The sequence below is a fragment of the Pseudomonas campi genome, assembly GCF_013200955.2.
GTDB classification, from domain to species: domain Bacteria; phylum Pseudomonadota; class Gammaproteobacteria; order Pseudomonadales; family Pseudomonadaceae; genus Aquipseudomonas; species Aquipseudomonas campi.
Genome location: NZ_CP053697.2, coordinates 3,286,551 through 3,513,323, shown reverse-complemented (window position 1 = coordinate 3,513,323; position 226,773 = coordinate 3,286,551). Strand labels below are relative to the sequence as shown.

Below are 226,773 nucleotides of genomic sequence, written 5' to 3'. Positions count from 1 at the left end.
GGCCATGGAGGTTTCCTCCCACGGCCTGGAACAAGGCCGCGTGGCAGCGCTGGACTTCGACGTGGCGGTGTTCACCAACCTGTCGCGCGATCACCTCGACTATCACGGTTCGATGGAAGCCTACGGCGCGGCCAAGGCCAAGCTGTTCGCCTGGCCGGATCTGCGTTGCCGGGTGATCAACCTGGACGACGCCTTCGGTCGCCAGCTGGCCGCCGAGTCCCATGAGTCGCGCCTGATCAGCTACAGCCTGGATAATCGCGACGCCTACATCTATTGCCGCGAAGCCAGTTTTGATGACCACGGCGTGCGCGCGCGCCTGGTCACCCCGCAAGGCGAGGGCAACCTGCGCAGCCCGCTGCTCGGGCGCTTCAACCTGAGCAATCTGCTGGCGGTGGTCGGTGCATTGCTCGGCCTGAACTACCCGCTGGATGAAATTCTCGCCCTGCTGCCGCAACTGCAAGGCCCGGTCGGGCGCATGCAGCGTTTCGGTGGCGGCCAGCTGCCGCTGGTGGTGGTGGATTACGCGCACACTCCGGATGCCCTGGAAAAGGTTCTGGAAGCCTTGCGCCCGCATGTCACCGGTCGTCTGCTGTGCCTGTTCGGCTGTGGCGGTGATCGGGATAGCGGCAAGCGTCCGCTGATGGCTCAGGTAGCCGAGCGTCTGGCCGATGGTGTGCTGGTTACGGATGACAATCCGCGCACGGAAGACCCGGCGCAGATCGTCGCCGATATCCGCGCCGGTTTCGCCAAGCCCGAGCAGGTTGAATTCATTCACGGCCGTGGCCAGGCGATTGCCCAGCTGATCGCCGCCGCCAAGACCGGTGATGTCGTGGTGCTGGCCGGCAAGGGCCATGAGGATTACCAGGAGATCAACGGCGTGCGTCAGCCGTTCTCCGACCTGATCGAGACCACCAAGGCCCTGCAGGCCTGGGAGGTTGCCCATGCTTAAGCCGTTGCTGCTCAGTGAAGTGGCACCAGCCCTGCGTGCGCGTGTGCTGGGTGCCGATGTGGCGTTCTCCGCAGTCTCTACCGACAGCCGCAAGATCGAAGCGGGCCAGCTGTTTGTCGCCCTGAGCGGGCCGAACTTCGATGGCCACGATTACCTGGCCGAGGTTGCCGGCAAAGGCGCGGTAGCGGCACTGGTCGAACGCGAAGTGGCGGGCGTTGATCTGCCGCAGCTGATCGTCAATGACAGCCGCGTCGGCCTGGGCCGTCTCGGTGCGCTGAATCGCAGTGCCTTCTCCCAGCCTCTGGCCGCCGTGACCGGTTCCAGTGGCAAGACCACGGTCAAGGAAATGCTCGCCAGCATCCTGCGCGCCGGCCTGCAAGGCCCGGTGCTGGCCACCCGTGGCAACCTGAACAATGATCTTGGCGCGCCGCTGACCCTGCTGGAGCTGGCGCCGGAGCATGTCGGTGCGGTGATCGAGCTGGGTGCCAACCACGTCGGCGAGATCGCCTACACCGTCAGCCTGACCCGCCCGCACGTGGCGATCATCACCAATGCCGGTACCGCCCATGTCGGCGAGTTCGGTGGCCCGGACAAGATCATCGAAGCCAAGGGCGAGATTATCGAAGGCCTGGCCGCCGATGGCATCGCCGTGCTCAACCGTGACGACAAGGCCTTCGCCATCTGGCAGGCCCGCGCCGGAGGCCGTGCGGTGCTGAGCTTCGCCCTGCATGACAGCCGTGCCGACTTCCATGCCGCCGAGCTGGCCCGCGATGCCCGCGGCTGCATGGCTTTCACCCTGAGCAGCCCGGCGGGCAGCGCGCGCATTCAGCTCAACCTGCTGGGCAACCACAACGTGGCCAACGCCCTGGCCGCCGCTGCCGCCGCGCATGCCCTGGGTGTGCCGCTGGTCGGGATCCAGGCCGGGCTGGAAAGCCTGCAGCCGGTCAAAGGCCGCGCCGTTGCTCAGCTGGCGACGAACGGTGCGCGAGTGATCGACGACACCTACAACGCCAACCCGATTTCGATGTGCGCCGCCGTTGATATACTCGCCGCCTTCTCCGGTCGCACCGTTCTGGTGCTTGGGGATATGGGCGAGTTGGGCGAGTGGGCCGAGCAAGGCCATCGCGATGTCGGCGCTTATGCCGCCGGCAAGGTCAGCGCGCTGTATGCCGTGGGCCCGCTGATGGCCCATGCCGTCAAGGCATTCGGTACGCAAGGACAGCACTTCGCCGATCAAGCCAGCTTGATCGCGGCACTTCGCTGCGAATCGGGCGACACCACCATTCTAATTAAAGGTTCGCGCAGCGCGGCGATGGAAAAAGTCGTCGCGGCTCTCTGTGCATCGGGGGAGGCTCACTAAATGCTGCTGCTGCTGGCGGAGTACCTGCAACAGTTCTACACCGGTTTCGGTGTGTTCCAGTACCTGACCCTGCGCGGGATTCTCGGGGTGCTGACCGCCCTGGCCCTGTCGCTGTGGCTGGGGCCGTGGATGATCCGCACCCTGCAGATCCGTCAGATCGGCCAGTCGGTGCGCAACGACGGCCCGCAATCGCACCTGTCGAAGAAAGGCACGCCGACCATGGGTGGCGCGCTGATCCTCACCGCCATCGCCGTCAGCACCCTGCTCTGGGCCGACCTCTCCAACCGCTACGTGTGGACGGTGCTGGCCGTGACCCTGCTGTTCGGCGCCATCGGCTGGGTCGACGACTACCGCAAGGTGATCGAGAAGAACTCCCGTGGTCTGCCGAGCCGCTGGAAGTATTTCTGGCAATCGGTATTCGGCCTGGGCGCGGCGATCTTCCTTTATGTGACCGCGCAGAGTCCGGTGGAAACCACCCTGATCGTGCCGGTACTGAAGGACGTCGCCATTCCTCTGGGCGTGGGCTTCGTACTGCTGACCTACTTCGTCATCGTCGGCACCAGCAACGCGGTCAACCTGACCGACGGCCTCGATGGCCTGGCCATTCTGCCGACCGTGATGGTTGGCGGCGCGCTGGGGATTTTCTGCTACCTGTCGGGCAACGTGAATTTCTCCGATTACCTGCTGATTCCTTATGTGCCGGGTGCCGGCGAGCTGATCGTGTTCTGCGCCGCGCTGGTCGGTGCCGGCCTCGGTTTCCTCTGGTTCAACACCTACCCGGCCCAGGTCTTCATGGGTGACGTCGGTGCGCTGGCGCTGGGCGCCGCACTGGGCACCATCGCCGTGATCGTCCGTCAGGAAATCGTGCTGTTCATCATGGGTGGCGTGTTCGTCATGGAAACCCTGTCGGTGATCATCCAGGTCGCCAGCTTCAAGCTGACCGGCAAGCGCGTGTTCCGCATGGCGCCGATCCACCACCACTTTGAATTGAAAGGCTGGCCCGAGCCCCGGGTGATCGTGCGCTTCTGGATCATCACGGTGATCCTCGTGCTGATCGGCCTTGCCACCCTGAAACTGAGGTAATTGACAGTGTCGCTGATCGCTTCCGACCAGTTCCGCATCGTTGTCGGCCTCGGCAAGAGCGGCATGTCCCTGGTGCGCTTCCTCGCGCAACAGGGCGTGCGCTTTGCCGTGGCGGATACGCGCGCGAACCCGCCGGAGCTGGCGACCCTGCAACGCGATTATCCGCAGGTGGATGTGCGCTGCGGCGAGCTGGACGTGGACTTCCTCTGCCGCGCCTCGGAGCTGTACGTCAGCCCGGGCCTGGCCATCGCCACCCCGGCGCTGCAGGCTGCGGCCGCGCGCGGGGTCAAGCTGTCCGGCGACATCGAATTGTTCGCCCGCCATGCCAAGGCGCCGATCATCGCTATCACCGGCTCCAACGCCAAAAGCACCGTGACCACCCTGGTCGGCGAGATGGCCGCGGCCGCCGGCAAGAAGGTCGCCGTCGGCGGCAACCTCGGCACCCCGGCGCTGGACCTGCTCAACGATGACGTCGAGCTGTATGTACTGGAGCTGTCCAGCTTCCAGCTGGAAACCACCGACCAGCTGAATGCCGAAGTGGCTACCTGCCTGAACATCAGCGAAGACCATATGGATCGCTATGCCGGCATGCCGCAGTACCACCTGGCCAAGCACCGCATCTTCCGTGGCGCGCGTCAGGTGGTGGTGAATCGTGACGACGCCCTGTCGCGTCCGCTGATCGCCGACCAGCTGCCCTGCTGGGAATTCGGCTTGGGCAAGCCCGACTTCAAGCGCTTCGGCCTGATCGAAGAGGGCGGCGAGAAGCACCTGGCCTTCCAGTTCGAGGCCCTGCTGCCGACTTCCGCGCTGAAGATCCGTGGCGCGCACAACCAGTCCAACGCCCTGGCGGCCCTGGCCCTGGGCCATGCTGCCGGCCTGCCGATGGCGCCGATGCTGGCGACCCTGCAGACCTTCGCCGGCCTGGCCCATCGTTGCCAGTGGGTTCGCGAGCTGCGTGGGGTGAGCTACTACGACGACTCCAAGGCCACCAACGTCGGCGCTGCCCTGGCTGCCATCGAAGGCCTGGGCGCCGATATCGCCGGCAAGCTGGTGCTGATCGCCGGTGGCGACGGCAAGGGTGCCGATTTCTCTGCCTTGAAAGCACCGGTGGCCCGGTTCTGCCGCGCCGTGGTGCTGCTCGGTCGTGATGCCGAGCTGATTGCCGCCGCCCTGGGTGATGCCGCGCCGCTGGTGCGGGTCAACAGCCTCGACGAAGCCGTGCAGCGCTGCGCCGAGCTGGCCGAAACCGGCGATGCCGTGCTGTTGTCGCCGGCCTGCGCCAGCCTGGACATGTTCAAGAACTTCGAAGAACGCGGGCGTCTGTTCGCCCAGGCCGCGGAGGGACTGCAGTGATGCTTGCGCAACTGCTCGCCGCACCGTCGCCACTGAATACCCGTCGCGGTATCGACCTCGACTTCCCGTTGCTGGCCGGCTGCCTGGCACTGCTCGGTCTGGGGCTGGTGATGATCACCTCGGCCTCCTCGGAAGTCGCCGCGGCGCTGTCCGGCAACCCGCTGTACCACATGGTGCGTCACCTGATTTATCTGCTAATCGGCCTGGCCGCTGCGTTTGCCACGCTGCTGGTGCCCATGGCGATGTGGCAGCGTTTCAGTGGCGCGCTGCTGCTGATCGCCTTCGTTCTGCTGATCCTGGTGCTGTTGCCGGGCATCGGCCGTGAGGTCAACGGCGCCAAGCGCTGGATCGGCTTCGGCCTGTTCAACCTGCAGCCCTCCGAGCTGGCCAAGCTGTTCACCGTGATGTTCATTGCCGCCTACCTGGTGCGGCGCCAGGAAGAAGTGCGTGAGAAGCTCACCGGCTTCCTCAAGCCGATGCTGGTGTTGGGGCCGATGGCCGCCTTGCTGCTGGCCGAACCGGACTTCGGCGCCACCGTGGTACTGGTCGGTGCCGCGATTGCCATGCTGTTCCTCGGCGGCATCAACCTGCTGCGCTTCATCCCGCTGGCCGCCGGTGTACTGGCGCTGGGGGCGCTGGTGATGACCAGCCAGGCCTATCGCCTGCAGCGCCTGACCAACTTCGTCGATCCCTGGGCCGACCAGTACGGCGCCGGTTATCAGCTGAGCCAGGCGCTGATCGCCTTCGGCCGTGGCGAATGGTTCGGTGTCGGCCTGGGCAACAGCATCCAGAAGCAGTTCTACCTGCCGGAAGCGCATACCGACTTCGTCTTCGCCGTACTCGCCGAAGAGCTGGGTATGATCGGCGCGCTGCTGACCGTGGCACTGTTCGTCTTCGTCAGCGTGCGTGCCCTGTATATCGGTCTGTGGGCGGAGAAGGCCAAGCAGTTCTTCGCCGCCTATGTGGCCTACGGTCTGGCCTTCCTGTGGATCGGCCAGGTGCTGATCAATATCGGGGTGAACGTCGGCCTGCTGCCGACCAAGGGCCTGACTTTGCCGTTCCTCAGCTACGGCGGCAGCTCCCTGGTGATCTGCTGCGTCAGCCTGGCGCTGCTCCTGCGCATCGAGTGGGAACGACGTACCTCGCTGGGCAGCGAGGAGTTCGAGTTCAGCGAGGCCGACTTCTTCGATGGCCAGAGCGCCGAGGAGGTCCGTCATGGGCGCTAATGTGCTGATCATGGCCGGCGGCACCGGCGGCCACGTGTTCCCGGCGCTGGCTTGTGCCCGTGAGTTCACGGCGCGTGGCTACAACGTGCACTGGCTGGGTACTCCGCGCGGCATCGAGAATGAACTGGTGCCGGCGGCGGGCCTGCCGCTGCACCTGATCGACGTCAGCGGCCTGCGTGGCAAGAGCAAGCTGGCCCTGCTCAAGGCTCCGTTCCAGCTGCTGCGTGCCCTGTGGCAGGCGCGGCGGATCATGCGCGAGCTGCAGCCGGTGTGCGTGCTGGGCATGGGCGGCTATGTCACCGGCCCCGGCGGCCTGGCGGCGCGGATGAGTGGTGCGCCGCTGATCATCCAGGAGCAGAACGCCGTGGCCGGCACTGCCAACCGCAGCCTGGTGCCGTTCGCCAGCCGCGTCTGTGAAGGCTTCCCGAATACCTTCGGCAACAGTGCTAAGCGCCGCACCACCGGCAACCCGGTGCGCGAGGAACTGTTCCTGGAAACCCCGCGTGACTCGCTGAGCAAGCGCAAGCCGCGTCTGCTGGTGCTGGGCGGCAGCCTGGGCGCCGAGCCGCTGAACAAGCTGCTGCCGGCGGCACTGGCCAAGGTGCCGGCCGAGCTGCGTCCGCAACTGTTCCACCAGGCGGGCAAGCAACATGCCGAGATTACCGCGGAGCGTTATCGCCAGGTTGCGGTCGAAGCCGAGGTCGCGCCCTTCATCAAGGATATGGCCCATGCCTACGCCTGGGCCGACCTGGTGGTGTGCCGCGCCGGCGCGCTGACCATCAGCGAACTGGCTGCCGCTGGTCTGCCGTCCTTCCTGGTGCCGCTGCCGCACGCGATCGACGACCACCAGACCCGTAATGCCGAATACCTGGCGAAGGAGGGCGCGGCCTTCCTTCTCCCGCAACATGCGACTGACGCGGACACGCTTGCCGCGCAGCTGATCGAGGTTCTGATGCACCCTGAAAAACTCCTGGACATGGGCCGCACTGCGCGTCGCCTGGCCAAACCGGATGCCACCCGCACAGTGGTGGAAACCTGCCTGGAGGTGGCCCGTGGCTAAATCCCCTGCCGCTGCACGCTCGGAAATCCGCCGCATGCGCCGTATCCGCCGCATTCACTTCGTTGGCATCGGCGGCGCCGGTATGTGCGGCATCGCCGAAGTGCTGCTCAACCTCGGCTACGAAGTCTCCGGTTCCGACCTCAAGGCCTCGGCCGTGACCGAGCGTCTGGAAAGCTTCGGCGCCATCATCTTCATCGGCCATCGCGCGGAGAACGCCGAGCAGGCCGACGTGCTGGTGGTGTCCAGCGCTGTGAATACCAGCAATCCGGAAGTCGCCACTGCCCTGGAACGCCGCATTCCGGTGGTGCCGCGCGCCGAGATGCTCGCCGAACTGATGCGCTACCGCCATGGCATCGCCGTCGCCGGCACCCATGGCAAAACCACCACCACCAGCCTGCTGGCCTCGGTATTTGCCGCCGGCGGCCTGGACCCGACCTTCGTCATCGGTGGCCGCCTGAACGCCGCCGGCACCAATGCCCAGCTCGGTAGCAGCCGCTACCTGATCGCCGAGGCGGACGAAAGCGACGCCAGCTTCCTGCACCTGCAGCCGATGGTTTCGGTGGTCACCAATATCGACGCCGACCACATGAGCACCTACGGCGGCGACTTCAATGTCCTGAAGAAGACCTTCATCGAATTCCTGCACAACCTGCCGTTCTATGGCCTGGCCGTGCTCTGCGTGGACGACCCGGTGGTGCGCGAGCTGCTGCCGCAGGTGGCCCGTCCGACCGTGACCTACGGCTTCGCCGAAGATGCCGACGTGCGCGCGATTAATGTGCGCCAAGAGGGCATGCAGACCCACTTCACCGTGCTGCGCCGTGACCGCGAGCCGCTGGATGTGTCGGTCAACATGCCGGGCAACCACAACGTTCTGAACTCCCTGGCGACCATCGCCATCGCCACCGACGAAGGCATCGACGATGCCGCCATCGTCGCCGGTCTGTCCGGCTTCCAGGGCGTCGGCCGGCGCTTCCAGGTGTACGGCGATCTGCCGGTGGACGGCGGCAGCGTGATGCTGGTCGACGACTACGGCCACCACCCGCGTGAAGTCGCCGCGGTGATCAAGGCCGTGCGTGGTGGCTGGCCGGAGCGCCGCCTGGTGATGGTCTACCAGCCGCACCGCTACAGCCGCACCCGCGACCTGTACGACGACTTCGTCCAGGTCCTCGGTGACGCCAAGGTCCTGCTGTTGCTGGAGGTCTATCCGGCCGGCGAAACGCCTATCCCGGGTGCCGACAGCCGTCACCTGTGCCACAGCATCCGCCAGCGTGGCCAGCTGGACCCGATCTATGTCGAGCGCGGCACCGACCTGGCGCCGCTGCTCAAGCCGCTGCTGCGTGCCGGCGACATCCTGTTGTGCCAGGGCGCCGGTGATATCGGCGGCGTGGCCCCGCAACTGATCAAGCACCCGCTATTCGCTGTTCAAGGTGAGTCGAAATGAGTCTGCAATCCACCCTCGATCCCCAGGCTTTCGGCCGCGTCGCCGTGCTGTTCGGTGGCAAGAGCGCCGAGCGCGAGGTCTCGCTGAAATCCGGCGCTGCCGTGCTGCAAGCCCTGCAGGCGGCCGGTGTGGACGCCTTCGGCATCGACGTTGGCGATGACCTGCTGCAGCGCCTGACCAGCGAGAAGATCGACCGCGCCTTTATCGTGCTGCACGGCCGTGGCGGCGAAGACGGCGCCATGCAGGGCCTGCTGGAATGCGCCGGCATCCCCTACACCGGCAGTGGCATCCTTGCCTCCGCCCTGGCCATGGACAAGCTGCGCACCAAACGTGTGTGGCTGAGCCTCGGTCTGCCGACGCCTGCCCATGCCGCCCTGGCCTGCGAAGAGGACTGCCGTGCTGCGGCTGCCGAGCTGGGCTTCCCCCTGTTCGTTAAGCCGGCCCACGAAGGCTCCAGCATCGGCATGGCCAAGGTCGCCGATGTCGACGCACTGATCGCGGCCTGGAAAGACGCCAGCCAGTACGACTCGCAGGTGCTGGTCGAGCAGATGATCGATGGTCCCGAGTACACAGTTGCCATGCTGCGTGGCCAGGTGCTGCCGCCGATCGGTCTGGGCACTCCGCATACCTTCTACGACTACGACGCCAAGTACCTGGCCAATGACACCCAGTACCGCATCCCTTGCGGCCTCTCGGCCGAGAAAGAGGCGGAATTGAAGGAGCTCACCGCGCGTGCCTGCGAGGCCGTGGGCACTCAGGGCTGGGCTCGCGCCGACGTGATGCAGGATGCAGCCGGCAAGTTTTGGCTACTGGAAGTCAACACCGTACCGGGCATGACCGACCACAGCCTGGTGCCGATGGCGGCCCGTGCTGCCGGTCTGGATTTCCAACAGCTGGTGCTGGCGATTCTTGCCGACAGCGTCGAGACCAGGGGTTAACTCATGGGCGCCACTCTCCGTCACCCGCAGCCCATAGGAGGCGCCACCCGGCGTCAGCCTATCGCTGCGCGCGGGGCGAGCCGGATGGTGGCCAAGGAACCGCTGGCGGCACGCCTGCCGAAGCCGGACTTCAGTGGTCTGAAACGTTTGCTGTGGCCGCTGCTGCTGGTCGGTCTGGGTTTCGCGACTTATGAGCTGGCCCAGCGTCTGATCCCCTACGCCGATCGACCGATTGCGCGGGTCAGTGTGCAGGGCGAGCTGAGCTACATCAGCCAGCAGGCCGTGCAGGAACGTATCGCACCGTTCATTGCCAGCAGCTTCTTCACCGTCGACATGACCGGCATGCGCGCCGAACTGGAGCGTATGCCGTGGATCGCCCGTGCCGAAGTACGTCGGGTGTGGCCGGATCAGGTGTCCATTCGTTTGGAAGAGCAATTGCCGGTGGCCCGCTGGGGCAATGAGGCGCTGCTCAACAACCAGGGCCAGGCCTTCGCCCCGCGCGAGCTGACCCACTACGAGAACCTGCCGCTGCTGTCCGGACCGCAACGCGCCCAGCAGCAGGTGATGCAGCAGTACCAGGTACTCAGCCAGATGCTGCGCCCGCTGGGCTTTTCCATTGTGGCCCTGGAGTTGCGCGAGCACGGCAGCTGGTTCATCAGCACCGGTCAGGGCGTGGACATCCTCCTCGGGCGGGATCATCTGGTGGAAAAAATGCGTCGTTTCAGCGCCATCTACGACAAGGTGCTGAAAGAGCAGATCGCGAATATCGCGCGTATCGACCTGCGTTACGCCAACGGCCTGGCCGTGGCCTGGCGCACGCCGGTGGCGCCAACGGCGGCTGAACCCGCCGCCGTGCAGTGAATTGAGGAGAACGTAGAACCATGGCAAGTGTGCAGAGCGGCAAGATGATCGTCGGCCTCGATATCGGCACCTCCAAGGTGGTGGCGCTGGTGGGCGAGGTGAACGCGGACGGCCAACTGGAAATCGTCGGCATCGGCACCCATCCGTCGCGCGGCCTGAAGAAGGGTGTGGTGGTGAACATCGAGTCCACCGTGCAGTCGATCCAGCGCGCCGTCGAAGAAGCCCAGCTGATGGCTGGCTGCCGTATCCACTCGGCTTTCGTCGGCGTGGCCGGCAACCATATCCGCAGCCTCAATAGCCACGGCATCGTCGCCATCCGCGACCGCGAAGTCAGCCCGGCCGACCTCGAGCGCGTGCTGGATGCCGCCCAGGCCGTGGCCATCCCGGCGGATCAGCGTGTGCTGCACACCCTGCCGCAGGATTATGTGATCGATAACCAGGAAGGCGTGCGCGAGCCGCTGGGCATGTCCGGCGTGCGCCTGGAAGCCAAGGTGCATGTGGTGACCTGCGCGGTAAACGCCGCGCAGAACGTCGAGAAGTGTGTGCGCCGTTGCGGCCTGGAAGTCGACGACATCATTCTCGAACAACTGGCCTCGGCCTATGCGGTGCTGACCGACGACGAGAAGGAACTGGGCGTGTGCCTGGTCGACATCGGTGGCGGTACCACCGACATCGCCATCTTCACGGAAGGTGCGATACGTCACACGGCGGTGATTCCGATCGCCGGCGACCAGGTTACCAATGATATCGCCATGGCATTACGCACCCCGACCCAGTATGCCGAGGAGATCAAGATTCGTTATGCTTGCGCCCTAGCCAAACTGGCCGGTGCCGGGGAAACCATCAAGGTTCCCAGTGTGGGCGACCGGCCACCGCGGGAACTGTCCCGTCAGGCTCTGGCCGAGGTTGTCGAGCCCCGTTACGACGAGCTTTTCACCCTGATTCAGGCCGAGCTGCGGCGCAGTGGTTATGAGGACATGATCCCGGCCGGGATCGTCCTCACCGGTGGCACCGCCAAGATGGAAGGTGCCGTCGAACTGGCCGAAGAGATCTTTCACATGCCGGTGCGTCTGGGCGTACCACACAGCGTCAAGGGACTGGCCGACGTCGTGCGTAATCCTATCTATTCGACAGGCGTGGGCCTGCTCATGTACGGCTTGCAGAAGCAGGCCGATGGCATCTCCATGTCTGGCAGCAACCTGTTTAGCGATGAACCCAAAGCACCTGTACTGGAACGGCTGAAACGCTGGGTCCAGGGCAATTTTTGAAAGCAACACCCGCGGTTAGCTGTAGGCGATACAACTAGAAAATAAGGAGAGGGGAAATGTTCGAACTCGTAGATAACGTTCCGCAAAGCGCAGTTATCAAAGTGATCGGCGTGGGTGGCGGCGGTGGCAATGCCGTCAATCACATGGTCAAAAACAACATCGAAGGCGTCGAGTTCATCTGCGCCAACACCGATGCCCAGGCCCTGAAAAATGTCGGCGCACGCAGCGTGCTGCAACTCGGCACTGGTGTGACCAAGGGTCTGGGTGCCGGCACCAATCCGGAAATCGGTCGTCAGGCCGCTCTGGAAGATCGTGAGCGCATCGCCGAAGTGCTGCGTGGCGCCGACATGGTATTCATTACCACCGGCATGGGTGGCGGTACCGGTACCGGTGCAGCCCCGGTGATTGCCGAAGTGGCGAAAGAGATGGGCATCCTCACCGTTGCGGTGGTGACCCGTCCGTTCCCGTTCGAAGGGCGCAAGCGCATGCAGGTCGCCGACGAGGGTATCCGTGCCCTGGCCGACGTGGTTGATTCGCTGATCACCATCCCCAACGAAAAGCTGCTGACAATCCTCGGCAAGGACGCCAGCCTGCTGTCCGCCTTCGCCAAGGCTGACGACGTGCTGGCCGGTGCCGTGCGCGGCATCTCCGACATCATGCAGCGTCCGGGCCTGATGAACGTCGACTTCGCCGACGTGAAAACCGTGATGGGCGAAATGGGCATGGCGATGATGGGTACCGGCTGCGCCAGCGGTCCGAACCGTGCTCGCGAAGCCACCGAAGCGGCCATTCGCAACCCGCTGCTGGAAGACGTCAATCTGCAGGGCGCACGTGGCATCCTGGTCAACATCACCGCTGGTCTGGATCTGTCGCTCGGTGAGTACGCCGCAGTCGGCGAGATCATCGAGGCCTTCGCTTCCGAGCACGCCACCGTCAAGGTCGGCGCGGTCATCGATCCGGATATGCGCGACGAGCTGCATGTCACCGTGGTTGCCACCGGTCTGGGTGCGCGGATTGAGAAGCCGGTCAAGGTGGTCGACAACACTATCGCTGCCGTTTCCAGCTCTCCGGCTGCGATGACCAGTGCAGCACCGCGTGCCAGCGAGTCGCAAACCGTCAACTACAAGGACTACGAGCGCCCCACCGTTCAGCGTCAAAGCCACGCCGGCGCTGCCGCTGCGGCCAAGCTGAATAGCCAGGACGATCTGGACTATTTGGACATTCCGGCTTTCCTGCGGCGTCAAGCTGATTGATGGAGTCTATCGGGAGTATGATGGTGATTAGTGTTCAGCAAAGGCCGGTTCTGCTATCATCGCCGGCCATTGTTGAAAACAGTTCGCAACTCGCGCACAAGTAGCCAAAGCCATGATCAAACAACGCACCCTGAAGAACATCATCCGTGCCACCGGCGTTGGCCTGCATTCGGGGGAGAAGGTTTACCTGACCCTCAAGCCGGCTCCGGTGGATAGCGGTATCGTGTTCCGTCGCACCGACCTCGACCCCGTCGTGGACATCCCCGCCCGCGCGGAAAATGTCGGTGAGACCACCATGTCGACCACTCTGGTCAATGGTGACGTCAAGGTGGATACCGTGGAGCACCTGCTTTCGGCCATGGCTGGCCTGGGCATCGATAACGCCTACGTCGAGCTCTCGGCATCTGAAGTGCCGATCATGGATGGCAGCGCGGGTCCCTTCGTATTCCTGATTCAATCGGCTGGCCTGGAAGAACAGGACGCACCGAAGAAGTTCATCCGCGTACTGCGCGAAGTGACAGTCGAAGAGGGCGACAAGCGCGCCACCTTCCTGCCCTTCGACGGTTTCAAGGTGAGCTTCGAGATCGACTTCGATCACCCGGTGTTCCGTGGTCGCACCCAGACCGCCAGCGTCGATTTCTCCAGTACTTCCTTCGTCAAGGAAGTCAGTCGCGCACGGACCTTCGGTTTCATGCGTGATATCGAGTTCCTGCGTTCGCAGAACCTGGCACTCGGTGGCAGCGTGGACAACGCCATCGTGGTCGACGAGTTCCGCGTGCTCAACGAAGACGGCCTCCGTTACGAGGACGAATTCGTCAAGCACAAGATCCTCGACGCCATTGGCGACCTCTACCTGCTGGGTAACAGCCTGATCGGCGAGTTCCGTGGCTTCAAGTCGGGCCACGCGCTGAACAACCAGCTGTTGCGCACCCTGATCGAGCAGAAGGATGCCTGGGAAGTCGTGGTATTTGACGACGCCAGCACCGCGCCGATCTCTTACATGCGTCCGGTTGCGGCCGGTTAAGCAGCAACACCCCTCCCTTCTGTTTTATTCAGGCCACCCTCGGGTGGCCTGTTTTTTTCTGCCGTTTATTCGCGGGGCTTGGCGTGGTTGGCCAGGCGCTCGAGGGCGGCGCGCAGCTTGGGGTCGCTGATGCCTTCGGCGGCGCTGGTGAGACTGTCGGCGGCGGCGCTGGAAAGCTCGGCCCGGCGCCCGACATAGTCGACCTGGCCGGTCGGTGGGCGCACCTTGATCTGGATCTTCAACAGCCCGGCGAACTCCGGCAGTACCTGTAGCTGGCGTTGCAGGCGGCGCTGCTGATAGTGCAGACGGGTGGCCCAGTGACCGTTGCTGGTCAGCAGCAACAGGCAGCCGTCGCGCCAGCTGGCGACCCGGCAGTGTTCGCGGGCGGCTTCTTCCAGTTGCACGTCGACCAGCGCCTGCAGGCGGGCAATCCGCTGGGCCTGGTCGAACAGTGCCTGCAGCGGTCTGCTGGCATGCAGCAGCGCGGCAGACGCCTTGGCCGGCAAGGGGCGGAAGGTCATGAAAAGCGCATCGGTCGAGTCATTGCGCCATGTTAGCAAACCAGGGGTTGCAGTGGCCGCCGTGCGTCCCCATATAGCAGGGATTCGCGGTTGCATCGGTGCTGTGCCTGTGGGCACGCTGCACTTTCCTCGCCGACGTTTCCGGGTAGAATGCCCCCTTTCGCACGCAGCCGAGCCGGCTGCAGGGCTGGTGTTCTGCGCCACCCTTCATCCCTATTAGTGGAAGAATCTGCCGATATGTTTGCGCCGCTGTTGAAGAAACTCTTTGGAAGCAAGAACGAGCGTGAAGTCAAACGCATGCTCAAGACAGTGGTCGCGATCAATGCCCTCGAAGAGCAGATGCTTGCGCTCTCCGACGAGCAGTTGAAGGCCAAGACCGAGGAGTTCAAGGCGCGTCTGGTCAAGGGCGAAACTCTCGACCAGGTTCTTCCCGAAGCCTTCGCCGTGGCCCGTGAGGCCGGCAAACGCGTGATGGGCATGCGTCACTTCGACGTCCAGCTGATCGGCGGTATGACCCTGCACGAAGGCAAGATCGCCGAGATGCGCACCGGTGAGGGCAAGACCCTGGTCGGCACCCTGGCGGTGTACCTCAATGCCCTGGAAGGCAAAGGCGTGCACGTGATCACGGTCAACGACTATCTGGCCCGTCGCGACGCCAACTGGATGCGTCCGCTGTACGAATTCCTTGGTCTGACTGTCGGCATCGTCACCCCCTTCATGCCGCCGGAAGAGAAGCGCGCCGCCTACGCGGCCGACATCACCTACGGCACCAACAACGAATTCGGTTTCGACTACCTGCGCGACAACATGGCCTTCGCCCTGGAGGAGAAGTTCCAGCGCGAGCTGAATTTTGCCGTGATCGACGAAGTGGACTCGATCCTCATCGACGAAGCGCGCACCCCGCTGATCATCTCCGGCCAGGCCGAGGACAGCTCCAAGCTGTACATCGAGGTCAACAAGCTGATCCCGCGCCTCACTCAGCACATCGAGGAAGAGGAAGGTGTGGTCACCCAGGAAGGCCACTACAAGGTCGACGAGAAGAGCCGTCAGGTCGAACTCAACGAGGCCGGTCACCAGTACATCGAAGAACTGCTCACCGAAGCCGGCCTGTTGGCCGAGGGCGAGAGCCTGTACTCGGCGCACAACCTCGGTCTGCTGACCCATGTGTATGCCGGGCTGCGCGCGCACAAGCTGTTCCACCGCAACGTCGAGTACATCGTGCAGCAGGATCAGGTCCTGCTGATTGACGAGCACACCGGCCGTACCATGCCCGGTCGTCGCCTGTCCGAAGGCCTGCACCAAGCTATCGAAGCCAAGGAAGGCCTGAATATCCAGGCCGAGAGTCAGACTCTGGCCTCGACCACCTTCCAGAACTACTTCCGCCTGTACAACAAGCTGGCCGGCATGACCGGTACCGCTGACACCGAGGCATTCGAGTTCCGCCAGATCTACGGCCTCGATGTGATCGTGATCCCGACCAACAAACCGTTGGCGCGCAAGGACTACAACGACCTGGTCTACCTGACCCAGGAAGAGAAGTACGCGGCGATCATCACCGACATCAAGGAAATCCAGGCCCAGGGTCGACCGATCCTGGTCGGTACCGCCTCGATCGAAACCTCCGAATACCTGTCGACCCTGCTCAACAAGGCTGGCATGGAGCACAAGGTGCTCAACGCCAAGTACCACGAGAAGGAAGCCGAGATCATTGCCCAGGCCGGTCGCCCAGGCGCGGTCACCATCGCCACCAACATGGCCGGTCGTGGTACCGACATCCTCCTCGGCGGCAACTGGGAAGTGGAAGTCGCCAACCTGGAAAACCCGACTGCCGAGCAGATCGCGCAGATCAAGGCCGACTGGCAGAAACGTCACCAGCAGGTGATCGAGGCCGGTGGCCTGTGCGTGATCGCTTCCGAACGTCACGAATCGCGGCGTATCGACAACCAGCTGCGTGGCCGTGCCGGTCGCCAGGGTGACCCGGGCTCCAGCCGCTTCTACCTGTCGCTGGAAGACAGCCTGATGCGCATCTTCGCCTCCGACCGGGTGAAGAATTTCATGAAGGCCCTGGGCATGCAGTCCGGCGAAGCCATCGAGCACAGCATGGTCACCAACGCCATCGAGAAGGCGCAGCGCAAGGTCGAAGGGCGCAACTTCGACATGCGTAAACAGCTGCTCGAATACGACGACGTGGCCAACGAGCAGCGCAAGGTGATCTACCACATGCGTAACAGCCTGCTGGCTGCCGACGACATTGGTGCAACCATCGCCGAGTTCCGCGAGGAAGTGCTGACCAACACGATCAACGAACACATTGCGCCGCAGTCGCTGCCGGAGCAGTGGGACATCTTCGGTCTGGAACAGTCGCTGTACAGCAACTTCGGCCTCAAGCTGCCGATCCAGCAGTGGCTCGACGACGACGCCCAGCTCTACGAAGAGCCGCTGCGTGCACGCATCCTCGAAGAGGTTCTGGCTGCCTACAACGAGAAGGAAACCCAGGCCGGCGCCGAGGCCCTGCGTACCTTCGAGAAGCAGATGCTGCTGCGTGTGCTCGACGACCTGTGGAAAGACCACCTGGCGACCATGGATCACCTGCGCCACGGCATCCACCTGCGCGGCTACGCACAGAAGAACCCCAAGCAGGAGTACAAGCGCGAGTCCTTCACCCTGTTCCAGGAGCTGCTCGACTCGATCCGCCGCGACACCATCCGCGTGCTGTCGCATGTACAGATCCGCCGCGAAGACCCGGTCGAGGAAGAGGCGCGTCTGCGCCGCGAAGCCGAAGCCATGGCCCAGCGCATGCAGTTCCAGCATGCCGATGCCTCGGCCCTGCCGCTGGCTGCCGAAGGCGGCGAAGCGGAAGGCGACGTGGCGGTAGCCGCTGCGCCGGTACGTGTCGAGCCGAAAACCGGGCGCAACGAGCCTTGCCCCTGTGGTTCCGGGAAAAAGTACAAGCATTGTCACGGCCAGATCAGCTGATCTGCCGGAACCCTGCTATATAAACAACGCCGCGACCGGCTCTGCCGCTCGCGGCGTTTTGCCACTGCCTACCGGGCGTCGCCCGGTGTTTGCCCAGATTGTCTACGAAGGAGCGCCCCACATGGCCGTTGGTCTTGGTCCCCTGCCTGTCCTGCACCCGGTTCCCGGTTTCGAACTCGGCATCGCCTCTGCCGGCATCAAGCGCCCGGGGCGCAAGGATGTGGTGGTGATGCGCTGCGCCGAAGGTTCGCGCGTGGCCGGGGTGACCACCACCAACGCTTTCTGCGCCGCCCCCGTCATCGTCACCCGTGAGCGTATACAGGGCGATGTGCGTTACCTGCTGACCAACACCGGCAACGCCAACGCCGGCACCGGTGCGGATGGCCTGGCCAATGCCCGGCGCACCTGTGCCGCCCTGGCGGCGTTGACCGGCGTAACGTCCGAGGCCGTCCTGCCGTTCTCCACCGGAGTGATCGGCGAGCCGTTGCCGGTGGAGAAGATCGAAGGTGCGCTGCAGGCGGCCCTCGACGATCTGGACGTAAACCACTGGGCCGAAGCTGCCACCGGCATCATGACCACCGACACCCTGCCCAAGGGCGCCAGCCGCCAGTTCCAGCACGAGGGCGTGACCGTCACCGTGACCGGTATCAGCAAGGGTGCCGGGATGATCCGGCCGAACATGGCGACCATGCTCGGTTACATCGCCACCGACGCCAAGGTGGCCCGTGACGTCCTGCAATCGCTGGTGGCCGATGCGGCGAACAAGTCGTTCAACCGCATCACCATCGACGGCGACACCTCGACCAACGACTGCTGCCTGCTGATTGCGACGGGTCAGGCGGCCTTGCCGGAAATCAAGGCCTCCAGCGGTGAGCTGTTCGCCAAGCTCAAGCAGGCGGTGTTCGAGGTCTTCATGGAAGTGGCCCAGGCCATCGTGCGTGACGGCGAAGGCGCCACCAAGTTCGTCACCGTGCAGGTCAACGGCGGCGGTACTCACCAGGAGTGCCTGGATGTCGCCTATGCCGTGGCCCACTCGCCGCTGATCAAGACCGCGCTGTTCGCCTCCGACCCGAACTGGGGGCGCATCCTCGCCGCAGTCGGCTATGCCGGCGTGCCGCAGCTGGATGTGGGCCTGATCGATGTGTTCCTCGGCGACCCGCTGCAGGGCGAAGTGTGCATCGCCAGCCAGGGTGGCCGCGCGGCGACCTACACCGAGGAGCAGGGCGCGGCGGTGATGGCCCGTGCGGAAATCACCATCCGCATCGAGCTGGGCCGCGGCACCTGCAGCGAAACCATCTGGACTACCGACCTGTCCCACGAGTACGTGAGGATCAACGCGGAATACCGCTCCTGATCGCGATGGACTGATGGCTGCACCCGGATTCCCGGTATTCATGGCCCCATGAATATCGGGAATTTGCTATCCGCAGGCGCCGCTCTTAAGGTCGGGCTATCGCATAACAGCTCATCTCGTCTGGAGAGCCTCCATGTCCCTGACCCTGGTAATCGGCAACAAGAACTACTCGTCCTGGTCGTTGCGCGCCTGGCTGGCCCTTGAGCTGGCGGGCGTCGACTACGACGAGCAACTGGTCCAGCTCTACGGCGCCGACAGCCGACGTCAGCTGCTTCAGCATTCGCCGACCGGCAAGGTGCCAGTGCTCAAGTGCGAGGACGGGGTGATCTGGGATTCCCTGGCCATCGCCGAATACCTCGCCGAACGTTTTCCGGAAGCCCATCTGTGGCCGCGCGGCTCGGCCGCCAGGGCCTTCGCCCGCTCGGTCTGCGCGGAGATGCACAGCGGTTTCGTGCCGCTGCGCAGCCACCTGCCGATGAACCTGCGGCGTAACCAGCCCCTGGCCGAACTGCCGGCCGAGGCGGCAGCGGATATCGCGCGGGTCTGTGCCCTGTGGCAGGAGTGCCGCCAGCGCTTCGGTCAGGATGGCCCGTACCTGTTCGGCCACGCCAGCATCGCCGATGCCTTCTTCGCCCCGGTGGCGGCGCGCCTTCGCAGCTATCAGGTGGCGCTGCCGGCCGAGGCTGAGACCTATGTGAATACCATCTATCAGTGGCCGGCCTTCCAGCGGTGGTACCGCGCCGGCCTGCAGGAAACGGAGAGCAATGCATGAAACGTGTGCACGTGGCGGCTGCGGTCATTCGCGGCGCCGACGCCCGGGTGCTGATCGCCAAGCGCGCAGCGGACCAGCACCAGGGTGGCCTGTGGGAGTTTCCCGGCGGCAAGGTGGAGGAGGGCGAGGCGGTCGAGGCCGCACTGTCCCGCGAGCTGCAGGAGGAGCTGGGTATCCGGGTCGATGCCGCCCGCCCGCTGATCCAGGTGCAGCACGATTACCCGGACAAGCAGGTGCTGCTGGATGTCTGGGAAGTTACTGCGTTCAGCGGCGAGCCCCACGGTGCCGAAGGTCAGCCACTGGCCTGGGCCAGCGCCCGCGAACTGCTCGACTACGAGTTTCCGGCGGCCAATCAGCCGATTGTCGCGGCCGCTCGCCTGCCGGATCGCTACCTGGTCACCCCTGAGAGTCTCGAGCCTGGCGAGCTGCTGCGCGGCGTGCGTGCGGCGCTGGCCGCCGGTATCCGCCTGATCCAGTTGCGTGCGCCGACCATGTTCGATGCCCAGTACCGCGACCTGGCGGTGGATATCCAGGGCCTCTGTGCCGGCAAGGCGCAGCTGATGCTCAAGGGGCCGCTGGAGTGGCTGGGCGACTTTCCCGCTGCGGGCTGGCACCTGACCGCCGAGCAGTTGCGCAAGTACGCCGATCAGGGCCGCCCATTTCCCGGCCAGCGCTGGCTGGCGGCGTCGTGTCACGGTGCCGAGGAGCTGGCATTGGCCACGCGCATGGGCGTGGACTTCATCACCCTGTCGCCGGTGCAGGCGACCCAGAGCCACCCCGAGGCCCAGCCGCTGGGCTGGGAGGCCGCCCGCGAGCTGCTGCGGTGCTTCAACAAGCCCGCCTACCTGCTCGGTGGGGTCGGCTCAGACGATCTGCCGCGAGCCTGGCAGGCCGGCGCCCAGGGTGTGGCCGGGATCCGCGCATTCTGGCCGCAGGCCTGATCTGTAGGAGCGAGCTCTGCTCGCGAACCTGGCAGCGCAAGAGCTTCGCGAGCAGAGCTCGCTCCTACATTGTGGTGTGGGGTTAGGGCTTGGCCGCCGCCTGCCACAGCACTTCATTGATCTGCTGGCGGCGGGCGATCAGGCGGGCGGCGACGAACAGCAGGTCGGACAGGCGATTGACGTAGGCCATGCCCACTTCGCGCAGTGGCTCCACCGCATTCAGGTGCTGGCAGCGGCGTTCGGCGTTGCGCGCCAGGCTGCGGCAGACATGGGCCTGGGCGATCAGGCGGGAGCCGCCGGGGAGGATGAAGTTTTCCAGGGCCCCGACTTCCTCGTTCCACAGGTCGATGGCCGCTTCCAGGCGCTGTACTTCCGCCTCATCGAGGGCCTGGTAGGCCGGCATCGCCAGCTCACCACCGAGGTCGAACAGGCGGTGCTGGCAGGGCGCCAGGACGTCGATGAGCTCGCTCAGTCCCGGCCACCTGGCTGCGTGCTCGGCCAGTTCGGCCAGCAGCAGGCCAAGGTGGCTGTTGAGCAGATCCAGCTCGCCCATGGCCTCCACGCGCGGGTGGTCCTTGCCTACACGGCGGCCGTCGGCCAGGCCGGTTTCGCCCTTGTCGCCGGTCTTCGTGTAGATCTTGCTCAGTCGATAACCCATGGTCAGATGCTCGTGCTTTCGCTGCTGGGAGTCAGGGGCAGGCGCAGGGTGAAACAGGTGCCCTGGCCCGGTGTGGAATGCACTTCCATCTGCCCCTTGTGGTTGTTGGTGACGATGAAATAGGACACGGACAGGCCCAGGCCGGTGCCCTGGCCGACTTCCTTGGTGGTGAAGAAGGGCTCGAAGATGCGCTTGCGCACATGCTCGGGCATGCCGATGCCGTTGTCTTCCACCTGGATTTCCGCCCACGGCGGATTGAGTCGGGTGCGCAGAATGATGCGTCCCGGCTCGTCCTCATCGTCGCGCTGGTGAATCGCCTGGGCGGCGTTCTTCAGCAGGTTGAGCAAGACTTGCTCAAGCTCGTTGGCGGTGGCCGGCACCGCCCCCAGGTTTTCGTCGAATTCGCGCTGGATGAGCAGGGTCTTGAAGTCGAAGCTGTCGGCCAGGTCGAAGTCGTTGCCGGCGATTTCCAGGGCCTGGTCGACCAGGGCCGGCAGCAGGCAGGGCGCCATCTGCCGGTTGCTGCGCCGGCTGAAGCTGAGCATGTGGCTGACGATCTTCGCTGCCCGCGAGCCGGCCTGCTGAATGCCGTCGAGCAACTGGGGGATCTCGCGGGCTTCCAGGTAGGCGGTGACATCGTCGAGGGCGATACCGACCTCCACCGCCTGCTCCTGGTTCTTCGCCAGCTCCGGCGAGAGCCGGCGGCGGATGTTCTGCACGTTATGCAGGATGGCGCCGAGCGGGTTGTTGATCTCGTGGGCCATGCCGGCCGCCAGGCCGCCGACCGAGAGCATCTTCTCCGATTGCACCATCATGTCTTCCAGGGACAGGCGCTGGGTGATGTCGTCGATGCGGATCACCACGCCCCGGCCGCTGCCGCCCACCAGTGGGTAGAAGGTCAGGGCATAGTGGTGCGGCTCTTCGCCCTTGTTCCAGGTCACCCGCTCGATCTTTTCCACCTTGTGCTGCTCGGCGGTGCGCTTGAGCTGCGGCAGAAAGGGTTTCAGCGAAGGGAAGGCAAGAAACACCGGCTGGTTCAGCGCTTCGTCCAGGCGGGTGCCGGAAAGCGCGCTGGCCTCCTGGTTCCACTGGGTGACGTAGAGCTGTTCGTCGAGGGCGATCAGCGCCGAGGGCATGGAGTCGATGATGCTGTTGAGGTACTTCTGGAAGCCGGTGAGTTTTTTCTCGATCTTGCCGCGTACCTGCACTTCCAGCTCCAGCTTGCGGTTGGAGTGACGGGTCTCCTCGGCCAGGGTCTGGGCTTGGTCGAAGGCATCCTGGGCGTCATCGCGGGCGCGCTTGAGTTGCTGTTCGCGGGCTTCCATGCGGCTGAGCATGGTGTTGAAGGCATCGGCCAGGCTGCCGATCTCGTCCTGGTTGCCACGCGCGACGCGCAGGGCGTAGTTCTCCTCGCGGGTGACCTGGCGGGTGAGCTCTTCCAGATGACGGATCGGCCGGGTAATCAGACGCCGGATCTGCCGGGCGATCAGGGTCCAGAGCAGAATGCTGACGACCAGGATCACGCCGCTGGCGGTCAGGGTGCCGGTGTAGAACACCCCAGGCAGTTCGCTGGAGGCGACCAGCAGCAAATAGCCGGATTGTTTGCCCGGTTGTGGCAGCTCGATCACCTGGGTGGCGCGGAACTCGCCCTGGCGCCAGCTTTCCAGCAGCTCGGTGTGTACGGGGAGTTGCAGGGCATCGCCCAGCTGCACCTGGGCGATGCGCATGCCTCTGCGGTCATACAGAGCGGCGGCGCGCAGCGGGCTGTAGCTGTCGAGGTTCTGCAGCAGGGCCTGGGCTGCGGCCGGCGAGGCCAGGGCCTTCTGACTGACTTCCGGGCTGGCGATCAGGCGGCCGAGGGTGTGCAGGGCTTCGGGCGCCACGCTTTCCTGGGAAATCCAGTAGGCGGCGCTGATGAAGGCCAGGTTGGCCACCAGCAGCACGGTGGCCAGCAGCACCAGCAGCGCAGCGAGCACTTTGCGGCCGACCGGCAGGTTGTCGAGGCGCTGGCGCAGACGGGTCAAGGGCGCTGGTTTCCGCAGGAAAAGTAGAGGGCAGGGTAGCGCGGGCTCAGGTGGTGGGCAATCCGCGTGCGGCCAGATGTGCGCTCAGTCGCTGGTGCAGGGTCTGCAACAGGGGCACGGCCAGCTGGCGTTGGGCGGCCGCGTGGCAGGCATAGCCGAGCAGGTAGGCGATTTCCGTGCGCCGGCCCTGGGCCACGTCCTGGTGCATGGAGGAATAGTTGGCCGCCGTGGCGGCGATCACCCGCTGCACCTCTTCGTGCAGGCCCTCTGCGGCGCTGGCCTGCTGGCACTGCTGGAGCAGCGTGCTCAGCTCCATGCAGAGGCTGGCGACTTCCCCTGGATAGTCTGCAAGACCGCCATTGCGGCAGTCATGCAGCACCGTCAGCGGGTTGATCGCGCAGTTCAGCGCCAGCTTGCGCCACAGCTTGCCGAGGATCTCGGCGCTCCAGGTGTGCGGGATGCCGGCTTGCTGCAGGTCGCTGAGCCAGGCCGGTGCTTGGTCTTGTCCTGCGCGGCCGAGCCAGGTATGCCCCTGGCCGGCGAACACCACGCTGAAGTCAGCGTCGCGAAAGGCTCCTTCGGTACTGCTGGCGAGGATGCAGCGGGCCCGCGGCAGGCGCGTGGCGACGGCGTCCTGGCTGCCCAGGCCGTTCTGCAGCAGGATGATTTCGGCATTGGCACTCAGGCGTGGGGCCAGGCTGGCGGCCGCTTCCTCGGCATCGTAGGCCTTGCAGGCCAGCAGCAGGCGCTGCACCGGGCCTGGGCTGTCAGCGGTTTCCGCGGGGATGGGGTAGAGGTGTGTATGCCCTGCTTCGCTCAGGCGCAGCCCGCCGGCGGCGCGGTAGGCCGCCAGGCGCGTCGGGTCACGCAGTATCAGGCGTACCGGCAGGCCGGCACGCGCCAGGCGCGCAGCCCACAGGCTGCCCAGGCTGCCGGCACCGAGAACGTGCCAGGTCATTGCCGGCGGATCACTGCGGTAACGGCAGGCGCAGGGCGCTGACCCGACCGCTGGAGTAGGAGCTTGGCAACAGCCGGTTGGCGTGCTCGACCAGGGTTTGCGCCTCGATCGGCAGTGACTTGGCATCCAGGCCGACCAGGGCGATGCCGGCCTTGAGGCTGATGAAACCTTCGCTGGTCTTGAACGCCTTGAGGTTGAGGCCTTCGTGCAGGCGCTTGAAGCTGCTCGGCGAGCACTCCTGCAGGTCGTCGATCAGGGTGATCAGGGCGAAGTGGTTGTCGTCGATACGCGCCAGCACATCCAGTGGGCGGACCAGCTGCTGCAGGCGGCGAGCCACGCCGTGCAGCAGTTCGTTATAGAAGCCGTTGCCATACTGCTGGCGCAGGCTGCCGGCTTCCTGCAGGCCGATCAGCAGGTAGCACACGGCACCGCCGCGCGACTCCACCTGGCGCAGGCTCTCCTGCAGGCGCTGCTGCAGGTAGCGTGGGTTGCCCAGGCCGGTCAGCGGGTCGACCAGGTTGCGCTGCTCGAGGCTGGCGATGTTCAGGGTGAGCATGCGGTTTTCGTTGAGCAGACGGTGCAGGGTGTTGCACAGGCGGTCGGCGGCGTAGACGCGTGGCACCAGCTGTTCGTTCATCGTCGCCTTGCTGACGAAGTCGTCGACGCCACGGTCGAAGGCCTCCACCAGCACGTTGTCGCCTTCCTTGCCGGTGAGCAGGATGACGTAGGTGTAGTGGTCGGCGGTCTCATCCAGCTGGCGCACCCGGCCGGTCAGCTCGAGGCCGTCCATCTCCGGCATCAGCCAGTCGGCCAGCAGCACGCTGGCCGGGCGCTGCTCGAGCAGCTGCAGGGCTTCGGCGGCACTGGTGGCGAAACGCACATCCTGGTAACCGGCCTGGCTGAGGGCGCGACCGATCATGGCGCTGGAGAACTTGGCGTCGTCCACCACCAGAATGCTGAGATGGGGGTTGGGCATTTAGGGGCTCGCTGGCAGGAAACTGGGGCGCTTTCGGTACTTGGCCGAGCGGCGCATGCTGGTGTGGGTATAATGAGCGCGCAAATTTTATCGTCAAGCCAGGCGCGCTCTGTCCGTGATACTGATCGCGCCGTCTATCTGGAGGAATTTCATGCCTTCGTTCGACGTGGTGTCCGAACTGGATAAACACGAACTGACCAACGCCGTGGACAACGCGGTGAAGGAATTGGAGCGGCGCTTCGACCTGCGCGGCAAATGCAGCTTCGAGAGCAAGGACAAGACCGTTACCTTGACCGCCGAAGCCGATTTCATGCTGGAGCAGATGTTGGAGATCCTGCGGCTCAATCTGGTCAAGCGCAAGATCGACAGCCAGTGCATGGAGCTCAAGGATCCCTTCGCCTCCGGCAAGGTCATCAAGCAGGAAGTGACCTTCCGCGAGGGCATCGACAAGGAGCTGGCGAAGAAGATCGTCGCCCACGTCAAGGATGCCAAGCTCAAGGTACAGGCTGCCATCCAGGGCGAGCAGGTACGCATCACCGGCAAGAAGCGCGATGACCTGCAGGAAGCGATTGCGGTCCTGCGTGCCAAGGAATTCGGCATGCCGCTGCAGTACAACAACTTCCGCGATTGATCGCGCGTGAGCATGAAAAAGGCCGGCAATCGCCGGCCTTTTTCATGGCTGCTCGGAACTGCTCGGCAGTGGCGTTTCACCGTTGCCGTTCGGCTGGCTGCGTTCACGGCCCCACTGCATGAGAATCAGCAGCAGGGTGGGAATGCCGAGCAGGGCGGTGGCGAGGAAGAACTGGGCATAGCCGAGCTTCTCCACCATCAGGCCGGACGAGCCGCCGACCAGGCGCGGCAGCAGCAGCATGATCGAGCTGAGCAGGGCGTACTGGGTGGCGGAGAACTTCAGGTTGGTCAGGCTCGACAGGTAGGCGACGAACGCCGCCGTGGCCAGCCCGGAGCTGAAGTTGTCGAGGGTGATGGTCACCACCAGCATCAGCATGTGCGGGTTCAGCGCCTGCAGCAGGTCGAGGACGTTCTGCCCGGCGAAGCTGCTGTCGCTGATCACCCCGAGGCCGGCGAGCAGGGCGAACAGCAGGTTGGTGCCGGCCGACGCGGCACCACCGATCAGCAGGATCGGCAGGATGCCGAAGCGCACGATCAGCAGGCCGCCCATCGCCGCGCCGAACAGGGTCATGAACAGGCCGAACAGCTTGCTGACGCTGGCGATCTGGCTCTTGGCGAAGCCCATGTCGATGTAGAAGACGTTGGCCATCACCCCCATCACCGTATCGGACATGCGATAGGTGGCGATCAGGCCCAGCAGCAGCAGGGCCTGCCAGCGGTAGCGCAGGATGAAGTCGTTGATCGGCGTGAGTACCGGTGCCAGGCTGCGCCGGCCCATGGCCGACAGGCACAGGCTGGTGATAATGGTATAGAGCAGGAAGCGCAGGAAGGCGCGGTCATCGCGCAGCAGTTCCAGGGGGCTGATGGCGCCTTGCAGGCTCAGCAGGATGTCGCTCTTGAACAGCTGGGTGAACATCGCCGGCACCGAAATCAGCAGCAGGATCAGCACCAGCACCGAGGCCAGCTGGTGGTAGAGGCCGTAGCGCGCGGCGGAGATCTGCGTCTTCAGTGGCACCGGCGGCTCGCGCATCCACAGCGTGGTGAACAGCCCCGGCAGCATGAGCATGGCGAACAGCAGGTAGGTGCTGGCCCAGGCGCCGTGCTGGTAGTTGCCATCCACCGCGCCGAACCAGCCGGCGAAATACAGCGCGCCGGCGGTGGCAAGCAGGGCGGCGACCCGGTAGCCGGCCATGTAGCTGGCGGCCAGGGCGGCCTGGCGGTTGTCGTCGACGATTTCCAGGCGGTAGGCATCCACCGCGATGTCCTGGGTGGCCGAGGCGAAGGCCACCACCACGGCCACGCCGATCAGCCAGGACAGATGCTGCTGCGGGTCGCACAGCGCCATGCCGATCAGTCCCAGCGCCACCAGCACCTGCGACAGCACCAGCCAGGAGCGGCGGCGGCCCAGCTTGCCCAGCAGCGGCAGGCGCCACTGGTCGAGCATCGGTGCCCAGACCCATTTGAAGGCATAGGCCAGGCCGATGAGGCTGGCGTAGCCGATGGTCTGGTGGGCGACGCCGGCTTCACGCAGCCATACCGACAGGGTGGAGAACACCAGCATGTACGGCAAACCGGCGGCAAAGCCCAGCAACAGCAGGGCCAGCGAGGCCGGATGGGCATAGGTGGCGAGGGCGGCGCGCCAGGATTTACGGGGCATGGGCAAGGTCTGGGGGTAAACGGAACAAAGGGCGCACTCTAGGGGCTGTTGCCGTTTGGGCGCAAGCTGCGTCGCGGCGAAAGGACAACAGCCTGCTAATCGTTGAGCTCCATCGGACGCCAGCCGTGACGGCGCATATCGACGCGGTTGTTGCTGATGGTCAGGCCTTCTTCACGCAGGCGCGCGCGCTGTTCGTCGCCGCTCGGGCTGCCTGCCGGCAGGCTCAGTCGTCCGCCCGCGCCGAGCACGCGGTGCCAGGGCAGGCGAGTGTCGGGCGGCAACTGGCTGAGCGTGCGACCCACCCAGCGCGCGGCGCGGCCGAGTCCGGCGAAGGCCGCCAGTTCGCCGTAGCTGGTGACCTTGCCCGCCGGAATTTGTGACAACAGCAGGTAGAGTGCAGCCCGCCGGCCCTCGGCGCTTGCCGTCGGGTCGAGGGCGGGGGCATGCTCTGCGACGATTCCCCGTTCGGTTACTGGTGTCTTGCTCATGCTGCTGCGCTTCCTGCTTTCGACTGTTCTCTGGCTCGCCTGGCCGGCATGGGCGGACACCGTCTGGCTGAACAATGGTGACCGCCTGAGCGGCGAGATCCTCCTGCTCGACGGCGGCAAGCTGGCCCTGAAAACCAAGTATGCCGGGCGCGTGCTGATCGACTGGAAGGATATCGACACCCTGCGCTCGGACAAACCCCTGATGTTGCGCCGGGTCGGGCTCGACAGCGAAAGCAGTGAGGGTTTGCAGGCGGCCGGGCCGGGCCTGGTGACCGTGGTTGGCAGCGGCAACGAGACGGTGCCGCTGGCCAGCATCAGCCGCCTGGTGCCGCCGCGGCCACTGCTCAAGGATCGCCTGTGGGAAGGCAACCTCGATGCCAAGCTGGATCTGGAACGCAACGAGGACAGCACCGACGAGTTCAAGATCAAGGGCAATACGCGGGTCGAGCACGGTCGCTGGCGCCATGTGCTGAATGGCCAACTGGAGCACGAGACCAAGAACGACGAGGAGAAGGAAGACAACTGGGAACTGGAGTACGACCTCGACCGTTTTTTCACCGATCACTGGTTCTGGCGTACCGGCTATGAGCAGGAGGAAGACCAGTTCGAGAACATCAACCGCCAGCGCATTCTCGGCACTGGCCCCGGCTATCGTTTCTGGGATGACGAACTGGGGCGGCTGGACCTGATCGGACAGGTCAATCGGGTACGCCTGGACTCACCGCAGGGAGAATTGGCTTTCGACACCTGGTCGCTGGAGTGGGACTACAAACGCCAGTTGTGGGGCACGCGGCTGGAGTTTTACAGCACGGCCGAACTGCAGGTGCCGCAGATCGACGAGATCGACTATGTGTTCGACAGCGAGGCCGGCCTGCGGTATCGCCTGAATGACTGGGCCCGGCTGTCGCTGCTCTATGAGCTGGACCAGTTGCGGGGGCTGGGCAACACCTATTCGGAGCAGCGTTATCTGATTGGCTTAGGGGTCGGCTGGTAAGAACCTGTGTTAGGACCCTTTGATCGTCGGCCATGCTGCGTTGAAATTGGGCTCGGACTGCTCATTTACACTCCGTAAACTCCGCGTCCTCGCCCAATTTCGCCTTGCCTGGCTCTAGCTCAAAAGATCCTAAACAGGTTCTACGCGCTTTCTGGAACTCACGGAGCAATCGTCGGTCAGTGCTTGCTCTGCCGGCTGGCGTGCGGATAATGCCGGCCTTTTTGCCCAACTGAGCCGATTGCCCGCCAATGACTGTTTCCCGTTCCCTGTTGTGCCTGGCGCTGAGCGCCATCTCCACTCCGCTGATTGCCGATACCGTGTGGCTGAAGAACGGTGACAAGCTCACCGGCACTATCGAACTGGTCGATGGCGGCAAGCTGCTGCTGAAAACCGACTATGCCGGCTCGATCACCCTCGATCTGCACAAGGTCGCCACCCTGGAGAGCGAGCGCGAGCTGCTGGTCAAGCAGGATGACTTCACCGGTGAGCGGGCCAAGTCGCTGAAACCGGCGGGTGAGGGGCAGGTCGAGCTGGTCAATGGCGAGGCGCCGAAAGTGGTGGCACTGGCCTCGATTGCCCAGATCCTGCCGCCCAAGCCGCTGGTGCAGGATCTGCTCTGGACCGGGCGTGTGGATTTTTCCGCCGACTACAAGAGCGCGGAAAATGATGTGAAGGACTACGACATCGACCTTGCCACCCAGGCCCGTCATGGTGCCTGGCGGCACAGCTTCGGCGCCGAATACGATCATGAGATCAAGGACGACGAGAAGAAGACCGACCGGGTCGAACTCGACTACGACCTCGATCGCTTCCTCACCAAGCAGTTCTTCTGGCAGGGCCAGCTCAAGTACACCCACGACCGTATGGATGATCTACAAACCCAACGCACCGTCGGTACCGGTCCCGGCTACCAGTTCTGGGACGATGCCCTTGGTGCCTTCTCCATGGCCGGTCTGCTCAACCGCAACGACTTCGTCTTTGCCAATGGCGAGAGCGAGCACTTCAACTCGGCAGCCATGGAGTGGGACTACACGCGCAAGCTGATCGGCAACAATATCGAGCTGTACAGTCAAGGTGAGCTGGGCGCGCCCTTCATCGACGAAGTCGACTACATCATCGATACCGAGGCTGGCGTGCGCTACAAGCTCAACAGCTGGGCAGCGCTGAGCCTCAAGGCCGAGTGGGACAAGGTCGTCAGTGAGAACGGCGATACCGACGAGCGCCGCTACATGCTCGGTCTGGGCGTCGGCTGGTAATTCACCCACCCACAAAAAAGCCCCGCAAATGCGGGGCTTTTTATGAGGCCAAGTCTCGACTCTGCGAGCTAGAGCCAGCCTAGGCGGGAGCGCTCGCGGGCGCGGAGTTTACGAGCTGTAAATGAGCAAGCCCGCGAGTGCTTCCAACGACGGCTGGCCGACGCGCAGCAAGTCGAAACAGGTCAGAGGCGCAGGCCGCCGTCGAGTTCCAGGATCCGACCGGTGTAGTAGTCGTTTTCCAGGATATAGGCCACCGAGTGAGCAATCTCGGTGGGCTTGCCCATGCGCTTGAGTGGGATGCCGGAGCACATCTTTTCCAGGGCTTCCGGCTTCATGCTGCCGGTCATCTCGGTTTCGATGAAGCCCGGAGCGACGCCAGCGACACGGATGCCGTAGCGCGCCAGTTCCTTGGCCCAGACCACGGTGTCGGCGGCGACGCCGGCCTTGGCCGCGGAGTAGTTGGCCTGGCCAACGTTACCGGCACGAGAGATGGAAGAGATGTTGATGATCGCACCCTGGTTCTTCAGTTCGATCATCTTCGCCGCGACTTCGCGGGTGCAGAGGAACACACCGGTCAGGTTGACGTCGATCACCGACTGCCACTGGGCCAGGCTCATCTTGCTCAGCTCGCCGTCCTTGACCTTGATGGTCAGGCCGTCGCGCAGGATGCCGGCGTTGTTGACCAGGCCGTTGATGGCGCCGAAGTCTTCGGCGATCTGCGCCACGGTGTGGGTGACCTGCTCTTCATTGGCCACGTTGCACAGGTAGGCGCGGGCGTCACCACCGGCGGCCTTGCAGGCGGCCACGGCTTCGTCGAGCTTTTCCTGGTTGAGGTCGATCAGGGCCAGCTTGGCGCCTTTGGCGGCCAGGTATTCGCCCATGGCGCGGCCGAGGCCCTGGCAGCCGCCAGTGATGATGATGACTTTGTCTTTGAGTTCCATAACACTACCCCTCTAAAGGTCTACAGGTGGCCTCGCTGGCACTGCAAAGAGTTCTGCCGGGTGCCTGTCCGTTTTGTTTTCGACGGATTCTAAGCGAGGAGTCATAAATTGAGCGTGACAGCCGGTAAGCATGCCCGAGAATTGCTCCTCAAGGAATACCGCGGCGTGCTCTCGACCCACTCCAAGGCCATGCCGGGCTTCCCTTTCGGATCAGTGGTGCCTTACTGTCTGGACGAGCTGGGTTGCCCGCTAATTCTGATCAGTCGCATTGCCCAGCACACCCATAATCTGCAGCAGGACGGCAAATGCTCGCTGCTGGTCGGTGAGCGCGGTGCCGAGGATGTGCAGGCGGTCGGGCGCCTGACCCTGCTGGCCGAGGCCGAGAAACTGGCAGAATCAGTGCAGGTAGACGCCGCTGCCGCGCGTTACTACCGCTATTTCCCCGAATCGCGCGATTACCACCAGGTACACGACTTCGACTTCTGGCGCCTGCAGCCGGTGCGCTGGCGCTATATCGGCGGTTTCGGTGCGATTCACTGGCTGGAACAGGTCAGCCTGGCCAATCCCTTCGCCGGCGAAGTGGAGCTGGGCATGCTCGAACACATGAATGCCGACCACGTGGCGGCCATCGCCCATTATGTCGAGCTGGCCGGATTGCCCGCCCGTGAGTCGGCGCAACTGGTCGGCATCGACAGCGAAGGCTTCCACCTGCGCATCGGCAAGAGCCTGTACTGGCTGGCCTTTCCAACATCCTGTAACAGTCCCGGCGCAGTGCGCCAGGCCTTGGTGCAGCTGGCTCGGGCTGAGGTCTGGCCGACCGCCGAGCAGGCGTCAGCTTGAATTAAGCGCCACACCCCATACTTCATCGGTATCGGAAGCCGTTCTTCCGTCAAGGAACCCCTGATGCGCGTTTTTCTCTTTCTGTTTCTGCTGTTCCCGCTGATCGAACTGGCTGTGCTGATTCAGGTCGGTAGTGCCATTGGCGTCATCCCGACTCTGCTGCTGGTGATCGGCACGGCCATCCTCGGCAGCGTGCTGCTGCGTGTGGCCGGCCTGGCTACCGCCTGGCGTGCCCGCGAGAAGCTGGCCCGTGGCGAAATGCCGGAGGAGGAGATGTTCGCCGGCCTGCTGATCGCCGTCGGTGGCGGCCTGTTGCTGCTGCCGGGCTTTATCAGCGACGTGTTCGGCCTGCTCTGCCTGATTCCCTTCACCCGCAATCTGCTGATCGGCAACCTGCGCCGCCGTGCCGCGGAGCAGGCCCTGCGTCAGCGTGCCTTCGCCGACGACCTGGCCGCCCGCTCCGGGCAAACCCGCCCCAACGTCATCGAAGGCGAGTACCAGCGCCGCGACTGAGGCTGTGTGCAAAAAATTGCCAGGAGCAATTTTTAACGTCGCGCAGCGACGGCCCGCAGGGTGGCCGCTAGGGTCTGTTCCCGTTTCGTTCACGGCCGCGCCGGAGCCTGTTTTTGCGCGGGGTTAGGCGCGAGACGCGAGGTTTGGTCGTCCAAATGAGCCGTCGAGTAACGACGTCCCGCGCAAAAACGGGCCCGTCCCTGCGGGTTGCGCGCAAAATCGCGCCATGCGTCGTTGCGGGACTTGCCAAGGGAATGACCATTGCCTGCGTCCCGCGCCTAGCCTGGCGCGATTTTGCGCAGCAACGCGGTTCGCGAACGAAACGGGAACAGACCCTAGAGATGGCAGGCCATAAAAAAATCACCCCCAGCCCTTGAAATACCCTTGATCGCCCCTATCTAGCTAGCACCGCAAGGTGTCTGCCGTTTTCGGCAGAACAGACTTCCGTGGCCCGCCCAGGCGTGCCGCGCCCGGCTCCGCCGGACTTTGCTAACCCGCCGGTGCAGTCACCGGCCTGCTTACAACAACTTATCGGGAGAGATCGACCCATGAAGCTTCGTCCTCTGCATGACCGCGTCGTTATCCGCCGCAGCGAAGAAGAATCGAAAACCGCTGGTGGCATCGTGCTGCCGGGCTCCGCTGCTGAAAAGCCGAACCAGGGCGTGATCGTCGCCGTCGGTACCGGCAAAGCCCTGGACAACGGTGAAGTACGTGCCCTGGCCGTCAAAGTCGGTGACAAAGTGGTATTCGGCCCTTACTCCGGCAGCAACACCGTCAAAGTCGACGGCGAAGACCTGCTGGTGATGAGCGAGAACGAAATCCTCGCCGTCCTCGAAGCCTGATTCCCGCGAATACCCGTACAACTCAAGAATTTAAGGAACTACCACCATGGCTGCTAAAGAAGTCAAATTCGGCGATTCCGCTCGCAAGAAAATGCTGGTCGGCGTTAACGTCCTGGCCGACGCGGTAAAAGCGACCCTCGGCCCGAAAGGCCGCAACGTGGTGCTCGAGCGCAGCTACGGCGCGCCGCTGATCACCAAGGACGGCGTGTCCGTTGCCAAAGAAATCGAGCTGAAAGACCGCTTCGAGAACATGGGCGCCCAGCTGGTCAAGGACGTTGCGTCCAAGGCCAACGACGCTGCCGGTGACGGCACCACCACCGCCACCGTACTGGCTCAGGCCATCGTCAACGAAGGCCTGAAAGCCGTCGCTGCCGGCATGAACCCGATGGACCTCAAGCGCGGCATCGACAAGGCCACCATCGCCATCGTCGCCGAGCTGAAGAAGCTGTCCAAGCCGTGCACTGACACCAAGGCAATTGCCCAGGTCGGCACCATCTCCGCCAACTCCGACAACTCCATCGGCGACATCATTGCCGAAGCCATGGAAAAAGTCGGTAAAGAAGGCGTGATCACCGTTGAAGAAGGCTCGGGCCTGGAAAACGAACTGTCCGTCGTCGAAGGCATGCAGTTCGACCGTGGCTACCTGTCGCCGTACTTCATCAACAAGCCGGACACCATGATCGCCGAGCTCGACGGCCCGCTGATCCTGCTGGTCGACAAGAAGATCTCCAACATCCGCGAACTGCTGCCGGTGCTCGAAGCCGTGGCCAAGTCCGGCCGTCCGCTGCTGATCGTGGCCGAAGACGTTGAAGGCGAAGCCCTGGCGACCCTGGTCGTGAACAACATGCGTGGCATCGTCAAAGTCGCAGCCGTCAAGGCGCCGGGCTTCGGCGACCGTCGCAAGGCCATGCTGCAGGACATCGCCATCCTCACCGGCGGTACCGTGATTTCCGAAGAAGTCGGCCTGAGCCTGGAAAGCGCCACCCTGGAGCACCTGGGTAACGCCAAGCGCGTTCAGCTGAGCAAGGAAAACACCACCATCATCGACGGTGCTGGTCAGCAGGTGGACATCGAAGCCCGCGTTGCGCAGATCCGCAAGCAGGTCGAAGACACCACTTCCGACTACGACAAAGAGAAGCTGCAAGAGCGTCTGGCCAAACTGGCTGGCGGTGTTGCCGTGATCAAGGTCGGTGCCGGTACCGAAGTGGAAATGAAAGAGAAGAAAGCCCGCGTTGAAGACGCCCTGCACGCCACCCGCGCAGCCGTCGAAGAAGGCGTGGTACCTGGCGGTGGTGTTGCCCTGGTGCGCGCCCTGCAGGCCATCGACGAGCTGAAAGGCGACAACGACGACCAGAACGTCGGTATCGCCCTGCTGCGTCGCGCTGTTGAAGCGCCGCTGCGTCAGATCGTGGCCAACGCCGGCGGCGAGCCGAGCGTAGTGGTCGACAAGGTCAAGCAGGGTTCGGGTAACTACGGCTTCAACGCCGCGTCCGACACCTACGGCGACATGATCGAGATGGGTATTCTCGATCCGGCCAAAGTCACCCGTTCCGCCCTGCAGGCCGCCGCTTCCATCGGCAGCCTGATGATCACCACCGAAGCCATGATCGCCGACATCGTCGACGACAAGGCTGCTCCGGCCATGCCGGACATGGGTGGCATGGGTGGCATGGGCGGCATGATGTAAGCCGACCGGCCCTCGCTGCATAAAGAGCCCCGCCTAGTGCGGGGCTTTTTTATGGGCGCGATAAGAACCTGTTTACGACCTCCTGGCCGTCGGCCATACGGCGTTAAAAACAGCCTCGGAATGCTCATTTACAGCTGTAAACTCCGCTTCCTCGGCTGTTTTTGCCTTGTCTGGCTCTAGTCCAAAAGATCGTAAACAGGTTCTTAGCCGGGCGTCGTGAAAAAACCGTCAAAGCGACCGTGTTGCCTGGATGTTCGCGGTATCTTTGCGCCACTGCGGCGCCATCGCGCCGGTGAGGGAATTCGATATGCGCATCCTCCTGGTCGAGGACAACCGCGACATCCTGGCCAACATGGCCGACTACCTGGGGATCAAGGGTTACACGGTGGACTGCGCCCAGGATGGCCTGTCCGGTCTGCACCTGGCCGCCAGCGAACATTACGACCTGATCGTGCTGGACATCATGCTGCCCGGCATCGACGGCTACACCCTGTGCCAGCGCCTGCGCGAGGAGGCACGGCGCGATACCCCGGTGATCATGCTGACCGCCCGTGACCAGCTGGACGACCGTCTCAAGGGCTTCAAGGCCGGGGCCGACGACTACCTGGTCAAGCCCTTTGCCCTCTCCGAGCTGGCCGCGCGCATCGAGGCCGTGCTGCGCCGCAGCCTGGGTGGCGGCAAGCGCAGCCTGCAGGTCGGAGAGTTGAGTTATGACCTCGACACCCTGGAAGTCAGTCGCAGCGGCCGTCCGCTCAAGCTCAACCCGGTGGGCCTCAAGCTGCTCGCCCTGCTGATGCAGAAAAGTCCGCACGTGGTGCGCCGCGAGGCGCTGGAAGAGGCGCTGTGGGGCGACGATTGCCCGGACAGCGACAGTCTGCGCAGCCATGTGCACCAGTTGCGTCAGGTCATCGACAAACCGTTCGACCAGGCGCTGCTGCACACCGTGCACGGGGTCGGCTATCGCTTGGCGGAGTTGGCCGATGGAGTTTAGGCACAGCCTGTCACGGCGTATCGTCATCGCCTTCATGCTGATGACCTTGCTGGTGGGTGGCACCTTTGCCATCGGCATCGTCGAGACCGTGCACCAAGTCGAGGAGCGGCTGATCTCTAACGAGCTGGGCGGCGACCTCGAGCGTTTCCTGAAGATGGAGAGCATTGACGACTGGCGCCACCACCCCGAGCCCGGCCAGCTGTTCTACTTCAGTGATGGGCACGGCGACTTCGCCCTGCCGGAGGAACTACAGAGCCTGGCGCCGGGCTTTCACGAGGTGTACCGCGAGGAACGTTCCTACCATGGCTTCGTGCAGCTGGTGGATGGTCGCCGCTATGTGTTGCTGCAGGATCAGAGCGGCTTCGAGGACCGCGAGCAGTTGCTGTTCGCTGTGGTATTCGGCGGTTTCCTGATCAGCCTGGCGCTGTCCGGGCTGCTCGGCTGGCTGCTGGCGCGCAAGGTGATCGAACCGGTGGTGCGCCTGTCGACCCAGGTGCGCCACCCGGACCAGCTGCTCGACCGCGCGCCGTCGCTGGCGCCGGACTATGCCAGCGACGAGGTGGGGCAGCTGGCAGCCTCCTTCGACACCACCCTGGGCCTGCTGCGCCGTGCGCTGACCCGTGAGCGGCTGTTCACCAGTGACGTCAGCCATGAGCTGCGCACCCCGCTGATGGTGCTGGCCAGCTCCTGCGAGCTGCTGCTGGAAAGCCCTTCCCTGGACGCGCGAGCCCGTGGCCAGGTGCAGCGAATTGCCCGCGCCAGCGAGGAAATGCGTGATCTGGTGCAGACCTTTCTGCTGCTGGCGCGCTCGCGCAACGATGAACCCGGTATGACGCCCCTGGCCAGCCTGACCGAGGTGGCCGATGGCCTGGTTGAGCAATGGCGCCCGGCGATCGAGGCCAAGGGCCTGACATTTCACTATCAGCGCGGCAGCGGCACCCTGATGCATTACAACGCGCCCTTGCTGCGTTCGGTCATGGGCAATCTGCTGCGCAATGCGCTGCATTACACCGAGCGTGGGGCTATCGAGTTGCAACTGGGTGAGCAGGGCTTTGTCGTCGTCGACAGCGGCGTGGGCATTCCGGAAAGCGAGCGCGAGGCAATGTTCCAGCCTTTCGTGCGCGGTGGTCAGGCGCGTGGTGAGGGTCTCGGTCTCGGCCTGTCGCTGGTCCAGCGGATCTGCGAAAGCCAGGGCTGGAGTGTCAGTCTGAGTGGTGTGGAGCCCCAGGGTTGTCGCTTCGAGGTCAGCCTCACCGGCGCTGCTTGCTGAGCGCCCCTCCTGTCGCTGGTGGCCGTGGCTTCAGTGCTCCGGCGTAGGGGAATAAGCTGTCGTAGTGGTCAGGCGGGTATGCGCCTTGCACTCAAATTCAGATCGACTGTCGACAAGCATGTCAGGCTGTTATTGAGCACTTGTCTGTTACCCGCAGTGACTGCGGTAACCCATGTGTGTCGAGGTGCTCCAGTCTTGGCCGGTTTGGCGACGAGGTTATGATCTGATTTCGGGGGAGGGTGACGATGTTGAGTGCTGTGTTCGGGTTGGACAAGGATGCGAGTCTGTTCGATCAGTGGTGGCAGCAACAGGGGGAGTGGGTCGAGGCCCCCAATCGGCGCCGGGGTGGTGAAAGTGGGGTACAGCGGCTACGTCACGTGAGCGACGAACTGTTGTATGCCAAACGTCAGGTCGATCACCTCTATCGTAGCCTTCTGCACCCCTTCGGCCGGCCGACCGTGTTGCGTGAGCGCAATGCCCTGCTGGGCTTGAGCAAGCTGGGCGTGCGAGTGCCGCACCTGATCTACTGCGGTGCGCACTATCAGGTGGGCGAAGGCTGGCGCGGCATCCTCATCAGCGAGGCCTTGGAGGGCTTCGCCGATATCGACAGCTGGTATGCCCAGGGCGGGCCGGAATGCTTGAGCACCGAGCAGCATGAGCAGCTGTTGCAACAGATAGGTGCCACGCTGGCGCGTATGCACCTTGGCCGTTGGCAGCATGGCTGCCTGTACGCCAAGCATGTATTCGTGCGGGTGCAGGGTGATGCGCTGGACGTGGCCCTGCTGGACCTGGAGAAAAGCCGCCGGCGGCTGACGTGCAAAAGCGCTGCTCGGCATGATATGCGGCAACTCAGGCGCCATTCGCCGTGGAGTGATGTCGAATGGAAGCAGGTGCTGCATGGCTACCAGCAAGTTTTTGGTAGCTCTATCAAGGGTATTTAGCGGTTGAGTTAGCGCGTGTTCGGGTTGTGCCACGCGATGGAGCGTGCAGTAGCCACTGGCAGGTATAACGATTTTTTCACAGTTGTCCCTCTAGTCTGCCTCCCCGCTACCAAGGACCTTTGCGGTAGTGGGTTGACCGCTTGTCTGCCAAGACCACGGAAACGGTTTGATGCTCTAAGGTTTCCACTAAGTGTTAGGCAGCACTTTCAAGGGGTTGCAGCGATGAAATTAGAAATTGCTCGAGGTCTTTTCCTCGTTGGTGCCCTCGGCGTAACCGCCCTGGCCGCCGCCGCGTGGCAGGAGCCCGAACCCGTGGTGCTGGATGCCCAGAACAGTTCCCTGAGTTATTGCCCGCAGCCGGCGGTTGCCCGCAGCAAGGCGCTGACGCCGCAAGTCCGGCCCGACAGTGACCTGTTGCTGGTGATGTTCGGCCTGTCGCAGAACCTGAACGCCAGCAACTGAGCCGCCGCCGAATGAAAAAAGCCCCGCAATGCGGGGCTTTTTCTTGGGCGTGCCACTCAGTGTGACGGCACTGCTGCTGCGGCCGGCCTGGTGTCTGGCTTGGCCAGCAGGGTGTAGACGCAGGGCAGGACGAACAGGGTGAACAGGGTGCCGATCGACATGCCGGTGGCGATCACCAGGCCGATGTCGAAGCGGCTGGCCGCCCCGGCGCCGGTGGCGAGGATCAGCGGCACCATGCCGAAGACCATCGCCGCGGTGGTCATCAGCACCGGGCGCAGGCGAATCGAGGCGGCTTCCTCGATCGCTTCGCGCACACCGAGGCCCTTGTCGCGGCGCAGCTGGTTGGCGAACTCGACGATCAGGATGCCGTGCTTGCTGATCAGGCCGATCAGCGTCACCAGGCCCACCTGGGTGTAGATGTTCATGCTGGAGAAACCGAGGAAGATCGGCAGCAGGGCGCCGCAGATCGATAGCGGTACGGTCACCAGGATCACCAGCGGGTCGCGGAAACTCTCGAACTGCGCGGCCAGCACCAGGAAGATGATCGCCAGGGCCAGGGCGAAGGTGACGAACAGTGCGCTGCCTTCCTGCACATACTGGCGCGAGGCGCCGGCATAGTCGAAGGCGTAACCGCGCGGCGCTTCCTCGCGGGCGATCTGCGCGATGGTGTCCACCGCTTCACCGGTGCTGACGATCGGCACGCCCTCGATGATCGCCGAATTGAGCTGCTGGAACTGCTTGAGCTTGGTCGGCCGCGCGCGGTCGCTGACCGTGATCAGCGTACCCAGCGGCACCATCTGCCCGCTTTCGCTCTTCACGTAGTAGCTGCTCAGCCAGCCCGGATTGTCACGGTAGGCGCGCTCGACCTGGGCGATCACCTTGTAGCTGCGGCCGTCGATGGTGAAGCGGTTGATCTCGCCTTCACCAAGCAGGGTGGCCAGGGTCAGCCCCAGGTCCTGCATCGACACGCCCATCTGTGCGGCCTTCTCGCGGTCGATAGCGACCACCACTTCCGGCTTGTCGAAGGCCAGGTCGACGTTGAGGAAGGCGAACTTGCCCGACTCCATGGCCCGCGCCTTGACCCGGTCGGCCACCTGCAAGAGCGACTCGTAGTCGTTCGGCGTGTTGATCACGAACTGGAACGGCAGGCCCTGGCCGGTGCCCGGCAGCGATGGCAGGTTGAAACCGAAGATCTGCAGGCCGGGGATGGCATTGAGCCTGGCCTGGACTTCCGGTAGCAGCTCCATCTGCGTGCGCTCGCGCTCGTCCCAGGGGGTCAGCAGGAAGCCGCCGATACCCGCTTGCACGCCATCGAAGCCGTTGATCTGGAACGACGAGTAGTACTCGGGGAAGCTCTTGAAGATCTCCACGAACTCGTCGGTATAGGCATTCAGGTAGTTCAGGTTGGTCGGCTGCGGCGCGTTGGCGAAGAGGAACACGATGCCCTGGTCTTCTTCTGGCGCCAGCTCGCTGTGGCTGAACTTGAGCAGCACCGGGATCAGGCCCATGACGATCAGCGCGAACACCAGCACCACCGGGCGGGTGTTGAGGGTGCCGTGCAGGGCGTCCTGATAGCGACGCTTGAGCTTGTCGAAGATCTGATCGAGCTTGTGCGCCAGGCCCGAGGGGTTCTCCTCGTGGCGCAGCAGCTTGGCGCACATCATCGGCGACAGGGTCAGGGCGACGATGCCGGAGATGATCACCGCGCCGGCCAGGGTCAGGGCGAACTCCTTGAACAGCGCCCCGGTGAGGCCTTCGAGGAAGCCGATCGGGGCATACACCGCCGCCAGGGTGATGGTCATCGAGACCACCGGCACGGCGATCTCCCGAGCCCCTTCGATGGCCGCGTCGAAGGGCGTTTTACCTTCCTCGATATGGCGGTGGATATTTTCCACCACGACGATTGCATCGTCCACCACCAGGCCGATGGCCAGGACCATGGCCAGCAGGGTCAGCAGGTTGATCGAGTAGCCCATCAGCTGCATGAAGAACAGCACGCCGATCATCGACAGCGGAATGGTGATCACCGGGATCAGCACCGAGCGGAACGCGCCGAGGAACAGGAAGACCACGACGATGACGATCAGCACCGCCTCGATCAGGGTTATCACCACCTCGTCGATGGACGCCTGGATGAAGCGGGTGGCGTCGTAGGCGATGGAGACTTTCAGGTTCGGCGGCAGTTGCGCTTCCAGCTCCGGGAGGAGGGCGCGCACGTGCTTGATCACGTCCAGCGGGTTGGCGCTGGGCGTACCCTTGATGGCGATGTACACCGAGGGTGTGCCGTCGAACGAGCTGATCGAGTCGTAGTTGGCCGCGCCCATTTCCACCCGGGCCACGTCACGTACCAGCACGCGGGTGTCGCCGACGGTCTTCAGCGGGATGGCGCCGAAGGCTTCCGGGGTCTTCAGGTCGGTGCTGGCATTGATGCTGGTGACCACGTACTGGCCCTTCACTTCGCCGGCGGCGGCGAGGAAGTTGTACTGGCGCACGGCCTCGCTGAACTCGCCGGCGGTGACGCCATAGGCGGCCATCTTCACCGGGTCCAGCCACAGGCGCATGGCGAACACCTGGTTGCCGAGGATTTCCGCTTCAGCCATGCCCGGCAGGGTCGCCAGCTTGGGCTGGATGACCCGCGACAGGTAGTCGGTGATCTGCGGGTTGGACAGTTGCTCGCTGTAGAAGCTGACGTACATCAGCGCAGTCGAGTCGGCTGCTTCCTTGGACAACACCGGGTCTTCGGCATCCTGCGGCAGCTGGTTCTTCACCTCGCCGGCCTTGGCCAGCAGCTCGGTGAACAGGCGGTCGCTGTCGGCGCCGATGCGCGCGTAGATGGAAATCACCGAGAGGTTCTGCTGGCTCGACGAGGTCATGTAGTCGATGCCTTCGGCACTGGCCAGGCTCTGCTGCAGCGGCTGGGTGATGTAGCCCTGAATGGTCTCGGCATTCGCCCCGGGGTAGGCGGTGGCCACCGTGATCAGGGCGTTTTCCATCTGCGGGTACTGGCGGATCACCAGTTTGCTGAAGGCCTGGAAGCCCAGCAGGATGATCAGCAGGCTGACCACGGTGGCCAGTACCGGACGACGGATAAAGGGATCTGTAAAAGCCATCGGTGGCTCCTGGGTTTACTTGTAGGAGCGAGCTCTGCTCGCGAATGCATTTATGCCAAAGCTTCGCGGGCAGAGCCCGCTCCTACGGATTAGGGCGTGGTGGCTTGCTGGGCCTGGTCGTCGACGATGCTCACGTGGGCGCCGTTATCCAGTTTGAGCTGGCCGGCGGTGACCACCTGCTCGCCGGCCTTGAGGCCCTTGAGCACCAGCACCTGGCCATCGCGGCGCTCGCCGGTTTCGACGAAGCGACGCTCGACCAGTAGCTGGGCCTGGCCCTTGTCGTCTTTTACGACGGCACCTTTGTCGTCCTTCTTCTCGCCGATCACGTACACCGAGTTGCCGTACAGGGTGTAGGTGATGGCGGTTTCCGGCACCACGATCACCGGCTTTTCGCCTGGCAGAAGGACGTCCAGGTTGGCGAACATGCCCGGCAGCAGCTTGCTGTCGGGGTTCGGCAGCATGGCGCGCACCTGCAGGTTGCGCGTGGTTTCCTCGACCTTGGGGTTGATCGCGGCGATTTCGCCTTCGAATACCTCGCCCGGGTAGGCGGCGACGTTCAGGCGTACGCGCTGACCGATGGCCAGCAGCGGCACGGTCTGCTCGGGCAGGAAGAAGTCGACATACAGCTTGGACAGGTCCTGCAGGGTGGCCACGGTGTTGCCGGGGCTCAGGTAGTCACCGGTGTCGACCTGGCGGATGCCGATGGTGCCGGCGAAGGGGGCGAGGATGCGCTTCTTGTCCAGGCTGGCCTGCAGCTGGGCGACGCTGGCCTCGGCCTTGAGCAGTTCGGCATTCAGGCGGTCGAACTCGCTCTTGGAAATGGCCTGTTTGACGGCCAGGTTCTTGCCGCGCTGGAACTCCACCTGGGCCAAATTGCGCACGGCCAGGGCAGTGGCGAGGATCGCCTGTTCCACCTGGCCGTCCAGTTGCAGCAAGGGCTGGCCGAGGCTGACCTTCTCGCCGGACTGGAACAGCACCTGTTGCACGGTGCCTTGGACTTCGGCAGTCAGGTCGACGCCCTGGAACGCCTTGAGCGTGCCGATGGCCGGCAGGCGGCTCTGCCAGGGCTGCGCCTTGGCGGCAGCGGCGGACACGCTGATGGCCGGCTGCGGCGCGGAGAACATCTGCACCTGCTGGTAGATCGAATAGCCTTTGTAGGCGGCGAGGGCGAGCACCACGAGGATGACAGCGCCCAGCATGACAAACATGCGGCGGAGCAACATATTCCGGTTCCTTGGCGGGGCAAAAAGGGGCCTGGGAATAGGCGAAGCGGGCACCTTAGTCCGACTTGACCATCAAGTCAAAAGACGCCCATTTGCAAGAAGTTGCCAGCAAAGATTGTTGCAACAGCGTGTCGCGGTTATTGCCCCGCACTGGCATTTTGCCGGCACCTCCCTGTGCCGTGATGCCGTTTCAGGCGCCGAGGCGGCGGGTCACTTCGCCCAGCTCGCCGGAGAGGTTTTGCAGGTTCTGGCTGGCGGCCTGGGTGCGCTCGACGTTTTCCTGGTTGGAGCTGGCGATGGAGGTGATCTCCGTGAGGTTGCGCGAGATGTCCTCGGCCACCGAGGTCTGCTCCTCGGCGGCGGTGGCGATCTGCCGGTTCATGTCGCGGATGGCTTCCACCGCGCCGGTGATGCGCTGCAGCATTTCGCCAGCCTCGGTGACCTGGGTCACGCCTTCCTCGCTGCGGTTCTGCCCGCTTTCGATGGCGCGCACGGCATTCAGCGCGCCGGTCTGCACCGTGTCGATGATCTGGTTGATCTCGGCGGTGGACTGCGCGGTACGTTGCGCCAGGGTGCGTACCTCGTCGGCCACCACGGCGAAGCCGCGGCCCTGCTCGCCGGCACGGGCGGCTTCGATGGCGGCGTTGAGGGCCAGCAGGTTGGTCTGCTCGGCGATGCCGCGGATGACTTCCAGTACCTTGCCGATGCGCCCGCTGTCGGCTTCCAGGCGGCGGATCACTTCGGCGGTGTTGGCAATTTCACTGCGCATGCCGGTGATGGTCTGGATGGTCGCGGTCATCACCTTGCCACCCTGGCGTGCCGAGTCGTCGGCATCGTCCGCAGCATGTGCGGCTTCGGCGGCGTGGCGGGCGACTTCCTGGGCTGTGGCGGACATCTCGTGCATGGCCGTGGCGACCTGATCGGTGCGCTCGAACTGGTCGTTGATGCCCTGGGTCATGCGCGAGGCGATGTTGTTCAGTTCGCCGCTGGCATTGTCCAGGTTGTTGCTGCTCTGCTTCAGGCTCTGGGTGGTGTTGGCGAGAAAGTCGCGCAGGGTATTGGAGGCGATGGCCAGCATGCCCAGTTCATCGGCGCGCGTGGTCGCCACGTGCTGGCCGAAGTGGCCGTGGCTGAGCTCATCGACATGGCTGATCAGGTGGCGGATCGGGATGATCAGGTTGCGGTTGACCAGCCACAGGCTGAACAGGGCGATGACCACGCTGGCCGCCAGCAGTAACACGGTGCCGACGAGAATGGTGCGGTCGGCGGTGGCGTTGATCTGCTTGGCCTGTGCCAGGCTCTGCTCGCGCAGCTGGGTGACCAGGCCGCTCATCTGTTCGCTGGCGGCGCGGTCGATGCCCTTGACCGCGGCATCGCCGGCCTTGGCATCGCCATTGGCGGCAACGAAGGCGTCGCGGCCCTTGCGGTAGTTGACCCCGAGGGTCTGGTGCTCGCTACGCAGGCGCTCGATCTGGGTTTTCAGCGCCGGGTCGGCAGAAGCGACTTGCACCAACTGGCCCAGGGTGTCCTGCACCTTGCGCTCCTGGGACTCGAACTGGCCCCAGTATTTGCTCATATTCTCGCTGTCCTGGCCGCGCAGCAGCACGTTCTTCCATTCCTGGACCTGGATCTTGAACTCGACGTTGGCCGCGTCGATCAGGCGGGTGGCTTCCACCGGGCCGTCGAGCAGGCCGCGATAAGCCTGCATGCCACTGGAGAGGAAGCTGAAGCAGGCCAGGGCGGTGATCAGGATCAGCACCAGGCTGCCGCCGAGCAGAGCGAGGATCTGCGCGCGCAGGGATTTTTGCAGGAACATGGGGGACGCCTCTTCGGGGTTTTCTACCCCCGACACCCGTATGGGCGTCGGATCTGCGGATATCCCTATCCCCGGAACATGATGTTTCGGTTACATGCGGCCGGGCCAAGGGGCGGCCAGGGTGCATTGTCCGTTTCAGTATAGGTCGGCAGAAAGCAGGCGGCCTTAAGCCATTACCGGAGATTTATTAGGCCAGGCGCAGGTGGTTGTCCCATAGCCCGGCTGGCAGTTGCAGCGGCTGCGCGCTGATCTGTGCGCCGCGGCAGTCATACAGGCGGCAGCGGCCCTGCCCGGAGGTGACGACAAAACCCTCGGCCACCGCGCCGACGCCTGCGCAATCCGGCAAGGGCGCGTCGAGCAGTAGCTGGCTGCTGTCCAGGTTCCAGATAAAGAAGCGGTTGCCGCGCGGTGCGGTCAGGGCCAGCAGGCGCAAGTCGTTGTGGATGGCCAGGCTGGCGGTGTACTGGTGCATCGCCGCGCGCTGCGCCTCGCCCAGGGGGAAGGGCTGGAAGGGTTGCCCCGGGCGCTTGATCGCGAGCAGCGGTACGGCATCCTGTGGGTCGCCTTCGTACTGCTGGCCGGAGACGATGGTGCCGTCGCTGGCCACGGCCAGGTGGCGCACGCTGTTCATCCGCTGTGGCAGCCGTTCCTTGCTGAGCAGTGTGCCGTCGCGCTGCATCAGCACCAGGCTGGGCTCCATGGCCTGCAGGTTCATCATCACCCGGCTATCGGCCTCGGTGCGGATGCCGCCGTTGGCCACCACCAGGTTTTCGCCACCGGGTAGCCAGAGCAGCTGGTGCGGACCGATGCCATGGGTGGAGTGCTCGCCGATGCGCTGCAACTGGTTGGCCTGCAGGCGATAGACGCCGAGCACGCCACGGCCTGGTTGCGCGGTGTCGTTCTCGGTGCTGTAGAACAGCTCGCCAGCCTGGTGGAACAGGCCGTGACCGTAGAAATGGCGGTCGTCCGCGGCGCTCAGGGTTTGCAGCAGGCGGCCGTCGCGGGTATCGATCAGGTAGCTTTCGCGGCTCGGCCGGCGACCGACGAACACCGCCAGCGGCAGGCTCGGGTGCGGCACCACATCGTGGCAGCGTTCTTTGACTGGCGTGGCGAAGGCCTTGCTGCCATCCAGGCGGTAGCCGACGGCATAGTGCTGGCCGTTGCTGTCATCGCGGGCCGACAGCAGCAGGGGTTGCTGGCCATGGCTGACCAGCTGCCAGCCGCCCAGGGCGCTAGCCGCGAGGGCGGCGCCCGCAAGGCCGAGAAATGCTCTGCGCTGCATGCATCAGTCCCCGTCGTGGGCATTGAAGCCCAGCTGGATGCCGAGCGTCTTGGCCAGCTCACTTTCCTGCAGGCGGTGCAGTTGGTCGAGGCTGTCGTAGAAGGCATTGAGTTGCTGGCGGCCAGCTTCTTCGCCGAGCAGTTCGCCGAGCGGCCGCTGGATCGCCGCCAGTTGCTGGCGAGTGGCGCTGTACTGGGCATCCAGGCGCTGGCTCAGCTCGGCCTGGTCGCTGCCGAGCAGGGCCTTGATGCCGTCGTTGTTGCTGCCGAGCCAGACCCGTTCGGCGCTGGCCAGGCTGGCGGCGAGGCTGACGAGGCTGGCATTGCTGCGCCAGAACTCGGCCTGGTAGGGCTGCGGCTGGCCTTTGCTCTGGCGGCCGAGGGCGGTGCCGAGCTTCTTCTTCAGGCCATCGATGGCGCTGACCTGGGCGCGCAGCAGTTCGCCCACCGCTTCCGGCGCCTCGGCGTAGCGGTTGTTGGGGAATTGCTTGAGCTGCGCAGCCATACCGTCCTCGGCCTGCCACTGAGCGAGGATCTCGCCGCTGAGCTTGCTCTGGTGCTCGCCAATGGCGATCAGCAGGGGGCAGTAGCGGTTCTTCTGGGGAGCCTGATTGAGGTCGATGGCGGCATCGAACAGCACGTACTCATAGGCAGTGAGGCCCTGGACCACCACGCTGGCCTTGTCCAGGTCGGCTTGGCCCAGCTGCGGCTTGTTCTTCAGCAGCGTCTCGACCTGGCGCTGCACCAGGTTCTTCTTGTCCGGCCAGAACTGTACCTGCCAGGCGCGATTGCCTTCGGCCAGCGGGCCAACCAGCAGCGGTTGCAGGGTCGCCCAGCTACCGATAGTGGTGAGCAGGGTCTGGCGGGCGCCGCTCAGGTCCTGGCTGCCGTTGCAGAGTGCCTGGGCACTGCTGGCCAGTTGCTGGTTGGCCTGGTTCCAACTGCTGTAGGCCGGCAGCAACACGCTCTCGGCTAGGGCGCTGCTGGTTGCCTGCTGCGGGTCTTGCGGGCTGCAGGCGGCGAGGGCAAAGCCGAGCAGGGCGACAGCCAGAGGGGTACGGATCATGCCGGTCTCCTTTAGAGCGAGTTGAGGAAGGCCAGCAGCGCCTGACGCTGCTGGGCATCGAATTCGAGAATCTGATCTTTGGCTTGTTGCGCTTCGCCGCCATGCCAGAGGATGGCCTCCAGCAGGTTGCGGGCGCGGCCGTCGTGGAGGAACTGGCTGTGGCCGTTGACCGCCTGGGTCAGACCGATGCCCCACAACGGCGCGGTGCGCCACTGGCGGCCGTTGGCCTGGAATTCGTCGCGTCCGTCAGCCAGCCCTTCGCCCATGTCGTGCAGCAGCAGGTCGCTGTAAGGGCGGATCAGCTGGTTGGCCAGCTCCGGTTCGGCGGCCGTGGCAGCGGTGGTGAAGCTCGGCGTGTGGCACTGGGCGCAGCCGGCTTGCTGGAACAGCTGCTTGCCACGGCGCACCTGCAGATCGTCCACGGCGCGGCGTGCCGGTACCGCCAGGTTGCGGGTGTAGAACAGCACGCTGGCCATGATGGTGTCGCTGACTTCCAGCTCGCCGCCATTGATCGCAGTGCGGCAGTCGGTCTGTGCGCTGCTGCAGTTGTCCTGGCGGTTCGCCGCGCTGGTCAGGCCCATGTCGTTGGCGAAGGCGTCGGCGTTCTGCTGGTTGAGGCTGGGTTGTCCGGCCTTCCAGCCGAAGCGCCCGAGCACCGTGCGCTGCTGGGCGCGATCCCAGACCTGGTTGGGTACGCCGCGGATGCCGTCGCCGTTGCGGTCATCGGGGTCGGCATGGGCCAGGATGGCGGCCTCGGGGATGGCTTCGAGCAGGCCGAGGCCGATCATCGGCGGGGCGATGCGGGCGGAGAGCTGGGTCTGTGGGTGCAGCTCGCCATAGGCGAGGCGGCTGATCTCCAGCTTGGGCTGGCGCAACTCGACCTGAGTGCCGTCGGCAAAGCTTACCGGCACGCTGCTGTAGCTCACCCGCACCTTGGCTTCCGGGGCATGGCCGGGGTTGCTCATGTCCTGCAACTGGCCGCCATAAACGGGCTCAGGGATCACGCCCTGGTGCAACAGCCACTCGGCATGGGCGGTCGAGCCATCACTGGGAATCGACAGGCGCACCAGCATGGAGGCTGCCGTGCTGGCGTTGGGCTCAGGCGGATGGCCGCGGCCGTCCTTGATATGGCAGTTCTGGCAGGCGTTGGTGTTGAACAGCGGACCCAGGCCGTCACGTGCGGTGGTCGTCGCCGGGGCGCTGACCCAGGGATTGCGGAAGAAACTGTTGCCCACGCTGAAGTCCAGGCGCCGCGAGGGGGCGAGGTTGGCGGAGGGCAGGGAGAAGGCATTCTGGTCGGCCTGGCGCACCGTGGTGCTGCCAGCCGATAGCGCCTCGCCGGGTTCGACCGGCGGCAGCGGCTGTTCACAGGCGGCCAGACTGAGCGTCAGCGCCAGGACACAGAGGCGGAGCTGGAAAGGCATCGAGCACGAACCCGGGCAGAAAATCAGGCGGACAATCTTAGCAGGCTAATGGAATTCAAATAAGAGGGATTTGCGTTCGCGAACTGAGGCGTGCTGCCGCAGGGGGAAATATGGCAGGCAATAAAAAACCGATGCGCCTTGTGGGCGCATCGGTTGCCAGTGCTGCGGATATCAGAACTGGTGGTCGGCGGTGTCCGGGTTCAGGTCGCTGATGCCCAGCTTGCCGGCGGCCTGTTCGATGGCGCCGGTCTGCTTGACCAGTGCGGCGATGGCGTCACGCACGATCTGCTGGCCAGCCGTGTTGTCGGCGGCGATCAGCTGGTCGAAGTGCTGGCCCTGGTTGGCGCTGTCGACCAGCGCCTGCAGCTTGGCTTCGCTGGCTTGCAGGTCGGCCTTGAGGGTGCTGTCGGCGGCGGCGTCGAGCTTGGCCACCAGGGACGACAGGCTCGGGCCGCTCAGGGTGCTGCCGTCGACCTTTTTGTACTCGCCCAGGTAGACGTTGCGGATACCTTTACCGTTGTAGAAATGCGAGTTGTGGGTGTTGTCGCTGAAGCAGTCGTGCTCGTCTTCGGTGGAGTTGGCTTCCAGGGCGACTTTCATGCGCTCGCCAGCCAGCTCGCCGAGGGACAGGCTGCCCATGCCGAACAGCATCTTGCGCAGGCCGTTCTCGGCCGATTCGGCTTCCAGCTTGGCGCGGTAGTTGTCGGCATTGCCGGCTTGCCACTGCACGACCATCGCGTCGAGGTCGCTAACCAGCAGGTCGGTAGCGGCTTTCAGGTAGGCGCGACGACGCTCGTTGTGCTCACCGGTAGCGCCGGCACCGACGATGAAGTCGCTGGCCGGACGGGCGCCGGCACCCGGGTTGCTGCCGTTGAGGTCCTGGCCCCAGAGGAGGAACTCGATGGCGTGGTAGCCGGTGGCGACGTTGGCTTCGGAACCGCCCAGTTCGTTCAGGCTGGCCAGCAGTTCGGGGGTGATGGTGGTGGCGTCGACCTTGTCTTCACCGACCTGGATGGTGGTGTTGGCGATGATGTTGGCGCTGGCGCCCGGGTTGCCCAGGGCGTGCTGGTAGTCCTTGGCGACGTAGTCGATCAGGCCTTCGTCCAGCGGCCAGGCGTTCAGCTGGCCTTCCCAGTCGTCGACCACGGCGTTGCCGAAGCGGAACACTTCGGTCTGCATGTAGGGTGCGCGGGCGGCCAGCCAGGCTTCGCGAGCGGCTTGCAGGGTGGCGTCGCTCGGGTTGGCGAGCAGGGCGTCGATGGCGGTTTGCAGGGATTTGCCGGTGCTGGCGGCATCGCTGAACACGGCCAGGGCCAGGTCCGCGTAATGGCTGACTACGGCCTTGGCGTCGGCATCGGCGACTTTCAGGGTCGCGGCAGCGCTGCTGGCGGCTGCTGGGGCAGCGGCTTGCGGTGCGGCGGCTTTGTCTTCACCGCAGCCGGCGAGGGCAATGGCGAGAGCCAGCAGGCTGGCGGTAGCCAGGGGCATACGAGTCATGGCGGAATCCTTTGCATGTGGAGATGGGAGTGCAATGCAGTTGCACTAGAAAACCGCGCAATAATGCGAAAGATTTGCATTTTATGTAAAGGACTATTTATTCCGTGCGGGCCAGCATTCCGGGGACTGTGCAGGCGGGGCGCTGCCGCTAGAATGCCGGCAGTCCACAAGGAGTGTTGCCATGAGTCTGACCCTAGTCGCCGTTCTGGTTGTCCTGTTCCTCGCCGCCGCCTGGGCGGTTGGTCTGTATAACGGCCTGGTGCGCCTCAAACACGGGGTGAGCAAGGCCTGGTCGAACATCGATGTACTGCTCAAGCAGCGCCACGACGAACTGCCCAAGCTGGTAGAGACCTGCAAGCAGTACATGCAGCACGAACGCACCACCCTGGAGCGGGTGATCGCCGCGCGCAATGCCGTGGCCAGTGCCCGCGAGAAGCACGATGTCGGCGCCCTCGGGCAGGCAGAAAGTGGCCTGCGGGCCGGCCTCGGTCAGTTGTTCGCGCTGGCCGAGAACTATCCGGACCTCAAGGCCAATGACAGCTTCCAACACCTGCAGCAGCGCATCAGCGGTTTGGAGAACGCCATCGCCGATCGCCGCGAGCTGTACAACGAGGCGGTCAACCTGAACAACGTGCGCATCGAGCAGTTTCCCGATGTGATCATCGCGCGGATGTTCGCCTTTCAGGCGGCCGAGTTGCTGGAGTTCAGCGAGGCAGAAAAAGCTGACGTCGACCTCAAGTCGCTGTTCAACTGAGCATGGATGTCGGTGGACTGGCCATCAGCCTGGCCTTCAGTGTCGGCGCCTGTGCCGGCGGTGGTTGGTGGTGCCTGAAACGTCTGGCTGAGGCGCGCTTCCTGCTGGATACGCCGACCTCGAAGGTGCGTTCGGCGGCGCAGGGTTATGTCGAGCTGTATGGCGTGCTGCAGGATCAGCCGGAGGTGCAGATCGTCGCGCCGCTGACCGGCACGCCTTGCCTGTGGTGGCGCTTCAAGATCGAGGAGTACAGCCAGAACGGCAAGAATCGCTCCTGGCGCGTGGTCGAGAGTGGCAGCAGTGAAGGCTGGCTGCGCTTCGACGACGGTACGGGCGAGTGCCTGATCAATCCGCAAGGTGCCGAGGTGCGGCCGGCCACCAAGCAGGTCTGGCGTGGCAGTCAGCGCCATCCGCGGACGCAGCAGGGGACTAGCGGGATACTGGGCTGGTTGCTGTCCGGCGGCAGCGAGTACCGCTACACCGAAGAGCGCCTGCATGCCGGTGAACCGCTGTATGCCATCGGTGATTTCCGCACTGCCGGTGGCGCCCAGGCATTCGACCTGACGCTGGCGCAGGGCGCGGTGGTGCGCGAGTGGAAGGGCGACTTCGCAGGTCTGCTGCAGCGTTTCGACAGCAACGACGATGGTCGGCTGGATGACGGCGAGTGGACGCGCATGCGCGAGTCGGCGCGGGTCGAGGCGCAGCGCCGGCAGCTCCAGCAGGGCGATGTGCCAACTTACAACCAGCTACGCCGTCCGCTCGAGTCGCAGCCTTTCATCCTTTCCAGTCATGGTGAGGATGTGTTGGCGCGTGGTTTCTACTGGCAGGCGGCCGGTGGCGCTGCGCTGTGCCTGGTTGGCGCCCTGGCGACCACCTGGTTGGTCAGTAATGTGCTGCTGCCGGGGCTGGCGAGCTAGTTCTTGCCCTGCTGGTGAATGTTCTTCGGCAGCTGGATGACCCGGCTTTCCGAATAGATGTCGTGCCAGCTGCGTCGCTCCTTGTCCCACAGCATCCACAGGAAGCCCAGACCGCCGAGCAGCCAGGAGATGATGGCGATCAGGAAGCGCAGCAAGGCTTGCCACAGGGTGATTGCCGAACCATCGGCATTCTGGATGCGCAGGCCCCACACCTGCATGCCGAGGGTCTGGCCATTGTGCGTCCAGAACTTGGCGAAGAAGGCGAACAGGCTGAACAGCACGACAGTGGCGAGCATCGGGTCGCGATCCAGGCCACCAGCCTGCGACAGGGCCAGCAGTTGCTCGTCGCCATAGATCAGGCGCAGCAGGCCCTGCTGGTAGATCAGCGTCACCACCATCATCAGCGCGATGGACAGCAGGAAATCATAAAACATCGCGGCCAGGCGGCGGGGCAGTCTGGCGGTGGGGAAGTCGCCTTGGGGGCGCAGCATGTGCTTGGGCATGGACGGCTCGTGAGGGAAAGACTGCGCGGATTGTACGGGCAACAAATCGCAGGCACAAAAAAGCCCCTGATGTTGCCATCAGGGGCTCTTCGGAGCAGCGAAACTTAGCCCAGAACCTGGACCTTGTCAGCCTGCATGCCTTTCTGGCCTTGAACGGCTTCGAAAGTAACCTTCTGGCCTTCTTTCAGGCTCTTGAAGCCATTACCTTCGATAGCGCGGAAGTGTACGAACAGATCCGGACCGCTCTCTGGGGTGATGAAGCCAAAGCCCTTCTCGTCGTTGAACCACTTAACGGTGCCGGTTTGACGATTCGACATGTCTTATTTCCTTGAAACTAGAGTTGATGACAGCCTCTTGCTTTGGCGAAGAGGGCTGGGACTGGTTGCAGAGAGTAAGAGAAGTCGAGCGGGTTTAGCGGATCTAGGATCTACTGCACCAGGTCACGATTCATAGCGACCCATGCAAACACAGTGGGCACACTCTAGCTAACTCGGTTGGGTTTGCCAAGCCCTGCGAAACGGTCACTTTCGTGCACTTTTTCGGGGCTCTGCGGCGGGTGTTTCAGGAGGGTTTCAGGCGTCTCGAACGAGTGCTGAAACTGGGTGGCTGGTGCCCCGGGGGAGACTCGAACTCCCACTTCTTGCGAAAACGGATTTTGAATCCGCCGCGTCTACCATTCCGCCACCGGGGCACGATGGGCGCGCAGTATAGGGAGGCCGTGGAAGTCGGTCAATCGGCTTGCGTGGCCAGTGTGGGTGGTTTCCGGTAAGCTTTGTGGCCCTGCAAGACGATCTTTCACCATGCGTGTTTCTGACTTCCACTTCGATCTTCCCGATGCTCTGATCGCCTCCCACCCTCTGGCTGAACGCCGGGCCAGTCGTCTGCTGGTGCTGGATGGCGAGACGGGTGCACTGAGCCATCGCCAATTCGTCGACCTGCTCGAGTACCTGCGTCCCGGTGATCTGATGGTGTTCAACAACACCCGGGTGATTCCGGCGCGGCTGTTCGGCCAGAAGGCTTCCGGCGGCAAGCTGGAGGTGCTGGTCGAGCGCGTGCTGGACAGTCATCGGGTATTGGCCCATGTGCGTTCGAGCAAGTCGCCCAAGCCGGGCTCGCGGATCCATATAGACGGTGGTGGTGAGGCCGAGATGGTCGCGCGCCACGATGCGCTGTTCGAGCTGCGTTTTGCCGAGCCGGTGCTGCCGCTGCTGGAACGGGTCGGCCATATGCCGTTGCCGCCTTATATAGAGCGCGCCGACGATGCGGCCGATCGTGAGCGCTACCAGACCGTTTACGCGCAGAAGGCCGGCGCGGTAGCGGCGCCTACGGCCGGTCTGCATTTCGACGAAGAGCTGCTGGTGGCGATTCGTGCCAAGGGCGTGGAGACCGCGTTCGTCACCCTGCATGTCGGTGCCGGGACGTTCCAGCCGGTACGGGTGGAGCGTATCGAAGATCACCATATGCACCACGAGTGGCTGGAGGTCAGTCAGGACGTGGTGGATGCCGTGGCTGCCTGCAGGGCGCGTGGCGGTCGGGTGGTCGCGGTCGGCACCACCAGCGTGCGCTCGCTGGAAACGGCGGCGCGTGATGGCGAGCTGAAGGCCTTCAGTGGCGACACCAATATCTTTATCTACCCGGGCCGGCCCTTCCATGTGGTCGATGCCCTGGTCACCAATTTCCACCTGCCCGAGTCGACCCTGCTGATGCTGGTGTCGGCCTTTGCCGGTTATCCCGAGACCATGGCCGCCTATGCCATGGCGGTGGAGCAGCAATACCGCTTCTTCAGTTACGGCGATGCCATGTTCATCACCCGCAATCCCGCTCCGCGCGGCCCCGAGGAAACCCTATGAGCCACATGTCCTTCGAGCTGCTGGCCACTGACGGGCGCGCCCGTCGTGGTCGCCTGACCTTTCCGCGTGGCGTGGTGGAAACCCCGGCCTTCATGCCGGTGGGTACCTACGGCACGGTCAAGGGCATGCTGCCGCGCGATATCGAGGCGATCGGCGCGCAGATCATTCTCGGCAACACCTTCCATCTGTGGCTGCGTCCGGGTACCGAGGTGATCAAGCAACACGGCGACCTGCACAACTTCATGCAGTGGCAGGGGCCGATCCTCACCGACTCCGGCGGCTTCCAGGTGTTTAGCCTGGGCGCCATGCGCAAGATCAAGGAGGAGGGCGTGACCTTCGCCTCGCCGGTGGACGGTCGCAAGGTGTTCATGGGCCCGGAAGAGTCGATGCAGGTGCAGCGTGATCTGGGCTCGGACATCGTGATGATCTTCGACGAGTGCACGCCTTACCCGGCCGATTTCGACGTGGCCAAGCGCTCCATGGAGCTGTCGCTGCGTTGGGCCAAGCGCTCGAAGAATGCCCACGAGGGCAACCCGTCGGCGCTGTTTGGCATCGTCCAGGGCGGCATGCACGAAGAGCTGCGCATGCGCTCGCTGGAAGGGCTGGAGGAGATCGGTTTCGACGGCCTGGCCATCGGCGGCCTGTCGGTCGGTGAGCCGAAGGAAGAAATGATCCGCGTGCTGGACTTCTTGCCGGCACAGTTGCCAACGGACAAACCCCGTTACCTGATGGGGGTTGGCAAGCCGGAAGATCTGGTCGAGGGTGTGCGCCGCGGTGTGGACATGTTCGACTGCGTGATGCCGACCCGCAACGCGCGCAACGGGCATCTGTTTACCGATACCGGCGTGGTGAAGATCCGCAATGCGGTGCATCGCCATGACGAGTCGCCCCTGGACCCAACCTGCGATTGCTACACCTGCCAGAACTTCTCCCGCGCCTACCTGTATCACCTGGATAAGTGCGGCGAAATGCTGGGCAGTATGCTCAATACCATCCATAACTTGCGGCATTATCAGCGCCTGATGGCTGGTTTGCGCGAGGCAATTCAACAGGGTACATTGGCCGCCTTTGTCGATGCCTTCTACGCTCGGCGCGGTCTGCCCACGCCGCCGCTGGAGGCTTGAGCGCCGCTTTGCTTGGCATGAAAGCGCCCCTCAGATATTGAAATCGAGCTAAGTACCCCCATTAAGGTGACAGCCTGCGTTTTTTCGCTCGCGGCGCCTGGCCCAAATCTGGCTTGCCTGTGCGGCCGCAAAACAACAGTTTCAAGACCTCGTAATAGGAGTTTTCCATGAGCTTTCTGATCCCCGCCGCTTACGCTGATGCCGCTGCGCCGGCCGCCGCCGCTGGTCCCGCTGGTAGCGGTTTCGAGTGGGTGTTTCTGGTCGGCTTCCTGGTCATCTTCTATCTGATGATCTGGCGCCCGCAGGCCAAGCGCGCCAAAGAGCACAAGAACCTGCTCGGCGGCTTGCAGAAGGGTGACGAAGTGGTCACCTCCGGTGGTCTGGCCGGCAAGGTAACCAAGGTTTCCGATGATTTCGTGGTGGTTGAAGTTTCCGACAATGTCGAACTGAAGTTCCAGAAGCAGGCCATTGCGGCGACCCTGCCGAAGGGCACTCTGAAAGCCATCTAAACGATCCATTCTTCACCAACGACGGGGCGCATCATGCGCCCCGTGTCATAACGGGCGGCGTCATGCTCAATAAGTTCCCCCTGTGGAAGTACCTGCTGATCCTGGCTGTGCTGGCGGTCGGCTTTATCTATTCCGCGCCTAATCTGTATCCGGACGATCCGGCCATCCAGATCAGTGGCGCCAGTACGGCCTTGCAGGTCGGTCAGGCCGACCTGGATCGCATCAGCAAGGCGCTGGGCGAGGCGGGTATCGCGGTCAAGGCTGCCACCCTGAACGACAAGGGTAATGCGGGGCTGGTGCGTCTGGCCAAGCAGGCCGATCAGCTGCCGGGCAAGGAGCTGGTGCATCGTCTGCTCGGTGATGACTACGTGGTAGCGCTGAACCTGGCGCCGACCACGCCGCAGTGGTTGCGCAGCATTGGTGCCGGCCCGATGAAGCTGGGTCTGGACTTGTCCGGTGGTGTGCACTTCCTGCTGGAAGTGGACATGGACAAGGCCGTTGGTGCGCGCCTCAAGGTTTATGAAGGTGAAGTGAAGAGCCTGCTGCGCAAGGAGCGTCTGCGTTATCGCAGCCTGCCGCAGCAGGACGGCGCGATCCTGCTGGGCTTCTCCGATGCCGAGCAGCTGGAAAAGGCGCAGGATCTGATTCGCAAGGACTTCATCGATTTCGAGCAGGTCACCAGTGAGCGCAATGGCTTGCAGGTGCTGAGTCTGGCGCTGAGCCAGGCCAAGCTGGCAGAAATTCGTGAATATTCGATCAAGCAGAACCTGACCACCGTACGTAACCGGGTCAACGAACTCGGTGTGGCGGAGCCGCTGGTGCAGCGTCAGGGCGCCAACCGCATCGTGGTCGAACTGCCGGGCGTGCAGGACACTGCCGAAGCCAAGCGCATCCTCGGCAAAACCGCTAACCTGGAGTTCCGCTTGCAGTCCGAGCTGGATGCGCCGCGCGCTTCCAGTGAATTCTTCGAGTTCCGCGAGGAGGGTCGCCCGGCCGTAGCGCTGGAGCGTGGCCTGATCATTACCGGCGACCAGGTGACCGACGCCCAGGCCAGCTTCGATGAAAATGGCAGCCCGCAGGTCAATATCCGCCTGGACAACCATGGCGGCGAGCTGATGAACCGCGCCACCCGCAACAATGTCGGGCGCAGCATGGCGGTGATCTTCATCGAGCAGAAGCCGATGACTCGCTACGCCAAGCAGATGGTCGATGGCGTCGAGAAAGAGCAGGCGATCCAGACCTTCAAGGAAGAGCGCAAGATCATCAGTCTGGCGACCATCCAGTCGCCGCTGGGTAGCCAGTTCCGCATTACCGGTCTGGATGGTCAGGGCGAGTCCTCGGAACTGGCCCTGCTGCTGCGTGCCGGTGGCCTGGCGGCGCCGATGTACTTCGCCGAAGAGCGCACCATCGGCCCGAGCCTGGGTGCCGACAACATTGCCAAGGGTATTGATGCGTCCCTGTGGGGCATGCTCTTCGTATCGTTGTTCATCATCGTCATCTACCGCTTCTTCGGGGTACTGGCGACGGTAGCGCTGGGCTTCAACATGGTGCTTCTGCTGGCGCTGATGTCCCTGCTGGGGGCGACGCTGACCCTGCCGGGGATTGCCGGTATCGTCTTGACCATGGGTATGGCGGTGGACGCCAACGTGCTGATCTTCTCGCGTATCCGCGAGGAAATTGCCAATGGCATGTCCAATCAGCGTGCCATTCACGAGGGTTTCGATCGTGCCTTCTCGGCGATCATCGACGGCAACCTGACCACGCTGCTGGTCGGCGGCATTCTGTTCGCCATGGGTACCGGTCCGGTCAAGGGCTTTGCCGTGACCATGTCGCTCGGCATCATCACCTCGATGTTCACCGCCATCTTCGTCACCCGTGCCATGGTCAACCTGATTTTCGGTGGCCGTGATTTCAAGAAGCTGTGGATCTAAGGGGTTCGGCACGATGAAACGTGTAATCAATTTCATGGGCATTCGCCATGTGGCGTTTGCCGTGACCGTGTTGCTGACCCTGGTCTCGCTGGGCAGTCTGGCGGTCAAGGGGCTGAACTTCGGTCTGGACTTTACCGGCGGTACGCTGATCGAGCTGGGTTACGAGAAGCCGGCTGATCTGACCCTCGTGCGTGAGCAGCTGGGGCAGGCGGGCTATACCGATGCCATGGTGCAGAGCTTCGGCGCCACCACCGATGTGTTGGTGCGCATGCGTGGCGATGATCCGCAACTGGGCAACCAGGTGGCTGATGCGCTGCGCAAGGTGGGGGGCGACAATGCCTTTACCATCAAGCGTGTCGAGTTCGTCGGTCCGGCTGTGGGTGAGGAGCTGCGCGATCAGGGTGGCCTGGGCATGCTTCTGGCGCTGGCCGGGATCCTGGTGTACGTGGCTTTCCGCTTCCAGTGGAAGTTCGGTTTTGGCGCCATCGTTTCGCTGATCCATGACGTGATCGTGACCCTGGGTGTGTTCTCGTTCTTCGAGATTCCTTTCGATCTCACCGTGTTGGCGGCTGTACTGGCGCTGATCGGCTACTCGCTCAACGACACCATCGTGGTCTTCGACCGTATCCGCGAAAACTTCCGCGTGCTGCGCAAGGCCGAGCTGATCGAGAACATCAACATCTCGACCACGCAGACCCTGCTGCGCACCATGGCGACGTCGATCTCCACCTTGCTGGCGATCATTGCGCTGATGGTGTTCGGTGGTGAGAACCTGTGGGGCTTCTCTCTGGCGCTGTTTATTGGTGTTACTGCCGGCACCTACTCGTCGGTGTATATCGCCAGCATTCTGCTGATCTGGCTGAAGCTGACGCGCGACGATCTGATCCCGCCGGTTGAGGCGGAGGAAGTGGACGAGCGTCCCTGAGTTTGTCTGTACCCACAAAGCCCGGCTCAAGCCGGGCTTTGTGTTTGTGGGGGTGTGACGAGGCTCCCAGTTGTCGGTTATGCCGATCGCAGGGAGGAACTTGGCGGGCGATGCCGCCTCCAAGGCTAGGAGTAATGGCGCAATGCGCGTCGAACTGGATGAGTCCTGGGAGGGCCAAATGAACAAGTCGATGATCGTGGGCGCAGTGTTGGGTGCGGTGGGTGTCACTGCCGGTGGTGCCGTGGCGACCTACAGTCTGGTCAGTGGCCCTCAATATGCCGAGGTGCTGGCTGTGCAACCGGTGAATGAAACCATCAAGACCCCGCGCGAGGTGTGCAAGGACGTCACCGTGACCCGGCAGAAGCCGGTCAAGGATCAGCATCAGATCGCCGGTACGGCCATCGGTGCTGTGGTAGGCGGGTTGCTGGGTAACCAGGTGGGCGGTGGTAACGGCAAGAAGCTTGCGACTGTTGCGGGCGCTGTCGGGGGGGGCTATGCCGGCAACAAGGTGCAGGAAAACATGCAGGAAGGCGCCACTTATACCACCACCGAGACCCGCTGCAATACGGTGACCGATACCAGTCAGAAGCTGGTCGGTTATGACGTGAAGTACCAGATCGATGGCAAGGTCGGCCAGGTGCGCATGGACCGTGATCCGGGTAGCCGTATCCCGCTCAATGAGCAGGGGCAACTGGCTCTGGCAGAGCCGGCGCAAGTGATCCAGTAATGCTGTGAGGCATAAAAAAACCGCCCTTCGGGGCGGTTTTTTTATTGCCTTGAATAGAGCGCTGTCAGCGCTTCATCGAGGGCGCCAGGTGTGGCTGGATGGCGGTCAGCACGGCCTTGAAACATTTGGTGTTGCCGGCAACGATCTGGCCTTTCTCGAGGAAGTCGTGGCCGCCGCTGAAGTCGCTGATCAGGCCGCCTGCTTCCTGGATCAGCAGGGCGCCTGCGGCCATGTCCCACTCGGACAGGCCGAACTCCCAGAAGGCGTCGTAGCGGCCGGCTGCAACATAGGCCAGGTCCAGGCTGGCGGCGCCGGCGCGGCGGATGCCGGCGGTCTGGCCAACCAGGCTGCGGAACATGCCGAAGTAGTTGTCGAGGTTTTCCAGCTGGCTGTCGCGGAACGGGAAGCCGGTGCCGAGCAGGGCGCCGTCCAGGCTCTTGCGAGTGCTGACGCGCAGGCGGCGGCCATTGATGGCGGCACCACGGCCGCGGCTGGCGGTGAATTCTTCCTGGCGGACCGGATCGAGAACCACGGCGTGCTCGAGGCGGCCGCGGTATTTGCAGGCGATGCTGACGGCGAAGTGCGGCACGCCGCGCAGGAAGTTGGTGGTGCCATCCAGTGGGTCGATGATCCACTGGTAGTCGGCGCCGTCGCCAGTACCCTGAATGATGCCGCTTTCCTCGCCCATGAAGCCGTGCGTCGGGTAAGCCTTCTGCAGGGTCTGGATAATGGTCTGCTCGGCGGCGCGGTCAACTTCGGACACGTAGTCGTGGGCATCTTTCTCGCTGACCGAGATGACGTCCAGGCGCTCGATGGAGCGGAAGATCAGTTCACCGGCGCTGCGGGCTGCGCGCAGCGCGATATTCAGCATGGGCTGCATGGGGAGATTCACCTGGGTCGTTAAAGAAAGCCGGCCATACTAGCAGAAAAGCTCGTTGGATGTAGCCTAGCCTTTGTCGTGCGTGGCGTAAGTCCGCTTGAGTCCTGTAAGATCGATGCCCCTTTCGTGCTCTGCCTGGAGCTGGTCTTGCTGCAGAATATTCGTGTGGTTCTGGTCAATACCAGTCATCCCGGCAATATCGGTGGTGCCGCGCGGGCCATGAAAAACATGGGCCTGTCGCGCCTGGTGCTGGTCGATCCGGTGGAGTTTCCCAGCAGCGAGGCAGTGGCGCGGGCTTCCGGGGCGAGCGATATCCTCGATGCGGTGCAAGTGGTCGCTACGCTGGAAGAAGCGCTGGTCGGCTGCAGTGTGGTGCTCGGCACCAGTGCCCGCGATCGACGTATTCCCTGGCCGTTGCTCGATCCGCGCGAGTGCGCAACGACCTGCCTGCAGCATGCGGAACAGGGTGGTGAAGTGGCGCTGGTGTTCGGTCGCGAGTACGCCGGGCTGACCAACGAAGAGCTACAGCGCTGCCAGTTCCATGTGCATATTCCCTCCGATCCGGAGTTCAGTTCGCTGAACCTGGCCACTGCAGTGCAGGTGCTGGTCTACGAGGTGCGCATGGCCTGGCTGGCGGCCCAGGGGCAGCCGACCAAGATGAGCAAGCTGGAAACCACGGCGATGCTCAATACGCAATCGGTCACTACTGATGAGCTGGAGTCGTTCTATGTCCACCTGGAGAACGTGCTGGTGGAGATCGGCTTCCTCGATCCGAACAATCCGCGTCACCTGATGCCGCGTTTGCGCCGCCTGTATGGGCGCAGTGGCATCAGCAAGCTGGAAATGAATATTCTCCGTGGCATCCTCACGGAAACCCAGAAAGCAGTGCGTGGCGAGCCTCACAAGCGGAGAAAAGACGATGTTTGAGCGTGTGCGCGAAGATATCCAGAGCGTATTTCATCGCGACCCGGCAGCGCGCAATGCGTTTGAGGTGGTCACTTGCTATCCGGGCTTGCATGCAGTCTGGCTGCATCGTCTGGCGCATGGCTTGTGGGTGAGTGGCTGGAAATGGCTGGCGCGTCTGGTGTCGAACTTTGGGCGCTGGATGACCGGAATCGAGATTCATCCGGGGGCGAAGATCGGTCGACGCTTCTTCATCGATCACGGCATGGGCATCGTCATCGGCGAGACCGCCGAGATCGGCAATGACGTCACGCTCTACCAGGGGGTAACCCTGGGCGGCACCAGCTGGAACAAGGGTAAGCGTCACCCGACCCTGGAAGATGGCGTGGTGGTAGGGGCGGGGGCCAAGGTGCTCGGCCCGTTCACCGTCGGTGCCGGGGCGAAGATCGGTTCCAATGCGGTGGTGACCAAGGCAGTGCCGGCTGGTGCCACGGCGGTCGGTATTCCCGGACGGATCATCGCCAAGGCAGATGACGAGCAGGAAGCCAAGCGCCAGGCCATGGCTGAGAAGCTCGGCTTCGATGCCTACGGCGTCAGCCAGGACATGCCGGACCCGGTGGCGCGTGCCATTGGTCAGCTGCTGGATCACCTGCAGGCGGTCGATTCGCGCCTCGAGGGCATGTGCGGGGCGCTCAAGGCTCTGGGTAGCGATTACTGCGCCAAAGAGCTGCCGGCTCTGCGTGATGAGGACTTCGAGGGCGTATGCAAGGAGCAGCAGGGCGATAAACCTGCGGCCTGATGTCTAGGTTGAAGGTTTTTGCTATGATTCGCGCCCTTCGCCGAGCCTAATTCCTACTATTTTAATAGGTCTTATAGTTGACCTAATTAGTAGGAAAAGGGGATACTTACGGCACTTCAGCGAAACCGTGGTAAACACCATGCGCTTGACTACCAAAGGCCGTTACGCCGTCACCGCGATGCTCGATCTGGCGCTGCATGCCCAGCATGGGCCGGTGTCCCTGGCTGATATTTCCGAGCGTCAGGGTATTTCCCTGTCCTATCTCGAACAGCTGTTCGCCAAGCTGCGCCGTGGCAACTTGGTCAGCAGTGTGCGTGGTCCGGGTGGCGGTTATCAGTTGTCGCGCGACATGCGGGTCATTCAAGTGGCGCAGGTGATCGACGCGGTCAATGAGTCGGTCGATGCCACGCGCTGCCAAGGCCAGGGTGATTGTCACTCTGGCGATACCTGTCTGACCCACCACCTGTGGTGTGACCTCAGTCAGCAGATTCACGAATTCCTCAGTGGGATCAGCCTGGCTGACCTGGTGACCCGTAGCGAAGTGCAGGAAGTCGCTCTGCGTCAGGATCAGCGCCGTTGCAATGGCAGGACGCCGCGCCTGGATAAGATTGAAGCGTCCGCCGTTGATTGAGCAGGGCGCCAGCCTGTATTAGGAGAAATCTGATGAGATTGCCGATTTACCTCGATTATTCCGCCACCACTCCGGTCGATCCGCGCGTTGCGCAGAAGATGAGCGAGTGCCTGCTGGTGGATGGCAACTTTGGCAACCCGGCCTCGCGCTCCCACGTGTTCGGCTGGAAGGCCGAAGAGGCGGTCGAGAATGGTCGCCGCCAGGTGGCCGAGCTGGTCAATGCCGACCCGCGCGAGATCGTCTGGACCTCCGGTGCCACCGAGTCCAACAACCTGGCGATCAAGGGTGTTGCGCACTTCTACAGCACCAAGGGCAAGCACATCATCACCTCGAAGATCGAGCACAAAGCCGTGCTCGATTCGACGCGCCAGCTGGAGCGCGAAGGGTTTGAAGTTACCTACCTCGAGCCCGGTGAAGACGGTCTGATCACCCCGGCGCTGGTCGAGGCCGCGCTGCGTGACGACACCATTCTGGTCTCGATCATGCACGTCAACAACGAGATCGGCACCATCAACGACATCGCTGCCATCGGTGAGCTGACTCGCTCCCGCGGCGTGCTGTTCCATGTCGACGCGGCGCAGTCCACCGGCAAGGTGGAAATCGACCTGGAAAAGCTCAAGGTCGACCTGATGTCCTTCTCCGCCCACAAGACCTACGGCCCGAAAGGCATCGGTGCGCTCTACGTGCGTCGCAAGCCGCGCGTACGTCTGGAAGCGCAGATGCACGGTGGCGGTCATGAGCGCGGCATGCGTTCCGGCACCCTGGCGACGCACCAGATCGTCGGCATGGGCGAAGCCTTCCGCATCGCCAAGGTCGAGATGGCCCAGGAAAACGAGCGTATTCGTGCCCTGCGTGACCGCTTCTACAAGCAGGTCGAGGGCATGGAAGAGCTGTACATCAACGGCAGCATGACCCAGCGCGTCGCGCACAACCTCAACCTCAGCTTCAACTATGTCGAAGGTGAGTCGCTGGTCATGGCGCTCAAGGATCTGGCGGTTTCCTCCGGTTCCGCCTGTACCTCTGCTTCGCTGGAGCCGTCCTACGTGCTGCGCGCGCTAGGCCGTAACGACGAGCTGGCGCACAGTTCGATCCGCTTCACCTTCGGTCGCTTCACCACCGAGGAAGAAGTCGATTACGCCGCGTCGAAGATTCGCGATGCCGTCAACAAGCTGCGCGATCTGTCGCCGCTGTGGGACATGTTCAAAGAAGGTGTCGATCTGTCCAAGGTCGAATGGCAGGCACATTGATTGTTTAGTCGCCTCCAAGAGCGGCACCTGATGAAAGAGGAATTGCACCATGGCTTACAGTGAAAAGGTCATCGACCATTACGAGAACCCGCGCAACGTCGGCAAGATGGATGCCGAGGATCCGAATGTCGGCACCGGCATGGTCGGCGCCCCGGCATGCGGTGACGTCATGCGCCTGCAGATCAAGGTCAACGAACAGGGCGTCATCGAAGATGCCAAGTTCAAGACCTACGGCTGCGGTTCGGCGATCGCTTCCAGCTCCCTCGCTACCGAGTGGATGAAGGGCAAGACCCTGGATGAAGCGGAAACCATCAAGAACACCCAGCTGGCCGAAGAACTGGCGCTGCCGCCGGTGAAGATTCACTGCTCGGTACTCGCCGAGGACGCCATCAAGGCGGCCGTGCGCGACTACAAGCAGAAGAAAGGCCTGGTCTGAGTTCGTTGTCGCGTAAGGAGTTGCTATGGCTATCAGCATGACCGAAGCCGCCGCACGTCACGTGCAGCGCTCCCTTGAGGGGCGTGGCAAGGGTGCGGGCATTCGTCTGGGGGTTCGTACCACCGGCTGCTCGGGCCTGGCCTATGTGCTGGAGTTCGTCGACGAGCTGGCCGCCGAGGATCAGGTGTTCGAAAGCTTCGGGGTGAAAGTGATCATCGATCCGAAGAGCCTGACCTATATCGATGGCACCGAGCTGGACTTCGTCCGCGAGGGGCTCAACGAGGGCTTCAAGTTCAACAACCCCAACGTGCGCGGCGAATGCGGCTGCGGCGAGAGCTTCAACGTCTGAGGCTAGCGTGGGTAGACCCTGTCACTTTGCTCTGTTCGATCTGCAGCCCGCCTTCCGTCTGGACCTGGCGCAGCTCTCCGCGCGTTATCGCGAGCTGGCCAAGACCATGCATCCGGATCGCTTTGCCGATGCTCCCGAGCGCGATCAGCGCCTGGCGCTGGAGCATTCGGCGAGCCTCAATGAGGCTTACCAGACTCTGAAGAATGCGCCGCGCCGCGCTCTCTATCTGCTGGCGCTGCGCGGGCGTGAGCTGCCGATGGAAGTGACCGTGCAGGACCCCGAGTTCCTGCTCCAGCAGATGCGCTTGCGCGAAGAGCTGGAAGATCTGCAGGACAGTGCTGATGTGGCTGGCGTGGCGGCGTTCAAGCGCCGCCTGAAACAGGCTCAGGATGAGCTTGATGCAGGTTTTGCTGCTTGCTGGGATGACGCGCGGCGTCGCGAGGAGGCCGAGCGCCTGGTGCGACGCATGCAGTTTCTCGACAAGTTGTCCCACGAAGTGCGCCAGCTGGAAGAGCGCCTCGACGATTAACCGCCGTGCAGCTGCGGCTGCCCGCCTGACTTCCTGAGCATCATGGCCCTACTGCAGATCGCCGAACCCGGCCAAAGTCCCCAGCCCCACCAGCGTCGCCTGGCCGTGGGTATCGATCTGGGCACCACCAATTCCCTGGTCGCTGCCGTGCGCAGCGGCCTCTCCGCACCGCTGGCGGATGCCGCTGGGCAGGTCATCCTGCCGTCCGCCGTGCGCTATCACGCCGATCGCGTCGAGGTGGGTCAGGCCGCCAAGCTGGCCGCGCCGCTCGATCCGCTGAATACCGTGCTGTCGGTCAAGCGCCTGATGGGGCGCGGCCTGGAAGACGTCAAACAGCTGGGTGAGCAGTTGCCCTACCGCTTCGTCGTCGGCGAGTCGCACATGCCATTCGTCGAAACGGTGCAGGGCGCCAAGAGCCCGGTCGAAGTGTCGGCCGAGATTCTCAAGGTGCTGCGTCTGCGCGCCGAAGAGGCGCTGGGTGGCGAACTGGTGGGGGCGGTGATCACCGTGCCGGCCTACTTCGACGATGCTCAGCGCCAGGCCACCAAGGATGCTGCGCGTCTGGCCGGTCTCAACGTACTGCGCCTGCTCAACGAGCCGACTGCGGCGGCGGTGGCCTATGGTCTCGACCAGCAGGCCGAGGGCGTGGTCGCCATCTATGACCTGGGTGGCGGCACTTTCGATATTTCCATCCTGCGCCTGAGTCGTGGCGTGTTCGAGGTGATGGCTACCGGTGGCGACAGCGCCCTGGGCGGCGATGACTTCGACCATGCCATCGCCGGCTGGATGATGCAGCAGGCCGGCTTGTCCATGGATATCGATCCGGGCACCCAGCGCAGCCTGCTGCAGGCGGCCTGCGCGGCCAAGGAAGCGCTGACCACGGCCGATGTGGCCGAGTTGGTGCATGGCGATTGGCGCGGCGAGCTGAGCCGTGCGCAGTTCGATGCGCTGATCGAGCCCATGTTGGCGCGCAGCCTCAAGGCCTGTCGCCGTGCGGTGCGTGATGCTGGTATCGAGATCGATGAAGTCGAGGCGGTGGTCATGGTCGGCGGCTCCACCCGCGTGCCGCGTGTGCGTGCGGCGGTCGGCGAGCTGTTCGGTCGTCAGCCGCTGACCGATATCGACCCGGATCAGGTGGTGGCCATCGGTGCCGCGATCCAGGCCGATACCCTGGCCGGCAACCAGCGTGGCAATGGTGAAGAGCTGCTGCTGCTCGACGTGATTCCGTTGTCCCTGGGGCTGGAAACCATGGGCGGCCTGATGGAGAAGGTCATTCCGCGCAACACCACGATTCCGGTGGCGCGCGCGCAGGACTTCACTACCTATAAAGATGGCCAGACGGCCATGATGATCCATGTGCTGCAGGGTGAGCGCGAGCTGATCAGCGATTGCCGCTCCCTGGCGCGCTTCGAGCTGCGTGGTATTCCGCCGCTGGTGGCCGGCTCGGCAAAGATTCGCGTGACCTTCCAGGTCGACGCCGATGGCCTGCTCAGCGTGGCAGCCCGCGAGCTGGGTTCTGGTGTCGAGGCGAGCATCCAGGTCAAGCCGTCCTATGGCCTGACCGATGGCGAGATCGCGCGCATGCTCCAGGACTCCTTCCAGAATGCCGGGGATGACAAAGTCGCCCGGGTGCTGCGCGAGCAGCAGGTCGATGCCCAGCGCCTGATCGAGGCGGTGCAGGCCGCTTTGGCGGCTGATGGCGAGCGCTTGCTGGATGCCGATGAGCGCCTGGCTATCGAGCTGCAGGTGCAGGAGCTGGCCGAATTGATGAAGGGCAGCGACGGTTACGCCATCGAGCAGCAGACCAAGCGTCTGTCGCAGGTGACCGACGCCTTTGCGGCCCGGCGCATGGATTTGACGGTGAAAGCCGCGCTGGCCGGGCGCAATCTGAATGAAATCGAGGATAACTGATGCCGCAGGTCATTTTTCTGCCCCACGAGAAGTTCTGCCCGGACGGCATGGTGGTCGAGGCTGAGCCGGGTACGTCCATTCTCGAAGTGGCCCATGCGCACCACATCGAGATGGAAAACGCCTGTGGCGGCGTCTGCGCCTGCACGACCTGCCACTGCATCGTCCGCGAGGGTTTTGCTTCCCTGGAAGAGGCTGACGAGCTGGAAGAAGACTTCCTTGATCGGGCCTGGGGCCTGGAGCCGCAATCGCGCCTGGCCTGCCAGGCGATCGTCGGGACTGAAGACCTGACAGTGGAAATCCCGAAATACTCGCTCAACCATGCCGCTGAAGCGCCGCACTGATCCAAGGAGCTGTCATGAGTCTGAAATGGGCTGATGTGCTGGATATCGCCATCGAGCTGGCTGAAAGCAAGCCGGATGTCGATCCGCGCTATGTCAACTTCGTCGACCTGCATCGCTGGGTGCTGGCCCTGCCGGATTTCAGCGACGATCCGCAGCGCGGCGGTGAGAAAGTGCTGGAAGCGATCCAGGCCGCCTGGATCGAAGAAGCCGAGTAACTGAAAACCCAGTAACTGAGGGCGCCGCTCGGTGCCGGTCTACGCATTTTTCCCTAACCCGCGTATAATTCGCGGGTTTACTTGTTCGCTTTAATCCTTGTTTCCGGAGTTTCACATGGCTGTTCAACGCACTTTCTCCATCATCAAGCCCGATGCCGTCGCCAAAAACGTAGTAGGCGAAATCACCAGCCGTTTCGAAAAAGCCGGCCTGCGCGTCGTTGCTTCGAAAATGGTTCAGCTGTCCGAGCGCGAAGCTGGCGGTTTCTACGCCGAGCACAGCGAGCGTGGCTTCTTCAAAGACCTGGTTGCCTTTATGGTTTCCGGTCCGGTCATCGTCCAGGTTCTGGAAGGTGAAGACGCTATCGCCAAAAACCGCGAACTGATGGGCGCTACCAACCCGAAAGAAGCTGCTGCCGGCACCATCCGTGCTGACTTCGCCGTTTCCATCGACGAAAACGCCGTACACGGTTCCGATTCCGAGGCTTCCGCCGCTCGCGAGATCGCGTACTTCTTCGCCGCCACCGAGGTGTGCGCTCGCATTCGCTAATCGCGAACAGGCGAGGGTGATTCCATGACTGCAACTGCCGGTAAAATCAATCTGCTGGGTCTGACCCAGACTGAAATGGAGAGCTTCTTCGAGTCAATCGGAGACAAGCGCTTCCGTGCCGGCCAGGTGATGAAATGGATTCACCACTTTGGCGTCGATGATTTCGACGCCATGAGTAATCTGGGCAAGGCCTTGCGCGAAAAGCTCAAGGCCTGTGCCGAAATTCGAGGTCCCGAGGTTGTCAGCCAGGACATCTCCACCGATGGCACCCGTAAGTGGGTGGTGCGCGTGGCGTCCGGCAGTTGCGTCGAGACCGTGTACATCCCGCAAGGCGGCCGTGGCACCCTTTGTGTGTCGTCCCAGGCCGGCTGTGCGCTGGATTGCAGTTTCTGTTCCACCGGCAAGCAGGGCTTCAACAGCGACCTGACTGCCGCGGAAATCATCGGCCAGGTGTGGATTGCCAACAAATCCTTCGGCACCGTACCGGCCAAGATCGACCGTGCCGTCACCAACGTGGTGATGATGGGCATGGGCGAGCCCCTGTTGAACTTCGACAATGTCGTTGCCGCCATGCGCATCATGATGGACGACCTTGGCTATGGCATTTCCAAGCGCAAGGTGACCCTGTCCACCTCCGGCGTGGTGCCGATGATCGACAAGCTGGGCGAGGTCATCGACGTGTCGCTGGCCCTGTCGCTGCATGCGCCGAATGACGCGCTGCGTAGCGAACTGGTGCCGATCAACAAGAAATACCCGCTGGATGTGCTGCTGCCGGCCTGCCGGCGTTATATCGAGGGACTGGGCGAGAAGCGCTTCCTGACCATCGAGTACACCCTGCTCAAGGACGTCAACGACCAGCCTGAGCATGCTGAGCAGATGATCGCACTTCTCAAGGATTTTCCTTGCAAGATCAATCTGATTCCGTTTAATCCCTTCCCCTTCTCCGGTTACGAGCGGCCGAGCAATAACGCCATTCGTCGCTTCCAGGACCTGTTATACAAGGCCGGGCACAATGTCACCGTGCGCACCACGCGTGGCGATGACATCGATGCCGCCTGTGGCCAGCTGGTTGGCCAGGTACAGGACCGCACGCGGCGTAGCGAGCGTTACATTGCCGTGCGCCAGCTGGGTAACGAGGCCGAAGAACCTCGCAATAGCGACAAAAGAACCTGAAGGGGATGTTCATGACATTGCGCGCTGCGCTTTTCCTGTCTCTTGCCGGCCTGTTAGCCGGTTGTATCACCGATGGCGGGGCCCCGGATCCGCTGAGTACGGACGAGGGGCGGGATCAGGCGCGTGATGCCTACATCCAGCTGGGGCTGGGTTACCTGGTGCAGGGCGCCACGGAAAAGGCCAAGGCTCCTCTGAAGTCGGCGCTGGAACTCGATCCGTCCAGCGCCGAGGCGCATGCAACCCTGGCGGTGGTGTTCCAGCGCGAGATGGAAAACAAGCTGGCCGAACAGCATTACCGCAAGGCGCTCTCCCTGAGTTCCAACGAGACCCGCGTCCTCAACAATTATGGCGGCTTCCTCTTCGAGCAGAAGCGCTATCAGGAAGCGTTCGACGTCTATCTCAAGGCCTCCGAAGACACCCTGTATGCCGAGCGCTCGCGGGTCTTCGAAAACCTGGGCATGACCGCGCTGCAGCTGGGTCGCCGCGATGAGGCGAAGGCCTTTTTCGAGCGCGCCCTGCGCCTCAACAGCCGGCGTACCCTGGCGCTGCTGCAGATGGCGCAGCTGTCTCTCGAAGACAAGCAATATGTGCCGGCCCGTGGTTTTTATGAACGCTTCAGTCAGCAGGCCGAGCAGACGCCGGCCAGCCTGTTGCTGGGCATCCGCCTGGCCCAGGTGTTCGAGGATCGCGACCAGGTTGCGAGCCTCGGCCTGCAGCTGAAGAGACTCTATCCGGGTACCCCGGAATACCAGCAATACCTGTCGGAGCAGTGATGAAAACGTCGCATCCCGAAGCAGTCGCGGCGAGTCGTGTGAATCCGGGCGAAACCCTGCGCAAGGCTCGCGAAAGCAAGAACTGGGTCTTGACCGAGGTGGCTGCACAACTGAATTTGACCCCTCAGGCTCTGCAACAGCTGGAGTCTGGTGCGTTCGAAAAACTGCCTGGGCACACCTTTGCCCGTGGCTATGTGCGCGCCTATGCCAAGTTGCTGGGCATGGACCAGAATCGCCTGGTCAGTGAGTTCGACCAGTTCACTGGTAGCGATGCCAGCGGTAGCCGTGTGCACAGCCTGGGGCGCATCGAAGAGCCCGTGCGGCTTTCGCAAAGCATCCTGAAGATGGTCAGCCTGTGTCTGTTGCTGGCACTGGGTGCGGGTGCGTTTTTCTGGTGGCAGGCCGGTGCGGGCAATATACCGACCTTGCCGGCCGATCTCGGTCTGGAGCATGTTGAGGTCGAGGGCGCGGACGGCACCACGGAAATTCATCCCCTGGACGAGCCGGAAGACCAGGCCGTTGCCGACGCTCAGGGCGCTGTCGAGCCCGTGGCTCCGGTGTTGCCCGCAGAGCTTGCGGCACAGCCTGAAGTGCCGGTCGCCAGCGAGGCGGTCATGCTGCCAGCAGTAGCAGCGCCGGCCGACGCTGGCAGCCAGGCTCCGCTTGTGCCGCAGCCGGACGCTCAACCGCCGGTCGTACCTGCTGCTCCTGCCCCTGCTGCTTCGCCCGTACAGCCTGCTCCTGCCACTCCGCCGGCGCCTGAGCCTGCTGCGCCGGTGGTCAGCGAGCCGGTCGTGGCGCTTGTGCCGGCTGCCGGTGAGTCCAAGGTGCATTTGCAGTTCACGGCTGACTGCTGGACGCAGCTGACCGATGCCACTGGTAAGGTTCTGCTCAGCGCGCTGAAGCGTCGGGGTGAAAGTATCGAGCTGGTCGGCAAGGCCCCGCTGGAGCTGCGTCTTGGTTTTGCCCGCGGCGCCCAGGTACGCCTGGATGGCCAGCCGGTCGACGTGGCCGCCTTCACCCATGGTGAAACCGCCCGTCTGAAGCTGGGGCAATAAGCATGCATTGCGAGTCCCCGATCAAGCGTCGCCTGTCCCGTAAAATCTGGGTCGGCTCGGTTCCGGTGGGCGGCGATGCGCCGATTGCCGTGCAGAGCATGACCAACACCGATACCTGCGACGTGGCTGCCACCGTCGGGCAGATCCGTCGCCTGGAAGAGGCCGGCGCCGATATCGTCCGTGTGTCCGTGCCGGACATGCAGGCCGCCGAAGCCTTCGGCAAGATCAAGCTGCAGGTGAATGTGCCGCTGGTTGCCGATATCCACTTCGATTACCAGATCGCCCTGCGGGTGGCCGAGCTGGGCGTCGACTGCCTGCGCATCAACCCCGGCAATATCGGTCGCGAAGACCGCGTGCGTGCGGTGGTTGAAGCGGCGCGCGACAAGGGCATCCCGATTCGTATCGGGGTCAATGCCGGTTCGCTGGAAAAGGACCTGCAGAAGAAATATGGCGAACCGACCCCGGCTGCACTGGTCGAGTCGGCGCTGCGCCATGTCGAGCACCTGGATCGCCTGAACTTCCCTGACTTCAAGGTCAGCGTGAAGGCTTCCGACGTGTTCATGGCCGTCGAGGCCTATCGCCTGCTGGCCAAGCAGATCGAGCAGCCGCTGCACCTGGGCATCACCGAAGCCGGCGGCTTGCGCTCCGGCACGGTGAAGTCCGCCGTGGGCCTGGGCATGCTGCTGATGGACGGCATTGGCGACACCATTCGCATCTCCCTGGCCGCCGATCCGGTGGAAGAGATCAAGGTCGGCTACGACATCCTCAAGTCCCTGCGCCTGCGCTCGCGCGGTATCAACTTCATCGCCTGCCCGAGCTGCTCGCGGCAGAATTTCGATGTGGTGAAGACCATGAACGAGCTGGAGACCCGCGTCGAAGACCTGCTGGTGCCGCTCGATGTGGCGGTGATCGGCTGCGTGGTCAATGGTCCCGGTGAGGCCAAGGAAGCGCATATCGGCCTGACCGGCGGCTCGCCGAACAACCTGATCTACATCGACGGCAAGCCGGCGCACAAACTGACCAATGAAAACCTGGTGGACCAGCTGGAAAAGCTGATCCGCCAGAAAGCGGCTGAGAAGGTCGAGGCCGAAGCGGCCGTTATCGCCCGCGGCTGACCGCACTAAGGATTATTTGTGAGCAAGACCCTACAAGCCATTCGCGGCATGAACGATATCCTGCCGGAGCAGACGCCGACCTGGCGCTATCTGGAGAACACCCTGGCCACCCTGTTGGATGGCTACGGTTACAAGGAAATCCGCCTGCCGGTGCTCGAATTCACCGAGCTGTTCGCCCGCGGCATCGGCGAAGGCACCGATGTGGTCGACAAGGAGATGTATACCTTCCTCGACCGCAATGCAGAGTCGCTGACCCTGCGTCCGGAAGGCACTGCAGGCTGCGTGCGGGCGGTGCTGGAGCACGGCCTGACCGGTGGCGGCCAGGTGCAGAAACTCTGGTACGCCGGCCCGATGTACCGCTACGAAAAGCCGCAGAAAGGCCGCTACCGCCAGTTCCATCAGGTCGGCGTGGAAGTCTTCAACCTGCCAGGGCCGGATATTGATGCCGAGCTGATCGTGCTCACCGCACGCCTGTGGCAGAAGCTCGGGCTGGCTGGCTCGGTGACCCTGCAGCTCAACAGCTTGGGTTCCAGCGAAGCCCGTGCGGTGTATCGCGATGCCCTGGTGGCCTATCTGCAGGAGCGCTTCGAACAGCTCGATGAGGATAGTCAGCGTCGTCTGACCACCAACCCGCTGCGCATTCTCGACAGCAAGAATGCCCAGACCCAAGCCTTGCTGGTTGGCGCGCCGACCCTGCACGACTACCTCGACGAGGAATCGCGCGTGCACTTCGAGGGGCTCAAGGCTCGTCTGGATGCGCTCGGCATTGGCTACGAAATCAATCCGAAGCTGGTGCGTGGCCTGGATTACTACGGCCGCACCGTGTTCGAGTGGGTCACCGACAAGCTCGGCTCGCAAGGCACCGTGTGTGCCGGTGGCCGTTACGACGGGCTGATCAGCCAGTTCGGCGGCAAGCCAACGCCCGGCGTCGGCTTCGCCATGGGCGTCGAGCGCCTGGTGCTGCTGCTGGAAACCCTGGAGTTGGTGCCCGCAGCACTGCACAGCCCGGCCGACCTTTACCTGTGCGCGTTTGGCGAGCCGGCCGAGCTGGCTGCCCTGACCCTGGCCGAGCGTCTGCGTGATGCCATGCCGGGCCTGCGCCTGGTGGTCAACGCCGGTGCCGGCAGTTTCAAGAGCCAGTTCAAGAAGGCCGACAAGAGCGGCGCACGCTTCGCCCTGATTCTGGGTGAGGACGAACTGGCCACCCGCGTGGTAGGTTGCAAACCTTTGCGCGACGACAGCGAACAACAAACCATTGCCTGGGATGCGCTTGCGCAGCACCTTGCCACCTGCCTGGCGCAGGCTTGAAGCACATCGAGAATTAAGGAGTTACCGGGGTGAGCATGACCGAAGACGAACAGATTGCGCAGATCAAGGACTGGTGGCAGCGCAATGGCAAACCCCTGCTGACCGGTGGCGTGCTGGCGCTGGCCTTGGTATTCGGCTGGAAAGGCTGGCAGGAATACCAGAGCACCCAGGCGCAAACGGCTTCGCTGACCTATCAGCAACTGCTGGAAACCAGCCTGACTGCCGAGGGCAAGCCGGATATCGCCAAGGTTGCCGAGCTGGCGGGCAAGCTCAAGAGCGAGCATGCCGGTAGCCACTATGCCCAGTACGCGGCCCTGTTCGTGGCCAAGGTGGCGGTGGAAAGTGGCAAGCTGGACGATGCGGCGGCCGAACTGAAGGCGCTGATCGACAAGCCGGTCGATGCGACTGTGGCCGAGCTGGCTCGCCAGCGCCTGGCTCGCGTGCTGGCCGCCCAGGGCAAGGTCGAAGATGGCCTCAAGCTGCTGGATGGCGAAGCGGGCAAAGCCTGGCTGGCCAGCCGTGAAGAACTCAAGGGCGATCTGCTGGTGCAGCTCGGCCGAACTGACGATGCCCATGCGGCCTATCAGAAAGCCAAGCAAGCACTGGCTGACGATGCTGCCGTAGGTGGCCTGCAAATGAAGCTCGACGACCTGGCAAAAGGGGATGCGTGACGTGATGCGCTGGAAGAATGCCGCCGTGCTGGCCCTGGCCGTTCTGGCCGTGGGTTGCAGCAGCAACAGCAAGAAGGAACTGCCGCCTGCCGAGTTGCCTGACATTCAGGAAGAAGTGCAGCTGGAGAAGCAATGGAGCCGCTCCGTCGGTGACGGCCAGGGCGAGCTGTATAACCTGCTGACTCCGGCCGTGGATGGCGAGCGCCTGTTCGCCGCCGATGCCGAAGGTGTGGTGATGGCCCTCGATCGCCTGAGTGGCGACGTGTTCTGGAAAGTCGACCTGGAGCTGCCGGTATCCGGCGGTGTGGGCGCCGGTTACGGCCTGGTGCTGGTCGGCACCCTCAAGGGTGAAGTAGTCGCCCTCGACTCCAGCTCCGGTGAAGAGCGCTGGCGTGCTCGGGTGACCAGCGAAGTGCTGTCCGCCCCGGCCACCAACGGTGACGTGGTGGTGGTGCAGACCCAGGACGATCGCCTGATCGGTCTGGATGCCAGCACCGGCGAGCAGCGCTGGATCTTCGAGAACAGCCCGGCCGTACTGACCCTGCGCGGTACCAGCAGCCCGGTGGTGACTAACCGTCTGGCCATTGCCGGCCTGTCCACCGGCAAGGTGATTGCCCTGGATATCCAGCGTGGCATCCCGGTGTGGGAACAGCGCGTGGCCGTGCCGCAAGGCCGTTCCGAGCTGGAGCGCGTGGTCGACATCGACGGCAGCCTGCTGCTGTCCGGTGGCACCCTGTACGTGGTGACCTACCAGGGCAAAGTAGCCGCCATCGACATCGAAAACGGCCGCCAGCTGTGGCAGCGTGAAGCCTCCAGCTACGTGGGCCTGGCCCAGGGCTTCGGCAACGTCTACGTCAGCCAGGCCGGTGGCAGTGTCGAGAGCATCGACGAGCGCTCCACTTCGGCACTGTGGAACAACGACGCCCTGGCCCGTCGTCAGCTGTCGGCGCCCGAAGTGTTTTCCAGCTACGTCGCAGTCGGCGACCTGGAAGGCTACCTGCACCTGCTGAGCCAGGTGGATGGCCACTTCGTCGGTCGCGAGAAGATCGACGGCGACGGCCTGCGTGCCCGCCCGCTGGTGGTGGGTGACTGGATCTACGCCTACGGCAACAGCGGTAAGCTGGTCGCGCTGACCATCCGCTAAGCTGTTTTGCAATGTCCGGCCGCTGCCGTTCTACGGCAGCGGCCTTTGTGTTTTCTGGATTTAGTTGTGGAGGAGCCCAATGGTTCCGGTAATCGCCCTGGTGGGCCGTCCCAATGTGGGCAAGTCGACCCTGTTCAACCGCCTGACCCGCAGCCGCGATGCCATCGTCGGTGACCTGTCGGGCCTGACCCGTGACCGCCAGTATGGCGAGGCCAAATGGGAAGGTCGTAGCTACATCCTGGTCGACACCGGCGGCATCTCCGGCGACGAGGAGGGCATCGACGAGAAGATGGCCGAGCAGTCCCTGCTGGCCATCGAGGAAGCCGATGTCGTGCTGTTCCTGGTCGACGCCCGTGCCGGCATGACCGCCGGGGACCAGATGATTGGCGAGCACCTGCGCAAGCGCAACAAGCGCAGCTACCTGGTGGTGAACAAGATCGACAACATCGATCCGGACATCGCCCGCGCCGAATTCAGCCCGATGGGACTGGGCGAAGCCCTGCCGATTGCCGGCGCCCATGGCCGTGGCATCACCCAGATGCTCGAAGCGGCACTCGGTGAGTTCCCGCAAGACGAGGAAGAGGACGCCCTCGACGAAGAGGTCGCCGAAGGCGAGGAAGCCAAGCGCATTCCCGGCCCGAGCGAGAAGGATGGCATCAAGATCGCCATCATCGGCCGGCCCAACGTCGGCAAGTCGACCCTGGTCAACCGCATGCTCGGTGAAGAGCGCGTGGTGGTCTATGACCAGCCAGGCACCACCCGCGACAGCATCTACATCCCGTTCGAGCGCAATGACGAGAAGTACACGCTGATCGACACCGCCGGCGTGCGCAAGCGCGGCAAGATCCACGAGGAAGTGGAAAAGTTCTCGGTGGTGAAGACCCTGCAGGCGATCAAAGACGCCAACGTGGTGATCTTCGTCATGGATGCCCGCGAAGGGGTGGTCGACCACGACCTCAACCTGCTCGGCTTTGCCATCGAATCCGGTCGTGCGCTGGTCATCGCGCTGAACAAGTGGGACGGCATGGAGCCGGGCGAGCGCGACTACGTGAAGACCGAGCTGGAGCGCCGGCTGTTCTTCGTCGACTATGCCGACATCCACTTCATCTCCGCCTTGCATGGCACGGGCGTGGGCAACCTGTACAAGTCGGTGCAGGCTTCGTTCATGTCGGCGATCACCCGCTGGCCGACCAACCGCCTGACCCAGATCCTCGAGGACGCGGTGCGCGAGCACCAGCCGCCGATGGTCAGCGGTCGTCGCATCAAGCTGCGCTATGCCCACCTCGGTGGCGCCAACCCGCCGCTGATCGTGATCCACGGCAACCAGGTCGATGCGGTACCGAAGTCCTACTCGCGCTACCTGGAGAACACTTTCCGCCGGGTGCTCAAACTGGTCGGTACGCCGATCCGCATCGAGTACAAGGGCGGTGAGAACCCCTACGAGGGCAAGAAGAACACCCTCACCGACCGTCAGGTGAACAAGAAGCGCCGCCTGATGAGCCACCACAAGAAGGCCGAGAAGAAGCGTCGCGACAAGAAGTAAGCATCGCATCAGCCGCTGGTTAGCGTGGTTTGAAAGGCGCAGAAGCATAAGCTTCTGCGCCTTTTTCATATGCGTGGCTGCTGCATCCGCCGGCGCCCATCGGCTATCCTCGCGGCTCGCGCCCGTCTGCAGGAATAGGCCAGATGCTCACCAGCAAGTTGCCGCATGTCGGCACCACCATCTTCACTCGCATGTCCCAGCTCGCCGCGGAAACCGGCGCGCTCAACCTGTCCCAGGGCTTTCCCGACTTCGACGGGCCGCAGGCCCTGCGTGATGCCGTCGGCCGGCATATTGCCGCCGGCCACAACCAATACGCGGCGATGACCGGCCTGCCAGCCCTGCGCGAACAGGTGGCGGCGAAGATCGCCCGTTGCTACGGGCGTAGCGTCAGCGCCGATACGGAGGTGACCATCACCCCCGGCGCCACCCAGGCGATCTTCTGTGCGATCCAGGCGCTGATCCATCCCGGCGACGAGGTGATCGTCTTCGACCCCAGCTACGACAGCTACGAACCCTCGGTGGAACTGGCCGGCGGGCGCTGCGTGCATGTGCCGCTGGCCCTGCCGGACTTCGCCATCGACTGGCAGCGCCTGCAGGATGCCCTGAGCCCGTGCACGCGGCTGATCATCCTCAACAGCCCGCATAACCCCAGCGGCGCGCTGATTGCCCGCGCCGAGCTGGATCGCCTGGCGGCATTGATCCGCGAGCGCGACATCTACCTGATCAGCGACGAGGTCTACGAGCACCTGGTCTTCGACGGTGTGGCGCACGCCAGCGTGCTGGCCCACGAGGAGCTGTACCAGCGGGCCTTCGTGGTCAGCTCGTTCGGCAAGACCTATCACGTCACCGGCTGGAAGACTGGCTACGTGGTGGCACCGCCGGCGCTGACCGCGGAGCTGCGCAAGGTCCACCAGTACGTCAGTTTCTGTGGGGTGACCCCGCTGCAGTGGGCGCTGGCCGAATTCATGAGTGAGCATCCCGAGCATGTCGAGGAGCTGCCGGCGTTCTACCAGAGCAAGCGTGACCTGTTCTGCGACCTGCTGGCGAACTCGCGTTTCCGCTTCCGCCGCACCAGCGGTACCTATTTTCAGCTGGTCGATTATTCGGCGATCCGCCCCGACCTGGACGACGTGGCCATGGCCGAATGGTTGACCCGCGAGCACGGCGTGGCGGCCATTCCGGTGTCGGTGTTCTACCGGCAGCCGCCGGCCGAACTGCGCCTGGTACGCTTCTGCTTCGCCAAGCGCGAAGACACCCTGCGTCAGGCTGCCGAGAAGCTCTGCGCGGTGTAGCGGCGGGTCTGTTGCCGATTAAGCGCGCATGTAGGAGCCAGCTTGCTGGCGATGCTGTTGAGGTGAAGTGGATCGCCAGCAAGGACTAGGCGTCCCCCTGGTTCCTACAAAAAATCATCTGGAGGCGTTGCGATGAGCCATAAACCCGATCTCGAACTGGCATTGATTCAGAGCGAACTGACCTGGCAGGACCCGGCGGCCAACCGCGCGCACTTTGCCGATCTGCTGGCCGAGGCGCGTGCCGCCGATCTGGTGATCCTGCCGGAAATGTTCAGCACCGGTTTTTCCATGCACTCCTCGGCCCTGGCCGAGCCGGAGGACGGGCCGACCACTGCCTGGCTGCTGGAGCAGGCCGAACGCATCGGTTCGGTGATCTGCGGCAGCCTGATCATCCAGATCGCCGATGGCAGCTACCGCAATCGCCTGTTGTGGGCGCGTCCGGACGGCACGCTGGCGCATTACGACAAGCGTCACCTGTTCCGCATGGCGGGCGAGCACAAGCACTATGCCGCCGGTGAGCAGCAGGTGCTGCTGGAGCTGAAGGGCTGGCGGGTGCGTCCGCTGATCTGCTACGACCTGCGCTTCCCGGTGTGGAGTCGCGATGCCGGCGGTACCGACCTGCTGCTGTACACCGCCAACTGGCCGGCGGCACGGCGCCAGCACTGGAACCGCTTGCTGCCGGCGCGGGCGATCGAGAACCTGTGCTACGTGGCGGCGGTCAATCGCATCGGCAGCGATGGCAATGGCCATCCCTACAGTGGCGACAGCCAGGTGCTGGACTTCCAGGGCGAGGCGCTGCTAACGCCGGGCGAGGCGGCTGGTGTGTTCCGTGTGCGCCTCAGTGCGGCCAACCTGGCGACCTATCGCGAACGTTTTCCCGCGCATCTGGATGCCGATGGCTTCAGTCTGGGCGAGCCCGATGGGTTCTGAAAGGGTGCCACTCACCGAGCGTTACTGCTGCAGATAGTGGTCGTAGATTTCCTGGTAGCGGCCCGTGGCCTTGAGGTGTTCCAGGCCGGCATTGAAGTCGTCACGAATCTGCGGGTCGCTGAACACCGGGCGGTAATCATCGGGATCGATTTCGGTGAACTCGTGCATCTGCACCGACTTGGCCTTGAACAGAGTGGTGCGCTCCAGCAGCAGCTCGAAATAACGGAAGATGCTGCGGTCGCTGAGCACCACATCGTAGCGGGCCTTGTTCAGGCCGAGCACCTGTAACTCCTGATTGTTTTGCTCGAAGTACAGGCCAGCCTGTTCGCTGGCCGCCAGCCACTCAGGGTAGCGTTTGGCTGCACCCTGGAAGGCCACCACGCTCAGCCCCTTGAGGTCTTCCGGTTTCTTGATGCTGAGGTTGCGGCCCTTGAGGGTGACGAATACGTTCTGGTAGATCACTGCCGGGTTGCCGTAGTGGGCGCCGATTTCGCTGAGATCCTGGCCCAGGTCGGTCATCGCCGCATCCACTTCACCCTGGCGAAAGGTCAGTGGTACGCGGGCCAGTGGGTAGTAGCGGGGCTTGAGCTGGTGGCCCTTGAAGGCCAGGGCTTCGCCGATGATTTCCAGCTCGATGCCGCTGTCGCTTTCGGGGAAGCAGAACGGCGGAATCTTCTCGCCGAAGGCCATCACTACATCGGCGGCGTTGCTCAGGTTGGGTGCGGCCAGCAGCAGGCCAAACAGAAGACTGCGCAGTAGCAATCCAGATTTGCGCATCAGTGTTCTCCACCAGCAAGCAACTGACTGCAGTCTAGTTAGCTCGATGGATGGGTGCAGTAAAAAGGGGAGCCTGAGCTCCCCTTTTTACTAACAACTGTATGAATCAGGCGGCTTGCACTTCTGCCTGGCTCATGGCGCGGTTGAGCGCGCTGAACAGGGCGCGGAAGGTCGCCGTGGTCAGGTTCTCGTCGATGCCGATGCCGTGCAGCGGGCGCCCGCCGTTGACGCGGACCTCGATATACGCAGCGGCCTGGGCATTGGTGCCGGAGCTGATGGCGTGCTCGTGGTAATCCATGATCTCCACGCTCAGCGGCAGGGCGGCAACCAGGGCCTCCAGCGGACCTTTGCCGGTGCCGTGCTTGCGGCGCAGCTCGCCGCCTACGGTCACGTCGATGTCGACATTGCAGATGCCGTTCTCTTCCTGCAGGCGATGACTCTTCAGCACATAGGGACTGTTGGCCTTGAGGTACTCGTTTTCCAGCAGGCCGTAGATCTGCGCAGCAGTCATTTCCAGGCCGAGGCGATCGGTTTCTTTCTGCACCACCTGGCTGAACTCGATCTGCATGCGGCGCGGCAGGCTGATGCCGTATTCCTGCTCGAGGAGGAAGGTGATGCCGCCCTTGCCGGACTGGCTGTTGACGCGAATCACCGCCTCGTAGTCGCGGCCGATATCAGCCGGGTCGATCGGCAGGTACGGCACTTCCCAGATGCCTTGCGGGTCCTGCTGGGCGAAGCCCTTGCGGATCGCATCCTGGTGCGAGCCGGAGAAGGCGGTGTGCACCAGATCGCCGACATAGGGGTGACGCGGGTGCACCGGCAACTGGTTGCACTCCTCGACCACCTTGCGCACGGCATCAATGTCGGAGAAGTCCAGCTGCGGGTCGACGCCCTGGGTGTAGAGGTTCAGCGCCACGGTGACCAGGCAGACGTTGCCGGTACGCTCGCCATTGCCGAACAGGCAGCCTTCCACGCGGTCGGCGCCGGCCATCAGGCCCAGCTCGGTGGCGGCCACGCCGGTGCCGCGGTCGTTGTGGGTGTGCAGGCTGAGCAGCACGCTGTCGCGACGGTCGACATGACGGCCGAACCACTCGATCTGGTCGGCGTAGTTGTTCGGCGTGGCGCCTTCGATGGTCGCCGGCAGGTTGAGGATCAGCTTGTTCGCCGGGGTCGGCTGGAACACGCCGATCACCGCGTTGCACACCTCGACGGCGAAATCGATCTCGGTGGAGCTGAACACTTCCGGCGAGTACTCGAAGCCCCACTGGGTTTCCGGCTGGGCGGCGGCCAGGCGCTTGACGATCTTCGCCGCTTCCACGGCGATCTCGACCACGCCGGCCTTGTCCTGGTTGAAGACGATGCGGCGGAAGCTCGGCGCGGTGGCGTTGTAGTAATGGACGATGGCCTTCTTGGCGCCCTTGAGCGACTCGAAGGTACGGGTGATCAGGTCTTCACGGGCCTGGGTCAGCACCTGGATGGTCACGTCGTCGGGAATGTGGCCGCCTTCGATCAGCTCGCGGACGAAGTCGAAGTCGGTCTGCGAGGCGGACGGGAAGCCCACTTCGATTTCCTTGATACCGACCTTCAGCAGGGTCTTGAAGAAGCGCATCTTCTTCTCGGCATCCATCGGCTCGATCAGCGACTGGTTGCCGTCACGCAGGTCGGTGGACAACCAGATCGGTGCCTTGTCGATGATCTGATCCGGCCAGGTGCGGTCCGGAATCTGGATCGGAGTGAAGGGGCGATACTTCTTCGACGGGTCTTTGAGCATGGTCATGGGGCTAATCCTTGGTCGGCGGCAGGCCGGGGAAACGAGGTGTTGGCTAACGCAGGGAGTTAGCCGCGCAGTCGTGGACTGACCAGGCGCAGGCAGGCGTGTTGGCGCAACAGAATGAGGGTGTGAGAGCTGTTCATGGGTAAACCCTACTGGCAGAGGTTAAAGCTGGCAAGGCTTGCCGTAAAAACGCTGATTAAATGCGGTTAAATACGAATATGGAAATAATATTGCTCAATTATGCGTATTGCTTTGTTTGGGTTGCGTGGCGATTTTCAGCTTTCTCAGAACATGTTTACGATTTTCTGAATTAGAGCCAGACAAGGCAAAAGCGGCCGAGGAAGCGGAGTTTACGAGCTGTAAATGAGCATGACTCGTTTCACTCGCCCTTCGGGTCGCGCTAAAGCGCGTTAGCCGCAAGCGGCTTTCCGAGGCCGCTTTTAACGCGGTATGACCGCGAGTCAGGAGATCGTAAGCAGGTTCTCAGGGTTTGAACGCGCCGATGAAAATGGCCGGGTCGACCCGCGCGTCGTTGAGGCTGACATTCCAGTGCAGGTGCGGGCCGGTGGCGCGGCCGGTGCTGCCGACCTTGCCGAGCAGGCCGCCGCGCGGCAGCTCCTGGCCAAGTTGCACGTCTACCGCTGACAGATGGCAGAACATGCTGATCAGGCCCTGGCCGTGGTCGATGAACACGGTCTTGCCGTTGAAGAAGTAGTCGCCGATCAGGATCACCTTGCCGGCCGCTGGCGCCTTGATCGGCGTACCGGCCTTGGCGGCGAAGTCCAGGCCGGAGTGCGGGTTGCGCTCCTCGCCATTGAAGAAGCGGCGCAGGCCGAAGGGGCTGGAGAGTGGGCCGTCGACTGGTTTGTCGAGTAGCAGATTGCTCGGCTGGCGTGCGCTGAACTGCTGGTAGGCGCGGGTCTGCTCGGCAAGCTCGCGCTCGATGCGCTTGAGGTTGGCCGGGCTCGGATTGACCTGCTCTGGGTTCTTCAGGGTGATGCGCTGCTCGCGGTAGTGCTTGCTGCCGATCTGCAAGGTGACCGCCTGGCCGTCGACCAGCACCTGCGCCGGGCCGGGCTGGCTGGTCAGTGGCAGGCCGATGATGGCGATCCATTGCCGGCCGTCTTCCTTGACCGTCAGCACCGGTTTGCCCTGGAAGCGCACCTGCGGCGCGCTGACGCCGCTGCCCAGTTGGAGTACGGCGACGCCGCCCGGCACCGGCTTGTGCAGCAGGCGGCTGATGAAGCCTTCGGCATGGGCGGGCAGGGCGAAGCAGAGTGCCAGGGGTAGGAGCAGAACCTGTAGGAGCGAGCTCTGCTCGCGAAGCTTTTTCGCTTGAGATGTTCGCGAGCAGAGCTCGCTCCTACGGGCGGGGGTGGGCATCGGGTCAATCCAGTTGAGTGGGGTGGATGGCGCGCGCCCATCCACCTTGAGAGTTAATCGAGCAGCGACAGGGTCACCGGCGTCAGGTGGTTGTCTTCCACTCGCACCACCAGTTCGCCTTCACCGAGCCTGGCCTTGAGGCGCTGGCCGGGCTGGGTCTGCGCAGCGCTGCGAATGGCCTGGCCGCGTTCGTCGAGGAGGATGCTGTAGCCGCGGCCGAGGGTCGCCAGTGGGCTGACGATATGCAGGTTCTGCATCAGGCTTGCGAGCTTCTGCCGGCGCTCCCGCAGTTGGCCGAGTGCGGCGCGCGGCAGGCGTGCGGCCAGGCTGTCCAGGCGCTGGCGCAGCAGGGCCAGGCTACGCCCCGGATGCTGGGCGGCCAGACGGGTGTCCAGGCGCGCCAGGCGTTCGCTGCGGTTGTGCAGTTGCTGGGTAAAGGCGCGGCGCAGACGCATGTCGAGGTCGTCCAGGCGCTGCGCCTGTTGGCGCAGGCGTTCGCCAGGGTGGCGCAGGCGCCGGGCCATGCCGTCCAGGCGCAGGCGCTCGTGGGCCAGGCGCCCCTGCATGCGCAGCAGCAGGCGGCGCTTGAGGTTGTCCAGGCGGTGGCGCAGGTCGCTGCTGTCCGGTGCCAGCAATTCGGCGGCGGCGGAGGGTGTTGGCGCGCGTACGTCGGCGACGAAGTCGCTGATCGATACATCGGTCTCATGGCCGACGGCGCTGACGATAGGCGTTTTGCAGGCGGCCACGGCGCGGGCCACGGCTTCTTCGTTGAAGCACCAGAGGTCTTCCAGCGAGCCGCCGCCACGGGCCAGGATCAGCGCGTCGAAACCCTGGGCATCGGCCAGTTGCAGGGCGCGGACGATCTGCGCGGTGGCTTCGCGACCCTGCACGGCGGTGGGAATCAGGGTCAGCGCCACCTGCGGTGCGCGGCGGCGGAACACGCTGATGATGTCGCGGATCACCGCGCCGGTCGGCGAACTGATGATGCCGATGCGTTGCGGGTGGGCGGGCAGGGCGATTTTGTTCTCGGCGCTGAACAGGCCTTCGCCGGAGAGCTTTTCCTTCAGCGCTTCGAAGGCCAGGCGCAGGGCGCCGTCGCCGGCCGGTTCGACGCTGTCGACGATCAGTTGGTAGTCGCCGCGGCCCTCGAACAGCGAGACCTTGCCGCGTACCTTGACCGCCAGGCCGTCGCGCAGGGCCTGGCGCACGCGGCTGGCGTTCTGCCGGAATAGCGCGCAGCGCACCTGCGCCTGGCTATCCTTGAGGGTGAAATAGAGGTGCCCGGAAGCCGGCTTGGCCAGGTTGGAGATTTCGCCTTCGACCCAGACCTGCGCGAACACGTCTTCCAGCAACAGCCGCGCGCGGTTGTTGAGCTGGCTGACGCTGAGCACATCGCGGTCGAGGCCGAGGCGTTGGAACGGGTCGTTGATCATGGCCGGCATGATAAAGGCTTTGCCGGGCCGGCCATAGGTCGACGGCGTTGACCGCCGCGCAGCAGTCGCTAAGCTGCGCGCCTTTGAGTGAGAGGCGGAGCCTGCCATGAGCGAGAACCAGGCGATTATCGTGCCGCGTATTTCCAGCTTTCCCGGCCATGAGGGGCGGGCGCGGGTGGTCCTGCGCTGGCTGGCGCAGCTGAATGTCATCGAGGAGCAGCCGAGCACCTGCGGGCGCAGCTTCAATCGCATGGCCTATGCCATCGCCCCTGGCGCGCGACGGGTGGTCGAGCTGCCGCAGCTGTTGCCTTTCGGCCAGCCGATCAACGGCCTGGAGGTGGTGAGCAAGCGCTGCATCTATACCCCGACCGAGGATTTCGCCGAGGAAGCGGGCTGCCCCGAGTGTCGCCAGGAAATAGGTCCGGCGCTGTTCGACAGCCTGGAAGAGTGGATGCCCGGGCAGACCGACAACTTCTGTTGCCCGCAATGCGGCCATGAGGACGACATCAACGGCTTCCTGTTCCTGCAGCCCTGCGCCTTCTCCAATCTGGGCTTTATCTTCAACAATTGGAGCGCCGCAACCTTCAAGCAGGGCTTTCTCGACGAGTTTGCCGAGCGTCTGGGGTATCCAGTGGCGCTGGTGCAGGTGGTTGTCTCGTAGGGTGCGCTGCGCGGTCGTTGGTGCGCGCGGCGCACCCTGCGAGGGCGTGGCCGGTGCGGAGATTCGGTCTGTTTGCTTGATCTGCTGACGGCTAAGTCATTCTTTGCATTGAGTGAGCGGGGCCTGCTGGGTATAATGGCGCGCTTCCAATTTTCCCTCCCGGGAGCCCCCGCCATGCTGCGTATCAGTCAAGAAGCCCTGACCTTCGACGACGTTCTTCTTATTCCAGGTTATTCCGAAGTTCTGCCCAAGGATGTGAGTCTCAAGACCCGCCTGACCCGTGGCATCGAGCTGAATATCCCGCTGTTGTCAGCAGCCATGGACACCGTCACCGAAGCGCGCCTGGCCATCGCCATGGCTCAGGAAGGCGGCATTGGCATCATCCACAAGAACATGACCGTCGAGCAGCAGGCTGCCGAAGTGCGCAAGGTCAAGAAATTCGAGGCCGGCGTGGTCAAGGACCCGATCACCATCGAGGCCGACGCCACTGTGCGTGATCTGTTCGAGCTGACCCGCCAGCACAACATCTCCGGCGTGCCGGTGCTGAGCAACGGCGACCTGGTCGGTATCGTCACCTCCCGCGACGTGCGCTTCGAGAACCGCCTGGACGTCCACGTGCGTGAAGTGATGACGCCGAAAGAGCGTCTGGTCACGGTCAAGGAAGGCGCCACCAAGGAAGTCGTGCGCGACCTGCTGCACAAGCACCGTATCGAGAAAGTCCTGATCGTCGATGACGCCTTCACCCTGAAGGGCATGATGACCGTCAAGGACATCGAAAAAGCCAAGGCCTACCCGCTGGCCAGCAAGGATGACCAGGCCCGCCTGCGCGTCGGCGCTGCCGTCGGCACCGGTGCCGATACCGCCGACCGTGTAGCCGCGCTGGTGGCCGCCGGCGTCGACGTGATCATCGTCGACACCGCCCACGGCCACTCCAAGGGCGTGATCGACCGCGTGCGCTGGGTCAAACAGAATTTCCCGGAAGTCCAGGTGATCGGCGGCAACATCGCCACCGGTGACGCTGCCAAGGCGCTGGTCGAAGCTGGTGCCGACGGGGTCAAGGTCGGTATCGGCCCGGGCTCGATCTGCACCACGCGCATCGTCGCCGGTGTCGGCGTGCCGCAAATCTCCGCCGTGGCCAACGTCGCCGCCGCTCTGGCTGGCACCGGTGTGCCGCTGATCGCCGACGGTGGCATCCGTTTCTCCGGTGACCTGTCCAAGGCCATCGTCGCTGGCGCCTCCGCGGTGATGATCGGCTCGATGCTGGCCGGTACCGAAGAAGCTCCGGGCGAAGTCGAACTGTTCCAGGGCCGCTCCTACAAGGCCTATCGCGGCATGGGTTCGCTGGGCGCCATGGCGCAGGCGCAAGGCTCGTCCGACCGCTACTTCCAGGACTCGTCGGCCGGTGCCGAGAAGCTGGTGCCGGAAGGCATCGAAGGCCGCGTGCCGTACAAGGGCGCGATGAGCGCCATCGTCCACCAGCTGATGGGCGGCCTGCGTGCCTCCATGGGCTACACCGGCTGCGCGACCGTCGAGGAAATGCGCACCAAGCCGGAGTTCGTGCGCATTACCGGCGCCGGCATGGCCGAGTCGCACGTGCACGACGTACAGATCACCAAGGAAGCCCCCAACTATCGCGTGGGCTGAAAAATCGATGTGCCGCTGCTGCGCTTGATCCGGCGGCGTTGGAGAAAAACTCGACACTGGCTTGCCAGTGAACGTCCGAAAGGACGGCCCGAGAGGGCGAGCGGAGCGAGTAAATGCTCATTGGCTACAGCCAACTCCGCTTTCTCGTTTCTCTCCGCCTTGCCGGCTCTGCGCTCGCGACGTGGCAAATCGATTTTTGAAGTTTGATAGGACACGGGGCTGCTATCAGCCCTTTGTCATTTGTGAATTCCGCTACGAGAGACGGCCATGGCTCACCCTGACATTCACGCCCACCGCATCCTGATTCTGGATTTCGGCTCCCAGTACACCCAACTGATCGCCCGCCGCGTGCGCGAGATCGGTGTGTATTGCGAAATCCACCCGTTCGACATGGAGAACGAGGCGATCCGCGCCTTCGCTCCGCGTGGTGTGATCCTCGCCGGTGGCCCGGAGTCGGTGCACGAAGCCGGCAGCCCGCGGGCGCCGCAAGCGGTGTTCGACCTGAATGTGCCGATCTTCGGCATCTGCTACGGCATGCAGACCATGTCCGAGCAGCTCGGCGGTCGCGTGCAGGGTTCCGACCTGCGTGAGTTCGGCTACGCCCGTGTCGACGTGGTCGGCAAGAGCCGCCTGCTCGACGGCATCGAAGACCATGTCGACACCGACGGCGTGTTCGGTCTCGACGTGTGGATGAGCCACGGCGACAAGGTCACCGAAATCCCGGCCGGCTTCCACATCCTCGCCAGCACCCCGAGCTGCCCGATCGCCGCCATGGCCGATGACGTGCGCGGTTACTACGGCGTGCAGTTCCACCCGGAAGTCACTCACACCAAGCAGGGTGGGCGCATCCTCTCGCGCTTCATCCTCGACATCTGCGGCTGTGCCGCGCTGTGGACTCCGGCCAATATCGTCGAAGACGCCATCGCCACCGTGCGTGCCCAGGTTGGCTCGTCCAAGGTGCTGCTGGGCCTGTCCGGCGGCGTCGACTCCTCGGTGGTTGCGGCGCTGCTGCACAAGGCCATCGGCGACCAGCTGACCTGCGTGTTCGTCGACAACGGCCTGCTGCGCCTGCACGAAGGTGATCAGGTAATGGCCATGTTCGCCGAGAACATGGGCGTCAAGGTCATCCGCGCCAACGCCGAAGAGCTGTTCCTCGGTCGTCTGGCCGGCGTTAGCGACCCGGAGCAGAAGCGCAAGATCATTGGTGCCAGCTTCATCGAAGTGTTCGATCAGGAAGCCACCAAGCTGCAGGACGTGAAGTTCCTCGCCCAGGGCACAATCTACCCGGACGTGATCGAGTCGGCCGGCGCAAAGACTGGCAAGGCCCACGTGATCAAGAGCCACCACAACGTTGGCGGCCTGCCGGAAGACATGCAGTTCAAACTGGTCGAACCGCTGCGCGAACTGTTCAAGGACGAAGTGCGCAAGATCGGCCTGGAGCTGGGTCTGCCCTACGACATGGTCTACCGCCACCCGTTCCCGGGCCCGGGCCTGGGCGTGCGCATCCTCGGCGAAGTGAAGAAGGAATACGCCGACATCCTGCGTCGCGCCGACCACATCTTCCTCGAAGAGCTGCACAACTTCGACTGGTACCACAAGACCAGCCAGGCTTTCGTGGTGTTCCAGCCGGTGAAATCGGTCGGAGTGGTCGGTGACGGCCGTCGCTACGCCTGGGTCGTCGCCCTGCGCGCCGTGGAAACCATCGATTTCATGACCGCGCGCTGGGCACACCTGCCCTACGAGCTGCTGGAGAAGGTGTCCAACCGCATCATCAACGAGATCGAGGGCATCTCCCGCGTCACCTACGACGTGTCGAGCAAGCCGCCAGCGACCATCGAGTGGGAATGATCGAGTAGGACCAGAAAGGGCAGCGTGAGCTGCCCTTTTTGCTGCCGGTGATTATTCGTCGTGAGGCTCCGGCTAGGGAGCTAGATGCCGATTCCGTCTAACGTGGGGTACCGCGCGCCATAAGCTGAAAGATGGGCACTTTCGACGGCGAGGTACTGATCATGGCCACCTATATCGATTGGCGTCTGCGCGGTCCCGGCGTGGATTTGTGCAACTGCGCCTTTGGCTGTCCCTGCCAGTTCAATGCGCAGCCCACGCATGGCAAGTGCGAGGCGGCAGTCGGCTTCCACATAGTTGAGGGGCATTTCGGCGACACCTCGCTGGCTGACTTGCATGTGGCCTGCACCTTTGCCTGGCCGGGGCCGATCCACGAAGGGCAGGGGCAATGCCAGGCCTTCATCGACGAGCGGGCCAGCGAGATGCAGCGCCAGGCGCTGCTGACCATCCTGTGCGGCCAGGAACAGGAGCCCACGGCGTTCTTCGCCATCTTTGCCAGCACGGTGACGACCCTGCACGAACCGCAGTTTGTGCCGGTCGAGGTGCGCACCGACCGTGCCGCGCTGACCGCCAGCATCCGTGTACCGGGCGCCATTGATGGGCGGGTCGAGCCGATCCGCAACCCCATGGATGGCTCGCCGCACCGGGCCAAGGTGGTGTTGCCGGAAGGTTTCGAGTTCGCTGAGGCCGACTGCGCCAGCGCCAGCTTCAACACGGCGGGCGCCATAGCTCTGGACTATGTCGGTACCAACGCCATGCTCTACGACCTGCACATGGGCCCCAGTGGCATCATTCGCGCCTAGCCGGGTCGACTGGGGCGCCTGGGTCGCGGCCGGCGGTGTGCTGTCGTTCGCTGCGCTGGCCTGGTACTGGACGGCGCGCGAAGCGGCGCGCATGGCGGCCATGGGTGAGATGCGCATGCCGCCAGCCGATTGGCTATCCCTGCAGGGGCTTTTTGCCTTCGGTATGTGGCTGGTGATGATGCAGGCCATGATGCTGCCGGCGGTCCTGCCGATGATCCTGCTCTATCGCCGTTGCCTGCTGCGGGATCGTCAGTACGTGGCGAAGCTGTGGCTGTTTTGCGCAGCCTACGTGCTGATATGGGCGGGCTTTGCCCTGCTCATGAGTGGGCTGCAGGCGCTCGGCGAATACCTCGGCGTGCTCGACCCGATGAGCCTGCGCCTGCCGCCAGCGCTGGGTGCCGCGGCCCTGCTGCTGGCCGGGCTGTACCAACTGAGCCAGGCCAAGGCCGCCTGCCTGAGCCACTGCCAGAGCCCGCTGGGTTTTCTGCAGCACCATGCCCGTCCAGGCCTGTCTGGTGCCTGGTTCACCGGCCTGCATCACGGTCTGTACTGCCTGGGTTGTTGCTGGGCGCTGATGTTGATCTTGCTGGTGGTGGGTGCCATGAGTCTGTGGGGCATGGTGCTGCTCAGCCTGCTGGTGCTGGCGGAGAAGCTGCTGCCGCTGGGCATCGGCTGGCGGCGCTGCAGCGGGGCACTTCTGATCAGCAGCGGGCTGCTGCTGTTCTGGTCCGCCTAAAAACCTGTTTACGATCTCCTGACTCGCGGCCATACCGCGTTAAAAACGGCCTCGGCAAGCTGCTTGCGGCTAACGCGCGCCAGCGCGGCCCGAAGGGCGAGTGAATACAGCTCGTAAACTCCGCTTCCTCGGCGTTTTGACCAGCCGAAGGCTGTTACTACGTAGCGCCTTGTCTGGCTCTAATTCAGAAGATCGTAAACAGGTTCTAGGGGCTGCGACATCGCGGCGTTCGACTTTGTCGTGGGCGGGCGAATAAAATGAGGCTGCTTCCCATTTGCTCCGCGCGCGGCTGCCTTGCCCGGCCGACGCGGCGTGTCGTTCTTTCTAGGTGATCGATGAAGTTGACTCGCAGACAGGTGCTCGCCGGCCTGGTTGGCCTCGGTGTGGCCGGCCTCGGCGCCGGTGGCGTGCGCTACTGGCTGGGGCGCCCGGAAAATGTGGCAAGCCATGACTACGAGCTGATCGCCGCGCCGCTCGATCTGGAGCTGGTGCCGGGGCACAAGACTCCTGCCTGGGCCTACGCGGGTCAGGCGCCGGGCCTGGAGTTGCGCTGCCGTCAGGGCGAGCGTCTGCGCGTGCGCTTCATCAATAAGCTTGAGGTGCCGACCACCATCCACTGGCATGGCATTCGCCTGCCGCTGGAAATGGATGGCGTGCCCTATGTCTCGCAGCTGCCGGTGTTGCCGGGCGAGTATTTCGACTACGACTTCATCACCCCGGATGCCGGTAGCTACTGGTACCACCCGCACACGGCCAGCAGCGAACAGCTCGGCCGCGGTCTTGTCGGCCCGCTGATCGTCGAGGAGCGTGAGTCGAGCGGCTTCGCCCATGAGCGCACGCTGTGCCTGAAGAGCTGGCATATCGACGAGCAGGGCGCCTTTACCGATTTCAGCGTGCCCCGCGAAGCCGCGCGCGAAGGCACTCGTGGGCGCCTGTCGAGCATCAATGGCGTGTCGCTGCCGACCCTGGAATTGCCGGCCGGGCAGGTGGTGCGTCTGCGCCTGATCAATGTCGACAACACCATCACCTATCGCCTCAATCTGCCAGGCGCCGAGGCGCGCATTTATGCCCTGGATGGCAATCCGGTGGCGCCGCGCCCGCTGGGCAAGGACTACTGGCTGGGCCCGGGTATGCGCCTGGATCTGGCGCTCAAGGTGCCGGCCGCCGGTACCGAGCTGTCATTGCGCAATGGCCCGTTGCGTCTGGCGACCCTGAAAAGCCTGGCCAGTGCCCAGGCGGCCGGCGACTGGCCGCCGGCGCTGCCGGCCAATCCGGTCGCCGAGCCGGACTTGAGCCAGGCCGAAACCCTGCGTTTCAACTTCGAGTGGGCGGCCCTGCTGGCCAGTCCGAATCAGGCAGGCCCGGCGCGCTACTGGCAGATCAACGGCCAGGCCTGGGATATCGATGACAAGGCCTGTGCCGACCGGCCCATCGCCACCTTGAAAAAAGATGGCCATTACATCTTCGTGCTGCGCAACATGGCCCAGTACCAGCACCCGATTCATCTGCATGGCATGACCTTCAAAGTGCTCGACTCCGATCGTCGCGAGATCATCCCGTATTTCACCGACACCTACCTGCTGGGCAAGAACGAAACGGCGCGCATCGCCTTCGTCGCCGATAATCCGGGTGTGTGGATGTTCCACTGCCATGTCATCGACCATATGGAAACCGGCCTGATGGCCGCGATTTCTGTGGTTTAAGGAAGCTTTGATGCGCGAGATCAAGATCATCGACCGCAGCCAGGACGAGCGCTTCATGCGCGCGGCCCTGGCCTTGGCCAGCGAAGGCGCCGCGCTCGGCGAAGTGCCGGTGGGCGCGGTGCTGGTGCAGGATGGCGAGGTCATCGGCCGCGGCTTCAACTGCCCGATCTCCACACATGATCCCAGCGCCCATGCCGAGATGGTGGCGATCCGCGCCGCCGCCCTCGACCTGCGCAACTACCGCCTGCCGGGCAGCACCCTGTACGTCACCCTGGAGCCGTGCAGCATGTGCGCCGGGCTGATCGTCCATTCGCGGATTGCCCGCGTCGTCTATGGCGCTACCGAGCCCAAGGCCGGGGTGGCGGTCAGTCGTGGGCAGTTCTTCAGTCAGGACTTCCTCAACCACCGGGTGCTGGTCGAGGGCGGTTTGCTGGCGGAGGAATGCGGGGCGGTGCTCAGCGCCTTCTTCAAGGCGCGGCGCTCGTAGCCCGGATGCAATCCGGGGTTGCCCTGTGAGGTGATTTCCCGGATTGCATCCGGGCTACGCGCGGCATCAGAACCTGTTTAGGATCTTTTGAGCTAGAGCCAGGCAAGGCGCAACGACCACCAGGAGTAACAGCCGCAGGCTGGCCCGAAGGGTAAGCGCCAGCGAATCAATTGGGCGAGGGCGCGGAGTTTACACGCCGTAAATGAGCAGCCCGAGCCCGATTGACCAGCCTGCGGCTGTTACTGCGTTGCAACGCAGCATGGCCGACGATCAAGAGAACCTAGACAGGCTCTCAGAGCCGCGTGGAGTCTTCCGGCGGTATGGTCTTGTTCACGCCCGGCACATGGAAGCTGCTTTCGGCCATCTGGGTGCCTTCCAGCTGCGGCTGGGTCACCCAGTTGAGGATGTCGTAGTAGCGGCGGATGTTGCGCACGAAGTGCACGGTTTCGCCGCCGCGCGCATAGCCATAGCGGGTCTTGCTGTACCACTGCTTCTGTGCCAGGCGCGGCAGCATTTTCTGCACATCCAGCCACTTGTTCGGGTTCAGCCCTTCGGCCTTGGCCAGCTTGCGCGCATCACCCAGGTGGGCAATGCCGATGTTGTAGGCGGCCAGGGCGAACCAGGTGCGGTCCGGCTCCTCCAGGTCTGCGGCCAGGCCGCTGTGGATCAGCGCCAGGTACTTGCCGCCGCCCATGATGCTTTGCCGAGGGTCCAGGCGGTTGGCCACGCCCATGGCCTGGGCGGTGCCCTGGGTCAGCATCATCAGGCCGCGCACGCCGGTTTTGGAGGTGGCCTCGGGCTGCCACAGCGATTCCTGGTAACCGACGGCCGCCAGCAGGCGCCAGTCGACCTTGTGCTTTTCCGCGGCCTGCTTGAAGTGCTGTTCGTAGCGCGGCAGGCGCTGCTGCAGGTGCTTGGCGAAGGTGTAGGCGCCGACGTAGCCGAGTACATCGACATGCCCGTAGTAGCGCTGCTTGAGGCGCTGCAGGCTGCCGTTTTCCTCGACCAGGGCGAGGAAGTGGTTGACCTCCACCAGCAGGCTGTCGTCCGTGCCGCTGGCCACCGCCCAGCCCACGTTGCGCGCGTCACCCAGGTCGAAGGCCACGCGCACGTTGGGGAAGTACACCTGGTTCATCGCCAGTTCGTTGGAGTCGACCAGGGTCAGGTCGATTTGTCCCTCGTCGACCATGCGCAGCAGGTCGACCACTTCGACGGCAGCGGATTCTTCGTATTTCAGTTCGGGCAGCGTGGCTTGCAGCTGGGCCAGTTGTTCGGCATGGCTGCTGCCTTGCAACACCAGAATGCGCTTGCCGACCAGGTCCTGGGGGCGCGAGGGGCGTGGCTGGCCGTTGCGGTAGATGACTTGTGGGGTGACTTGCAGGTAAGCCTGGGAAAACTGCGCCTGGCTCTTGCGCCCCTCGCTGTCGACCAGGCCGGCGGCGGCCAGCACCGGGCCATCCGTCTGGTTGAGGAGGCTGAACAGGTCATCGAGGTTGTCGGCGGTTTCGATCTGCAGCTGGACGCCGAGGTTCTCGGCGAAGCGCTTGACCAGTTCGTACTCGAAACCGGTCTCGCCGTTGCGATCCTGAAAGTAGGTGGCCGGGCTGTTGCGGGTGACCACCCGTAGCGCTCCCTCCTCCTGTACACGCTCGAGGGTGCTGGGCTGTTGGACGACTTCGCCATCGCCATCACAGCCTGCGAGCAGCAGGGGGATTGCAATCGCCAGCAGCCAGGCGGCCGTACGGATGCGCAACGCAATTTGGACAAGCATCGGCGCAGTATACGCAAAGCCTGGGGGGCGCCATATATCGACAGCCGGGGGCGTCTCTGCTAGGCGCTGCGCGGGCTGCGCCGATTTGCCGGTGATTTTGCCGTCCGGCGGCAGGCTGCCGCCTGGCTGTATGCGTACGGGTGCCGTCGGCCGGCGCTTTAGGCTAGAATGCACGGCCTCAAAGCACACCCCTTCCCAGAGGCTGTTCACGATGTTGATCCTGCGCGGCGCGCCCGCTCTTTCCGCTTTCCGTCACGGCAAATTGCTCGAGCAACTGACCGCCCAGGTCCCCGCTGTGACCGGTCTGTACGCCGAGTTCGCGCATTTTGCCGACGTTACCGGTGTGCTCACCGCCGACGAAGAGCAAGTCCTGGCCCGTCTGCTGCAATACGGCCCGAGTGTGCCGGTGCAAGAGCCGAGCGGCCGCCTGTTCCTCACCATCCCGCGTTTCGGCACCATTTCGCCCTGGTCGAGCAAGGCCAGCGACATCGCCCGCAACTGCGGTCTGGCGAAGATCCAGCGCCTGGAGCGCGGTATCGCCTATTACGTCGCCGGTGAACTGTCGGCCGCCGATATTCAGGCTGCGGCCAGCGTGCTGCATGACCGTATGACCCAGCTGGTGCTGGGCGCCATGGAAGAGGCCGCCGGTCTGTTCAGCCATGCCCAGCCCAAGCCTCTGACCGCGGTGGACGTGCTCGGTGGCGGTCGCGCCGCCCTGGAGCAAGCCAACGTCCAGCTCGGCCTGGCCCTGGCCGAAGACGAAATCGACTACCTGGTGAAGAGCTTCACCGAGCTGGGGCGCAACCCGCACGACATCGAACTGATGATGTTCGCCCAGGCCAACTCCGAGCACTGCCGCCACAAGATTTTCAATGCCAGCTGGGACATCGACGGCCAGAGCCAGGAAAAATCGCTGTTCGGCATGATCAAGAACACCTATGAGCTGCACCGCGAAGGCGTGTTGTCGGCTTATAAGGACAACGCCTCGGTCATCGTCGGCCACCCGGCCGGGCGCTTCTTCCCCAATCCTGAGACCCGCGAGTACGCCGCGACCCAGGAGCCGGTACATATCCTGATGAAGGTGGAGACGCACAACCACCCAACCGCCATCGCCCCGTTCCCTGGCGCCTCCACCGGCTCTGGCGGCGAGATCCGCGACGAAGGCGCGACCGGTCGTGGCGCCAAGCCGAAGGCCGGCCTGACCGGTTTCACCGTGTCCAACCTGCAGATCCCCGGTTTCGAGCAGCCCTGGGAAGTGCCGTACGGCAAACCCGAGCGCATCGTCACCGCGCTGGACATCATGATCGAAGGCCCGCTGGGTGGCGCTGCGTTCAACAACGAGTTCGGCCGTCCGGCGCTGACCGGCTACTTCCGTACCTTCGAACAGGCCGTGGCCAGCCCGCGTGGCGATGAAGTGCGCGGCTACCACAAGCCGATCATGCTCGCCGGCGGCATGGGCAACATCCGTGAAGACCATGTGCAGAAGGGTGAGATCTCGGTCGGCGCCAAGCTGATCGTGCTCGGTGGCCCGGCCATGCTGATCGGTCTGGGCGGCGGCGCGGCCTCGTCGATGGCCACTGGCACCAGCTCTGCCGATCTGGACTTCGCCTCGGTGCAGCGCGACAACCCGGAAATGGAGCGTCGTTGCCAGGAAGTCATCGACCGCTGCTGGCAGCTGGGCGAGCACAACCCGATCAAGTTCATCCACGACGTCGGTGCCGGCGGTATCTCCAACGCCCTGCCGGAGCTGATCAACGACGGCGGCCGTGGCGGTCGCTTCGAGCTGCGCGCCGTACCGAACGACGAGCCGGGCATGGCCCCGCACGAAATCTGGTGCAACGAGTCGCAGGAACGCTACGTGATGAGCGTGGACGCCGCCGACTTCGAGCGCTTCAAGGCCATCTGCGAGCGTGAGCGCTGCCCGTTTGCCGTGGTCGGCGAGGCCACCGCCGAGCCGCAGCTGACCGTCAACGACAGCCACTTCGGCAACAAGGCGGTGGACATGCCGCTGGAAGTGCTGCTCGGCAAGCCGCCGCGCATGCACCGTAGCGTCACCCGCGAAGCCGAGCAGGGCGATGACTTCGCCGCGTCCAACGTGGCGATCGATGACGCGGTCACCCGCGTGCTGCATCACCCGGCCGTGGCCAGCAAGAGCTTCCTGATCACCATCGGCGACCGCACCATCACTGGCCTGGTCGCCCGCGACCAGATGGTCGGCCCGTGGCAGGTGCCGGTGGCCGATTGCGCCGTGACCGCCACCAGCTTCGACGTCTATACCGGTGAAGCCATGGCCATGGGCGAGCGCACCCCGCTGGCCCTGCTCGATGCTCCGGCGTCGGGCCGCATGGCGGTTGGCGAGACCATCACCAACCTGGCCGCTTCGCGCATCGAGAAGCTGTCCGACATCAAACTGTCCGCCAACTGGATGGCCGCTGCCGGCCACCCGGGTGAAGACGCGCGCCTGTACGACACAGTTCATGCAGTCGGTATGCAGCTGTGCCCGGCGCTGGGTATCACCATCCCGGTGGGCAAGGACTCGATGTCGATGAAGACCCGCTGGCAGGACGAAGGTCAGGAGAAATCCGTGACCTCGCCGCTGTCGCTGGTGGTCACCGGCTTCGCCCCGGTCGCCGACATTCGCCAGACCCTGACCCCGCAGCTGCGCCTGGACAAGGGCGAGACCGATCTGATTCTGATCGACCTCGGTCGCGGGCAGAACCGCATGGGTGGCTCGATCCTCGCGCAGACCTACGGCAAGCTCGGCCAGAGCGTGCCGGACGTGGATGATGCCGAAGACCTCAAGGCCTTCTTCGCGGTGATCCAGGGCCTGAATGCCGACGGTCACCTGCTGGCCTACCACGACCGCTCCGACGGCGGTCTGCTGACCACCGCGCTGGAAATGGCCTTTGCCGGCCATTGCGGCCTCAGCCTGTTCCTCGATGCCCTGGCCGACGACAGCTCCGAGCTGGCCGCCGTGCTGTTCAACGAAGAACTCGGCGCGGTAATTCAGGTGCACCAGGACGCCACGCCGGAAGTGTTGGCGCAGTTCAGCGCCGCCGGCCTGGGCGATTGCGTGGCGGTGATCGGCCAGCCAATCAACGGCAGCGACGTGGCCATCAGTTTCAATGGCGAGCCGGTGTTCGGCGGCCAGCGCCGCCTGCTGCAGCGCCAGTGGGCCGAGACCAGCTACCAGATCCAGCGCATGCGCGACAACGTGCAGTGCGCCGAGCAGGAATTCGACAGCCTCCTCGATGAGGACAACCCCGGCCTGTCGACCAAGCTCAGCTTCGACGTCAACCAGGACATCGCCGCGCCCTACATCAAGAAGGGCGTGCGTCCGCAAGTGGCGGTGCTGCGTGAGCAGGGCGTCAACGGCCAGGTGGAAATGGCGGCGGCGTTCGACCGCGCCGGCTTCGCCGCGATCGACGTGCACATGAGTGACATCCTCAGCGGTCGCGTCAGCCTGGAACAGTTCAAGGGCCTGGTGGCCTGTGGTGGCTTCTCCTACGGTGACGTACTGGGTGCCGGCGAAGGCTGGGCCAAGTCGGTGCTGTTCAACAGACGAGCTCGCGATGCCTTCCAGGGCTTCTTCGAGCGCAAGGACAGCTTCGCTCTCGGTGTGTGCAACGGTTGCCAGATGATGAGCAACCTGCACGAGCTGATTCCGGGCACCGAGTTCTGGCCGCACTTCGTGCGCAACCGTTCGGAGCAGTTCGAGGCGCGCGTGGCCATGGTCCAGGTGCAGGAATCGGCATCGATCTTCCTGCGCGGCATGGCCGGTTCGCGTATGCCGATCGCCATCGCCCACGGTGAAGGGCATGCCGAGTTCGAGAGCGAGGAAGCTCTGCTCGAAGCGGATCTGTCCGGCACCGTGGCGATGCGCTTCGTCGACAACTACGGCAAGGTCAGTGAAGCCTACCCGGCCAACCCCAACGGCTCGCCGCGCGGGATCACCGGGCTGTGCAGCCGTGACGGCCGCGTGACCATCATGATGCCGCACCCGGAGCGGGTGTTCCGCGCGGTGCAGAACTCCTGGCGCCCGGACGAGTGGCAGGAAGACGGTGGCTGGCTGCGCATGTTTCGCAACGCCCGCGTCTGGGTGGATTAAAAGCGGCCGAAGGCCAATCTGCTGACCCTCTCCCGCTCGCGGGAGAGGGTGCCCGAAGGGCGGGAGAGGGTTGCTGTGTCAGACCCCGAACAACCCAACCTCATCCTCCCCGAAGTCCGCCAGGTCAAACCCGGCGAGACCCATCTGCTGTGTCGCTGCGGGCGTTCGTCCGCGCTTCCCGACTGCTCTTCTCTTTGCCCCGAGGCCCTGCGCCTGGAGCCCGTGCGCGAGCAGCACCTGTTGCTGTGCCGCTGCGGTCAATCGCAGCGCCTGCCTTATTGCGACGGTAGCCATAATCCACCGGTTAACGGCTTGCGGGCGCGCTGGCGCCGTTTTAGCTCCGGGTGATTAAGCCTTAGCTGGTTATGGCCAATTGCTCTAGTCAGGAAATGGACTATCCCCTTTCCCATTGCTCCAATGCAGAGTTGCGAACTGTGCCGCGCTGGTGAGATAAGGCAAAATGCCATTATCGCTGCGGCAGGGTGAGTTTCAGTGCTGTGAGGCTCCCGTATTCGTCGATGTGCCTTGGAGAAGCCGATGTACAAACTGTGTTTCTATGTGCCGGAAAGCCATCTGGAGCAGGTCAAGCAGGCGATTTTCGCCGCGGGCGGCGGTCGTATCGGCAAGTACGACAGCTGCTGCTGGCAGACCCTGGGGCAGGGGCAGTACCGCCCGCTGGAGGGCAGCGAGCCCTTCCTCGGTGTGCATGGCCAGGTGCAGCAGGTGGCCGAATGGAAAGTCGAACTGGTGGTGACCGATGAGCTGCTGCATGACGCGGTCAAGGCGATGAAAAAAAACCATCCCTACGAAACTCCGGCTTTCGATGTCTGGCGGCTTTCCGACCTGCAGTTTTAAGAACCCGTTTCGGATCTCTTGATCGTCGGCCATGCTGCGTTGCAATCGCGCTCGGAAAGCGGCTTGCCGCTAACGCGCTTTAGCGCGACCCGGAGGGCGAGTGGAGCGAGTACTGCTCATTTACACCTCGTAAACTCCGCGTCCTTGCCCAATTGCGCCTTGCCTTGCTCTAGCTCAAAAGCTCCGAAACAGGTTCTAAGGCGCAGCGCTATAAACAAAGCCCCGGCTTGCATAGGCAAGTCGGGGCTTTGTGCTTTTGGCCTGCGGGCATGCAGTCTCGTGAGACTTATACGGCGACACTCAGGCGCACATCGATGTTGCCGCGGGTGGCGTTGGAGTACGGGCAGACCTGGTGGGCGGCGGCGACCAGTTCCTCGGCCACGGCTTGTTCGAGGCCCGGCAGGCTGACGTTGAGCTCCACTTCCAGGCCGAAGCCACCGGGAATCTGGCCGATACCGACCTTGCCGGTGATCGAGGTGTCAGCCGGCAGCTGGCGCTTGCTCTGGCTGGCGACGAACTTCAGGGCGCCGATGAAGCAGGCCGAGTAGCCGGCGGCAAACAGTTGCTCGGGGTTGGTCGCTTCACCGCCCTGGCCGCCCAGTTCGCGGGGAGTGGTCAGTTTCACATCGAGAAAGCCGTCGGAAGAAACTGCGCGGCCGTCGCGGCCCCCGGTGGCGGTAGCGGTGGCGGTATAGAGGGCTTTGATGGCTTGCATGGCGAAATCTCCAGATTGATTTGCTGTCTAAAAGTTTGCGCGCTAAGTAAGTGCGTGAGATGAAATGTAGTGCGATTTAATTTTGCGCGCAAGATATTTATTTGGAACGATTCGCTATGCACCTATACGTTTTACGGAATAAGGCAGGTCGCTGGGGGGAGTCGAACGGGGAGGGGCATGGGCGTGTTGTAACGCCCGTGGGTGGTTATGCAGAGTGCAGTGCCTGTTGCAGTTTGCTGCGCAGGGCGATGACCTCTTCCTTCAGCGCCATTAGCTCGCTGGTGTTATGGCCGCTGGCTTCGACGATGCAGGTGGGGAAGTGCTCGGCTTGTTGTTGCAGGGCCCGGCCCTGCTCGGTCAGGTACAACTCGACCACGCGCTCATCGACACTGCTGCGGATGCGCTTGAGCAGGCCTTCACCCTCCAGGCGCTTGAGCAACGGGGTCAGCGAGCCGGGGTCGGTCAGCAGGCGGGTGCTGATCTCGCCAACGGTGATGCCGTCGCGTTCCCAGAGCACGAGCATGGCCAGGTATTGCGGGTAGGTCAGGCCAATGCTTTGCAGCATGGGCTTGTAGGCCTTGGTCATCAGCAGCGAGGTCGAGTACAGGGCGAAGCACAACTGGTTGTCCAGTTGCAGGGCTGGGCAGGACTGGGGCGTTGTCATCGGTTGATCCGCAAATGATGAATGCTTGCGCAACAAGTTATCGCGCAAATTAAAGTTGTGCAAATATTGATCATGACCGATTCGCAGGCATGAAAAAGGCGCCCGGGGCGCCTTTGCTGTGCTGGCCGCTCAGGGGCGAATTTCGATCAGCGTGCCGTCCTGCACCAGGCGCCATACCTCACGCATGTCGACATTGCGCATGGCGATGCAGCCTTCGGTCCAGTCGAGGGTGTGGAAATACCACTCGGGGTATTCGTCATCCAGCGGCGTGCCATGGATCATGATCATGCCGCCTGCCGGTACGCCTTTCTTGCGGGCGTTGGCGCTGTCGCGGGCGTTGGGGTAGGAGATGTGCATGGACAGGTTGTACTTCTCGCTGGTCTTGCGCCAGTCGATCCAGTAGAAGCCTTCCGGCGTGCGGCTGTCACCCTCGCGCAGCTTGGCGCCCTTGGGCTCCTTGCCCAGCGATACGCGATAGGACTTGAGCACTTCACCACGACCCATCAGGTGCAGTTTGCGCTCGGATTTGACCACCAGCACCTTGTCGATCGACTTGCCTTGCAGGGTCGGGGCCGTGGAGGCGTTGGCCAAGCCGATGAGGGTGAAACAGAGGGTGGCGAGCAACCAGCGCATTGCGATATTCCAGAGTATTTCCGAGGCCTGAGCGAACAGGTTGTTATAGGGCGAGAGTCTGCCTATGCCGGCGCCGATGTTCAATCTTCCGGGGATTGCCGGTCGTGCAATTGGGCCAGCAGCCAGCGGTTCTGTGTGTTGCCGGGTGAATGAGGTCGACAGGCACGCCGCGCGCCTGTTCTGATTGCGGCTCATGACTACAGAGGGATGGGTTCATGGCTGATCTTCAGTTTCTTCGGCACCTGAGCCTGGCGCCAGGCCAGCATCCGGCGGGTCTCCTGCACTTGAGCGCAGCCAGTGCGCTGGTGCGTTGCGGCGGCCAGCTGTATGTGGTGGCTGACGATGAGCTGCATCTCGGTGTCTTCGCCGAGGGTGATGCGGCGCCGGGGCAGCTGCTGCGCCTGTTCGCGGGGGAGCTGGCCGAGGACAAGGCCGAGCGCAAGGCGCAGAAGCCGGATCTGGAAAGCCTGGCGCTGCTGCCGGCCATGCCGGGCTATGCGCAGGGTGCATTGCTGGCCCTGGGTTCGGGCTCCAAGCCCAATCGCCAGCAGGCCGTGTTGCTGATGCTGGATGCGCAGGGCGCGGTGCAAGGCGCGCCACGCCTGATCGATCTGCGCGCGCTGTACCAGCCACTGCACGCGCAGTTCGCCGACCTGAATATCGAGGGCGCTTTCCTCCTGGGTCAGCACTTCATCCTCTTGCAGCGCGGCAACCAGGGACAGGCGGCGAATGCAGCCGTACGTTTTGCCTGGCCGGCGCTGCAGGCCTGGCTGCTGGGCGAGCAGGGCGAGGCGCCGGTAGCGGACAGCGTGGAGCTTCTGGCGTTGGGGGAACTGCAGGGCGTGGCCCTGGGTTTTACCGATGGTGCGGCGCTGGCCGACGGCCGCTGGCTGTTCAGTGCGGTGGCGGAAAATACGGCGGACAGCTACCAGGATGGCGCCTGCCTGGGGGCCATCATCGGCCTGGTCGAAGCCGATGGCCAGCTGCGCCGGCTGGCCAGCCTGGATGGGCAGTGGAAAGTGGAGGGGCTCGCCGTGCAGCAGCGCGGTGAGAAGTTGCTGCTCAGCCTGGTTACCGATGCCGATGATCCGCAGATCGCCGCCAGCCTGTTGGCGCTGGAGCTGGATTTACCAAGCTGAGTCGGCCTACTTGGACAGCAGCAGGGCCAACTCGTCGACCATTTCTGCCCAGTCCGAATCGTCGTCCAGGGCTTCACTGATAAACGCCGCCTGGGACTCGTTCCAGAACGGCGCCTGGGCCAGGCCCAGGCCTTCGGGCAGATGATGGTCGCGGATAAAGGCTTCGATACCGGCCTTGCCGGCCGGCAGGCCGAGCTGTTTGAACAGGGTGCTCAGGCTGTGATCGCTGGTGTCCATGGTTCCTCCTGTCAGGCAGTGCGCCGCTGCTGGGTAAGCAGAGAGGACTATAGCTTTCACGCCCACGCTGGTGCAGATTTCACTCGCGTGGACGCAGCGCGGCGATGCCCTCGTTGCGGATCGGATAGACCTGCTCGCGGCGATCGGCGAAGTAGCATTTCAGGGTGCGACCGACCGTCGGGAAGGCCAGTTCCTGCCAGGGGATTTCATGCTCATGGAACAGCTGCACTTCCAGGCTTTCCTCGCCGGCGGCGAAGTCCAGGTCAACCAGCTCGGCACGGAAGAAAACGTACAGCTGGCTGATGTGCGGCAGGTCGAACAGGGTGTACAGGCTCAGCTCGCGCACCCGCGCGCAGGCTTCCTCTTGGGTCTCGCGGGCGGCGGCCTGTTCCAGGGTTTCGCCGTTCTCCATGAAGCCGGCCGGCAGGGTCCAGAAACCGCAGCGCGGTTCGATGGCCCGGCGGCACAGCAGCACCTGCTCGCCCCAGACCGGCAGGCAGCCGGCGATGATGCGCGGGTTCTGGTAGTGGATGGTCTGGCATTGCGGGCAGACGAAGCGCAGGCGGTTGTCGCCGAGCGGAATGCGTTGTTCCACCGGGTTGCCACAGTGACTGCAAAAATTCATGCCGGCTCCTTTCTTCAATGCCCCATCTTCGCGCTACAGGCGTGCTACCGGCAAGCTGTCCCGTCGGGGCAGGGCTTGGGCGGCCCCTGGCTTTCATGCCATCATGACGGTTAGAAAAAAAGACCGAGAATGAGCCATGCTCGACGAGCTGCTCCTGCGCGTGCGCAGTCATACGCCACGTATTCTGGAGACCGACAAGCGCCTGCCCGAAGCCGCCGTGCTGTTGCCGCTGACCCGTAGCGACGAGCCGGAACTGGTGCTGACCCTGCGTGCCAGTGGTCTCTCCACCCACGGCGGCGAAGTCGCCTTCCCCGGTGGTCGACGCGACCCGGAAGACCGCGACCTGATCCATACCGCCCTGCGCGAAGCCGAGGAAGAAGTCGGCCTGCCGCCGGGCCTGGTGGAGATGATCGGCCCGCTCAGCCCGCTGGTATCGCGCTTCGGCATCAAGGTCACGCCCTATGTCGGGGTGGTGCCGGACTTCGTCGAGTACCGCGCGAATGATGACGAGATCGCCGCGGTCTTCGCCGTGCCGCTGCGTTTCTTCTGCGACGACCCGCGCGAGGTCACCCATCGCATCGATTACGAGGGGCGCAGCTGGTATGTGCCCTGCTACCACTACGACAACTACAAGATCTGGGGCTTGACGGCGGTGATGATCGTCGAGCTGGTCAACCTGGTGTTCGATGCCGGCATCGACCTGGAGCAGCCCCCAAAACCCTCGGTCAAGATCATTCGCCTGTGAGGAAAATCCGATGAAGTACCGCCTGGGTGATGCCCGTGTCGACGCTCACCCCGACAGCTGGATCGCCCCCACGGCGGCAGTGATCGGCAAGGTGCGCCTGGAGCAGGGCGCCAGTGTCTGGTTCGGCGCGGTGCTGCGTGGCGACAACGAATTGATCCATATCGGCGAGAACAGCAACGTGCAGGACGGCACGGTGATGCACACCGACATGGGCTTTCCACTGACCCTGGGCAAGGGCGTCACCGTTGGCCACAACGTGATGATGCACGGCTGCACGGTCGGCGATTACAGCCTGATCGGCATCAATTCGGTGATCCTCAACGGCGCCAAGATCGGCAAGCACTGCATCATCGGCGCCAACAGCCTGATCGCCGAGGGCAAGGAAATTCCCGACGGCAGTCTGGTCATGGGCAGCCCGGGCAAGGTGGTGCGCGAACTGACCGAACAGCAGAAGAAGATGCTCGAAGGCAGCGCCGCCCATTACGTGCACAACGCCCAGCGCTATGCCCGCGACCTGGTCGAGGATCAGGACTGATGGAACTCGAGCGTCCGGTCAAGTCGCCCTGCGTGAGCATCTGCGCGCTGGACGAGCAGGACATCTGTACCGGCTGCCAGCGTACGGCAGACGAGATCACCCGCTGGGGGCGCATGGACAATGCCGAGCGCCGCCTAGTGCTGGCCCGTTGCGTCGAGCGCACCCGAGCCGCCGGGCAGTTTATCCAGCAGCCCGCCACCCACTGAATTCCCTTTTGCCTGTCTGACGAGGACTCCTGCATGCCCCGTATCGGTACCCCCCTGTCGCCGACCGCGACCCGTGTTCTGCTGTGTGGCTCCGGCGAGCTGGGCAAGGAAGTGGTGATCGAGCTGCAGCGCCTGGGCTGTGAAGTGATTGCCGTCGACCGTTATGCCAATGCCCCGGCCATGCAGGTGGCGCATCGCAGCCACGTCATCAGCATGCTCGACGGTGCGGCCCTGCGCGCGGTGATCGAGCTGGAACAGCCGCACTACATCGTGCCGGAGATCGAGGCCATCGCCACCGACACCCTGGTCGAGCTGGAGGCCGAAGGCTTTACCGTGATTCCCAGTGCGCGCGCGGCCAAGCTGACCATGAACCGCGAAGGCATCCGCCGCCTGGCCGCCGAAGAACTGGGGCTGCCGACTTCGCCGTATTTCTTTGCCGACTCGCTGGAAGAGTGCCGGGTCGCAGCCGAGAAGCTGGGCTTCCCCTGCCTGATCAAGCCGATCATGAGTTCTTCCGGCAAAGGCCAGTCGGTGCTGAAGAGCGCCGCCGACCTGCAGGCGGCCTGGGATTACGCCCAGGCTGGCGGGCGCGCCGGCAAGGGCCGGGTGATAGTCGAAGGCTTCATCGATTTCGACTACGAAATCGCCTTGCTCACCGTGCGCCACAGTGGCGGCACCACCTTCTGCGCGCCGGTGGGGCATCGTCAGGTCAAGGGCGATTATCAGGAGTCCTGGCAGCCGCAGCCTATGAGTGCCAAGGCGCGGGCGGAAGCCGAACGCATTGCTTTGGCGGTCACCGAATCGCTGGGCGGGCGTGGCCTGTTCGGCGTGGAGCTGTTCGTCAAAGGCGATCAGGTGTGGTTCTGCGAGATTTCCCCGCGCCCGCACGACACCGGGCTGGTCACCCTGATTTCCCAGGACCTGTCCGAATTCGCCCTGCATGCGCGGGCCATTCTCGGCCTGCCGATTCCGGCCATTCGCCAGATGGGACCGTCGGCGTCGGCGGTGATCCTGGTCGAGGGCGAGTCGCAGCAGGTCAGCTTCGCCAACCTCGGTGCGGCCCTGGCCGAGGCGGATACCGCCCTGCGCCTGTTCGGCAAGCCGGAAGTCAGCGGCCAGCGGCGCATGGGGGTAGCCCTGGCGCGTGATGAAAGCATCGACGCGGCCCGCGCCAAGGCGACTCGCGCGGCCCAGGCGGTGCGCGTCGAGCTGTGATGCGCCTGCGTGCGCTGGGCTGGTGGGGGCTGACCCTGGCCCTGTTGCCGGTGGTACTGCCGCAAGCGCTGTGGGCGCGGCGCACGGCATTGCGCCTGCCGCCCGCTGCAGGCGCGCAGAGCGGCCTGGTGGGTGCTGCTGGCGCGCCCCCGCTGCGCTTGCTGCTGCTTGGCGAGTCCACGGTGGCCGGCGTCGGTGTCGAGTTGCAGGAGGCGGCCCTGGCCGGCCAGTTGGCTCAGGCGCTGAGTGTGCGCCTGCAGCGCCCGGTGGCCTGGCGCGCCTGTGGCGAGAATGGCATCACCGCCACGCAGGCCTGTCAGCGTCTGTTGCCCCAGGCCTTGGCCGAGCCGGCGGACCTGGCCGTGCTGGTGTTCGGGGTGAATGACACCACCCACCTGAGTTCGCTGCAGGCCTGGGACGATTCCCTGCGCCAGCTCAGTCGCAGCCTGGCGGCGGGTGGCTGTCGTGTGGTGTTTACCGGCGTGCCGCCGATCGAGCATTTCAGTGCCTTGCCCTGGCTGCTGCGTAAGCTGCTGGGCTGGCGCGCGTCCTTGATGGATCGGCATTTGCGCCGCGTCTGTCTGGAAGAGGGCGTGGAGTATCAGCGCCTGGCGCTGGAGTTCGCCGCCGATTACCTGGCGCGCGATGGCTATCACCCTTCGGCGCTGGGTTACCGGGTCTGGGGTGAGGGGCTGGCGCTGGCGCTTAGCGCTGAGCCCGGCCCGGCTGGGTCTGCCACAGGCGCACGCGTTTGACCCGGTTTTCGCTGGATTCGAGGATTTCCAGGCGATAAGGACCGATGCGCAGGCACACCGGGCAATCCGGGATGCTTTCCAGGGCTTCGGTGATCAGGCCGTTGAGGGTTTTCGGCCCCTCGCTGGGCAGGTGCCAGCCCAGCAGCTTGTTCAGTTCGCGGATGTTGGCGCTGCCATCGATGATCTGGCTGCCGTCGGCCTGGGGGCTGATGTCGGCATGCTGTTGCTGATCGCGGCCGCTGAGGTCGCCGACGATTTCTTCCAGCACGTCTTCCAGGGTAATCAGGCCAAGCACGTCGCCATATTCATCGACCACCAGGCCCATGCGGCGTTTTTCCTTCTGGAAGTTCAGCAACTGGGTCGACAGCGGGGTGTTTTCCGGCACGAAGTAGGCCGGCTGGCAAGCCTGCTGAATGGTTTCGAAGGTCAGCTGGTCATGGGTCAGCAGGCGCGCCAGGTGGCGCATGTGGACCATGCCTTCGACCTGGTTGATGTCCTGGCGGTACACCGGCAGGCGCGTGTGGCGGGTGTTCTGCAGCAGATCGACGACTTCGCTGAGGTCATGCTCCAGGTCGATGCCGATGATCTCGTTGCGCGGGATCATCACGTCGTTGACCGATACCGTTTCCAGGTCGAGTACGCCGAGCAGCATGTTCTGCCGGCTTTCGGGCAGGGCATGGCCGGATTCGCGGACCACGCTGCGCAGTTCCTCGGTGGTCAGGCTGTCGCTGCTGCGGGCGCTGGGGTCGATGCCGAACAGGCGGAGCAGCACGTTGCTGATGGCATTGAGGGCGACCACCAGCGGATAGAACAGTTTGAGCAGGATCATCAGGGGCAGGCTTGCCGGGTAGGCAATAGCCTCTGGGCGCAGGGCAGCCAGGGTCTTGGGGGTGATTTCGCCGAAAATCAGCAGGACGATGGTCAGGGCAATCGTGGCGATGGCGATGCCGGCCTCGCCCCAGAGTTGCATGGCCAGCACGGTGGCGATGGCCGAGGCGAGAATATTGACGAAGTTGTTGCCGATCAGAATGGTGCCGAGCAGTCGGTCCGGGCGGCTCAGCAGCTCGCTGGCCCGCTTGGCGCCGCGATGCCCTTCACGGGCTTTGTGGCGCAGGCGATAGCGGTTGAGGCTGATGATGCCCGTCTCCGAGCTGGAGAAAAACGCCGAACACATGATCAGGAAGGCCAGCAGGCCAAGCAGAAAACCGGGGTGCAGCTCGGCCACAGCCAATGCCTCAGATATGCAGAATGAATTCGCGGACCAGCTTGCTGCCGAAGTACGCCAGCATCAGCAGGCAGAAGCCGGCCAGGGTCCAGCGGATGGCCTTGTGGCCGCGCCAGCCCAGCTGGTGACGGCCCCACAGCAGGACGGCGAAGACCACCCAGGCGAAGCAGGAAAGGATGGTCTTGTGCGCCAGGTGCTGGGCGAACAGGTTGTCGACGAACAGCCAGCCGGACAGCAGTGACAGCGAGAGCAGGCCCCAGCCGGCCCAGAGGAAGCCGAACAGCAGGCTCTCCATGGTCTGCAGTGGCGGGAAGTTCTTGATCAGCCCGGACGGATGCTTGTGCTTGAGCTGGTGATCCTGCAGCAGCAGGAGCAGGGCCTGGAACACCGCCATGGTCAGCAGGCCATAAGCCAGGATCGACAGCAGGATGTGGGTGAGAATGCCGGGGCCTTCATTGATCGGGGTCAGCGTGCCGGTGGGCAGGAACTGCGCCAGCAGCACGGTCAGGCAGCCCACGGGCAGGAGTACCAGCAGCAGGTTTTCCACGGGGATGCGCAGGCAGGCCAGCAGGGTCAGGAGGATCACCGCATAGGCGATCAGGCTGGCAGCGCTGAAGAAGTCCAGGGTCAGCCCAGCGGTGGCGTGCAGCTGCAAAAACAGGCTGCTGCCATGGCAGAGCAGGGCGGCCAGTACCAGCAGTGCGAGCAGGGGCCGGTTCGGCGTTTCGCGCCTGGCCAGGCGCAGGCCTTGATAAACAGTGGCGCCGGCATACAGCGCGGCAGCAGCGAGGCTGGGCAGCAGAGGGTGCATAAGTCCTTGTAACGCAGGGCCCGAAAGGTCGTGAGTTTGGCATATAAGAAGCATTTCACGAAAGACCGCTGGCGGTGTCGGTGACTCGGGCACTTGGTTATACTCCGCGACCTGCCGCAAGACCCGCTGAAAGGAAAGCGCATGTTCGAAAACCTTACTGACCGCCTGTCACAGACGCTGCGCCATGTCACCGGCAAGGCCAAGCTGAGCGAAGACAACATCAAGGACACCCTGCGTGAAGTGCGCATGGCCCTGCTCGAGGCCGATGTTGCGCTGCCGGTGGTCAAGGACTTCGTCAACAAGGTCAAGGATCGCGCGGTCGGCACCGAGGTGTCGAAGAGCCTGACGCCGGGTCAGGCGTTCGTGAAGATCGTCCGTGCCGAGCTGGAAGAGCTGATGGGCGCGGCCAACGAGGATCTCAGCCTCGCCGTCACCCCGCCCGCCGTGGTGCTGATGGCTGGCCTGCAGGGCGCCGGTAAGACCACCACCGCCGGCAAGCTGGCGCGCTTCCTCAAGGAGCGCAAGAAGAAGACGGTGATGCTGGTATCGGTCGACGTCTATCGTCCGGCGGCGATCAAGCAGCTGGAAACCCTGGCCAGCGACATCGGCGTGACCTTCTTCCCGTCCGATAGCGGTCAGCAGCCGGTGGCCATTGCCCAGGCGGCGATTGCCGAGGCCAAGCTCAAGTTCATCGACGTGGTCATCGTCGACACCGCTGGCCGTCTGGCCATCGACGCCGAGATGATGGCCGAGATCCAGGCCGTGCATGCGGCGACCAAGCCGGCCGAGACCCTGTTCGTGGTCGACGCCATGACCGGTCAGGATGCCGCCAACACCGCCAAGGCCTTCGGCGATGCGCTGCCGCTGACCGGCGTGGTGCTGACCAAGGTCGATGGTGATGCCCGTGGCGGTGCCGCACTCTCCGTGCGCCACATCACCGGCAAGCCGATCAAATTCATCGGTATGGGCGAGAAGAGCGACGCGCTCGAGCCGTTCCATCCGGATCGCATCGCTTCGCGCATCCTCGGCATGGGTGACATGCTCAGCCTGATCGAGCAGGCCGAGCAGACCCTCGACCGTGAGAAGGCCGACAAACTCACCAAAAAGCTGAAGAAGGGCAAGGGCTTCGATCTCGAAGACTTCCGCGACCAGCTGCAGCAGATGAAGAACATGGGCGGTCTCGGTGGCCTGATGGACAAGCTGCCGTCCATCGGTGGCGTCAATCTGTCGCAAATGAGCGGTGCCCAGGGTGCGGCCGAGAAGCAGTTCAAGCAGATGGACGCGATCATCTGCTCCATGACCCCGGCCGAGCGCCGCGATCCGGACATCATCAGTGGCTCGCGCAAGCGCCGCATCGCCCTCGGCTCCGGCACTCAGGTGCAGGATGTTGGGCGGCTGATCAAGCAGCACAAGCAGATGCAGAAGATGATGAAGAAGTTCACTGCCAAGGGCGGCATGGCCAAGATGATGCGCGGCCTGGGCGGTATGATGCCCGGCGGCGGCATGCCCAAGCTCTGAGTGGCATGCCCGCAAATGCCGTACATGGCCGCCCTGGCTGGCTTGCAGGGCGACGCCGACCGGTGGAGCCAAAAAGAGATTTGCAAACGGCCGCATAATCCTTAGAATATGCGGCCTTTCGGGCCTAGGCCCTCAAAGTGTGCCTTTTGTTTTGCAAGCACCGACTACAGGAACGATGTTCACATGGTAACCATCCGTCTTGCCCGTGGCGGCTCCAAGAAGCGCCCCTTCTACCACCTGACCGTGACCAACAGCCGCAATGCGCGCGATGGTCGTTTCGTTGAGCGCGTGGGTTTCTTCAACCCGATCGCCAACGGTGGTGAAGTGAAGCTTTCTGTTAATCAGGAGCGCGTCACTTACTGGCTGAGCCAAGGCGCCCAGCCGTCTGAGCGTGTTGCTCAGCTGCTCAAGGACGCTGCCAAGGCCGCTGCCTGAGTACTATGACCACGACGCCGACCGCTGAGGACCTGATCGTCCTCGGCAAGATCACTTCGGTGCACGGCGTGCGTGGCGAGGTGAAGATTTATTCCTTCACCGATCCGATCGACAACCTGCTCGATTACCCGCATTGGACGCTCAAGCGCGATGCAGAGGTCAAGCAGGTCGAGATGCTCAGTGGACGCTTGCAAGGCAAGATCCTGGTGGCAAAGCTCAAGGGCCTCGATGACCGCGAAGTGGCACGTACCTTCGCGGGTTTCGACATTTGTGTGCCCCGTGCGTTGCTGCCGGATCTGGCTGAAGACGAGTTCTACTGGTACCAGCTCGAAGGTCTCAAGGTTATCGATCAGCTCGGGCAACTGCTCGGCAAGATCGACCACCTGCTGGAGACCGGTGCCAACGATGTGATGGTGGTCAAGCCCTGCGCTGACAGCCTGGATGACCGCGAACGCCTGCTGCCGTATACCGCGCAGTGTGTGCTCAAGGTCGATCTGGCCGCTGGCGAAATGCAGGTCGACTGGGATGCTGATTTCTGAGCTGACAGGCTCTTGTGCGAGCGAGTGCCATGCGCGTTGAAGTCATCAGCATCTTCCCGGAGATGTTTGCCGCCATCAGTCAGTACGGCATTACCAGTCGTGCGGTGAAGCAGGGGCTGTTGCAGTTGAACTGCCACTACCTGCGCGATTTCACCGATGACCGGCACCAGACCGTGGATGATCGCCCCTTCGGTGGCGGCCCCGGCATGGTGATGAAGATCAAGCCTCTGGAAGGCGCCCTGGCTGCGGCCAAGGCATCTGCCGGAGCGCAGGCGAAGGTGATCTACCTGTCGCCGCAAGGCCGCCAGCTTAATCAGCCGGCAGTGCGTGAGCTGGCTGGCGAGGAGGCGTTGATCCTCATCGCCGGTCGCTACGAAGGTATCGACGAGCGCTTCATCGAAGAACATGTCGATGAAGAGTGGTCGATCGGTGACTACGTTCTCTCCGGCGGTGAACTGCCGGCGATGGTCCTGATCGATGCAGTGACACGCTTGTTGCCCGGTGCATTGGGCCATGCAGATTCGGCCGAGGAGGATTCGTTTAGCGACGGCCTGCTCGACTGCCCGCACTACACCCGCCCGGAGATGTATGCGGGTAAATGTGTTCCCGATGTGTTGCTTAGTGGCAACCACGAACACATCCGGCGCTGGCGTTTACAGCAGTCCCTTGGTCGGACTTGGGAACGCCGCGCTGATCTTCTGGATAGCCGCTCGCTTTCTGGAGAAGAAAAAAAGCTGCTGGAGGAATACATCCGCCAGCGGAACGATAGTTAACGTATCGATGACAAACCGTGGTTTGTCTTAGGAGCACAGCATGACCAACAAAATCATTCAGCAGATCGAAGCTGAGCAGATGACCAAAGAGATCCCGACCTTTGCCCCGGGCGACACCGTTGTCGTTCAGGTAAAAGTGAAGGAAGGCGACCGTTCCCGTCTGCAGGCTTTCGAAGGCGTGGTTATCGCCAAGCGCAACCGTGGTCTGAACAGTGCTTTCACTGTTCGCAAGATCTCCAACGGCGTAGGCGTTGAGCGTACCTTCCAGACCTACAGCCCGCTGGTTGACAGCCTGGCCGTCAAGCGTCGCGGTGACGTGCGCAAAGCCAAGCTGTACTACCTCCGCGACCTGTCCGGCAAGGCAGCACGCATCAAGGAAAAACTGTCCTGATCGGACGTTTTCCTTGCAGGAAAAAAGCAGCCCTAGGGCTGCTTTTTTCGTTTCTGGGGCCTGCCGACCGGCAGGTTCTGCAGTCGCTATCTGTCCAGCGGGCAGCGTGATAAGCAGCACAACACCGCGCAGCACAGCGGCAGCCACATCTTTCAGAGAGCAGTAGTGGCATGACCCCGAGAGAGCAAGAGATTCTGCGGCGCACCGAGTTGTCGGAAAGCCGCGTGACCAAGGCGGTGTTCCCGCCGACCACCAACCACCACAACACCTTGTTCGGTGGTACCGCCCTGGCCTGGATGGACGAGGTCTCCTTCATCGCCGCGACGCGCTTCTGCCGCCTGCCCCTGGTGACGGTGTCGAGTGATCGCATCGACTTCAAGCATGCGATACCGGCCGGCTCCATCGTCGAGCTGGTTGGCCGGGTGATCAAAGTCGGCACTACCAGCCTCAAGGTCGAGGTGAACATCTATGTCGAGAGCATGTACCACGACGGGCGCGAGAAGGCGGTCAGTGGTGTGTTCAGCTTTGTCGCCGTGGGCGAGGACAACAAGCCGATTCCGGTGCTGCCGGGGTTTGTCGCCGATGCTGCGGCGCAAACCTTAAACGGCTGAGGCCGAGGCTGGGTTCAGCCGTTCTGGTTGCTGGCCGTCACGGCGCTAGCTGTGGAAGACTAGCGACTCTGTTTCTGGTGTAACCCTGCCCATGCCCGTTCTCGATCACCCTCTGCTGGATCGCTTTCTCGATGCCTTGTGGCTGGAGAAAGGCCTGTCGGTGCATACCCGCGATGCCTACCGCAGTGACCTCGGCCTGTTCCATGCCTGGCTGCAGGAGCGTGGCCTGGAGTTGCCGGGAGCGGGGCGCGACATCATCCTCGATCATCTCGCCTGGCGCCTGGCCGAGGGCTACAAGGCGCGCTCCACCGCGCGTTTTCTTTCCGGTGTGCGCGGCTTCTACCGCTACCTGCTGCGCGAGGGCTTGATCAGCGAGGATCCGACCTTGCAGATCGATCTGCCACAGCTTGGGCGGCCGCTGCCAAAATCCCTGTCCGAAGCGGATGTCGAGGCGCTCCTGGCGGCGCCGGAGCTGGACGATCCGCTCGGTCTGCGTGATCGCGCCATGCTCGAAGTCCTGTATGCCTGCGGTCTGCGGGTGACTGAACTGATCTCGCTGACCCTGGAGCAGGTCAATCTGCGTCAGGGTGTACTGCGCGTCTTCGGCAAGGGCAGCAAGGAGCGCTTGGTGCCCATGGGCGAAGAGGCGATCGCCTGGATCGAGCGCTATGTGCGTGAGGCGCGGCCCTTCCTGTTGGGTGGCAAGCCGAGCGATGTGCTGTTTCCCAGCCTGCGTGGCGAGCAGATGACCCGGCAGACCTTCTGGCACCGCATCAAGCACCAGGCTCGGGTGGCCGGGATCGCCAAGTCGCTGTCGCCACATACCCTGCGCCATGCCTTCGCCACCCATCTGCTCAACCACGGCGCCGACCTGCGCGTGGTGCAGATGCTGCTGGGACACAGCGACCTGTCGACCACGCAGATCTACACCCATATCGCCAAGGCGCGTCTGCAGGAACTGCACGCTCGGCACCATCCGCGCGGCTGACTCTTTATCGCCTCACAGCGTCCGCCCAGCGTCTGTGATCGGCGCTGCAGGGCTTCTGTGGTAGGCTGGCCGCTCTGTTGACAGGAGTAACCCATGCCCGTTTTCCGCCTTATTGCCGGCACCGCGCTCGGCCTTGTTGCTGCCATTGCCCAAGCGGCCGATCCTGACCAAGCCATCCGCGCCACGCTCAGCAAGCTGCAACCGGATCTGCCGATCGAGGCCATTGCCGAGAGCCCGATGACCGGCCTGTTTCAGGTGCAGCTCAAGGGTGGCCGCCTGCTCTATGCCAGCGGCGATGGCCAGTTCCTCCTGCAGGGCAATCTCTATCAGTTCAAGGACGGCAATGCGGTCAACCTGACCGAGAAAGCGGAAAGCAAAGGCATCGCCAAGCTGATCAACGAAGTTCCGTTGAGCGAAATGGTGGTGTTCGCACCGAAGCAGCCGAAGACCCATATCACCGTGTTTACCGATACCGATTGCGGCTACTGCCAGAAGCTGCACAGCGAAGTGCCGGAGCTCAATCGCCTGGGGGTCGAGGTGCGCTACCTCGCGTTCCCGCGCCAGGGTCAGGGCTCTCATGGCTACAACGGCCTGGCCAGCGTCTGGTGCGCCAAGGATCGCCAGGATGCGATGAACAAGGCCAAGGCTCGCCAGGAGCTGCCGCCGGGCACCTGTGAGAATCCAGTCATGAAACAGTACGCGCTGGGCCAGTCCATTGGCGTGAATGGCACGCCGGCCATCGTTCTGGCCAACGGCCAGCTGATTCCGGGCTATCAACCGGCGCCGCAGCTGGCGAAAATTGCCCTGGAGGCCAAGTAATCCGGGGTCGCTGGTAGATTGACTAATAGGGAGCCGCTTCGTAATGTGCGGCTCTTTTATGCGGCCGGGGCTTGCTCCGGCCGTTTTACGCAGTGCAGATGGGGAAATCAGAGTGAAACCGGTCAAAGTAGGCATCTGTGGGCTGGGTACCGTCGGTGGCGGCACCTTCAATGTGCTTAAACGCAACGCCGAGGAGATTGCCCGCCGTGCCGGGCGCGGAATCGAAGTCGCGCAGATTGCTGCACGTCGCCCCAACCCGAAATGCGCAACCGGCAACACCCCCATCACTGCCGATATTTTCGACGTGGCCAACAACCCCGAGATCGATGTGGTCATCGAGCTGATCGGTGGCTACACCCTGGCCCATGAGCTGGTGCTCAAGGCCATCGAGAACGGCAAGCACGTGGTCACCGCGAACAAGGCGCTGATCGCCGTGCACGGCAACGAGATCTTCGCCAAGGCCCGCGAGAAGGGCGTCATCGTCGCCTTCGAAGCGGCCGTGGCCGGCGGTATCCCGGTGATCAAGGCGATCCGCGAAGGCCTGGCTGCCAACCGCATCAACTGGCTGGCCGGCATCATCAACGGCACCGGCAACTTCATCCTCACCGAGATGCGCGAGAAAGGTCGTGCCTTCGCCGACGTGCTCAAGGAAGCTCAGGCTTTGGGTTACGCCGAGGCCGACCCGACCTTCGACGTCGAAGGCATCGATGCCGCACACAAGCTGACCATCCTCGCTTCCATCGCCTTCGGCATCCCGCTGCAGTTCGACAAGGCCTACACCGAGGGCATCAGCCAGCTGACCAGTGCTGACGTGAACTATGCCGAAGCCCTCGGCTACCGCATCAAGCACCTCGGCGTGGCGCGTCGTACCGAGGCCGGCATCGAGCTGCGCGTGCACCCGACGCTGATCCCGGCCGACCGCCTGATCGCCAACGTCAACGGCGTGATGAACGCGGTGATGGTCAATGGCGATGCCGCCGGCAGCACCCTGTTCTACGGCGCCGGTGCCGGCATGGAGCCGACCGCTTCGTCGGTGGTCGCTGACCTGGTCGACGTGGTGCGTGCGCTGACCACCGACCCGACCAACCGCGTGCCGCACCTGGCCTTCCAGCCGGACTCGCTGTCCGACCACCCGATCCTGCCGATCGAGCAGTGCGAGAGCGCCTACTACCTGCGCATCCAGGCCAAGGATCATCCGGGCGTGCTGGCCCAGGTGGCGAGCATCCTGTCCGAGCGCGGCATCAACATCGAATCGATCATGCAGAAAGAAGCCGAAGAGCACGACGGCCTGGTACCGATGATTCTGGTCACCCACCGGGTGGTCGAGTCCCGCGTCAACGACGCCATCGCCGCGCTGGAAGCGCTGAGCGACGTGGTCGGTCGCGTGGTGCGTATCCGCGTCGAACAACTGGGCTGAGGGAAAGAACATGCGTTATATCAGTACCCGCGGCCAGGCCCCGGTTCTCAACTTCGAAGACGTGCTGCTGGCTGGCCTGGCCAGTGACGGTGGCCTCTACGTGCCGGAAAGCCTGCCGCGCTTCACCCAGGAAGAAATCGCCTCCTGGGCTGGCCTGCCGTACCACGAGCTGGCCTTCCGCGTGATGCGCCCGTTCGTCACCGGCAGCATTCCGGATGCCGACTTCAAGAAGATCCTCGAGGACACCTACGGCGTGTTCGCCCACAACGCCGTGGCGCCGCTGCGCCAGCTGAACGGCAACGAGTGGGTGCTGGAGCTGTTCCACGGGCCGACCCTGGCGTTCAAGGACTTCGCCCTGCAGTTGCTTGGCCGTCTGCTTGACTACGTGCTGGCCAAGCGCAACGAGCGCGTAGTGATCATGGGCGCCACTTCCGGCGACACCGGCTCGGCGGCGATCGAAGGCTGCAAGGCCTGCGACAACGTCGACATCTTCATCATGCACCCGCACAACCGCGTGTCCGAGGTGCAGCGCCGGCAGATGACCACCATCTTCGGCGACAACATCCACAACATCGCCATCGAAGGCAACTTCGACGACTGCCAGGAGATGGTCAAGGCCAGCTTCGCCGACCAGGGTTTCCTCAAGGGCACCCGTCTGGTGGCAGTCAACTCGATCAACTGGGCGCGGATCATGGCCCAGATCGTCTACTACTTCCACGCGGCCCTGCAGCTCGGCGGCCCGGCGCGCTCCATCGCGTTCTCGGTGCCGACCGGCAACTTCGGCGACATCTTCGCCGGCTACCTGGCGCGCAACATGGGCCTGCCGATCAGCCAGCTGATCGTCGCGACCAACCGCAACGACATCCTGCACCGCTTCATGAGCGGCAATCAGTATGTGAAGGGCGATCTGCACCCGACCCTGTCGCCGTCGATGGACATCATGGTCTCGTCCAACTTCGAGCGCCTGCTGTTCGACCTGCACGGGCGCAACGGCGCTGCCATCGCCGGGCTGATGGACAGCTTCAAGCAGGGCGGCGGTTTCAGTGTCGAAGAAGACCGCTGGACCGAAGCGCGCAAGCTGTTCGACTCGCTGGCGGTGAATGACGAAGAGACCTGCGAGACCATCGCTCAGGTGTATGCCGAATGTGGCGAGCTGCTCGACCCGCACACCGCCATCGGCGTACGTGCCGCGCGCGAATGCCGCCGCAGCATGGCCATTCCCATGGTCACCCTGGGCACCGCACACCCGGTCAAGTTTCCGGAAGCGGTGGAGAAGGCCGGAGTCGGCCAGGCTCCGGCCCTGCCGCCACATCTGGCTGACCTGTTCCAACGCGACGAGCGTTGCACTGTGCTGGCCAACGACCTGAAGACCGTGCAGCAGTTCGTTGCTGCCCACGGCAACCGCGGCAAGCCGCTGTAAGGCAAATGCTGCAAGGAGAACCCCGCCGCGTGCGGGGTTTTTTCTGTCTGTAGTAGCCGGTTGTTACCCGCGATCGCTGGCTCGGGAACAGACTGCAAGGGTCAACTCAACCGGAGCGGAGGCCCTGCCATGACAGCCAAGAACATCCTGATGCTGGTCGGCGATTACGTCGAAGACTACGAAACCATGGTGCCGTTCCAGGCCCTGCAGATGGTCGGCCATAGCGTGCATGCGGTGTGCCCTGGCAAGCAGGCCGGCGACAGCGTGCGTACCGCCATCCATGACTTCGAGGGCGACCAGACCTACAGCGAGAAACCGGGGCATAACTTTGCCCTCAATTTCAGCTTCGACCAGGTGCGCGCCGAGGATTACCATGCCCTGGTGATTCCCGGTGGCCGCGCGCCCGAGTACCTGCGCCTGAATCCGCAGGTGATCGCGTTGGTGCAGGCTTTCAACGCCGCCAACAAGCCGATTGCCGCCGTATGTCATGGCGCCCAGCTGCTGGCTGCCGCCGATGTGCTCAAGGGGCGGGGTTGCAGCGCTTACCCGGCCTGCGCGCCGGAAGTGCGTCTGGCGGGCGGCGAGTATGTGGAAGTGCCAATGGACGGCGTGCACGTCGATGGCAATCTGGTCACCGCGCCCGCCTGGCCCGCCCATCCGGCCTGGCTGGCGGCGCTTCTGAAGGTGCTGGGTTAAACCTCGTTGTGAGAGTCTAGCGAGCTAGAGTCAGGCAAGGCGAAGTGGGGCGAGGGTGCGGAGTTTACGATTGTAAATGAGCAGCCCGAGCCCCACTTCAACGCAGTCTGGCCGACGCGCAGCAGATTCGGGAGAGATGCAAGATGTGCGAACTCTACGTGAAAGCCGACCCGATCCTCTACGAGTCGCGCTCGCGCTCCCTGCGTATTCGCGGGGTGGTGACCACCCTGCGTCTGGAAAACCAGTTCTGGGAGCTGCTGCGCGAAATCGCCGAGGTCGATGGCATGACCACCAATCAGTTGATCAGCAAGCTGTACGACGAGGTCATGGACTACCGCGGTGAGGTGGTCAATTTCGCCTCGTTCCTGCGCGTCAGTTGCACCCGCTACCTGGCGCAGAAGCCGCAGGGCGTGGTGGCTCCGGTGCTGAATCTGGTGGGCAAAGGTTCGCTCTAGACTGATCGCCTGCCTCGCGTCACAGAACTAAAACCCCACACAGCAAAAGGCCGGCAATTTGCCGGCCTTTTGCGTGCTGCGCGATCAGTGCTTGCGGGGCACCGGCTTGAGCAGCTCGTCCGGCGGCATCTCGCAGTTGATCTTGCGCCCGATCAGCGCCTCGATCGGTGGCAGGGCGTAGGCATCGTCCTCGCCGGCGAAGCTGATCGACTTGCCGCTGGTGCCGGCACGGCCCGTACGGCCGATGCGGTGCACGTAGTCGTCGGGGGTTTCCGGCAGGGTGAAGTTGATCACGTGGCTGATGCCTTCGACGTGGATGCCGCGACCGGCCACGTCGGTGGCGACCAGCACGCGGATCTTGCCCTCGCGGAAGCCTTCGAGCACCTTGATCCGCTTGACCTGCGGCACGTCGCCGGACATCTGTGCGGCACTGATGCCGTCGCGGGTGAGTTTTTCCTCGATGCGACGCACTTCGTCCTTGCGGTTGGCGAAGACCATCACGCGGGTCCAGTCGTTCTGCGCGATCAGGTTGTACAGCAGCTTGTACTTGTCGCTGCCGGCTACCGCGTAGACGTGTTGCTCGACGGTGTCGCTGGCGACCTGCTCCGGCTCGATCTCGACAATGGCCGGGTCGACCGTCCACTGGCGCGCCAGGTTCATCACGTCTTCGGTGAAGGTGGCGGAGAACAGCAGGGTCTGGCGTTCGCCCTTCATCGGGGTCTGGCGGATGATCTGGCGTACCTGAGGGATGAAGCCCATGTCGAGCATGCGGTCGGCTTCGTCGAGAACCATCACCTCAACCATGTCCAGGTGCACTTCGCCGCGCTGGTTGAAGTCCAGCAGGCGGCCGGGGGTGGCTACGAGGATGTCGCAGAAGCGCGACTCCAGCTGCTTGAGCTGTTTGTCGAAGTCCATGCCACCGACGAACTGCATGACGTTGAGGCCGGTGTACTTGGTCAGGTCGGCGGCGTCCTTGGCGATCTGTACCACCAGCTCGCGGGTCGGCGCGATGATCAGCGCACGCGGCTCACCCATGTAGCGGTCTTTCGGCGGTGGCGTCTGCAGCAACTGGGTAATGGTCGAGACCAGGAAAGCGGCGGTCTTGCCAGTACCGGTCTGCGCACGGCCGATAGCATCCCTGCCCTTGAGGGTGTGACCGAGGACCTGGGCCTGGATCGGGGTGCAGTAGGGGAAGCCGAGGTCGTGGATTGCGTGCATCAGCTCGGGAGAGAGCCTGAAGTCGTGGAAGCGTGTCTTGCCTTCCTGCGGCTCGACCACGAAGTCTTCCAGCTTCCAGGTGTCCACCGGTTTGGCCGGGCGCTCGCGGCGCGGCTTGTCGGCGCGCGCTTTCTTAGGCGCTGCTTCGGCGGCGCTGGTGGCCTGCTCGGTACTGGCGGCGTGGTGTTTAGGCTGGTGCGGGCGATTTTCGCCAGGGGCGGCGACGGATGAAGCAGATGAGCTGGGAGAGGTGCTGCGCACGGGCTGCTCGGCTTCGCCCTTGCTGAAAATTTTCTTGAGTGCTTTGAGCACGGCCATCTCGTATTGGTTAAGGAATGAACGGTTGCCAGTGTAAAGCAAGAAGTCCCCGTGGCGAAGTGCCGCGGGACTTCTCAGAACCTGCTTACGATCTCCTGACTCGCGGCCATACGGCGTTAAAAACGGCCTCGGAATGCTCATTTACAGCTCGTAAACTGCGCTTCCTCGGCGTTTTGACCAGCCGGAGGCTGTTACTAACGTAGCGCCTTGCCTGGCTCTAATTCAGAAGATCGTAAACAGCTTCTCGTGGAGAAGTGCAGGGTTAATCCGGCAGGGTGCTGAGCAGCAGACGCTGCACGTTGCCGCCCATGACCTTGGCGATGTCGGTCTGGCTGAAACCGGCGCGTTGCAGGCCTTCGGTGATCTGCGCCAGGCCGGTGGTATCGAACGGCGTGTGCACCGTGCCGTTGAAGTCGGAGCCCAGGGCCACATGCTCGACGCCGACCTTATCGGCGCTGTAGCGAATGGCGCGGACGATGGCGCCGACCGAGGTTTCACAGACGGCGGCATCCCAGTAGCCGATACCGATCAGCCCGCCGGTGGCGGCGATGCGCTGCAGGTGTTGGTCGCTCAGGTTGCGTGGGCCGGGGCAGGTGCCCGCGACCCCGGTGTGGGACACCAGCACGGGGCGGGTGGCGATCTTCAGCACGTCGTCGATCAGCGCCTTGGACGCGTGGGCCAGATCGACCAGCATGCGTTTTTCCTCCAGGCGGGCGATGACCTGCCGGCCAAGCGGGGTCAGGCCGCCTTTCTCCAGGCCGTGGGCCGAGCCGCCGACTTCGTTGTCGAAGAAGTGAGTCAGGCCTGCGATGCGAAAGCCGGCGTCGTACAGGCGATCGATATTTTCCAGCTTGCCTTCGATGGGCTGCAGTCCCTCGGTGGCGAGGATCGCGGCCAGGTGCTGCGGGTCCTGCTGCCAGGTCTTGAGGAAGGCCTGCAGGTCGCCACGGCTGCGGATCAATACCAGGCGCCCCTGGCTGTCGGTGGCCGCCTGTTGCAGTTTCTGTCCCTGGTACAGCGCCCGTTCCAGCAGGCTGTTCCAGGTTGCCCGCGGCCAGCGCTGGGCCATGGCCAGCAGGGTGATGTTGTCGCTGTCGCTGCCGTTGCTTTGGTAGTTGAGGCCGCGTGGGGTCTTGGTCACGGTGGAGAACACCTGCAGGCCGACACGTCCTTCGAGCAGACGCGGCAGGTCGGAGTGACCATAAGTGTGGCGTTCGAGCAGATCGCGCTGCCAGAGCAGGGCGTCATCGTGCAGGTCGGCGACGAACAGGGTCTGGTGCAGTTTGCTGGCCGACTCGCTGGCCGGGTAGGGCGCTGGTGTGGCGACACTGTTCATTTTGCGATCGAGCAGGCTGGGCAGGCCGAAGAACACGCCAGCACCAATCATGGCAACAGCGAGCAGGGCGAAGGGGAGCTTGCGCATAGTAGAGAGCCATCCGGGCGTTATTGTTCTGCGCTGAACTCTATCAGAGCTTGCTGGCGATACGCAGACAGCGTCCCGCTGATCGCCAGCAAGCTGGCTCCTACAAAAGCTTGGCGTGGGTTAAAAGCGCGAATGGCAGCGAGCGAGCCGGGTCGAGGCAAGAAGCCTGGAGCGCAGACGCCGCAGTGAACATTTGTTCATGAGGACGGCGAGCACCACGCGCCGCCGCATCGGCCTGGCGCAGCCGTTGCCAGCGCGCTTTTTAGCCGCAGAGGCAGTTGCGGCCCTGCTGCTTGGCCTGATACAGCGCGCTGTCGGCACGTGAGATCAGGCTTTCCAGGCTGTCCTGCGGCTTCATCGGCGCCATGCCGATGGATACGGTGACGCCTGGCAGAATGCCGACCGGCGAATAGAACGAGGACACCTGCTCAAGGCTCTGGCGCAGGCGCTCGCCGATGCTGCGGGCTTCCTCCACGTCGATTTCCGGCAGCAGGATGACGAACTCTTCGCCGCCGTAACGCGCCAGGCTGTCCTTCGGCCGCAACTGGTTGCGCAGGGTGTGGGCCACCAGGCACAGGGCGTAATCGCCGGCGAGGTGGCCATGCTGGTCGTTGTAGGCCTTGAAGTGGTCGACATCCAGCATGAGCATGCACAGCGCCTGGCCATTGAAGGCGCAACGGGTGCTTTCGCGGGTGTACACATGCTCCAGCCAGCGCCGGTTGAAGCAGCCGGTGAGGGTGTCGAGGTTGGCGTTCTGTTCGCTGTCGAGAATGATCCGGTTGCCCTGGCGCACCCTGTCGCAGAGCAATTCCAGCAAGTTCTGCATCAGTTGCGGCGACTGCTTGAACAGGTTGACCAGGGATTCGTGATGCAGGCGCAGCACCAGGGACGCGCTGGTGGCGACGACATAAGCGGAAGGATGGTCGTTGTCGATGAAGCTGATTTCGCCGGCGCACTCGCCGGGCTGCAGGGTGCTCACCGGTTGATTGTCGAGCGAGCCGAGGAAGACCTTGAGTTCGCCTTCGAGCAACAGATAGAGGTACTGGTTGCGGTTGAACGGCGAGAGCAGCACTTCGCCTGCTTCCAATTCGCAGGCGCGAAACTCCCTGAGCAGCTGGTCGAGGCTGCTGGAGGCGACATTCTGGAACAGTCGCACATGTTGCAGTTGCAGCGCGTCGGGCTGCCAGCGGGCGTTTTTCATGGCCTGCTGTCAGTGTCCCAGCGCTGCTGTCAGGCGGCTGTGCATCGCAAACGCTTCCTATCGTTAACACGAACACCAGCGCCGACCTTATGACTGGTCAGTTCTAGAAACAATCCCGCTGGTCAGCATTGGCGACCAGCGGTTGCGTGGCGAAGTGAACGATAGAACGGCCACCCATACTTGTGCAGCGGGCGCCTGGGTCAGGCGTCGTGGTGCAGGCGATGACGCACGGCGAAACCCGCCAATCGCTCTGCAATGGTCTGCTGCAATGCTTCATCGAGCTGCGGACTATGGATGTGGGCGACCTGGCCGAGTTGGTCGTCACTTAGTACTTCGACGCGAATCTTGTCGTCCAGATCGGCCAGTACGCTCTCGTAGACCCGACGAATGGCATCGAAGCGCAGGGCCGGTTTGAAGGTCTTGCCGACCGGGGTGACCGGGATGGCCTCGATGATCCACACGTCCTTGGGTACTGCCGCACGTTCCGGGATATGCGCGGCGGCGTGGCTGAGCAGGTCCGCTTCGCTGACGCTCTGCCCGGGCTTGAGCTGCACATACACCACCGGTAGCTCGCCGGCTTTCAGGTCCGGCTTACCGACCGCCGCCGCCAGGGCCACCGCTGGGTGTTTGTGCAGCGCTTCCTCGATCATCTGCGGGTCGATGTTGTGGCCGCCACGAATGATCAGGTCCTTGCTGCGCCCGGTCAGCCAGACGTAGCCGTCGGCGTCCAGGCGGCCGAGGTCGCCGGTGTTGAACCAGTCGCCGTCGACCCAGATGCCTTCATTCTTGCTCGTCTGCAGATAGCCCTTGAACACCGTGGCGCCGCGGATGCACAGGTTGCCGATCTCGTTCTGCGCGGCGTCGCGCAGGTAGTTGCCCTGCTCGTCGAGGACCTTGATCGCCACCTCGCAGTAGGGCATGCGCAGGCCGATGGAGCCAGGCCGGCGCTCGCCGCCGATGGGGTTGGCGCAGCTGCCGCAGGTGCCTTCGGTGAGGCCATAGCCTTCGAGCAGGGTCAGGCCGGTCTTGGCTTCGAACTGGCGGATCAGCTCCATCGGCATCGGTGCCGCACCGCACAGGGCGTAACGCAGGCTGGACAGGTCACGGCCCTCGCTGGGCACTTGCAGCAGGCCGGCATAGATGGTCGGCACGCCGCTGAAGAAGCTGACCTTGTAGCGCTCGATGATGCTCCAGAAGTCGGCCATCAGCGCCGTGTTGCGATAGCCCTGGGGCGTGGCCAGCAGCACTTCGGCGCCGCTGTAGAAGGCGGTCAGGCCGGTAACGATCACGCCGTTGACGTGGAACAGCGGCAGGCCGCAGAGGGCTACGTCACCGGGGCCGAAGCGGGTGACGAAGGACATGCTGCAGGCCATCGCCACTTCGTTGCGGTGGCTGTGCGGGGCCAGTTTGGGCGTGCCGGTGGTGCCACCGGTGTGGAAGTAGCTGGCGATGTCGTCGGCCTGGAACTGCCGGCCGCTTTCCAGGTGGTCGGCCGGGCAGGTGGCGATCAGCTCATCGAAGTCCAGCACGCCTTGCGGCAGGCCGCCGCGTTGCGCTTTGACGGCACTGCGCTGCGGCTCGGGCAGCAGGTTGGCCATGTCCACGCAGATCACCTCCTTGAGGTTGGGCAGCTGGCCGCGCAGGGCCTCGACCTTGGCCCACAGGTCGGTGCCGGGGAAGGGCGCCAGGGTCACCAGCAGTTCGGAGTCGGAGGCGTGGATCAGCTCGGCGATATGTTCGGCGTCGAGCAGCGGGTTGATCGCGTTGACGATGCCAGCCGCCTCGCCGCCCCAGATGGTGAAATGGGTCTGCGGCAGGTTGGGCAGCAGGAACGACACCGCCTTGCCCGGACGCAGACCGAGGCGGTGGAAGGCGTTGGCGGTCTGGGTGATCTTGCCCAGCAGCTCGCTGTAGCTCAGTCGATAGGCCTGCTCGTCAGCCGTGCCCTGGAGGATGAAGCTCAGGGCCGGGGCCTGCGGATGGCGCGCAGCACTGCGCTGGATCAGCTCGTAGGTGCTGGCCGGCAGGTCGCGGGCGGCCAGCGGGGTCTGCTCGATCAGTTCGATATCGGCCAGCGAGCGGATGATGGGGGCTGCGGTCATTGTTGTGCCTCTTCAGCGGTTCAGGTGCGCGATCAGCCAGGCGCCGATATCGCGGATTTCCTCATGTATGACTTCGTGGCCCATCGGGTAGGCCTTCCACTCCACCGGCACGCCCAACGCGTCCAGTTGCTCGAAGGCGGTGCGGCCCATGGACGGGATCACCACGTCGTCAACGCTGCCATGCAAACACAGCGCCGGCAGTTGCAGTTTTGTATCTGCCAGCTGCAGGTCTTCGCTAAAGGTGGGGGCGTAGGTGGAGAGCGCCAGTACGCCGCCCAGCGGCCCCTGCCAGCGCAGGTAGGCGGTGTGGAAAACCACGGCGCCGCCCTGGGAGAAGCCGGCGAGGAAGATCCGCTGCGGGTCGATGCCGCTGTCGCGCTGCTGCTCGATCAGATCGATCAGGCTCTGCGCCGAGGCTTCCAGCTGCTCCTTGTTGATTGCGCGGGCCGGGCTCATGGCCAGGATGTCGTACCAGCTGGGCATCAGGTAACCGCCATTGATGGTGACCGCGCGGGTCGGCGCCTGCGGCATGACGAAGCGCGTGCTGTGCAAACTTTGCTGGAGCATCTCGGCCACCGGCAGGAAGTCGTAACGGTCGGCGCCCAGGCCGTGTAACCAGATGACGCACGCGTCGGCCTTGTGTGTGGGTTCCAGGATCAGTGGTTCGCTCATGACGGGCTCCAGTGCTGTGCAATCGCCCCATTGTGGTGCGAGGCGATTTTGCGTGAAAGGCGGATTAATTAAGAAGATGTCGCACGGTGAAAAGTTTTGCTCTTGACCCGTTTTTATCGCGTCTCATTTGCCAGGTTGGTATGCACCTTGCTCTGTGTAGCTGGTCTGGCAAGGCGGCAACCTGTCGTCGAGTCGGGTATTTGCAGTGTCTCAAGTCCGTATTACCTACGGCACTGGGTGAGGAATTCGCCGGTATCGTTATCGGCATCTAGACTCACTCCAGGTTCGCACCCCGGTTGATCCTGCCATGGTGGCGGGATCGAACGTGCCTCACAAGGGTACGGCGGCAGGACCGAGACTCCGACCAATAAGAACATTTGGAGGTTTGAATGAAGATGGTGAAATCCACCCTGGCGGTATTGACCACGGCTGCAGTACTTGGCGTGAGCGGTTTCGCGCAAGCCGGTGCCACCCTGGATGCGGTGCAGAAGAAAGGCTTCGTGCAATGCGGTATCAGCGATGGTTTGCCAGGTTTCTCCTATGCCGATGCCAAGGGTAATTACCTGGGTATCGACGTGGACATCTGCCGGGCCGTAGCGGCTGCTGTATTCGGCGATGCCTCCAAAGTGAAATTCAGCCCGCTGACCGCCAAGGAGCGCTTCACCGCGCTGCAATCCGGCGAAGTCGACATGCTGTCGCGCAACACCACCTGGACCAGCTCGCGTGATGCGGCCATGGGCCTGAACTTTACCGGCGTGACCTACTACGACGGCCAGGGCTTCCTGGTGAACAAGAAGGTCGGCGTTTCCAGCGCCAAGGAACTGGACGGCGCCACCGTGTGCATCCAGGCCGGTACCACCACCGAGCTGAACCTCGCCGACTACTTCCGCGCCAATGGCCTGAAGTACACCCCGATCACCTACGACACCTCCGACGAAAGCGCCAAGTCGCTGGAGTCCGGTCGTTGCGACGTACTGACCTCCGACCAGTCCCAGCTGTATGCCCAGCGCATCAAGCTGGCCGCGCCGGATGACTACGTGGTACTGCCGGAAGTGATCTCCAAGGAGCCGCTCGGCCCATCCGTGCGTCAGGGTGACGAGGAGTGGTTCGACATCGTGCGCTGGAGCCTCTACGCACAGCTGAACGCCGAGGAACTGGGCGTGACTTCGGCCAACGTCGAAGAAATGGCCAAGACCACCAAGAACCCCGACATCGCCCGTCTGCTGGGCGCCGAGGGTGATTTCGGCAAGGATCTGAAACTGCCGAAGGACTGGGCCGTGCAGATCGTCAAGCAGGTCGGCAACTACGGTGAAATCTTCGATCGCAACGTCGGTGCCGGCAGCGAGCTGAAGATCGAACGTGGTCTTAATGCCCTGTGGAACAAAGGTGGCATGCAGTACGCACCGCCGGTGCGCTGACCCCCCTTGGCCATCGCCCCGCTACGGGGCGATGGTGTTCCTGATTTCATGAACTCCGCGCCGCGGTCTATGGGTGCGGAGTTTCAATGAGGGCCGTTATGCAAAATATCGCCAACAATTCGCGCCCGCGCGGTTCGGTCTGGACCGATCCCCAGGTGCGCGCTTGGGCTTTCCAGATTATTGCCGTGATCGCCGTCGTGGCGCTCGGCTGGTACCTGTTCCACAACACCCAGAGCAACCTGGCCCAGCGCGGAATCATCTCCGGCTTCGGCTTTCTCGAACAAAGCGCCGGTTTCGGCATCTCCCAGCATCTGATCGACTACAGCGAAAGCGATACCTACGGGCGCGTATTCGTCATCGGCCTGCTCAACACCTTGCTGGTCTCGGTGATCGGCATCTTCTTCGCCACCCTGCTCGGTTTCATCCTGGGTGTGGCACGGCTGTCGCCGAACTGGTTGATCAGCAAGCTGGCCACTATCTACATCGAGACCTTCCGCAACATCCCGCCGCTGTTGCAGATCTTCTTCTGGTACTTCGCCGTGCTGCTGCCGCTGCCGGGACCAAAGCAGAGCCTGAGCATCGGTGACACCTTCTTCCTCAGCAACCGCGGGCTGAACATGCCGTCGCCGTCGATGGCGGAAGGCTACTGGCCGTTCATCATCGCCCTGGTGCTGGCGGTGGTTGCGGTGATTGTGCTGGCGCGCTGGGCGCGTCAGCGTTTCGAGGCCACCGGCCAGCCGTTCCACACGGTGTACGTGTCGCTGGCCATTCTGCTGCTGGTGCCGGGGCTGAGTGCTCTGGTGTTCGGTGATCCCTTCCACTGGACGGTGCCGCAGCTCACCGGCTTCAATTTCCGTGGCGGCTGGGTGGTGATTCCCGAGCTGATGGCGCTGACCCTGGCGCTGACCATCTACACCGCCGCCTTCATCGCCGAGAACGTACGCTCCGGGATTCAGGCGGTCAGCCATGGGCAGACCGAGGCCGCACGCTCGCTGGGCCTGCAGCCGACCGTGACCCTGCGCAAGGTGATCGTTCCCCAGGCGTTGCGGGTGATCATTCCGCCGCTGACCAGTCAGTACCTCAACCTGGCGAAGAACTCTTCGCTGGCGGCCGGTATCGGTTATCCGGACATGGTCTCGCTGTTCGCCGGCACGGTGCTCAACCAGACGGGGCAGGCCATCGAGGTGGTCGCCATCACCATGAGTGTCTATCTGGCCATCAGCATCAGCATTTCCATGCTGATGAACTGGTACAACAAGCGCATCGCGCTGGTCGAGCGGTAAGGAGCAGCCATGCAGACCCATACGTTCAAACCCGATCTACCGCCGCCCCCGATGAGCGTGGGCGTGCTCGGCTGGTTGCGCAGCAACCTGTTCTCCAACTGGTTCAACACCCTGCTGACCCTACTGGCCGCCTACCTGGTCTGGCTGATCGTTCCGCCGCTCGTGCAGTGGGCCTTCATCGAGGCTGACTGGAATGGCTCCACGCGTTTCGACTGTACCGGCGAGGGCGCCTGCTGGGTGTTCATCAAGGAGCGTTTCAGCCAGTTCATGTACGGTTTCTACCCGGAAGAACTGCGCTGGCGCGTTGACCTGACCCTGTGGCTGGCGGTGATTGGCGCGGCACCGCTGTTCGTGCCGATGATGCCGCGCAAGGCCATCTACGGCCTGGCCTTCCTGCTGGTCTACCCGCTGCTGGCCTTCTGGCTGCTGCACGGCGGCTTCTTCGGTCTCAGCGAAGTGGAAACCAGCCAGTGGGGCGGCCTGCTGCTGACCCTGGTGATCGCTGCCGTCGGGATTACCGGTGCGCTGCCGTTGGGCATCCTGCTGGCCCTCGGGCGGCGTTCGGAGATGCCGGCGATCCGCGTGATCTGCGTGACTTTCATCGAGTTCTGGCGTGGTGTGCCGCTAATCACCGTGCTGTTCATGTCCTCGGTCATGCTGCCGCTGTTCCTCCCCGAAGGCATGCATTTCGACAAGCTGATGCGCGCGCTGATCGGCGTGATCCTGTTCCAGTCGGCCTATATCGCCGAGGTGGTGCGTGGTGGCCTGCAGGCCATTCCCAAGGGCCAGTACGAAGCGGCGGCGGCCATGGGCCTGGGCTACTGGCGGATGATGGGCCTGGTGATCCTGCCGCAAGCCCTGAAGCTGGTGATTCCCGGCATCGTCAACACCTTCATTGCGCTGTTCAAGGACACTAGCCTGGTGATCATCATCGGCCTGTTCGACCTGCTCAACAGCATCAAGCAAGCCACCACCGACCCGGTCTGGCTGGGTATGGCCACCGAAGGCTATGTCTTCGCCGCCCTGGTGTTCTGGATTTTCTGTTTCGGCATGTCCCGCTACTCCATGCATTTGGAGCGAAAGTTGGACACCGGCCACAAGCGTTAGGAGTGAATCATGAGTGAAGCCAACAAACAGCCCAGCGCCGAGCCGATGATCCTGCTGCAGGGCGTCAACAAGTGGTACGGCCAGTTCCACGTGCTCAAGGATATCAACCTCAGCGTGCAGCCGGGCGAGCGTATCGTCCTCTGCGGCCCGTCCGGCTCCGGCAAGTCGACCACCATCCGCTGCATCAATCGCCTGGAGGAGCACCAGCAGGGGCGTATCGTGGTCGATGGCACCGAGCTGACCCACGATCTCAAGCAGATCGAGGCAGTGCGTCGCGAGGTGGGCATGGTGTTCCAGCACTTCAACCTGTTCCCGCACCTGACCGTGCTGCAGAACTGCACCCTGGCGCCGATGTGGGTACGCAAGATGCCCAAGCGTCAGGCCGAGGAAATTGCCATGCACTTTCTCGAGCGCGTGCGCATCCCCGAGCAGGCCAACAAGTTCCCCGGCCAGCTCTCCGGCGGTCAGCAGCAGCGCGTGGCGATTGCCCGCGCCCTGTGCATGAAACCGAAGATCATGCTGTTCGACGAGCCGACTTCGGCCCTCGATCCGGAAATGGTCAAGGAAGTGCTGGATACCATGGTCAGCCTGGCCGAAGACGGCATGACCATGCTCTGCGTGACCCACGAGATGGGCTTCGCCCGCACCGTGGCGAACCGGGTGATCTTCATGGACAAGGGCGAAATCGTCGAGCAGGGCGAGCCGAACAGCTTCTTCAGCAACCCGCAGAACGAGCGGACCAAACTGTTCCTCAGCCAGATCCTGCACTGAGTTTCACGGCAAGACGAAAAGGGAGCCTACGGGCTCCCTTTTTTGTGGGCGGTGCGCTTGTTGTAGGAGCGAGCTCTGCTCGCGAACCCGGCAACACAAAAGCTTCGCGAGCAGAGCTCGCTCCTACGCAGGTGTTGCGGTCTGCTGCAGGCGCTTGCGAAAGGCCCCCGGCGTCTCGCCACAGAGCTGCTTGAACAGCTTGGCGAAGGTGGCGCGATCGGCATAGCCGACCTGGGCGGCGACCTGTTCCAGCGAGCGTCCCGGTTTGCGCAGGGCGCTCTGTGCGGCGCTGATGCGCAGGCGCTGCAGGTAGTCGTTGGGCGTCAGCCCGGTGGCGGCCTTGAAGCGGCGCAGCAGGGTGCGGGTCGAACAGTTGGCCTGTTGCGCCAGGCGCTGCAGGTCGATGGCTTGTGCGTGGTGCTGCTGCAGCCAACGCAGCAGCGGGGCGATCAGCCCGTCCTCGAGTAGCGGCTCCGGCAGCAGCGGGGCAAAGCGCGACTGCCGCCCGCGGCCACGCTCGAACACCAGCGCGCCGGCCACCCGCTCGGCCAGCCAGTCGCCGCCATGCCAGGCGATCAGGTGCAGGCACAGGTCCAGCCCGGCCTGCGCGCCGCCGGAACAGAAGCGGTTGCTATCCTCGGTGAACAGTTCGTCGACCTGCAGGTTGACCCGCGGGAAGCGCTGGCGAAAGCCGCCGGCCAGTGACCAGTGGGTGGTGGCGCGGCGGCCGTCGAGCACCCCGGATGCAGCCAGCAGGCAGGCGCTGCTGCACAGACTGGCCAGCTGCTGGCTAGCCGGGCGCGTGGCCAGCCAGGCGAGCAGCTCGGGGTTGCCCTTCAAGGTGCGCTCGATGGCGCTGCCGGTGGCGGGGATCAGCAGCAGGTCGGCACCGTCGGCCAGGCGCAAGTCGCCTTCCACTCGCAGTTGGGCGAAGCCGATATCGACCGGCAGGCCGTCCGCGCTGAGCCGACTCACCTCGAACAGGCGCTCCCCGGCCAACTGGTTGGCCAGGCGAAAGGCGTCGTCGGCCATGCTCAGGCTGGACAGCACGGTTTGCGGGCAGACATAAAGAGCGATGCGGATCATGGGGGGGCAGGTCGATCTAGGAAGGTTTGGCGATTATTGACACAAAGTTGGCGTTGTCGCCAATCGCCGTTTGCCGGATCAGCGGCAATACTCTGTGCAGTCCACATCACGGAGCAGCACCCATGGCCCACCCCAATGCCGAACTGATCAGCCGTTTCTACCAGGCCTTCCAGCAGCTGGACGCCGAGACCATGGCTGCCTGCTATGCCGAGGACGTGCAGTTCAGCGACCCGGCCTTCAGCGACCTGCGCGGTCGCGATGCCGGCGACATGTGGCGCATGCTGACGGCGCGGGCGCAGAACTTCTCTCTGACCTTCGACAGCGTGCAGGCCGATGACCAGCAGGGCAGTGCGCGCTGGGTGGCGACCTACCTGTTCAGCAAGACCGGCAATACCGTGGTCAACCATATCCAAGCCAACTTCCGCTTCGCAGACGGCAAGATCGTCGAACACCGCGACAGCTTCGACCTGTGGCGCTGGGCCCGCCAGGCGCTCGGCACCAAGGGCTTGCTGCTGGGCTGGACGCCGCTGGTGCAAGGCGCGATCCGCAAGCAGGCCATGGCCGGGCTTCGCGCCTGGCAGGCGTCCCGCTGAGAACCTGTTCACGATCTCTTGTCCGTCGGCCATACCGCGTTAAAAACAGGCTCGGAATGCTCATTTACAGCTCGTAAACTCCGCTTCCTCGCCTGTTTTTGCCTTGTCTGGCTCTAGTCCAAAAGATCGTGAACAGGTTCTGAGTGGCGTAAGCTGCCCGCGCTAACGAGAGGGCAGCTATGAGTGATATCCCGACCGAGCCAGGCAAGACCTGGTCGGTTTATCTGGTGCGCGCGGAAAACGGTGCGCTGTACTGCGGCATCAGCGACGACCCGCCACGGCGCTTCACCCAGCACTGCAGTGGCAAGGGCGCGCGCTTCTTCCACTCCAGTCCGGCGCAGGCGCTGGTCTATGTGGAAGCCTGTGCGGACAAGGGGGCGGCCCTGCGCCGCGAAAGGGCGATCAAGAGCCTGGCCAAGGTCGCCAAGGAGCGCCTGGTGCTGACGGCTACTATGGAAAAAACTGATAGCTGACTATCAGTCCCGGCGGGTAGGCCGCCGGCCGCGAGGGGGTTAAGCTGGCCCTTCACTGCCACCGACGCGGAGCCCGTCATGCACGAGTTGATCCTGCACCATTACCCCACCTCGCCATTCGCCGAAAAGAGCCGCCTGTTGCTGGGCTTCAAGCAACTGTCCTGGCGCTCGGTAATGATTCCCGCGGTGATGCCCAAGCCCGATTTGCTGGCCCTGACTGGCGGTTACCGCAAGACCCCGGTGCTGCAGGTCGGCGCCGACATCTACTGCGACACCGCGTTGATCGCCCGTCGCCTGGAAGCCGAGAAGGCCACCCCGGCATTGTTTCCGGAAGGCCAGGAGTTCGTTGCCGCCAGCTTCGCCCAGTGGGTCGATTCGGTGGTGTTCCAGCATGCGGTGAGCCTGGTGTTTCAACCGGAGTCGGTAGCCGTGCGTTTCGCCAAGCTGCCGCCGGAAGCGATCAAGGCCTTTATCGCCGACCGCGCCGGGCTGTTCAGCGGCGGTAGTGCGACCCGTCTGCCGGCGGAAGTCGCCAAGCACAACTGGCCGGGCATCATGGCCCGCGTCGAGCAGCAACTGGGGCGCGAGGAGGGCGACTTCCTGTTCGGCGAGCCGTCGATTGCCGACTTCTCCCTGGCCCACTGCCTGTGGTTCCTCAAGGCCACTCCGGTAACCGCGCCACTGGTTGAGGCTTACCCGAATGTCAGCGCCTGGCTCGGCCGCGTGCTGGGTTTTGGCCACGGCGCGTCCAGCGCCTTGAGCGCAGAAGAAGCCATCGAGATCGCCCGTGCGGCGACACCGGCGGCTTTGCCGGACGAACCCTTCATCGAGCCCAATGGCCTGCAGGCCGGGCAGCGGGTGAAGATCGCCGCCACCGATTACGGGGTCGACCCGGTCGAGGGTGAGCTGCTGTTCGCCGGTGTCGAGGAACTGATCCTGCGCCGCGAAGACGAACGTGCCGGGGTGGTGCATGTCCACTTCCCGCGTCTGGGTTTTCGTATAGAAGCCATCTGACTGTGTAGGGCGGGTGAAACCCGCGGGTTTCATCCGCCCTCCACCGCTGGCGTAGCCCGGATGAAATCCGGGAAAGATCGCACGCCAGAATCCCGGATTGCATCCGGGCTACATGAGATCGGCGGCGCTGAATGGTGGCGGGCTGTCTGGCCAGGTCAGGTGCCGGCGTTCCAGCTCGCGTGCCAGCAGGCTGGCTACCAGCCAGTCGCGCAACCAGCGGTGGTCGGCGGGCAGCACATACCAGGGCGCCTCCGGCGTATGGCTGGCCGCCAGCAGATCACTCCAGCGCTGCTGGCGCAGGGCGTATTCGCGGTAGGCCTGCAGATCGCTGCTGTGCAGTTTCCAGCGCTTTTCCGGACGCTCCAGGCGGCTGAGCAGGCGACGTTTCTGTTCCTCGCGGGATATCTGCAGGTAGCACTTCAGCGGGTGCAGTCGCAGTGCTGGCCATTCGCGCTCGAATGCCAGCAACTCCTGCAGGCGTTGCGGCACTTCAGCCTCGCCACACAGGCCATCCAGCGGATCACAGATCAGCGCTTCATAGTGGCTGCGGTTGAATACGCCGAGCAGTCCCGCTTGCGGCAGGCGCTGGCGGTAGCGCTGCAGGAAGTGCTGGCGCCGCTCCTGCTCATCCGGCTGGTGAAAGCCATGCAGGCTGATGCCTTGCGGGTCGAAGGCGCTGATGACCTTGCGGATTACCCCGTCCTTGCCTGCGCAGTCGGGGCCTTGCAGCACCAGCAGCAGGGCCTCGCGGCGGTTGGCCCAGAGCATGCGTTGCTGTTCGTTGAGCCAGGGCTTGAGGGCGGCCATGGCCTGTTGGGCGGCGTCTTTGCTCAGGCCGAAGTCGCGCGCCGGGTCCTGCCCCAGCGGTGCCTGCACATTGCACAGACAGGCGTCGAGGATGGCATCCGCCAGGCGCATGACGGGTTCAGTCCTTGCGGCGCTTGAGCTGATCCTTCAGCTGGGTCGGCAGCTGGCGGATGATCAGCATGTCGCGCGCCTCGTCGTATTCGATGGCCGAGCCCAGCAGGTGCGACTCGAAGCTGATCGACAGGCCCTCGGCGCGCCCGGTGAAGCGGCGGAACTGGTTGAGGGTGCGCTTGTCCGCCGGAAATTCCGGGGCCAGGCCGTAATCCTTGTTGCGGATGTGCTCGTAGAAGGCGCGCGGGCGGTCTTCGTCGATCAGCCCGGAGAGGTCTTCCAGGGTCATCGGCTCGCCGATCTTGGCCTGGCTGCTGGCGTAGTCGACCAGAGTGTCGGTCTTGGCGCGGGCCTGTTCTTCCGGCAGGTCTTCGCTCTCGACGAAGTCGCTGAAGGCCTTGAGCAGGGTGCGGGTCTCGCTCGGCGCATCGACGCCTTCCTGGCAGCCGATGAAATCGCGGAAGTAGTCCGAGACCTTCTTGCCGTTCTTGCCGCGAATGAACGAGATGTACTGCTTGGACTGCTTGTTGTTCTGCCACTCGCTGATGTTGATGCGCGCCGCCAGGTGCAGCTGGCCGAGGTCGAGGTGCTTGGCCGGGGCCACGTCCAGCGCCTCGGTCACGGTCACGCCTTCGCTGTGATGCAGCAGGGCGATCGCCAGGTAGTCGGTCATGCCTTGCTGGTAGTGGGCCAGCAGCACATGGCCGCCGGTGGCCAGGTTGGACTCTTCCATCAGCTTCTGCAGCTGTTCCACCGCCTGGCGGCTGAAGGCGGTGAAGTCCTTCTCGCCATCCAGGTACTGCTTGAGCCAGCCGCTGAACGGGTAGGCGCCGGATTCCTCGTGGAACAGCCCCCAGGCCTTGCCCTGCTTGGCGTTGTAGCTCTCGTTGAGATCGGCCAGGAGGTTTTCCATGGCCTGCGAGCTGCTCAGCTCGCTGTCGCGGGCGTGCAGCACGGCGGGGGTGCCGTCGGGCTTCTTGTCGATCAGGTGGACGATGCAGTGGCGGATCGGCATGGCTTCAGTCTTCAGGTGGTTCGCTGGGGGCGGTGGTGCAGCGCCACGCTGGGGGCGCTGTGAGAGGGGCAAAGTCTACCTGACAACGCCGTCAGCTCCATCTTCAGCGCTGCGGACGCGTGCATTAGCTCTGCTGGATGGTGGCTATTTGCTGGCATTTATCGGGCATCTTCGGTGATTTATCACAATCTTCAAGAAAAAATCCGTCACAAGACGCGCATGCTCGGCAATCAGGGTCTAGCGTCTGTAGCGTCCACACGACGCAGTAAAGGGACGTTCCGTGGCGGTTCCACAAGCACTGCCGCACCCATAAAGCTCCAAATACGGATTGGAGAAATACACATGCAGAACACGATCATGAATCGCCGTCTGATGTTCGGCTCGCTGTTGGCCACCCTGGCCCTGCCTGGCCTTGCCGCTCAAGACAAACATTCCCCGCAGTTTTTCGAGGCGTTATGGAGCCCGACGCGCATCGGCCCCCATGAGTGTCGTGGCGGCGTTTTGCACGCGTCGCCGCTGCTGTTGCCTCGTTGTATGCAGGCTGACAGAACCAGCATTCATCTACAGGTGCTCAACGACATCGCCTTGGCCAACGGTGGCAATCGCGCGGCTGGGTTGCCGGGCTATCAGCGCTCGCTGGATTACATCCAGTCGACGTTGGAAAGCGCCGGCTACACGGTCACTCGACAGATGTTTCCGTTCAGCGCTTTCTACCCCCAGGGGCCAGGTCTGCTAGAAACTGTGGCGCCTACGCCAGGGCAGTTCGAGTGGGAGGTGGACTTCACCTACCTGTCGCAGACCGATGCCGGTGATGTGACGGCGGCAGCGGCGGCGGTGGACATCGCCCTGGGCGCCGGTAACCTCTCCAGCAGCGGCTGCGAGGCCGAGGATTTCGCCGGTTTCCCGGCGGGCGCCATCGCCTTGCTGCAGCGCGGTAGCTGCAATTTCCAGATCAAGGCGGAGAACGCCGCAGCGGCTGGAGCCAGCGGGGTGATCATCTTCAACCAGGGTGACACCGAGGAGCGCAAGGGCCTGATCAATGCGACCCTGGGTGACGCCTATGCCGGTGGGATTCCCGTGCTGTTCACTACCTATGACCTGGGGGTGAGCCTGGCGCAGACCGCTGACGTGCAAGTGCACATGCTCACCGATGTGGTGCGCGAGCGCACCCAGACCTACAACCTGATCGCCGAAAGTCGCCGTGGCAATCCGGACAACGTGGTGATGGCCGGTGCCCACCTGGATTCGGTGTTCGAGGGCGCGGGGATCAACGACAACGGCTCGGGCAGTGCCGCTCTGCTGGAGTTGGCGGTGCAGATGCGCAAGGCCAAGCCGCTGAACAAGCTGCGTTTCGCCTGGTGGGGCGCCGAGGAGTCGGGGCTGGTGGGCTCGACCTACTACGTCACCGAGTTGCCGGCCGAACAGAAGGCGAAGATCAAGGCTTACCTGAACTTCGACATGATCGCTTCGCCCAACTTCGGCTACTTCATCTATGACGGCGACGGCTCGGCCTTCGGCCTGCAAGGTCCGCCCGGTTCGGCGGCAGTGGAGCGTTTGTTCGAGGATTACTACAGGTTGCGCGGTCTGCCGTTCGAGGGTGACGAGATCACTTTCCGCTCCGACTACGCCCAGTTCTTCACCGATGGTATCGCCTTTGGCGGGCTGTTCACCGGGGCCGAGGAGCTGAAGACCGAGGAGCAGGCCGCGCGTTACGGCGGCACCGCCGGAGTCGCCCTGGACCCCTGCTACCACGCCGGCTGCGATGATACGAACAACATCGACCTGCGTGCCCTGGAGGTCAATGGTGATGCCATGGCCTTTGTCACCGGTTGGCTGGCGCTCACCACCAAGGTTATCGATGAAGAGATCGCGGCCGCGGCGGCGGGCCAGGGGCTGAAACGTAGCGCTCAGGCGTATGACATTACCCATTGGGGCAAGCACTGGATCAAGTGATCCGCCTCGTTTAAGCAACCCCGCCCGGGCATGCCCGGGCGGGGTTTCTTTTTTATTCGGCGGGGAGGCTGCGGCGCTGCACGGCCTGCAGGCGCTCGATCATGTAGCGCAGGTGCATGTGCAGCTCGTACAGCTCGCTGGAATAGGACAGCGGCACCTCGACCCGCGCCAGCTCGTCTTCCAGTTTCTCCAGTCGCGCGATTTCCTCGGCGATGTCGCTGGGCAGGTCGCCCTTGTACAGCAGCTGGTCGATCTCGCGCAGGTGCTTGTACCAGCGGTAGATGCGCGCGCGGATGCGCCACTGGTAGATCGGCCCGATGGCCTTGAACAGCGGGAACAGCAGCACCAGCAACGGGATGGCGAGAATGATGTAGCGGTCGGCCAGCGAGGCGATGCGGAACGGCAGGTAGCGCTGCAGGATCGGCAGGCCCTTGTCGTAGTAGTAATCGGCCTCGGCCAGGGTGTTCAGCGACAGCGGCGGTTTGGCCGGGTAGCTGCCGGCCGGGTCGAGCAGGCTGCCGTTTTTCAGCACGGTCTTGGCTGCTTCGAGAATCAGCGGGGTCAGCGAGGGATGGAATTCCTCGCCGGCCACCAGGGTGGCGACGGGGCCGAGGGTGACGATGTCGCGGTCCGGGGTGTTCTGCGCCATATCGAGCATGCCTTCGCCGACTTCGAGCTGGCTCAGGTAGGGCAGGCGCGCCAGGTAGGCCTCGGTACGCCGCAGGCTGACCAGACGCAGTTTGGGCTCGGCGGCCAGGCGCTGGATCAGCGGGTTCTCGGCGGGGCCGACGAAGAAGGCGGCGTCCAGCTCGCCGGCGATCAGGGAATCGGCGGCGCGGCTGCCGCCCAGTTGCTGCCAGCGCTTGGGATAGTCGGCCGGTGCGATGCGGTTGGCGGCGAACAGGGCGGCGGTCACCGCCTGGGTGCCGCTGTCGGCGGAACCGATGGCCAGGCGCAGCCGGGTCAGATCGGCCAGGCGCTGGAACTGCACCTTGCGCCCGGTGAACAGCCACAGCGGTTCGCGGTACATCACGCCGAGGCCGCTCAGCTTGCCACGCGCCTCGTCGGGCAGGCTCAGTTCCTGGCCGCTCTGCACCAGGGCCAACTCGACTTCACCCTGGCCGAGCTTGGCCAGGTTGTCCTCGGAACCCTGGCTTTCCACCAGTTCCAGGGTGAAGCCTTGCTGCTCCAGCTCGGCCTGCAGGCGCTCGGCGAAGGCGTGGTAACCACCGCCCACCGCGCCGGTGGCCATCCGCGCATGCATGGGCGGCGGCGGCGCGACGAAGTAGAACAAGGCACCGACCAGACCGGCCAGCACCGGCACGATCCACAGGTTGGCCAACAGCATGATTTTCAGGTCGCGGAGAATGCGGCGCATGGTCTGTCCTTGTCATTACCTCGGCTGAGGATAGCCGGGATGCGCGCCGTGCTCACCCCTTGGCCTGTGCTTCTGGGCCGCTGTTCAACTGTTCAGATGTTCAACTGCGCAGCGGCAAGGCTGCGCGCTTCTCGCGCCAGTAACCGAATAGCGCCAGCCCACCCAGCAGGCCGAGCGCGTACAGCGCCTCAACTCCCAATGCCAGCAGCACCAGGGCGCAGAGCAGGCTGCTGAACCCCGCCAGCCAGCGCCACACGCCGCGCAGCAACACCCAGCCGGCGGCCATGCTGAGCAGATAGACCAGGATGAAGTTGCCGTTGGCGTAGCGGATCAGGTCGTCCACCGACAGTTGCAGCACGCCGGCCAGGGCAGCGCACAGGGCGCAGATCAGCACCACCAGCAGCAAGGCCGGGCCGGGCACACCATGCCGGTTGAGGCGGGCCAGCGGCTGCGGCAACTTGCCTTCGTCGGCCAGGCTCCAGATCAGCCGGGCGAAGCCCTGCACATAGACGTTCATCGAAGCGAAGCAGGCCAGGTAGCCGACCAGCGCCACCAGTACGCGGGCCTTGTCGCCCAGCAGCTGATCCATCAGGCGCGGCAGCGAGGCGGCGTCGCTGTGTACATCGCCATACACGCCGAAGCTCAGCACCGCCACCGAGAACGCCCAGTACACCAGACCGGCCAGCAGCACGCCGAGCAGCAGCGCGAGGGGGAAATCGCGCTGCGGGTTTTTGAATTCCTCGCCCAGGTGGGTGAAGGCCTCGATGCCGACGAAGCACCAGAACATCACCCCCAGCGCAGCCGGGATAAGCTGCCAGGAATCGTCGATATCCGGCAGCAGCGGCTGGCTGGCCAGCGGCAACTCGCCGACCCACCAGACCAGCGCCACGGTGCCGATGATGGCCAGGGCGATCAGCCCCTGAATAAAGCCCGAGGCCCTGGCCGGGCGCTGGCCGAGCAGGAGCATGGCGCCGAGGGTGGCGAGCTGGATCAGCAGCGCTTCGCCCCGGCCGATCGGCAGCAGCGCCTGCCAGAAGCCGGTGGCGATATTCAGCGCCGCCGGCAACCCCACCGGCAGTACGGCAAGAAACAGGAAGGCGATCAGCCGCTCCATGCGCGCGCCGAAAGCCCGACCGATCAGGTGTGGCGCACCGCCGGCATGGGGGAAGCGCTTGCCCAACTGGGCGAAGGTGAAGGCCACCGGCAGCACCAGGACGATCAGGATCAGCCAGGCCCACAGCGAGGCCTGTCCGGCGGCGGTGGCGGCCAGCGCCGGCACCACGAAGATGCCGGTGCCGAGCAGCGAAGTGCTGAGCAGCCCGATGCCCTGCAGCAGGCCCAGTTCCTTGTTCAAGCGGCTCATGTTGTATGCTCGCGGCTGTTTTCCGATCCCGCCATGGTAAGCAGGCGGCGCCGTGCAGGTTGCCGTCGATCACCGGCAAAGTGGCGGAATGCACCGTCAAACTGCCTGCTTGAGAATTGCCTTGGACAAGTTCGACCAACAGATCCTCGCCCTGCTGCGCGAAGACGCCCGCACCTCCGTCAGCCAGATCGCCCGCGAGGTCAACCTGTCGCGTTCGGCGGTGGGCGAGCGCATTCGCCAACTGGAGCAGAGCGGGGTGATCCAGGGTTACCACGCCCAGGTGGCCAGCCCGGACAGTGCGGCGGTCAAGGCCTTCCTCGAACTGTTCTACCAGAATGGCCGCTGCCAGGATTATGTCGAGCGCATGCGCGCCTACCCGGAGATCCGCCGCTGCTGTGGCATCAGCGGCGAAACCGACATGCTGGTGTATGTCGAGGCCGCGTCCATGGCGCGCCTGAGCGAAGTGCGCGCGGCCCTCGAGGCGTTCCCCTGCATGCAGCGGGTGAAAACGCACATGGTGGTGCAGGAGTGGGCGATGTAGGGATGTCTGCCGGACACAGCACCGTGCGGCTTATTCGAACAGCGGCAGCTTGGCGTCGGGCGCGGCTTGCGGGATTTCATACTTGCCCGCCTGCAGGTCACGGAAGTAGCTGTCGTAGCGACCGCTGTCGCGATAGCTCTGCAGGCGGCGGTTGAAGCGTTCCAGCAGGGCCTGGCTGCCTGCCAGTTGCTTGGGCAGCATCAGGTAGCTGAGGTTGTTCAGCAGTGGTTTGGGGTGGTGGGTGATGCGGGCGGCATCGGCTGCGCTGAAGTGTTTGCGCAGCGAGGCGTAACCGACGTTGAGTTCCTGCGGGTAGAGGGCCACGCGCTCCTTGAGCAGTTTCTCGAAATTCTGCCGGTCGCTGGAGACCCGCTCCATCTTCACCGTGCCCTTGCTCAGGAAGCTGTCGAACGCTTCGCCATAGCTGTATTCCAGGCCGCCGCCCAGACGCATGCCGTCCAGGTCGCTGAAGCTGTGCCAGTCGAAGGGTTGGCTTTTCAGGTGGAAGAATACGAACTGTTCGTTGAGCAGCGGGGCACTGAACAGGAAGTCGGCCTCGCGTTCGCTCTTGTGCATCCACACGGCGCTGGCGTCGAAGCGGCCGGCTGCGGCGGCGGCATAGGCCCGCGGCCAGGGCAGGAACTGGAAGTTGACCCGGTAGCCTTCGTCGGCGAACAGGTCGCTGATCAGGTGGGCGATGACCCCGCCATGCTTGAGCTCGGCGGACAGGTAGGGCGGCCAGTCGCCGACGCTGATGCGCAGTTCCTCTGGGGGTTGCGCCTGGGTCAGCGGGCTGCACAGCAGCATCAGCACGGCTAACAGTCGCTTGCAGTTCATCGGTGCCCCTTACTGGCTGGTTGCCCCGCTTCCTGTCCAGAATAGCTGCAACAGGGAGCGGGTTAGCGTTCTATGTACGCGGCCCATGACCCGGGTCAAGTATTTCCAGGCGGATGCGCCCGCGGCCCAGTTCGATCAGCTGTTCGCTGACCTGCTGCAGATTGGCCACCGGCAGGCTCAGTTGGCAGTCGGCTCCTTCGGCATCGAAGCTTTCCCGTTCGATACTGACTTGCCATTTACCCAGGCGAGCCTTGACCCGCTCCAGCTCGGCGAAGGGGATATGGCAGCGCGCCTGAATGCGCGCCACCAGGGCAATGCGTTCGCCACCCTGCAGGCATTTCGCCGCGCTGCCGCCATAGGCGCGGGCCAGGCCGCCGGTGCCGAGCTGGATGCCGCCATACCAGCGAATCACCAGCACCACCACCTGGTCGCAATCCTGCCCTTCGATGGCCGCGAGGATCGGTCGGCCCGCCGTGCCGCCGGGTTCGCCGTCGTCGCTGAAGCGGTACTGCTGGCCGCACTTGAAGGCCCAGCAATTGTGCGAGGCATTCAGGTCGCTGTGCTGCTGGATAAAGGCCAAGGCCTCCTCGGCGCTGGCGATGGGCGCGGCCAGGGCGAGGAAGCGGCTCTTGCGGATTTCCTCGCGGTACTCGCAGACGCCCTGCAGACTGAACGGCATGCCTTAGCCCGCCGAGCGCAGCCAGGCCGCGCGTTGCTCGGGGCTGTGGAAGGTCCAGGCGACGAAGCGGCTCTGCTTGTTGCCCTGGGCCATGTCGATACAGCGCACCTCCACGGCCCCGGCCTTCTTCAGCAGGTTCTCGGCGTAGGGCACGTTGCTGGCCTTGGACACCAGGCTGCTGAACCACAGCACCTGGCCGGAAAACTGGGCGCTTTCGGCGATCATGCGCTTGAGGAAACTGGCCTCGCCGCCGGTGCACCACAGCTCGGCGCTCTGCCCGCCGAAGTTGAGTTCCGGCAGCTTGCGTTTGGGGTCGAGCTTGCCGAGGTTCTTCCACTTGCGCCGGCTGCCGCTGGCGGCTTCCTCGGCGTTGGCGTGGAAGGGCGGGTTGCACAGGGTCAGGGCGAAGCGCTCGCCGTCCTGCAGCAGGCTCTTGAAGATCTGCCCGCGCTGCAGTTGCTGGCGCAGGGCGATGGCGCCGTCCAGGCCATTGGCCTGGATGATGGCGCGGGCCGAGGCCAGGGCCGTGTCGTCGATGTCCGAACCGAGGAAGTGCCAGCCGTAGTCGCTATGGCCGAGCAGCGGGTAGATGCAGCTGGCGCCGGTGCCGATGTCCAGCGCGCGGATCGCCGCGCCGCGTGGAATTTCGCCACTGTTGTCGCTGGCCAGCAGGTCGGCCAGGCCGTGCACGTAGTCGGCGCGGCCGGGGATCGGCGGGCACAGGTAGCCCGGCGGAATGTCCCAGTGCTGCAGGCCGTACAGCTGGCGCAGCAGCGCGCGGTTGAAGACCCGCACCGCCTCGGGATTGGCGAAGTCGATGCTCTGCTTGCCGTAGGGGTTGAGGATGACGAACTCGGCCAACTCCGGGCTGGCCTCGATCAACCGGGGGAAGTCGTAGCGGCCCTGGTGACGGTTGCGCGGGTGCAGCAGCGCCGGGCTGCTGGGCGGGACAGGGGGAGCGGGTGTATCGGATTTTGGCGGCATGCTGGGCGTTTCGGCGAACTGGAGCGGCATTGTCCCACAAGATCGCGCAGCCGGAGCTCAATCCCCGTCGCATGGCCAGCCGGTGTAGGAGCCAGCTTGCTGGCGATCTTGCCGAACCATGACGCATTGATCGCCAGCAAGCTGGCTCCTACAAGAAGCTGCGTGTCCTGGGTCGGGGGCTACTTCCAGCCCATCTGCCAGCGCTCGCCATCCTGCAGCGCTTGCCAGTCCAGGCGCTCGCTGCGCTGGGTGAGCACGGCCTGCAGTTCGACCTGCAATACCGTGCCTTCCTCGTCGCAGATCAGCTCACTGACCAGGAAGTGCTTCTCGCGGTTCTGCGGCTGGCGTGCGGTCCATTTCGACAGCAGCAGCTTGCGCGGATTGAGGCGCCGCTTGCCGCTCACTGGCGATGCTCGAGCAGGCGACGGGCCGCCTCCTGGCCACTCAGCCAGGCGCCTTCCACCCGCCCTGACAGGCACCAGTCACCACAGGCGTACAGGCCCAGGTCGGCATCGGCCAGGGCGCCCCACTCATGGCCGCTGGCCGGTCGCGCGTAGAGCCAGCGGTGGGCCAGGCTGAAGCTCGGTGCGGGCAGCGGGCAGCCGATCATCTCGGCGAAGGCGCCGTGCAGCCGCTCGATCACCGCTTCCTTGTCCAGGTCCAGGTGCTGCTTGCTCCAGCTGCTGCTGGCATGCAGCACCCAGCTGTCGAGCTGGCCGTCGCGGCCGGGTTTGCTGCGGTTGCGTGCCACCCAGTCGAGCGCGCTGCCCTGGGCGAAGCAGCCTTCGACGCGGGTCTCCAGCGGTGTGGCGAAGGCCAGGGCGACCGCCCAGGTCGGTTCCATGATCACGCTGGCGGCGGCGCTCGCCAGTTTCGGCGCGGCACTGAGCAGGCCGGTGGCCTGGGGCGCCGGCGTGGCGACGATCACGCTGCTGAACGGACCATGGCTCTGGCCCTCGGCATCGAGCAGGGTCCAGTGCTGCTCACCATGGAACGCCTCGGTGATACGGCAGGCGAAGTGCACCGGCAGAGCACCGAGCATGGCGCGGGTGATGGCGCTCATGCGTGGCGTGCCGACCCAGCGCACCTGTTCGTCGGGGGAGGGCAGCAGGCCGTTGGCGTTGTAGTGATAGAGCTCGGGGTCCCACTCGGCGACCCAGCCGCGGGCCTGCCATTGCTGTACCACTTCGACGAAGCGGCGATCGCGGGCGGTGAAGTATTGCGCGCCGAGATCGAGCGAGCCGGCATCGCTGCGCTTGCTGGCCATGCGTCCGCCGCTGCCGCGGCTCTTGTCGAACAGTTGAACTTCCAGTCCGGCGGCATGCAGCGCCTGGGCGGCGGAGAGTCCCGCCAGGCCGGTACCGATGATGGCGATGGGTGCGTTCATGGTCTACCTCGTGTCCTTTGTGACAGGCTACGCTCTAGACTAATGCTGTACAAATATAATTGCCTGTACAGCTTTTATCGGTTCCAATCGCAAACCTGTTGAAACTGCGACGTTGCAACGCGGCGGACAAGGCACGCGTTAGCGTCATAATTCAGACTAGGGTGAGACTGGTGGTTAACGCCATGCGAGGACGATGCCATGCACATCTTGCTGACCGGCGGTACAGGTTTGATCGGCCGTGCGCTCTGTCGCCTGTGGTTGGGCCAGGGCCATCAGCTGACCGTATGGAGCCGCACGCCTGACCAGGTGGCCGGCTTGTGCGGGGCGCCGGTGCGCGGCATCGGCCGCCTCGAGGACTACGGCGACGGCCCACTGGATGCGGTGATCAACCTGGCCGGCGCGCCGATCGCCGACCGCCCCTGGACGCACAAGCGCAAGGCGCTGCTGTGGGCCAGCCGGGTCGCGCTCACCGAGCAGCTGCTGGCCTGGCTGGATGGTCGCGCGCAACGGCCGCAAGTGCTGCTTTCCGGCTCTGCGGTGGGCTGGTACGGCGATGGCGGCGAGCGTGAACTGGACGAGGACAGCCCGCCGGTGGTGGAGGATTTCGCCGCGCAATTGTGCAGCGCTTGGGAAGAAACTGCCCTGCGCGCCGAAGAACTGGGCATTCGCGTGGTGCTGCTGCGTACCGGTCTGGTGCTGGCGGCCGATGGTGGTTTCCTCAAGCGCCTGTTGCTGCCGTTCAAGTTGGGCCTGGGCGGGCCGATCGGCAATGGGCGGCAGTGGATGCCGTGGATTCACCTGGAGGATCAAGTCGGCCTGATCGACTTTCTCTTGCAGCACCCCGACGCCCACGGTCCCTATAATGCCTGCGCGCCGCAGCCGGTGCGGAACAAGGCCTTCGCCCAGGCCCTCGGCCGCGCCCTGCATCGCCCGGCGCTGTTGCCGCTGCCGGGGTTGTTATTGAAAGTCGGCCTGGGCGAACTGTCCGGGCTGCTGCTCGGCGGGCAGAAGGCCCTGCCGCAGCGGGCGCTGGCCGCCGGCTATGAATTCCGTTTTACCGCTATCGATTCGGCCCTGGCCGCTCTGTTTAAGGACGCTGCATGACAGATCATGCCCTGCTGTTGGTCAACCTGGGTTCGCCGGCCTCCACTTCGGTGGCCGATGTGCGGCGCTACCTCAACCAGTTCCTCATGGACCCTTATGTCATCGATCTGCCGTGGCCATTGCGCCGTCTGATCGTGTCGCTGATTCTGCTCAAGCGCCCGGCGCAGTCGGCGCATGCCTATGCCTCGATCTGGTGGCCGGAAGGCTCGCCGCTGGTGGTGCTCAGCCGGCGCCTGCAACAGGCGATCACCCCGCTGTGGCAGGGTCCGGTGGAACTGGCCATGCGCTACGGCCCTCTGTCGATCGAAAAGGCCCTGCTGCGCCTGGCCGAGCAGGGCGTCAAGCGGGTGACCCTGGCGCCGCTCTATCCGCAATTCGCCGACAGCACCGCCACCACGGTGATCGAGGAAGCCAAGCGCGTGGTGCGCGAGCACAAACTGCCGCTGCAATTCGCCACCCTGCCGCCGTTCTATGACCAGCCGGAATACCTCGATGCCCTGGTTGCCAGTGCCCAGCCGCATCTGCAGCAGGGCTTCGACCACCTGCTGCTGAGCTTCCACGGCCTGCCCGAGCGCCACCTGCACAAGCTCGACCCCAGCGGCCATTGCCTGAAAGGCGCCGACTGCTGCAAGAACGCTTCGCCGCAAGTGCTTGCCACCTGCTACCGCGCCCAGTGCCTGCGCAGTGCCGAACTGTTCGCCGAGCGCGCCGGGCTCAAGCCGGGGCAGTGGTCGGTGTCGTTTCAGTCGCGCCTGGGCCGCGCCAAGTGGATCGAACCCTACACCGAAACGCGCCTCGACGAGCTGGGCAAAGCCGGGGTGAAGAAGTTGCTGGTGATGTGCCCGGCCTTCGTCGCCGACTGCATCGAAACCCTGGAAGAGATCGGCGACCGCGGCCGCGAGCAGTTCCAGGCGGCCGGTGGCGAGGAGCTGGTGCTGGTGCCGTGCCTGAACCAGCATCCGCAGTGGGTGAGTGCGTTGAAGACGCTCTGTGAGCGGGCGCCGATGGCGCTGTGACATGACCCTGCCCCGTTGGCTGCTGGCCGGCCTGTTGCTGTGCAGTGGGCTGCAGGCGGCCGAGCTGCGGGTCTGTCAGCACGATGCCAGTCGCTATGCCTATCGCCTCGAACTGATCCGACTGATCCTTGAGCGCACAACCGCGACCCATGGCGAACTGCATGTGGCCGCGGCGCATGGCGTAGATCCGCCGCAGGAGCGCTGCTTGGCCCAGCTGCGCGCCGGCATGGTCGACCTGGCTTATGTGCCGCCCAATGCCGAGCGTCTGCGCGACCTGCGCATGATCCCTTTCGACCTGCATGCCGGCATGCTTGGCTACCGCCTGCTGCTGATCCATCGCGAGGATGCGCCGAGCTTTGCCCGGGTGCAGAGCCTGGATGACTTGCGCCTTCTGCGTGGCGGCTTTGGCAGCCAGTGGAGCGACTTCCCGCTGTTCGCCCTCAACCGCCTGCCGGTGGTGGGCTCGTCACACCCGGAGAACCTGTTGGCGATGCTCACCGAGCGGCGTTTCGACTATTACCACCGCGCCTTGCACGAGGCCTGGGAGGAGGTGGGCGACCACCCTGAGCGCCATCCCGAGCTGATGATCGAGCCCGGCCTGGCGCTGGTCTATCCGCTTCCGGTGTACTTCGCCTTCAACCGCGCGGAGCCGGAACTGCGCCAGCGCTTCGAGGAGGGCCTGAGCCTGATCCAGGCCGATGGCAGTTTCCGTGAACTGTTCCTGCGTCATTTCGGCGAGCAGCTGCGCCGCAGCCAGTTGTCGCAGCGGCGTTTGCTGATCCTGCAGAGCGATCTGCCGGAGGGTTTGCCGGCGGCGGATAGCCGTTTCTGGTTACAGCCCTGAGAAGCGAATGAAAAATGGCGGCCTAGGCCGCCATTTTTATTGCTGCGCGGAGCTTCTTACAGCACCTCGAACAACCCCGCCGCGCCCATACCGCCGCCGACGCACATGGTGATCACCACGTACTTCACGCCACGGCGCTTACCTTCCAGCAGGGCGTGGCCGACCATGCGTGCACCGCTCATGCCGTAGGGGTGGCCGATGGAGATGGCGCCGCCGTTGACGTTGAGCTTGGCTGGGTCGATGCCGAGCTTCTGCGCGCTGTACAGCACCTGGCAGGCGAAGGCTTCGTTGAGCTCCCACAGGCCGATGTCGTCGACGCTCAGGCCGTGCTGCTTGAGCAGTTTCGGTACGGCGAACACCGGGCCGATGCCCATCTCTTCCGGGGCCAGGCCGGCCACGGCGATGCCGCGGTACAGGCCCAGTGGCTGGATGCCGCGCTGGGCGGCCAGGGCGCCGCTCATCAGTACGCTGGCGCTGGCACCGTCGGACAGCTGGCTGGCGTTGCCGGCGGTGATGCAGCCGCCTTCGATCACTGGCTTGAGCTTGGTCAGGTCGCCCAGCACGGTCTGCGGGCGGTTGCCTTCGTCGAGGCTGAGGGTGACTTCCTCGAAGCTGACCGCGCCGGTTTCCTTGTCGACCAGCTTCTTGCGTGCAGTGATCGGGACGATTTCGTTGGCGAACAGGCCGGCGGCCTGGGCGGCGGCGGTGCGCTGCTGCGACTGCAGGGAGTAGGCGTCCTGGGCTTCGCGGCTGATGCCGTAGCGCTTGGCCACCAGCTCGGCAGTCTGCAGCATCGGCATGTAAGCGTGCTCGGCCATCTTCACCACGGCCGGGTCGTAGTCGGTGGCGGTCCACTTCATGTGGGTGTTTTGCACCAGGCTGATCTGCTCCTGGCCGGCACCGACGGTGACGGCCATGCCGTCGACCATGATCTGCTTGGCAGCGATGGAGATGGCCATCAGGCCCGACGCGCACTGGCGGTCGATGGTCTGCCCGCTGACCGACAGCGGCAGGCCGGCGGCCAGCAGCGACAGGCGGCCGAGGTTGGTCGAGGCGGTGCCGCCCTGCATGGCCGTGCCCATCACCAGGTCTTCGATCTCGCCCGGCTCGATACCGGAGCGCTCGACGGCGGCGCGGATGGCGACGGCGGCCATGCTCGGCGACTTGAGGTCGTTGAAGGCGCCGCGGAAGGCCTTGGCTATTGGCGTGCGGGCGGTGGAGACGATGACGGCGTCTTGCATGCTGGAATGCTCCTCTGGTTTCAGTCGCGTGGTTTCAGTCGCGTAGCAGGCGCGCGAGAGCCGCGCGCAGGGTTTCGGGAATCGGCACCGGGCGGTTGCTGGTGCGGTCGACGAAGACGTGGACGAAGCGCCCGGCGGCGCAGGCCTCGTCTTCGCCGGCCTTGAAGATGGCCAGTTCGTACTGCACCGAGCTGTTGCCCAGCTTGCCGACCCGTAGGCCGACCTCGATGCGCTCGGGGAAGGCGATGGAGGCGAAGTAGTCGCACGACGAGCTGACCACGAAGCCGACCACCTCGCCGTCGTGGATATCCAGGCCGCCGACTTCGATCAGGTAGGTGTTCACCGCGCTGTCGAAGAAGCTGTAGTAGACGACGTTGTTGACGTGACCATAGAGGTCGTTGTCGTGCCAGCGCGTGGTGATCGGCTGGAAGTGGGCGTAGTCGCTGCGCAGGTGTTCGGGCTGGCTCATGGGCTGTTCTCGTCTTGCTTGCGTACCAGCCTAGGGCCTGGTTGGTGCGCGGGGTAGTTTGATTCGCCGGGTGGATTGGGGCTTATCGATTGGCGATGGCTGGCGTAGCCCGGATGCAATCCGGGGGCGGAGTGGCGGGCTTCCCGGATTGCATCCGGGCTACTGCCTATGTCTTGCCCTTGTCGACTGTTGGGGCCATGGCGGTGCTCATGGGTTTTACCCTCTCCCCAACCCTCTCCCATGAATGGGAGAGGGAGCAGTTCTGCGCAGTGCTCAAGCTGTGCACGGTTTGCCTCCCCTCTCCCGTTTACGGGAGAGGGGCCGGGGGAGAGGGCCGCTCCACCCCCTCAATACGCCGCCTGGTAGATGGCCAGCGCGTCGGCCTCGCTGACCTCGCGCGGGTTATTCACCAGCAGGCGCTGCTGCAGCATGGCGTCGCTGGCCATGCGCGGCAGCATGTCTTTCGGCACGCCGGCATCGCGCAGGCGGTTGGGCAGGCCGCAGCGTTGGTTGAGCGCGGCCAGTTCGTTGATGAACTCGGCGCAGCGCTGTTCGGCACTGCCGCCCTTGAAACGCTCACCGAGAATCAGCGGGGCCAGCTCGGCGTACAGCGCCATGGCCTGCGGTGCGTTGAAGCGCAGTACATGCGGTAGCACCAGGGCATTACTCAGGCCATGGGGAATATGGAAATGCCCGCCCAGCGGATAGGCCAGCGCATGCACCGCCGCACAGGGCGCGTTGGCGAAGGCCTGGCCGGCCAGCAGGGCGCCGAGCAGCATGGTCTGGCGCGCCTCGCGGTTGCTGCCGTTGTGCACCGCTTCATGCAGATTGGCGGCGAGCAGGCGCAGGGCCTCGCGGGCCAGCAGGTCGGACAGCGGGTTCTTCTTGATCTTGCTGGTGTAGGCCTCGATGGCGTGCACCATGGCGTCGATACCGGTGGCGGCGGTCACCGCTGGCGGCAGGCCGAGGGTCAGGTCGGCGTCGAGCAGCGCCAGGTCCGGCAGCAGCAGCGGCGAGACCACGCCCATCTTGCTGGTTTCGCCGGTGGTGATGATGGCGATCTGCGTGACCTCCGAGCCGGTGCCGGCGGTGGTCGGCACCTGGATCAGCGGCAGGCGCTGGCCGCGCGCATTGCCCACGCCATAGATGTCTTTCAGCGATTGCTGGCAGTTCGGGTGGGCGAGCAGGGCGACCAGCTTGGCCACGTCCATCGAGCTGCCGCCGCCGAAGCCCACCACCAGCTCGGCGCCCAGCGCGCGGGCGCGTTCCACGGCGTTGAGCACTATGGCCTCGGGCGGGTCGGCGATCACCTGGTCGAACACCTCCACCGCCACGCCGGCCGCGGCGAAGCCGGGCAGGGCGCCGTCGAGCAGGCCGAAGCGGGCGATGCCGGGGTCGGTGACTATCATCACGCGCTGCGCGCCGCGCTCGCGGCACAGCTCGGCGAGGCGCGTGGCGGCGCCGGATTCGCAGAGGATCTGCGCGGTGGTGGCGAAGCTGAAGGCTTGCATGACTAGTCCTCCGAAGGTCGGGGCCGCGCCGGCACGGGCTGCTGGCGGGCGAAGAAGTCCCAGATGGCGCGCGGGCCGTCGAAACCGGACAGGGTCGGGCCGAGCAGGCGCGGTGCGCGGAAGCCGGCCTGGGGCAGCAGGTGGCCGCCGCCGATCAGCGTGTACAGCGCGACCTCGGCGCGGCCATCGGCCTGCCACTGGTCGAGCCTGACCCGCTGGGCGCGGTCGTCCTGGTGGCTCCAGCTGGAGCTGCTGCGCACGGCATCCTGCGGGTAGCCGGCCAGCCTGGCGAAATACTGCGCCGACTCGAACGACGAGCGCACGTTGCCGCGATCGCCGAAGCCGAACAGGCTAACCGGGCCGCCGTTGTAGGGGTTGATCGGGTCGCGGGTGCCGTTCATCAATAGCACCGGCACGGCCTGGCCGGATGGCGCGCAGTCGAGGTTGGCATCGCTCGGCAGGCTGGCCGCCACGGCGGCGACCCCGGCCAGCAGCTGCGGGCGCTCCAGGGCCGCGCGCAGGCCCAGCTGGCCGCCGTTGGAGTAGCCGACCAGGAAGGCGCGGCGCGGGTCGGCGCCGTGCTGCGCGGCGAAGCGTTGCACCAGCGCGGCGAGCAGCCCCAGGTCGTCGATGTTGCGGGCGCGCGCTGGGTAGTCGGCGGCGCGGCGGCAGTCGTTCCAGTTGCGCTCGTAGCCCTGCGGGTAGACGACGATGAAGCCGTGCTGGTCGGCCAGGCGCTCGAACTGGTAGCCGGTGAAGGTGCGTATGTCGGCGATGGTCTGCAGCGAGCCATGCAGGACGAACAGCAGCGGTGCGTTGGCCGGAAGCTTGGCCGGGATATAGAAGGTGTAGTCGCGCTGCAGGCCGCCGAGCTCGATACGCTGGTGCTGCAGGGTGGAGCTCAGGGCCGGTTCGGCGGGCTTGGGCGCATAAAGGAAATAGGCGTACAGACCGCCCAAAAGCACGGCGATCAGCAGGAGTATGCAGAGGGCTATTTTTGTTTTTTTCACCAGATGCTCTCGGTCGGATCAGGAGTAAGCCCTGTAGGAGCCAGCTTGCTGGCGATCAGCGGTTCTGAGGCCTCGCCGATCGCCAGCAAGCTGGCTCCTACAGGGAAGTAGGGTGGATGACGCTCTGTTCATCCACCACTGGCCACGCTCGGTGGATCGTCCCCCGGTGGATCGGTGCAGCGTGATCCCCCCTACTGTGCCTCAGAACGCGAAGCTCGCCTCCGGCATCGCCATCAGGCACTCGGCGCCGCCCAGCAGGGCTTCGCGGTGGCTGCTGGCGCGCGGCAGCATGCGACGCAGGTAGAACTCGGCGCTGTGCAGCTTGGCCTGGTAGAACGCGGCCTCGCCGCTGCCGGCGTCCAGGGCATCCTGCGCGGTGGCGGCGGCCTGCAGCCAGAAACCGGCCAGCAACACATAGGCCGAGTACTGCAGGAAGTCCACCGAGACCGCGCCGATTTCCTGGGCGTCGCGCTGGCTGAGGGCGATCACCTCAGCAGTCAGCTCGCGCCATTCGCCCAGGCGCGTCTGCACCGTGCGGGCCATCGCGCTCAGCGCCGGGCGCTGGGTCTGGGCGTCGCACAGGGCGCTGAGTTCGCCGATCAGTGCGCTGAGTTCGGTACCGCCATCGCCGAGCAGTTTGCGGCGGATGTAGTCGAGCGCCTGGATGCCATTGGTACCTTCATAGAGCTGGGTGATACGGCTGTCGCGCATCAGCTGTTCCATGCCCCATTCGCGGATGAAACCGTGGCCGCCGTAGACCTGCACCGCATGGCTGGCGACTTCCTGGCCCATGTCGGTGAAGAAGGCTTTGACGATCGGGATCAGCAGTGCCGCGCGCTTGCCGGCGGCCTTGCACGCGGCGGCATCTTCGGCAGCGTGCTCCAGATCGAGCTGGCGCGCGGTGTAGGCGGCGAGCATGCGGCAACCTTCGACCAGGCTCTTCTGGGTCAGTAGCATGCGCCGCACATCCGGGTGCACGATGATCGGGTCGGCCGCTTTCTCCGGTGCCACGGCGCCGCTCAGGCCTCGCGACTGCAGGCGCTCGCGGGCATAGCGCAGGGCGCCCTGGAACGCCGCCTCGCCGATGCCCAGGCCCTGCAGGCCGACTTGGAAACGCGCGTCGTTCATCATGGTGAACATGCAGGCCAGGCCCTGGTTGGCCTCGCCGATCAGCCAGCCGGTGGCGCCGTCGAAGTTCATCACGCAGGTGGAGGCGCCCTTGATGCCCATCTTGTGCTCGATGGCGCCGCAGCTCAGGGCGTTCTTCGCCGCCAGCGAGCCGTCGGCGTTGACAGCGAACTTGGGTACCAGCAGCAGGCTGATGCCCTTCACGCCTCCAGGTGCATCCGGCAGGCGTGCCAGCACCAGATGGATGATGTTCTCGGAGAAGTCCTGCTCGCCGCCGCTGATAAAGATCTTGCTGCCGCTGACCTTGTAGCTGCCATCGGCTTGGGGTTCGGCCTTGGTGCGCAGCATGGCCAGGTCGGTGCCGGCCTGGGGTTCGGTCAGGCACATGGTGCCGGTCCACTGGCCGCTGACCATCTTGGCCAGGTAGTCGCGTTTGAGGTCGTCGCTGCCGTGCTTGTGCAGGGCCAGCACGGCGCCTTCGGTAAGGCCGGAGTAGACGCGAAAAGACAGCGAGGAGGCCATCAGCATTTCGTGGAAGGCGAAGGCCACCAGCTGCGGGAAACCCTGGCCGCCGAACTCGGTCGGCCCGGTCATGCTGGCCCAGCCGTTGTCGACAAATTGCTGGTAGGCGGCGCGGAAACCCTTGGGCGTGGTGACGTTGCCCTCGACCAACTGGCAGCCTTCCTCGTCGCTGTTGCGGTTGAGCGGGGCGATCTCGTTGCCGGTGAAGGCGGCGGCTTCTTCCAGTACGCCATCGATCAGCTCGCGGTCCAGGCTGTTGCCCAGGCGTGCGCAGTGGCCGGCGACATCGAACAGTTCATGGAGGACGAAGCGCATGTCGCGCAGGGGCGCCTGGTAGCTCATACCTGGCCCTCCTTCACATCCGCGAAGCGTTTGCCGCCTTCCACCAGACGGTCGATCAACTTGGCCGGTTGCCAGTGCGGGCCGAAGCGCTCGGTCAGTTGCAGCAGGCGCTCGCGGATGGCGGCCAGGCCCTGGGCGTCGGCCCAGGCCATCGGGCCATTTTTATCGGCGGGGAAGCCGTAGCCGTTCAGATACACCAGGTCGATGTCGTGGCTGTTGGCGGCGATGTTCTCTTCGAGGATCTTCGCGCCTTCATTGACCAGGGCCAGCAGGCAGCGCACCAGGATTTCCTCCTGGCCGACGCTGCGGCGCTGGTAGCCGAGGCGCTCGGCCTCGCGCTGCACCAGGGCATCCACTTCCGGGTCGTGCTCGGCCTGGCGGCTGCCTGGCGCGTAGAGGTAGTAGCCCTTGCCGGCCTTCTGGCCGAAGCGGCCGAGTTCGCACAGGCGGTTGTCCACCTGCACCTGGGCCACATCCTGGCCCTTGCCTGCCAGTTCGCGGGCGCGCCATTCCAGGTCGATGCCGACCACGTCGTACATGCGGAACGGGCCCATGGCGAAGCCGAAGCCCTGCAGGGCGCTGTCCACCTGATGCGGGTAGGCGCCTTCGAGCAGCATGCTGCGCGCCTCGAACACGTAGGTGTGCAGCATGCGGTTGCCGATGAAGCCGTCGCAGTTGCCGGCCACCACGCTGACCTTGCCGATGCGCTGGCCGAGGGCCACGGCGGCGTCCAGTACCGCTGGAGCAGTGTGGGCGCCACGGATGATTTCCAGCAGCTTCATGATGTGCGCCGGACTGAAGAAGTGCAGGCCGAGCACGTCCTGCGGGCGGGCGGTGACGGCGGCGATGGCGTCGATGTCCAGCGCCGAGGTGTTGCTGGAGAGGATCGCGCCTTGCTTCACGGTGGCGTCGAGGGTGCGGAAGATCTGCTGCTTCAGTTCGAGGTTCTCGTAGACCGCCTCGATCACCAGATCGGCGTCGGCCAGATCGGCATAGTCATTGACCGCCTGGATGCGCGCGCGGCGCAGGCTGGCCTCGCCGGTGCTGATGCGGCCCTTGGCAACGTGCTGCGCCCAGGTGTCTTCGGCCATCTGCAGGCCGGCTTCGACCATCTGCGGGTTGTTGTCCAGCCACAGCACTGGGATGCCGGCGTTGGCCAGGCTGATGACGATACCGCGGCCCATGGTGCCGGCGCCGATCACGGCAGCCTGCTGGATGGTGTAGTTGTTGCTCATCGAACGCCCCCACAGAAGAAGTCAGTCACCCAAAACGGAACTGACGCACCTTAAGTACCGGGCTACTATTTGGGAAATTTTGTCTTGTGATAAGTTGAATTCAGTAAGTGAATATATTGACCTTCGACCTCAACCTGCTGCGCGTGCTCGATGCCCTGCTGCGCGAGCGCAACGTGTCGCGCGCAGCCGAGCGCTTGTCGCTCAGCCAGCCGGCGGTGAGCAATGCGCTCAATCGCCTGCGCGACCTGCTCGACGACCCGCTGCTGGTGCGCGTTGGCCGGGCCATGCAGCCGACACCACGGGCCCTGGCCCTGGAAGCGCCGATCCGCGATGCCCTGCAGCGCATCGAACAGAGTCTCGGCGAGGGCGCGCCCTTCGACCCGGCCAGCAGCCGTCAGCGCTTTCGCATCGCGGTGACCGACTATGTCGAGCTGATCCTTATGCCGCGCCTGCTCAAGCTGTTGGCCGAGCGCGCGCCGGGGCTGCGCATCGATATCCAGCACCTGTCGCCCAGCCTGCCGGGCGAGGCGCTGGAGAAGGGCGAGCTGGATCTGGTGCTGGGCCGCTTCGAGCAGGTGCCGGTGCGCTTTCAGCGCCAGCAGTGGGTCAGTGAAACCCTGCAGCTGGTGGCCCATCGCGAGCACCCGCAGCTGGCGGCGGGCCTCGATCTGGACGGCTTCCTCGGCTTGCGTCATCTGTGGGTGCATGGCGGGCAGACCCGCGGCATGGTCGAACAGTGGCTGGGCGAGCGCGGGCTGAGTCGCGAGATCGTCTACACCACGCCCAACTATCTGCAGGCCGCGCACATAGTCGCCAGCAGCGAACTGGTGGCCGTGCTGCCGGTGCGCCTGGCGCGCTACTTCGCCGAGCTGCTGCCGTTGCAGTTGCACGAGTTGCCCTTTGACCTCGGACCTTTCCACCTGGATATCGTCAGCCTCGGCCTGCGCCAGCGCGATGCAGCCTTGCAGTGGCTGATCGAGCGCATCCTGGAGCTGGGGCGGGACTAGCAAGTCGTGCACGAATCGGCTGGCTCTACTGCCTTTTGCCTAGTCTGCTGCGCGGCGGATCTAAGGTTTTCCCTGATAGAGGCCGCTGCGCCGTGGCCGATAGCCTGACCACAGCGGCGCGCTGAAGCCGCTGCCAGGGCACCGCAGAGTGCCTGGGCCACCGTCCGTGGGGCGGCTTTTCAATCCGGGAGAACCATCATGCTGAATCAACTGAGCGTGCGCAGCCGTCTGCTGGCGCTGGCCCTGCTGCCCCTGGCCGTGCTGCTGGGGGTGATGCTGCTGGCGCTGAGCAACGCCGGGCGGATCAACCAGAGTTTCGAAGAGCTGTTCATCGACCGCATGCAGCCGATCAGCCAGCTCAAGGAAGTCTCCGACGCCTACGCGGTGAGCATGGTCGACGCCCTGCACAAGCACCGCGCCGGCCTGCTCGACGAGAACGCCCTGCGGCAGACCTTCGGCGCCGCGCGCCAGCGTATCGACCAGGCCTGGGGCGCCTACACCGCGACCCGCCTCACCGCCGAGGAAGACAGTCGGGTGGCCCGTACCCGACCGCTGATGGCGGCGGCCGACCGCCTGGCCCAGGAGCTGCTCGGCGAGGCCGGCGATGGCCTGCGCAACGAGGACACGGCCAGCTTCAACCAGCGCCTGTATGCCACCTTCGATCCGCTCAGCACCGAGCTGGATGGCCTGGTGCGTCTGCAACTCAGCGAAGGCGATAAGCTGCATGAGGCGGCCGCCGCCGAGTATCAGGGCATGCAGAACAGCTTCATCGCCATCGGTCTGGTGGCGCTGACCTTGGTGCTGGGTTTCAGCCTGCTGGTCAATCGCTCCATCAATCGCCCACTGCAGGCCCTGTGCGCCCTGATCGGCCAGGTGCAGAGCAGTTCCGACCTGACCTTGCGCGCCGACAGCGCCGGCGAAGACGAGCTGGCGCGCACGGCCGCCGCGTTCAACGCCATGCTCGAACACTTCCAGCAGCTGATTCGCCACCTCGGCGACTCGTCCATCCAGCTGGCCGCCGCCTCCGAGGAAATGAGCGCGATCAGTGCCCAGGTCAGCGATGCTGCCTCCGGCCAGGGCGAGCAGACCACCATGGTCGCCACTGCCGTACACCAGATGAGCGCGGCGATTCAGGAGGTGGCCCAGAACGCCCTGGGCATGTCACACATGGCCGGTGACGCGCGCCGCGAAGCGCACCAGGGCACGGCGCTGGTGCAGGCCAACCTGCAGTCGATCGAGCGCCTGTCGCAGTCGGTGCAGGAGGGCGCCGCGGTGATCAATCGCCTGCACAGCCAGAGCGACGAGATTGGCAGCGTGCTGGGGGTGATCCGCAGCATCGCCGAGCAGACCAACCTGCTGGCGCTGAATGCCGCCATCGAGGCGGCGCGGGCCGGCGAGGCGGGCCGTGGTTTCGCCGTGGTGGCCGACGAGGTGCGCAGCCTGGCGAGCAACACGCAGAAGGCCACCGAGTCGATCCGCGGCATGATCGATGCGTTGCAGGACGGCGCGCGCCTGGCGGTGGCGGCCATGCAGCAGTCCCGTGAGCAGGCCGAAGCCAGCGTCAGCCATGCCCGCGAGTCCGGCGAGGTGCTGGCGCATATCGCCAATGCCATCGACGGCATCGCCGATGGCAACGTGCAGATTTCCACCGCCACCGAGGAGCAGACCGCCGTGGCCAACGAGATCAGCCAGAACATCACCCAGCTCAACGACAGCATCCAGGAAGTGGTCAGCGGCGCCCAGCAGAGCGCCATCGCCAGCCGCGACCTGGCCCAGTTGGCCAGCGGCCAGCAACAGCAGGTGGAGCGCTTCCGCGCCTGATCAACCCAAGGCCTGGTGAGGATAGTTAGCGCGGCGCCATCGCGCTCTGCAGAGCAGATGCGGGGTGTGCGCGCTCACCTGTTCAGGGCAGTGGGTGTGTAGGCCTTGCCGTGGTCTGCACGCCGCTATCGCCCAGCCGTGGCAGAGAAGGTTTGCGCGAGCTTCAGTCCAGGCCGGCCAGTACCAGGCGATCGCGGCCTTCGGCCTTGGCCAGGTACAGCGCATCGTCGACGCGCTTGAAAAAGGCCTCGGCGTTGCCGTCGCGCCGTGCGTCAAAGCTGCCGACGCCGATACTGGTGGTCATCGGCAGGGCTTGCCCCTGGATTTCCAGGCCCTGGCTGGCCAGGTTGCCGCGAAACTCCTCCGCCAGCTCGCGGGCCTGCTCCAGCGGGGTGTCCATCATCAGCACGCCGAACTCTTCGCCCCCCAGGCGCAGCAGGGCATCGCTGTCGCGGCGGAACACCACGCGCATGCGCTCGGCGAAGGCATGCAGGCACTGGTCACCGGTGCTGTGACCATATTCGTCGTTGATGCGTTTGAAGAAGTCGATATCCAGCAGCACCAGTGACAGTTGCCCGCCGTGGCGCTGCACGTTGGCCACCAGCGCGGTGAACAGGCCGTTGAACTGCAGGCGATTGCCCAGCTGGGTGAGGCTGTCGGTGCGGCTGAGCAGGTCGTAGCGCTCGCGCTGCTCAATCAGCTGCTGCTCCATGGTCAGGGTGTTGCGGTACTCGCGGTGGCTGCGGCTGAGGGCCAGCAGCAGGTAGCTGAGGTAGAACGCCAGGGTGACCAGCAGCGCTTGCTGTTCCTCCCGTTGCATCATCAATACGGCCAGCCCCGGCAGATAGAGCAGGAGGATGGCCGACATGCAGCGCTCCTTGCGCATGGAGAAGTTGAAGGCCATGGCGGTGCTGAAGGCGATGGTGCTGAGCGTGGCGATCAGCCGTGAAGGCTCGAACTGGACGTCCTGCAAGGCCCAGGCATGGGCCAGGCCCCAGCTCAGCGAGGTGATATAGATCAGGTACCAGTGGCGATCGATCCACAGCTGCAGACAGGCGCTGCTGGTTTGTGCCGGCGGCTGATGCACCAGGCGCAGGGCCAGCATCAAAGCGAAAAAGGCCGAGCCGAGCAGGCCGCTGCCGAGCATGTCCAGCGGCGCACTGCTGAACAGCCAGGTCAGCAACCAGGCCAGCAGGTAATAGATGCCCCCCAGCCGGGTGCGTACGCGGGTGTCCTGTACTTCACGCCAGAGGGCGAAGGTGTGCGGTTGGCTGGGCAGTTCAGAATCGGTCATGTGCGGTGGTCACGAATACGGCCTGCGCAAGCATAGCCATAGGTCGTTGGCGATTGCTACCCGATTGCCAGTATGAGCCGAGCTCGCCTACTCAGGATTTTCCCGAGGTCAGGCTCATGCAGTCAGGGATGTCGCGAGCACCCTCTGCCGGGTGCCGTCACCCGTCACCTCTCAGCTACGGCGGATCAGCCAGATACCGGCGACGATCAGCGCCAGGCCGGCGGCCTTGCTCAGGGTGATCGGCGCTTCGCGAAAACCGGCCCAGCCATTGTGATCGAGCAGCAGGGCCATGCTCAACTGCCCGGCGAGGACCAGCACCATGAACAGCAGGGCACCGATGCGCGGCCCGGCAAAGGCGGCAGTGGCGATGAAGAAGGCGCCGAGCAGGCCGCCGCTCCAGTGCCACCAGCTGAGCCCCTTGAAGGCGCCAAGGCCGGCGATGTCGCGTTGGGCCAGGACGATGATCAGCAGGGCCAGGCTGCCGACCAGGAACGACAACAGGGCCGCAGCCATGAAGCTGGACAGGTGTTTGGCCAACTGGCCATTGATACCGGCCTGCAGCGGCAGGCAGGCGCCGGCGATGAGGGGCAGGGCGAGTAACCACCAGTTGGGCATGGCGATCTCCGGGCAACACAGGGTGGGGCATTATGCGCTTTGCTGTCGAGTTGGTCAGCTTGTTGGCCGGTTGGCCGGCGCAGGCTATTCAGGGCGCCAGGGTTTAGCCATCTACGCGGGCCAGTCCGCAGGCTGGTCGTAACCCCTAGGGTGGATGACGCGTTTTTCATCCAACATGGAACCGCTCGGTGCATCGATGGAGCGCGGTCCACCCTACGAATAGCCATAGTTGAGGGTCACAGGTTTTTGCAGAACTGCACCAGCGCCACCCGCTCACCGTGCTTGTTCTGTCGTTCGACCAGGCCGCTGAGGGCATAGCCCAGGCGTGCATACAGCAGCAGCCCGGCGGCGTTCTGGTTGAAGCACGAGGCATGCAGCGCGCGGGCCTGGAAATCGCGGGCGGCGAGGCGCTCCATCACCCCGATAAGGTATTGCGCCACGCCCTGGCCACGGGCCCAGGGGGCGATCATCAGGTTGCCGAGGGCGCAGAACTCGCCGCGCTGGCTCTGATAAAAGTTGGCGAAGCCGGCCGGGCGCCCATCGAGCAGGGCCAGGGTGCTGCTCTGGCGCGTGGCGCAGGCCTCACTCAGCTGAGCGTGGGTCAGCGGCCAGCTGGCGCGGGGAAAGGCGAAGAACAGTTCCTCGGCGTTGTGCACGAAACCGAGCACTGCGGCGAGGTCATCGTCGTGGGCCGGGCGATGGCCGAGCAGGCGGTCATTCATTGCGGCGGGTACTGGCTGAGAACCTGGCCGACGGTTTCGCGGATGGCCGCTTCGCGCTCTGTGGGGGTGGGCGGCGAGCGGCGCATGACCTGTTCCGCGCTGCCGCGCCAGACCAGCTTGCCGTCCTTGCCGTCGAGCAGGTCGACCTGCAGGGTCGCCACCTTGTAGTCGACCGTGCGGGTTTCGGTCTGGATCGGCCCACCCCAGTAACCGCCCCAAGCGCCACCCCAGTACCCCATGGAGTAGTGGGTGCTGACCTGATCCTGGTGCTGTTCGACGATCAGCCAGACCTGCACCTTGAGGTCCGCCGGGCTGCCCTCTGGCGCCGGACGCAGGCCGCGCTGATCGAGTTGCTGGCTGACGGCCTCGCGGATGCGCTGCTCGGTGAGGTCACTCTTGACCCGTGGATCGTCCGGACGGTACTGCAGCGCCGGCTCCTGCCAGGTCCAGCTGCGGTAGCCGGCGAAATCGCGGCTGGCATCGTAATCACGCTCCACCTGCACATTCTGGCAGGCGGCCAGCAACAGCAGGATGGGTATCAGCAGCAGGCGCGGCAGCATGGGCAAACCTCCGAGGTAGAGCCTCTATCGAAGCGCACGGCGAGCGCTTCGGCAAGCCCTGTTTCAGTTTGGTGGATAGCTGCCCAGGGCATCGCTGATAGCGCGGCGCAGGGCATCGGCGCGATCGCTCTGGCTGCCCTGGCTGGGCGCTTCGGCATTGCCGCTCCAGACCGGCTCGCCGCTCTGCCCATCGAACAAGTCGATGCGCACCACCGTCACTTCCACCTCGTAGTTGCGCACCATGGGCACGCTGCCGTACATGCCGTAGTGATCACCATAGGGGCCGTGGCCGTAATAGCTGCCGTAGTCTTCGCGTACCTGGTACTGACGGCGCTCCAGCTGCAAGGACGCGCTGACCAGCAGATCGCCAGCGCCACTGCTCGGGCGCAGGCCGCGTTGGTCGAGGCCATTGCTCAGCGCCTCGGCGAGCAGCGCGCCATCGGCCCAGGCACTGCCGCTCGGCAACTGGCCATCGAGCCAACTCCAGTTGCGATAGCGACCGTAGTCACGCGGGGCGGCCGGGTAGGCGCTGCGGTCGAAATGGCTGGCCGCTTCTGCAGGTGCTGTCGGCAGCGGACGTGAATCGGCCACATAGGGGTTGGGGCTCTGGCAGGCCGCCAGCAGGGCTAGTGGAATGAAATAGATGGGGGCTTTCATGCTTGTCTCCTGGAGCCCGTTTCAGCGTAGCCCGGATGCAATCCGGGGCTCTGTGCCCGCATCCCGGATTGCATCCGGGCTACAGCGGCCGGCAGATCCAGTGCAGGTAGCGCCCCAGGCCGGCGAATGCCGGGTGGCGGCGATGTTCCAGCTCCATGGCCAGCAGGTCGGCCAGTTCCGCCTTGGCCTGGAAGGCGCTGGGCATGTAGTCGTGGAACACGCGCACACCGCTCTGGCTTTCGACCGTCCAGTGCTCGGCGAGTTGCGCCGCCAGCTCGCGTGGGTCGAGCGGGCGCTGCGGTGTCAGGCTCTGCTTCTCGCCGGCGAACTGGGCCTTGCGCAGCTTGCGAAAATGGCCCTTGAGCAGGTTGCGGTAGATCAGCGCGTCCTTGTTGTAGAAGGCCAACGACAGCCAGCCGCCGGGTGCGGTGAGCTGGTGCAGCACCGGCAGGATGGCGTGCGGCTCGGCCAGCCATTCCAGCACGGCATGGCAGAGCACCAGGTCAAAGGGCTGGTTGAACTGGCCGAGCAGTTCCTGCCAGGGCGCCTGGATAAAGGTCGCGTTCACCCCGGCTTCGGCAAAGCGCTGGCGGGCGCCTTCAAGCATCGGCGCGGCCGGTTCGGCGAGGGTCACCGCATGGCCGCGCTGGGCCAGCCACAGCGACATGTGGCCGAGCCCGGCGCCGATATCCAGCACGCGCAGCGGGCGCTCCGGCAGGCCCTCCTTGAGGTCGGCCTGGAGCACGGCCAGGCGGATCGCGCCCTTGGCGCCGCCGTATATTTTCTCGGCGAAGCGGGTGGCCAGTTCATCGAAGTGACGGTCGCTCATTGGGCAAAGCGCCTTTCGTTGTCGGCCAGCTTGGCCCGCACCACCTGTTCCATGTCGATGCCCAGCTCGCTGCACAGCAGCAACAGGTAGAGGACGATATCGCCGACTTCCTGGCCAGCATGCTGCAGCTGTTCGGCCGGCAATTGGCGCGACTGGTCTTCGCTGAGCCACTGGAAGATTTCCACCAGTTCGGCCATCTCCACGCTGGCGGCCATGGCCAGGTTCTTCGGGCTGTGGAAGGGGCGCCAGGCATTGCGATCGCGGATCGCATGCAGGCGTTGGGTGAGTTCGGCGAGGTTCATGGGGTGGCTCCGTTCAGGCCGCCTAGCTTCGGCCTGACGCGCGCGTACCGCAAGCCCGGAACAGCGTAGGAGCGAGCTCTGCTCGCGAACCAGGCGAGGTCAAACGCTTCGCGAGCAGAGCTCGCTCCTACGGAAACGGGGCTATTCGGCCGGGCAGCTGCCTTCCTTCTGCAGCAGCGCTGCCTTGCGCGGCACGCCCCAGCGATAGCCGGTGAGGCTGCCGCTGGCGCCGACGACCCGGTGGCAAGGCACCAGCAGGCCCAGCGGGTTGCTGGCGCAGGCGCGCGCCACGGCGCGGGCGTGGCTGCCGAGCTGGGCGGCCAGTTCGCCGTAGCGCCGCGTCTGCCCTACTGGAATGTCGCACAGGGCTTGCCACACCTGCTGCTGGAAGGCGGTGCCGCGCAGGTCCAGCGGCAGCTGGGCGGCCTGCTTCGGTTCGATGATCTGGCCGATCACCTGTTGCAGCCAGCCTTGCAAACCCTGCTGGTCGCGCTGCAGTTCGGCGGCGGCGAAGCGTTCGCCCAGCTCGCCGCACAGGCTGGCTTCGTCGTCGCCGAACAGCAGGGCGCAGGCGCCTTTGTCACTGGCGGCGAGCAGCAGCAGGCCGAGCGGACAGGCGGCAATGGCGTAGCGCAGGGTTTCTCCAGCGCCCTTGTGCCGCCGCTGCGCCGGGCTGAGGGCGCCGGCCTGGGTATAGAGAGCGCGGGTGCCGGGATAGCCGGCGTCGAGCGCGGCCTGCAGCACCGTATCGGCCTGGGCCAGGTTGGCGTCCAGCCGCTGGCGTCGGTAGGCGGCAAGCCAGGCCCTGGGAGTGAGGCCGGTACGGGCCTTGAAGGCGCGGGTCAGGTGCGAGGCGGAGAGGCCGATGCGTGCGGCCAGTTGCTCCAGGGTCGGTGCCGGCTCGCTGTGCTGAAGCAATTGGCAGGCCGCGATCACTAGCTCGTCGAGCTGTTCGGCCGGGCTCTTACCCTGTGGCGAACAGCGCTTGCACGGGCGAAATCCGGCAGCCTCGGCAGCCTCGGCGGCGGTATGGAAACTGACGTTGGCGCGCTTCGGTCGGCGCGCCGGGCAACTGGGTCGGCAGTAGATGCCGGTGCTGCGCACGGCGAAGACGAACTGGCCATCGCGCCCGGCATCCCGGGCGCAAACGGCTTGCCAGCAAAGGTCGGCATCGAGCATGGCGCTGTCCTCAAAAAGCATGGGCTGATTGTCAGCCTGTCGACGCTGGCTGCCAATGCACATCTGACTTTCAAAGTTTTTGACCTCGTGCGCGCGCCGCGACAAAACGCTAACAGCCCCTAAGCTGAAGGCGAGTCCGTTCAGCGCAAGGAAGGTGCCCATGCTGCGTCTGTGGTTGCTGTTGCTGTGTCTGCTGCCCCTGACGGCGCCGGCGGCATTGTCCTTGAGCGAAGAACAGCAGGCCTGGCTGCGCGAGCACCCGAGTATCCGCGTCGGCATCGAGCGGGCGGGCTGGGCGCCCTTCGATGTGCTGGATAAACAGGGCCGGCATAGCGGCCTCAGTGGTGATTATCTGCAACTGCTCGGCCAGCGCCTGGGCGTGCGTTTCGAGCCGGTGCTGCTGGACGACTGGGAGGCGGCGCTCAAGGCGCTGCGCAGCGGCCAAGTCGATGTCCTGCCGTCGGTGGCCAAGACTCCGGAGCGCGCGGCCTTCATGGCCTTCAGCGAACCCTACCTGACCAGCAGCAGCCTGATTTTCACCCGCAGCGAGGTGAAGGTGCAGCGCATTGGCGACCTGGCGGGGCGGCTGGTGGCCATCGAGCGCGGCTACGTGCTGCAGCAGGCCCTGCGCGAGCGCGTGGCGGATGTGCGCCTGCTCGAGGTAACGGACAGCGAGGCGGCCTTGCGCGCGGTGTCGTCCGGGCGCGCCGATGCTTATGTCGGCGACATGATCGTCGCCAGCTACCTGATCCGCGAACTCAACCTGACCAACCTGGAACTGCGCGGCGAAACCGGGCTGTCCACCAGCGAATTCCGCTTCGCCGTGCGCCAGGACTGGCCGCAGCTGGTCGGCCTGCTCAATCAGGCACTGGAGCAGGTCAGTCATGAGGAACGCGAAGCGATCAAGGAGCGCTGGCTGCCGCCGCTCAGCGCGTTCAACTGGCGGCGCCTGCTGCAGGTCGGCTGGCCCTACCTGCTCGGCCTGCTGGGGCTGATCATCTTCGTGCTGCTGTGGAACCGCCGCCTGTCGGTGCAGATCATCGAGCGCCAGCGCGCCGAGGCCGAGGCGCAGCGCCAGCGCAGCACCCTGCTGGCGCTGATCAACGCGATCCCCGATCCGATCTGGTTCAAGGATGCCGAGGGCCGTTACCTGGGCATCAACCAGGCCTGCGCTGAGCTGTTCGGGCGCACCCGTGAGGAGGTGCAGGGCCTGCGTGACGGCGAGCTGCTGAACCCCGAGTGGGCGGCGATTCGTACCGAGCATGACCTCACCGCGCTGAACTGGACCGGCCCCTACGAGAGCGAAGGCTGGGCGCTGTACCCGGATGGCCGGCGGGTGGTGTTCGATACCCTGCGCACGCCTTTTACCGATGAGCACGGGCTGCTGCTGGGGCTGGTCGGCGTCAGCCGTGACATCACCGTGCGCAAGCAGACCGAGGCCGAGCTGGCCAAGGCCAAGGAGCTGGCCGAGGAGGCGGCGCGGCTGAAATCGGACTTCCTGGCCAACATGAGCCATGAGATCCGCACGCCGATGAACGCCATCATCGGCATGTCGCACCTGGCTCTGAAGACCGAGCTGAACCCGCGCCAGCGCGATTACCTGGGCAAGATCCAGCAGGCCGGCCAGCACCTGCTGGGGATCATCAACGACATCCTCGACTTCTCCAAGATCGAGGCCGGCAAGCTGACCATCGAACACATCGACTTCGACCTGCAGCAGGTGCTGGAGAACCTCGCCAACCTGATCGGCGACAAAGTCGCCAGCAAGGGCCTGGAGCTGGTGTTCAGCCTCGACCCCGAGCTGCCCCAGCACCTGGTTGGCGACCCGTTGCGCCTGGGACAGATCCTGATCAATTACAGCAATAACGCGGTGAAATTCACCGAGCAGGGCGAAGTCGAGGTGATCCTGCGCGCCGAGCAGCGCACGGCCGAGCAGGTGCAGCTGTACCTCGGCGTGCGCGATACCGGCATCGGCCTGACCAGCGAGCAGCTGGGCCGGCTGTTCGAGTCGTTCCAGCAGGCCGACACCTCGACCACGCGCAAGTACGGCGGCACCGGGCTCGGCCTGGCTATCTGCAAGAGCCTGGCCGAAGCCATGGGCGGCACGGTCGGGGTGGAGAGCGAGCTGGGACGCGGCAGTCTGTTCTGGTGCCGGATTCCGCTGGGCATCGCCGGGCAGCAAGGTCAGCGCCTGCTGGCTCAGGCCGATCTGCGCGGGCGCCGGGTGCTGGTGGTGGACGACAACGACAGCGCCCGCCACGTGCTGCACGACCTGCTGGAGGGCATGAGCTTTCGCGTCGAGGCAGTCGATTCCGGCAAGGCGGCGCTGCAGCGGGTGCAACTCGCGGCGCAGCAGGGGCAGCCGTTCGAGCTGGTGCTGCTGGACTGGCAGATGCCCGGCATGGACGGCATCGAGACGGCGCGGCGGCTGCTCGAGCTGGGCCTGCAGCCGGCGCCACACTTGTTGATGGTCACCGCCCATGGCCGTGAGGAAGTGTTGCAGGGCGCCTACAAGGTCGGGGTCGAGGATGTGCTGCTCAAGCCGCTGAACCCCTCGCAGCTGTTCGACGCGGTGATCCGCAGCCTGGGTGGCGAGGGCGCCAGCGCAGACTACGGGCGGCTGCTGGTGGCCGAGCAGGTGCCCAACTTTGCCGGCCAGCGCGTGCTGCTGGTGGAAGACAACGAGCTGAACCGCGAAGTCGCCTGTGGCCTGCTGCAGGAAAGCGGCCTGCAGATCGACCAGGCCGAGCATGGCGGCATCGCCCTCGACCTGCTGCGCGCCAGTGCCGACGGCCACTACGCCCTGGTGCTGATGGACATGCAGATGCCGGTGCTGGATGGCATCGCCTGTACCGAGGCGATCCGCCGTGAGCCGCGCTTCGCCGCGCTGCCGATCTTGGCCATGACCGCCAACGCCATGCCCGCCGACCGTGAGCGCTGCCTGGCTGCTGGAATGAATGACCACCTGGGTAAACCCATCGATCCCGCTGAACTGTGGCACACCCTCGGTCGGTGGCTCACGGCGAGCGCGGCGCCGTCGGCAGCTGTCGGCGGAGCACTGGGCGAGCCGCTGCCGGCCTGGCAGTTGCCAGGAGTGGATGTGGCCAGCGGCCTGCGCCGGGTATTGGGCAAGCCGGAGCTGTACCAGCGCCTGCTCGGCAAGTTCGCCGCCAGCCAGCAGGACTTCCCCGCCCAGCTGCGGGCTGCGCTGGCCGCTGGCGAGAGCGAGGCGGCCGAACGCCTGGCGCACAGCCTCAAGGGCCTGGCCGGCAACCTCGGCGCCATGGATCTGGCTGCCCAGGCGGCGGCCCTGGAGAGCGCGGTCAAGGATGCCCGGCATGCCGAACTGGAAACCCTGCTGGGCGAGCTGGAGCAGAGTTTGCTGGCCCTGGTGGCGGCCATCGAAACCCTGTGTCCGCCGGCCTCCACGGCAGCCGCTGTGCTGGTCGACGAGACGCAACTGCTGCCACTCTGCCGGCAATTGCAGCGACTGTTCGCCGACGACGACCCGCGCGCCGGAAAAGTCTTCGATGAACAGGCCGAACTGCTGCGCAGCGCCTTTAATAGTGAGTATGTGGCGCTGGCAGCCGCGGTGCGTGGCTACGACTTCGAACAGGCGCTGGTCGTGCTGCGGCAAGCGGCAGAACGGCGGCAACTGAAGCTTTGAACTGGGAGAGGTAAATGGACGACATGCTCGATCGGCCCGATCAGCCGCTGGTGCTGGTGGTGGATGACACCCCGGAGAACCTCGAACTGATGAGCGAGCTGCTGCTCGGCAGCTACCGGGTCAAGGTCGCCAGCAATGGCGCCAAGGCCCTGCGCATCGCCGCCGGCGACCCGCAGCCGGACTTGATCCTGCTCGACATCATGATGCCGGAGATGGACGGCTACGAAGTCTGCCAGCGGCTCAAGGCCGATCCGGCCACGGCGCAGATCCCGGTGGTGTTCCTCACCGCCAAGACCGAGCAGGCCGACGAACAGCACGGCTTCGACCTGGGCGCGGTGGATTACATCACCAAGCCGATCAGCCCGCCGATCGTCCTCGCCCGCGTGCATGCGCAGCTGCAGCTCAAGGCCAGCGCGGATTTCCTGCGTGACAAGAGCGAATACCTGGAGCTGGAAGTGCGCCGGCGTACCCGCGACATGCAGCGTCTGCAGGAAGTGACCATCGAGGCCATGGCCAGCCTGGCGGCGATGCGCGATAACCCCTGCGGCAAGCACCTGGCGCGGGTCGAACCCTACATGACCACTCTGGCTACGGCCCTGGCTAATCAACAACCCCTGCTGGCCGAGGAGCTGAGTGCCGAGCGGATTGCCCAGTTGGGCAAGGCGGCGTTGCTGCACGGCATCGGCAAGCTGGTGCTGCCGGACCGCATCCTGCTCAGCCCGGTGCCGTTGCAGGGCGCCGACCTGCAACTGCTGCACCGGCATGCCGAGGCCGGGCGCGATGCTTTGTTAGCGGCCGAGTCGAAGCTGGGCAGCGTCACCGACTTCCTCCGCGATGCCCGCGATATTGTCTACAGCCAGCACGAACACTGGGACGGCAGTGGTTACCCGCAGGGCCTGCGCGGCGAGCAGATTCCCCTGGCGGCACGCCTGATGGCGCTGATCGGCGGTTATGAGGAGTTGACCAGCCATCATCTCTACCGGCGCTCGGTCAGCCATGCCGATGCCGTGCAGCAGATCAGTGCGGCCAGCGGTACACGCTTCGACCCTTCGGTGGTGCTGGCCTTTATCGAGGCTGCCGATGCCTTCGCCGAGATTGCCTTGCGCCTGGCCGACGATGCGGCGTCCATTCACTGCGAGTTGCAGCGGCTGGACGACTCGCTGGGGGAGACCATCGAACTGACGTTGCCGGCAAGCTGAGTAGGGTGCGCCGTGTGCACCGCAGGCCTGCATGGGGTTTGGGGTGCGCGCCGGCGTACCCTACAGGCTCATGCTCTTGTCGGGCGATTTGTCATAGGCCGTGCGCCAGCGTTCCACCTCGGCGGCGGGCATTGGCCGGCCGAAGTAGTAGCCCTGGGCAATATCACAGCCCAGGCGGCTGAGGGCAGCGGCGGTGGCCTCGTCTTCCACGCCTTCGGCCACCACCTGCATGGAGAAGTTGTGCGCCAGGGCCAAGGTCGATTGCACGATCATGGCGTCGGAGGCGTTGTGGGTCATGGCCGAAACGAAGGTGCGGTCGATCTTCAGCAGCTGGGTGGGCAGGCGCTTGAGGTAGGCCAGCGACGAGTAGCCGGTGCCGAAATCATCGATCGACAGGGTTACGCCCAGCTCGCGGATGGCCAGCAGGCTGTGCAGGGCCCGCTCCGGGTCGGCCATCAGGGCGCCTTCGGTGACTTCCAGTTCCAGCCATTCGGCAGCGACCTGGTGGCTGGCGAGCAGCTCGCGCAGTTCTTCGGTGAAGCCGGGGTTGAGCAGGTTGTGCGGGCTGATGTTGACTGCCAGGCAGGTGCCCAGGCCTTGTTCCTGCCAGCGGCGCAGCTGGCCGAGGGCTTCATCCAGGACCCAATGGGTGAGTGGGTGAATCAGCTCGGTATTTTCCGCCAGGGGAATGAAATCGCCTGGCGGGATCATGCCTTTTTCCGGGTGTGGCCAGCGTAGCAGGGCCTCGAAACCGACCACCTGGCGGTCGCTCAGGCGGATCTTCGGTTGATAGTGCAGGGTCAGGCTATTCTCGCGGATCGCCCGACTGAGCTGGGTGTGCAGGGCCAGGCGCTCGGGGGTGTGGTTGTCGCTGTCGCTGTGGTAGACGACGAATTCACGGCGCTCGCGCTTGGCCTGGTACATGGCAATGTCGGCGCAGCGCAGCAGGCCATGGCTGGTCTGGGCGTGCTCGGGGAACAGCGCCACGCCGATGCTGGCGCTGAGCTCCAGGTGGATACCATCCACCTGCAGGGGGCGGGCGATGATCTGGGCGATACCGTTGCACAGGCCGGTGAGTGCCGCCTGGTCGGCCAGGTGCGCGGAAACCACCGCCATCTCGTCGCCACCCAGGCGGGCGATTTCGGCGTTCTGCTCGTGCAGCCAGTGCTGCAGGCGTTGCCCCAGTTCGGTCAGCACCTGGTCGCCATGCTGATGGCCCAGGGTGTCGTTGACCTCCTTGAAGCGGTTCATGTCCAGCAACAGTACGGCAAAGGGCTGGGCATCGGCGGCGTTCAGGCGCTGCTCGATATGGCGGTTGAGCCAGTAGCGGTTGGGCAGACGGGTGAGGCTGTCGTGGCTGGCGAGAAATTCCTGCTCGACCAGGTAGCGCTTGCGTTCGGTGATGTCATGCAGCACGCCCAGCAGCAGGTCGCGGTCGCGCCAGCGGAACAGCGATATGCGCACTTCGCAATCGAACGGCTCGCCGTTGTCCAAGCGCTGGAATTGCCACTCGAATTGCTGCTCCTGCCCGGCCAGTATGTTGTCGAACAGCCGGCCGGCACGTTGAGTCGACAGGCTGCCGTCGGGTTGCTGCTCGGGTGACAGCGTCGAGGGCCGGCGCCCGCTCAGGGTCTCGGCCGCGCTGAGGCCGAACATCCGTGCGACGACCGGGTTGGCCGTGAGGATCTTGCCATCGCTATCGGTCAGCAGCAGGCCGTCGGTGACATCGGTGAACAGGCGCCGGTAGAAATCTTCGTCCTGGCTGAGCTGGCGGATCAGGCGTTGCAGCAGCGTGGCGGCCAGGGCGAGCAGCAGCAGGCTGGCGGCCAGCAGAGTCAGGGTCAGGCCGCTGCGGCGCAGCCAGGGGCCGTAGAAACTGCTGCGGGTCTCGCCAATGACGGCAGCCAGGGGGAAGCGTGGCGAAGGGGTGATCACATACAGCGATGGCTCGCCCGCAATGCTGGGGGTTTCGACGAAGCTGGAGATCTGTTGCGGGTTGGGCTTGAGCAGCAGCGACTCTACCGGCAGTGATTGGCCGATATAACGCTCGGGATAGGGCGTACGGTAGAGAATCACCCCCTGGGCGGAAAGCAGGCCGCCATTCATGCCATGTTGCAGTCCCAGGTGTTCGATGAGGTTGGCGAATCTGTCCGTCGCCAGCAGCGCCCCTAACTGCAGCGGCGCGGCGCCTGTGGCTTGCACCTCGAGAGTCAGCGGCAGCAGGAAACCCGACTGTCCATTGATGCGCAGCGGGTTGTGCAGGGGACTGTGCAACGGGCCGTTGAGCGGGGTGCTGTGCAGCTGCTGCAGGGATTCGTGCAGGGGCAGGCCGTGTGCGGGCTGGCCGTTGATATCGATGATGAACAGCGCGCCCTCGACGCGCGCATACAGGTAGCTGGAGACCGGGTCATAGCGCATGGCATCGCGCAGCGCGGCATAAATGGACTCGGCGTCGGTGCGGCGCACGCCCTGCTGCGCCAGGTTCTGGCCGGCCACGCGAATGCTCTCGTAGCTTTGCAGCAGCAGGGCGCTGGTGTAACCCTCCAGGGCCCGCGACAGCGCGGTCATGCTGTGGCGGTGCTGGTCTCGGTTGCTCTGGTAGTCACGCAGAATGCTCCAGCCGCTGAAGCCTACGCTCAGCAGCAGTGCCAGGGCGACGCTGATGGCAAAGGTGCGGCTGATACGCCGCTGCTGCAGACCGTGTTGGCGGTGGATGATCCTGTCGAGGTTGAGGGGCATAAGGCGCGCTGGCAATGGTGCAAAGGCTCAAGCTTAGACGATGGCCCATTGCTATCGCCAGGTTTCCCGGCCCCTGGCGCGCGCGGCCTGGCGGCGTGCCAGAATGGCTTGCCTCGCGCCCGGGAACGAAACGAGAACAGACCCTAATCTGGGCGAGACCGCCGGATTGCCGTATAACGGCAGCATTTCCTCCAGCCTTTTTCGACAGGACCCTTAGCCCGCGCAATGAAGACCCCGAAACGCCTGGAACCCGTGCTTGAAGATGGTTTGATCGACGAGGTGATCCGTCCGCTGATGAGCGGCAAGGAAGCCGCCGTGTATGTCGTGCGCTGCGGCAGCGAATTGCGCTGCGCCAAGGTCTACAAGGAAGCCAACAAGCGCGGCTTCCGCCAGGCCGCCGAGTACCAGGAAGGCCGCAAGACCCGCAACAGCCGCGACGCCCGCGCCATGGCCAAGGGCAGCAAGCATGGCCGCAAGGAGCAGGAAGAGGCCTGGCAGAACGCCGAAGTGGCCGCCCTGTTCCGTCTGGCTGCCGCCGGTGTGCGGGTGCCCACGCCCTACGACTACATGGATGGTGTGCTGCTCATGGAGCTGGTCGGCGACGGCAGCGGCGATGTCGCTCCGCGCCTGAACGATGTCGATCTGTTGCCTGACGATGCTCGCGAATTTCACGCGTTCATGATCGGCGAAATCGTCAAGATGCTGTGCGCCGGTCTGGTGCATGGCGATCTTTCCGAATTCAACGTGCTGCTCGGCCCGGAAGGCCCGGTGATCATCGACCTGCCGCAGGCGGTGGACGCGGCGGCGAACAACCATGCCTTCAGCATGCTCGAACGCGATGTGCGCAACATGGCCGAGTACTTCGGTCAGTTCGCCCCCGAGCTGCTCTACACCAAGTACGCCAAGGAAATGTGGGCGTTGTTCGAGGCCGGCGAGCTGACCCCGGAAAGCCCGCTGACCGGCGAGTTCGACGAGCCGGAAGAAGAGGCCGACGTCGAGGCAGTGATGCGCGAGATCAAGGCCGCCCTGGCCGAACAGGCGCGCCTGGAAGCCCTGCGCAACGCCGAAGACGCCCCGCGCGACGAGCCCCCGCCACCGCCCTGGGCCAGCTGATTGCTGCACAGGAAAACGCCCGCTCCATAGCCTGATGCTGTTCGCTGAAGATAACGCCGCAATTTCGCCCAGGAATTGCGGCGTTTTTTCTGCGCAGGGCAAACTGTAGGAGCGAGCTCTGCTCGCGAACTGGGCACCCTCGAAAGCTTCGCGAGCAGAGCTCGCTCCTACGGTCTGGATGCTTTACCTGCCCCTACCGTTGCCACGGGCTTTTCAGCCAGCCGTAGCCCGGATGCAATCCGGGAGCGGAGCTGCCTGTTTCCCAGATTGCATCCGGGCTACAACAACTGGTAGCCCTTCACCGATGTGCCGCCCGCTTTGCTCCCTCTCCCGTTTACGGGAGAGGGCTGGGGAGAGGGGAGAGGGGAGTATGAATCGCCCCGCGCTTTGCGTGATCGCCAGCATGCTGTTACTCGGCAACTGTATCGCTGCACGGCTTACGGCAACTGCTAGTGTGCGGGGAGTTTGTTCGGAGCTCCGCCATGTCTGTGCCGCATATCCTCCTGGCCCTGCTGGTTACCCTGATCTGGGGCGTCAATTTCGTGGTGATCAAGGTCGGTCTGCAGGACTTTCCGCCGCTGCTGTTCTGCGCCCTGCGCTTCGCCCTGGCGGCGTTGCCGTTGTTGTTCCTGCGTGGCCCGCTGCCGGCGCCGTGGTGGCGCATCGTGCAGATCGGCCTGTTGCTCGGGGTGCTCAAGTTCGGCCTGTTGTTCGTCGGCATGTACCTGGGCATGCCGGCCGGGCTGTCGTCGCTGGTGCTGCAGAGCCAGGTGTTCTTCACCGTGCTGATCGCCGCCCTGCTGCTGGGCGAGCGGCCCACGGCGCGGGCGCTGTTCGGCTTGCTGTTGGCGGCGGCTGGCCTGCTGTTGATCGGCTGGCAGCGGCCGCTGGGTAACAGCCTGCTGGCTTTCGCTTTGGTGGTCGCCGCCGCGCTGGCCTGGGCCTGCGCCAATATCGCCACCAAACGCTCCGGCGCCAGCGACATGCTGCGCCTTATCTGCTGGGTCAGCCTGGTGCCGGTGCTGCCGCTGCTGGGCCTGTCCTACCTGTTCGAGGGGCCGCAGGCGATCACTACGGCGTTGACCCAGGCCAGCTGGAGCGGTGTCGGCGCGTTGCTGTATATCGCCTTCCTCGCCACCACCATCGGCTTCGCCATCTGGAGTTTCCTGCTGCGCCGTTACCCGGCCAGCCTGGTTGCACCTTTTGCCCTGGCGGTGCCGGTATCGGGGCTGCTGGCCGGCTGGTTGCTGCTCGGTGAGTCGCTCACGGTGCTGGGCTGGCTGGCCTGTTTGCTGGTGTTCGGCGGCCTGGCCATTACGGTCCTGCCACGGTCTTTTCCGGGCTTCGCAAAAAGCCCTGCAGCCTAGCTGCCATGCGGCTTTGGCGAAATACGAATCGCTCCGTTAGCTGGGGCATTTACAGGCTTGACCATTGCTCGAACAGGGTCGAAGCTTCTCTCCTGATCCGCTGTTTCGTGAAGGACATTCCCATGCAAGGCCAGGCTGAAGTCGTCGAATATCTCAAGGATCTGCTGCGCGGCGAGCTTGCCGCCCGCGACCAGTATTTCCTGCATTCGCGCATGTATCAGGACTGGGGCTTCAGCAAGCTCTACGAACGCCTCAACCACGAGATGGAGGAGGAGACCGAACACGCCGATGCCCTGCTGCAACGCATCCTGTTTCTCGAAGCCACCCCGGACATGACGCCCAAGGCGATCCAGCCGGGCGCCACCGTGCCGGACATGCTGCGTGCCGACCTCAAGCTGGAATACGAGGTGCGCGAAGCCCTGAGCAAGGGCATGACCCTGTGCGAGAAACACAAGGACTACATCAGCCGCGACATGCTCGGCCTGCAGCTGAAAGACACCGAGGAAGACCACGCCTACTGGCTGGAACAGCAGCTCGGCCTGATCGACCGCGTCGGCCTGCAGAACTACCTGCAATCGCAGGCCTGAAAGCTGGCTAGGCGGCAGGTTTCATGCGAAGTAGTCCTGCTGACCCATGACCTGCCCTCGGTGGAAGTTATAGGCGCGGATGTCGAACTCTCCGTCGATGGGGGTTGCGCCTTTTGTCACCATCACGAAGCCATCATTGATGCTCACTTCATCGAAGAGCCCAGGTGCCGCTACTGATGCCAGGACGATGTCGATGATCAGGTTGGCCATGGATGGCTTCTCTGCAAAACCTTCATTCAGTCCCTTGAAGTCACAAGCCTGATGCGCCCAAGCCCAGTCTTCAATGATGTAGGTACCGCCGGCGCGTAGTTTGGGAAAAAGGAAGTTGAAAGAGGCGCGCGTTTCATCAAGAAAATGCGACGCGTCATCCACTACCAGATCGAGTGGTGCACTTCCGAAAGTCTCATGGTAGATATCGGAGAGTCGGCTCACATCACTCTGGTCGACACCATAGAAAGGCAGTACCGCACCACTGTTTCCAGGCTCTTGAGCGTATCTGTTGAGAATCCCGACAGGTTGGCTATTGAAGTCGATGGCTACCAGTTTTTCCGGTTTGAACATTTCATTGAGAAAAATGGTGCTTCCTCCCCTGAATATGCCGAGTTCAAAAATGTTCTGGAATGTCTTGCCGGCCAGATGCTCACAGTATTTGTCGAGGTAGCGGCGAGGTTTGCCGAGAATGAAACCATCCTGATTCTTTAGGGTGTATAGGTCGGTAAGTTCGACCATGATCTGGAACTTGCGATCTCCGATACTGAATCGGTTGCCTTCCCACACCAGCATTGCCGAACTCCCTTGCAGTCATTTTTTAGCTTCGCGGCAGGATAACACCGGGGTCGAGGCCCACCAATGCTGTTCTGCCGACGGATGGGGCGGCCATGATGTAGATGGGGAGTATTGGCAGCGCGAGGCGTTTTGCGAGCCCAGCTTGGGTAGGTGTCTGCTGTTGAGTTTTCCTGGCGTCAAGCATGAGAAAAGGGAGCCCGGGCTCCCTTTTCTCTATCCATCTAGTTGTTATGTGGGCAGGTTAGTTACAGCGTCCACTTCACGCTGAGCATGGCGTTGCGCGGCGCGCCGTAGTTCAAGTTGCCGAAGTCGATGCCACTGTAATAGTGCTTGTCGAACAGGTTGTTGATGTTGACGCGGGTGTCGATGTGCTCGTTGACCTTGTAGCCCACCATCAGGCCGACCAGGGAGTAGTCCTCCTGCTCGTAGCCTTCCGGGCTCTCGGTTGAGCTCTGGCTGATCACGTCGCCACCGACGCGCCACTGGTGCAGTTCGCCCGGCAGGTTGTAGACGGTGGCCAGCTTGTACAGATGACGCGGGATGGTCGGATCGAAGTATTCGCCTTCGTTGTCCTCGTTGGCATCCTGCTTGTACTTGGCTTCGACATAGGTGTACGACGCGCTGGCGTTCCAGTTCTCGGTCAGCGCACCGCTGACTTCGAAGTCGAGACCCTGGCTGCGCACCTTGCCTGATGCACGCTGGCAGTAAGGCGAAGTCGGGTTGCTTGGGCACGGGGTCGGGCCGCTGGTGTCTTCGACGGCGCGATTCAGCTGGTCGACCTGGAACAGCGCTACGGTGGCATTCACCGCGCCGTCCAGGTACTCGCCCTTGAGGCCGATCTCGTAGTTCTCACCTTCGATTGGCTTGAGCACGCTGCCGCTGGCGTCGAGGGCCTGCTGCGGTTTGAAAATGTCGGTGTAGCTGGTGTAGACCGAGTAGGTCTCGTTCAGGTCGTAGATCACCCCGGCGTAGCGGGTCAGGTTGCGGGTGACCTTGTAGCTGGAGGTCTCGGTGGCGAACTCGTGCCAATCGAGACGGGCACCGACGATTACCTTCAGCGGATCGGCGACGTTGAAGCGGCTGGTGACGTAAGTGCCTGTCTGGGTTTCGTCGGTCTTCAGACCCCACAGGCGCATGTTGTAGCTCGGCTTGTCGGTGTTGCTCGGGTCCCAGTCATCCGGGTCGAAGCCAACGGCCGCGCCGCTACCGTCCGAGTAGAGGACATCGCCCCAGCCGCCATGGCCGTCGAAGGCTTCTTCGCGGTAGCTGGTGCCGACGACCAGCTCATGCTCGCGGCCGAGCAGTTGGAACGGGCCGGAGGCGACCGCGTCGTAGCTGCTGTGGTCGTCGGTGTAGACGTACTGGCCGCCACCCTGGTCGATGGTGTCGCAGGCGGTGTAGTAGCAGCTGTTGTACATGCCCAGCATGTGGATGCGCCCCCACATCTTGTTCATCGCCAGCTTCAGCTTCCAATCGTTGTCGAAGCGGTGCTCGATGTCGCTGAACAGCTGGGTGGTCTTGGTATCCCAGTAGGACCAGTCGGCACCGTAGTAGGTGTCGCGGTCGAAACCGAGATCCTCGCCGCCTGGCTTGCTCGGCAGGCCGACCCAGTTGTCGTTCTTGTTGTCGTTCTGGTACGAGGCGCCGACCGTCAGGGTGGTGGCGTCGGTCACGTCCATTTCGGTGATGGCATAGAGCAGGCCGCGCTCGCCGCTGACGTAGTCCTGGAAGCTACCGTTGGTTTGGTAGGCGGTCACGGCGCGACCGCGAATGGTGCCTTCGCTGTTCAGCGGGCCGGAAACGTCGACTTCGGTGCGGTAGGTGTCCCAGGAACCGGCGCTGCCGCTGATGCTGGCCTGCGGCGTGGCGGTCGGACGCTTGCGCACCAGGTTGATGGCGGCGGCCGGGTTGCCGGCACCCTGCATCAGGCCGGTGGCGCCGCGGACGATCTCGACGCGGTCGTACATGGCCAGGTCGGCAGCGGAGATCACGTCCTGGGTGTAGGTGGAGATGCTGGTTGGCAGGCCGTCGTACATGATGTTGTCGACTTCGAAGCCGCGCGCCTTGTAGCTCTGGCGGGCCGGACCGTACTGGTTGACGGTCAGGCCGGGGGTGTACTTGACCACGTCATTGAGGTCTTCCATGCCCTGGTCTTCGATGCGCTGACGGGTAATCACGCTCACCGACTGCGGGGTCTCGCGGATCGACAGCGGCAGCTTGGTGCCGGTGGTCATGGCGCCGGTGGTGTAGGACTGGGTGCCTTCGGTGGTGGCCTGGCCCTTGAGGCCTTGCGCGTCGACCTGAGTGGCCTGCAGCTGCACGGTGCCATCAGTCGGCTCCGCGGCGGTCTGGGTGTCGTCGGCGTAGGCGGTGTGGGCGAAGCACAGGCCGACCGCGATGGCGGCGGCCAGCGGCGACAGATGATGGCGATGCATGTGGTGTGTCCCCTAGACGAGTTCTGGCAGATGTTTCGTTCTGCCCCGCGGTATGCGCGGGTGCGCCGCTCCTCTTGCTCGTCCATGAGGGCAATCGGTTGATTGGGGTGCGGATGCGGCGGCGCGAGTGTAAGGGGATGTAAACTTATCGTAAATAAGAATTTATATCGCTAGAGATATATTTGCATATGCTTTGGATGATCATTGGCGTTTAGCCGTTGTGCCCACTGCAGCAGCCCGCCTCCAGATCCCGCAGGATCGGGCAGTCCGGTCGGTGGTCGCCCTGGCAATGCTCGACCAGCTCGCCAAGGGTGTCGCGTAGGGCGCTCAGCTCCACAATCTTGCGGTTCAGTTCATCGATATGGCGTAGCGCCAGGGCCTTCACGTCGGCGCTGGCGCGCTGGCGGTCCTGCCACAGGGTCAGCAGCTTGCCGACTTCCTCCAGGGAGAAACCGAGGTCGCGCGAGCGCTTGATGAATGCCAGCACATGCAGGTCCTGTGCGCCGTACAGGCGGTAGCCGCTGTCACTGCGCCCGGCCGGGCGCAGCAGGCCGATGGACTCGTAGTAGCGGATCATCTTGGCGGTAAGACCGCTGTGTTTTGCTGCTTGGCCGATGTTCATCACGCATGCCTCATCGAGTTCGTAGCCCGGATGCAATCCGGGACAGGAGTTCCCCCGGATTGCATCCGGGCTACGGTTTCCAGGTATTCAGCAGCAGGGCGTTGCTCACCACGCTGACGCTGGACAGGGCCATGGCCGCGCCGGCGACCATCGGGTTAAGCAGGCCTGCGGCTGCCAGCGGAATACCCACCAGGTTGTAGACGAAGGCCCAGAACAGGTTCTGCTGGATCTTGCGCCAGGTGCGCCGGCTGATGTCCAGCGCCGCCGGCACCAGGCGCGGGTCGCCGCGCATCAGGGTGATGCCGGCCGCGTGCATGGCCACGTCGGTGCCGCCGCCCATGGCGATGCCGACATCGGCGGCGGCCAGGGCCGGGGCGTCGTTGATGCCGTCGCCGACCATGGCCACCACCGCACCCTCGCGTTTCAGGGCGGCGATATGTGCGGCCTTGTCCGCGGGCAGCACCTGGGCATGCACCTGTTCGATGCCCAGGGCGCGACCGACGGCATTGGCGCTGCCGGCGTTGTCGCCGCTGATCAGGTGACTGTGGATGCCTTGCTCGCGCAGGGCGGCGATGGCCTCGGCGGCGCCGGGCTTGAGGCTGTCGCCGAAGGCCAGCAGGCCCAGCACGCGCGGTTGCGGCGCACGTTCCAGCAGCCAGGACAGGGTGCGGCCTTCGCCTTCCCAGTCGGCGGCGGTGGCCTGCAGCGGGCTGTGCAGGCCCAGTTCGTCGAGCAGGCGCTGGTTGCCGAGCAGCAACTGGCGGCCCTCGATCTGGCCCTGGATGCCGCGCCCGCTCAGGGCCTGGCTGTCGCTCAGGGCGGGCAGGGCAATGCCTTGTTCGCGCGCTGCTTGCAGCACGGCGTGCGCCAGCGGGTGTTCGCTGCCTTGTTGCAGGCCGCCGGCCAGGCGCAGCAGTTCGGCTTCATCGATGCTGCTGGGCGCCAGGTGGACGATGCTCGGCTGGCCCGAGGTGAGGGTGCCGGTCTTGTCGAAGGCCACCACGCTGACCTTGTGCGCCAGCTCCAGGGCTTCGGCGTCCTTGATCAGGATGCCGTGGCGCGCCGCCACGCCGGTGCCGGCCATGATCGCCGCAGGTGTGGCCAGGCCGAGGGCGCAGGGGCAGGCGATCACCAGCACCGCCACGGCATTGATCAGCGCCTGCTCCACCCCGGCGCCGGCCAGCAGCCAGCCGGCCAGGGTCAGTGCAGCAATCAGCAGCACGGCCGGCACGAACAGCGCGCTGACCCGGTCCACCAGTTTCTGGATCGGTGCCTTGCCGGCTTGAGCGTCCTCCACCAGGCGGATGATCTGCGCCAGTACGGTTTCGCTGCCGAGGGCGGTGGTGCGCACGATCAGCCGGCCGTCGCCATTGATCGCGCCACCGGTAATGCGGTCGCCCACCTGCTTGGCCACCGGCAGGCTTTCACCACTGATCAGCGCCTCGTCGGCCTGGCTCTGGCCGTCGCTGACCAGGCCGTCCACAGGGAAGCGCTCGCCGGGGCGCACCACCACCAGGTCATCCAGGCGCAACGAACTCAGCGCGACGTCTTCCTCCACGCCGTCGCGCAGGCGGGTGGCGCGTTCCGGGCGCAGGGCTTCGAGCGCGCGGATGGCCGCGCTGGTCTGGCGTTTGGCACGGCTTTCCAGGTACTTGCCGAGCAGCACCAGGGCGATGACCACCGCCGAGGCTTCGAAGTACAGATGCGGCATCGCGTGGGCCCCGGCCGTGGCCCACAGGTACAGGCTCAGGCCGTAGCCGGCGCTGGTGCCGAGGGCGACCAGCAGGTCCATGTTGCCGCTGCCGGCGCGCACGGCCTTCCAGGCGGCGACATAGAAGCGCGCGCCGAGGATGAACTGCACCGGGGTGGCCAGGGCGAACTGCACCCAGGCCGGCAGCATCCAGTGCAGGCCGAACCACTCGGCCAGCATCGGCACCACGAGAGGGGCGGACAGTACGATGGCCAGCAGAACGGCCAGGCGTTCACGGCGCAGGGCGAGCTGCGGGTCGCGCGGCGGCGCACTGTCGAGCAGGCGCGCCGAATAACCGGCGGCTGCGACGGCGGCGATCAGCGCGCTGCTGGACGAACCCGTCAGCCATTCGACACGGGCGCGCTCGCTGGCCAGGTTGACGCTGACGGCTTTGACTCCGGGCACTTTGCCCAGCGCGCGCTCGATACGCCCGGCGCAGCTGGCGCAGGTCATGCCGCCGAGCTGCAGCTCTACCGATTGCAGGGGCACGCCATAGCCGGCCTGTTGCACGGCGGCGATCAGGCTCGGCAGGCTGCCCGCCGGCGCGTCGAGCTGGGCGCGCTCAGTGGCCAGGTTGACGCTGATGGTCTGCGTGCCCGCCACCTTTCCCAGCGCGCGCTCGATGCGGCCGGCACAGCTGGCGCAGGTCATGCCGCTCAGGGGCAGGTCGAAACGGGTGAGCGGGGCGCTGCTGTTCATGGGCGTCTCCTTGAGGCGAGTGCCCCAAGGATCAACCTTAACCTAATGGCAAGGTCAAGTGCCCGGATCGCTACCGGGCATGGCCCTAGGGCTGCACTTGCAGCAGCGTCAGGCCGCCAACATCCAGGGCGATGCGGTATTGCTGCACGGCGCCGGCCTGAACCTGCACGCGGGTGCTGCGAACCTGCTCGAAGCTCGGCTCGCAGCCCAGGCCGCCCATGTAGCCCAGGCGGATGGCGACTTCGCCCGGGGGCAGGTTGAAGGAGGCCGACTGGCCCTGATAGATACGCGCGGCCAGGCGATCCTGCAGGTAGATGCCGATATCGCAGGTGGTGGCCGCTTCGAGGCGGTCGCGGGCGATGATCAGCACCCCGTAGTAGGGCGGCTCGCTGCTCAGCTCAGCGGCGCTCAGCGGGTTGCAGCAGAGCAGGGCGACAAGCAGGGTGAATAGTGGGCGCATCGGTTTCTCCTCGTTACCTGTTCTGTATCGGCGTGCTGCCGCGAGGCTTGACCTTGCCATGGTGGCAAGCTGGATGCTGGTTGCACAGCCAACCGAAGAGAGTAATCCCATGCACATCCTGAAAGTTTCTGGCATGTCCTGTGGCCACTGCGTGCGCGCCATCACTCAGGCTGTGCGCGCCCTGGATGACGCAGCCGAGGTGCAGATCGATCTGGCGGCCGGTGAAGTCCGGGTGGCCAGTCGGCTGAGTCCGCAGCAGTTGCTGCAGGCGGTGCGTGACGAAGGCTATGGCGCCGAGCTGGCCTGAGGGCAAGGCCGGCTGTGCGGTAGTTCTGTTCACTCAAGAAAACGCCGCGATTTCGCACAGGAACCGCGGCGCTTTTTTCTGCGCAGGGCCAACTGTAGGAGCGAGCTCTGCTCGCGAACGGGGCCTCGCATAAAGCATTGCGAGCAGAGCTCGCTCCTACGGTCTGAGTGCTTTATCTACCCCAGCACCGTTTGTCGTAGCCCGGATGCAATCCGGGAAACAGGCAGCTCCGCTCCCGGATTGCATCCGGGCTACAACGCTGGCTGCAGGGCATCGGTCCCGTTGGATGCTGCTGGCGGGTTCCACTCGCGGACCAGACCGCGCAGCAGGGCGTCGATCAGGCCGGCGGTGTCCTGCAGCGGGTCGAACAGGCTCTGGTCCCGCGTCCAGTCGGTAAACAGGCCGATGAGCAGGGCGTGCAGCGCCCGTGCTGCCAGTCCTGGGCTCACCCCCGGTTGCAGGCGTGGCTTGCACGCGGGGCGCGCCAGCAGCTCTTCGACCAGGCGGATGAACTGGTTGATGAAGGCGTTGTGACGCTCCTCCGCCTCGCGCAGTTCGGCAGTAAATTCGCAGCGATGCAGGAGGATGGTGAAGATGCGCCGCTTCTGCTCGTCGCGGGCCAGATTCTCGATGGCGCCAATACACAGGTCGCGCAGCGACAGCAGCGGGTCGACGCCATCGCAGCCGGACAGGCGTTCAGTCAGTTGCTCGGGGGGCAAGCGAACCTGGCTGAGCATCTCGTGGAACAGATGTGCCTTGTTTTCGAAGTGCCAGTACACCGCGCCGCGGGTCACCCCCGCCGCCGTGGCTATCTGCTCCAGGGTGCTGTGGGCCACGCCTTTTTCCAGAAACAACAGTTCAGCGGCCGCCAGGATGGCGGTGCGGGTCTGTTCGGCTTGTTCTTTGGTTCTGCGCATGGCGTGACGATTGAATCGGTCTAGGCTCTTGTTTGGGGAACAGAGTGTAATGATTTTGCTGTCGATGTTGTGTTTACAAACGTGAATGTATGTAACTAGCATGGCAGCTTTTCCAGGCTTTACCTGCGACCGCGCCGTCACGGAGACGACTTCATGCTTTTTCGCCACCTTCCATTCGCGCTCAAGGCAACTGCCCTTGGCCTGCTGATCCATTCCTCTGCCCATGCGGATCAAGCCGCCGGCACGATGCCGCCGCCGGATGTGGTGGTGGAAGAAGCCAAGGTCGAGTCGCTGCCTCTGCAGTTCGAATACCCGGCGCGTACCGCCGGTTTCCGCGAGGTGCAGGTGCGCGCCCAGGTCAGCGGCATCCTCCAGGAGCGCCTGTACACCGAAGGCAGTGCGGTGAAGCAGGGCCAGATGCTGTTCCGCATCGATGCGCGTTCCTACCAGGCGGCGCTGGCCCGTGCCAAGGGCGCGTTGGCCCAGGAACAGGCGCGCTACCGGCAGACCGAGCGGGACCTCAAACGCATCCGCGAGCTGCAGAAAAAGGGCTTCGCCAGCGAGAGCGAGCTGGACAACGCCATCTCCAACTTCGAACAGAGCAAGGCCAATATCGAAGCGGCCAAGGCCGAGGTGCAGGCCAAGCAGATCGACTTCGACTACACCACGGTGGAAGCGCCGATCTCCGGTATCACCAGCAAGGAAACCGTTTCCGAAGGCAGCCTGATGGTCGCCGGCGATCCGAATGCCAGCCTGCTGACCCAGATCACCCAGCTCGACCCGATGTACGTCAACTTCGCCGCGCCCGACCGCGAGGTGGCCAGCGTGCGCCAGGGTTTGCAGGACGGCAGTCTGGTGCGCGATGGTGAGCAGAAGCTGAGTGTGCAGATCATCTTCGGCGACGGCACCCTCTATCCGCTGCAGGGCCAGGTCGACTTCACCGACAGCCTGATCGACCGCGCCACCGGCACCGTCAGCGCCCGCGCCGTGGTGCCCAACCCGGACCAGGCGTTGCTCCCGGGCCAGTTCGTGCGGGTGCAGGTCAAAGGCATCAGCAAACCGAATGCGGTCACCGTGCCCGAGCGCGCCATTTCCCAGGGGCCCAACGGCACCTTCGTCTACGTGGTGGACGCGCAAAATGTGGCGCGTATACGCCCGGTAACCACCGCCCACACCGCCGCCGGACGTTGGGTGGTGGAGAGCGGCATCGCCGCCGGTGACCAGGTGATTGTCGAGGGGCTGCCCAAGGTCAGGCCCAACGAGCCGGTGAAGGTGGTCGCTGCCGCTGCCTCCAAAGCCCAGCAGTAAGGAGTCCGGCCTGTGATCTCGAAATTCTTCATCGACCGCCCGGTATTCGCCGCGGTCATCTCCATCGTCATCCTGCTCGGTGGCCTGGCCGCCATGCGCGCCCTGCCGATTGCCCAATACCCACAGATCCTGCCGCCGCAGGTCTCGGTGACCGCCAGCTATCCGGGCGCCAGCGCCCAGGTCATCGCCGAAACCGTGGCCGCGCCGCTGGAGCAGCAGATCAACGGCGTCGAGGGCATGATCTACCAGCTGTCCAACTCGGCCAGCAGCGGCAGCATGAGTTTGTCGGTGTACTTCCAGGTGGGCCGCGATCCGGACCAGGCCACCATCGACGTCAACAACCGGGTGCAGGCCGCGCTGGCCAAGTTGCCGGAAGAAGTGCGTCGCCAGGGCGTCAAGGTGGAGAAGAAGTCATCCGACATTCTCCAGGTGATCACCCTGTATTCGCCGGACAACTCCCGCGATCCGGTGCTGATTTCCAACTACGCGCTGATCAACGTGATCGACGAGCTCAAGCGCCTGCCCGGCGTTGGCGCGGTCAGCCAGTTCGGTTCCAAGGACTACTCCATGCGCATCTGGCTGCGCCCGGACAAGCTGGCGCAGTACAACCTGACGCCGACCGACGTGGTCAACGCCATCCGCGAGCAGAACTCGCAGTTCGCCGCCGGCAGCTTCGGCCAGCAACCGCTGCAGACCGCCCAGGACTTCACCTACACGGTGACCACCCAGGGCCGCTTCAAGGACCCCAAAGAGTTCGAGAGCGTGATCCTGCGCTCCGATGAAACCGGTGCCAGCCTGACCCTTGGCGATGTCGCGCGGATCGAGCTGGGTGCCCAGGACTACTCGCTGATCACCTCGCTCAACGGCCAACAGAACGCGGCCTTCGGGGTCTACCTGCAGCCGGGCGCCAATGCCCTGGATACCGCCGAAGCGGTGCAGGCGACGATGCAGCGCCTGTCCGCGCGCTTCCCGGAAGGCATCACCTACAAGATCCCCTACGACACCACCAAGTTCGTGCAGATCTCCATCGAGGAAGTGGTCAAGACCTTCTTCGAGGCGCTGCTGCTGGTGGTGCTGGTGGTGTTCATCTTCCTGCAGAACTGGCGTGCCACGCTGATCCCGGTGCTGGCCATTCCGGTGTCGCTGATCGGCACCTTCGCCGGCATGTACGCGCTGGGTTTCTCGATCAACCTGCTGACCCTGTTCGGCCTGGTGCTGGCCATCGGCATCGTGGTGGACGACGCCATCGTGGTGATCGAGAACGTCGAGCGGGTGATGAAGACCGAGAAGCTCGGCCCGCGCGAAGCCTCGATCAAGGCCATGGAAGAGGTCACCGGGCCGATCATCGCCATCGTCCTGGTGCTCTGCGCGGTGTTCGTGCCGGTGGGCTTCCTCGGCGGCCTGGCGGGGGAGATGTATAAACAGTTTGCGATCACCATTGCCGTATCGGTGGTCATCTCCGGCATCGTCGCCCTGACCCTGTCGCCGGCCCTTTGCGCCCTGTTGCTCAAACCGGGGCACAGTGAACCGGCGGCGCCGTTCCGCTGGTTCAACCGTTTCTTCGACAAGCTCACCGACGGCTACAGCGCCGGCGTGGCGTTCTTCCTCAAACGTTCGGTGGTGGGGCTGCTGCTGTTCGGCGGGATGATCGCGCTGACCATCGGCCTGTTCAGTCGGGTGCCGGGCTCGCTGGTGCCGGACGAAGACCAGGGTTATGTGATCAACGCCTACTTCCTGCCGCCGGCCGCCTCGGTCAACCGGACTGATGCGCTGACCAGCGATTTCACCCAGCAGATGATGAAGCACCCGGCAGTCGAGGACGTGGTGACCTTCGCCGGCTTCGACGTGCTGACCTTCGGCAACCGCACCAACGCCGGGGTGTCCTTCGTGCCGCTCAAGGACTGGTCCGAGCGCACCACGCCGGAACTGGATGCGCGTAACCTGACCCGCGAGTTCATGGGCATGGGCATGACCGAGAAGGACGGCGTGGTGATGTCCTTCAACCCGCCACCGATCACCGGCATGAGTACCACCGGTGGCTTCGAGGGCTATATCCAGGACCGTTCCGGCGGCAGCGTCGAAGCCCTGGCGACCAAAGTTCAGGCCTTCCTCGCCGCGGCGGCCAAGCGTCCCGAACTGGGCGGGGTGCAGAGCACCTTCAACGCCAGCGTGCCGCAGTATTACATCGACCTCGACCGCACCAAGGCGCGCGCCCTGGGGGTGAGCATCAGCGATGTGTTCACCGCTATGCAGTCGACCTTCGGCAGCTACTACGTCAACGACTTCACCCTGTTCGGCCGTACCTGGCAGGTCAGCCTGCAGTCGGAGTCGGAGTTCCGCCGCAAGCCGGAGGACCTGTCGCAGGTCTACGTGCGCTCCAGTACCACCAATGACCTGGTGCCGCTGACCAGCCTGATCAAGGTACGCCGCATCCTCGGCCCCGATACCTACGCGCGCTTCAACGTCTACCCCTCGGCCAAGGTGCTCGGTGGGCCGGCGCCGGGCTACAGCTCCGGGCAGGCGCTGGCGGCCATGCAGGAAGTGGCCGACGAGGTGCTCGGCAGCGACTACAGCCTCGGCTGGGTCGGCTCGGCCTACCAGGAGCTGGCCACCCAGGGATCGGGCAGCATCGCCTTCATCTTCGGTTTGATCATGGTGTTCCTCATCCTTGCGGCCCAGTACGAGCGCTGGACCCTGCCGCTGGCGGTGGTCACCGCGGTGCCGTTCGCGGTGTTTGGCGCGATCCTCGCGGTGTGGCTGCGCGGCATCCAGAACGACGTGTACTTCCAGGTCGGCCTGATCACCCTGATCGGCCTGGCGGCGAAGAACGCCATTCTGATCGTCGAGTTCGCCGTGATGCTGCGCGCCGAGGGCAAGGGCATCTTCGAGTCGGCCTATGAGGCGGCGCGGTTGCGCTTCCGCCCGATCGTGATGACCTCACTGGCCTTCATCCTTGGTTGCGTGCCGCTGGCCATCAGCACCGGCGCCGGCTCGGCCAGTCGCCACTCGATCGGCACCGGTGTGATCGGCGGCATGCTGGCGGCGACGCTGCTGGCGACCTTCGTTATCCCGATGTTCTACCTGCTGGTGGAGTCGCTGGCAGAGAAGATGGGCAAGAAGAAGACCAAGGTGGTCGACTCGCACTAAGAGTCTGTTCACGATCTTTGGCATCGCTATGGCGGTGTGACAGGCAGGTGTAGGGCGCTCTGCTTCCTCTCCCGTTTACGAGAGACGACTGCATGGATGCAGGAGGTAGAGCGACGCAGGAAGCCAAAGCCGAGGGCTGGGGAGAGGGTGAGTGGGCCAACTCCCTCTCCCCCGGCCCCTCTCCCACACGTGGGAGAGGGGAGACAAGCGGCCTGTAGCCCGGATGCAATCCGGGAGCCGGGCATGCCCCCATTTCCCCGGATTACATCCGGGCTACTTGCTGTTAACGATCTTTTAGCGGTGTGTAAGGCAGGCTCGGTGCGCTCTGCACCCTCTCCCGTTCACGGGAGAGGGTGGGGAGAGGGTGAGTGGGCCAATGCCCTCTCACCCAGCCCCTCTCCCACACGTGGGAGAGGGGAGACAAGCGGCCCGGTAGCCCGGATGCAATCCGGGAGCCGGGCATGCACCCATTTCCCCCGGATTACATCCGGGCTACCTGTCGGGCAGGTTGGGCGTATGGCCTGCGCAACAGCCGCTGTTTCGATTATCGGGCGCCATGCTGGCGCCCGGCGTTTTTCCGGGGTGCGCCCCGCAGTGGATAAACCATGAACCTACGCATCCTGCTGATCCTCGGTGCCCTGAGTGCCTTCGGGCCGATGGCTATCGACTTCTACCTGCCGAGTTTTCCGACGCTGGCCAGGGAGTTCGCCACCGATGTGAAGCATGTGCAGCTGTCGCTGGCGTCCTACTTCGTTGGTATCGCCTTTGGCCAACTGATCTATGGGCCACTGGCCGATCGTTATGGCCGGCGCCGGCCCCTGCTGGTCGGGGTCTTGCTGTTCACCCTGGCTTCGCTGGGCTGTGCCCTGGCGCCCAGCCTGGATTGGCTGATAGCCGCGCGTTTCGTGCAGGCCCTGGGCGGCTGCGCCGGCATGGCGATTTCTCGCGCGGTGGTGCGTGACCTGTGCGATCCACTGGAGTCGGCGAAGACCTTTTCCAAGCTGATGCTGGTGATGGGCGTGGCGCCGATCCTCGCGCCCATGGGGGGCGGCGTGCTGCTGGAGCTGTTCGGCTGGCAGTCGATCTTCCTTGGCCTGATGCTGTTCGGCGCGCTGAGCCTGGTCGGCATCCTGCTGTGGCTGCCGGAGACCCTGCGTGTCGATGGCCCGCGTCCGCCACTGTCGGGCGCGCTGCGGCGCTACGTGGAATTGCTGGGTGACCGGCAACTGATTGGCAACGGCCTGACCGGGGGCGTGGCCATGGCCGGGATGTTTGCCTATATCGCCGGTTCGCCCTTTGTCTTCATCGACCTGTACGGCGTCTCGGCGCAGAACTATGGCTGGCTGTTCGGTTTGAATGCGGCCGGCTTCATTCTTTCGGCCCAGTTCAACGGCTGGCTGCTGCGCCACCATGGTCCGCGGCACTGGCTGCAGCGCACGGTATGGGTTTATCTGCTGGCAGCGGCGGTCATGCTGGCGGTGGCGGCGGCCCAACCCAAGGCGCTGTGGCCGCTGATGATCCCGCTGTTCATCTGTATTGCCAGCCTGTCGTGCATCCTGCCCAATGCCTCGGCCTGCGCCATGGCCGGGCAAGGTAACCAGGCGGGGAGTGCGTCGGCACTGATGGGCTCGTTGCAGTTCATTGTCGCGGCGGCAGCGGCGGGCATGGTCGGTGTGTTGCACGATGGTACGGCGCGGCCCATGGCGCTGATCATCTGCGTGTGCGGGGTGCTGACGGTGGTGCTGGCCTTGTCGACGGCCCGGCATGCGCGGCGCCAGTCTTTGGAGTTCTGAGAGTCGCTGTCTGATCTCCTGTAGGGGGGGCAGCGCCCCCGGCAGAGCGTAGGAAGTTCTGATGCGTTTGCCGCGCGCCGAAGGGCGAGTGCCACGAGTCATGCTCAGTTGCGGCTTGTGAATCGCACGTCTTGGGCTCCTTAGTGTTCTAGTTCTCGGCGGTTGCTCCCGCCGGTTGTAGCGCCTTGTCTGGGTCGGATTCAGATGGTCGGGAGCAGGGGCGCCCGCTGCTGGCGAATGGCTACACCCTGGCGCTGCCTTCCTATACTCAGCCCATCGACCGTTGGAGGTGGGTATGGGCAAGCTGGGTGTTGGGCTGCTGGCTGGACTGTTGTGGAGTGGTTGGCTGGCGGCGGCGAGCCTCGATATCCAGTTGCGCGACAAGCACGACGGGCCGCTGGCCGACGCCGTGCTGTGGATCGAGCCGGGGGCGGGCCAGGCGCCGGCAGCCGGCCTCAAGGTCAACCAGGAAAAACGCCAGTTCGTGCCCTATGTCCTGGCCGTGCAGGCGGGTACCCGGGTGAGCTTCCCCAACGCCGACCCGATCAACCACCACGTCTATTCCTTCTCCCCGGCCAAGCGCTTCGAACTGCGTCTGCAGAAGCAGCAGGACCTGCCCCAGGAAGTGCTGTTCGACAAGCCCGGCCTGGTCACCCTCGGCTGCAATATCCACGACTGGATGCTCGGTTTCATCCTGGTGCTGGACAGCCCCTGGTTCGCCCAGACCGATGCCCAGGGCCGTGCGCGCATCGACTACCAGCCGGCTGCAGGGCAGCGCGTGCATATCTGGCATCCGCGCATCGCCGACCCGGCCGAGCAGCAGGTGCGCACACTGGCGGCTGACGGCCCGTTGCTCTGGCGCTTGAACAGTGAGCTCAAGCCGGACCCGCGGCCCAAGGAGCCGAGCAAGCGGCCGCAGGGCAAGGGTGGTTACGTACCATGAGCCTGCGCGGCAAGATCCTCGGCTTCTTCCTGCTCCTGCTGCTGGCGGTGATGGTGCTGCTGCTGGCGCTGGTCTATCGCTCCACCTACAGCCACACCTTGCAGCAGGTGCAGGCGCAGCTGGGCTCGGCGCATGGCGTGCTGGCCAATGAACTGCAGAGCCGCCGTCAGGCACAGAGCGCGCTGGCCGAGCTGATCGCCAAGGACTTCACCCTGCTCGGCGAAATCGCCGATCTGGTCGCCAGTCCGCAGCAGGAGGCGCAGTCGCTGTCCGCCGCGCTGGAATCCTTCGCCTCGCGCAGCCAGGCCAGCTTTGCCCTGGTGCTGGCGCCCGAGGGCCAGGTGCTGGCCGGCACCAGCGCCGAACTGGCGCCCGGTGCGCACTTGCCCTGGAACGACCTGCTGGTCCTGGACGAGCCCGATAGCGCCGAGCGCCTGGTGGTGCTGGATGGCCGCGTGCTGCACGTCAACCTGACGCCGATCTTCGCCCCGCGACCCAACCTGATGGGCTGGCTGCTGATGGCCTTCGAGCTGGACGACGCGGCCGCCGCCCATCTAGCCGAACTCAGCGGCGCCGACGTGGCCCTGCTGGACGGCGCGCCCGGCGCCTACCGGGTGCTGGCCAGCAACCTCGACGGGCTGTCGCGCGCCGAATTGGCGACCCTGCAGTTGCCGGATACCTCGGGGGTGTTCCGCTTCGAACTGCAGCACCTCGAACAGGTGGCCCTGCGCGCCCCCCTGACCGAAACCGGGGGCGCGCTGCAGGTGCTGCTGATGCGTTCGCTGTCCGCCGAGCTGGCCCACTACCAGCCGCTGCAGTGGCAACTGGCGGCCATCTTCGCCATTGCCCTGCTGTTCGCTGGCCTCGGCGCGCTGTGGATCGCCAATACCGTCAGCCGCCCGTTGGCGCAGATGGTGGAGAGCGTGCGGCGCATCGCCGGGGGGGATTACCAGGCCAGCGTGGCCACCCGTGCCAGTGGCGAGGTCGGCCTGCTGGCCCGTGAGTTCGTCGCCATGCAGCAGGGCATCGCCGAGCGCGAGAAGACCATCAGTTTCCTCGCCTACCGCGATCCGCTGACCCAGCTGGCCAACCGCAACCGTTTCGTCGCCGAGCTGCAACTGGCCCTGGCCGGCTGCCCGGCAGGCGAGGGCGTGGCCGTGCTGCTGATGGACCTGGACAACTTCAAGGACCTCAACGACACCCTCGGCCATGAGGCCGGCGACCAGCTGCTGTGCCTGCTTGCCCGGCGCCTGCAGGAGCTGCTGCGCGACGGTGAGCAACTGGCGCGCCTGGGCGGCGACGAATTCGCCCTGCTGATTCCGCACTGCCATCCCGGCAGCGTGATCCCCGCCGCCGAACATTACCGCAGCGCCCTGCAGCAGCCCTTTGCCGTGCGCGGCATCAGCATGACCCTGAATGCCACCCTTGGCATCGCCCTGCACCCGGACCACGGTGAGAGCGCCGGCAGCCTGTTGCAGCACGCCGAGGTGGCCATGTACCTGGGCAAGGCGCAGCGCTCGCCCTACGCCCTTTACCGCCCGGAGCTGGATCGCCACAGCCTGGTGCGCCTGGCCCTGATGAGCGAGCTGAAAGGCGCCGTGGAGCAGGGCCAGCTGAGCCTGTATTTCCAGCCCAAGCTGGATATCCGCCAGCGCTGCCTGATGGGCGTGGAATGCCTGGTGCGCTGGATTCATCCGGTGCACGGCTTCGTCCCGCCGGACGAGTTCATCCCCCTGGCCGAGCAGACCGGCAACGTCTGCGCGCTGACCCGCTGGGTGGTGCGCACGGCCCTGGCGCAGAGCCGTGCCTGGCAGGAGCAGGGGCTGGCGCTGAAAACCGCGGTCAACGTCTCCGCCCTCGACCTGGCCGACCCCGGTTTCGCCGGCTTTATCGCCGCACAACTGGCCGAGCATGCCGTCCCGCCGGGCAGTCTGGTGGTGGAAATCACCGAAAGCGCGGTGATGGCCGACCCCGAGCAGGCGCTGGGTCAGCTGCAGCAGCTGTGCGAGCTGGGCGTGCGCCTGTCGATCGACGACTACGGCACCGGCTACTCGAGCATGGCCCAGCTCAAGCGCCTGCCGGTGCACGAGCTGAAGATCGACAAGTCGTTCGTCCTGGACCTGCTGAGCAACCCGGACGACGACATCATCGTCCGTTCCACCGTCGAACTAGGCCACAACATGGGCCTCAAGGTGGTGGCCGAAGGGGTGGAAACCGACGCCGTGCTGCAGCGCCTCGACCAGCTCGGCTGCGACATCGCCCAGGGCTACCTGCTGAGCAAACCGCTGGCGCCGGTGGCCTTCGCCGAATGGCTGGCCAAGACGCACTGGGGGTTGCCGCGCCGCGCAGTCGGATAAAGGGTTGCGACAGACCGGCCAGCTTGTGCTTGTCTTGCTGAGACCCTGCATCCGATCTCTAGTTTGCGCGATCGGAAGCAGATACTGAGGGATCGATAGCTGTCTTTCCGCAGGTTGTGCACACCGTTGCCAACAGGTGCCCAAGGCGCCAAGGAGGAAGGACATGGCAGACCATAAAGAACGCCTGATACTGCTGTTCGACGGCACCTGGAACGACCCGCAGGACCGCACCAACGTCTACCAGCTGTCACGGCTCATCGAAGATTACGACGGCACGATTCCCCAGCGCTTCTTCTACGACCCCGGCGTGGGTACCGGCCGCTTCACTCGCTTTACCGGCGGCGTCTTTGGTGCAGGGCTGAGCGATAACCTGCAGGAGGGCTATGACTGGCTGGTGCGCCATTACACCGCCGCCAGCGAAATCTTCGTGTTCGGCTTCAGTCGCGGTGCCTACACCGCGCGCAGCCTGGTGGGGATGATCCGCAAGTGCGGGCTGCTACACACCTCCACCCCCGCCCTGCTCGACGCGGCCGAAAAGATCTACCGCAACAAACAGGTCGGCCCCGATGACAGCCTCTGCTGTAACTTCCGCGCCCGCTACAGCCGGGAGGTGAAAATCCATCTAATCGGCGTGTGGGACACGGTCGGCGCCCTCGGCATACCGGGCACCCTGATTTCTGAGCGCGGCCTGTACTCCTGGCACGACACCCAGCTGTCGAAGATCGTCGAGCGCGCCTACCACGCCGTGGCCCTCGACGAGCACCGCGCGGCCTATGACGCGGTGCTGTGGACCAGCGACGACGGCCTGCAGAAGCCGGAGCAGATCGAGGTGGAACAGCGCTGGTTCATCGGCGCCCATGCCAATGTCGGCGGTGGCTATAGCGACGATCCACTGTCCACGCTATCCCTGGCCTGGATGCTGGAAAAGGCCAGCCAGGCCGGGCTGAAGTTGAGGTCCTACCAGTTGACGGCCAATGCCTGGCAGAGCAAACCGCGGGACTCCTTCAGCGCGTTTCTCGGGGGCGGTTATGGCGCTTTTCGCCGGCTGCTACACCCCGGCGATGGTCGGCATTACCGTGGGTTCGATGAAGGGTCAAAGGGGCAGCGTGGCGTTGGCGTAACGATCGATCCCTCGGTTTGGGCGCGCTGGAACGCCAATTCCGATTACCGACCGCCGACGCTGGTGCTGGCTGGGAAGAAGCCGGCTTAGGCCTGCTGCTCGGCCCAGCTGCGCACCTCGGCATAGGGATAGTCTTCCAGCGCCGCAAAGCCGGGAATCTGCCGGGCCTTGAGTTTGGTCAGCAGCGGCACGCTGATGCCGCAGAGGAAGCGCGTCAGGCACTCGGCGCTGGGCAGTTGGCCCTTGGCTTCCTGGTGGCGCTGGCTGAAAGCGTTGCACAGGGCCTGGAAGTCCTGCCCGGCCAGCGGGCGTAGTGCGGGTGGAGCGGGCAGGTGGGCGACCTGGCCGTGGCACACCGAGCAGTGGCCACAGCGTTGCGGCGCCTGGGCGTCGCCGAAGTAGGCGGCCAGGCGCTGGCTCAGGCAGTGGTCGCTGGCGAACAGCTCGAGCATGGCCTGGATGCGGGCGATCTCGCTGGCTTCCTGCTGGCGGAAGTAGGCGTGCAGTTCCTCGCTCAGCTGTTGCGGGTCGAAGCGCGGGTCGAGCAGCGCGTAGACCTCGGTCATCTGCTTGCTTTCCAGCTCGATCCAGCCTTTTTCCTGGAAGAAGTCCAGAGCCTTGATCACCCGGCCGCGCTCGGCCTGGTGCTGGCTGTACAGACTGTCGAAATCCACCGTGCACCAGGTGCGCGCGCGTGCCGAGGTGGCAATGATCGCCTCGACGAACTGCCGCCGCTCGCCTTCGAACTTGCCCAGCAGCACCTCGGGTTCCACCAGGTACTTGAAGCGGTACTCGGCGAAGTAGGCGTAACGCGGGGCGATGATGCCGCGCAGTTCCAGCTGCACCAGCAGGGTCTTCAGCGGCAACTGGCGGATATTGCTCTGCTCGGAGAGCTGGTTGAGCATCAGCTCCCATTCGCCGTTCTGGCTGTTGCCAAGCAACTCATCGAGCACGCAGCGGATACCGGCCAGCTCCGGCGTGTCGCCGTAAACGAAGTTCTCCAGCACATTGAGGCTGTCGCGGTTGGCCAGCACCAGGCAGTCGGACGGTTGCCCATCGCGGCCTGCGCGGCCGATTTCCTGGCTGTAGTTCTCGGTGGATTTCGGCAGGTCGAAGTGCACCACGTTGCGGATGTCGGCCTTGTCGATGCCCATGCCGAAGGCGATGGTGGCGACGATGCAGTTGATGCGCCCGTCCATGAATTGGCGCTGGATCGCTTCGCGCGTCTCGTGCGGCATGCCGGCGTGGTAGGCGCTGGCGGGGAAGCCGCGCTGGCTGAGCTGCTCGGCCACCTGCTCGGCGGTCTTCTGCTGGGTGACGTAGACGATGCTCGGTTGGCCGGCCTTGGCGCCCAGCCATTCGCCCAGGCGGCGCTGTTTGTCGCGCCCGGCCACCGGCTCCACCAGCAGGTTGAGGTTGGCCCGGTAGAAGCCGGTGGTGACTACATCGTCTGCGGCAATCGCAAACTTCTTCTGCATGTCGGCGATCACCGGCGGGGTGGCGGTGGCGGTGAGCAGCAGCACCTGGGGGATGGCGAACTGGCGCTGATAGTCGGGCAGCTTGAGGTAGTCGGGGCGGAAGTTGTGGCCCCATTCGGAGATGCAGTGCGCCTCGTCGACCACCAGCAGAGAGATTGGCACCTGGCCGATGAAGTGGCGAAAGCGCTCGTTCTTCAGGCGCTCGACCGAGATCATCAGGATCTTCAGCTCGCCGGACTTGGCCTTGGCCATGGTTTCGGCGGTCTGCTCGCGGCTCTGCGCCGAGTCGATGCTGGCTGCGCTGATGCCACGGGCATGCAGGAAGGCCAACTGGTCCTGCATCAGCGCCAGCAGTGGCGAGACCACCAGGGTCAGGTGCGGCAGGTGCAGGGCCGGCAACTGGTAGCACAGCGACTTGCCCGAGCCGGTGGGGAAGATTGCCGCCGCCGAGCGCCCGGCCAGCACGGCCTCGACCACCCGTTCCTGGCCAGGGCGCAGCTGGGAAAAACCGAAGACGCGGGAAAGGGTGTCGAGCATGGGCTGTCGTCCGCTGGCAGCAGTGGGGGGCTGACCATAGCGCGCGCTGCCGTGTGGCGCCAGCAACGAAGGGCGCACAACCATGTTATTGATCCAGCACATGGAAGGCTGGCATCTGGCGATCTAGGCTAGTCCTTGGTTATTACCAACGATGGGATTCGACATGAGCAAGCACAAGAGCAAGGCAACGCAAGGAAAGATCGAAGCGACCGCCAAGGCCGCAGACGCAAAACTGTCGCGCAAGGATTACGAGCAACAATTGAATGACTTGCATGTCGAGCTGGTAAAGCTGCAGCAATGGGTGGTGGCCACCGGCGCCAAGGTGGCGGTGGTGTTCGAGGGGCGTGATGGTGCTGGCAAGGGCGGCACCATCAAGGCGCTGACCGAACGGGTCAGTCCGCGGGTGTTTCGCGTGGTGGCGCTGCCGGCGCCGACCGAGCGGGAAAAGAGCCAGATGTACGTGCAGCGCTACATCAGGCACCTGCCGGCTGCTGGCGAAGTGGTGATCTTCGACCGTAGCTGGTACAACCGCGCCGGCGTCGAGCGGGTGATGGGTTTCTGCGACGAGACTCAGTTGAAGAAGTTTCTCAGTGGTACGCCACTGTTCGAACGCAACATGGTCGACTCGGGGATCATCCTGCTCAAGTACTGGCTGGAGGTCAGCCCGGAGGAGCAGGAGCGGCGCCTGCGCGCGCGCATTGAAGACGGGCGCAAGACCTGGAAGCTGACCGCGATGGACATCAAGTCCTACAACCGTTGGGACGCCTATACCCAGGCCCGCGACGAGATGTTCGAGGCCACCGATACGCCTTGGGCGTCCTGGTTCGTGGCTCGTTCCGAGGACAAGAAGCGCGTGCGCCTGAACCTGATCAGCCACCTGCTGCAGCAGATTCCCTATGAGCAGATCCCCCAGCCCAAGGTCAAGTTGCCCAAGCGCAAGATCGGCGCCTACAAGGCGACCCACTATCCCTTCAAGTTCATCGCCGAGCCGTTCTGAGGCGGATGGCGCGATCCGGCTGGAGCAGCCCTTGCTTTCATCCGCCCTGGGAGGCTGCTAACCTCCCGCGCGTTCAAGCGCAGGGAGGCGCTGAGGCAACGCCTCGACGCCACAGCGGACGATAGTGCCTGTATGTCGACCTTCCAGGTCGAACCGAGCGTCTCCCTTTCCGACCCTGCCCAGCCTCCCGTTGGGCTTCCCACGATGTGGTTGGCGCTTGGCTTCTGGGGCAGGGCGTTTATCGCGCCGCTGCACCGTTAGTTCTTAACCACCGCAGGTGCATACATGAAGCAGTACAAGGTTGTTGTTTATCGCGAAGGAATGCTGGGCTCGCTGTTGCTCGGGGGCTCCAAGGTCGACCCGGTGAAGTTCTCCGAGTTCTTGAACAAGAACGCCGCTGAGGGTTGGCGTGTGGTGACCATGGAAAAAGATATTCGCCGCATGCTGCTGTTGTGGAAGCGCGAGGCTTACTTGGTGGTCATGGAGAAAGATATTTGAAGATCGCAGTCATCATCGGCCTGAGCCTGTTCACTGCATGGGCGGCGATGGCGATCATTCAGCTATGGTTCGAGCCGCTGACCGCAGAGGTCTTCGTCAAACTGTCTGTGACGGCTGGTGTTGTTGAGGTGGTCGTGCTGATCGTCGCCTTGGTCATCAGAGAGTACTGCTCCGAGAAAGAGCTGAAATCCAAAGGCTACCTCGACTGAAACCGCTGCAGACGCTGCATCCAACGGTCAGCCCCTGAACTCAGGAGCTGGCCGTTTTTGCTATTGAGAGAACAGTTGTCGCTTCCTCAGATCTCCGGGTCCAGCGGCGGGTGCTTGTGCCAGGCGCTGCCGCCCGGCAGCACCAGGTTCAGCAGCAAGGCGCTGATGGCGCACAGGGAAATGCCGGACAGGGCGAAGTCGTTGTTACCGATGGCCATGCCGCCGATGCCGAACACCAGGGTTACCGAGACGATGATCAGGTTGCGCGCCTCGGACAGATCGACCTGGTGACGGATCAGGGTGTTCAGGCCGACTACCGCGATTGAGCCGAACAGCAGGCAGAGAATGCCGCCCATGACCGGTACCGGAATGCTCTGCAGCGCCGCGCCGAACTTGCCGATGAAGGCCAGGGCGATGGCGAACACGGCCGCCCAGGTCATGATTTTCGGGTTGAAGCTCTTGGTCAGCATCACTGCGCCGGTGACTTCGGCGTAGGTGGTGTTGGGCGGGCCGCCGAACACGCCTGCGGCGGAGGTAGCCAGGCCGTCACCGAGCAGGGTGCGGTGCAGGCCGGGCTGCTTGATGAAGTTTTTGCCGGTCACGCTGCCAATCGCTACGACCCCGCCGATGTGTTCGATGGCGGGTGCCAGGGCCACTGGCACCATGTAGAGGATGGCGCCCCAGTGCAGTTCGGGCGTGACGAAGGCGGGCATCGCCAGCCAGGGCGCGGCGGCGACGCCACTGCTGTCGATCACGCCGAAGAAGGCGGCCAGCACACAGCCGACGACGATGCCGGCGATGATCGGCACCAGGCGCAGCAGACCACTGCCGAGCACGGCCACCAGCAGGGTGGTGAGCAGTGCCGGCATGGAAATCAGCATGGCGGTTTCGTACGGCACCAGTTGCACGCTGCCGTCACCGGCCTTGCCCATGGCCATGTTCACCGCCACCGGCGACAGGGCCAGGCCGATGGAGATGATCACCGGGGCGATCACCACGGGCGGCAGCAGGCGGTCAATGAAGCCCGCGCCTTTGACCCGCACCACAGCGCTGAGCAGGATGTACACCAGGCCGGAGGCGACCACGCCACCGAGCACGGCAGGCAGGCCGAACTCGCCCTTGGCGGCGAGAATCGGCGCGATGAAGGCGAAGCTGGAGGCCAGGAATACCGGCACCTGGCGCCCGGTGACCAGTTGGAACAACAGGGTGCCGATGCCGGCGGTGAACAGCGCGACGTTGGGGTCCATGCCGGTGATCAGTGGCATCAGCACCAGGGCGCCGAAAGCGACGAAAAGCATCTGTGCGCCGGAAACTACCTGGCGCCAGAGTGGATCGTTGTATTCATCCTGCATGCTCAGGCGTCCTTCTGCTTGGTGCCAAAGATCTTGTCGCCGGCATCGCCGAGGCCGGGAATGATGTAGCCGTGCTCGTTGAGGCACTGGTCGATGGAGGCGGTGAAGATCATCACGTCCGGATGGGCGTCGTTGACCACCTTGATACCTTCCGGTGCGGCGACCAGGACCATGGCGCGGATTTCCTTGCAGCCGGCTTTTTTCAGCAGGTCGATGGTGGCGACCATGGAGCCGCCGGTGGCCAGCATCGGGTCGATGATCAGGGCCAGGCGTTCGTCGATTTCCGGGGCGAGCTTTTCCAGGTAGGTGTGCGCTTCCAGGGTTTCCTCGTTGCGCGCCACGCCGACGGCGCTGACCTTGGCTCCGGGGATCAGGCTGAGCACGCCGTCGAGCATGCCGATGCCAGCGCGCAGGATCGGCACCACGGTGATCTTCTTGCCGGCAATTTTCTCCACCTGCACGGTGCCGGCCCAGCCCTGGATCTCGCAGTCTTCCAGGGGCAGGTCGTTGGTTGCCTCGTAGGTGAGCAGGGCGCCCACTTCCTGGGCCAGTTCGCGGAAGTTCTTCGTGCTGATGTCGGCGCGGCGCATCAGGCCGAGCTTGTGGCGGATCAGTGGGTGGCGGATCTCGCGGATGGGCATGCAGGGTCTCCGGGAAGGGCGGCGGGAATACTGTCTAGAGTAAAGCACTGGTCATGCCAGCTGGACGACGCGCAGTTTACTGACTGACTTGAATAAGTGGTCAGAAAATATCCGCCCCGACTTGCCCTGACGCGTCAGTCTGAGTACCTTTGCCGACCATTTTTTATGACCTACCATCCGTGGCGGTCCCCCTTTCATCTCTCAGGAGAACGCCATGTCCGCCGACCTCGCCCACATTCGCCAAGTCATGGCCGAAGCCGATTGCCTGTACACCGATGCCCAGGTCGAGGCGGCGATCGATAAAGTCGCTGCGGTGATCAACGGTGAACTGGCCGAGAGCAATCCGGTGGTGTTCTGCGTGATGAATGGCGGCCTGATCTTCGCCGGCAAACTGCTGCCCAAGCTGGGCTTCCCGCTGGAGCTGTCGTACCTGCACGCCACACGCTACCGCAGCGAAACCACCGGCGGCGAGCTGTTCTGGAAGGCCAAGCCGGAAATCTCCTTCATCGACCGCGAAGTGCTGATCATCGACGACATCCTCGACGAGGGGCACACCCTGTCGGCCATCATCGACTTCTGCAAGCACGCTGGTGCGCGCCAGGTGCACACCGCGGTGCTGATTGACAAGATCCACGACCGCAAGGCTCGTCCGGACCTCAAGGCCGACTACGTCGGCCTGCCCTGCGAGGATCGCTTCATCTTCGGCTACGGCATGGACTACAAGGGCTACTGGCGTAACGCTGCCGGCATTTTCGCGGTCAAAGGCCTGTAAGTGCCGGGGCCGGCCTTCCTCGACCGCGACCTGTTTGCCGAGCTGACGGCCAAGGCCGCGCAGAGCCCGCGCCAGCGCAGCCACCATAACCTGCACGCGATGGACGAGCCCTGCCACCGCCTGGCGGTTGGGCTGCAACCGGATACCTATATCCCGCCCCATCGCCATCTGGCGGCCGACAAGGCCGAGACCCTGCTGGTGCTGCAGGGGCGACTCGGCCTGCTGCTGTTCAGCGAGAGTGGCGAGCTGCAGGGAACCCGGCTGCTCGCAGCGGGCGGCGACTGCCTGGGTGTCGATCTGCCGCCGGGGCAGTTCCATGCCCTGGTGGTGCTGGCGGCGGACAGCGTGTTGTTCGAGTGCAAGGCTGGCCCCTACCGTCCGTTGGGCGAAGGCGAGCAAGCCAGCTGGGCGCCGCGCGAAGGCGAGGCCGGCGTGGCTGACTACCTGGCCTGGATGCGCGCGCAGTTCTGATTGCCCGTAGCCCGGATGCAATCCGGGAGCGGAGCTGACTGCTTCCCGGATTGCATCCGGGCTACAAAGTGGGCGCTTGCTCCAGCCAGCTGAGGGCCTTGGCCCGTGCCTGGGGCAGGGTGCGGGTATAGGCCAGGCGGCCGTTCTCCAGATGCACCCCGGCACGCCGCAGCTTCAGGCGCAGGCGCGGCGAGACGCCGGCCAGGACCAGGCCGATACCGTGCTTGCGGTAGTCGTGCAGCACGTTCTCCAGGGCCGCCAGGCCGGTCATGTCCAGCAGCGGCACCGCGCTCATCTCGACAATCACCACGCGAACTTCCGGGTTGAAGCGGCGCAGCACGCTCAGCGCCTTCTCTGCCGCGCCGAAGAACAGCGGGCCGCGAATGCTGTAGGCCAGCACCTGCTCCGGCAGCTCGCCAAGCAGTTGCAGCTGGCTGCGTGGCAGTGCGGTGGTATCGGTCAGCTCGCTCATGCGCTTGATGAAGATGCCGGTGGCCAGCAACAGGCCGACGCCGACCGCCAGGACCATGTCGAACAGCACGGTGAGCAGCAGGCAGGTGAGCAACACCAGCACATCGCTGCGCGGGGCGATACGCAGGGTGTGCAGCACATGGCCCGGTTCGCTCATGTTCCACGCCACCACCAGCAGCAGGGCGGCCAATGCGGACATCGGCAGGTAGCTGAACAGGGGGGCCAGGAACAGCATGGCCAGCAGTACCACGCCGGCATGGATGATCGCCGCCAGCGGCGAAAAGGCGCCGGCGCGCACGTTGGCGGCACTGCGGGCGATGGCGGCGGTGGCGGTGATGCCGCCGAACAGCGGGGCGACCAGATTGCCCAGGCCCTGGCCGATCAGCTCGGCATTCGGATCATGCTTGCTGCCGGTCATGCCATCTGCGACCACGGCGCACAGCAGCGATTCGATGGCACCGAGCATGGCGATGGCGAAGGCCGGGGCCAGTAGCTGGCGGATCAACTCGAAGGACAGCACCAGAGGCTGGCCATCGGGCCCCGGCAACTGCCAGGGCCAGGCGAAGTCTGGCAGGAAGGGTGGTATGCCGGGATAACTGACGCCGTCCACGGCATAACTGAAGCGCTCGCCAAGGGTCGCTACCGGCAGGCCGAGCCATTCCAGCAGCAGCGCGAGCAGAGCGCCGACAGCCAGGGCGACTAGGTGGCCGGGCACCTTGGGTACCAGTTTCGGCCACAGCAGCAGGGTGGCCAGGCTGGCGCTGGCGATCAATACATCACCGGGGTGAAAGTCCGGCAGGGCCTGGCCGATCAGCTGCAGGTGCTCGACCACATGCTGGGGCGCACCGGCCAGGTGCAGGCCGAGCAGGTCTTTGATCTGCAGCACGGCAATCACGATGCCGATGCCGGCAGTGAAGCCGAGCGTCACCGGGTAGGGCACGAATTCGATCAGTTTGCCGGCGCGGCCCAGGCCCAGGGCAATCAGGATCAGCCCGGCCAGCAGGGTGCACAACAGCAGGCCGCCGAGGCCGTATTGCTGGGTGATGGGCAGCAGAATCACCACGAAGGCGGCGGTTGGTCCGGAGATATTGAAACGCGAGCCGCCGGTCAGTGCGATCAGCGGAGCAGCGATGAGGACGGTGTAGAGGCCGTGTTGCGGCGCTACGCCGACGGCGATTGCCAGGGCCATGGCCAGGGGAATGGCGATGATACCGACCGTCAGGCCGGCACTCAGGTCGCCGCGCAGGGCCTGTAGCGAGTAACCGGCGCGCAGAGCCTGGCGCCAGGCGGCAAACAGCTGGGGTAGAGGCATCGCAGGCTCCGTATCGACGGCCCGCAGTATAAAGGCTTGCGAGTAGTGTGGGATTGCGCTGGCGCAAGATATTTAGTCGCGTTGAGCGCGCTGGCAGGCAAGGGTAAACTGCCGGCCCCGTAATACCCGCTGAGCTGGAGTGCGTGATGCGTAAAGACAAGAAACAGGTGATTGGCGAAGAAATCAGCGAAGACTCGATCAAGCTGTTCCTCGCGGTGGAGCCGGCCGATGCCACGCCGCCGTCCCTGCACAAGCTGGTCAAGGCCTACCGTGGCCTGCGCATCGACGATTTCGAGCGTTTCCTCGGCTTCTTCAAGGACGCCGGTTACGACCTGGCTGCCAAGGATGCCCAGGGCAACGATTTTATCGCCCTGATTCAGGATCAGCGCCTGGCCGAGCCCTATATAGAAGCGGTGCAGGCGGCAAAAGCCTGAGAACCTGTTTGCGATCTCCTGGCCGTCGGCCATACGGCGTTAAAAACAGCCTCGGATGCTCATTTACAACTCGTAAACTCCGCTTCCTCTGCTGTTTTTGCCTTGTCTGGCCCTAGTCCAAGAGATCGTAAACAGATTCTGAGGAATGTAGGAAAAGTGACCGTTCGGCCGGGGTCGTGCATTTTTTGCGACTGGAATTGAGGCTTTAGTGGTATCGTGCGCGCCGTAAAATTCCCCTGCCGGCGCCTTGCAAGGCGTGGTGCGCTTGGCGCGCAGCTTGCACAGCATGAGCTAGAGCCTTTGTCGGGCCGGGGAGTGAAGAATTGAACGCATGGGCTGCCCACAGGCGGCGCGTGCCGGACGAGGTTGCGCAGGATCGGATCAGGCCAAGTCATCGGCCACGATGCTGGCTCCTCCGATGCTCCAGACACCTGTCTGGCTGTCAGTGATTAGTGGTTGATGCGCGGCTCAAAAGGCCGATGCCATCAATTTGGTACTGCAGATCTTGGAGAAGCGTTAATGACGCAAGTCAATCACGAAACTGTGGATGTGCTGCTGGTCGGCGCCGGCATCATGAGCGCCACCCTGGCGGTGCTGCTCAAGGAGCTGGATCCCAGCCTCAAGCTGGAGATCGCCGAGCTGCGCTCGTCGGGTGCCATCGAGAGTTCCAACCCGTGGAACAACGCAGGTACCGGTCACGCCGGTCTCTGCGAGCTGAACTACACGCCGCAGGCGGCCGATGGCTCGGTCGACATCAAGAAGGCCGTGCAGATCAACACCCAGTTTGAAGTCTCCAAGCAGTTCTGGTCCTACCTATGCGGCAAGAGCGAATTCGGCTCGCCGAAGGGCTTCATCAATCCAGTGCCGCACCTGAGCTTTGTGCGTGGCGAGAAGGACGTAAGCTTCCTCAAGGCCCGCCATGCACAGATGAGCCAGCACCACGCCTTCGCCGACATGGAGTACAGCGAAGACCAGGCCGCTATGGCCGAGTGGATGCCGCTGATGATGCAGGGCCGCGATGCCAGCGAACGCATCGCCGCTACTCGCTCGCTGAATGGCACCGACGTCAACTTCGGTGCGCTGACCAATCAACTGCTGCATTACCTGGCCAGCCAGGGCGGCATCAATGTCAGCTACAACCAGAAAGTCACCGGCCTCAAGCGCAGTGGCCAGGGCTGGTCGGCTGAGATCAAGAACAGCAAGACCGGCGAGCAGCGTGAAGTCTCGGCGAAGTTCGTCTTCCTCGGTGCCGGTGGCGGTGCCTTGCCGTTGCTGCAGCTGTCCGGCATCCCGGAAGGCAAGGGCTTTGGCGGTTTCCCGGTGAGCGGTCAGTGGCTGCGTTGCGATAACCCGGAAGTGGTCAAGCTGCACCAGGCCAAGGTCTACAGCCAGGCCGAAGTGGGCGCGCCGCCCATGTCGGTACCGCACCTCGATACCCGCGTGGTGGATGGCAAGACCTCGCTGCTGTTCGGTCCCTATGCTGGTTTCACCACCAAGTTCCTCAAGTACGGTTCGTTCCTCGATCTGCCGCTGTCGGTTCGCCCGAGCAACATCGGCCCGATGCTGGCCGTGGCCCGCGACAACATGGATCTGACCCGCTACCTGATCAAGGAAGTGCTGCAGTCCCAGGAACAGCGTCTGGAGACCCTGCGCAAGTTCTATCCGCAGGTCAAAGCCGAGGACTGGACCCTGGAGATCGCTGGCCAGCGCGTGCAGATCATCAAGAAGGACGCCAAGAAGGGCGGTGTCCTGCAGTTCGGTACCGAGCTGGTATCGGCTGAGGATGGCTCCATCGCGGCCCTGCTGGGCGCTTCGCCAGGTGCTTCGGTGACCGTGTCGATCATGCTCAACCTGATCGAGCGCTGCTTCGCCGAACAGGCCAAGAGCGAAGCTTGGGCAAGCAAGCTCAAGGAAATCTTCCCGGCCCGCGAATCCGTGTTGGAAGAAGATGCCGAGTTGTACCGCGAGGTCAGTGAGCAGTCAGCCAAGCGCCTGCAGCTGAATGCCTGAGCTGTCTGATGCTCGATAAAAAAACCGCCTCTCGGGGCGGTTTTTTTATGCGGCTACCATCACTCGCGGGCGGCTGAACTGTTGCCGGGGCAGGATGATCTCAGCGACTGGCAGCGGCTGACCCAGCCAGCAGATGCGCGCTTCCTTGATCTGGACCCAGCCGGGCTCTGCGGGCACCACTGTGCTTTCACGCAAGGCACGGCAGCGGCCGTCGCTATCCAGCAGGGCGTAGCAGCGCATCTTGCCGCGTGGGCTGAGCAGGCTCCACAAACTCATCATCAGGCTGTCCTCTTGGTTGGCCCGATCCTTATCCCATGGCCGGGTGACAGGGGCATGACAGGAACTGGTACGGCGCTGGCGTGGTCAGAAAAACCAGCTGTCAGCGCAGAATCCTGCTGGTTATACTGCCGGCCATTTTCCGCAACCCCCTTCTGGAGAGATCAAGCATGATGAACCGTGCGCTGCTCGGCCTGATCGCCCTGTTCAGCCTGGCCCTGGTCGGCTGTGCCCACAGCCCGCAGCAACTCAAACCGCAACCGCGCCTCAACGCGGCCTTGGTCGCCGTTGGCCAGGGGCAGCCGGTGGTGGTGCGGGTTGCCGATGGACGTGCGTCGCCGAACCTCGGCACCCGTGGCGGTCTGTATCCGGAAACCAGCGCCATCAGCGTGCAGGGCCAGGACATCCTGCCGCGCCTGCAGGCCGAGGCCGAAGCCGCCGTGCGCCTGCTCGGCTTCACCCCGAGCGCCAATGCCTACAACGCGCCGCAGCTGACCCTGACCCTGGCCGACCTCAAGTACCAGTCGCCGAAAGAGGGCCTGTACGTCACCGAGGCCGATATCAGCGCCACTTTCCGCGTCGATGTGCAGAACAGCACCCGTCGCTACAGCGGCCGCTACGGCGCCTCGCTGAACCAGCGTTTCGGCATGGCGCCGAACCAGGAAACCAACACCAAGCTGGTTAGCGATGTGCTCAGCGATGCGATGACTCGTGCTTTCAAGGATCCGGCCATCGGCCAGTTGCTGGCCCAGTAAGTCTTTGCAGCATGAAAAAAACCCGGCTCAGGCCGGGTTTTTTCTTATCGGGCCCGCGTCAGGCCGCTTCGTGGTACAGCTCGGGCAGGCTGATGCCGGTCTGCTCGTCGATATCTGGCAGATCGTAATGTTCGTGCCCGCCCAGGGCGCAGTAGGCCAGCCAGTGGTGATCCTGCACATTGATGGAAAGCTCATCGATCAGCGTGATGGCCTCCACATCGTCCAGTGAGTCGATCAAGTAGTCACGATCCTGCGGTTGTGCACTGAGCATGCTGTGAGTCTCCCTAATCTGGTTGTTGCCAATATGGATGTGGGTTAACCAAGCAAGGGCCAAACATAGTCTACGGACAGGACGCTCATCAGATCGATTGGTAATGGGCCAAGTGCTACTTCGTCGGAAACGACAGCTGTGCTGACAGGGCTTCGGTAGAATCCGCCCCCGTATTTTGCCTGCCAGCCCATTGTCTGGCTGCCATTCCTTTCATTGCCTCAGCACTGCGTGCCGGGGTCGCCTGAAGCAGAGGTTGATGATGTCGCTGCAGGTTTTCTGGTCACTGTTGTTCAATCACCCGGCCCAGATCGTCAACGGGCTGGCCTTGTTCTTCGCCGTTGCGGGGGCGTGGCTGCTAGTGGCCACACGCTTTCGCGAACAGCGTGCGGTTGCTGGCCTGCTTGTCGGCAGCCAACTTGAACTGAGCGACGAGGCTTCGTTGCTGAGTGAGTCAACTCGGCGCCTGAATCGCTTCTTCTATGTGTTTGCCGGCATCACGCTGCTGACAGCCTTGCTGTTGTCCTGGTTCAGCACCGGGCTCTGAGCGCGCTTGCGCATCAATTCGCCCGTTCGGTGCGGGCGACTGCTCTTTTGGGCCGTTTTTTGCTGAATCGCCTGGGGTGATTCATACCGCAGAAACGGCCATTCATCTTTTTTCATTTCTCCCATTCATCCCCGGCTTATCCGACATTTTCCCGTTCCAGCGGTCGGGTCTGCTGCTGGGTGGAGAAATCTTTCGCGACATACAGTGCACTAATCCCTCTTGCAGTATTGCTTGATACGTCTTGCCTAGCCCCTCTAGAGCAGGCGCTGTGGTGATTTGATTGGCTTGTTTCTGTGACTGATTAGTCACGAAAATAGCGGCTATTTGAGTGTCCTAAATATAGGAATTGTGACAATTGCATGGGCGCGGTTGTTTTTCTTTTGGCCGATTTAAATTGAGCTTTGAATTCATTTGGTGACCGCTTTAATGTGCGCTGGTTCGTACTCGGTAGGTTCCCGACAAAGGCGCCGTGTTGACAGCAGCGCAAATGTAAAAATAGGATGCGGCTGCGTTTTCCGCGTACTAAAGCGACTCCATGGAAGTAGAGAGTCGTTAATAAGAATAATAATTTCTGCAATATTTAGGCTGCCGTTCTAATTGGTAGTGCAGGGGAAAGGGATGCAAGCGTCTATTATTTCTATTCTATTGGCACTTGGGCTGTTTGCTGTTTCGTCGAATAGTGCGGCGGTTCCTGAAGCAGTGCCTGTAGATAGCTCCGTTGTTTCCTCCGTAGCCACCGAAGAATCCTCTCCGGCTGTCGCGATTATTCGTCGTGCCGATCGTATTCGAGCGCCAGCCGAACCTTTTCGTTATGCATTGACCCTGGTCGAAATGAAAGGTGAGCAAGAAGTCTCCCGGCAAAGTCTCGATGTCGCCATGCGCTTTTATAAACCGACTGCCGAACAAGCCGGTGATGCGCGCGCCTTAGTGCGTTTTGTTGATCCGCCGACTGAACGTGGCAAGTCGCTGTTATCGATCTTCGATAAACTTTGGTATTACGAGCCAAAGTTGCGCCGGCCCATCCCTATTTCCCGGCAGCAGCGTCTGGTTGGGCAGGTTTCGAATGGCGATGTGGTTGCTACTGATTTCGATCTTTCCTATATCGCGACAGTCGCCGCTACGGAAGACTGTGACGGTCGCCCGTGTTACCGCTTGGAATTGCAGCGCCGTTGGCCGCATGTGACGTACCCGAAAATTAGTTACTGGGTCGATGTGGAAACTTCACGGCCGTTCAAGGCGGAATTTCTCTCGACCGGTAACAAGGTGCTGAAGCGCGCCTGGTACAAGGATTACAAGTTGGCCCTGGGTGAGTATCGGCCGCACGAGATATATATCGAGGACAGCCTGAAGAAAGAACAGTACACGCGCATGCTGTATTCCGATGTGCGCCTCGAGGAAGTTCCAGAAGCCTACTTCCAGAAAGAATACTTGCTGCGCTTGCGCTAATTGAAGTTGGTGTGTTGATGATGCGCAAATGGATTTTGCTGGCGCTCGGTGCGGGTGTTGGATTGCAGGTCTGGCCTGCGCAGGCCGTGGATTGCAGTGCGGGCGGGTATTCCGGGGTAGAGGCAGGGCAGGCACAGGTGCGCGATGCCAAGCTCAATCCGCAGGGCGACTTCAGTAAGGATCAGCGCCACTCCGCGTTGTACAGCGAGCTGAACGTCGACTGTGCAGTGGATGCCACGAAGTTGCATGTGAGTGCCTATGGCGAGCGCATGCAGAATTATGGCGAAAGCGGCAGCGCGCAAGACAATGATGGCTATGACAATCACGGTTTTATCCGCGAAGCCTATTTGTCATTAAGTCCGAATGACTCACTGTTCGTGGATGTTGGCAAAAAAGATATTCGCAACGGCCAGTTCTTTTTTGTCAGTCCGTTGGATTTTTTGCAGAACCCGGGAAATTATTCGTCGCGGGGTGTGATCAATGCCATGGGGGTTTCCTGGCGTGATAGCTATCGCGAAGGTTCGGTAGCGCTACAGGCATCATGGTTCAATCAATATGGCACGGTCGAATTGGCCGCCATTCCGCAGTTGGCGAATGAATCGAGTAAAGCGCGGGTTGCCGAATGGACGACGCTGCAGCGCACCAATGGCGAAGAACGTTATTACGCGGCCTATACCTCGTCGTTATTTGAGGATTTCAATCCGCGCTTTGTGCTGCTGGGTGGTGAAAACTTTGGTGCGGGTCTCGGTACCAGTGGTTTCTTGACGGACGACTGGATTCTTAACTTGGAACTGGCGGCACGTGATCGCAGTGATATTCGCGAAACCAGTTCCGCGGCGCTGGCCAAGTTACAGTCTTGGCAATTGCCGAGTGCCGATGAAGTTTTCGTCGAGCAGCAACGTGATGTGTTTACCCAGTTTGCTGCCGGCTTGCGCTATGCCACGGAGAATAACCTGGCCATTTCCGTGGAATACCTGTTTCAGGATCAGGGGCTGGATGAAAACAACTGGGATGACTACTTCGACTTTCTCGATGTGACGGAGCAGGCCTATCGCTTCAGTGGTGCCGAGGTGTTTCGGGATTATCAATTGTTGTTTGCCCAGGAAACCGATAACACGGTACGTCGCGACCTGATGCTGGGACGTCAATATTTGATGGCGCATGTCCAACGCGATCAGGCGGAGTTGCAAAGGCTGTCGTGGGAAACTTCGACTATCTACAACATTGAAGATCAAAGTTATGCGTTGAATCTGCACCTGTCTTCGCAACTTAGTCGGCACTTTGAAGTGTATGTCGGCGGCGGTTATCTGGGGGGGCAGGATCGTAGTGAATTTGGTCGATTGGGAACCAGCGGGGTGGGATATGCAGGCGTACGAGCAATCTGGTAACGACACGCACGGCTGTGCACTGCTGTTTCCTGGGCAGGGTACTCAGCACATCGGCATGGGTAGTGATGTCTGCGATCAATCGCCGGTGACCGCCCGTGTCTGGGACTGTGCCAGCGATATCGCCGGTTTTGATGTACGTCGGCTGTGCCTGAAAGGGCCGCTGCCCAAGCTGGACAAGACCCAATACCAGCAGGTTGCCGTGACCACGGTGAACATCGCCTGCCTCGAAGCGCTGCGCGCCAAGGGGCCAGTGGGCGAGTCTTGCGTGGCAGGTCATAGCGTCGGTGAGTTCTCGGCGCTGTATGCCGCCGGCGTGCTGAGCCTGGAAGACGTGTTCCGCGGTGTTGCTGCCCGTGGCCGGATCATGCAGGCCCTGGCCGAACAAACCGAGGGTGCGATGTATGCGATCAAGGGCATTGACCGTGATGGCATCGCCGAGCTGATCGCCCTGCACGAACTGGCCGACCGTATCACCGTGGCCAACGACAATTCGCCCCGCCAGCAGGTGATTTCCGGTTGCAAGCTGGCGCTCAAGGAGCTGCTGCCGGTGCTTCTGCGCGAGGGCTTCGAGCAGGTTCGCCTGCCGGTCAATGGTGCCTGGCACAGCAGCCTGATGCGTCCGGGCGCCGAAGACTTCCAGGCGGTGATCGACAGCCTCAGTTTTGCCGCGCCGCGGGTGCCGGTATTCGGTAATCAGGCGGCTGACCGTCTGAGCAGCATCGAGCAGCTGCGTGCAGACCTGGTGACCAACCTGTACTCCACCGTGCGCTGGCGCGAAACCATGCAGAACCTGGCTGCCAGCGGGGTGCGCCTGTGTCTCGAAGTCGGCCCGAAGAAGGTGCTCAGTCGCCTGTTGCTGGATTTCCCGGCGCTGCAGGACCAGCTCAGTACGCGGCATGTCGCCGAGCTGATCGTAACGAAACCGGCTTCGGCCGTGACCGAGTAATCAGCGGCCGACTGCCCGGAGATTCCTGACCCCATGCTTCCGACTTTTCAGCGACACCTTGGCCGTTACGCCGTGGCCCTGTGGTTCGGCCTCACCCTGCTGTGCCTGCTGCTGGCCTTTGCCCTGGTGCGCAACAGTGCCGAGCTGGGTCTGACGCAGTTGCTGCTGGCAGGTGCGGCGATTAGCGCCGGGGTGAGCTTTGGCGCCTTTCGCGATGCGCCGGGGTACTGGATCTACAGCACGCTGGCGCCGAAATTCATGATGTCCAGGGACGAGCTGAGTGCAGTGCGTAACCTGCAGATCACACCAGTGCTGCGCTGGCTCAATCCGCTGCAGAGCCCGCTGGGCATGCCAGTTTTGCTGATGCTGTCGGTACTGCTGCTGTTGCTGGCGGGCCACAGCGTATTTCCTGAGCAGCGTGGCGTGGTTGTCCTGGTGGTGATTGGTGGGCTGTTTCCGTTGTTGCTGTGCTGGCTGCTGCTGGGCAGTGCCCGCTACTTCCTGGTGCTGGCCAGCCCGGAGGGTGAAAACACCTTGCGCCAGGGGCAGAAGCGTCTGCGTCAGGCGGCGAGCTTCCGGCGGGAGGACCTGATCATCACCCTGGCCATCAACTGGGTACTGATCTGGCCCCTGCAGGACAAGCCGGCATTCAGTCTGGCGGCGGGCTACGGCACGCCCGAGTTCATGGTCGCGGCGCTGCTACTGATCTGGATCGCTGGGTTCTTCACGTTGCTTGGCGCACGCCGCTCGCGGCTGTTTTCGCGGGTCGGCGAGGGTCTCTCCAGCCTGTTCAGCGCCGAGGCGGTCTCTGCGCGGCCGGTACGGCCACTGCTGCAGCGCCTGCTTGCCTACTACGGCGTATTGGCGCTGTGGACCCTGGGTTGCTGCCTGGTGCTCAGCCTGTTGCCGCTGGTCCTGCCATTCGCACTGTTCTGTGTGTTGCTGCTGCCTGCACTCGGTTGGGTGTTCTGGCAGGAGCGTGGGGTGACCCTGCAGCGTGATGCCGAGCAGGCCGCGCAGTTCATCGACGAGCAGGCGGTGCAGCCAGTGGCGGTGCCGCGGCGCATGGCGGAGTTCAACTGAGCATGCATATCGGCATCGACATCGTGCAGATCGAGCGTATCCGCACCGCCAGCCAGCGCAGCGGCGAAGGTTTCATGACGCGGGTCTACACCGAGCGCGAACTGGCTTACATCGGCAACCCCGAGGAGAACGCGGAGCGCGCTGCCGGTATCTGGGCGGCCAAGGAGGCCGCGGTGAAAGCCCTGGGTACCGGCTTTGGCGACGGCATCCTGTTTCACGACATGGAAATAGAACACGAGGAGAGGGGGCGGCCGTACCTGGTATTGGCCGGCCGTTTTCGTGAAGTCATGCAGCAGTCAGGTTTGAGTGCGGCGAGTTTGAGCATATCCCACTGCGGTACGCATGCAGTGGCGGCAGTTGTGCTCGGTTAATAACCAAAAAGACGATAGGTCAGACAATGGCAACGTTTTCGGATTTGCAGGGGAAGGTCGCGTTAGTGACCGGGGCAAGTGGCGATATCGGCCTGGCGGTGTGCGAGAAATTGCTGGAGGACGGTTGCAAGGTGTACGCCACCTACAACAGCAATCCGACACGCCTCGGCGAACTGGCGGATCGTCAGGAATTCGCCGGACGGGTGATCGCGCTGAAGTGCGACATCACCAAGAAGGATGAACTGGAAGCGGCCATGACCACCATCGAGGAAGCCGACGGCAAGCTCGATGTACTGGTCAACAATGCTGGCAAGTACCGCGACAACCTGTTCTCGCTGATGGAGTACGAGGAATTCGACGACGTCATCAAGACCAACCTCTATGGCACCTTCATGGCCACCAAGGCGGCGCTGCGCATGCTGCGCAAGGCCAAGCTGGCGACCGTGGTCAACGTCTCCTCGATCGCCGGCATGACCAATAGCTTCGGGCAGACCAACTACAGCTCGGCCAAGGCCGGGATGATCGGTTTCACCCGCACCCTGGCCGCCGAGCTGGGCTCCAAGGGTGTGCGGGTGAATGCCGTGGCGCCGGGCCTGATCGAGTCGGTGATGACCAAGCGCGTACCGCGCAACGTGATTCGTCAGACCCTCTCGGTGATCCCCCTGCAGCGCATGGGTGAGACCCGTGAAGTGGCCGAGGCGATTGCCTTTCTCTGCTCCAGTTCATCGAGCTACATCGTCGGCCAGACGCTGGTAGTCGATGGCGGCCTGATCATGCGTTAAGGAGGCTCCATGGCCGATTCCGAAGAAAGTCTCGTTGCACCCTCGATGCTCATGAAGATGGGCCCCTGGCGTTACCCGTTCTTCCTGGTCGACAAGATCTGCGAGTTCAAGCGCGGTTCGCGTGGCTACATCACGGCGGTGAAGAACATCTCGTTCAACGAGCCGCAGTTCACCGGGCACTTCCCGGACAGCCCGATCATGCCGGGCGTGCTGATCGCCGAGGCGATGGGCCAGACCAGCGACTACCTGACCCTGCTCACTGCTTTCTGTGAAGAGTACGAGCAGCGTTTCGAGTGTGACCTGTCCGCTCGCCGCGATCTGCAGCAGGCCCTGCACTCGGAGGCCGGCCTGGAAATCATTGCCGGTATCCGCAAGAAGTGGGGCGGCGTGTTGGCCTCCCAGGACCTCAAATACAAGAGCGTCGTGGTGCCTGGCGACACCTTGTTCATGCGCAGCGAACTGATCATGAAGGACCCGGCCGGCTTCAGCCATTTCAAGGTCGAGGCGCGCATCGGTCGGCGAGTGACCACTACCGGCAAGCTCGCCAACTTCTGGTTCGACATGTCGAAGCCGTTCAACTACCCAGGCTAAACCCCAGGCCCGGCGAAAACCGCCATTCAGCGAGGAAGAAAACATGGACAAGCAACTGCAAGCAGTGATCGAGCAACGCCAGAGCGTGCTGAACAAACTCAAGGAAAGCCTGATCGACCGGCTGAACCTGTACCAAAGCAAAGAGCAGATCGACGACGACACCCCGCTGTTCGGTAGCGGTCTCAAGCTCGACTCCGTGGACGCCACCGAACTGGTGGTGATGCTCGACGAAGAGTTCGGCGTGCGCATCACCGAGGGCGACGATCCGTCCTACATGCGCAACGTCAATTCCCTGGCCTCTTTCATCATCCAGCGCCAGGCCGCTGCCGCCGCCTGATCGGCCGCCGCACGCAATCCGCCGCCCACTTTTCAAGGAGCACTTTCATGAGTCTGGAATCCATTCATCAAGCCGCCGGTGCCACTCTGGTTGAACGCAATGGCGTGAAGATCCCGCTGCACTATGGCCATCCGGCCGAAGAACATCTGGCGTCGCGCAAGAACATTCTGATGGTCGACTACTCGCACTTCGGCATCGTCGAAGTGCAGGGCGACGATGGTTACGACTTCCTCAATCGCGTGGTTGGCGGTGACCTCTCGGTGATTCGCGACGAGCAGGCGCTGTACACCCTGCTGCTGAATGACCAGGGTCAGATCGTCACCGACCTCTATGTGCTGTGCGATGACGAGCGCTTCCTGCTGATCTCCGAGTGGATGCGCGGCGACAAGCTGGCTGCCAGCCTGCAGGCCCTGGTCGGCGAAGAAGAAGTGCAGATCAGCGCACAGAACGACAACCTCACCACCACCCTGTTCGAAGGTCCCTACAGCTGGGAACTGATGGCCGAACTGTACGGCTTCGATGTGCTCGGCCTGCCGTTCCTCGAGTTCATGCATGTCGATGACGCGATCCTGTTCCGCTCCGGCAAGCACGGCGAGTTCGCCTTCAAGGTACTGACCTCCAAGGAAGGCGCCGCCGACCTCTGGCAGCGTGCCAGCGAGGCCGGTGCCAAGTTCGACATGAAAACCGGCGGTATCGACTTCCAGGGCAAGTCGCGCCTGGAAAACCCCTGCTGGGATCCGGCCCTGGTGGGTGAATTCAGCACCTGCCCGATCGAGCTGCAACTGCAGTGGGCGGTGCGCTACGACAAGGACGAGTTCATCGGTCGCGAGGCGCTGCTGGCCAAGCTGGAAGAAGGCGTCAAGCAGCGCGTGGTCGGCTTTGTGGTCAAGGGTGACGGCGCGACGCTGAGCCTCGGCGATGCCGTGTTCAGTGGCGAGCAGCAGATCGGCAAGGTCATCACCCTCGGTCATTCGGTGGGCGTCGACGGCTATATCGGCCAGGCCCTGCTCGACAGCGAGTATGCCTATGCCGGTATCGACCAGTACCAGATCGCCGGCAACGCTGCGCGTGTGGCCATCAACACTTCAGCGATTCCGTTCCTGCAGAACTTCAGCTTCATGGTCAACCCGGCGGAGCACAGCTATGTCGATGCCTCGCGACCGAAGAGCCTGATCGAGCAGCAGGCCAAGGCCTGATACGTCGCAAACAACAATAGCGAGGGTGACCGCCGGGGAGGCGGCCACACCTTCGGGTGGCTGAGAACCTGTTTACGATCTTTTGAATTAGAGCCAGACAAGGCAAAAACGGCCGAGGAAGCGCAGTTTACGAGCTGTAAATGAGCATTCCGAGGCCGTTTTTAACGCCGTATGGCCGCGAGTCAGGAGAGCGTAAACAGGTTCTGAGGTTGCTCGTTCGAGTCGCACCGCAGAGGAGTACGGATATGGTCAAGCGCAAGCGAATAGTAGTCACAGGGATGGGCGTGCTGACGGCACTGGGTAATACCGTGGACGAGTTCCGCGAAGGCTTGTTCGCCGCCAAGGCGTCGATCCGTCCGAGCGAGAATTTCCTCAAGTATTTCGACCATGCCCTGGCCTCCGAGGTACTGCAGCCTGTCGACTACGAAGGCATTGCCGAGGAACTGCTGCCTGAGCTGGATCGCACCGTACTCTGGGGTTACAAGGTCGGGCGCGATGCGCTGGTGCAAGCCGGCCTGCTCAACGACCCGCTGTTGCAACAGACCAGCCTGGTGGTCGGGGTGTCCTCCGCGGGCGCCGAAGCCATCATGCCGCTGATCGAAAACCGTCCGGAGGAGTTTTCCGTTCGCAAGATGGAAGTCTCCGGCAACTTTTCCTCCATCTGTCCTGTTGTCACCTCGTTGCTGGGGCTGCAGGGCGGTTTCGAACTGGTGGCGACTGCCTGTACCGCCAGTACCAATGCCATCGGCATCGGTTTCGACCTGATCCAGAACGACAAGAACCCGGTGGCGGTGATCGTCGGTTCCGACCCGGTCTACCTGCCAACCTTCGCCGGTTTCCATGCCCTCAAGGCGATGCGTGAGGAGTCCTGCTGCCCGTTCTCCGGCACGCCTGGGCTGTCGATTGGCGAAGGCGCGGGCGCGATCGTCCTGGAAGAGTACGAACACGCCAAGGCGCGCGGCGCGACCATTTATGGCGAGATCATTTCCTACGCCACCTCGTCCGATGCCCACCATGAAACCGCACCGGACCCGCGTGCCGAAGGCGCCACGCTGGTGATGCGCGCGGCCCTGGCGAATGCCGGGGTCGGCCCGGAGGCGATCCAGTACATCAATGCCCACGGCACCGGCACTGAAGCCAACGACCGCGCGGAAACCCTGGCGATGAAGAAGGTGTTCCCCAACATCGCCGAGATTCCGGTCAGCTCGAGCAAGTCCTATTTCGGCCATAACATCGGCTCGGCCGGGATCATCGAACTGATCGCCTGCCTGGTCACCCTGCCCGAGGGCAAGGTGTTGCCGACCCTCAATTTCAGCGTGCCGCGCACCGGCTGCGACCTCAACTACGTGCCTAACGAGTTCCAGCAGCACGACGTCACGCTGTTCATGAAGAACAACTATGCCTTCGGCGGCAACAACTGCAGCATCGTCTCCTCGGTCAAGCCCGAGCAGGTGCCGCAGACCGAGTACCGCCCGCGTCGCGTGGCGATCACCGGGATGGGCGCATTGAGCTCCCTGGGCTATGGCCAGGAGCAGATCAGCCAGCGTATTCGTGACGGTGAACTGGGCTCGGCGCTGGTTGCCGTGAGCGACTGGTTGGATGGCGACGAGAACAGCCAGGAATACGAGAAGCTGCTGGCGGCCAACCCGCGTCTAAGCGAGATGCTCGCCGGCCTCGGTGAAGGCGATATCCGTGCCCTGCAATTCCGTGCCCATGAAGTGCGCAATATCGAGCCGCGCAAGCACCTGAAGAACTTCGACTCGCGCAAGGCCAGCAAGATCGCCACCTACGGTCTGCTGGCTCTGGAGCAGGCGCTGCAGAGTGGCGGCAAGAAGGTGCGTCACGGCGATACTGATACTGCCTTGATCATGGGCATGTCCAAAGGCCCGCAGTCGACGGTGGCCAAGTATGCCCAGAGCCTGTACCCGGACCCGCGCCGCGCGCGCACCTTCGAGTTCCCCTCGGCGCTGATGAACTCCATCGCCACCTTCTGTGCCATCTCCAAGGGCATGAAGGGCTACAACACCACCCTGTCGACCGGCTACAACGCCTCGTTCGGTGCGCTGTTCTACGGTTACGAGCTGGTGCGTCAGGGCCTGCAGCCGCAGGCGCTGGTCGGCGGTGCTGACGAGAATGCCTATTCCTCGGCGCTGATGTCTCAGGCCGGCAGTACCCGTGTCAGCTGGACGGCCGAGGCGGACTCCTTTCAGGTTTACGGCGCCAAGCCCAGTGGTTTCGTGCTGGGCGAAGGCGCGGCCGTGGCCATGCTCGAGGATGTCGACAGTGCGCTGGCCCGCGGTGCGGAGATTCTCGCCGAAGTGGTCGGCTATGGCCGCTCCTGCGATGCCGTCTACCCGGGTGAGCCGGCGCTGGCGCGCGGCAATGCCATGACGGCGGCGATCCGCCAGGCGCTGGATGATGCCGGTCTGCGCTTCGATCAGGTCGACCTGATCTGCGGCACCAGCTGGGGCGTAGCGGAAAGTGCGGACAAGGAACTGGGGGCCGTGCGCGAAGTGTTCGGTAACGCCAGCGCCGAGATTCCGCTGGTCAACTACAACGGCTATTTCGGCTTCGTCGAATCGGCTGCCGCGCTGCTCAACCTGTCGCTGGTGCTGGAAGCCATGAAGACCGGCGAGATCATGCCGATCGCCTTCACCCGCGAGTTCTGTACCGACGATATCGCCTTCGTGCGCGAGCCGATCCAGCGTGAAGTGCGGCATGCCCTGCTGATCGGTGCTTCCGACGGCGGCAACAACTACGCCGTGGTCCTGCGCAAGGGTGCTCTGCATGCCTAAGCCCCGCGCGGCGGTGATTTCCGGGGTCGGCGCCTGTAACGGCCTGGGCCTGGACGCACCGGCACTGGTCGCGGCACTGGCTGAACAGCGCCAGGCCGACTACCAGCCGTACTTTCCGGACGAGCGCGAGGCGGCCCGTTTGGGCATGCCGTTCAACCCGCTGCAGGTGGCCATGCCGGCGCTGGTCAAGGGCCGCCGCAGCGATGCGCCGACGGCCCTGGCACTGCTCCAGCGCGTGATCGATGAAGCCCTCCAGCATGCCGGCCTGGGGCCTGAGGCCCTGGCCGGGCCGCGGGTGCAGCTGTATATCGGTGGTCAGGGCGTGCAGCCGGAGGTGATGGAATTCACCGCCTACCTGCAGCGCAACGATCAGGAAGATCTGCAGCTCAACCCGACGCTCAAGCAGATGCACAGCGACAACTACGCCGAGGAGCGTCTCGGCCGTCTGCTGATGCAGCATTACCAACTGGCCATGCCGCCGCTGGCGCTGTCCACCGCCAGCTGTTCGAGCATGTCGGCGCTGTACCTGGCCAGCAAGGCGATTGAATCCGGTCGCGCGGATATTGCCGTGGTCGCCTCGTGGCAGCAGGTGACCCTGTACAACATGGTGTTCATGGGCGGTTTGAATGCCCTGGCGCGCTCGGTCAGTCAGCCATTCTCGGCGGCGACCGAAGGTGTGATGCTCGGTGGTGGGGTGGCCGCGACGGTGCTGGAGAGTCCCGAACACCTGGCTACCCGTGGTGGCAAGGGGCGCCTGCGCATCGACGGCTTTGCCATGTGCCAGAGCGGTGGCTCGTCGCGCGGCGGGCAATCCTTCTCGCCGGATTTCCGCTCCATCTCGCGCACCATCGACGATTCGTTGGCGCAGGCAGAAGTCAGCGCCGAGCAGGTCGGCTGCATCTTCATGCACGGTAACGGCATCCGCGGCAGTGACCAGGCCGAGCTGATGGCGGTGCGCAAAGTGTGGGGCGACAACGGCATTCCGGCGGTCTCGTACAAGGCGCAGTTCGGTTATCAGGTGGCGGCCAGCGGCCTCACCGATCTGGCCATTCTCGCCGACGCCATGCAGCAACAACGCCTGCTGGCATTCCGTGCCCAGGCGCCGCTGGACAACGCCGCCGGGGTGCAGTTGCACGCCGACAGCGAACCGCTGCCGCTGGTGTCGGACAAAGTGGTCAAACTCGCCCTCGGCATCGAGGGTTCCGTCGCGGCCTGCACGTTGGCGCGCCTGGCGTGAGCCAGGACAGTTGATAGGGAAGAGTGCATGTCCGTCGAAGAAAAGCAGTTGACCCCGAGCCGCGCCGCCAGCAGCGCCGAGTTGCTTGGCGAGGAGGGCGCCAGCAGCACGGCGCTGGCCCTGGTCGGGTTGTCCGTGGTGCAGCCGGAGCGCGCGCCGTTGCCCTATGCGCAGCGCTGGTTCCGCGCCTGGGAGGGCGAGCTGTATCGCCGCGCGGTGCGCAAGACCGGGCGCCGGCAGTGGGATCTCAGTCGCTTCAGCGTCGATGGCGGCCCCGAGGCGAACAAGGCCGGTTACCGAGAAACCCTCGCGGCCGTCGGCCAGGCTGCCAAGCAGGCGCTGGCCGCGGCCGAGGCCAGTTGCGGTCGGCGCAGTTCGCGTGAGCGCCTGGCCCTGGTTTATTCGGACTTTTGGGGGCAGTGCTCGCACCTCGAACATGCCTTCAACTGGCGTGATGGTTTCGATCTGGACGTGATTCCCAAATTCCTCCTGCGTGAGCATGCGGTGGATGGCTATTCCTGCAAGGTGCAGGCGGGTCGCTCCGGCTTTGTGCAGAGTCTGCGCGTGGCGGGCGAACTGCTCAATGGCGGCGATATCGACAGCGTGCTGCTCGGCGGGGTGTTTCGCTTCTACCCGGCCCTGGGTTTCTCCGAGGCGATCGGCAATGCCGAGCAGGAGCGGCGCTGGCTGGGCAAGGGCGGTCAGCACGATGCGCCGATCATCGAACGCGCCGGTTTCATCGTGCTCAAGCGTGCCGAGGCCGCACTGAAGGCCAAGACCGCGCCGGTGCTGCTCGGTGCGCCGCAGTACCTGGCTGTGCCGGCCCGGCGTGAGGACGCCGCTGCGGCGCTGCGCCAGGCCTGGTCGGCGCTGCTGCCGGAGCCACGGGCGATCATCTATGGCGGTCACTACCCCTCCAGTCTGCTGGCGGCGGTGGAGGGCAGCGCGGCTGCGGCCATGGGCGATCAGCTGGTCTACGAAAACCTCTGTCGGCGCTTCGGCGACAGTGGCGGCATCAACCCACTGCTGGCGCTGCAGCGTTATGCCGAGCGCAAGGCCGCCGGCCACGATGGCGTACCGGCAGTCCTGTCGCTGAGCGACAGCCATGGCGGCACCTGGATGTTGCGGTGCCAGTGATAACGGATTTCGCGCCAAGGGGGCGGGGCCATGCAGGCTGATAACGGCGCGCCGGCAATCGCCGGCGCTGAAGGTAAGCGGATGCAGATCGTCAATGCCACGCAGCTGCCGATCGTGCGGTTGGGACAAGTGGAAAAGCGCTACGGCAAAGGCGAAGGCAGTGTGCACGCGTTGCAGGCCATCGATCTGGTGGTCGAGCGGGGCGAGTTCGCCGCCCTGGTCGGCCAGTCCGGCAGCGGCAAGAGCACGCTGCTCAACCTGATCGGCGGCATCGACAAGCCGAGCGGCGGTCGCGTGCATTTCCTCGGCCAGGACCTGGCCGAGCTGAATGACCGCGAACTGGCCCAGCTGCGCGCCCAGGAAATCGGTTTCATCTTCCAGTTCTTCAACCTGTTGCCGGTGCTCAGCGTGTTCGACAACGTCTACTACCCGCTGATGCTCAACGGCTACAAGAAGGAGCAGGCCCGCCGCCAGGTGATGCAGGCGCTGGAGCGGGTCGGCCTGGAGAAACACGCCATGCGCCCGCCGCTGGAACTGTCCGGTGGTCAGCAGCAGCGCGTGGCGATTGCCCGGGCGCTGGTGAAGAAACCGGCCTTGGTGATCGCCGATGAACCGACCGGCAACCTGGACTCGGAAACCGGCCGCTCGGTGCTGGAGCTGATGCAGGAGATCAACCGCGAGAACGGCACCACCTTCATCATTTCCACCCATGCCGACTCGGTGCGCGATGTCGCCAGCCGGGTCATCCGCATCGCCGACGGGAAGCTGCAACATGTTTAAGCGCCTGCCCCTGTTGCTCACCCTGGTGCTGGTCGGCGGCGTACAAGCCAGCGTCGAGCCACCTGCCACGCTCGACGTCTATCGTGCGCAAAGCCGGGCCAGCCTGGACGCCCTGCTGGCTGACGGCTCGCTGAGCGCGGCCCGTGATCGCGCCATTCTGGCCGTGGTCCAGGCGCCAAGCGATGGCGTCGCCGAGCAGACCATCGAAGCCCTGGCGGCCTACCGCGAACAACACCCGGATGACCTCTACGCCAAGATGTACGAGGGTTACGGCTGGCTGTTCACCGCCGGTGAATACGTCAAGAAGCAGAATTACTTCCGCGCCGCCGAACTGGCCAAGCGCGGCTTCTTCCTGATCGATGAGGCCGTTGACCAGCAGCCGGACGACTGGCGCCTGCGCTTCCTGCGCGCCCGCCTGGATGTCTACGTGCCCGCCGAGTTCGGCCGCCATGTGGTGGCGCTGAAGGACCTCGACTACCTGCGCCAGCGCCAGGGCGAGTTACCTGCGTCCCTGGCTGCGCTGATCGATTTTCTGCAGATCCGTGCCCTCGACGCAGACGGGCAACAGGCTCAGGCCGAGCAACTGCGTGAGCAACTGCGCCGTTCGCCAGTGTGGGCCGAGCTGCTGCAACAACCTGCGCCAAGTCGGTTGTTTCTCACCAGCGAAGAAATTCAGTACGTGCTGGCACCGATTGTGGAGGGCGAACAATGAGCGAGCTGCTGTATTACCTGGCCAACGCCATCATCGCCTACGCCTTGCTGCTGGTGCTGTGGACGGCCCTGAAACGACCGACCTCGATCCGTTACGCCTTCGCCAACCTGTTCCGCCAGCGGCGCCGCTCCGGCATCACCCTGCTGGCGATCATCATGGGGGGCGGGGCGGTGTTCATCTTCGGCGGCTTCGTCCAGCATTCCTTCTCGTCACTGCGCGAGCAGACCATCCGCACCAACCTTGGCCACCTGCAACTGTATCGCGAGGGCTACCTGGCCAGCGGCGCGACCAACCCGTTGCGTTACGGCATTCCCGGCTACGAGCAGATCAAGCAGGTCCTGGCCGAAGATGCCGAGCTCGGCCCCATGCTCAAGACCGTGACCGGGCAGATCGAGTTTTCCGGGATCGCCTCGCACTATGAGTCGGAGACCTCGACCTTCATCTCCGGCGTCGGTATCGAGCCGGCCAGCTCGCTGACGCTCGGTGCGCTGGATCGCATCGTCCTCGGCAGCGACCTGTCGCGCATCGACGGGCTCGGTGCGACCATCGGCACCGGCGTGGCCAAGGGTTTGTCGGCGGGCTACGACGCCGACCTCGACCTGCTGGTGGTCAACCCCACCGGTGGGCAGAACGCCATGTCGGTGACAGTGCGCGGGGTCATGCAGTCCGGTATCAAGGAATACGACGACCGTGCCCTCAAGTTGCCACTGAAGACCGCCCAGGATCTGCTGGAGACCGACGAGGTCAGTCGCATCATTCTTCTGCTCAACGACACCGATCAGACCGAGGCGGCTCTGGCGCGCGTACAAACCCTGATCAAGGAACAGGGCCTCAAGCTCGAGGTACGGCCCTGGTCGGAGCTGGCGGTGTACTACCACCAGGTGGTCAGCCTGTTTGACGGCATCTTCTTTTTCATCAAATCGATCGTCAGCGTGATCGTGGTGTTCATGATCGGCAACACCCTGATGATGAACGTGGTCGAACGCACCCGCGAAATCGCCACCCTGCGCGCCCTGGGCCTGACCCAGCGGGAGGTGGGGCGGCTGTTCATCCTCGAAGGCATCTTCATCGGCCTGCTCGGCGCGGCACTCAGCGTGGCGGTGGGCATTGGCCTGGCCGAGCTGATCAATATCAACGGCCTGCCGATGCCGCCGTCACCCGGATACACCAAGGGTTACCTGGCGTTCATCTTGTGGGACGAGGATTTCAACCTGTTCTGGTTCACCTGCGCCCTGGCCATAGTGACCGCCGTATTGGCCTCGATCATTCCGGCCAAACGCGCGTCGAAGTTGCTGATTGCGGAGGCCTTCCGCTTTACCTGAAACAACGTAACAAGTAATTAGCAAGGTAATGCCCTTGGCGGTACTCGTGAAGTTTTGCAAGTCGTTGTGCAGTTATAGACCTGTGATGAGTGGGGCGATGAAAGTTACTCGAATAATGCACGGGTAATGCTCATAAAGTTGTCAGTGAAACAGCGAAAGTTGTTCCGTGGTTAATAAGAAATGCGCAGCCGCGGTGAATGACTGACGGACCATGCGCTTCATCATCAGGGGGAAAGAAAGTTATGAGTGCCCAGCGGGAAACTGTTCTGATCACCGGGGCCGCGCGCGGCATCGGCGCGGCTATCGCCGAACGCTTTATCGAAGACGGTTACGACGTCATCCTCAATTTCCGCCGGGCCCAGGGCAAGGGTGCGGCCAGCGTTGACAAGCTGGTGGCGCATGCCGAGGCACGCGGTGTGCGGGCTTACAAGGCACAGGCGGATATCTCCGAGACGCGCGACATCGAACAGATGATCAAGAATCTGCAGGCCGAGGGCGTGGAGCGCATCGATCATCTGGTGCTTAACGCCGCCAGCGCCCCGTTCAAATCGATTCGTGAGCTGACCAAGCACGACTGGAAGGAGCTGTTCGGCACCAGCCTGATCGGCAACGTCGCCTGCATCAACCATGTGGTGCCGCTGATGCCAGCGGGGGGCACCATCTGCGCCATCTCCGGCGTCGGCTCCCATGCGGTATTGCCGAACTATCCATTGGGCCTGATGAAGGCCGCGCTGGAAAACCTGGTGCGCTATATGGAAGTGGACCTGTACGACAAGGGCATCCGCGTCAACGGCGTATGCGGCGGCGTGGTCAAGAGCGAGATGCTGCCGTACCTGTCGGAGATGTGGCCGGGGATGATCGAGCGCCTGGAGTCGGTGGGGCGGCGCTGGGCCCTGGAGCCGATGGAAATCGCCAATATTGTCGCCTTCCTGGCCTCCGACCGCTCCACCGCGATTCGCGGGCATATCGTCATGGCCACCGGCGGCACCGGCCTGGCCGCCTGACCCTCGATCTTGCCGCCAGCCTGCTGGCTGGCGGCAAGGTCAGTCGATCATTCGCCTTGCCAGCGCTTCAGCACCAGGGTGGCATTGGTGCCGCCGAAGCCGAAGCTGTTGCTCATGATGGTATTCAGGGTGACGTGCTCGAGGGTCTCGCGCAGCACCGGCATGTCGGTCAGTTCGGGGTCGAGGTTGTCGATATTGGCCGATGCGGCGATGAAGTTCTCGCGCATCATCAACAGGCAGTAGATCACCTCGTGCACGCCGGCCGCGCCCAGGGCGTGGCCAGACAGGCTCTTGGTCGAACTGATCAGCGGCATGTCGCGGCCGAACACCTTGCGCACGGCACGCATCTCCGCCAGGTCGCCGACCGGCGTGGAAGTGCCGTGGGTATTCAGGTAATCGATCGGCTCGGTGACCCCGATCAGGGCGTCCTGCATGCAGCGCATGCCGCCTTCGCCGCTGGGCGCGACCATGTCGTAGCCGTCCGATGTGGCGCCGTAGCCGATGATTTCCGCATGGATCTGCGCGTTGCGTGCCAGGGCATGCTCAAGCGCTTCGACCACCACGATACCGCCCCCGGCGGCGATCACGAAGCCATCGCGGCGCGTGTCGTAGGGGCGCGAGGCCTGCTGAGGGGCATCGTTGTACTGGCTGGAGAGGGCGCCCATGGCATCGAACAGGTAGCTCTGGCTCCAGTGCTCCTCCTCGCCCCCCCCGGCGAAGACGATGTCCTGTTTGCCCATGCGAATCTGTTCCATGGCGTGGCCGATGCAATGCGCGCTGCTGGCGCAGGCTGAGGCGATGGAATAGCTCAGGCCCTTGATGCGAAAGGGTGTGGCCAGGCAGGCCGAGACAGTGTTGCTCATGGTCCGCGGTACGCGGAAGGGGCCGACCCGGGCGATACCTTTTTCGCGGAGGATGTCCATGGCCTCCATCTGGTTGAAGGAGGAAGCCCCGCCGGAGCCGGCGATCAGCCCGGTGCGCGGGTTGGAGACCTGGGCGTTGCTCAGGCCGGCATCCTTCACCGCCTGTTGCATGGCCAGGTAGGCATAGGCCGCGGCGTCGCCCATGAAGCGTTTGACCTTGCGGTCGATGTTCAGGCTGTCCATGTCCAGCGGCACGGCCCCACACACCTGGCTGCGCATGCCGACTTCGGCGTAGGTCGGGTTGAAACGGATACCCGAGCGACCTTCACGCAGGCTGGTGCTGACGCTTTGCAGGTCATTGCCCAGACTGGAGACCAATCCCATCCCGGTGATCACGACGCGGCGCATGTGCAAATCCCTTTAGAAACTGGCGGTGGAGCCGGTGCAAATGACGGTCATAGGCCGCTCAGATTCTGCTGGCTGAGCAGGTACGCCTGAGCAGTCAGTAGTGCCGGTTTTTCCTGTGAGGGTAAATAAACAAAGTTTGCCTTAAATTGCCAGTTGCTTTTGTCGGCATTGCGCCGAAATAGTGAAAATAGTTTCGCCGGTTGGCGAGGGCTGGGGTTATGAAGTTGTCCGCTTGTTAAAGATTTTATGCGCCGGGCGGGTGCTGCACTTAATGTGAGCGAGATGAACATTTAGTGGCAAGTTCAAGGGCGCTTAGTTGCCCTGAAACAGAGCAAGAAAGTTATCGGCAACAAGTAAAGGTTGTCGGATGAGGCGGGGTGTTTACCCGCTGCCGCGTGGCCGCAGCGGGTTAACAGGCCGTTGAAAAACGTAGGCGAGGTAGCCAGCGCAAGGCAAAAACAGGCGAAAAAGCGCAGTTTACGAGCTGTAAATGAGCATTTTGAGCCTGTTTTTAACGCCGCGATGGCAACGCAGGTAGTTTTTCAACGGCCTGTTAGGGATTACAACGGCAGTCCAGCCTTGATCCGGTACTGGTTGCGCACCGGCGTGGCGTACTGGCGGATCAGCCAGGGACGCTGCTCGACCGGGCAGGCATCCAGGCGCCGTTGCCATTCGCCGCGGGCCTTGGCCAGCTCGTCGGCGGCGAACAGCTGCTCGGCAGTCGGCACCTGCAGCGCGCTGTCGCGTTCGTCCCATTGGCTGTAGGCCAGGTAATGCACAGGGAACAGCCGGTAGCCGCCGAGGATGTGCTGGTCCATCAGACTGGCCAACTGCTTGGCATCCTCGAAGCCAGCGATCACCGGCGCGCCGAAGTGGATATGCACGCGGCCTTTGTAGCCGGTGATGCCCAGGGCGATGCTGGCGTCATCCTCGCCTGGCGCCTTCTCGTAGCTGCCGGTGCTGGCGCGGATCGACAATTCGCGGGCCTTGGCCTGGTCGCAGGGGTCGTACTCGTAGCTGATCGACACCGGGATCAGGTTGAGCGAGCCAAGCACGTCGGCGAAGGTCTCGTCCTTGCGGCTCATGTGGAACATCTTGAGGATCGCCGAGTCGGTGCGGTCGTCACCGTCCTTGGCACGGCCTTCGGCCTGGGCGATCCAGATCGACTGGCCGTCGACGCGGATCGAGTGGTTGATATAGGCCGACAACAGCTGGAAGGCTGCCAGCTTCTCGCGTCGGCCGGTCAGCGAGCGATGCACGATGAAACTCTTGTTCAGGCGCATCAGATCGCTGACGAAGGGTCGTTGCAGCAGGTTGTCGCCGATGGCGATGCGCGGCGTCGGCAGGCCGGCGTGGAACACGGCGTAGTTGACGAAGGCCGGGTCCATGACGATGTCGCGGTGGTTGGCGAGAAACAGGTAGGGCGTGCCCGCCTTCAGTTGCTCCAGCCCGGAGTAGGTCACGCCATCGGTGGCGCGCTCGACGGTATGGTCGATATAGGGCTCGATGCGCTCCTGCAGCGCACCCACCGAATTCACATCGGCCAGCTGCTGACGCAGCCGATGGGCTATAAGAGGTTTAAGCAGCCAGCCGAATGGCCCGGCCAGACGCGGGAAGCGGAAACGCGTCAGGGTGCCGAGGAAGATCGGGTCGGCCAGCAGGCGGGCCAGGACGGCGGGGACTTCGTGGTCGGCGTAGGGTCGGATGGAATCGAATTCGCCCATCATGCTCTCGTTGTTCAGGTGCCTAGGCTCAGGGGGACTCCCGCGAGCCTGCAATAGACCGGCGATTGTAACCGCAAGTCACAGTGGAGGTCGTGATGCTGGAATCACAGGCGTATCAATGTCCCTATTGCGGCGAGCTGGCGGAGGCGCTGCTCGATCTTTCCGCCGGCGATCAGGAATACGTCGAGGATTGCCCGGTGTGCTGCCGGCCGATCATTTTCGACCTGCGCACCGACGGCGCGGACTGGTCACTGGATGTGCGCACGGAGAACGACTGATGCAGCGTATCTATGAACCGCAGGACCTGCTGGAAGGTGAAATGCTGCTGGGCATGCTGGCCAGCGAAGGGGTGGATGCCCACCTCGCCGGGCGTCACCTGCTCGGGGCGATAGGCGAGCTGCCGGCGCTGGGGCTGCTCGGCCTGCTGGTGGAAGATCAGGATGCCGAGCACGCACGCCGCCTGATCGATGCGTACAATGCCGCCGCGCCCTTGCCGGGCGAGGAGCCCGATGCCAGCCCCGGCATCCTGCTCTGCTAGTTGTTGCGGCCCGCCTGGCAATCGGCGCGTCGCGGTCTTTCCGCCCTGTTGATGTTGAGCCCGTTGCCTTATGAGTGGACGTTACGGCCTGTTTCGTTGGTCGCAGAGCCTGGCCACGCT

212 protein-coding genes and 1 tRNA gene (2 of these 213 running past the window's edge) are annotated in these 226,773 nt (G+C 64.0%); 138 read left to right on the top strand and 75 right to left on the bottom strand.

What is annotated here, in order from left to right; genetic code table 11:
- The 12 genes from HNE05_RS16290 to lpxC form a co-directional block, all read left to right on the top strand.
- Positions 1-949, top strand: the 3' portion of a protein-coding gene (locus tag HNE05_RS16290) for a UDP-N-acetylmuramoyl-L-alanyl-D-glutamate--2,6-diaminopimelate ligase (protein ID WP_173209279.1). The gene continues 515 nt to the left of window position 1, outside the view; 949 of the gene's 1,464 nt are visible here — the last part of the coding sequence; its start codon lies off the left edge, out of view; it ends in the stop codon at positions 947-949.
- Positions 942-2,309 carry a UDP-N-acetylmuramoyl-tripeptide--D-alanyl-D-alanine ligase gene (locus tag HNE05_RS16285; protein ID WP_173209277.1) on the top strand — a complete coding sequence of 456 codons (1,368 nt, stop codon included), beginning with the start codon at positions 942-944 and terminating at the stop codon, positions 2,307-2,309. Before HNE05_RS16290 ends, HNE05_RS16285 begins: the two co-directional genes overlap by 8 nt.
- Positions 2,310-3,392, top strand: a complete 1,083-nt coding sequence (gene mraY / locus HNE05_RS16280) for a phospho-N-acetylmuramoyl-pentapeptide-transferase (protein ID WP_173209275.1) — start codon at positions 2,310-2,312, stop codon at positions 3,390-3,392.
- A gap of 6 nt (positions 3,393-3,398) precedes the next feature.
- Complete coding sequence (gene murD / locus HNE05_RS16275; protein WP_173209272.1) at positions 3,399-4,745, top strand: UDP-N-acetylmuramoyl-L-alanine--D-glutamate ligase; 1,347 nt, start codon at positions 3,399-3,401, stop codon at positions 4,743-4,745.
- The gene (ftsW, locus tag HNE05_RS16270; protein WP_173209270.1) at positions 4,745-5,971 is read left to right on the top strand and encodes a putative lipid II flippase FtsW; all 1,227 of its coding nucleotides are present in this window, start codon (positions 4,745-4,747) and stop codon (positions 5,969-5,971) included. The genes murD and ftsW overlap by 1 nt, the downstream gene beginning before the upstream one ends.
- Complete coding sequence (gene murG / locus HNE05_RS16265) at positions 5,961-7,031, top strand: undecaprenyldiphospho-muramoylpentapeptide beta-N-acetylglucosaminyltransferase (RefSeq protein WP_173209268.1); 1,071 nt, start codon at positions 5,961-5,963, stop codon at positions 7,029-7,031. The genes ftsW and murG overlap by 11 nt, the downstream gene beginning before the upstream one ends.
- A complete protein-coding gene (murC, locus tag HNE05_RS16260; RefSeq protein ID WP_173209266.1) occupies positions 7,024-8,472 on the top strand; it encodes a UDP-N-acetylmuramate--L-alanine ligase in 1,449 nt (482 codons plus the stop codon). Before murG ends, murC begins: the two co-directional genes overlap by 8 nt.
- On the top strand, positions 8,469-9,410 hold the full coding sequence (locus HNE05_RS16255) for a D-alanine--D-alanine ligase (protein ID WP_173209264.1): 942 nt from the start codon (positions 8,469-8,471) through the stop codon (positions 9,408-9,410). Before murC ends, HNE05_RS16255 begins: the two co-directional genes overlap by 4 nt.
- 3 nt (positions 9,411-9,413) lie before the next feature.
- Positions 9,414-10,271, top strand: coding sequence for a cell division protein FtsQ/DivIB (locus HNE05_RS16250; RefSeq protein ID WP_173209262.1), 858 nt, complete (start codon positions 9,414-9,416; stop codon positions 10,269-10,271).
- Positions 10,272-10,291: 20 nt separating this feature from the next.
- Positions 10,292-11,539, top strand: a complete 1,248-nt coding sequence (gene ftsA, locus HNE05_RS16245) for a cell division protein FtsA (protein ID WP_173209260.1) — start codon at positions 10,292-10,294, stop codon at positions 11,537-11,539.
- 56 nt (positions 11,540-11,595) lie between these two features.
- Positions 11,596-12,792: a cell division protein FtsZ gene (ftsZ, locus tag HNE05_RS16240; protein ID WP_173209258.1), complete on the top strand. Its 1,197-nt coding sequence runs from the start codon at positions 11,596-11,598 to the stop codon at positions 12,790-12,792.
- 112 nt (positions 12,793-12,904) lie between these two features.
- Complete coding sequence (gene lpxC / locus HNE05_RS16235) at positions 12,905-13,816, top strand: UDP-3-O-acyl-N-acetylglucosamine deacetylase (RefSeq protein ID WP_173209256.1); 912 nt, start codon at positions 12,905-12,907, stop codon at positions 13,814-13,816.
- Between the two features lie 65 nt (positions 13,817-13,881).
- On the opposite strand, the gene HNE05_RS16230 is transcribed toward lpxC, so the two are convergent.
- Positions 13,882-14,337, bottom strand: coding sequence for a DUF721 domain-containing protein (locus HNE05_RS16230; protein WP_173209254.1), 456 nt, complete (start codon positions 14,335-14,337; stop codon positions 13,882-13,884).
- 237 nt (positions 14,338-14,574) lie between these two features.
- Between HNE05_RS16230 and secA the strand changes: the two genes are divergently transcribed.
- The 4 genes from secA (at position 14,575) to HNE05_RS16210 (ending at position 20,380) form a co-directional block, all read left to right on the top strand.
- On the top strand, positions 14,575-17,313 hold the full coding sequence (gene secA, locus HNE05_RS16225) for a preprotein translocase subunit SecA (protein WP_173209252.1): 2,739 nt from the start codon (positions 14,575-14,577) through the stop codon (positions 17,311-17,313).
- Positions 17,314-17,434: 121 nt separating this feature from the next.
- Positions 17,435-18,667 carry a bifunctional glutamate N-acetyltransferase/amino-acid acetyltransferase ArgJ gene (gene argJ / locus HNE05_RS16220; RefSeq protein WP_173209250.1) on the top strand — a complete coding sequence of 411 codons (1,233 nt, stop codon included), beginning with the start codon at positions 17,435-17,437 and terminating at the stop codon, positions 18,665-18,667.
- A 133-nt stretch (positions 18,668-18,800) separates the two neighbouring features.
- Positions 18,801-19,439 (top strand): glutathione S-transferase family protein, encoded by a 639-nt coding sequence (locus HNE05_RS16215; protein WP_173209248.1) that lies wholly within the window; start codon positions 18,801-18,803, stop codon positions 19,437-19,439.
- Positions 19,436-20,380 carry a Nudix family hydrolase gene (locus HNE05_RS16210; RefSeq protein ID WP_173209246.1) on the top strand — a complete coding sequence of 315 codons (945 nt, stop codon included), beginning with the start codon at positions 19,436-19,438 and terminating at the stop codon, positions 20,378-20,380. Before HNE05_RS16215 ends, HNE05_RS16210 begins: the two co-directional genes overlap by 4 nt.
- 82 nt (positions 20,381-20,462) lie before the next feature.
- Here the strand turns inward: HNE05_RS16210 and HNE05_RS16205 are convergent, their stop codons facing one another.
- The 4 genes from HNE05_RS16205 to HNE05_RS16190 are packed head-to-tail and all read right to left on the bottom strand — an operon-like array spanning position 20,463 to position 24,996.
- A complete protein-coding gene (locus HNE05_RS16205) occupies positions 20,463-21,038 on the bottom strand; it encodes a cob(I)yrinic acid a,c-diamide adenosyltransferase (protein WP_173209244.1) in 576 nt (191 codons plus the stop codon).
- A 2-nt stretch (positions 21,039-21,040) separates the two neighbouring features.
- Positions 21,041-23,062 (bottom strand): sensor histidine kinase, encoded by a 2,022-nt coding sequence (locus tag HNE05_RS16200; RefSeq protein WP_173209242.1) that lies wholly within the window; start codon positions 23,060-23,062, stop codon positions 21,041-21,043.
- Between the two features lie 46 nt (positions 23,063-23,108).
- Positions 23,109-24,020, bottom strand: coding sequence for a putative 2-dehydropantoate 2-reductase (locus HNE05_RS16195; RefSeq protein ID WP_173209240.1), 912 nt, complete (start codon positions 24,018-24,020; stop codon positions 23,109-23,111).
- Positions 24,021-24,030: 10 nt separating this feature from the next.
- Positions 24,031-24,996 carry a GGDEF domain-containing response regulator gene (locus HNE05_RS16190; protein ID WP_173209238.1) on the bottom strand — a complete coding sequence of 322 codons (966 nt, stop codon included), beginning with the start codon at positions 24,994-24,996 and terminating at the stop codon, positions 24,031-24,033.
- 151 nt (positions 24,997-25,147) lie between these two features.
- On the opposite strand from HNE05_RS16190, the gene HNE05_RS16185 reads away from it, so the two are divergent.
- Positions 25,148-25,627: a YajQ family cyclic di-GMP-binding protein gene (locus tag HNE05_RS16185; RefSeq protein ID WP_173209236.1), complete on the top strand. Its 480-nt coding sequence runs from the start codon at positions 25,148-25,150 to the stop codon at positions 25,625-25,627.
- A 42-nt stretch (positions 25,628-25,669) separates the two neighbouring features.
- On the opposite strand, the gene HNE05_RS16180 is transcribed toward HNE05_RS16185, so the two are convergent.
- Both HNE05_RS16180 and HNE05_RS16175 read right to left on the bottom strand, forming a co-directional pair.
- A complete protein-coding gene (locus tag HNE05_RS16180) occupies positions 25,670-27,283 on the bottom strand; it encodes an AmpG family muropeptide MFS transporter (protein WP_173209234.1) in 1,614 nt (537 codons plus the stop codon).
- A 95-nt stretch (positions 27,284-27,378) separates the two neighbouring features.
- The gene (locus HNE05_RS16175; protein ID WP_173209232.1) at positions 27,379-27,771 is read right to left on the bottom strand and encodes an MGMT family protein; all 393 of its coding nucleotides are present in this window, start codon (positions 27,769-27,771) and stop codon (positions 27,379-27,381) included.
- On the opposite strand from HNE05_RS16175, the gene HNE05_RS16170 reads away from it, so the two are divergent.
- Both HNE05_RS16170 and HNE05_RS16165 read left to right on the top strand, forming a co-directional pair.
- Positions 27,770-28,765, top strand: a complete 996-nt coding sequence (locus HNE05_RS16170; protein ID WP_173209230.1) for a DUF481 domain-containing protein — start codon at positions 27,770-27,772, stop codon at positions 28,763-28,765. The genes HNE05_RS16175 and HNE05_RS16170 overlap by 2 nt on opposite strands.
- 248 nt (positions 28,766-29,013) lie before the next feature.
- Complete coding sequence (locus HNE05_RS16165; RefSeq protein WP_173209227.1) at positions 29,014-30,021, top strand: DUF481 domain-containing protein; 1,008 nt, start codon at positions 29,014-29,016, stop codon at positions 30,019-30,021.
- Positions 30,022-30,203: 182 nt separating this feature from the next.
- Here the strand turns inward: HNE05_RS16165 and HNE05_RS16160 are convergent, their stop codons facing one another.
- Positions 30,204-30,962 (bottom strand): SDR family oxidoreductase, encoded by a 759-nt coding sequence (locus HNE05_RS16160; protein WP_173209225.1) that lies wholly within the window; start codon positions 30,960-30,962, stop codon positions 30,204-30,206.
- A 108-nt stretch (positions 30,963-31,070) separates the two neighbouring features.
- Between HNE05_RS16160 and HNE05_RS16155 the strand changes: the two genes are divergently transcribed.
- The 8 genes from HNE05_RS16155 to HNE05_RS16120 all read left to right on the top strand — a co-directional run bounded on the left by HNE05_RS16155 (position 31,071) and on the right by HNE05_RS16120 (position 38,508).
- A complete protein-coding gene (locus HNE05_RS16155) occupies positions 31,071-31,802 on the top strand; it encodes a HugZ family pyridoxamine 5'-phosphate oxidase (protein WP_173209223.1) in 732 nt (243 codons plus the stop codon).
- A gap of 63 nt (positions 31,803-31,865) precedes the next feature.
- Entirely contained in the window at positions 31,866-32,315 is a 450-nt protein-coding gene (locus tag HNE05_RS16150; RefSeq protein WP_173209221.1) for an FxsA family protein, read from the top strand.
- 548 nt (positions 32,316-32,863) lie between these two features.
- Complete coding sequence (locus tag HNE05_RS16145) at positions 32,864-33,157, top strand: co-chaperone GroES (RefSeq protein ID WP_173209219.1); 294 nt, start codon at positions 32,864-32,866, stop codon at positions 33,155-33,157.
- Positions 33,158-33,203: 46 nt separating this feature from the next.
- Entirely contained in the window at positions 33,204-34,844 is a 1,641-nt protein-coding gene (gene groL / locus HNE05_RS16140) for a chaperonin GroEL (RefSeq protein WP_173209217.1), read from the top strand.
- 307 nt (positions 34,845-35,151) lie between these two features.
- A complete protein-coding gene (locus HNE05_RS16135; RefSeq protein ID WP_173209215.1) occupies positions 35,152-35,835 on the top strand; it encodes a response regulator transcription factor in 684 nt (227 codons plus the stop codon).
- Positions 35,825-37,105, top strand: coding sequence for a sensor histidine kinase (locus tag HNE05_RS16130; protein ID WP_173209213.1), 1,281 nt, complete (start codon positions 35,825-35,827; stop codon positions 37,103-37,105). Before HNE05_RS16135 ends, HNE05_RS16130 begins: the two co-directional genes overlap by 11 nt.
- Positions 37,106-37,350: 245 nt before the next feature.
- The gene (locus HNE05_RS16125) at positions 37,351-38,046 is read left to right on the top strand and encodes a lipopolysaccharide kinase InaA family protein (RefSeq protein WP_173209211.1); all 696 of its coding nucleotides are present in this window, start codon (positions 37,351-37,353) and stop codon (positions 38,044-38,046) included.
- Between the two features lie 222 nt (positions 38,047-38,268).
- A complete protein-coding gene (locus HNE05_RS16120) occupies positions 38,269-38,508 on the top strand; it encodes a hypothetical protein (protein ID WP_173209209.1) in 240 nt (79 codons plus the stop codon).
- A 56-nt stretch (positions 38,509-38,564) separates the two neighbouring features.
- On the opposite strand, the gene HNE05_RS16115 is transcribed toward HNE05_RS16120, so the two are convergent.
- The 7 genes from HNE05_RS16115 to HNE05_RS16085 form a co-directional block, all read right to left on the bottom strand.
- Positions 38,565-41,618, bottom strand: coding sequence for a multidrug efflux RND transporter permease subunit (locus HNE05_RS16115; protein WP_173209207.1), 3,054 nt, complete (start codon positions 41,616-41,618; stop codon positions 38,565-38,567).
- An 89-nt stretch (positions 41,619-41,707) separates the two neighbouring features.
- Complete coding sequence (locus HNE05_RS16110) at positions 41,708-42,841, bottom strand: efflux RND transporter periplasmic adaptor subunit (RefSeq protein ID WP_173209205.1); 1,134 nt, start codon at positions 42,839-42,841, stop codon at positions 41,708-41,710.
- 190 nt (positions 42,842-43,031) lie between these two features.
- Positions 43,032-44,657 carry a methyl-accepting chemotaxis protein gene (locus HNE05_RS16105; protein ID WP_173209203.1) on the bottom strand — a complete coding sequence of 542 codons (1,626 nt, stop codon included), beginning with the start codon at positions 44,655-44,657 and terminating at the stop codon, positions 43,032-43,034.
- Positions 44,658-44,844: 187 nt separating this feature from the next.
- Positions 44,845-45,939, bottom strand: a complete 1,095-nt coding sequence (locus tag HNE05_RS16100) for a DUF1513 domain-containing protein (protein ID WP_173209201.1) — start codon at positions 45,937-45,939, stop codon at positions 44,845-44,847.
- A gap of 3 nt (positions 45,940-45,942) precedes the next feature.
- Entirely contained in the window at positions 45,943-47,004 is a 1,062-nt protein-coding gene (locus HNE05_RS16095) for an imelysin family protein (RefSeq protein ID WP_173209199.1), read from the bottom strand.
- 11 nt (positions 47,005-47,015) lie between these two features.
- A complete protein-coding gene (locus HNE05_RS16090; RefSeq protein ID WP_173209197.1) occupies positions 47,016-48,428 on the bottom strand; it encodes a di-heme oxidoreductase family protein in 1,413 nt (470 codons plus the stop codon).
- Between the two features lie 171 nt (positions 48,429-48,599).
- Positions 48,600-49,925, bottom strand: coding sequence for an imelysin family protein (locus HNE05_RS16085; protein WP_173209195.1), 1,326 nt, complete (start codon positions 49,923-49,925; stop codon positions 48,600-48,602).
- 181 nt (positions 49,926-50,106) lie between these two features.
- Here HNE05_RS16085 and HNE05_RS16080 point away from each other — a divergent pair, with 181 nt between their 5' ends.
- A complete protein-coding gene (locus tag HNE05_RS16080) occupies positions 50,107-50,679 on the top strand; it encodes a LemA family protein (RefSeq protein WP_173209193.1) in 573 nt (190 codons plus the stop codon).
- A 2-nt stretch (positions 50,680-50,681) separates the two neighbouring features.
- On the top strand, positions 50,682-51,596 hold the full coding sequence (locus tag HNE05_RS16075; RefSeq protein ID WP_173209191.1) for a GIDE domain-containing protein: 915 nt from the start codon (positions 50,682-50,684) through the stop codon (positions 51,594-51,596).
- Here the strand turns inward: HNE05_RS16075 and HNE05_RS16070 are convergent.
- From HNE05_RS16070 to HNE05_RS16060, 3 genes are all read right to left on the bottom strand, one after another.
- Positions 51,593-52,099 (bottom strand): RDD family protein, encoded by a 507-nt coding sequence (locus HNE05_RS16070; protein ID WP_173209189.1) that lies wholly within the window; start codon positions 52,097-52,099, stop codon positions 51,593-51,595. The genes HNE05_RS16075 and HNE05_RS16070 overlap by 4 nt on opposite strands.
- Positions 52,100-52,203: 104 nt before the next feature.
- Positions 52,204-52,416: a cold-shock protein gene (locus tag HNE05_RS16065; RefSeq protein ID WP_160082300.1), complete on the bottom strand. Its 213-nt coding sequence runs from the start codon at positions 52,414-52,416 to the stop codon at positions 52,204-52,206.
- Positions 52,417-52,706: 290 nt separating this feature from the next.
- Positions 52,707-52,790: transfer RNA gene (locus tag HNE05_RS16060), tRNA-Leu, on the bottom strand.
- A 109-nt stretch (positions 52,791-52,899) separates the two neighbouring features.
- Between HNE05_RS16060 and queA the strand changes: the two genes are divergently transcribed.
- The 6 genes from queA to HNE05_RS16030 all read left to right on the top strand — a co-directional run bounded on the left by queA (position 52,900) and on the right by HNE05_RS16030 (position 59,165).
- Positions 52,900-53,949, top strand: a complete 1,050-nt coding sequence (queA, locus tag HNE05_RS16055) for a tRNA preQ1(34) S-adenosylmethionine ribosyltransferase-isomerase QueA (RefSeq protein ID WP_173209187.1) — start codon at positions 52,900-52,902, stop codon at positions 53,947-53,949.
- A 5-nt stretch (positions 53,950-53,954) separates the two neighbouring features.
- A complete protein-coding gene (tgt, locus tag HNE05_RS16050; protein ID WP_173211706.1) occupies positions 53,955-55,073 on the top strand; it encodes a tRNA guanosine(34) transglycosylase Tgt in 1,119 nt (372 codons plus the stop codon).
- Positions 55,074-55,240: 167 nt separating this feature from the next.
- Positions 55,241-55,582, top strand: a complete 342-nt coding sequence (gene yajC / locus HNE05_RS16045; protein ID WP_173209185.1) for a preprotein translocase subunit YajC — start codon at positions 55,241-55,243, stop codon at positions 55,580-55,582.
- A gap of 62 nt (positions 55,583-55,644) precedes the next feature.
- Positions 55,645-57,513, top strand: coding sequence for a protein translocase subunit SecD (gene secD / locus HNE05_RS16040; protein ID WP_173209183.1), 1,869 nt, complete (start codon positions 55,645-55,647; stop codon positions 57,511-57,513).
- A gap of 13 nt (positions 57,514-57,526) precedes the next feature.
- The gene (secF, locus tag HNE05_RS16035; protein WP_173209182.1) at positions 57,527-58,438 is read left to right on the top strand and encodes a protein translocase subunit SecF; all 912 of its coding nucleotides are present in this window, start codon (positions 57,527-57,529) and stop codon (positions 58,436-58,438) included.
- Between the two features lie 178 nt (positions 58,439-58,616).
- Positions 58,617-59,165 carry a glycine zipper 2TM domain-containing protein gene (locus HNE05_RS16030; protein WP_173211705.1) on the top strand — a complete coding sequence of 183 codons (549 nt, stop codon included), beginning with the start codon at positions 58,617-58,619 and terminating at the stop codon, positions 59,163-59,165.
- A 64-nt stretch (positions 59,166-59,229) separates the two neighbouring features.
- Here the strand turns inward: HNE05_RS16030 and suhB are convergent, their stop codons facing one another.
- A complete protein-coding gene (gene suhB, locus HNE05_RS16025) occupies positions 59,230-60,045 on the bottom strand; it encodes a type III secretion system regulator SuhB (protein ID WP_173209181.1) in 816 nt (271 codons plus the stop codon).
- Positions 60,046-60,192: 147 nt separating this feature from the next.
- On the opposite strand from suhB, the gene trmJ reads away from it, so the two are divergent.
- The 21 genes from trmJ (at position 60,193) to HNE05_RS15920 (ending at position 78,960) form a co-directional block, all read left to right on the top strand.
- A complete protein-coding gene (gene trmJ, locus HNE05_RS16020; RefSeq protein WP_173209180.1) occupies positions 60,193-60,972 on the top strand; it encodes a tRNA (cytosine(32)/uridine(32)-2'-O)-methyltransferase TrmJ in 780 nt (259 codons plus the stop codon).
- Positions 60,965-61,747 (top strand): serine O-acetyltransferase, encoded by a 783-nt coding sequence (gene cysE, locus HNE05_RS16015; RefSeq protein WP_173209179.1) that lies wholly within the window; start codon positions 60,965-60,967, stop codon positions 61,745-61,747. Before trmJ ends, cysE begins: the two co-directional genes overlap by 8 nt.
- A 139-nt stretch (positions 61,748-61,886) precedes the next feature.
- Complete coding sequence (iscR, locus tag HNE05_RS16010; RefSeq protein WP_173209178.1) at positions 61,887-62,378, top strand: Fe-S cluster assembly transcriptional regulator IscR; 492 nt, start codon at positions 61,887-61,889, stop codon at positions 62,376-62,378.
- 32 nt (positions 62,379-62,410) lie between these two features.
- A complete protein-coding gene (locus tag HNE05_RS16005) occupies positions 62,411-63,625 on the top strand; it encodes an IscS subfamily cysteine desulfurase (RefSeq protein WP_173209177.1) in 1,215 nt (404 codons plus the stop codon).
- 49 nt (positions 63,626-63,674) lie between these two features.
- A complete protein-coding gene (iscU, locus tag HNE05_RS16000) occupies positions 63,675-64,061 on the top strand; it encodes a Fe-S cluster assembly scaffold IscU (protein ID WP_069517686.1) in 387 nt (128 codons plus the stop codon).
- 25 nt (positions 64,062-64,086) lie between these two features.
- Entirely contained in the window at positions 64,087-64,410 is a 324-nt protein-coding gene (gene iscA, locus HNE05_RS15995) for an iron-sulfur cluster assembly protein IscA (RefSeq protein ID WP_173209176.1), read from the top strand.
- A gap of 7 nt (positions 64,411-64,417) precedes the next feature.
- Positions 64,418-64,939, top strand: coding sequence for a co-chaperone HscB (gene hscB, locus HNE05_RS15990; protein ID WP_173209175.1), 522 nt, complete (start codon positions 64,418-64,420; stop codon positions 64,937-64,939).
- Between the two features lie 42 nt (positions 64,940-64,981).
- On the top strand, positions 64,982-66,850 hold the full coding sequence (hscA, locus tag HNE05_RS15985; protein WP_173209174.1) for a Fe-S protein assembly chaperone HscA: 1,869 nt from the start codon (positions 64,982-64,984) through the stop codon (positions 66,848-66,850).
- Positions 66,850-67,191 (top strand): ISC system 2Fe-2S type ferredoxin, encoded by a 342-nt coding sequence (gene fdx / locus HNE05_RS15980; RefSeq protein WP_173209173.1) that lies wholly within the window; start codon positions 66,850-66,852, stop codon positions 67,189-67,191. Before hscA ends, fdx begins: the two co-directional genes overlap by 1 nt.
- Before the next feature lie 14 nt (positions 67,192-67,205).
- The gene (gene iscX, locus HNE05_RS15975; RefSeq protein ID WP_173209172.1) at positions 67,206-67,406 is read left to right on the top strand and encodes a Fe-S cluster assembly protein IscX; all 201 of its coding nucleotides are present in this window, start codon (positions 67,206-67,208) and stop codon (positions 67,404-67,406) included.
- A 115-nt stretch (positions 67,407-67,521) separates the two neighbouring features.
- Positions 67,522-67,953 carry a nucleoside-diphosphate kinase gene (gene ndk, locus HNE05_RS15970; protein ID WP_173209171.1) on the top strand — a complete coding sequence of 144 codons (432 nt, stop codon included), beginning with the start codon at positions 67,522-67,524 and terminating at the stop codon, positions 67,951-67,953.
- Positions 67,954-67,977: 24 nt separating this feature from the next.
- Positions 67,978-69,126, top strand: a complete 1,149-nt coding sequence (rlmN, locus tag HNE05_RS15965; RefSeq protein WP_173209170.1) for a dual-specificity RNA methyltransferase RlmN — start codon at positions 67,978-67,980, stop codon at positions 69,124-69,126.
- A gap of 11 nt (positions 69,127-69,137) precedes the next feature.
- Positions 69,138-69,899 carry a type IV pilus biogenesis/stability protein PilW gene (gene pilW / locus HNE05_RS15960; protein ID WP_173209169.1) on the top strand — a complete coding sequence of 254 codons (762 nt, stop codon included), beginning with the start codon at positions 69,138-69,140 and terminating at the stop codon, positions 69,897-69,899.
- Entirely contained in the window at positions 69,899-70,957 is a 1,059-nt protein-coding gene (locus HNE05_RS15955) for a helix-turn-helix domain-containing protein (protein WP_173209168.1), read from the top strand. Before pilW ends, HNE05_RS15955 begins: the two co-directional genes overlap by 1 nt.
- Positions 70,958-70,959: 2 nt before the next feature.
- Positions 70,960-72,072 (top strand): flavodoxin-dependent (E)-4-hydroxy-3-methylbut-2-enyl-diphosphate synthase, encoded by a 1,113-nt coding sequence (ispG, locus tag HNE05_RS15950; protein WP_173209167.1) that lies wholly within the window; start codon positions 70,960-70,962, stop codon positions 72,070-72,072.
- A gap of 18 nt (positions 72,073-72,090) precedes the next feature.
- Complete coding sequence (hisS, locus tag HNE05_RS15945) at positions 72,091-73,380, top strand: histidine--tRNA ligase (protein ID WP_173209165.1); 1,290 nt, start codon at positions 72,091-72,093, stop codon at positions 73,378-73,380.
- A 29-nt stretch (positions 73,381-73,409) separates the two neighbouring features.
- Entirely contained in the window at positions 73,410-74,051 is a 642-nt protein-coding gene (locus HNE05_RS15940) for a tetratricopeptide repeat protein (protein ID WP_240008770.1), read from the top strand.
- On the top strand, positions 74,044-75,195 hold the full coding sequence (gene bamB / locus HNE05_RS15935) for an outer membrane protein assembly factor BamB (protein WP_173209163.1): 1,152 nt from the start codon (positions 74,044-74,046) through the stop codon (positions 75,193-75,195). Before HNE05_RS15940 ends, bamB begins: the two co-directional genes overlap by 8 nt.
- 79 nt (positions 75,196-75,274) lie before the next feature.
- Positions 75,275-76,738 (top strand): ribosome biogenesis GTPase Der, encoded by a 1,464-nt coding sequence (gene der, locus HNE05_RS15930; protein ID WP_173209161.1) that lies wholly within the window; start codon positions 75,275-75,277, stop codon positions 76,736-76,738.
- 143 nt (positions 76,739-76,881) lie between these two features.
- Positions 76,882-78,030, top strand: coding sequence for a pyridoxal phosphate-dependent aminotransferase (locus tag HNE05_RS15925; RefSeq protein WP_173209159.1), 1,149 nt, complete (start codon positions 76,882-76,884; stop codon positions 78,028-78,030).
- A gap of 132 nt (positions 78,031-78,162) precedes the next feature.
- Positions 78,163-78,960, top strand: a complete 798-nt coding sequence (locus HNE05_RS15920) for an amidohydrolase (RefSeq protein WP_173209157.1) — start codon at positions 78,163-78,165, stop codon at positions 78,958-78,960.
- Positions 78,961-78,981: 21 nt separating this feature from the next.
- On the opposite strand, the gene HNE05_RS15915 is transcribed toward HNE05_RS15920, so the two are convergent.
- From HNE05_RS15915 to xseA, 4 genes are all read right to left on the bottom strand, one after another.
- The gene (locus tag HNE05_RS15915) at positions 78,982-79,737 is read right to left on the bottom strand and encodes a substrate-binding periplasmic protein (protein WP_219637204.1); all 756 of its coding nucleotides are present in this window, start codon (positions 79,735-79,737) and stop codon (positions 78,982-78,984) included.
- Between the two features lie 106 nt (positions 79,738-79,843).
- Complete coding sequence (leuA, locus tag HNE05_RS15910) at positions 79,844-81,514, bottom strand: 2-isopropylmalate synthase (protein ID WP_219637203.1); 1,671 nt, start codon at positions 81,512-81,514, stop codon at positions 79,844-79,846.
- 480 nt (positions 81,515-81,994) lie between these two features.
- The gene (locus HNE05_RS15905; RefSeq protein ID WP_173209154.1) at positions 81,995-82,894 is read right to left on the bottom strand and encodes a peptidoglycan DD-metalloendopeptidase family protein; all 900 of its coding nucleotides are present in this window, start codon (positions 82,892-82,894) and stop codon (positions 81,995-81,997) included.
- Positions 82,895-82,947: 53 nt separating this feature from the next.
- A complete protein-coding gene (xseA, locus tag HNE05_RS15900; RefSeq protein WP_173211701.1) occupies positions 82,948-84,327 on the bottom strand; it encodes an exodeoxyribonuclease VII large subunit in 1,380 nt (459 codons plus the stop codon).
- Between the two features lie 106 nt (positions 84,328-84,433).
- Here xseA and HNE05_RS15895 point away from each other — a divergent pair, with 106 nt between their 5' ends.
- From HNE05_RS15895 to tadA, 7 genes are all read left to right on the top strand, one after another.
- The gene (locus HNE05_RS15895) at positions 84,434-84,988 is read left to right on the top strand and encodes a sugar ABC transporter ATPase (protein WP_173209152.1); all 555 of its coding nucleotides are present in this window, start codon (positions 84,434-84,436) and stop codon (positions 84,986-84,988) included.
- A gap of 174 nt (positions 84,989-85,162) precedes the next feature.
- Positions 85,163-86,632, top strand: coding sequence for an IMP dehydrogenase (gene guaB, locus HNE05_RS15890; RefSeq protein WP_173209150.1), 1,470 nt, complete (start codon positions 85,163-85,165; stop codon positions 86,630-86,632).
- A gap of 267 nt (positions 86,633-86,899) precedes the next feature.
- Complete coding sequence (gene guaA / locus HNE05_RS15885; protein ID WP_173209148.1) at positions 86,900-88,480, top strand: glutamine-hydrolyzing GMP synthase; 1,581 nt, start codon at positions 86,900-86,902, stop codon at positions 88,478-88,480.
- A gap of 131 nt (positions 88,481-88,611) precedes the next feature.
- Positions 88,612-89,280 (top strand): DUF1326 domain-containing protein, encoded by a 669-nt coding sequence (locus tag HNE05_RS15880; protein ID WP_240008769.1) that lies wholly within the window; start codon positions 88,612-88,614, stop codon positions 89,278-89,280.
- Positions 89,261-90,016, top strand: a complete 756-nt coding sequence (locus HNE05_RS15875) for a DUF2182 domain-containing protein (protein WP_240008768.1) — start codon at positions 89,261-89,263, stop codon at positions 90,014-90,016. The genes HNE05_RS15880 and HNE05_RS15875 overlap by 20 nt, the downstream gene beginning before the upstream one ends.
- A gap of 335 nt (positions 90,017-90,351) precedes the next feature.
- Positions 90,352-91,719 carry a multicopper oxidase family protein gene (locus HNE05_RS15870; RefSeq protein ID WP_173209144.1) on the top strand — a complete coding sequence of 456 codons (1,368 nt, stop codon included), beginning with the start codon at positions 90,352-90,354 and terminating at the stop codon, positions 91,717-91,719.
- Positions 91,720-91,729: 10 nt separating this feature from the next.
- Positions 91,730-92,206, top strand: coding sequence for a tRNA adenosine(34) deaminase TadA (gene tadA, locus HNE05_RS15865; RefSeq protein WP_173209142.1), 477 nt, complete (start codon positions 91,730-91,732; stop codon positions 92,204-92,206).
- A gap of 292 nt (positions 92,207-92,498) precedes the next feature.
- Here tadA and mltF read toward each other — a convergent pair whose 3' ends face one another.
- The gene (gene mltF, locus HNE05_RS15860; RefSeq protein WP_173209139.1) at positions 92,499-93,977 is read right to left on the bottom strand and encodes a membrane-bound lytic murein transglycosylase MltF; all 1,479 of its coding nucleotides are present in this window, start codon (positions 93,975-93,977) and stop codon (positions 92,499-92,501) included.
- Between the two features lie 211 nt (positions 93,978-94,188).
- Between mltF and purL the strand changes: the two genes are divergently transcribed.
- From purL to HNE05_RS15845, 3 genes are all read left to right on the top strand, one after another.
- Positions 94,189-98,085 (top strand): phosphoribosylformylglycinamidine synthase, encoded by a 3,897-nt coding sequence (purL, locus tag HNE05_RS15855; RefSeq protein ID WP_173209137.1) that lies wholly within the window; start codon positions 94,189-94,191, stop codon positions 98,083-98,085.
- Positions 98,086-98,133: 48 nt separating this feature from the next.
- A complete protein-coding gene (locus HNE05_RS20635; RefSeq protein ID WP_338053193.1) occupies positions 98,134-98,433 on the top strand; it encodes a CDGSH iron-sulfur domain-containing protein in 300 nt (99 codons plus the stop codon).
- A 189-nt stretch (positions 98,434-98,622) separates the two neighbouring features.
- On the top strand, positions 98,623-98,940 hold the full coding sequence (locus HNE05_RS15845; protein ID WP_173209135.1) for a YqfO family protein: 318 nt from the start codon (positions 98,623-98,625) through the stop codon (positions 98,938-98,940).
- Positions 98,941-99,226: 286 nt separating this feature from the next.
- Here HNE05_RS15845 and HNE05_RS15840 read toward each other — a convergent pair whose 3' ends face one another.
- The 3 genes from HNE05_RS15840 to HNE05_RS15830 form a co-directional block, all read right to left on the bottom strand.
- A complete protein-coding gene (locus HNE05_RS15840; RefSeq protein ID WP_173209133.1) occupies positions 99,227-99,655 on the bottom strand; it encodes an organic hydroperoxide resistance protein in 429 nt (142 codons plus the stop codon).
- Positions 99,656-99,860: 205 nt separating this feature from the next.
- Positions 99,861-100,319 carry a MarR family winged helix-turn-helix transcriptional regulator gene (locus tag HNE05_RS15835; protein ID WP_173209131.1) on the bottom strand — a complete coding sequence of 153 codons (459 nt, stop codon included), beginning with the start codon at positions 100,317-100,319 and terminating at the stop codon, positions 99,861-99,863.
- A 129-nt stretch (positions 100,320-100,448) separates the two neighbouring features.
- Entirely contained in the window at positions 100,449-100,952 is a 504-nt protein-coding gene (locus HNE05_RS15830) for a L,D-transpeptidase family protein (protein ID WP_173209129.1), read from the bottom strand.
- 215 nt (positions 100,953-101,167) lie between these two features.
- Here HNE05_RS15830 and HNE05_RS15825 point away from each other — a divergent pair, with 215 nt between their 5' ends.
- A complete protein-coding gene (locus HNE05_RS15825; RefSeq protein WP_173209127.1) occupies positions 101,168-102,091 on the top strand; it encodes a DUF6929 family protein in 924 nt (307 codons plus the stop codon).
- A gap of 6 nt (positions 102,092-102,097) precedes the next feature.
- Here the strand turns inward: HNE05_RS15825 and HNE05_RS15820 are convergent, their stop codons facing one another.
- Positions 102,098-102,328, bottom strand: coding sequence for a DUF2789 domain-containing protein (locus tag HNE05_RS15820; RefSeq protein ID WP_173209125.1), 231 nt, complete (start codon positions 102,326-102,328; stop codon positions 102,098-102,100).
- 79 nt (positions 102,329-102,407) lie between these two features.
- Positions 102,408-102,953, bottom strand: a complete 546-nt coding sequence (locus HNE05_RS15815) for an NUDIX hydrolase (RefSeq protein WP_173209123.1) — start codon at positions 102,951-102,953, stop codon at positions 102,408-102,410.
- Positions 102,954-103,089: 136 nt separating this feature from the next.
- Between HNE05_RS15815 and HNE05_RS15810 the strand changes: the two genes are divergently transcribed.
- The 5 genes from HNE05_RS15810 to HNE05_RS15790 are packed head-to-tail and all read left to right on the top strand — an operon-like array spanning position 103,090 to position 106,409.
- Entirely contained in the window at positions 103,090-103,698 is a 609-nt protein-coding gene (locus HNE05_RS15810; RefSeq protein WP_160488666.1) for a CoA pyrophosphatase, read from the top strand.
- Between the two features lie 10 nt (positions 103,699-103,708).
- Entirely contained in the window at positions 103,709-104,233 is a 525-nt protein-coding gene (locus HNE05_RS15805; protein WP_173209121.1) for a gamma carbonic anhydrase family protein, read from the top strand.
- Complete coding sequence (locus tag HNE05_RS15800; RefSeq protein WP_173209119.1) at positions 104,233-104,439, top strand: DUF1289 domain-containing protein; 207 nt, start codon at positions 104,233-104,235, stop codon at positions 104,437-104,439. The genes HNE05_RS15805 and HNE05_RS15800 overlap by 1 nt, the downstream gene beginning before the upstream one ends.
- A gap of 33 nt (positions 104,440-104,472) precedes the next feature.
- Positions 104,473-105,654 (top strand): formate-dependent phosphoribosylglycinamide formyltransferase, encoded by a 1,182-nt coding sequence (gene purT / locus HNE05_RS15795; RefSeq protein WP_173209117.1) that lies wholly within the window; start codon positions 104,473-104,475, stop codon positions 105,652-105,654.
- Positions 105,654-106,409 (top strand): SGNH/GDSL hydrolase family protein, encoded by a 756-nt coding sequence (locus tag HNE05_RS15790; RefSeq protein WP_173209115.1) that lies wholly within the window; start codon positions 105,654-105,656, stop codon positions 106,407-106,409. Before purT ends, HNE05_RS15790 begins: the two co-directional genes overlap by 1 nt.
- Here HNE05_RS15790 and HNE05_RS15785 read toward each other — a convergent pair.
- Both HNE05_RS15785 and HNE05_RS15780 read right to left on the bottom strand, forming a co-directional pair.
- Complete coding sequence (locus HNE05_RS15785) at positions 106,360-107,634, bottom strand: HlyC/CorC family transporter (RefSeq protein ID WP_173209113.1); 1,275 nt, start codon at positions 107,632-107,634, stop codon at positions 106,360-106,362. The two genes, HNE05_RS15790 and HNE05_RS15785, sit on opposite strands and share 50 nt — an antisense overlap.
- 10 nt (positions 107,635-107,644) lie before the next feature.
- The gene (locus HNE05_RS15780) at positions 107,645-108,445 is read right to left on the bottom strand and encodes a cytochrome C assembly family protein (protein ID WP_173209111.1); all 801 of its coding nucleotides are present in this window, start codon (positions 108,443-108,445) and stop codon (positions 107,645-107,647) included.
- Positions 108,446-108,586: 141 nt separating this feature from the next.
- On the opposite strand from HNE05_RS15780, the gene ffh reads away from it, so the two are divergent.
- The 12 genes from ffh (at position 108,587) to HNE05_RS15720 (ending at position 118,507) form a co-directional block, all read left to right on the top strand.
- Positions 108,587-109,963: a signal recognition particle protein gene (gene ffh / locus HNE05_RS15775; RefSeq protein ID WP_173209109.1), complete on the top strand. Its 1,377-nt coding sequence runs from the start codon at positions 108,587-108,589 to the stop codon at positions 109,961-109,963.
- Positions 109,964-110,146: 183 nt separating this feature from the next.
- Positions 110,147-110,398: a 30S ribosomal protein S16 gene (gene rpsP, locus HNE05_RS15770; RefSeq protein WP_173209107.1), complete on the top strand. Its 252-nt coding sequence runs from the start codon at positions 110,147-110,149 to the stop codon at positions 110,396-110,398.
- A gap of 5 nt (positions 110,399-110,403) precedes the next feature.
- Positions 110,404-110,937, top strand: coding sequence for a ribosome maturation factor RimM (rimM, locus tag HNE05_RS15765; RefSeq protein WP_173209105.1), 534 nt, complete (start codon positions 110,404-110,406; stop codon positions 110,935-110,937).
- 29 nt (positions 110,938-110,966) lie between these two features.
- Positions 110,967-111,710, top strand: coding sequence for a tRNA (guanosine(37)-N1)-methyltransferase TrmD (trmD, locus tag HNE05_RS15760; RefSeq protein ID WP_173209102.1), 744 nt, complete (start codon positions 110,967-110,969; stop codon positions 111,708-111,710).
- A 40-nt stretch (positions 111,711-111,750) separates the two neighbouring features.
- A complete protein-coding gene (rplS, locus tag HNE05_RS15755; protein ID WP_173209100.1) occupies positions 111,751-112,101 on the top strand; it encodes a 50S ribosomal protein L19 in 351 nt (116 codons plus the stop codon).
- Between the two features lie 170 nt (positions 112,102-112,271).
- Positions 112,272-112,712 (top strand): acyl-CoA thioesterase, encoded by a 441-nt coding sequence (locus HNE05_RS15750; RefSeq protein WP_173209098.1) that lies wholly within the window; start codon positions 112,272-112,274, stop codon positions 112,710-112,712.
- A gap of 91 nt (positions 112,713-112,803) precedes the next feature.
- Complete coding sequence (gene xerD, locus HNE05_RS15745) at positions 112,804-113,700, top strand: site-specific tyrosine recombinase XerD (protein ID WP_173209096.1); 897 nt, start codon at positions 112,804-112,806, stop codon at positions 113,698-113,700.
- Positions 113,701-113,793: 93 nt separating this feature from the next.
- Positions 113,794-114,519 (top strand): DsbC family protein, encoded by a 726-nt coding sequence (locus HNE05_RS15740; protein WP_173209094.1) that lies wholly within the window; start codon positions 113,794-113,796, stop codon positions 114,517-114,519.
- A 112-nt stretch (positions 114,520-114,631) separates the two neighbouring features.
- Positions 114,632-115,936: a homoserine dehydrogenase gene (locus HNE05_RS15735; protein ID WP_173209092.1), complete on the top strand. Its 1,305-nt coding sequence runs from the start codon at positions 114,632-114,634 to the stop codon at positions 115,934-115,936.
- A 10-nt stretch (positions 115,937-115,946) separates the two neighbouring features.
- Positions 115,947-117,356: a threonine synthase gene (gene thrC, locus HNE05_RS15730; RefSeq protein WP_173209090.1), complete on the top strand. Its 1,410-nt coding sequence runs from the start codon at positions 115,947-115,949 to the stop codon at positions 117,354-117,356.
- Between the two features lie 129 nt (positions 117,357-117,485).
- Entirely contained in the window at positions 117,486-118,052 is a 567-nt protein-coding gene (locus HNE05_RS15725) for a DJ-1/PfpI family protein (protein WP_173209089.1), read from the top strand.
- Positions 118,053-118,195: 143 nt separating this feature from the next.
- Positions 118,196-118,507 carry a ribbon-helix-helix domain-containing protein gene (locus tag HNE05_RS15720; RefSeq protein ID WP_173209088.1) on the top strand — a complete coding sequence of 104 codons (312 nt, stop codon included), beginning with the start codon at positions 118,196-118,198 and terminating at the stop codon, positions 118,505-118,507.
- An 84-nt stretch (positions 118,508-118,591) separates the two neighbouring features.
- Here HNE05_RS15720 and rhlB read toward each other — a convergent pair whose 3' ends face one another.
- The 5 genes from rhlB to HNE05_RS15695 all read right to left on the bottom strand — a co-directional run bounded on the left by rhlB (position 118,592) and on the right by HNE05_RS15695 (position 125,441).
- Positions 118,592-120,037 (bottom strand): ATP-dependent RNA helicase RhlB, encoded by a 1,446-nt coding sequence (rhlB, locus tag HNE05_RS15715; RefSeq protein ID WP_219637202.1) that lies wholly within the window; start codon positions 120,035-120,037, stop codon positions 118,592-118,594.
- Positions 120,038-120,305: 268 nt separating this feature from the next.
- Complete coding sequence (locus tag HNE05_RS15710) at positions 120,306-121,466, bottom strand: dipeptidase (RefSeq protein ID WP_173209086.1); 1,161 nt, start codon at positions 121,464-121,466, stop codon at positions 120,306-120,308.
- Between the two features lie 262 nt (positions 121,467-121,728).
- Positions 121,729-122,667, bottom strand: coding sequence for a GGDEF domain-containing protein (locus HNE05_RS15705; RefSeq protein WP_173209085.1), 939 nt, complete (start codon positions 122,665-122,667; stop codon positions 121,729-121,731).
- 200 nt (positions 122,668-122,867) lie between these two features.
- The gene (locus tag HNE05_RS15700) at positions 122,868-124,769 is read right to left on the bottom strand and encodes an acyl-CoA synthetase (protein ID WP_173209084.1); all 1,902 of its coding nucleotides are present in this window, start codon (positions 124,767-124,769) and stop codon (positions 122,868-122,870) included.
- Positions 124,770-124,781: 12 nt separating this feature from the next.
- Entirely contained in the window at positions 124,782-125,441 is a 660-nt protein-coding gene (locus HNE05_RS15695; protein WP_173209082.1) for an alpha/beta hydrolase, read from the bottom strand.
- 389 nt (positions 125,442-125,830) lie between these two features.
- Here HNE05_RS15695 and HNE05_RS15690 point away from each other — a divergent pair, with 389 nt between their 5' ends.
- From HNE05_RS15690 to HNE05_RS15675, 4 genes are all read left to right on the top strand, one after another.
- Complete coding sequence (locus tag HNE05_RS15690; RefSeq protein ID WP_173209080.1) at positions 125,831-126,859, top strand: amino acid ABC transporter substrate-binding protein; 1,029 nt, start codon at positions 125,831-125,833, stop codon at positions 126,857-126,859.
- Between the two features lie 98 nt (positions 126,860-126,957).
- Positions 126,958-128,142 carry an amino acid ABC transporter permease gene (locus HNE05_RS15685; protein ID WP_173209078.1) on the top strand — a complete coding sequence of 395 codons (1,185 nt, stop codon included), beginning with the start codon at positions 126,958-126,960 and terminating at the stop codon, positions 128,140-128,142.
- 9 nt (positions 128,143-128,151) lie between these two features.
- On the top strand, positions 128,152-129,249 hold the full coding sequence (locus HNE05_RS15680; RefSeq protein ID WP_173209076.1) for an amino acid ABC transporter permease: 1,098 nt from the start codon (positions 128,152-128,154) through the stop codon (positions 129,247-129,249).
- A gap of 9 nt (positions 129,250-129,258) precedes the next feature.
- A complete protein-coding gene (locus HNE05_RS15675) occupies positions 129,259-130,020 on the top strand; it encodes an amino acid ABC transporter ATP-binding protein (RefSeq protein ID WP_173209074.1) in 762 nt (253 codons plus the stop codon).
- A gap of 123 nt (positions 130,021-130,143) precedes the next feature.
- On the opposite strand, the gene HNE05_RS15670 is transcribed toward HNE05_RS15675, so the two are convergent.
- Positions 130,144-131,106 (bottom strand): GlxA family transcriptional regulator, encoded by a 963-nt coding sequence (locus HNE05_RS15670; protein ID WP_173209072.1) that lies wholly within the window; start codon positions 131,104-131,106, stop codon positions 130,144-130,146.
- A gap of 122 nt (positions 131,107-131,228) precedes the next feature.
- On the opposite strand from HNE05_RS15670, the gene HNE05_RS15665 reads away from it, so the two are divergent.
- The 3 genes from HNE05_RS15665 to HNE05_RS15655 all read left to right on the top strand — a co-directional run bounded on the left by HNE05_RS15665 (position 131,229) and on the right by HNE05_RS15655 (position 133,186).
- Positions 131,229-131,699 (top strand): nuclear transport factor 2 family protein, encoded by a 471-nt coding sequence (locus tag HNE05_RS15665; RefSeq protein WP_173209070.1) that lies wholly within the window; start codon positions 131,229-131,231, stop codon positions 131,697-131,699.
- 179 nt (positions 131,700-131,878) lie between these two features.
- The gene (locus HNE05_RS15660) at positions 131,879-132,172 is read left to right on the top strand and encodes a GIY-YIG nuclease family protein (protein ID WP_173209068.1); all 294 of its coding nucleotides are present in this window, start codon (positions 131,879-131,881) and stop codon (positions 132,170-132,172) included.
- Positions 132,173-132,250: 78 nt separating this feature from the next.
- Positions 132,251-133,186, top strand: a complete 936-nt coding sequence (locus HNE05_RS15655; protein WP_173209066.1) for a glutathione S-transferase family protein — start codon at positions 132,251-132,253, stop codon at positions 133,184-133,186.
- 108 nt (positions 133,187-133,294) lie between these two features.
- On the opposite strand, the gene HNE05_RS15650 is transcribed toward HNE05_RS15655, so the two are convergent.
- Positions 133,295-134,104, bottom strand: a complete 810-nt coding sequence (locus HNE05_RS15650) for a polyphosphate kinase 2 family protein (RefSeq protein WP_173209064.1) — start codon at positions 134,102-134,104, stop codon at positions 133,295-133,297.
- A gap of 7 nt (positions 134,105-134,111) precedes the next feature.
- Positions 134,112-135,119, bottom strand: coding sequence for a nucleoid-associated protein YejK (gene yejK, locus HNE05_RS15645; protein WP_160488637.1), 1,008 nt, complete (start codon positions 135,117-135,119; stop codon positions 134,112-134,114).
- A gap of 342 nt (positions 135,120-135,461) precedes the next feature.
- On the opposite strand from yejK, the gene HNE05_RS15640 reads away from it, so the two are divergent.
- On the top strand, positions 135,462-137,072 hold the full coding sequence (locus HNE05_RS15640) for a M28 family metallopeptidase (protein ID WP_173209062.1): 1,611 nt from the start codon (positions 135,462-135,464) through the stop codon (positions 137,070-137,072).
- Positions 137,073-137,124: 52 nt separating this feature from the next.
- Here the strand turns inward: HNE05_RS15640 and HNE05_RS15635 are convergent, their stop codons facing one another.
- Positions 137,125-138,450, bottom strand: coding sequence for a TAXI family TRAP transporter solute-binding subunit (locus tag HNE05_RS15635; protein WP_173209060.1), 1,326 nt, complete (start codon positions 138,448-138,450; stop codon positions 137,125-137,127).
- Between the two features lie 100 nt (positions 138,451-138,550).
- Complete coding sequence (yjeH, locus tag HNE05_RS15630; protein ID WP_173209058.1) at positions 138,551-139,813, bottom strand: L-methionine/branched-chain amino acid transporter; 1,263 nt, start codon at positions 139,811-139,813, stop codon at positions 138,551-138,553.
- A gap of 121 nt (positions 139,814-139,934) precedes the next feature.
- Here yjeH and HNE05_RS15625 point away from each other — a divergent pair, with 121 nt between their 5' ends.
- Entirely contained in the window at positions 139,935-140,354 is a 420-nt protein-coding gene (locus tag HNE05_RS15625) for an Lrp/AsnC family transcriptional regulator (protein WP_173209056.1), read from the top strand.
- A gap of 30 nt (positions 140,355-140,384) precedes the next feature.
- Here the strand turns inward: HNE05_RS15625 and HNE05_RS15620 are convergent, their stop codons facing one another.
- From HNE05_RS15620 to HNE05_RS15600, 5 genes are all read right to left on the bottom strand, one after another.
- A complete protein-coding gene (locus HNE05_RS15620; RefSeq protein WP_173209054.1) occupies positions 140,385-141,191 on the bottom strand; it encodes a substrate-binding periplasmic protein in 807 nt (268 codons plus the stop codon).
- 70 nt (positions 141,192-141,261) lie between these two features.
- Positions 141,262-141,870: an IMPACT family protein gene (locus HNE05_RS15615; protein ID WP_173209052.1), complete on the bottom strand. Its 609-nt coding sequence runs from the start codon at positions 141,868-141,870 to the stop codon at positions 141,262-141,264.
- Positions 141,871-141,873: 3 nt separating this feature from the next.
- Entirely contained in the window at positions 141,874-142,854 is a 981-nt protein-coding gene (gene rlmF / locus HNE05_RS15610) for a 23S rRNA (adenine(1618)-N(6))-methyltransferase RlmF (protein ID WP_173209050.1), read from the bottom strand.
- A 179-nt stretch (positions 142,855-143,033) separates the two neighbouring features.
- Positions 143,034-143,258, bottom strand: a complete 225-nt coding sequence (locus tag HNE05_RS15605) for a TIGR02450 family Trp-rich protein (protein WP_173209048.1) — start codon at positions 143,256-143,258, stop codon at positions 143,034-143,036.
- The gene (locus HNE05_RS15600) at positions 143,255-144,241 is read right to left on the bottom strand and encodes an NAD(P)/FAD-dependent oxidoreductase (RefSeq protein ID WP_173209046.1); all 987 of its coding nucleotides are present in this window, start codon (positions 144,239-144,241) and stop codon (positions 143,255-143,257) included. The genes HNE05_RS15605 and HNE05_RS15600 overlap by 4 nt, the downstream gene beginning before the upstream one ends.
- A 198-nt stretch (positions 144,242-144,439) precedes the next feature.
- Between HNE05_RS15600 and HNE05_RS15595 the strand changes: the two genes are divergently transcribed.
- From HNE05_RS15595 to HNE05_RS15585, 3 genes are read left to right on the top strand one after another with little or no spacing between them, the layout of a single operon-like run.
- Complete coding sequence (locus tag HNE05_RS15595; RefSeq protein WP_173209045.1) at positions 144,440-145,345, top strand: TIGR01777 family oxidoreductase; 906 nt, start codon at positions 144,440-144,442, stop codon at positions 145,343-145,345.
- Positions 145,342-146,361 carry a ferrochelatase gene (locus HNE05_RS15590; RefSeq protein ID WP_173209043.1) on the top strand — a complete coding sequence of 340 codons (1,020 nt, stop codon included), beginning with the start codon at positions 145,342-145,344 and terminating at the stop codon, positions 146,359-146,361. Before HNE05_RS15595 ends, HNE05_RS15590 begins: the two co-directional genes overlap by 4 nt.
- Position 146,362: 1 nt before the next feature.
- On the top strand, positions 146,363-147,205 hold the full coding sequence (locus HNE05_RS15585) for a substrate-binding periplasmic protein (RefSeq protein WP_173209041.1): 843 nt from the start codon (positions 146,363-146,365) through the stop codon (positions 147,203-147,205).
- A 56-nt stretch (positions 147,206-147,261) separates the two neighbouring features.
- Here the strand turns inward: HNE05_RS15585 and HNE05_RS15580 are convergent, their stop codons facing one another.
- From HNE05_RS15580 to HNE05_RS15555, 6 genes are all read right to left on the bottom strand, one after another.
- Positions 147,262-148,446, bottom strand: a complete 1,185-nt coding sequence (locus HNE05_RS15580; RefSeq protein WP_173209039.1) for an acetyl-CoA C-acyltransferase — start codon at positions 148,444-148,446, stop codon at positions 147,262-147,264.
- 34 nt (positions 148,447-148,480) lie between these two features.
- Positions 148,481-148,915 (bottom strand): acyl-CoA thioesterase, encoded by a 435-nt coding sequence (locus HNE05_RS15575; protein WP_173209037.1) that lies wholly within the window; start codon positions 148,913-148,915, stop codon positions 148,481-148,483.
- A 347-nt stretch (positions 148,916-149,262) separates the two neighbouring features.
- Entirely contained in the window at positions 149,263-150,426 is a 1,164-nt protein-coding gene (locus HNE05_RS15570; protein ID WP_173209035.1) for an iron-containing alcohol dehydrogenase, read from the bottom strand.
- Between the two features lie 2 nt (positions 150,427-150,428).
- On the bottom strand, positions 150,429-151,436 hold the full coding sequence (locus HNE05_RS15565; protein ID WP_173209032.1) for a CE1 family esterase: 1,008 nt from the start codon (positions 151,434-151,436) through the stop codon (positions 150,429-150,431).
- Positions 151,437-151,637: 201 nt separating this feature from the next.
- Positions 151,638-153,428, bottom strand: a complete 1,791-nt coding sequence (locus HNE05_RS15560) for an acyl-CoA dehydrogenase C-terminal domain-containing protein (RefSeq protein ID WP_173209030.1) — start codon at positions 153,426-153,428, stop codon at positions 151,638-151,640.
- Positions 153,425-154,663: a 3-hydroxyacyl-CoA dehydrogenase gene (locus HNE05_RS15555; protein WP_173209028.1), complete on the bottom strand. Its 1,239-nt coding sequence runs from the start codon at positions 154,661-154,663 to the stop codon at positions 153,425-153,427. The genes HNE05_RS15560 and HNE05_RS15555 overlap by 4 nt, the downstream gene beginning before the upstream one ends.
- A gap of 107 nt (positions 154,664-154,770) precedes the next feature.
- On the opposite strand from HNE05_RS15555, the gene HNE05_RS15550 reads away from it, so the two are divergent.
- Both HNE05_RS15550 and HNE05_RS15545 read left to right on the top strand, forming a co-directional pair.
- Positions 154,771-155,670 carry a LysR family transcriptional regulator gene (locus HNE05_RS15550; protein WP_173209026.1) on the top strand — a complete coding sequence of 300 codons (900 nt, stop codon included), beginning with the start codon at positions 154,771-154,773 and terminating at the stop codon, positions 155,668-155,670.
- A 198-nt stretch (positions 155,671-155,868) separates the two neighbouring features.
- Positions 155,869-157,491, top strand: a complete 1,623-nt coding sequence (locus HNE05_RS15545; RefSeq protein ID WP_173209024.1) for a methyl-accepting chemotaxis protein — start codon at positions 155,869-155,871, stop codon at positions 157,489-157,491.
- A gap of 163 nt (positions 157,492-157,654) precedes the next feature.
- Here HNE05_RS15545 and HNE05_RS15540 read toward each other — a convergent pair whose 3' ends face one another.
- The 8 genes from HNE05_RS15540 to ada form a co-directional block, all read right to left on the bottom strand.
- A complete protein-coding gene (locus HNE05_RS15540; RefSeq protein WP_173209022.1) occupies positions 157,655-158,785 on the bottom strand; it encodes a GGDEF domain-containing protein in 1,131 nt (376 codons plus the stop codon).
- A 171-nt stretch (positions 158,786-158,956) separates the two neighbouring features.
- Positions 158,957-159,406, bottom strand: a complete 450-nt coding sequence (locus HNE05_RS15535) for a DMT family transporter (RefSeq protein ID WP_173211698.1) — start codon at positions 159,404-159,406, stop codon at positions 158,957-158,959.
- 230 nt (positions 159,407-159,636) lie between these two features.
- Positions 159,637-160,122, bottom strand: a complete 486-nt coding sequence (locus tag HNE05_RS15530; RefSeq protein WP_173209020.1) for a GNAT family N-acetyltransferase — start codon at positions 160,120-160,122, stop codon at positions 159,637-159,639.
- Positions 160,119-160,682: a DUF4136 domain-containing protein gene (locus HNE05_RS15525; RefSeq protein ID WP_173209018.1), complete on the bottom strand. Its 564-nt coding sequence runs from the start codon at positions 160,680-160,682 to the stop codon at positions 160,119-160,121. Before HNE05_RS15525 ends, HNE05_RS15530 begins: the two co-directional genes overlap by 4 nt.
- Before the next feature lie 63 nt (positions 160,683-160,745).
- Positions 160,746-161,339 (bottom strand): DUF4136 domain-containing protein, encoded by a 594-nt coding sequence (locus tag HNE05_RS15520; protein ID WP_173209016.1) that lies wholly within the window; start codon positions 161,337-161,339, stop codon positions 160,746-160,748.
- Positions 161,340-161,418: 79 nt separating this feature from the next.
- A complete protein-coding gene (locus HNE05_RS15515; protein ID WP_173209013.1) occupies positions 161,419-162,168 on the bottom strand; it encodes a methyltransferase domain-containing protein in 750 nt (249 codons plus the stop codon).
- Entirely contained in the window at positions 162,165-162,470 is a 306-nt protein-coding gene (locus HNE05_RS15510; protein ID WP_173209011.1) for a nucleotide pyrophosphohydrolase, read from the bottom strand. The genes HNE05_RS15515 and HNE05_RS15510 overlap by 4 nt, the downstream gene beginning before the upstream one ends.
- A 141-nt stretch (positions 162,471-162,611) precedes the next feature.
- Complete coding sequence (gene ada / locus HNE05_RS15505; RefSeq protein ID WP_173209009.1) at positions 162,612-163,649, bottom strand: bifunctional DNA-binding transcriptional regulator/O6-methylguanine-DNA methyltransferase Ada; 1,038 nt, start codon at positions 163,647-163,649, stop codon at positions 162,612-162,614.
- Positions 163,650-163,809: 160 nt separating this feature from the next.
- On the opposite strand from ada, the gene HNE05_RS15500 reads away from it, so the two are divergent.
- Together HNE05_RS15500 and HNE05_RS15495 are read left to right on the top strand one after the other, a co-directional pair.
- On the top strand, positions 163,810-167,316 hold the full coding sequence (locus HNE05_RS15500) for a response regulator (RefSeq protein WP_173209007.1): 3,507 nt from the start codon (positions 163,810-163,812) through the stop codon (positions 167,314-167,316).
- A gap of 14 nt (positions 167,317-167,330) precedes the next feature.
- Entirely contained in the window at positions 167,331-168,515 is a 1,185-nt protein-coding gene (locus HNE05_RS15495) for a response regulator (protein WP_173209005.1), read from the top strand.
- Positions 168,516-168,575: 60 nt separating this feature from the next.
- Here HNE05_RS15495 and HNE05_RS15490 read toward each other — a convergent pair whose 3' ends face one another.
- A complete protein-coding gene (locus HNE05_RS15490; RefSeq protein WP_173209002.1) occupies positions 168,576-171,254 on the bottom strand; it encodes a bifunctional diguanylate cyclase/phosphodiesterase in 2,679 nt (892 codons plus the stop codon).
- Positions 171,255-171,479: 225 nt separating this feature from the next.
- On the opposite strand from HNE05_RS15490, the gene HNE05_RS15485 reads away from it, so the two are divergent.
- From HNE05_RS15485 to bfr, 3 genes are all read left to right on the top strand, one after another.
- Positions 171,480-172,367, top strand: coding sequence for a PA4780 family RIO1-like protein kinase (locus HNE05_RS15485; protein ID WP_173209000.1), 888 nt, complete (start codon positions 171,480-171,482; stop codon positions 172,365-172,367).
- A 482-nt stretch (positions 172,368-172,849) separates the two neighbouring features.
- On the top strand, positions 172,850-173,734 hold the full coding sequence (locus HNE05_RS15480) for an EamA family transporter (RefSeq protein ID WP_173208998.1): 885 nt from the start codon (positions 172,850-172,852) through the stop codon (positions 173,732-173,734).
- Positions 173,735-173,856: 122 nt separating this feature from the next.
- On the top strand, positions 173,857-174,321 hold the full coding sequence (gene bfr, locus HNE05_RS15475) for a bacterioferritin (protein ID WP_173208996.1): 465 nt from the start codon (positions 173,857-173,859) through the stop codon (positions 174,319-174,321).
- 21 nt (positions 174,322-174,342) lie between these two features.
- Here bfr and HNE05_RS15470 read toward each other — a convergent pair whose 3' ends face one another.
- The 5 genes from HNE05_RS15470 to HNE05_RS15450 form a co-directional block, all read right to left on the bottom strand.
- Positions 174,343-175,104, bottom strand: coding sequence for a class I SAM-dependent methyltransferase (locus tag HNE05_RS15470; RefSeq protein WP_173208994.1), 762 nt, complete (start codon positions 175,102-175,104; stop codon positions 174,343-174,345).
- Positions 175,105-175,352: 248 nt separating this feature from the next.
- Positions 175,353-177,542 carry a TonB-dependent siderophore receptor gene (locus tag HNE05_RS15465; RefSeq protein ID WP_173208992.1) on the bottom strand — a complete coding sequence of 730 codons (2,190 nt, stop codon included), beginning with the start codon at positions 177,540-177,542 and terminating at the stop codon, positions 175,353-175,355.
- 211 nt (positions 177,543-177,753) lie between these two features.
- Positions 177,754-178,164, bottom strand: coding sequence for a Cu(I)-responsive transcriptional regulator (gene cueR / locus HNE05_RS15460; RefSeq protein WP_173208990.1), 411 nt, complete (start codon positions 178,162-178,164; stop codon positions 177,754-177,756).
- Between the two features lie 70 nt (positions 178,165-178,234).
- Positions 178,235-180,613: a heavy metal translocating P-type ATPase gene (locus tag HNE05_RS15455; protein ID WP_173208988.1), complete on the bottom strand. Its 2,379-nt coding sequence runs from the start codon at positions 180,611-180,613 to the stop codon at positions 178,235-178,237.
- An 85-nt stretch (positions 180,614-180,698) separates the two neighbouring features.
- Positions 180,699-181,073 (bottom strand): hypothetical protein, encoded by a 375-nt coding sequence (locus tag HNE05_RS15450; RefSeq protein WP_173208986.1) that lies wholly within the window; start codon positions 181,071-181,073, stop codon positions 180,699-180,701.
- 109 nt (positions 181,074-181,182) lie between these two features.
- Here HNE05_RS15450 and HNE05_RS15445 point away from each other — a divergent pair, with 109 nt between their 5' ends.
- Positions 181,183-181,380, top strand: coding sequence for a heavy-metal-associated domain-containing protein (locus HNE05_RS15445; RefSeq protein ID WP_173208984.1), 198 nt, complete (start codon positions 181,183-181,185; stop codon positions 181,378-181,380).
- Positions 181,381-181,631: 251 nt separating this feature from the next.
- On the opposite strand, the gene HNE05_RS15440 is transcribed toward HNE05_RS15445, so the two are convergent.
- On the bottom strand, positions 181,632-182,297 hold the full coding sequence (locus HNE05_RS15440) for a TetR family transcriptional regulator (protein WP_173208982.1): 666 nt from the start codon (positions 182,295-182,297) through the stop codon (positions 181,632-181,634).
- Positions 182,298-182,450: 153 nt separating this feature from the next.
- Here HNE05_RS15440 and HNE05_RS15435 point away from each other — a divergent pair, with 153 nt between their 5' ends.
- The 6 genes from HNE05_RS15435 (at position 182,451) to HNE05_RS15410 (ending at position 193,055) form a co-directional block, all read left to right on the top strand.
- Entirely contained in the window at positions 182,451-183,605 is a 1,155-nt protein-coding gene (locus HNE05_RS15435; RefSeq protein WP_173208980.1) for an efflux RND transporter periplasmic adaptor subunit, read from the top strand.
- A 12-nt stretch (positions 183,606-183,617) separates the two neighbouring features.
- Positions 183,618-186,752, top strand: coding sequence for an efflux RND transporter permease subunit (locus tag HNE05_RS15430; protein WP_275678735.1), 3,135 nt, complete (start codon positions 183,618-183,620; stop codon positions 186,750-186,752).
- Positions 186,753-187,357: 605 nt separating this feature from the next.
- The gene (locus HNE05_RS15425) at positions 187,358-188,545 is read left to right on the top strand and encodes a multidrug effflux MFS transporter (RefSeq protein WP_173208978.1); all 1,188 of its coding nucleotides are present in this window, start codon (positions 187,358-187,360) and stop codon (positions 188,543-188,545) included.
- 295 nt (positions 188,546-188,840) lie between these two features.
- On the top strand, positions 188,841-189,488 hold the full coding sequence (locus tag HNE05_RS15420) for a methylamine utilization protein (protein ID WP_173208976.1): 648 nt from the start codon (positions 188,841-188,843) through the stop codon (positions 189,486-189,488).
- On the top strand, positions 189,485-191,845 hold the full coding sequence (locus tag HNE05_RS15415) for a putative bifunctional diguanylate cyclase/phosphodiesterase (RefSeq protein ID WP_173208975.1): 2,361 nt from the start codon (positions 189,485-189,487) through the stop codon (positions 191,843-191,845). The genes HNE05_RS15420 and HNE05_RS15415 overlap by 4 nt, the downstream gene beginning before the upstream one ends.
- Positions 191,846-192,008: 163 nt before the next feature.
- Entirely contained in the window at positions 192,009-193,055 is a 1,047-nt protein-coding gene (locus tag HNE05_RS15410; protein WP_173208974.1) for a DUF2235 domain-containing protein, read from the top strand.
- Here the strand turns inward: HNE05_RS15410 and HNE05_RS15405 are convergent.
- The gene (locus tag HNE05_RS15405) at positions 193,052-194,980 is read right to left on the bottom strand and encodes a RecQ family ATP-dependent DNA helicase (protein ID WP_173211696.1); all 1,929 of its coding nucleotides are present in this window, start codon (positions 194,978-194,980) and stop codon (positions 193,052-193,054) included. The genes HNE05_RS15410 and HNE05_RS15405 overlap by 4 nt on opposite strands.
- A 163-nt stretch (positions 194,981-195,143) precedes the next feature.
- On the opposite strand from HNE05_RS15405, the gene ppk2 reads away from it, so the two are divergent.
- From ppk2 to HNE05_RS15390, 3 genes are all read left to right on the top strand, one after another.
- Positions 195,144-195,977, top strand: coding sequence for a polyphosphate kinase 2 (gene ppk2, locus HNE05_RS15400; protein WP_219637201.1), 834 nt, complete (start codon positions 195,144-195,146; stop codon positions 195,975-195,977).
- A gap of 285 nt (positions 195,978-196,262) precedes the next feature.
- Positions 196,263-196,475, top strand: coding sequence for a DUF4177 domain-containing protein (locus tag HNE05_RS15395; protein WP_173208972.1), 213 nt, complete (start codon positions 196,263-196,265; stop codon positions 196,473-196,475).
- Positions 196,472-196,684, top strand: coding sequence for a hypothetical protein (locus tag HNE05_RS15390; protein WP_173208971.1), 213 nt, complete (start codon positions 196,472-196,474; stop codon positions 196,682-196,684). The genes HNE05_RS15395 and HNE05_RS15390 overlap by 4 nt, the downstream gene beginning before the upstream one ends.
- 86 nt (positions 196,685-196,770) lie before the next feature.
- Here HNE05_RS15390 and HNE05_RS15385 read toward each other — a convergent pair whose 3' ends face one another.
- Complete coding sequence (locus HNE05_RS15385; RefSeq protein ID WP_173208969.1) at positions 196,771-198,036, bottom strand: uracil-xanthine permease family protein; 1,266 nt, start codon at positions 198,034-198,036, stop codon at positions 196,771-196,773.
- Positions 198,037-198,038: 2 nt separating this feature from the next.
- Positions 198,039-198,677 (bottom strand): uracil phosphoribosyltransferase, encoded by a 639-nt coding sequence (gene upp / locus HNE05_RS15380; RefSeq protein ID WP_173208967.1) that lies wholly within the window; start codon positions 198,675-198,677, stop codon positions 198,039-198,041.
- Positions 198,678-198,891: 214 nt separating this feature from the next.
- Between upp and HNE05_RS15375 the strand changes: the two genes are divergently transcribed.
- A complete protein-coding gene (locus HNE05_RS15375) occupies positions 198,892-199,449 on the top strand; it encodes a hypoxanthine-guanine phosphoribosyltransferase (RefSeq protein WP_173208965.1) in 558 nt (185 codons plus the stop codon).
- Positions 199,450-199,920, top strand: a complete 471-nt coding sequence (locus HNE05_RS15370; RefSeq protein ID WP_173208963.1) for a WbuC family cupin fold metalloprotein — start codon at positions 199,450-199,452, stop codon at positions 199,918-199,920.
- A gap of 61 nt (positions 199,921-199,981) precedes the next feature.
- Here HNE05_RS15370 and dauA read toward each other — a convergent pair whose 3' ends face one another.
- Entirely contained in the window at positions 199,982-201,703 is a 1,722-nt protein-coding gene (gene dauA / locus HNE05_RS15365) for a C4-dicarboxylic acid transporter DauA (protein ID WP_173208960.1), read from the bottom strand.
- Positions 201,704-201,849: 146 nt separating this feature from the next.
- On the opposite strand from dauA, the gene HNE05_RS15360 reads away from it, so the two are divergent.
- Together HNE05_RS15360 and mqo are read left to right on the top strand one after the other, a co-directional pair.
- Entirely contained in the window at positions 201,850-202,137 is a 288-nt protein-coding gene (locus tag HNE05_RS15360; RefSeq protein WP_173208958.1) for a PA4642 family protein, read from the top strand.
- A 519-nt stretch (positions 202,138-202,656) separates the two neighbouring features.
- Positions 202,657-204,147 carry a malate dehydrogenase (quinone) gene (mqo, locus tag HNE05_RS15355; RefSeq protein ID WP_173208955.1) on the top strand — a complete coding sequence of 497 codons (1,491 nt, stop codon included), beginning with the start codon at positions 202,657-202,659 and terminating at the stop codon, positions 204,145-204,147.
- A 45-nt stretch (positions 204,148-204,192) separates the two neighbouring features.
- Here the strand turns inward: mqo and HNE05_RS15350 are convergent, their stop codons facing one another.
- Positions 204,193-204,426 carry a hypothetical protein gene (locus HNE05_RS15350; RefSeq protein WP_173208953.1) on the bottom strand — a complete coding sequence of 78 codons (234 nt, stop codon included), beginning with the start codon at positions 204,424-204,426 and terminating at the stop codon, positions 204,193-204,195.
- 167 nt (positions 204,427-204,593) lie between these two features.
- Here HNE05_RS15350 and HNE05_RS15345 point away from each other — a divergent pair, with 167 nt between their 5' ends.
- On the top strand, positions 204,594-205,178 hold the full coding sequence (locus HNE05_RS15345; RefSeq protein WP_173208951.1) for a YajG family lipoprotein: 585 nt from the start codon (positions 204,594-204,596) through the stop codon (positions 205,176-205,178).
- Positions 205,179-205,236: 58 nt separating this feature from the next.
- Here the strand turns inward: HNE05_RS15345 and HNE05_RS15340 are convergent, their stop codons facing one another.
- Positions 205,237-205,449 carry a hypothetical protein gene (locus HNE05_RS15340; RefSeq protein WP_173208949.1) on the bottom strand — a complete coding sequence of 71 codons (213 nt, stop codon included), beginning with the start codon at positions 205,447-205,449 and terminating at the stop codon, positions 205,237-205,239.
- A 259-nt stretch (positions 205,450-205,708) separates the two neighbouring features.
- Here HNE05_RS15340 and HNE05_RS15335 point away from each other — a divergent pair, with 259 nt between their 5' ends.
- The 17 genes from HNE05_RS15335 (at position 205,709) to HNE05_RS15255 (ending at position 223,120) form a co-directional block, all read left to right on the top strand.
- On the top strand, positions 205,709-205,993 hold the full coding sequence (locus tag HNE05_RS15335; RefSeq protein WP_173211695.1) for a hypothetical protein: 285 nt from the start codon (positions 205,709-205,711) through the stop codon (positions 205,991-205,993).
- 618 nt (positions 205,994-206,611) lie between these two features.
- A complete protein-coding gene (locus tag HNE05_RS15330; RefSeq protein ID WP_173208947.1) occupies positions 206,612-207,439 on the top strand; it encodes an outer membrane lipoprotein-sorting protein in 828 nt (275 codons plus the stop codon).
- A gap of 17 nt (positions 207,440-207,456) precedes the next feature.
- Positions 207,457-208,827 carry a hypothetical protein gene (locus HNE05_RS15325; RefSeq protein WP_173208945.1) on the top strand — a complete coding sequence of 457 codons (1,371 nt, stop codon included), beginning with the start codon at positions 207,457-207,459 and terminating at the stop codon, positions 208,825-208,827.
- A gap of 55 nt (positions 208,828-208,882) precedes the next feature.
- Positions 208,883-209,773 carry an ACP S-malonyltransferase gene (locus HNE05_RS15320; RefSeq protein ID WP_173208943.1) on the top strand — a complete coding sequence of 297 codons (891 nt, stop codon included), beginning with the start codon at positions 208,883-208,885 and terminating at the stop codon, positions 209,771-209,773.
- 33 nt (positions 209,774-209,806) lie between these two features.
- A complete protein-coding gene (locus tag HNE05_RS15315) occupies positions 209,807-210,856 on the top strand; it encodes a hypothetical protein (RefSeq protein WP_173208941.1) in 1,050 nt (349 codons plus the stop codon).
- 2 nt (positions 210,857-210,858) lie between these two features.
- Entirely contained in the window at positions 210,859-211,227 is a 369-nt protein-coding gene (gene acpS / locus HNE05_RS15310) for a holo-ACP synthase (RefSeq protein ID WP_173208939.1), read from the top strand.
- Positions 211,228-211,292: 65 nt separating this feature from the next.
- Entirely contained in the window at positions 211,293-212,009 is a 717-nt protein-coding gene (locus HNE05_RS15305; RefSeq protein ID WP_219637200.1) for an SDR family oxidoreductase, read from the top strand.
- Between the two features lie 9 nt (positions 212,010-212,018).
- On the top strand, positions 212,019-212,600 hold the full coding sequence (locus HNE05_RS20690) for a 3-hydroxyacyl-ACP dehydratase FabZ family protein (RefSeq protein ID WP_173208935.1): 582 nt from the start codon (positions 212,019-212,021) through the stop codon (positions 212,598-212,600).
- A gap of 43 nt (positions 212,601-212,643) precedes the next feature.
- A complete protein-coding gene (locus HNE05_RS15295; protein ID WP_173208933.1) occupies positions 212,644-212,937 on the top strand; it encodes an acyl carrier protein in 294 nt (97 codons plus the stop codon).
- A gap of 47 nt (positions 212,938-212,984) precedes the next feature.
- Entirely contained in the window at positions 212,985-214,133 is a 1,149-nt protein-coding gene (locus HNE05_RS15290) for an aminomethyl transferase family protein (protein ID WP_173208931.1), read from the top strand.
- A 245-nt stretch (positions 214,134-214,378) separates the two neighbouring features.
- The gene (locus tag HNE05_RS15285) at positions 214,379-216,928 is read left to right on the top strand and encodes a beta-ketoacyl-[acyl-carrier-protein] synthase family protein (protein ID WP_173208929.1); all 2,550 of its coding nucleotides are present in this window, start codon (positions 214,379-214,381) and stop codon (positions 216,926-216,928) included.
- Entirely contained in the window at positions 216,921-218,165 is a 1,245-nt protein-coding gene (locus HNE05_RS15280) for a beta-ketoacyl synthase N-terminal-like domain-containing protein (RefSeq protein WP_173208927.1), read from the top strand. Before HNE05_RS15285 ends, HNE05_RS15280 begins: the two co-directional genes overlap by 8 nt.
- A gap of 27 nt (positions 218,166-218,192) precedes the next feature.
- Positions 218,193-219,302, top strand: coding sequence for a hypothetical protein (locus HNE05_RS15275; RefSeq protein WP_173208925.1), 1,110 nt, complete (start codon positions 218,193-218,195; stop codon positions 219,300-219,302).
- A gap of 30 nt (positions 219,303-219,332) precedes the next feature.
- Complete coding sequence (locus HNE05_RS15270) at positions 219,333-220,082, top strand: ABC transporter ATP-binding protein (RefSeq protein WP_219637199.1); 750 nt, start codon at positions 219,333-219,335, stop codon at positions 220,080-220,082.
- Positions 220,075-220,794 carry a hypothetical protein gene (locus HNE05_RS15265; protein ID WP_173208923.1) on the top strand — a complete coding sequence of 240 codons (720 nt, stop codon included), beginning with the start codon at positions 220,075-220,077 and terminating at the stop codon, positions 220,792-220,794. Before HNE05_RS15270 ends, HNE05_RS15265 begins: the two co-directional genes overlap by 8 nt.
- A complete protein-coding gene (locus HNE05_RS15260) occupies positions 220,791-222,116 on the top strand; it encodes an ABC transporter permease (RefSeq protein ID WP_173208921.1) in 1,326 nt (441 codons plus the stop codon). The genes HNE05_RS15265 and HNE05_RS15260 overlap by 4 nt, the downstream gene beginning before the upstream one ends.
- 242 nt (positions 222,117-222,358) lie before the next feature.
- Complete coding sequence (locus tag HNE05_RS15255; RefSeq protein WP_173208919.1) at positions 222,359-223,120, top strand: SDR family oxidoreductase; 762 nt, start codon at positions 222,359-222,361, stop codon at positions 223,118-223,120.
- Between the two features lie 47 nt (positions 223,121-223,167).
- Here HNE05_RS15255 and fabB read toward each other — a convergent pair whose 3' ends face one another.
- Together fabB and HNE05_RS15245 are read right to left on the bottom strand one after the other, a co-directional pair.
- A complete protein-coding gene (gene fabB / locus HNE05_RS15250) occupies positions 223,168-224,391 on the bottom strand; it encodes a beta-ketoacyl-ACP synthase I (protein ID WP_173208916.1) in 1,224 nt (407 codons plus the stop codon).
- 560 nt (positions 224,392-224,951) lie between these two features.
- Entirely contained in the window at positions 224,952-226,115 is a 1,164-nt protein-coding gene (locus HNE05_RS15245; RefSeq protein WP_420826972.1) for a 1-acyl-sn-glycerol-3-phosphate acyltransferase, read from the bottom strand.
- Positions 226,116-226,210: 95 nt separating this feature from the next.
- Here HNE05_RS15245 and HNE05_RS15240 point away from each other — a divergent pair, with 95 nt between their 5' ends.
- From HNE05_RS15240 to HNE05_RS15230, 3 genes are all read left to right on the top strand, one after another.
- Positions 226,211-226,393: a CPXCG motif-containing cysteine-rich protein gene (locus HNE05_RS15240; RefSeq protein ID WP_173208912.1), complete on the top strand. Its 183-nt coding sequence runs from the start codon at positions 226,211-226,213 to the stop codon at positions 226,391-226,393.
- Positions 226,393-226,653 carry a putative signal transducing protein gene (locus HNE05_RS15235; protein WP_173208910.1) on the top strand — a complete coding sequence of 87 codons (261 nt, stop codon included), beginning with the start codon at positions 226,393-226,395 and terminating at the stop codon, positions 226,651-226,653. Before HNE05_RS15240 ends, HNE05_RS15235 begins: the two co-directional genes overlap by 1 nt.
- Before the next feature lie 70 nt (positions 226,654-226,723).
- A protein-coding gene (locus HNE05_RS15230) for an SOS response-associated peptidase (RefSeq protein WP_173208908.1) crosses the window boundary here: on the top strand, positions 226,724-226,773 show its start. Its footprint extends 568 nt past the window's final position; 50 of the gene's 618 nt are visible here — the first part of the coding sequence; its start codon is at positions 226,724-226,726; its stop codon lies off the right edge, out of view.

Coding starts and splice junctions, on each gene's coding strand:
- HNE05_RS15830 (WP_173209129.1), bottom strand. CDS start 100,952: ATGCGCTGGTTGCTCGCCACCCTCTGTTTCACCCTCATCGGCTTGGCC.
- HNE05_RS16135 (WP_173209215.1), top strand. CDS start 35,152: ATGCGCATCCTCCTGGTCGAGGACAACCGCGACATCCTGGCCAACATG.
- HNE05_RS15575 (WP_173209037.1), bottom strand. CDS start 148,915: ATGAGCCAGCCCGAACACCTGCGCAGCGACTACGCCCACTTCCAGCCG.
- HNE05_RS15920 (WP_173209157.1), top strand. CDS start 78,163: ATGAGCCATAAACCCGATCTCGAACTGGCATTGATTCAGAGCGAACTG.
- HNE05_RS16120 (WP_173209209.1), top strand. CDS start 38,269: ATGAAATTAGAAATTGCTCGAGGTCTTTTCCTCGTTGGTGCCCTCGGC.
- HNE05_RS15650 (WP_173209064.1), bottom strand. CDS start 134,104: ATGCGCCTGGCGGATGCCATCCTCGACGCCTGTCTGTGCAATGTGCAG.
- tgt (WP_173211706.1), top strand. CDS start 53,955: ATGTCCTTCGAGCTGCTGGCCACTGACGGGCGCGCCCGTCGTGGTCGC.
- cueR (WP_173208990.1), bottom strand. CDS start 178,164: ATGAACATCGGCCAAGCAGCAAAACACAGCGGTCTTACCGCCAAGATG.
- dauA (WP_173208960.1), bottom strand. CDS start 201,703: ATGCCTCTACCCCAGCTGTTTGCCGCCTGGCGCCAGGCTCTGCGCGCC.
- HNE05_RS15235 (WP_173208910.1), top strand. CDS start 226,393: ATGCAGCGTATCTATGAACCGCAGGACCTGCTGGAAGGTGAAATGCTG.
- HNE05_RS15570 (WP_173209035.1), bottom strand. CDS start 150,426: ATGCAAGCCTTCAGCTTCGCCACCACCGCGCAGATCCTCTGCGAATCC.
- ada (WP_173209009.1), bottom strand. CDS start 163,649: ATGCTCGATGCCGACCTTTGCTGGCAAGCCGTTTGCGCCCGGGATGCC.
- HNE05_RS15780 (WP_173209111.1), bottom strand. CDS start 108,445: ATGCACCCTCTGCTGCCCAGCCTCGCTGCTGCCGCGCTGTATGCCGGC.
- murG (WP_173209268.1), top strand. CDS start 5,961: ATGGGCGCTAATGTGCTGATCATGGCCGGCGGCACCGGCGGCCACGTG.
- HNE05_RS15880 (WP_240008769.1), top strand. CDS start 88,612: ATGGGCACTTTCGACGGCGAGGTACTGATCATGGCCACCTATATCGAT.
- HNE05_RS15290 (WP_173208931.1), top strand. CDS start 212,985: ATGAGTCTGGAATCCATTCATCAAGCCGCCGGTGCCACTCTGGTTGAA.
- HNE05_RS15425 (WP_173208978.1), top strand. CDS start 187,358: ATGAACCTACGCATCCTGCTGATCCTCGGTGCCCTGAGTGCCTTCGGG.
- secD (WP_173209183.1), top strand. CDS start 55,645: ATGCTCAATAAGTTCCCCCTGTGGAAGTACCTGCTGATCCTGGCTGTG.
- HNE05_RS15675 (WP_173209074.1), top strand. CDS start 129,259: ATGAGTGAAGCCAACAAACAGCCCAGCGCCGAGCCGATGATCCTGCTG.
- HNE05_RS15700 (WP_173209084.1), bottom strand. CDS start 124,769: ATGACCGCAGCCCCCATCATCCGCTCGCTGGCCGATATCGAACTGATC.
- HNE05_RS16070 (WP_173209189.1), bottom strand. CDS start 52,099: ATGCCCAAGCACATGCTGCGCCCCCAAGGCGACTTCCCCACCGCCAGA.
- ftsZ (WP_173209258.1), top strand. CDS start 11,596: ATGTTCGAACTCGTAGATAACGTTCCGCAAAGCGCAGTTATCAAAGTG.
- HNE05_RS15655 (WP_173209066.1), top strand. CDS start 132,251: ATGCACGAGTTGATCCTGCACCATTACCCCACCTCGCCATTCGCCGAA.
- HNE05_RS15915 (WP_219637204.1), bottom strand. CDS start 79,737: ATGCGCAAATCTGGATTGCTACTGCGCAGTCTTCTGTTTGGCCTGCTG.
- bfr (WP_173208996.1), top strand. CDS start 173,857: ATGCAAGGCCAGGCTGAAGTCGTCGAATATCTCAAGGATCTGCTGCGC.
- secA (WP_173209252.1), top strand. CDS start 14,575: ATGTTTGCGCCGCTGTTGAAGAAACTCTTTGGAAGCAAGAACGAGCGT.
- guaA (WP_173209148.1), top strand. CDS start 86,900: ATGGCTCACCCTGACATTCACGCCCACCGCATCCTGATTCTGGATTTC.
- HNE05_RS15395 (WP_173208972.1), top strand. CDS start 196,263: ATGAAGCAGTACAAGGTTGTTGTTTATCGCGAAGGAATGCTGGGCTCG.
- HNE05_RS15415 (WP_173208975.1), top strand. CDS start 189,485: ATGAGCCTGCGCGGCAAGATCCTCGGCTTCTTCCTGCTCCTGCTGCTG.
- HNE05_RS15280 (WP_173208927.1), top strand. CDS start 216,921: ATGCCTAAGCCCCGCGCGGCGGTGATTTCCGGGGTCGGCGCCTGTAAC.
- HNE05_RS15260 (WP_173208921.1), top strand. CDS start 220,791: ATGAGCGAGCTGCTGTATTACCTGGCCAACGCCATCATCGCCTACGCC.
- ispG (WP_173209167.1), top strand. CDS start 70,960: ATGCATTGCGAGTCCCCGATCAAGCGTCGCCTGTCCCGTAAAATCTGG.
- HNE05_RS16250 (WP_173209262.1), top strand. CDS start 9,414: ATGGGCGCCACTCTCCGTCACCCGCAGCCCATAGGAGGCGCCACCCGG.
- HNE05_RS15245 (WP_420826972.1), bottom strand. CDS start 226,115: ATGGGCGAATTCGATTCCATCCGACCCTACGCCGACCACGAAGTCCCC.
- HNE05_RS16130 (WP_173209213.1), top strand. CDS start 35,825: ATGGAGTTTAGGCACAGCCTGTCACGGCGTATCGTCATCGCCTTCATG.
- HNE05_RS15835 (WP_173209131.1), bottom strand. CDS start 100,319: ATGACAACGCCCCAGTCCTGCCCAGCCCTGCAACTGGACAACCAGTTG.
- HNE05_RS16180 (WP_173209234.1), bottom strand. CDS start 27,283: ATGCCCCGTAAATCCTGGCGCGCCGCCCTCGCCACCTATGCCCATCCG.
- HNE05_RS16005 (WP_173209177.1), top strand. CDS start 62,411: ATGAGATTGCCGATTTACCTCGATTATTCCGCCACCACTCCGGTCGAT.
- HNE05_RS15275 (WP_173208925.1), top strand. CDS start 218,193: ATGTCCGTCGAAGAAAAGCAGTTGACCCCGAGCCGCGCCGCCAGCAGC.
- HNE05_RS15925 (WP_173209159.1), top strand. CDS start 76,882: ATGCTCACCAGCAAGTTGCCGCATGTCGGCACCACCATCTTCACTCGC.
- HNE05_RS15270 (WP_219637199.1), top strand. CDS start 219,333: ATGCAGGCTGATAACGGCGCGCCGGCAATCGCCGGCGCTGAAGGTAAG.
- rpsP (WP_173209107.1), top strand. CDS start 110,147: ATGGTAACCATCCGTCTTGCCCGTGGCGGCTCCAAGAAGCGCCCCTTC.
- HNE05_RS16165 (WP_173209227.1), top strand. CDS start 29,014: ATGACTGTTTCCCGTTCCCTGTTGTGCCTGGCGCTGAGCGCCATCTCC.
- HNE05_RS15265 (WP_173208923.1), top strand. CDS start 220,075: ATGTTTAAGCGCCTGCCCCTGTTGCTCACCCTGGTGCTGGTCGGCGGC.
- HNE05_RS16115 (WP_173209207.1), bottom strand. CDS start 41,618: ATGGCTTTTACAGATCCCTTTATCCGTCGTCCGGTACTGGCCACCGTG.
- rlmF (WP_173209050.1), bottom strand. CDS start 142,854: ATGCCGCCAAAATCCGATACACCCGCTCCCCCTGTCCCGCCCAGCAGC.
- HNE05_RS16160 (WP_173209225.1), bottom strand. CDS start 30,962: ATGGAACTCAAAGACAAAGTCATCATCATCACTGGCGGCTGCCAGGGC.
- HNE05_RS15540 (WP_173209022.1), bottom strand. CDS start 158,785: ATGACCGATTCTGAACTGCCCAGCCAACCGCACACCTTCGCCCTCTGG.
- HNE05_RS15405 (WP_173211696.1), bottom strand. CDS start 194,980: ATGCTCGACACCCTTTCCCGCGTCTTCGGTTTTTCCCAGCTGCGCCCT.
- iscU (WP_069517686.1), top strand. CDS start 63,675: ATGGCTTACAGTGAAAAGGTCATCGACCATTACGAGAACCCGCGCAAC.
- yjeH (WP_173209058.1), bottom strand. CDS start 139,813: ATGAGCCGCTTGAACAAGGAACTGGGCCTGCTGCAGGGCATCGGGCTG.
- thrC (WP_173209090.1), top strand. CDS start 115,947: ATGCGTTATATCAGTACCCGCGGCCAGGCCCCGGTTCTCAACTTCGAA.
- HNE05_RS15350 (WP_173208953.1), bottom strand. CDS start 204,426: ATGATGAGTTTGTGGAGCCTGCTCAGCCCACGCGGCAAGATGCGCTGC.
- hscA (WP_173209174.1), top strand. CDS start 64,982: ATGGCCCTACTGCAGATCGCCGAACCCGGCCAAAGTCCCCAGCCCCAC.
- xerD (WP_173209096.1), top strand. CDS start 112,804: ATGCCCGTTCTCGATCACCCTCTGCTGGATCGCTTTCTCGATGCCTTG.
- upp (WP_173208967.1), bottom strand. CDS start 198,677: ATGCCCATCCGCGAGATCCGCCACCCACTGATCCGCCACAAGCTCGGC.
- iscA (WP_173209176.1), top strand. CDS start 64,087: ATGGCTATCAGCATGACCGAAGCCGCCGCACGTCACGTGCAGCGCTCC.
- groL (WP_173209217.1), top strand. CDS start 33,204: ATGGCTGCTAAAGAAGTCAAATTCGGCGATTCCGCTCGCAAGAAAATG.
- lpxC (WP_173209256.1), top strand. CDS start 12,905: ATGATCAAACAACGCACCCTGAAGAACATCATCCGTGCCACCGGCGTT.
- yajC (WP_173209185.1), top strand. CDS start 55,241: ATGAGCTTTCTGATCCCCGCCGCTTACGCTGATGCCGCTGCGCCGGCC.
- HNE05_RS15325 (WP_173208945.1), top strand. CDS start 207,457: ATGATGCGCAAATGGATTTTGCTGGCGCTCGGTGCGGGTGTTGGATTG.
- fdx (WP_173209173.1), top strand. CDS start 66,850: ATGCCGCAGGTCATTTTTCTGCCCCACGAGAAGTTCTGCCCGGACGGC.
- HNE05_RS15695 (WP_173209082.1), bottom strand. CDS start 125,441: ATGAGCGAACCACTGATCCTGGAACCCACACACAAGGCCGACGCGTGC.
- HNE05_RS15555 (WP_173209028.1), bottom strand. CDS start 154,663: ATGAGCAACAACTACACCATCCAGCAGGCTGCCGTGATCGGCGCCGGC.
- argJ (WP_173209250.1), top strand. CDS start 17,435: ATGGCCGTTGGTCTTGGTCCCCTGCCTGTCCTGCACCCGGTTCCCGGT.
- HNE05_RS15500 (WP_173209007.1), top strand. CDS start 163,810: ATGCTGCGTCTGTGGTTGCTGTTGCTGTGTCTGCTGCCCCTGACGGCG.
- HNE05_RS15660 (WP_173209068.1), top strand. CDS start 131,879: ATGAGTGATATCCCGACCGAGCCAGGCAAGACCTGGTCGGTTTATCTG.
- HNE05_RS15240 (WP_173208912.1), top strand. CDS start 226,211: ATGCTGGAATCACAGGCGTATCAATGTCCCTATTGCGGCGAGCTGGCG.
- mqo (WP_173208955.1), top strand. CDS start 202,657: ATGACGCAAGTCAATCACGAAACTGTGGATGTGCTGCTGGTCGGCGCC.
- HNE05_RS15840 (WP_173209133.1), bottom strand. CDS start 99,655: ATGCAAGCCATCAAAGCCCTCTATACCGCCACCGCTACCGCCACCGGG.
- HNE05_RS15635 (WP_173209060.1), bottom strand. CDS start 138,450: ATGCGCCGCATTCTCCGCGACCTGAAAATCATGCTGTTGGCCAACCTG.
- HNE05_RS15435 (WP_173208980.1), top strand. CDS start 182,451: ATGCTTTTTCGCCACCTTCCATTCGCGCTCAAGGCAACTGCCCTTGGC.
- HNE05_RS16150 (WP_173209221.1), top strand. CDS start 31,866: ATGCGCGTTTTTCTCTTTCTGTTTCTGCTGTTCCCGCTGATCGAACTG.
- purT (WP_173209117.1), top strand. CDS start 104,473: ATGCCCCGTATCGGTACCCCCCTGTCGCCGACCGCGACCCGTGTTCTG.
- HNE05_RS15620 (WP_173209054.1), bottom strand. CDS start 141,191: ATGAACTGCAAGCGACTGTTAGCCGTGCTGATGCTGCTGTGCAGCCCG.
- HNE05_RS15320 (WP_173208943.1), top strand. CDS start 208,883: ATGGGTAGTGATGTCTGCGATCAATCGCCGGTGACCGCCCGTGTCTGG.
- HNE05_RS16185 (WP_173209236.1), top strand. CDS start 25,148: ATGCCTTCGTTCGACGTGGTGTCCGAACTGGATAAACACGAACTGACC.
- HNE05_RS15590 (WP_173209043.1), top strand. CDS start 145,342: ATGACAGATCATGCCCTGCTGTTGGTCAACCTGGGTTCGCCGGCCTCC.
- HNE05_RS15295 (WP_173208933.1), top strand. CDS start 212,644: ATGGACAAGCAACTGCAAGCAGTGATCGAGCAACGCCAGAGCGTGCTG.
- HNE05_RS15375 (WP_173208965.1), top strand. CDS start 198,892: ATGTCCGCCGACCTCGCCCACATTCGCCAAGTCATGGCCGAAGCCGAT.
- HNE05_RS16215 (WP_173209248.1), top strand. CDS start 18,801: ATGTCCCTGACCCTGGTAATCGGCAACAAGAACTACTCGTCCTGGTCG.
- HNE05_RS16190 (WP_173209238.1), bottom strand. CDS start 24,996: ATGCCCAACCCCCATCTCAGCATTCTGGTGGTGGACGACGCCAAGTTC.
- HNE05_RS15530 (WP_173209020.1), bottom strand. CDS start 160,122: ATGAATGACCGCCTGCTCGGCCATCGCCCGGCCCACGACGATGACCTC.
- acpS (WP_173208939.1), top strand. CDS start 210,859: ATGCATATCGGCATCGACATCGTGCAGATCGAGCGTATCCGCACCGCC.
- trmD (WP_173209102.1), top strand. CDS start 110,967: ATGCGCGTTGAAGTCATCAGCATCTTCCCGGAGATGTTTGCCGCCATC.
- HNE05_RS15685 (WP_173209078.1), top strand. CDS start 126,958: ATGCAAAATATCGCCAACAATTCGCGCCCGCGCGGTTCGGTCTGGACC.
- HNE05_RS15615 (WP_173209052.1), bottom strand. CDS start 141,870: ATGCCGTTCAGTCTGCAGGGCGTCTGCGAGTACCGCGAGGAAATCCGC.
- HNE05_RS16195 (WP_173209240.1), bottom strand. CDS start 24,020: ATGACCTGGCACGTTCTCGGTGCCGGCAGCCTGGGCAGCCTGTGGGCT.
- suhB (WP_173209181.1), bottom strand. CDS start 60,045: ATGCAGCCCATGCTGAATATCGCGCTGCGCGCAGCCCGCAGCGCCGGT.
- HNE05_RS15385 (WP_173208969.1), bottom strand. CDS start 198,036: ATGCAGGATGAATACAACGATCCACTCTGGCGCCAGGTAGTTTCCGGC.
- iscX (WP_173209172.1), top strand. CDS start 67,206: ATGAGTCTGAAATGGGCTGATGTGCTGGATATCGCCATCGAGCTGGCT.
- HNE05_RS15750 (WP_173209098.1), top strand. CDS start 112,272: ATGACCCCGAGAGAGCAAGAGATTCTGCGGCGCACCGAGTTGTCGGAA.
- iscR (WP_173209178.1), top strand. CDS start 61,887: ATGCGCTTGACTACCAAAGGCCGTTACGCCGTCACCGCGATGCTCGAT.
- HNE05_RS15595 (WP_173209045.1), top strand. CDS start 144,440: ATGCACATCTTGCTGACCGGCGGTACAGGTTTGATCGGCCGTGCGCTC.
- HNE05_RS15805 (WP_173209121.1), top strand. CDS start 103,709: ATGAAGTACCGCCTGGGTGATGCCCGTGTCGACGCTCACCCCGACAGC.
- HNE05_RS15410 (WP_173208974.1), top strand. CDS start 192,009: ATGGCAGACCATAAAGAACGCCTGATACTGCTGTTCGACGGCACCTGG.
- HNE05_RS16075 (WP_173209191.1), top strand. CDS start 50,682: ATGGATGTCGGTGGACTGGCCATCAGCCTGGCCTTCAGTGTCGGCGCC.
- fabB (WP_173208916.1), bottom strand. CDS start 224,391: ATGCGCCGCGTCGTGATCACCGGGATGGGATTGGTCTCCAGTCTGGGC.
- HNE05_RS15955 (WP_173209168.1), top strand. CDS start 69,899: ATGAAAACGTCGCATCCCGAAGCAGTCGCGGCGAGTCGTGTGAATCCG.
- tadA (WP_173209142.1), top strand. CDS start 91,730: ATGCGCGAGATCAAGATCATCGACCGCAGCCAGGACGAGCGCTTCATG.
- mraY (WP_173209275.1), top strand. CDS start 2,310: ATGCTGCTGCTGCTGGCGGAGTACCTGCAACAGTTCTACACCGGTTTC.
- HNE05_RS16255 (WP_173209264.1), top strand. CDS start 8,469: ATGAGTCTGCAATCCACCCTCGATCCCCAGGCTTTCGGCCGCGTCGCC.
- HNE05_RS16105 (WP_173209203.1), bottom strand. CDS start 44,657: ATGTTCCTGCAAAAATCCCTGCGCGCGCAGATCCTCGCTCTGCTCGGC.
- HNE05_RS15525 (WP_173209018.1), bottom strand. CDS start 160,682: ATGCTGCCGCGCCTGCTGCTGATACCCATCCTGCTGTTGCTGGCCGCC.
- HNE05_RS15485 (WP_173209000.1), top strand. CDS start 171,480: ATGAAGACCCCGAAACGCCTGGAACCCGTGCTTGAAGATGGTTTGATC.
- ffh (WP_173209109.1), top strand. CDS start 108,587: ATGTTCGAAAACCTTACTGACCGCCTGTCACAGACGCTGCGCCATGTC.
- HNE05_RS15810 (WP_160488666.1), top strand. CDS start 103,090: ATGCTCGACGAGCTGCTCCTGCGCGTGCGCAGTCATACGCCACGTATT.
- HNE05_RS15740 (WP_173209094.1), top strand. CDS start 113,794: ATGCCCGTTTTCCGCCTTATTGCCGGCACCGCGCTCGGCCTTGTTGCT.
- HNE05_RS15705 (WP_173209085.1), bottom strand. CDS start 122,667: ATGAAAAACGCCCGCTGGCAGCCCGACGCGCTGCAACTGCAACATGTG.
- ndk (WP_173209171.1), top strand. CDS start 67,522: ATGGCTGTTCAACGCACTTTCTCCATCATCAAGCCCGATGCCGTCGCC.
- HNE05_RS15870 (WP_173209144.1), top strand. CDS start 90,352: ATGAAGTTGACTCGCAGACAGGTGCTCGCCGGCCTGGTTGGCCTCGGT.
- HNE05_RS15490 (WP_173209002.1), bottom strand. CDS start 171,254: ATGCCCCTCAACCTCGACAGGATCATCCACCGCCAACACGGTCTGCAG.
- HNE05_RS15585 (WP_173209041.1), top strand. CDS start 146,363: ATGACCCTGCCCCGTTGGCTGCTGGCCGGCCTGTTGCTGTGCAGTGGG.
- HNE05_RS15440 (WP_173208982.1), bottom strand. CDS start 182,297: ATGCGCAGAACCAAAGAACAAGCCGAACAGACCCGCACCGCCATCCTG.
- HNE05_RS15420 (WP_173208976.1), top strand. CDS start 188,841: ATGGGCAAGCTGGGTGTTGGGCTGCTGGCTGGACTGTTGTGGAGTGGT.
- HNE05_RS15345 (WP_173208951.1), top strand. CDS start 204,594: ATGATGAACCGTGCGCTGCTCGGCCTGATCGCCCTGTTCAGCCTGGCC.
- HNE05_RS15330 (WP_173208947.1), top strand. CDS start 206,612: ATGCAAGCGTCTATTATTTCTATTCTATTGGCACTTGGGCTGTTTGCT.
- HNE05_RS15790 (WP_173209115.1), top strand. CDS start 105,654: ATGCGCCTGCGTGCGCTGGGCTGGTGGGGGCTGACCCTGGCCCTGTTG.
- HNE05_RS16110 (WP_173209205.1), bottom strand. CDS start 42,841: ATGTTGCTCCGCCGCATGTTTGTCATGCTGGGCGCTGTCATCCTCGTG.
- HNE05_RS15600 (WP_173209046.1), bottom strand. CDS start 144,241: ATGAACGCACCCATCGCCATCATCGGTACCGGCCTGGCGGGACTCTCC.
- HNE05_RS15845 (WP_173209135.1), top strand. CDS start 98,623: ATGTACAAACTGTGTTTCTATGTGCCGGAAAGCCATCTGGAGCAGGTC.
- HNE05_RS16170 (WP_173209230.1), top strand. CDS start 27,770: ATGCTGCTGCGCTTCCTGCTTTCGACTGTTCTCTGGCTCGCCTGGCCG.
- HNE05_RS16030 (WP_173211705.1), top strand. CDS start 58,617: ATGAACAAGTCGATGATCGTGGGCGCAGTGTTGGGTGCGGTGGGTGTC.
- purL (WP_173209137.1), top strand. CDS start 94,189: ATGTTGATCCTGCGCGGCGCGCCCGCTCTTTCCGCTTTCCGTCACGGC.
- HNE05_RS15480 (WP_173208998.1), top strand. CDS start 172,850: ATGTCTGTGCCGCATATCCTCCTGGCCCTGCTGGTTACCCTGATCTGG.
- HNE05_RS15510 (WP_173209011.1), bottom strand. CDS start 162,470: ATGAACCTCGCCGAACTCACCCAACGCCTGCATGCGATCCGCGATCGC.
- HNE05_RS15515 (WP_173209013.1), bottom strand. CDS start 162,168: ATGAGCGACCGTCACTTCGATGAACTGGCCACCCGCTTCGCCGAGAAA.
- HNE05_RS15455 (WP_173208988.1), bottom strand. CDS start 180,613: ATGAACAGCAGCGCCCCGCTCACCCGTTTCGACCTGCCCCTGAGCGGC.
- HNE05_RS15545 (WP_173209024.1), top strand. CDS start 155,869: ATGCTGAATCAACTGAGCGTGCGCAGCCGTCTGCTGGCGCTGGCCCTG.
- HNE05_RS16085 (WP_173209195.1), bottom strand. CDS start 49,925: ATGACTCGTATGCCCCTGGCTACCGCCAGCCTGCTGGCTCTCGCCATT.
- HNE05_RS15255 (WP_173208919.1), top strand. CDS start 222,359: ATGAGTGCCCAGCGGGAAACTGTTCTGATCACCGGGGCCGCGCGCGGC.
- HNE05_RS16095 (WP_173209199.1), bottom strand. CDS start 47,004: ATGATCCGTACCCCTCTGGCTGTCGCCCTGCTCGGCTTTGCCCTCGCC.
- rplS (WP_173209100.1), top strand. CDS start 111,751: ATGACCAACAAAATCATTCAGCAGATCGAAGCTGAGCAGATGACCAAA.
- mltF (WP_173209139.1), bottom strand. CDS start 93,977: ATGCTTGTCCAAATTGCGTTGCGCATCCGTACGGCCGCCTGGCTGCTG.
- HNE05_RS16100 (WP_173209201.1), bottom strand. CDS start 45,939: ATGCAGCGCAGAGCATTTCTCGGCCTTGCGGGCGCCGCCCTCGCGGCT.
- ppk2 (WP_219637201.1), top strand. CDS start 195,144: ATGAGCAAGCACAAGAGCAAGGCAACGCAAGGAAAGATCGAAGCGACC.
- HNE05_RS15825 (WP_173209127.1), top strand. CDS start 101,168: ATGGCTGATCTTCAGTTTCTTCGGCACCTGAGCCTGGCGCCAGGCCAG.
- HNE05_RS15905 (WP_173209154.1), bottom strand. CDS start 82,894: ATGCCCACCCCCGCCCGTAGGAGCGAGCTCTGCTCGCGAACATCTCAA.
- rlmN (WP_173209170.1), top strand. CDS start 67,978: ATGACTGCAACTGCCGGTAAAATCAATCTGCTGGGTCTGACCCAGACT.
- leuA (WP_219637203.1), bottom strand. CDS start 81,514: ATGACCATGCTCAAAGACCCGTCGAAGAAGTATCGCCCCTTCACTCCG.
- xseA (WP_173211701.1), bottom strand. CDS start 84,327: ATGATCAACGACCCGTTCCAACGCCTCGGCCTCGACCGCGATGTGCTC.
- cysE (WP_173209179.1), top strand. CDS start 60,965: ATGTTTGAGCGTGTGCGCGAAGATATCCAGAGCGTATTTCATCGCGAC.
- HNE05_RS16080 (WP_173209193.1), top strand. CDS start 50,107: ATGAGTCTGACCCTAGTCGCCGTTCTGGTTGTCCTGTTCCTCGCCGCC.
- HNE05_RS16205 (WP_173209244.1), bottom strand. CDS start 21,038: ATGGGTTATCGACTGAGCAAGATCTACACGAAGACCGGCGACAAGGGC.
- HNE05_RS15710 (WP_173209086.1), bottom strand. CDS start 121,466: ATGCGCAAGCTCCCCTTCGCCCTGCTCGCTGTTGCCATGATTGGTGCT.
- HNE05_RS16125 (WP_173209211.1), top strand. CDS start 37,351: ATGTTGAGTGCTGTGTTCGGGTTGGACAAGGATGCGAGTCTGTTCGAT.
- HNE05_RS15495 (WP_173209005.1), top strand. CDS start 167,331: ATGGACGACATGCTCGATCGGCCCGATCAGCCGCTGGTGCTGGTGGTG.
- HNE05_RS15520 (WP_173209016.1), bottom strand. CDS start 161,339: ATGAAAGCCCCCATCTATTTCATTCCACTAGCCCTGCTGGCGGCCTGC.
- HNE05_RS16090 (WP_173209197.1), bottom strand. CDS start 48,428: ATGCCTTTCCAGCTCCGCCTCTGTGTCCTGGCGCTGACGCTCAGTCTG.
- HNE05_RS16175 (WP_173209232.1), bottom strand. CDS start 27,771: ATGAGCAAGACACCAGTAACCGAACGGGGAATCGTCGCAGAGCATGCC.
- ftsA (WP_173209260.1), top strand. CDS start 10,292: ATGGCAAGTGTGCAGAGCGGCAAGATGATCGTCGGCCTCGATATCGGC.
- pilW (WP_173209169.1), top strand. CDS start 69,138: ATGACATTGCGCGCTGCGCTTTTCCTGTCTCTTGCCGGCCTGTTAGCC.
- HNE05_RS15580 (WP_173209039.1), bottom strand. CDS start 148,446: ATGCAAGACGCCGTCATCGTCTCCACCGCCCGCACGCCAATAGCCAAG.
- HNE05_RS16210 (WP_173209246.1), top strand. CDS start 19,436: ATGAAACGTGTGCACGTGGCGGCTGCGGTCATTCGCGGCGCCGACGCC.
- HNE05_RS15895 (WP_173209152.1), top strand. CDS start 84,434: ATGAGCGAGAACCAGGCGATTATCGTGCCGCGTATTTCCAGCTTTCCC.
- HNE05_RS15285 (WP_173208929.1), top strand. CDS start 214,379: ATGGTCAAGCGCAAGCGAATAGTAGTCACAGGGATGGGCGTGCTGACG.
- HNE05_RS15560 (WP_173209030.1), bottom strand. CDS start 153,428: ATGAGCTACCAGGCGCCCCTGCGCGACATGCGCTTCGTCCTCCATGAA.
- HNE05_RS15470 (WP_173208994.1), bottom strand. CDS start 175,104: ATGCTGGTGTGGGAAGGCAACCGATTCAGTATCGGAGATCGCAAGTTC.
- rimM (WP_173209105.1), top strand. CDS start 110,404: ATGACCACGACGCCGACCGCTGAGGACCTGATCGTCCTCGGCAAGATC.
- yejK (WP_160488637.1), bottom strand. CDS start 135,119: ATGCCGATCCGCCACTGCATCGTCCACCTGATCGACAAGAAGCCCGAC.
- HNE05_RS16065 (WP_160082300.1), bottom strand. CDS start 52,416: ATGTCGAATCGTCAAACCGGCACCGTTAAGTGGTTCAACGACGAGAAG.
- bamB (WP_173209163.1), top strand. CDS start 74,044: ATGCGTGACGTGATGCGCTGGAAGAATGCCGCCGTGCTGGCCCTGGCC.
- HNE05_RS15680 (WP_173209076.1), top strand. CDS start 128,152: ATGCAGACCCATACGTTCAAACCCGATCTACCGCCGCCCCCGATGAGC.
- der (WP_173209161.1), top strand. CDS start 75,275: ATGGTTCCGGTAATCGCCCTGGTGGGCCGTCCCAATGTGGGCAAGTCG.
- HNE05_RS15815 (WP_173209123.1), bottom strand. CDS start 102,953: ATGAATTTTTGCAGTCACTGTGGCAACCCGGTGGAACAACGCATTCCG.
- HNE05_RS15450 (WP_173208986.1), bottom strand. CDS start 181,073: ATGCGCCCACTATTCACCCTGCTTGTCGCCCTGCTCTGCTGCAACCCG.
- HNE05_RS15360 (WP_173208958.1), top strand. CDS start 201,850: ATGCGTAAAGACAAGAAACAGGTGATTGGCGAAGAAATCAGCGAAGAC.
- guaB (WP_173209150.1), top strand. CDS start 85,163: ATGCTGCGTATCAGTCAAGAAGCCCTGACCTTCGACGACGTTCTTCTT.
- HNE05_RS20690 (WP_173208935.1), top strand. CDS start 212,019: ATGGCCGATTCCGAAGAAAGTCTCGTTGCACCCTCGATGCTCATGAAG.
- HNE05_RS15465 (WP_173208992.1), bottom strand. CDS start 177,542: ATGCATCGCCATCATCTGTCGCCGCTGGCCGCCGCCATCGCGGTCGGC.
- ftsW (WP_173209270.1), top strand. CDS start 4,745: ATGCTTGCGCAACTGCTCGCCGCACCGTCGCCACTGAATACCCGTCGC.
- HNE05_RS15820 (WP_173209125.1), bottom strand. CDS start 102,328: ATGGACACCAGCGATCACAGCCTGAGCACCCTGTTCAAACAGCTCGGC.
- HNE05_RS15315 (WP_173208941.1), top strand. CDS start 209,807: ATGCTTCCGACTTTTCAGCGACACCTTGGCCGTTACGCCGTGGCCCTG.
- HNE05_RS15670 (WP_173209072.1), bottom strand. CDS start 131,106: ATGATCCGCATCGCTCTTTATGTCTGCCCGCAAACCGTGCTGTCCAGC.
- HNE05_RS16230 (WP_173209254.1), bottom strand. CDS start 14,337: ATGACCTTCCGCCCCTTGCCGGCCAAGGCGTCTGCCGCGCTGCTGCAT.
- HNE05_RS15340 (WP_173208949.1), bottom strand. CDS start 205,449: ATGCTCAGTGCACAACCGCAGGATCGTGACTACTTGATCGACTCACTG.
- secF (WP_173209182.1), top strand. CDS start 57,527: ATGAAACGTGTAATCAATTTCATGGGCATTCGCCATGTGGCGTTTGCC.
- HNE05_RS16145 (WP_173209219.1), top strand. CDS start 32,864: ATGAAGCTTCGTCCTCTGCATGACCGCGTCGTTATCCGCCGCAGCGAA.
- HNE05_RS15725 (WP_173209089.1), top strand. CDS start 117,486: ATGACAGCCAAGAACATCCTGATGCTGGTCGGCGATTACGTCGAAGAC.
- HNE05_RS15800 (WP_173209119.1), top strand. CDS start 104,233: ATGGAACTCGAGCGTCCGGTCAAGTCGCCCTGCGTGAGCATCTGCGCG.
- HNE05_RS15445 (WP_173208984.1), top strand. CDS start 181,183: ATGCACATCCTGAAAGTTTCTGGCATGTCCTGTGGCCACTGCGTGCGC.
- HNE05_RS15665 (WP_173209070.1), top strand. CDS start 131,229: ATGGCCCACCCCAATGCCGAACTGATCAGCCGTTTCTACCAGGCCTTC.
- HNE05_RS16285 (WP_173209277.1), top strand. CDS start 942: ATGCTTAAGCCGTTGCTGCTCAGTGAAGTGGCACCAGCCCTGCGTGCG.
- HNE05_RS15640 (WP_173209062.1), top strand. CDS start 135,462: ATGCAGAACACGATCATGAATCGCCGTCTGATGTTCGGCTCGCTGTTG.
- queA (WP_173209187.1), top strand. CDS start 52,900: ATGCGTGTTTCTGACTTCCACTTCGATCTTCCCGATGCTCTGATCGCC.
- HNE05_RS15720 (WP_173209088.1), top strand. CDS start 118,196: ATGTGCGAACTCTACGTGAAAGCCGACCCGATCCTCTACGAGTCGCGC.
- HNE05_RS15690 (WP_173209080.1), top strand. CDS start 125,831: ATGAAGATGGTGAAATCCACCCTGGCGGTATTGACCACGGCTGCAGTA.
- HNE05_RS15335 (WP_173211695.1), top strand. CDS start 205,709: ATGTCGCTGCAGGTTTTCTGGTCACTGTTGTTCAATCACCCGGCCCAG.